Source organism: Variovorax beijingensis (assembly GCF_007828835.1).
Taxonomy (GTDB): domain Bacteria; phylum Pseudomonadota; class Gammaproteobacteria; order Burkholderiales; family Burkholderiaceae_C; genus Variovorax; species Variovorax beijingensis_A.
The window spans coordinates 277,998-497,314 of the sequence record NZ_VIVL01000001.1 but is presented as its reverse complement, the minus strand read 5'-3'; the positions used below and the strand labels follow the sequence as shown (position 1 = coordinate 497,314).

Below are 219,317 nucleotides of genomic sequence, written 5' to 3'. Positions count from 1 at the left end.
CCCAGGTGTAGTGCATTGTGCGGGGCGATTGGAGTGGCGGGCGCTTTCAAGCGGTCGTGCGGGAGTGAGCGCTGCCGCTCACAGCGGCTGGTCGTTCGGATGGCGCAGGAGTTCCTGCATGTCGGGCGACATCGGGAAGTTGACCGTGATGCTGCCCTTCACGGCAATCGGCTTGAGAAAATACTTCTCGTACAGCGAGGCAAACTCGCCCGATCGCATCATCCCGGTGATCACGCCGTCGACGAGCTTCTTGAAGGCAGCATCGCCCTTGCGCAGCATGCAGCCGTAGGCCTCCTTCTGCTGGGGCACGCCAACCACTTCCCAGTCGGACGGATTGCGGGCTCGCGCGATGTTGCTGAACAGAATGATGTCGTCCTGCGTGGCGGCGACGGTCCGGCCTGTTTCAACGGTCAGGAAATTCTCGTTGATGTCCTTGGCCAGGATGATGTTGATGCCCCACTTGTTCTTCTCGTTGAGCTGCCGCAGCATGCGCTCGGCCGTGGTGCCCGCGCTCACGACAACGTTCTTGCCGACCAGATCGGACCAGTGCTTGATGCCCGAGTTCTTGCGCACGAGCAGCCGTGCCCCGACCACGAAGAAGGTGGTGGAGAACGACACCTGGTTCTGCCGCTCGGCGTTGTTCGTGGTGGAGCTGCACTCCAGGTCGACCGTCTGGTTGGCCACCAGCGGAATGCGCGTCTGCGGCGTCACCTCCAGCGTCTTAACCTCCAGCCTGGCGAGCTTCTGGTCCTTCTTCACCTGCTCGACCACGCGCTGCGAGATCTCCCAGGCAAAGCCCGCCTGCTTGTTGTTGTCGTCCAGGTAGTTGAAGGGAATGGACGCGCCGCGGGTTGCCAGCGTGATGGAGCCAGTGTCCTTGATCTTCTTGAGCGTGCCGTCCAGCGGCTGCGCGGCGGCAGCGGCGCACAGCGCCAGTGCGGCAGAGGCGATACAGGAGCGAATCAGGGGCTTGAGGGTCATCGTGGGCTCCGGTGGTCTTGGATCAAAGGGTGGAACTCTTCTGGAAGGCGTTCAGCGCGCCCAGCAGCTCGTCGAGCAGCGCCTGCGGGTCCTGAAGGCCGATGGACAGGCGGATGACCGGGCCGTGCACGTCGCAAAATTTGCGCCCGGCCAGCTCTTGCGCGGGATAGAAGGCCGCGATGCTGCGCACGCCGCCCCAGCTCGCGCCGATGGAAAAATGCCTGAGCTCACGGAACATCGCGCGGTAGGCGTCGTAGGGAGCGTCCACGAGCTGCAGCGACATCACGCAGCCCGCCTGCTTGAAGTCGCGCGCCCACAGGGCATGGTCCGGTGTTCCGGGCAACGCGGGAAAGAGCATCCGGCGCACCAGCGGGTGCTCGGCAAGCCGCCCGGCAATCAGTTGCGCGCTGCCGGCCTGGCGCTCCATGCGCACCTGCATCGTGTCCAGGCCGCGGGCGACGAGAAAGCAATCCTCCGGGCTCACCGCCAGCCCCATCTGCGATTGAAGGCCGCGCAAGGACCGGTACAGGTTCTCGTCCTGAATCGCGATGCTGCCCATCAGCACGTCCGAATGGCCGCCCATGTACTTGGTGCAGGCATGGACGCACAGGTCCACGCCATGCGCCAGGGCGGCAAAGCCCAGCGGGCTGGCCCAGGTGTTGTCGATGGCCGTCAGCACGCCGCGGGGGCGGGCCACGGCGGTGATCGCCGGTATGTCCTCCACCTCCATCGTCACGGTTCCCGGCGACTCCAGCCAGATCAGCCGCGTGTTGGGGCGGATGAGCCGCTCGATGTCCGAGCCGATGCGCGGCGGGTAGAACTCGACCTCGACGCCGAGAGCCTGCAGCCGTTCGACCGCGAAGGATTTGGCGAGACCGTATGCGGCGTCGGTCATCAGAAGGTGGTCGCCCTTCTTGAGCAATGCGAGCAGCACGCTGCAAATGGCCGCCTGGCCCGAAGGGAAGACAACGCAGTGCGCGGCGCCGTCCAGTTCGGCAATGCGGAGTTCCAGCGCGCGCTGCGTGGGCGTGCCGGTGGTTCCGTAGCTGAAGCCGTCCGGCAGGCGGTTGCGCCGGTGCACGAAATCGTCGAGCGAATCGAAGACGACCGTGGAGGCCCGCCATACCGGCGGTGCCAGGCTGGCGAAGGCGCCCGCAGCTGAAGCGTCGAGAGCAGGGGTCTGGGAATTCAACATGGGAAAGAGGGGTCGGTGCCTTGGCTGCAGTTCACTGCGCCGGCGCGGTTTCAATGAGCCGCAAGGCTTGCTTCATCTGGTCGACGGCCATGTTCTCCAGGTCGGTGTAGACCTTCATGTCCGCCGACAGCCGCGCAAAGGTCTCCCGTGCCGCCGCGACCTTGGCCGGATCGTTGGTCTTCGGATTGGCCAGCGCCGCTTCGAGGCGCTTGTACTCGCTGGTGAGCAAGGCCGGCTGCTCGCCCAGCGCCCGCAGGCCGGCATTGGTCATCGAGCGGATGCGCAGCACCATCCTCACGTCGGATTGCTCCATCTCGGCTTGCGCGCGTTCGAATGCGAGCTTCGCGGCCAGGGCCGCTTCGCTGTCGAGCTTCTTCGTCGCCGCAACGGCGTTGAACTTGGCGATGTCGGCCGAAAGGTCATGTGCCCACGAGGGCGCAGCCAAAGCCAGTGCGGTCACTGCAATGACGGTTCGAAGTTTCACGTCGCTTCTCCAGGTGGGTGGCTGAAGCCGCAACTCTAGGACCGCATAGATAATCTGAATCGCGCTCAAAGTTTTTTCTCCATAAGTGGTTGTTATATGTTGCTGCGCGAGATCGAGGTGTTCCGTTCGGTGATGTCGGTGGGGTCCGCCAGCAAGGCCGCCGCGCTGCTGGGGGTCACACAACCCGCCATCAGCCAGTCGCTGAAACGGCTCGAAGACGCGGCCGGCTTCGCGCTTTTCCGCCGGCTGCGGGGCCGCCTGCATCCAACACCCGAAGCGCAGGCGCTGCTGGTCGAGGTGGAGCGGGTTTTCGTGGGCCTCAGCAGCATCGAGCACCGCATGCGCAGCCTGAAGCGCTTCGGCGTCAACACGCTGCGCATGGCGGTCTATCCCGCCTTCGGCCTGACCTTCGTGCCGCGGGTGCTGTCGCGCCTGGTCACCGAGCGTCTGGACGCCGATGCCCGGCCACAGATTTCGCTGCAGGTGCTCAGTTCGCGGGAGGTGCACGAGGCCGTGCTGGGGCGCCAGGTCGACTTCGGGCTGATGGCCGACGAAATGCCGACCACGGGCCTGGAGCACTCCGAATTCGCGCGCTTTCCGGGCGTGGTGGTCATGCATCCGAAGCACCGCCTGGTCAATGCCAGGACCATTCAGCCGCAGCAGATTGCGGAAGAGCCGTTTCTTGCGCTCAACCCCGAGGACGCTTCGCGAAGGCGCCTCGAGCGCGGGCTGGCGGAGCGCAACGTCGCCCTGAGCGTGCTGGTCGAAACGCCGTATGCGGCGAGCGTCTGCGAAATGGCGCTGAGCGGAATGGGCATCGGCGTCGTCAATCCGGTCACGGCGCTGGAGTACGCGCGGCGCGGATTGGTCATCCGCCCGCTGTCGCTCGATGTCTCTTTCGCCGGGCTGCTGGTGCTGCCACCGGGCCAGCCGCTGTCGGGGCTTGCGCTGCGCATGCTGCAGCTCATGCGCATCCAGCTTGCCGAGGACCAGAAGGCCCTTGCGGCCTTTCTCAAGCCCCGCCCCAAGGCTTGAGGGCGCTTATTTCGGCGAGTTTCCCTGGACCGGATCGCGGTGCTTGATCCTCGCGTTCACGCGCAGGACTGCCGCCTGACGCGGCCTACGCCTTCAGGTACTCGGCCTTGGTGCCGAGCCAGCGATCGATGTGGCGCTGGGCCAGGTCGGGGTGCTTGTCGAGCATCAGTGGTGCAAGCTCGCGCGCCCAGTCGAGCAGCATCGTGTCGGTGGCAAGGTCGGCAAAACGCAGCAGCGGCGCGCCCGACTGGCGCGCGCCCAGGAATTCGCCCGGGCCGCGGATCTCGAGGTCGCGCCGCGCAATCTCGAAGCCGTCGCCGGTTTCGGCCATGGCCTTGAGCCGGGCCCGGGCCGCTTCGCCGACGCGGCCGCTGTCGCCCGGCGCGTAGAGCAGCACGCAGGCCGAGGCTGCGGCGCCGCGCCCCACGCGGCCGCGCAACTGGTGCAGCTGCGAGAGCCCGAAGCGCTCGGCATGCTCGATCACCATCAGCGAGGCGTTCGGCACGTCCACGCCCACTTCGATCACCGTGGTGCTCACCAGCACCTGGATCTCGTTGGCCGTGAAAGCGGCCATCACCGCCTGCTTCTCGGCCGTGGGCATGCGCGAATGCAGCAGCCCGACGTTGACGGCTTTGCCGAGCGCATCGGCGAGCTCGTCGCGCGTCTCGGTGGCGTTGCGCAGGTCGACGGCCTCGCTTTCCTCGATCAGCGGGCAGACCCAGTAGACCTGCCGGCCCTGGGCGATCTGCGCCTGGATGCGGTCGATCACCTCGTCGCGGCGGTGGTCGGCCACCAGCTTGGTGACGATGGGCGTACGGCCCGGCGGCAGTTCGTCGAGCGTGGAAACGTCCAGGTCGGCGTAGTAGCTCATCGCCAGCGTGCGCGGGATCGGCGTGGCGCTCATCATCAACAGATGCGGTTCGAGGTGGCCCACGGCCTTGCCGCGCAGCGCCAGGCGCTGCGCCACGCCGAAGCGGTGCTGCTCGTCGATGATCGCCAGTGCGAGGTTCCTGAAGCGCACCTTCTCCGAGATGACGGCATGGGTGCCGATGACCAAGGCCGCCTCGCCGCTCTCGACCGCGGCCGACATCGCGTCGCGCTCCTTCTTCTTCTGGCTGCCGGTGAGCCAGGCCACGCGCAGGCCGCGTTCGGCCAAGAGCGGATCGAGCCAGCCGACCAGCTTGCCGAAGTGCTGCGCCGCGAGGATTTCGGTCGGCGCCATCAGCGCGCACTGAAAGCCCGCGTCGATGCAGCGCGCCGCCGCGAGCGCCGCCACCACGGTCTTGCCCGAGCCCACGTCGCCCTGCAGCAGGCGGTGCATCGGGATCTCGCGGGCGAGGTCGCGCGTGATTTCCTCGCCCACGCGCTGTTGCGCGCCGGTCAGGCCGAAGGGCAGCACCGCGAGCAGCTGCGCATGCAGCGAGCTCGCCTGCGGCTCGGCCGAGGAAGACAGCATCGGCGCACGCTGCGCCGCGCGCTCCAGCCGCGCCTGCAATTGCGAGAGCTGCTGCGCCAGCAGCTCTTCCGCCTTGATGCGCTGCCACGCCGGGTGGCTGTGGTCTTCGAGCGTGGCCATCGCCACGTCGGGCGTCGGGTAGTGCAGGAAGGTCAGCGAACTGCGCAGGTCCCAGGCGCCGCGCCATCCGATCTGCACGGGAATCGTCTCGTCGAGCACCGCGCGCGCCAGGCCCGAGCGCACCTCGCGCCGCAGCACCGGCTGGGGCAGTCCGGCAATGGTCGAATAGACCGGCGTCAGTGCCTGCGGCAGCGCCGTGCCGGCAGCCTTGACGGTGGGATGCATCATTTGCCGCCCGACGAAGCCGCCGCGCATCTCGCCCCGCACGCGCACGCGCGCGCCGACGGCCAGCTGCTTCTGCTGCGAGGGATAGAAGTTGAAGAAGCGCAGCTGGCAGGTGTCGCTGCCGTCGTCGATGGTGGCGATCAGTTGCCGGCGCGGGCGGAACACCACTTCGCATTCGGTCACCACGCCCTCGACCTGTGCCATGTCGCCGTCGCGCGTGTCGGCCAGCCGCACGATCCGGGTCTCGTCCTCGTAGCGCATCGGCAGGTAGAGCGCGAAGTCGATGTCGCGCACCAGGCCGAGCTTGCGCAGCGCGCGCTGCACGGCGCTCAGCCCGGCACCGGGCGCGGCCGGGGCGGCGGCGGGCGGGCTTGTGGTCTTTTCGGGCGGCACGGACTTCGCGGAAGCGGGCATGGGACAATTCTGCCCGGCTCCAGCCACGTCCTCCTCATCTTCCATGCCTCCTTGGCACGGGCCCGTCCGGCCCTCAAGCACCATGCGCGCCTTCACGCTTTCCGATTTCGATTTCGACCTGCCGCCCGAGCTGGTGGCCCAACACCCGGCCCCCGAACGCACGTCCTCCCGCCTCCTCGACGGCACGGGCGACGCGCCCGCCGACCGCATCTTCAAGGACCTGCCCTCGCTGCTGCGCGCGGGCGATCTGCTGGTCTTCAACGACACGCGCGTGGTCAAGGCGCGGCTGTTCGGCGAGAAGCCGACCGGCGGCAAGCTCGAGTTGCTGGTGGAGCGCGTGCTGCAGGGCCACGAGGTCGTGGCGCACATGAAAGTGAGCAAGAAGCCGCCGGTGGGCACCACACTGCAGATGGTGGGCGGCTTTCGCGCGACGCTGCTGGGCCGCTGGCCCGACGAGCAGGGCGCGCTGTTCCACTTCGGCTTCGAGAGCGACGCCGGCGAAGACCCCTACGCGCTGATGGCCCGCTGCGGCCATGTGCCGCTGCCGCCCTACATCACGCACACCGATTCGGCCGACGACGAAAGCCGCTACCAGACCGTGTTCGCGCGCGTGCCCGGCGCGGTGGCTGCACCGACCGCTGCGCTGCATTTCGACGAGGCGCTGCTGGCCGAGCTCGAAGCCCGCGGCGTGCAGCGCGCCAACGTCACGCTGCATGTGGGTGCGGGCACCTTCCAGCCCGTGAAGACCGAGAACATTTCAGAGCACACGATGCATGCCGAGCGCTACGAAGTGCCCGAGGCCACGCAGCGCGCCATCGCCGACTGCAAGGCGCGCGGCGGCCGCGTGGTCGCGGTCGGCACCACCACCGTGCGCACGCTCGAATCGTGGGCCAGGAGCGGCGAGGCCGCGGGCGACACGCGCATCTTCATCACGCCGGGCTTCGTGTTCGAGCACGTCGACCTGCTGGTCACCAACTTCCATTTGCCGAAGAGCACGCTGATGATGCTGGTCTCGGCCTTTGCGGGCTATGAACACGTGATGGCGCTCTATGCCCACGCCATCGCGCAGCACTACCGTTTCTTCAGCTACGGCGACGCCATGCTGCTGGCGCGCGCTCCCACATGAAAACCAACCACGCCATCCGCGCCTCGCTGGCCGCGCTCGCCTTCGGATGCACGCTGCTGCTGCCCGTGGCCGGCCATGCACGCGGCTACACGCCGCAGGGGCTGTGCGGCGGCTATACGCGGCTCGACATCGGCAGCCCCGCAGGCACCTGCGTCGCGCTGCTGGCCGACGAGGCCCAGGGCCTGCGTGCGCCCCGGCGCATCCTCGAGGTGGCGCCGGGGCGCTACTGGGTCGTCGACATGGGATCGTGGGAGCCGCGCCGCGGCCGCCTGCTCGAGATGGTGCTGCCCACCGAAGGCGCCGCGCCACGGCGCGCGCGCTTCAGCGTGCTGGCCGAGCAGCTCGACCGGCCGCTGGGCCTCGTGGCCGGGCCCGACGGCAAGATCTACGTCGGCGAGTCGGGCACGATCTGGCGCACGCCGATCCCTCTGCCCGGTGGCACTCTGCAGCGCGAGACGGTGATCGACGGCCTGCCGGGCGACGGCACGCATCCGCTCAAGGAACTGGCCTTCGGACCGGGCGGGCGGCTCTACGTCAACGTCGGCTCCGACTCCGATGCCTGCCGCGATCCGTCGTCGAAGCAATACCCGCTGCCCTGCCCCGACCTGGCCGGACCGAAGCCGCGCGCCGCCGTGTACGAGGCCGTCCTCGCCGGGCCGGACCACAAGCTGCAGAGCTTCAAGCCCTTTGCCACCGGCCTGCGCAACTCGGTCGCCCTGACCGTGCTGCCGGACGGCCCCGCCAAGGGCACCGTGCTGCAGGGCGAGAATTCCATCGACTACGAAGACGTGGGCCAGCCACCCGAGGAGCTGAACCGGCTGCAGGCCGGACGCGACTACGGCTGGCCCTATTGCGTAGGCAACCGGCAACCCGCGCGCGGCTACGAGAACCGGCACGACTGCAAGGCCACCGAGGCACCGCTGATGCTCTGGCCCGCGCACGCCGCGCCGCTGCAGATGATCACCGGGCCCGCGGACAGCCGCTTCGCGGGGCAGCTGCTGGTCGCCTGGCGCGGCCACCAGCCGCCCGGCCACCGCGTGGTGGGCTACAAGCTCGATGCGCGCGGCCTGCCGTCGGGCAAGCCGATCGAATGGCTCGCCGGCTGGAGCCCCAAGGCCGGCGTGCGCCCGATGGGCCGCCCCACCGGCATCACCGTCGACCGGCAGGGCCGCCTGCTCGCCGTCGAGGATTTCAACCGTACCATCCTGATGCTGCTGCCGGACACCGGCGCCGCCCCCCAGAAATGACCGACACCACGTCCCTGCCGCGCCTGAAGTTCGAACTTCTCAAGACCGATCCCGCGAGCCACGCGCGCCGCGGCACGCTCACGCTCAACCATGGCGTGGTGCAGACGCCGATCTTCATGCCCGTGGGCACCTACGGCACCGTCAAGGGCGTAATGCCGCGCAGCCTCGAGGAAATGGGCGCGCAGATCATCCTGGGCAACACCTTCCACCTCTGGATGCGCCCCGGCCTCGACGTGATGGCGAGCTTCGGCGGGCTGCACCAGTTCGAGAAATGGAACAAGCCGATCCTCACCGACTCGGGCGGCTTCCAGGTCTGGTCGCTGGGCGCGATGCGCAAGATCAGCGAGGAAGGCGTGAAGTTCGCCTCGCCCGTCAATGGCGACAAGCTGTTCCTCACGCCCGAGGTCTCGATGCAGATCCAGACCATCCTCAACAGCGACATCGTGATGCAGTTCGACGAGTGCACGCCCTACGACACCCAGGGCCACATCACGACCGAGGCCGAGGCGCGCATCTCGATGGAGCTGAGCCTGCGCTGGGCCAAACGCTGCCAGCACGAGTTCGCGCGGCTTCAGAACCCGAACGCGCTGTTCGGCATCGTGCAGGGCGGCATGTTCGAGAACCTGCGCGAGGAATCGCTCGCGGCGCTGGTCGACATGGACTTTCCGGGCTACGCCATCGGCGGCGTGAGCGTGGGCGAGCCCAAGGAGGAGATGCTGCACATCATGGGCCACACGCCGCACCGGCTGCCCGCGAACAAGCCGCGCTACCTGATGGGCGTGGGCACGCCCGAAGACCTGGTGCAGGGCGTGGCCGACGGCGTCGACATGTTCGACTGCGTGATGCCCACGCGCAACGCGCGCAACGGCACGCTGTTCACGCGCTTCGGCGACCTGAAGATGCGCAATGCGCGCCACAAGAACGATCCGCAGCCGATCGACCCGAGCTGCACCTGCTACGCCTGCGCGGGCGCACCGCGAGGCCCCTCCGGTAGCCCGGGCGTCTCGTGGAACGACGGCGGGCGCGAAGGCTTCAGCCGCGCCTACCTGCACCACCTCGACCGCTGCGCCGAGATGCTCGGGCCGATGCTCGCCACCATCCACAACCTGCACTACTACCTGAACCTGATGCGCGAGATCCGCGAATCGCTCGAGGCGGGTACGTTCACGGAATTCCGCGCGCGCTTCAAGTCGGAGCGCGCACGCGGCATCTGACGCGCAGCGCTACTTCGGCGGCTGGATCGCGAGCGGCGTGGCGTAGGGCTCGATGCGCAGCAGTTCGTTCCTGAACACCACGATCTGCCTGAGGGGCGCCTGCACCAGCGCGCCGCCCGCGTCCTTGTGCGAGGCGTATTGCCACAGCGTGAGCTGGCCCTTGGCCGCGAGCTGAGCGGCCAGCCGTTCCACGGCAGGATTGGAGCCCGACCCCAGCTGCGCCGCATCGGCGCCCACGATCACCTCGTCGCGCGGCGAGACCAGCTTGAAGAGCTGCATGGACGCCGCCGCCTGGGCGCGCACGGGGCGCACCGCCAGCACAGCGGGAAGAAGCGCGAGCCCAAGAAGGGTGCGGCGGGGAAGCGTGTTCGTCGTCATGGAGAAGGAGCGTAGCCACCAACGCCCGCGCCGGCCATTCGCCGGAAGCCATACGCCGGCCGGCGGCCCCTCGCCATGCAGGGGCACGCCCATCCGGTACGCTTGCCGCTCGTAGCCATCGCTGTTGCCGCATTCACATGACCACCGACGCATCACCACTTTCGTCCTACACCGCCCGCTATCCCTCGCTGGCCGGCCGCACCGTGTTCATCTCGGGCGGTGCGAGCGGCATCGGGGAGGCGCTGGTCCGGGCCTTCCACGCGCAGGGCGCGAAGGTCGGGTTCTGCGACCTCGACACGGCCGCCGGCACCGCGCTCGCGGCGCAGCTGCAGGACGACACGCCCGCGCTGTTCCGCGAATGCGACGTGACCGACACGGCGGCGCTCGCGGCCACCATTGCCGCGGTGCGCGCGCAATTCGGCCCCATCGGCGTGCTGCTCAACAATGCCGCCAACGACCGGCGCCACGAGATGGCCGACGTCACGAGCGGAGACTTCGACCGCCTCGTGGCCGTGAACTTCAAGCACCAGTTCTTTGCCGCGCAGGCGGTGGCGGACGACATGCGCGCGCTGGGCGGCGGCTCGATCATCAACTTCGGCTCGATCAGCTGGATGATCAAGGGCCGGGGCTACCCGGTCTACCAGGCCTGCAAGGCGGCCGCGCGCGGCCTCACGCGCTCGCTGGCGCGCGACCTGGGCAAGCAGAACATCCGCGTCAATTCGATCGTGCCGGGCTGGGTGATGACCGAGCGGCAGATCAAGCTGTGGGTCAAGCCCGAGTCGGGCGCGGAGATCGATGCGGCCCAGTGCCTGCCGGGCCGTGTGATGGCCGAGGACATCGCGGCGATGGCGCTGTTCCTGGCCGCCGACGATTCGCGCATGTGCACCGCGCAGGACTACGTGGTGGACGCGGGCTGGACCTGAAATAGGCTCGCCCCCAAAAAAGAAAATTCCCGGGTACCGATCTTCTTAGTCGCGCAGTTCGGCCGGCAGCGTGCCGCCATTGGCGGCGATGCGGCTCATCACCTGCTTGTGCAGGCCGATGTTCCATTCGGCCGAACCCGGCTCGCCATCGCTGTAGAGAATTTCGCTGGCCAGTTCCTTGCGCGCGGCGAGGCTGCTGTCCAGGCCCAGCAACTTGAGCAGGTCGACGATCGAGGTGCGCCAGTTCAGGCCGGCGGCACCAGGCATCGCGTCCAGGACGGCGGGCACGTCGCCCAGCGGGATCGCAGGCGGCGGTGCGGCAGCGGCCGGCGCGCCCGGTGCAGCCGCCGGCGGTGCGGCGACGACTTCAGCGGCGTTGGCCGACGGGAAAATCTTGGAAAAAATCTTGCCGAAAATGCTCATGCTTCTTGCTCCGTCGAGGTGGGTGGCTGACTGAAACCGCGGCACGTCCGTGCCGCAGCCGGCGGTTGTAGCACGCGCATGCGGCAGCGCCGCTACACGGCCGGCTTCAGCGGACCGCCGGGCGTGAACGAATCCACAGACCCGGGCACCGATCCACCGGCCGCTGCCTGCGGCACGCGCGGCAGAGCGGATGTGCCGCAGGCATGGCAGAACTTCGAGAACGCGCTCTTGCGCGTCTCGCACTGGCCGCAATGGTCGAACAGGCCGATGCCGCAGTGCGGGCAGAAGTCGATCTCGCCGTTCTTCAGGTCCACCGGGCGTTCGCAGCCGGGGCACACGCCCTTGCCGAGCCGCGCGAGCGCAACGTCGTAGCTGAGCTCCTCGCGTCGCACCTGGTCGGGCTGCTGCTCGGCGAGCTTCTGGCGCGCGAGGTAGGCGTTGAGCGCAACGATCGCATAGCGCCCCACGAGCACCGTGACCACAATGCCCACCGCGTAGCGCACGTAGCCGCCATAGCTCGGCAGGTAGGGCACCAGCTCGACGAAAAAGGCGAACAGCGCGAAGAAGATGAAGCCCCAGACGAAGGGCCAGTAGGTGCTCTTGCGCTTCTTCGCAAAGAGCCAGCCGGCCACGACCAGCAGCGGCAGCGTGAGCGCGAGGCGGTAGGCGAACACGCGCAGCTCGACGCGGCGGTACTCCGCTTCGAGCTTTTTTTGCGCATCGCGCTCCAGCAGCGACAGCGCCTCGCGGGCGCGCTGCTCGGCCTGGCGCGCATCGAGCACGATCTGCTGCTGCGCATTGACCAGGCGCTGGGCCTCGTCTTCCTTCTGCTTGAAGGCATCGAGCGCCTTGGTACGCGCGATCAGCTCCGTGTCCTGGTCGGGCTGCGCGGTGGCGCGCCGCGTGGCGATCCAGTTGCCGAAGGTCTCGCGGGCGTTGGCACTGGCCTGCCGTGCGGCGCTCTGCTGCAGGCGGACCTGCTCCAGCTGCCGCGTCGCCTGCAGCTCGGCGGCCTCCGACGCCTTGATGGTGCTGCGCAGCGGCTCGGCCGCGGGGCGGTCGATGAAGTCGTCGAGTTCGAGCGTGCGCTCGACCCGCGGCAGGTCGTCCACGATAGCGCCGCCGAGCCCGATCAGGAAGCTCGCGAACACCAGCGCCACGAGCCAGAGGCCGCGGCGAAACCATTTTTCGGACAGACGCAATGACTTGCTCATTTCATTCTTTCGGTGAGAGAGAGAGATTTCTTACTGCAGCTTGAACGCCACCGGCGCCGCGCCGAGCCCTGCGCGCGGCATCCACGCGAACACCGAGTCGACCGTCACGGTTTCGATGCGGTCCGAGAACCGCTTCTCGTTCGGATGGTCGTCGAAAGCCACGTTGGCCGAGCCCACGCGGCCGCCCAGCCGCGTCAGCGGGCCGAGCTTGAGCGTGGTCGGCTCGTAGCCCTTGAACTGCAGCCACGCCTGCGCCTGCGCGCGGCTCGCGATGGTGGCGGGCTCCATGGCCGCGGCCAGCGTCTCGACCGCCCACTGGTTCGACTGCTGGTACTTCTGTCCCCAGGCGTAGCTCACGATGCTGTAGGGCGCAATGTTCAGCCGCACGATGCGCGCGGGCGGCTCGCGGAGCGCGGCCAGCAACTGCACCTGCACGGCGGGCGCGGGCACGACCCAGGCGGCCTCGTAGCGCCACAGGTCGTCGAGGAAGAACTCGCCGAGCCCCTGGCGGTAGACCGCGGCCACGGCGCTGCCGCACTGGTTGAGCTTGTGCACCACGCGCCATGGACCCTCGTCGGTCTTGTAGGCGATGCCCAGGTGCGAATAGCGCAGGCCGTACTTGCCCAGGTCCTGCCCGGCGCGCGCCAGCAGCACGACGCGCGCGCCGCTCGCATCGAGCTGCTGCGAAGTGCGCTCGGCCAGCTGCATGCCCTTGGCGATCAGCTCGGCGGTCGGCCTGGCCTGCTCGCAGGAGCGGCCGGCCTGCGCCTGCAGCGGCAGTGCCGCCGAGAGCGCAAGCAGGAACGCAGGGAAGACCGCGCGCTTCACGACAGCCTCTCGTTGTACAGCAGCGCACGGCCGATGGCATTGGGCACGAAGGCCAGCACCTCGCCCGCGGCCGACAGCACGACGCCGGTGCCGATCACACTGACCAGCACGCCCGTGCCGACCGCCGCCGATGCGGCATTGGCGGCGCGCCCCATCACCTTGACGCTGGCACGCGCACCGTCCGAGGCGCGCTCCAGCAGGTAGACGGTGCCGTCGGCCGAGGCCTCGACCGCCACCACCGTAAGCATCGAGCCACCCACCGAGAGCGCGGCGGGCAGCGCGGCCACGGCCGTCGCGGAGGCACCCACCGCCGAAGCGGCACCCACGACCGAGGCCACCGGCAGCAGCGAGAGTGCGGCCGAAGCCTCGCTCTGCGCCTGGGCATGAAGGGGCAGCGTGGCGCCTGCGAAGGCGGTGCAGGCGGCGATCAGAAGCGCAGCAACGGATTTTTTCATGGCGGTCTTTCGTGGATGGATGGATGAAGAAAAAGCGGCGCTCATTCGGCCGAGGCGGCGGCTTCCTGGCGGGCGGCGCGGCGGCCTTGCAGCCGCGCTTCGGCCAGGTCGGCCTCGTGGCGGTCGCGCAGGGTCTTGGCCAGCGTGAAGGCCGAGCTGATCAGGAACAGCCAGCTCACGCCCAGGAAGGCCTTGTAGGCGTCGTTGATCTCCATGCGGACCAGGCCCCAGCCGGTCAGGCCCATCGCGGTGAAGAAGCTGCCCCAGACCACCAGGCGCCACATCGGCACGTCGCGGCCCGCCGTGCCGCTGGCGCCCGCCTGCTGGCTGTCGCGCACGAACTTGGCCAGCATGAAGGCGGTGCTGAGGCAGAACACATAGCCCATCACCATGAACGCACGGTCCAGCGCCTCGCCCGGCAGCCAGCTCAGGCCGGTGGCGCACAGGAACACGGCGATCGCGAAGGAAGCCCAGACCTGGAACTGCCAGGCCCGCGTGTCGCGCTGGATCGAAACGGTGGTGGAAGGGAAGGTTTGCATGCGTGCCTCGCGGCGTAGTGAAGGTGAGCGAATGATGGTCCGCTCCCGCGCCACGGGACTCGGATGCTTCGACCAGTTCCGGTTTGAGCCGCTACGGGTATCTTGAAGAGATACTTTTCGGCACCTTGTGCGCCGGAGAGGCCGCGCCTTACGCGGCCAGCAGCAATCCGCTCACGCGCTGCTGCAGCGCCTCGGGCCGCACCTCGGCCGGCGGCACGGCATGGCCGACGTTGAGCCCCACGCGGCTAAAGAAGCCGCGGCGGAAGGGCTTGGCCATGGCCACGTTCTGGCCGCCGCGCAGCTCGATGCGGCTGAAGTACGAGCCCCAGAGATTGGTCAGCGCCATCGGGATCACCGGCGGCTCGATGCCTTCGGCGCGCGCGCTTTCGATGATCTTCATCACGCCGCCCTTGAAGGGCTGCAGCTGGCCGTCCCGCGTGATGGCGCCCTCGGGAAAGATGGCCAGCAGGTCGCCCTCGCGCAGCACGCCCAGCGCCTTCGCGAACGCCGCTTCGTAGGCCGCCGGGTCTTCCTTTTGCGGCGCGATCGGAATCGCCTTGGCCAGCCTGAACAGCCAGCCGAGCACCGGCACCTTGAAGATGCGGTGGTCCATGATGAAGCGGATCGGACGCGGGCTCGCGGCCATCAGCAGTATGGCGTCGATGAAGCTCACGTGGTTGCACACCAGCACCGCGGCGCCCTCGGTGGGAATGTGCTCGTCGCCCTTGATCTCGAAGCGGTAGACGAAGTGCGACAGCATCCACGCGATGAAGCGCAGCAGGTATTCCGGCACCAGCATGAAGATGTAGAACGCCACCACGGCGTTGGCAATGCCGGTGAACAGGAAGATCTGCGGAATGGTGAAGCCGGCGCCGAGCAGCGCACCCGCGATGACCGAGCTGCCGATCATGAACAGCGCGTTGAGGATGTTGTTGGCTGCGATGATGCGTGCGCGGTGCGTGGGCTGGCTGCGCAGCTGGATCAGCGCGTACATCGGCACGCTGTAGAGCCCCGCGAAGAGCGACAGCAGCGCCAAGTCGGCCATCACACGCCAGTGCGCGGCCTGGCCCATGAAGGCGCCCAGCCCCATGACCGCTACCGGAGGCAGCGCGCGCGATGCAAAGTACAGGTCGATGGCGAACACGCTCATGCCGATCGCGCCCAGCGGCACCAGGCCGATCTCGACCTGCCGGCGGCTCAGCGTCTCGCACAGCAGCGAGCCCACGCCGATGCCCACCGAGAACACCACCAGCAGCAGAGACGCCACCTGCTCGTCGCCGTGCAGCACTTCCTTCGCGAAGCTGGGGAACTGGCTCAGGAACACCGCGCCGAAGAACCACATCCACGAGATGCCCAGGAGCGAGCGGAACACCACGATGTTGCCGTGCGCGAGCTTGAGGTTGCGCCAGGTCTCGCTGAACGGGTTCCAGTTGATCATCAGCCCCGGGTCGGTGGCCGGCGCCCGCGGAATGGCCTGGGCCACGCCGCGCCCCACCAGTGCCAGCAGCACGCAGGCCACCGCCACCGTCGTGTGGCCGACCTGCGGCAGCGCCACCAGCAGCCCGCCCGCCACCTGCCCGAGCAGGATGGCGACGAAGGTGCCCATCTCGACCATGCCGTTGCCGCCCGTGAGCTCGCGCGCGTCGAGCACCTGCGGCAGGTAGGCGAACTTGACCGGCCCGAACAGCGTGGAATGCAGGCCCATGAGGAACACGCAGCCCAGCAGCACCACCGCATCGGCGCGCACGAAGCCCCAGGCCGCGAGCAGCATGATCGCGATCTCGAGGTTCTTGACGAAGCGGATCATCTTCGTCTTGTCGAACTTGTCGGTGAGCTGCCCCGCCGTGGCGGAGAACAGCAAAAACGGCAGGATGAACAGCGCGCCGATGGCCAGGCCCGCCATGGCCGGCGGCATCCAGCTCAGCTGGAGCTGGTAGGTCACCATGACGGTGAAGGCGAACTTGAAGAGGTTGTCGTTGGCCGCGCCCGCGAACTGGGTCCAGAAGAAGGGCGCGAAGCGCCGCTGCCCGAGAAGCGCGAACTGGTTCGCGTGGGCGTTCGCCTCGTGGGGCGCGGTGGCGGCAGTGGCAGCAGCGGCGGGGGTTGTCATTCGGAGCATCTCCTCTTGTTATCTACTGGCGCAGCGACACGCAGTGCGCGAAGACTGGGGGCGGGCCTATGTCATGCCGTCACGGCGGCGGCTGCGTCGGGATTGTGCCGCAGCAGGGTCGCGCGCCAGTTCATGTCGAGCTTGCGCAGCGCCGCCAGCACCGGCAGGCCCGCCAGCGATGCGGTCAGGTGCTTGAGGGTGTGGCCCGAAACCACCTGCTGCGTCGCCTCGTAGATCGCGTGGTCGGCCAGCTCGAATGCCTTGGCCAGGGCATAGAAGCAGATCACCCAGCCCAGCTTGAGCCCGACCGCGCCGCGCATCGGCGTGGCGATCGCGAGCGTGAGCACCAGCGCCATGCCGCCGAACTGCACGATGGCCCAGGGCAGCACGTTGCCGCTTTCCTGGAACACCTCGGCCGACAGCAGCCCGGCCATCAGCACAAACCAGGCGGCCGGCCAGCCGGCGCGCTGGCTCACGCGCTCGCAGACCGCGATGCCGATCAGCCCCGCGAACGCCACCGCCATGCCGGCGCGGTCGGCCGCGAGCCGGGCGCCGTCGGGCATCAGGTGGAAGAAGGCCGATCCCGCAGCAGTGGCGACCAGCCCGGCAAAGAAAAGCCAGGCGCAGTCGAGCGTGTTGTCCGGCGGATCGTTGGCCGGCGGCGCCAGCGGGAACTGCGCCAGCGCCTCCTGGTGGGCGCGGTCGATCCGGTTGAGCCGGTACAGGCCCCAGAAGCCGATCAGCATGAAGGGCAGGTTGCTCAGCACGTCCATGGCGTTGGGCAGGCCGTGCCAGCTGCGGTCGTCGGCGAACACCGAGGCAATGGCCACCTCGGCCGCCGGCAATGCGGGTCCGAACAGGGCCACCAGCGCGAGCAGCGCGAAGGTGAAGAGCAGTCCGCGCTCGCGGCGGCTGAGGGTGGGCAAAGGCATGGCGGTCCTCGGTGGTGGGTGGTACGAGCCGCGGAATTTAGTTGCCAGTCTCTCTACAGGCATCGAGAATCGATACGAGGCACTAATTCACACCTTTCAGTATCTTTTTCTAATACCTCCTTCCGCATCAGCACCCTCATGAGCACCACCGTCGACCTCGTCCAAGCCCTCAAGAACGAACTCAAGAGCGCCCGCATGACCTACGCCGACCTGGCGCGCTCGCTCGACATGGCCGAATCCAGCGTGAAGCGCATGCTGGCCAAGAGCGACATGCCGCTGTCGCGCGTCGATGCGATCTGCCGTGCGCTCAAGATCGACTTCGCGGAGTTGGCGCGCCGCGTGGCCGACGCCCAGCCGCTGCTGAAGGAGCTGACCCAGGAGCAGGAAAAGGCGGTGGTCAAGGACAAGAAGCTGCTGCTGGTGGCCATCAGCGTGCTGAGCCAGTGGACGCTGGAGCAGATCGTGGCTTCGTACCGGATCAGCGAGGCCGAGTGCATCGGCTGTCTGGCGCAGCTGGACCGCATCGGCATCATCGAACTGCGCCCGCTGAACCGCTACCGGCTGAAGCTGGCCAAGACCTTCCGCTGGCGGCCGCACGGCCCGGTGATGGAGTTCTTCCGCGAGAACGTGGTGCTCGACTACTACCGCGGCGGCTTCGATGGCCCGGCCGAAGGACTGCTGCTGGTGCACGGGTCGATCAGCCGCTCGCTCGCGCCGGCCTTCCTGGAACGCCTGCAGCGCGTGGCGCAGGACTTCGCGCAGCAGCACCAGACCGACCAGAAGCTCTCGGCCAAGGACCGCGAGGGCTACACGCTGCTGCTGGGCATGCGCAACTGGGAGTTCGAAGCCTTCACACGCCTGCGCAGAGCTTGAGGCCAGGCAGCCGCCCACCCCAGGAACACCGAGGAACCGGCTTTGCCGGGCCTCCGGTGTTGCCCCCGGCAGGGGGTTGGAGAAGCGACACGAAGTGCGCGGAGCCTGGGGGCGAGCCTTATTTCGCGGCCTCTAGTGCGTCGCGCGTGGTGCGCGCGGCCTTTTGGGCCGCCTCGGCAAAGTCGTCGCCGGAGGAGGCGTAGATGATGGCGCGCGACGAGTTCACGATGATCGGCGCGTCGGGGCGCCAGCCGGCGCGCACCGTGGCCACCGCATCGCCGCCCTGGGCGCCGACGCCCGGAATCAGCAGCGGCACCGTCGGCGCGAGTTCGCGCACGCGCTCGATCTCCGCCGGATAGGTCGCACCCACCACGAGGCCGAGCTGTCCGTTGAGGTTCCACGGGCCCTGCGCCAGCTTGGCGACGTGCTCGTAGAGAAAGGGCTGGCCCTCGATGTCCGCCAGTCGCTGGCCCTGCAGGTCGGAGCCGCCGGGATTGCTGGTGCGGCAGAGCAGGAAGGCGCCCTTGCCCTGGTGCTTGAGGTAGGGCGCCACCGAGTCGAAGCCCATGAAGGGCGACAGGGTCACGGCGTCGGCGCCGTAGCGTTCGAAGGCCTCGATGGCGTACTGCTCGGCCGTGGAGCCGATGTCGCCGCGCTTGGCGTCCAGGATCACGGGCACGTCGGGCGCGTTGCGGCGCATGTGCTCCATCAGTTGTTCGAGCTGGGCTTCGGCGCGGTGGGCCGCGAAATAGGCGATCTGCGGCTTGAAGGCGATGACCAGGCCGGCCGTCGCGTCGACGATGCGCGCGCAGAAGTCAAAGATGCGGCTGGCGTCGCCCTTGAGCTGCCCCGGGAACTTGGCTGGCTCCGGATCGAGCCCCACGCAGAGCAACGAACCGTTTTTTTGCTGTGCATTGGCCAGCTTGTCGAGGAAAGTCATGGGGTCCGATTTTAAGGACCCGCCCGCCGGCCCTCAGGTCGGCGGTGTTTGCTGTTCAGCGGCCAGGCACAAATCCGCCCAGGCGCGGGCCTTGTCGGCCGGGTTTCGCAGCAGGTAGGCAGGGTGGTAAGTGGCCACCACCGGCACCCCGCTGGCCGAGGGCAGCGGCACCGCGCGGCCGCGCAGCTTGCCGAGCGGATCGGTGCTTTGCATCAGGCTCTGGGCGGCCAGCGGGCCCATGGCGAGCACCAGGCTCGGCGCCAGCGCGGCCGCATGTTCCGCGAACGCCTCGTCCATCGGACGCGGGCTGCCGGGCTGGCCGGCGCCGACGCCGCGGTGCGTGCGCATCAGGTGCACCGGCGTCTTGCCGTCGTGCAGCTGGAGGGCGCGCAGCATGTTGTCGAGCAGCTTGCCGGCATCGCCCGCAAAGGGCTCGCCGTGGCGGCCGTCGGCTTCGGGCGGCATGTCGGCCACCACCAGCCAGCCGCCTTGCGCTGCCTCGGCCGAGGCCTCGGCATAAAGGCGGCGCGGCGCATCGACCAGCACGGCGGCGCCCTGCGCGAGCAGCGCGGGCGCGGTGGGACGCGCCGCCGGGGCCGGTGCGGCTGCAACGGGCCTTGCGGCCGGCGTGGGCGCGGCGGACGGCGCTTCGGCCACGGCGGGCGCGCGCTCGCGGACCGCGGACGGCGGCTCGGCCACCGCTGCCGCTTCCACGGCCGCGGGCGCCGCTTCGGCAGCTTCGGGCATCGGCCACCAGACCTTCACGCCCATCTCGTCGAGCATCGCGCGCTGGCGGGCGTCGAGCTTCAGTGTCTGTACCGCGCTCATCGCAAGGCTCCCCAGGCAGAGCCTGATTCGTTCAATCGCAGGCTCATGACGACCGCGTCCTCGCGCTTGCCTTCATGGGCGGGGTAGTAGCCCTTGCGCACGCCCACGCTGCGGAAACCCTGGCGCATGTAGATGTCGAGCGCGCGCCGGTTGCTCTGGCGTACCTCGAGCCAGAGCCACTGCGCGCCCTGCGCGCGCGACCAGCCGGTCAGCGCCTCGAGCATCAGCGGCGCCCAGCCCTGGCGCTGGAAGGCCGGCGCCACGGTGATGTTGAGCAGGTGCACTTCGTCCACGCCCTTCATGGCGACGAAGTAGCCGATCAGCGTCTCGCCGAGGCTGGTGATCGGCGTGCCCAGGTCGGGCCGCGAAACCGGGGCCAGCAGGCATTGGCAGTGGTAGCCGACCGCCATCGAATCGATGAAGTTGGCCCGCGTCCACGGATGGCTGTAGGCCGTCTGCTCGACCGCGCAGACGGCATCGAGCCGCTCGACGGTGAGCGGTTCGAGGCGGGCTTCGACGGGCTGGAGGACAGCGCTCATGGATTGGCAACAGGTGGAACCGTCAGCGCGGCCGCCTTGATGGCAGCACGCTCATCGGTGGTTTGCGCCACTTTATCGCGAACATAGAGCGGCCAGGCATGTGCCGCATCCACCGTGCGCCCCGCGGCCAGCAGCGCGGGCGCCAGCCGCAGCATGGCGGTGGCCGTCGGCAGCACTTCGTGGCGCGCCGCGGCCGGGGCCAGGCGCGGGCCGTAGGCGGCAAAGGCGTTGCCGGCGAGGGACCAGCCGGTGGGCACTTCGAGCGCTTCGGGCGCGAGCAGCAGCGGCTCGCCGTCCGCGCCGCCCAGCGCACCGCCCCCATCGAAGTCGTAGCGCGCGGCATAGAGCTGGTCCATCCGCGCGTCGAGCACCGCCACCACCTGGCGCGCGCCGAAGGCATGGCGCGCCTCCTCGGCCACGGCCAGCAGCGTGTCGACCGGCAGCAGCGGCACGCCGGCGCCGAAGGCCAGGCCCTGCGCCACCGAGCAGGCGGTGCGCAGGCCCGTGAAGGAGCCCGGCCCGCGGCCGAAGGCGATGGCGTCGAGCGCAGCAAGTTCGAGCCCGGCCTCGGCCAGCAGCTGCAGGATGAGCGGGATCAGCGTGCTCGACGCCTGTGCGCCGCCGGCACCGCTGTGCGTGAACAGGCGCTCGCCGTGGCGCACCGCCACCGACAGGTGCTCGGTGCTGGTGTCGAAAGCCAGGAGCCTAGGCATCGCGGCACCCCGCGGCGGTGGCCGGTATCGCGGGTCGCGCAGCCGCGCGCCCCCCGGCTGTTGTTTTCTGCACGCCGAACAGGATGCCCGCGGTCACCAGCAGCAGGCCGGCGATCAGGTTCCAGTAAAGCGGCTCGTCGAGCCAGATCACCGCGCCGAAGGCCGAGAGGCCGGGTACGAGCGCCGTGATCATGGTGCTGCGCACCGGCCCGAAGTACTGGATCATCTTCGTGAAGGTGATGCCCGAGACGACGACCGAGCCGACGCCCTGGAACAGCATCTGGAACGCCACCTCGCCCCAGGGCGCGGCGCCGATGCGACTCACGACCGCGCCGCCCGCCACCAGCAGGCCGTAGGCCGGAACATAGGCCAGCAGCGCGAACACGGTGATGGCGATGGTCGCGCGCACGGCGTCGAGCCCGTGGCGGCGCGCCACCACGCTGTAGCAGGCCCAGCAGAAGGCCGCGGCCATGAAGAGCAGGTCGCCCTTCCAGACCTCGCCGCCTTCGAAGGCATGCAGCAGGCTGCGCCCGCCGACCACCAGGTCGCCGGCCACGATCAGCGCGAGGCCGAAGGCGCGGGCCGGCGTGATGCGGTCGCGCAGCACCAGCGCGGCCAGCAGCGTGGTCCACAGCGGCAGGCTGCCGGGCATCAGCACCGAGGCGTGGCCCGCGGGCGCGAAGAAGAAGCCGCTGTAGGCCAGCAGGGCATAGGCCACGCCGCCGAAGATGCCGGCGCTGGCCGTGACGCGCAGCGACAGCGGCGACAGCCCGAACAGCGACGACGCGGCGTCGTCCTTCTGCCGCTGGCCCTTCATGACCATCCAGGCGCCCCAGGGCACCAGCACCAGGCTGGCACCGCAGATGCGCGCGAGCGCCAGGTCGAACGGGGTGAGCGAGCGTGCGGCCGAAGCCCGCGCGATCACGATGAAGGCAGTCCAGACCAGCACGGTGACCACGGCCGCGCCGATGCCGATCGTGCGGGGCGAAAAACGGGGCAGGGCGGGCATCCCGCGATTATCCAGGGCAGGCCGCGGCCGCGCCGGCCAGGGGCGAATCGGCGCCCGGGCGCCGTCAACCACCGTCGCTGCGCAGGATGGCGAGCCCGGCCTTGCGCAGCGGTGCCAGCGCGGCGACGGGCGCTTCCGGCGACACCAGCAGGCTGGTGGCGGCCGAGACCGGGTGGATGACCCAGGCCGAGGCCGCACCGATCTTTTCCGACGAGGCCAGCACCACCGTCTCGGCCGCGGCCGCCATGAGTGCGCGCTTGATCGCGGCCTCCTCGACGTCGCCGGTGGTCAGGCCCGCCTCGGCATGCACGCCGGTCACGCCGAGGAAGCAGGTGTCGGCGTGGACGCGCGAGATGGCGTCCATGGCCGCGGCGCCCACCGCCACCATCGAATGCCGGAACAGCCGCCCGCCGATCAGCACCACCTCGATGCCGGCATGGCTCGCCAGCTCGACCGCCACCGACGGGCTGTGCGTGACCACCGTGGCGCGCAGGCTGGCCGGCAGGTGCCGCGCCATCTGCACGGCCGTGGTGCCGCCATCGATGAAGACCACCTGCCCGGGCCGCACCAGCCGTGCCGCGGCGCGGCCGATGGCCACCTTTTCCGCGGTTGCGAGCTGCAGGCGGCCCGCGAAGTCGGCTTCGGCCGGGGCGACCGGCAGCGCGCCGCCGTGCACGCGCTGCAGCAGCCCCTCGGCGGCCAGCTCGCGCAGATCGCGGCGGATCGTGTCTTCCGACAGCGCCAGCTCTTCGCTGAGCGACTTGGCGACGACGTTGCCGTCGCGCTGCAGGACCGAGAGGATGTGTTGCTTGCGCTGGCGGGTGAGCATCGGGCGATGGTAGCGGGCAGGACTGCCGATTGCACGAATTTTCTTGCTTCTGCACGAATTTGCGCATAAGCTGCGCGCCATGACAACCCTCCACGACCGCGTCCGGGTGCACGAAGTCACCCTGCTTTCCGACAACTGGTACACCCTCAAGACCACCGCCTTCGACTGGCGGCGCAGCGACGGCCAGTGGCAGCGCATGCACCGCGAAACCTACGACCGCGGCAACGGCGCCACGCTGCTGCCCTACAACCTCGCGCAGCGCACGGTGCTGCTGACGCGGCAGTTCCGCTACCCGGCCTTCGTCAACGGGCATGACGAGCTGCTGATCGAGGCGGCCGCCGGCCTGCTCGACAACGCGGCGCCGGAGGAGCGCATCCGCGCCGAGGTGGAGGAAGAACTGGGCTATCGCCTGGACGCGGTGCAGAAGGTGTTCGAAGCCTTCATGAGCCCGGGTTCGGTGACCGAGAAGCTGCACTTCTTCGTCGCCGAGTACGAGCCCTCGATGCGCATCGGCGGCGGTGGCGGCCTGGCCGAGGAGGGCGAGGACATCGAGGTGCTCGAGCTCGGCATCGACGAGGCGCTGGCCATGGTGGCGGACGGGCGCATCGCCGACGCCAAGACGGTGATGCTGCTGTATCACGCGCAACTGCATGTTTTCGCGCCGAGATAATCGGCACGATGCGTCTTCGTCGTCTCTCCTTCTTCCTGCGCGCCGCCTGCGCGCTTTCCTTCACCGCCCTGGCCGCTCCGGGCGCGCTTGCACAGCAGGCCCTTCCGGGCGAAGTGGAGACCGCCCTTGCGCGCGCCAAGGTGCCGCGCGACGCGGTGACGATGCTGGTGGCCGACGCCGACGGCCTGCGCCCGCCGCGCCTGGCCTGGCGCGCCCAGGTGCCGGTGAATCCGGCGTCGATCATGAAGCTGGTCACGACCTACGCCGCGCTCGACCTGCTCGGGCCGGCCTACAGCTGGAGCACGCCGGTCTACGTCGACGGCACGGTGAGCAACGGCGTGCTCAACGGCAACCTCTACATCAAGGGCCAGGGCGATCCCAAGCTGGTGCTGGAGCGCGCCTGGCTGCTGCTGCGGCGCGTGCAGGGGCTGGGCATCACCACCGTGAGCGGCGACATCGTGCTGGACCGCAGCGCCTTCGACGGCACGAGCGAGAACGACCCGGCCGCCTTCGACGGCGAGCCGCTGCGGCCCTACAACGCCTCGCCCGAGGCGCTGCTGGTCAACTTCAAGTCGGTCAACATGGTCTTCACACCCGAGCGCGGCGGCCAGCAGGCACGCGTGAGCTACGAGCCGCCGCTCGCCAGCGTGTCGATGCAGCCCGCGGTTGCGCTCGCGCCCGGCGAATGCGGCGACTGGCGCGCCGCGATCAAGCCCGACTTCAGCGACCCGAACCGCATCCGCTTCATGGGCGCCCTGCCGGCCGCCTGCGGCGAGAAGAGCTGGGCCGTGGCCTATGCCGATCCGCGCACCTACGGCCTGCGCGCCATCGGCGGCATGTGGGCCGAGATGGGTGGCCGGGTCGGCGGCCAGATGCGCGACGGCCGCGTGCCGGCCGGGCTCAGGCCGGTGTTCGAATTCGGCTCGCCGCCGCTTGCGGAGGTGGTGCGCGACATCAACAAGTACAGCAACAACGTGATGGCGCAGCAGCTGTTCCTCACGCTCGGGCTCACGCAGAGGAACCGCGGCAGCTTCGAGGCCTCGCGCAGCGCGCTGGGCCAGTGGTGGCGCGAGCGCATCGGCACCGGCGAGGCGCCGCCGGTGTTCGACAACGGCTCGGGCCTGTCGCGCGACGAGCGCATCAGCGCCGCGGCGCTCGGCAAGATGCTGCAGGTGGCCTGGCGCTCGCCGCTGATGCCGGAGCTGGTGTCGTCGCTGCCCGCCATGGGGGTGGACGGCACGCTCAGGAAGCGCACGCTGCGCTCGGGCGGCGCGGCCCACCTGAAGACCGGCTCGCTGCGCGATGCCGCCGGCGTGGCCGGCTATGTGCACGGTGCAAGCGGCCGCCGCTACGTGCTGGTGGCGATTGCCAACGGCGAGAACGCAGGGGCTGCGCGCGCCGCGTTCGACGCGCTGGTCGACTGGGCTTCGCAGGACAACTGACGGCCATCAAGCGTCCGTGTACTGAAAACTTCTCTAGGTATACGCGCCGCTTGCGCGTGGCCATGGCACTGCACAGAATCGGACGCCCGTTCGATTCGACAACATCAGGAGCCACGCCTTGAAAAAGCCGCAACGACAACCATCCACTCCGCTGCACAAGATTGCGGCACTCGGCGGCGTCACGCTGCTGCTGGCGGCCTGCGGCGGCGGTGGAGGGGGCGGCGGCATCGGCGTGGGACTGCCGCCTCCCGTCGGCGACACCGGCCGCGGCTCGGTCGTCACGGATCCGCCCGAGCAGACCGCGAAGCTCTCGGCCGACCAGCTCCGGACCAACCTCCAGGCCACCGACCAGGGCAAGGCCCTGCTGCAGGTGGCGGGCACGCCCAGGTGCGGGGTCGAGGTGCGCTATCTCGAGTACCGCACCATCGGCGGCAAGAACGAAGCCACCAACGCCACCGCCGCGATCATGCTGCCCTCCGGCGCCGACGTGGCCTGCAACGGGCCGCGGCCGGTGGTGCTGTATGCCCACGGCACCACCGCCGCGCGCAACTACAACCTCGCCAAATGGACCGACTCCACGCAGCCGGCCGCCGGCGAAGGCCTCACGGTCGCCGCCATGTTCGCGGCGCAGGGCTACATCGTGGTGGCGCCCAACTACGCGGGCTACGACAAGTCGACGCTGCCCTATCACCCGTACCTCAATGGCGACCAGCAGGGCAAGGACATGGTCGATGCGCTCACCGCGGCGCGCAAGACCTTCACGGGCATCGACGCCACGGACGCGGGCTCGCTGCTGATCACCGGCTATTCGCAGGGCGGCTACGTGGCGCTGGCGGCGCACCGCGAGATGCAGGCCACGGGCCGGGCGGTGACGGCGTCGGCGCCGCTCTCGGCGCCTTCGGCCATCGGCCTGCTGGCGGACTACACCTTCATGGGCTGGCCGGCGCTCGGCAGCACGCTTTTCGTGCCGCTGCTCTCGGCCAGCTGGCAGCAGCAGTTCGGCGACGTCTACGGCAGCACCGGCGACATCTACGAAGCGCAGTACGCCACCGGCATCGACACCCTGCTGCCGAGCCTCACGCCCCTCACCACGCTGTATGCCAACGGCAAGCTGCCGCAGCTTGCGCTCTTTCCCGCCGGCGCGACGCCGGGGCCGGTGAGCCCGGAGCTGTCGATCTTCTACGGCGCGAACAACCTCATCCGCCAGAGCTACCTGACGCAGGCGGCCGGCGACATCCAGGCGAATCCCTGCCCCGGCAATGCGCTGCCCGCCACGGCCGCCTCGCTGGGCACCACCTCGCCGCTCGATTGCAAGCCGGCCGTGGGCTTCCGCAAGGCGGCGCGCGCCAACGACCTGCGCAACTGGCTGCCGGCGCGGCCGGTGCTCATGTGCGGCGGCGCCAACGATCCGACCGTGAACTTCCTGAGCACCCGCGCCACCGCCGGCTACTTCCGCGCCCGCGGCATGCCCGCGGCCGCGCTGACCGTGGTCGACCTGGAAGATAACGCCACCACCGACGCGTATTCCGCCGCGCGCGCCGGCTTCGCCCAGGCCAAGAGCACCCTGGCGCAGAACACCCCCGGCAGCGACGCCGACAAGCGGCAGGCCGTCACCCTGGCCTACCACGGCACCCTGGCGCCGCCGTTCTGCCTGGCTTCGGCGCGAGGCTTCTTCCAGGGCGTGCTGGCCGCCGGCGGCTAGCGAAGACCGGGGTTAGCCCATGGACGCCCTGTGGAGGCGGTCGCGCACGCCTTCCCATTCGGGCGTGTCGGGCGGCGTCTCGACCCAGATCAGCTTGACGCCCTCGGCATCGAACTCGCGCAGCACCGCGAACAGCTGGTGTGCGCTGGCCGCCGCGTCGTCGGGCATGCGCCGCTGCAGCACGCGCTGGGAATGGCTGCGCACCTCGGCGCGCGTCCACACCGCGATGTGGGCCGCGCCCGGCCCGAGCACGTCGAGGCCGGCCTGGATGGCCTTGGCATCCATCAGCCGCAGCTTGGCGTTCGGCGCGTAGTGCGCCTCGAGCGTGCCGGAGGCGCGCGGATCGGGCGTCTCGAGCACCTCGCGGTTGCTCAGGCGCTCGCCCGCGGCGGCCTCGATCTGCGCGCGCGTGATCAGGCCCGGGCGCAGCAGCACGGGTGCACCGCGGCTGCAGTCGACGATGGTCGACTCGATGCCCACCTCGCAGGCGCCGCCGTCGATCACCGTCAGCGCGTCGCCGAACTCGTCATGCACATGCTGTGCGGTGGTGGGGCTCACGCGGCCGAAGCGGTTGGCGCTCGGGCCCGCGAGCCCCGGCACGCCCTGCTCTGCGCAGGCCTCGAGCAGGGCCTGCGCGACCGGATGCGACGGGCAGCGCAGGCCGATGGTGTCCTGCCCGCCGGCGGCCGCGGCCGCCACGCCGGGCTGGCGCGTGACGATCAGCGTCAGCGGGCCGGGCCAGAAGGCCTGCACCAGCTTCTGCGCAAAGGGCGGCAGCGGCTGCGCAAAGCGCGACAGCGCCTCGGTGCCCTTGATGCCGGCCGCCACGTGGACGATCAGCGGATGGTCGGCCGGTCGGCCCTTGGCCTTGAAGATGCCGGCCACCGCCATGTCGCTGGTGGCGTCGGCGCCCAGGCCGTAGACGGTCTCGGTCGGGAACGCGACCAGCCCGCCGGCGCGCAGCACGCGCACGGCCTCGGCAATGGCTTCCGGGGATTGGCCGTCGAGGATCATGCGAAGTCGGCCGCCGACAGCGCCGGCAGGCCGAGCACGGTGGCGGCCCGGGAGGCCGCGGCGCGCACGCTTTCGAGGGTGGCACCGGTGAGCGTGAGGTGGCCCATCTTGCGGCCGCGGCGCGGTTCGATCTTGCCGTAGAGGTGCAGGTGCACGCCGGGCAGCGCGAGCACTTCGCTCCAGCGCGGCGCCACCGGCTTGTCGCCGCCCGCGTTGAACCAGAGGTCGCCCAGCAGGTTCAGCATGACCGCCGGGCTGTGCTGGCGCGGCGCGGCCAGCGGCAGGCCCGCGAGGGTGCGCACCTGCAGTTCGAACTGCGACACGTCGCAGGCTTCCATGGTGTAGTGGCCGCTGTTGTGCGGCCGGGGCGCCATTTCGTTCACCACCAGCGAGCCGTCGGCCAGCGCGAAGAACTCCACGCACAGCACGCCCACGTAGTCCAGCCCGGTGGCAATGCTCTTGGCCGAGTTGATGGCCGCCTGCGCCACGGTCTTGGGCATGTTCTGCGCATGCACCTCGGTCACGGCCAGGATGCCGTCGCGGTGCAGGTTGCGCTGCGGCGGAAAGTGCACCAGCTGCCCGTCGCGGCCGCGCGCGACGATCACCGAGCATTCGAATTCGAGCGGCAGCAGCTTTTCGAGCACGCAGGGCACGCAGCCCGCGGCCTGCCAGGCGTCGACCAGTTCGGCGCGCGTGGACACGCGCTGCTGGCCCTTGCCGTCGTAGCCCAGGCGCGCGGTCTTGAGGATGCCGGGCAGCAGCATGTCCTCGACGGCGGCGAGCTGGGCCGCGGTCTCGATGACCGCATAGGGCGCGCAGGCCACGCCGCAGCGCGTGAAATGGGCCTTTTCGGCGATGCGGTCCTGCGCGATGGCGATGGCGCCCGCGTCGGGGGCCACGGGCCGAGCCACCGACAGCTTCTCCAGCGAGGGCGCCGGCACGTTCTCGAACTCGGTCGTGACCGCATCGGCCAGGCCCGCGAGCCGCGCCAGGCCGTCGACGTCGGCGTAGTCGGTGTGGATGTGGTGGTGGCTCACGCGGCCGGCCGGGCTGTCGGCGTCGGGGTCGAGCACGGCCGTGAAGTAGCCCATGCGCTGGGCGGCGTGGGCGAACATGCGGCCCAGTTGGCCGCCGCCGAGCACGCCGAGCGTGGCGCCCGGAAGAATGGGCAGATCGTTGTTGCTCACAGCGCACCCCCGCCCTGCGGCGAAAAGGGCGACACGGCAGCGCCGTCCACCGGCGGCGGCAGGACCATCGCCTCGGCCGCGGCGGTTTGCGCAGCGCGGAAGGCATCGAGCCGGCTGCGCAGCGCCGGATCCTTCACCGCCAGCATCGCCACCGCGAACAGCGCCGCATTGGCTGCCCCCGCATTGCCGATGGCAAAGGTGGCCACCGGCACGCCCTTGGGCATCTGCACGATGCTGTAGAGCGAATCGACGCCCTGCAGGTGGCGGCTGGCCACCGGCACGCCGAGCACCGGGACCGTGGTCTTGGCGGCCAGCATGCCCGGCAGGTGGGCGGCGCCGCCCGCGCCCGCGATGATCGCAGCCAGCCCGCGCCCGGCGGCGCTTTCGGCATAGGCGAAGAGCGCATCGGGCATCCGGTGGGCCGAGACCACCTTCGCTTCGTGCTGGATCCCGAATTGCTGGAGAATCTCGACCGCGTGGCGCATCGTCTCCCAATCGGAGTTCGAGCCCATCACAACACCGACCTGAATGGTTTCGTTCATGGTTCCAATTTTACGTTTCACCCCCAGTTGTTCCCGATGATCGACATCACTCTCGAAAATTTTCAGGCTGAACTGATCGAAGGCTCGGTCGCCACGCCGGTGCTGCTCGACATCTGGGCCGAATGGTGCGGACCGTGCAAGCAGCTCGGCCCGGTGCTCGAAAAACTCGAAACCGAGTACGCCGGGCGCTTCACGCTGGCCAAGCTGGACGCCGACAAGGTGCCGCAGATCTCGTCGCAGCTGTCCGAAATGTTCGGCGTGCGCAGCATCCCGTTCTGCGTGATGTTCAAGGATGGCCAGCCGGTCGACGGCTTCGTCGGCGCCATTCCGGCCGACAAGATCCGCGAATTCCTCGACAAGCACGTGCCCGCCGCCGAGCAGGTCGAAGCCGCCTCCCAGGAGGCCGCGGCCCAGGAAGCGCTGGCCGAAGGCGACACCGAGGGTGCGCTCGAGCGGCTGCAGCATGCGGTGGCGACCGACCCGGCCAACGACGACGCGCGCTTCGACTACATCAAGCTGCTGTTGCAGATGGGCCGCATCGACGATGCCAAGGTGGCGTTCGCGCCGGTGATCGCCCGGACCACGCTGGTGCGCCGCTTCGATTCGCTGCAGCGCTGGATGGACGCCCTCGATTTTGCGGCGCCGGCCTCGGGCGCCGCGCCCGCGATCGCCGAGTTCGACGCGAAGATCGCCGCCGGCAAGCGCGACTTCGACGCCCGCTTCGGCCGCGCCCGCCTGCTGATGGCCGAGCAGCGCTGGACCGATGCGATGGACGAGCTGCTCGAGATCCTGATGCGCGACAAGGCCTGGAACGAGGAGCTCGCGCGCAAGACCTACATCGCGATCCTCGACCTGATCGAGCCGCCCAAGGTGAAGGTGGCGGACGGGCAGATTCCGCCGGACGATCCGGTGGTGGCCACCTACCGCCGCCGCCTCAGCAGCGTGGTGCTGAGCTGAGCTGAACTGAGCCGCCTGGCGGCAAATTGCGGGGAACGGACGCATCTTGGCGAGCCGGTGCGGCGTCGCATACGATGGCAACGATTCAACTTGTTGCAATTGAAAAGGAAATCCCGGCCATGCGTCTCCCCGCCCGCCACCGCGCCCGCATCGCGCTCCCCGTTTTCGCGACCGCACTGCTGGCCGCCGCCCTGGCCGGTTGCGGCAGCGGCATCAGCCTCGACGAGCCGATCGAGGGACCGGTCTGGCGCCTGGTGCAGCTGGGCGACGAACCCGTGGCGCCCGGCGGCGAGGCGCAGATCCAGTTCGACCGCAGCAGCGGGCGCGTCAGCGGAACGGGCGGCTGCAACCGCGTGTCGGGGTCGTTCACGCGCAGCGGCATCACGCTGCGCATCGGCCAGCTGGCCTCGACCCGCATGGCCTGCGCGGACCCGGTGCGCGGCGCCAACGAAGCGCAATTCATCTCGGCGCTGCAGACCACCACTACTTATCGCCTGGCCGGCCCGGGACGGCTCGCGCTGCTCGACGCAAGCGGGCGGACCGTGGCCACGCTGAACTCGGCGAGCCGCTGAGGGGGCGAGCCCGCTTCTTCTTCAGCCGGTCAGGCGCTCCAGCGCCTCGCGGTACTTGGCCGCGGTCTTCTCGATCACCTCGGCCGGCAGGCGCGGCGCCGGCGGGGTCTTGTCCCAGGGCTTGCCGTTGATTTTGGTGGCCTCGAGCCAGTCGCGCACGAACTGCTTGTCGTAGCTCGGCGGATTGGTGCCCGCGGCCAGCGCGGCCTGGTAACCCTCGACCGGCCAGTAGCGCGAGCTGTCGGGCGTGAGCACCTCGTCCATCAGCACCAGCGTGCCGGCCTCGTCCAGGCCGAACTCGAACTTGGTGTCGGCAATGATCATTCCCTTGGCCAGCGCGATCTGCGCGGCGGTTTCGTAGATCTCCAGGCTGGTCTCGCGGATCTGCTGCGCCAGCTTGGGGCCGACGATCTCGACCACGCGGTCGTAGCTGATGTTCTCGTCGTGCTCGCCGGCCGCGGCCTTGGCCGCGGGCGTGAAGATCGGGCGCGGCAGCTTGCTCGCGTTGGTGAGCCCTTCGGGCAGCGGCACGCCGCAGACCGAGCGGCTTTCCTGGTATTCCTTCCAGCCGCTGCCGGCCAGGTAGCCGCGCACCACGGCCTCGACCGGGATCGGCGTGAGGCGCTTGACCAGCATCGAGCGGCCGGTGACCTGCGGCACCTCTTCGGGCGTGACCACGCTCTCGGGCGCTTCGCCCGTCAGGTGGTTGGGGCACAGCTGGCCGAGGCGGTCGAACCACCACAGCGCCATCTGCGTGAGGATCTCGCCCTTGCCCGGGATCGGCTCGCCCATGATGACGTCGAAGGCGCTGAGCCGGTCGCTCGCGACCATCAGGATGCGGTCTTCGCCGACGGCGTAGTTGTCTCGCACCTTGCCGCGCGCAAGCAGGGGCAGGCTCTGGATGGAAGAGGTGTGGACGGTGGTCATGGGACGGTGCTGCTGTGCGGAAACGGGTGACGGGGGAAAACGGATTGTGCGCGCAGAAAAAAGCCACCGCGAACGGTGGCCTGTGATTCGCGGAAAAAGTTTGTCTTCAGACCACTTCTTGCGCGAGCTCGCCCTTGGCGTACTTGGCGGCGACGACCTGCAGCGTCTCGCCCTTGACCTTGGGGCCCTGGCCTTCGCAGCCGAACTCGATGTAGCGCTGCTTGCAGATCTGCTTGGCGGCCTCGCGCGCGGGCTTGAGCCACTCGCGGGCGTCGAACTTCTCAGGGTTCTCGGCCAGGAACTTGCGCACCGCGCCGGTCATGGCCAGGCGGATGTCCGTGTCGATGTTGATCTTGCGCACGCCGTACTTGATGGCTTCCTGGATTTCCTCGACCGGCACGCCGTAGGTTTCCTTCATGTTGCCGCCGTACTTGCGGATGATCTCGAGCAGGTCCTGCGGCACCGACGACGAGCCGTGCATCACCAGGTGGGTGTTGGGCAGGCGGGCGTGGATTTCCTTCACGCGCGAGATCGACAGGATGTCGCCCGTGGGCTTGCGGGTGAACTTGTAGGCGCCGTGGCTGGTGCCGATGGCGATGGCCAGCGCGTCGAGCTGCGTGGCCTTGACGAACTGGGCGGCTTCCTCGGGATCGGTCAGCAGCGCGGAGTGGTCGAGCACCCCTTCGGCGCCGATGCCGTCTTCTTCACCGGCCATGCCGGTTTCGAGCGAACCCAGGCAGCCCAGTTCGCCTTCGACCGTGACGCCGACCTTGTGCGCCAGCTGGACCACCTTGCGGGTCACGTCGACGTTGTAGTCGAAAGAAGCCGGCGTCTTGCCGTCTTCCTTGAGCGAGCCGTCCATCATCACGGACGAGAAGCCGAGGTCGATGGCGCCCTGGCAGATGGCCGGGCTCTGGCCGTGGTCCTGGTGCATGACCAGCGGGATGTTCGGGTACTGCTCGATCGCAGCCTGGATCAGGTGCTTGATGAAGGCTTCGCCGGCGTATTTGCGGGCACCCGCGCTGGCCTGCAGGATGACAGGCGCGCCGGTTTCCTTGGCGGCCTCCATGACGGCCTGGACCTGTTCGAGGTTGTTGACGTTGAAGGCCGGAATGCCGTAGCCGTTGGCGGCTGCGTGGTCCAGCAGTTCGCGCATCGAGACGAGTGCCATGGGAAATACCTCGCGGAAATAGGGGAAAAAGAAGGCGGAAAGACGAGAGAAAACTGCCCCAATTCTATCGAGCCCCCTTGTGGGACGGCACTGACACGCGGCGCAGGCGCTGCTAGATGGGCAGCTGCGTGGTCGACAGCACCTGCTTGAGTACCACGAAAGTCCGGATCTGCCGCACGCCCGGCAGGTACAGCAGCTGCTCGGCATGCAGCCGGTTGAAGCTGTCGTTGTCGCGCGTTCGCACGAGCATGAAGTAGTCGAACTCGCCCGTGACCACGTGGCATTCGAGGCAGCCCGAGACCTTTTGCGCGGCCTTTTCGAAATCGGCGAAGGAATCGGGCGTGGAGCGGTCGAGCACCACGCCGATCATCACCAGCATGCCGAGCTCGAGCGCCTGGGCGTCGAGCAGCGCCACGATGCCCTTGACGAGCCCCGCGGCCTTGAGCCGCTCGACCCGGCGCAGGCATGCGGGCGCGCTGAGGTTGACCTTGGCGGCCAGGGCCACATTCGACACCGAGGCGTCGCGCTGCAGGGCGCGCAGGATGGCGCGATCGGTGCGGTCGAGCTCCGCCGCCGCTTCGGCCGCCTGCGCCGGCGTGGAACGCAATTTTGTTGTGCTCATTTTTGTTCTTACGACTCAAAAAACGTGGAATCCCCGATCTTGTCTTTTTTTACACCGAAATTCCACCAAAGTTTGCAAGCACGTTTCGGCGGCTTCTTCCTACGATCGATGGCATTCCACTTCTCTGGAGCACATCGATGAACCTCAAGAAATTCCCCCGCCATGCCCTGACCTTCGGCCCCACCCCGATCCACCCGCTCAAGCGCCTGAGTGCCCATCTGGGCGGCGAGGTCGAGCTCTACGCCAAGCGGGAGGACTGCAACAGCGGCCTCGCCTTCGGCGGCAACAAGACGCGCAAGCTCGAATACCTGATTCCCGAGGCGCTCGAGGGTGGCTACGACACGCTGGTGTCGATCGGCGGCATCCAGTCGAACCAGACGCGGCAGGTGGCGGCCGTGGCCGCGCATCTGGGCCTGAAGTGCGTGCTGGTGCAGGAGAACTGGGTCAACTATTCCGATGCGGTGTACGACCGCGTCGGCAACATCGAGATGTCCCGCATCATGGGCGCCGACGTGCGGCTGGACAGCGCAGGCTTCGACATCGGCATCCGCAAGAGCTGGGAAGAGGCCATGGCCGACGTGCGCAAGGCCGGCGGCAAGCCCTTTCCGATTCCGGCCGGCTGCTCGGAGCATCCGCGCGGCGGCCTGGGCTTCGTCGGCTTTGCGGAAGAAGTGCGGCAGCAGGAGGCCGAGCTGGGCTTCAAGTTCGACTACATCGTGACCTGCTCGGTCACGGGCAGCACGCAGGCCGGCATGGTGGTGGGCTTCGCGGCCGACGGCCGGGCCGACCGCGTGATCGGCATCGACGCCTCGGCCAAGCCGCAGCAGACCTTCGAGCAGATCGTGCGCATTGCCAAGGGCACGGCTGAACTGGTCGAACTGGGCCGCGACATCACCGACAAGGACGTGGTGCTCGACCGCCGCTTCGGCGGCCCCGAATACGGCCTGCCCAACGAAGGCACGCTGGAATCGATCCGCCTCTGCGCGCGCCTGGAAGGCATGCTGACCGACCCGGTGTACGAGGGCAAGTCGATGCACGGCATGATCGAGAAGGTGCGCCTGGGCGAATTCCCGGCCGGCTCGAAGGTGCTCTACGCGCACCTGGGCGGCGTGCCGGCCCTCAACGCCTACAGCTTCCTGTTCAGGAATGGCTGAGCGGGCTCAGCTCGCGCGGCAGATCTTGAGCATGTTGGTGCCGCCGGGGGCGCCCATCGGCTCGCCGCAGGTGATGGCATAGACGTCGCCGGTCTGCACGATGCCGCGCTTCTTCAGGTGGGCTTCGGCCTGCTCGAGCGCGGTGTCGCGGTCGCTCTCCGAATCCATCAGCAGCGGGCGCACGTTGCGGTAGAGCGCCATGCGGCGCTGCGTGGCCAGCCGCGAGGTCAGCGCGTACATCGGGATGTGCGCGCGGTGGCGGCTCATCCACAGCGGCGTGGAGCCCGACTCGGTAAGCGCCACGATGGCCTTGGCACCCAGGTGGTGGGCCGTGAACAGCGCGCCCATCGCAATCGACTGGTCGATGCGGCTGTAGGTCTTGCCGCTGAAGTCGGCGTCCAGCGTCTTGTCCTCGGCCGCTTCGGCGGCTTCGCAGATGCGGCTCATCTCCTGCACGGTCTCGAGCGGGTAGCGGCCCGACGCGGTCTCGGCCGAGAGCATCACGGCGTCGGTGCCGTCGAGCACGGCGTTGGCCACGTCGCTCACCTCGGCGCGCGTGGGCACGGGGTTGGTGATCATCGACTCCATCATCTGAGTCGCGGTGATCACCACCTTGTCCATGTCGCGCGCCATGCGGATCATTTTTTTCTGCAGCGCCGGCACGGCGGCATTGCCCACCTCCACCGCGAGGTCGCCGCGCGCCACCATGATGCCGTCGCTCGCGCGCAGGATCTCCTCCAGCTTGGGAATGGCCTCGGCGCGCTCGATCTTGGCGATCAGGCCCGGCTTGTGGCCGTACTCGGCCGCGGCCACGTTGCACAGCTGGCGCGCCATTTCCATGTCGGTGGCGTTCTTGGGAAAGCTCACCGCCACGTAGTCGGCCTGGAAGCTCATCGCGGTCTTGATGTCCTCCATGTCCTTGGCCGTGAGCGCCGGCGCCGTGAGGCCGCCGCCCTGCTTGTTGATGCCCTTGTTGTTGGAGAGCTCGCCGCCGAGCTTCACGGTGGTGTGCACCGCCTCGCCGCGCACCGCGTCGACCGTGAGCACGATGAGGCCGTCGTTCAGCAGCAGCCGGTCCCCGGGGCGCACGTCGCGCGGCAGGTCCTTGTAGTCGAGGCCGACCGCCTCTGCATCGCCGGGCTCGGTGCGCGAGGCGTCGAGCACGAACTTGGCGCCCGGCTCGAGCCAGACCTTGCCCTGCGCGAACTTGCCGACGCGGATCTTGGGGCCCTGCAGGTCGGCCATGATCGCCACCTCGCGGCCCGTCTTGCGCGCCGCCTCCCGGACCATGGCCGCACGGTCGATGTGGTCCTGCGCAGTGCCGTGGCTGAAATTGAGCCGCACCACGCTGACCTTGTTCAGGATCATCTGCTCCAGCAGCTCGGGCGTGTTGGACGCCGGGCCGAGCGTGGCGACGATCTTGGTGGCGTGGCGGGGAAGGCGATCCGTGATCATTGAGCGTGTCTCCATTTTGTATCCGCTACTGTATACACTTTGTGTGACAACAGGAAGCGGGCACCGCGGCGCGGGCGCGAAAAATCAGCCTGCGGCACGCTTGGCGAGGATTTCGAAAGCCGGGAGCGTCTTGCCCTCGAGCACTTCGAGGAAGGCGCCGCCGCCGGTCGAGATGTAGCCGACCTGCTTCTCGATGCCGTACTTGGCAATGGCCGCGAGCGTGTCGCCGCCGCCGGCAATCGAGAACGCGCTGCTCTCGGCGATGGCCTGGGCGATGGCCTTGGTGCCGCCCGCGAAGGCGTCGAACTCGAACACGCCCACCGGGCCGTTCCAGACGATGGTGCCGGCTTCGCGCAACTGCGCGGCCAGGATCGCGGCGGTCTTGGGGCCGATGTCCAGGATCAGGTCGTCGTCGGCCACGTCGTTCGCTTCCTTGACGGTGGCGGGCGCATCGGCCGCGAAGGTCTTGGCCGTGACCACGTCCACCGGGATCGGCACGTCGGCGCCGCGCGCGCGCATGGCTTCGATCACTGCCTTGGCCTGGTCGACCAGGTCGGGCTCGGCCAGCGACTTGCCGATCTTGAGACCGGCCGCGAGCATGAAGGTGTTGGCGATGCCGCCGCCGACGATCAGCTGGTCGACATTGGCCGACAAGCTCTTCAGGATGGTCAGCTTGGTGCTGACCTTGGAACCGGCCACGATGGCCACCAGCGGCCGCTTGGGTTGCGCCAGCGCCTTGGTGATGGCGTCGATCTCGGCCGCGAGCAGCGGGCCGGCCGCGGCCACCTTGGCGAACTGCGCGATGCCGTAGGTGGTGGCTTCGGCGCGGTGGGCGGTGCCGAAGGCGTCGTTCACGTAGATGTCGGTGAGCGCTGCGAGCTTGCGGGCCAGTGCCTCGTCGTTCTTCTTCTCGCCCTTGTTGACGCGGCAGTTCTCGAGCAGCACGACCTGGCCGGGCTTGACGTCGACGCCGTCGACCCAGTTGGCGACCAGCGGCACTTCGCGGCCGAGCAGCTCGCCCAGGCGCTTGGCGACGGGAGCGAGCGAGTCCTCGGGCTTGAATTCGCCTTCGGTGGGGCGGCCCAGGTGCGAGGTCACCATCACGGCGGCGCCGGCATCGAGCGCCAGCTGGATGCAGGGCACCGAGGCGCGGATGCGCGTGTCCTCGGTGATGTGGCCGGCATCGTCCTGCGGCACGTTGAGGTCGGCACGGATGAAGACGCGCTGGCCGGCGGCCTTGCCCTGCGCGCAGAGGTCGGTGAATCGAATGACGTTCATGGATCTGGAGGATGTGGTGGAAGACGAGTCGCCTTCCATTGTAGGTTTGGCCCCGGCGCCGCTCCGAGCGCCTGTTGCGGCGCGCCGATCCTTTTCACCCCTTTGGCTGCGTCCTGGCAAAGCGCTCGAGGATCTCGACGAAGCTCGCGGCCGCGGGCGACAGGGTGCGCCGCGCTGCGCTGTAGATGCACACCTCGCGGTGGAAGTCGGGCGATTCGAGCCGCACCATCTGCAGGCCGTGGGCGCGCACCAGCGGCGCCGAATAGGTCGGGCACACCGTGAGCCCGAGCCCCGAGGCCACCATGCCCAGCGCAGTGGTCATGTACGACACCTCCTGGGTGCCCGGGCGCAGCATGAGCTCGCGCTCGGCCGGCGCCAGCTCGGGCAGCACGCGCTGGCGGAAGTCGCGCGTGGGCGCGATGAAGGTGTAGGGGCCGAGTTCGTTCCAGCGCACCTTGCGGCGTTTCGCAAAGGCGTGGCCGGGCGGGCAGATCAGCCAGTGCCGGTCGCGAAAGAGGGTGCGGCGCTCGATGGCGCCGTCGACCGCCACGTCCTGCCCCACCGCAAGCTCCACGTCGCCGGCCGCCACGCCCGCGAGCAGGTGCTCGGGCAGCGTGTCGGCCAGGCGCACGTCGACGTCGGGAAACGCCTCGCGGTAGAGCGCGATCACGCGCGGCATCAGCGTGCAGGCCATGAGCTGCGGCGCTGCAAGCCGCAACAGCCCTTTCTTCTTGTCACGCAAATCCGTGACGCCGGCCACCGCGCCCGCGAGGTCTCCCAGCAGCCGGTGCACCGAAGGCAGGAACTCGCGCCCGGCTTCCGAGAGCTGCACGCGCCGCGTATGGCGGTCGAGCAGCTGCACGCCGATCTCGCGCTCGAGCTCGCGCACCAGCACGCTGAGCGCCGATTGCGTGAGGTGCAGCTGCCGCGCGGCCGCGGTGAAGCTGCCGGTCTCGGCCACGGCTGCAAAGGCGCGCAGTTGGCGCAGGGTCAAATTCATATGTTTATTTCATCAATCTATGAATTAATTTCGATTGCATCATAAGACGAGGCATTGCCCAATCGCGGCTTACCGGAGACAAGAAGCCATGCCGACGACCGACCCCGCGGCCCCGCCAGTTCGCGGGCTGCACCATTTCGCCTGGCGCTGCCGCGACAGCGAGGAAACCCGCCGCTTCTACGAAGACCTGCTGGGCCTGCCGCTCGCGCACGTCATCAAGAGCGACCACGTGCCGAGCACGGGCGAGTACTGCCCCTACGTGCATATCTTCTTTCGCATGCGCGATGGTTCGTACATCGCCTTCTTCGACCTGGGCGACGGCATCGCCGCGCTGCCTTCGCCCAACACGCCGGCGTGGGTGAACCACATCGCGCTGCGGGTCGATTCCGTGGCCGACCTGCTCGCCGCCAAGGCGCGGCTCGAAGGCGCGGGCGTCGAAGTGCTGGGCGTGACCGACCACCACATCATCGAATCGATCTACTTCTTCGATCCCAACGGCCTGCGCGTGGAACTGACCACGCCGACCGTGCCGCAGGCCGAGATGGAGGCGCATGCGCTGCGCGCGCGTGCCGAGCTGGATGCGTGGACCATGCGCAAGGCCGGGCTGCGCGCAGCGAAGGACGCGGCGCATGGCTGAGCTGCAACTCGCCGTCATCGACGTGAAGCCCGGCGCGGCGATGGAAAGCCAGTCGGGCCTGCAGCTGCTGCGGCCGCGCATTTACGGCGCCTTTCGCGCGCCGCCGGGCCCGGAGAAGGTCGCGGCCATCGTGATGCACCCGACCAGCAACTTCATGGGCCACTACCTGATCGGCCCGCTGGCCGAGCGCGGCATCTGCTGCATGGGCCTGAACTCGCGCTACGTGGGAAACGACACTGTGCTGCTGATGGAGCGTGCGATCCAGGACCTGGGTGCCGGCGTGCAGTACCTGCGCGCGGCGGGCTACGAGAAGGTGTTCCTGGTCGGAAACTCCGGCGGCGCGGCGCTCTCGGCCTTCTACCAGGCACAGGCCGAGAATCTCACCGCCACCCACCTGCCCGACGGCGACCCCACGCACCTGCACCCCGACGACCTGCCGCCGGTGGACGGCATCGCGCTGTGCGCCGCGCACCTGGGCCGCACACGGCTGATGCGCGACTGGATCGACCCGTCCGTCACCGACGAGCACGATCCGCTCTCGGTGGACCCCGAGCTCGACATGTACGACCCGCGCCACCGCATGCCCTACGACCGTGGCTTTCTCGCGCGCTTCAGCGCGGCGCAGCAGGCGCGGCTCGATCGCATCGAACAGTGGTGCGTCGATCGCCTCGCGCTGCTGCGCAGCACCCCGGGCGCGCCGCGCGACCAGGCCTTCATCGTCTACCGCACGCACGCCGACCCGCGCTGCGTGGACCTGTCGCTCGATGCCAACGACCGCCTGCCGGGCAGCGTGTGGGGCGATGCGCGCCAGGTCAACTACTCGGCCAACGCGATGGGCCGCACCACCTCGCTCACCGCGTTCCTCTCGCAATGGTCCTCGCGCTCGCAGGCGGACGGACCCACCAACCTCGCGCGCACCACCTGCCCCAAGCTGCTGCTGACCTACACCGGCGACCAGTCGACCTTTCCGAGCACGCGCGATGCGTGGATGGCCGCGGGCGGCGCGCGCATCCGCAACGTCGACATCGTGGGCGGCAACCACTATCTCGCGGGCCAGCCCGAGCTGATCCCCCAGGCGGCCGATGCCATCGCCGAATTCGCCCACGCGCTGTAGAAGAGACATGGAAAGCTTTGCATTCGCACCGGCCTACGAGTTGCCGGTCTGGCCCTTCGTGCCGCCGCCCGAACTGGGCAGTGCGACGGTCGTGCGCCACCCCATCGTGATCATCGGCGCCGGGCCTTCGGGCCTCACGCTGGCCTGCGACCTCGCGCAGCGCGGCATACGCGCGGTGCTGCTCGACGAGGACGACACCGTGGGCGTGCGCGGCGCGTCGTCGCGCGGCATCTGCTACGCGCAGAAGAGCCTCGAAATATTCGAGCGCCTGGGCATCTACGAGCGCATCGCGGCCAAGGGCATCACCTGGTCGCTCGGGCGCACCTTCTCGGGCGAACAGGAGGTCTACAGCTTCAACCTGCAGGCAGAGAGCGTCTCCAGGCAGCCGCCCTTCATCAACCTGCAGCAGTTCTACATCGAGTGGTTCCTGGTCGAGCGCATCCTCGATCTCGGGCTCACCGATGTGCGCTGGAGAAGCCGCGTGACGTCCATCGAGCCCTTGAGCGATGGCGTGCGCATCGGCATCGAAACGCCGGCCGGCCGCTACACGATCGAGGCCGACCGGCTGGTCGACGCGACCGGCGCCAACAGCCCGATCCGCACGCAGCTCGGCATCGACGCGCACGCCTCGCGCAGCACCGACCGCTGGTGCATCAGCGACGTGCGCTTCAGAAAGCCGCTGCCCACTGAGCGCTGGACCTGGGTCGACGCACCTTTCAACGAAGGCCGCGGTGTCTGGCAGCACCTGATGGCCGATGGCGTCTGGCGCATCGACTACCAGATGCCCGAGGACTGCGACACCGCCCACATCAGCCGGCCCGAAGTGGCGGGCGCGCGGCTGCGCGAGCAGCTCGGACCGGGCGTGGAGTTCGAGTTCGTCTGGATCGGCCCGTACGGCTACCGCGATCACCTGCTCGACAGCTTCCGCCACGGCCGCGTGTTCTTCATCGGCGACGCAGCGCATGTGGTGAGCCCCTTCGGCGCGCGCGGCGGCAACAGCGGCATCCAGGATGCGGCGAACCTCGGCTGGAAGCTCGCGCTGGTCGCGCAGGGGCAGGCCGGCGATGCGCTGCTCGACAGCTACGACGCCGAACGGCAGCCGGCCGCGAAAGAGAATCTGAAAGTCACGAGCCGCTCGGCGCGCTTCCTTGCGCCACGCTCGCCGGCCGAGCACACACTGCGCCGCGCGGTGGTGGCGCTGGCCGCGCGCCATCCATTTGCGCGTGCGCTGGTCAACACCGGCCGCATGTCGGTTGCCAACGACTATCCACCCGCGCCGCAGTTGCCCGAAGGCGCACGCACGGTGCAGAACCTGCCGCTGCGCTGGGCCGATGGCCGCGAGACCACGCTGATGCAACTGCTGGCCGAGGGCACGCAGTGCCTGGGCCTGTGGCTCGCACCCACGCGCGCCGCAGCCAGAGCGGCGATGGACGCCACGGCCTCGCTGCCGCTGCGTCTGCTGGCCATCGGCGGCGACAGCGGGCTGCCGACGCTGCAAGCCGACGAGAAGTTCACGTGCCACCTTGGCATCCACGATGCGGGCAGCTTCGTCCTCGTGCGGCCCGACGCCTACCGCGCCGCGACGCTGGCGCAGGCCACGCCCAATGCGATCGCCAGCGCGCTGCGCACGGCCCTCGCCCACGACCACCACGCCCCATGATCACCGAGCCCCGCATCCCCGACCCCGACGGCTTCTACGCCGCCTTGCTGGCCGCGCACGAAGGACTGAGCGAAGCGCAGAGCGCCGATCTCAACGCCCGGCTCGTGCTGCTGCTGGCCAGCCAGTGCGGCGACCAGGCCGTGCTGCTGGCCTGCATCCACGCCGCGGCCGAAGACCCCACGACAAGCACCGCACCATGACCGCCAACATCTCCTTCGCCTCGGCCTCCGACACGCGCGAGCAGAAGCCGCAACTGCGCGAACTCGCGCCCGACGTCTACGGTTACATCAGCGACTTCGATCCCAACTGCGGCTTCGTCGTCGGCGACGAGCAGGTGGTGCTGATCGACACGCGCCCCACGCCGCGCATGGCGCGCGACTTCCTGGCGGCCATCCGCACGGTGACCGACAAGCCCATCAAGACCATCGTGCTCACGCACTACCACGCGGTGCGCGTGATGGGGGCGAGCGCCTTCGGCGAGGTCGAGGCCGTCATCGCGAGCCGTGGCACGCTCGACTGGATCCGCACGCGCGGCCAGGCTGACTTCGATTCCGAGGTGGGGCGCTTCCCGCGCCTCTTCGCGGGCGTCGAAGAGATTCCAGGCCTGACCTTTCCCACGCAGAGCTTCGAGCGCGAGATGAGCCTCTGGCTCGGCCCCGGCCAGGGCCGCGAGCTTCGGCTGATGGCCCTGGGCCGCGGCCATTCGAGCGGCGACACGGTCGCGTGGCTGCCCGACTGCGGCGTGCTGTTCTCGGGCGACGTGGTCGAGAACCGCTGCGGCGTCTATGCGGGCGATGCCTACATCGGCGACTGGACCGGCACGCTCGATGCGGTGCGGGCCCTGAAGCCGCGCGTGCTGGTGCCGGGCCGCGGCGCCGTGCTGCAGGGCGAAGCCGAATGCGTCGAAGCCATCGGGCTGACCCAGGCTTTTCTCCAGACCTTGCTCGACAGCGTGAAAGCCGGCATCGCCGCGGGCGAAACGCTCAAGGGCTGCCTCGCACGCGCCGAGGCGGCGATGGCGCCGCGCTTCGGCAGCTGGCCCGTGTTCCAGCACGTGCTGCCTTTCGACGTCTCGCGCGCGTACGACGAACTGCGCGGCATCGAACACCCCGTGGTGTGGACCGCGGAGCGCGACCGCGCACTGTGGCAGACGCTGCGCGGTGAATGAGCTGAACCAGATTTCAAGACAACAAGCAACGGAGACAAGAAACGATGAAGCGACTGATTTCCCTCATGGCCGCGGCCCTCGCGCTGGCCAGCCCCTTCGCATCGGCGCAGCAGCCCGCCGCCTACCCGAGCCAGCCCGTCAAATGGATCGTGCCCTACGTGGCCGGCGGCGGCACCGACAACCTCGCGCGCGCGCTGGCCGAGGCGATGCAGCCTTCGCTCGGACAGCCGCTCATCATCGACAACCGCCCCGGCGCATCGACCAACATCGGCGTGTCCGTGATGATGCAGGCCAAGCCCGACGGCTACACCATCATGCAGGCCGAGAACGCGGCGCTGCTCTTCAACGAGCACATGTTCGCCAGGCTGCCCTACAAGCCCGCGAGCGACTTCACCTACATCGGCGCCATCGGCCGCTTTCCGGTGGCGCTGGTGGTGCACCCCGACTTTCCCGCGAAGAACGTGGCCGAGTTCGTGCGCCACGTGAAGGCCAACCCCGAGAAGGTGAGCTATGCCTCGCCCGGCAACGGCTCGCCGCACCACATGGCGATGGAACTCTTCAAGCAGAAGGCCGGCCTGAGCATCACGCACGTGCCGTACAAGGGCGCCGCGCCCGCAATGACCGACGTGATGGGCGGCCAGGTGCCCACGATGATGCTCGACCTGGCCTCTGGCCTGCCGATCATCAAGGCGGGCAAGGTGCGGGTGCTGGCGATTGCGCTGCCGCAGCGTGCGAGCGCACTGCCCGAGGTGCCCACCTTCGTCGAGGCCGGCTTCAGCGACGTCAACGCCTATGCCTTCCACGGCCTGATCGGCCCGGCCGGCATGCCGCCCGAAGCGGTGGCACGCATCAACGGCGAACTGCACAAGGCGATGAAGGCCCCGAAGGTGGTGAAGCTGTTCGCGGAGTTCGGCTTCGAGGCGCTGCCGGGCACGCCGCAGGATTTCTACAAGCTCTCGCGGGCCGAGAGCGAACGCTGGGGCAAGATCATCCAGGCCGCCGGCGTGAAACTGGATTGAACGGAGAGTCGCCGGCCCTACCAGCCCAGGCCGAGGTGCAGCGGCAGGTACACCGCCATGCCCGCGAGCATCGTGCCGAGCACACCGCGCCGCCAGTAGTAGTAAGCGGCGCCGACCACCGCCGCATACAGGCGCGCGTCGTGCAGCGTGGTGATCAGGTGGCCCTGGGTCATCACGATCTCGGGCGCGATCACGCCGGCCAGCGCGGCGGCGGGCGCGTAGTGCAGTGCGCGGTGCGCCCACTCGGGCAGGCCCCAGGGCCGGTCGAGGATGAAGAAGAAGCAGCGCGTCAGCACCGTGACCGCGGCCAGCCCGACGATCACGCCCATCGTCCACAGGTCGGTGCCCCTCACTTGTCGTCCTCCGCGTCGGGGTCGAGCCCGAACCGCTTCTCGAGCCAGAAGCACAGCAGCACCGCGGCACCGATGGCCACCACGATGTTGAGCTTGAGCGGCAGGGCATAGGCGGCCACCGCGGTGGCGCTCGCGACCAGCGCGGCCAGCACGCGCAGCCGCGTGGTGGCCATCGAGCAGACGATCGCCACCAGGCTCAGCACGCCGGCAAAACCCAGGCCCCAGCTCTGCGGGATGAAGTTGGCCAGCGCAATGCCCAGCAGGCTCATGCCCATCCAGGAGCACCAGGTCACGAAGTAGTTGCCCGTGAGATAGGCCTCCTGCGACTGCTGCTCGGCAACGGTGGCCGGCGGCGCCGCGTACTGCCGGGTGAAGAGCGCGTAGCTCAGGTCGGCCGTCAGGTAGCCGTGCGTCATGCGGCGCCAGCGCGGCATGTGCATGAGGTAGGGCCGCAGGTGCAGGCTGAAGACCACGAAGCGCAGGTTGACGCAAAAGCCCGTGGCCAGGATCACCCAGGCCGGCGCGCCCGCGAACAAGAGCGGAATGGCCGCGAGCTGGGAGCTGCCGGCATAGACCAGCAGCGTCATGGCCACCGACTCCAGCACGCTCATGTTCGACTTGACCATGGCCACGCCGGTCATCAGGCCCCAGGCGCCGATGCCCAGCGCGGCCGAGGACATGTCGCGGATGCCGGCGCGGAATTCGGGGCGGCGGCGAATGGCTGCGGAAAGGAACATCAGCCGAACCGCTGCCCGGGCTTCAGGTCGAAGCCGCGCAGGAAGTCGGCCACGGCCAGGCGCTTGCCGCCGGGCCGCTGCAGTTCGGTCGCCATCACCACCGAGCCGGCCGCCGCCACCGCCACGCCGGCGTCGCTCACGGCCAGCAGGGTGCCCGGCGCGGCCGTAACCTCGGCCGGCGGCACCGCATGCGCGGCCCAGAGCTTGATGGTTTCGCCGTCGAGCAGGCTGTTGGCGCCCGGGAACGGGTCGAAGGCCCGGATGCGCCGCACGATGGCGTCGGCTGGCTGGGTCCAGTCGATCTGGGCTTCGTGCTTCTCGACCTTGCTGGCGTAGGTGACGCCTTCGGCGGGCTGCGGCGTGCGCACAAGGTGGCCGATGTTCGCCAGCGCCTGGACGATCAGGCGCCCGCCCAGCTCGGCCAGCCGGTCGTGCAGCCGCGCGGTGGTGTCGCTGCCGATGTCGACGGCTTCGCGCAGCAGCATGTCGCCGGTGTCGAGGCCGGCGTCCATCTGCATGATCGTGATGCCGGTCTGCGCGTCGCCGGCCTCGATGGCGCGGTGGATGGGGGCCGCGCCGCGCCAGCGCGGCAGCAGGCTGGCGTGGATGTTGAGGCAGCCGTGCGCCGGCAGGTCGAGCACCCATTGCGGCAGGATGAGGCCGTAGGCCGCGACCACCATCACGTCGGGCCGGGCCGCCAGCAGCGCGTCGTGCGCGGCTGCGGCGTCTTGGGGGTACTTGCCGTCCAGCCGCAGGCTGCGCGGCTGTGCCACCGGCCAACCGTGGGCGAGGGCGCATTGCTTGACGGGCGAGGCCTGCAGCTTCATGCCGCGGCCCGCGGGCCGGTCGGGCTGGCTCAGCACCAGCGCGATCTCATGGCCGGCGGCGGCAATGGCTTCGAGCGCGGCGCGCGCGAACTCGGGCGTGCCCGCGAAAACGACTTTCAGCGGGGTCAATCGCGGATCCGATCGAGTTCGAGGTCGTCCCCCGTGTGATAGCGGCGAACCACGCCGGTGGGATCGATGTAGATATAGAGCATGCGGCGCTCGTTCACGGCCTTGTAGCGCCAGGTCCAGACCACGCCGTCGAACGAGCTGACGCGGCTGGTTTCAAAAGGCCGGCCATAGAAGGCGAGCACGTCGTTCTGGCGCCACCGGTCGACCTTGATGTCGTGGCCGAAGCGCGCCTCGTTGAGCACCTGGGTCACGGAAACGACTTTGCCGGCGGCATCGACGTCGATGTCGATGACCTCGAAACCCGCCGGCATGCGCGAATATTGCAGGCGCTCGCCGCCGCCGTTGAGCGGATAGCGGCCCGTGGGTGCGCCCAGGCGCTGCAGGGTTTCGGCGGCGGTGGTGCCAGGCACGATGCGCGTGGGTTCGCTCGCGCAGCCCGCCAGCACGAGCCCTGCTGCGGCAAGGCCGAGGGCCCAGGGCCGCAGGGAGACGGTCACGCCCGGCCCTCTTTGGCCTCTTCGCGCTGCTGCTTGAGCAGCTTGCTCTTGATGCGGTTGCGCTTGAGCGGCGACAGGTATTCGACGAACACCTTGCCCAGCAGGTGGTCGAGCTCGTGCTGGATGCACACGGCCAGGAGGCCTTCGGCCTCGATGGTGCGCAGCTCGCCGTTCTCGTCCAGCGCCTGGACCTTGACCGAGGTGGAGCGCATGACGCCGTCGTAGATGCCCGGCACCGAGAGGCAGCCCTCTTCGTTCAACACCTTTTCGTCGCTTGCCCAGATAATTTCGGGATTGATGAGCACCAGCGGCTCGTTGCGTTCCTCGGACACGTCGATGACGACCAGCCGCTCGTGCACGTCGACCTGGGTCGCGGCCAGGCCGATGCCGCTGGCGTCGTACATGGTCTCGAGCATGTCGGCCACCAGGGCCTTGATGCGCGCGTCGACGCCCTGCACGGGCTTGGCCACCGTGTGCAGGCGCTTGTCCGGGTAACTCAGAATGATTCGTTTGGCCATGAAACAGGGAGAAAGTTGTGGCTATTTTCGCCAATTCCGCGACGCGGCGACTCCGGATCGCCTGAAAACGTTGCCCTCCCAAGGGCTTCGGGCGCAGAATTCGTAGCAAATTGTGAGATTCGTATGCACGCCGATACGCGGCGCGCTCACCCATCCAGACATGAAAAAGCTCCGAATCACTGTCCGCCAGCGCCCGCATCTTCTCGCCACGTTGGCTGCCCTTGCGGTGATCACTGGCGGCACGACGGCGGCGTGGGCGCAGAACTACCCCGTCACGCCGCAGCAGCGCGCCACCGCCCAGCAAACCGCCCAGAACGGCGTTCCGCTGAGCGAACTGGCGCCCAACGCGCCCGACGAATACACGGTCAAGCCCGGCGACACGCTGTGGGCCATCTCGCGCCTCTACCTGCTGCGCCCCTGGCGCTGGCCGGAACTGTGGGGCATGAACATCAGCGAAATCGCGAATCCGCACCGCATCTACCCCGGGCAGGTTCTCTACCTGGACAAGACTGGCGGCCGCGCACGCCTGACCATGCGCCGCGGCGCTGGCGGCAGCGCCGATGGCGGCACCATCAAGCTGTCGCCGCGCACGCGCTTCGACTCGCTGGCCGGCATGGCCCTGCCCACGCTCAACCCGAGCATCATCGAGCCCTTCCTGAGCGAGCCGATCGTGGTGGACGCCGACACGCTGCAGGCCGCGCCGCGCATCGTTGCCGGCAACGACAGCCGCGTCCTGCTGTCGCGCGGCGACCGCGCCTATGCGCGCGGCAACGCCGAGACGCCGCTGCTCGAGACGCCCGGCCCGCTGAAGAATTTCCGCGTGTTCCGCAGCGCCACGCCGCTGAAGGACCCGGGAACCGGCGAAATCCTCGGCTACGAGGCGCAGTACCTGGGCAAGGCGCAGCTGCAGCGCGGCGAATCGACCACGGTCGAGACCACCGACGACAAGGACGTCATCACCGTGGTGCCGGCCAGCATCGACATCATCGCGGCGCGCGAGGAAATCCGCGCCGGCGACCGCCTGCTGCCCGAACCGCCGCGCCAGCTGCTGAGCTATGTGCCGCGCGCGCCCTCCTCGCAGGTCGAGGGCCGCATCATCTCGGTCTACGGCAATGCGGTGCAGTTCGCGGCGCAGAACCAGGTGGTGGCCATCAACAAGGGCACGCGCGACGGCATCGACAGCGGCCACGTGCTGGCCATCCTGAAGAACGGCGAGACCATTCTCGACCGCACCGGCGCGCGCAAGGAAACCATCAAGCTGCCGAACGAACGCATCGGCCTGCTGATGGTGTTCCGGCCCTTCGAAAAGGTTTCGTACGCACTGGTGCTCGAGATCACCGACACTCCGAAGGCGGGCGACTTCCTCGTCAATCCCTGACGCTTTTTCCGCTTTCTTCTTTCTCCGCTTCATTTGGACCGAGCAGAACTCGCAGGCTGGCTGCGGCTTTCACTGACGCCGGGCATCGGCGATGGCGCCGCGCGCCGGCTGCTGGCGGCCTTCGGGCTGCCCGAGAATATCTTTGCGCAGACGGGCGAGGCGCTGCGCCAGGTCGTTTCGCCAGCGCAGGCCGACGCCCTGCACCAGCCGCTGCCGGGCCTGCAGGCCCAGCTCGACCAGACCTGGCAGTGGCTGCAGCCCGGCCACGATGACGGCGGCGCGCGCCGCCTGGTCACGCTGGGCGATGCCGCCTACCCCGCCTCGCTGCTCGAGATGGCCGACCCCCCGCTAATGCTCTACGTGCTCGGTGCCACGGACTTCGACCTGACCCAGCTCGGCCACAGCATTGCGGTGGTCGGCAGCCGCAACCCCACGCCCCAGGGCGCCGCGAATGCCCGCGCCTTTGCGCGCGCGCTGGGCGAAGCGGGCCTGCCGGTGGTGTCGGGCCTTGCGCTCGGCGTCGACGGCGCCGCGCACCAGGGCGCGCTCGATGCGGCCGGCGACATGCCGCGGCTCGCCACGGTGGCCGTGGTGGGCACCGGCCTGGACCGCGTCTATCCCGCGCGGCACCGCGACCTGGCGCACCGCATCACGCTGCAAGGGCTGATCGTGAGCGAGCTGCCGCTCGGCACGCCGCCGCTCACGCAGAACTTCCCCAAGCGCAACCGCCTCATCGCCGGCCTGGCGCGCGGCACGCTGGTGGTCGAGGCCGCGCTGGCATCGGGCTCGCTGATCACCGCGCGGCTCACCTCGGAACAAGGCAAGGAAGTGTTCGCCATTCCGGGCTCGATCCATTCGCCGCAGTCGCGCGGCTGCCATGCGCTGATCCGCCAGGGCGCGAAGCTGGTCGAATCGGTCAACGACATCCTCGAGGAGCTGCCGTCGCTGCACGCGGGCAGCGCGGCGGCGGCGCCGGCGCCGGCAGCCGCGAACGGCGATGCCGGCGCTGTGCCCGGCGCGCGCGAAGAGCCCTTGCTGGACGCGCTCGGCTTCGACCCCGTGAGCCTGGACGCGCTGAGCGCGCGCACCGGCTGGAGCGCCGCCGCGCTGCAGGCCCGGCTGCTCGAACTCGAGCTCGACGGCCACGTCGCGCGGCTGCCCGGCGGCCTGTTCCAGCGAGCAGCCATCGGCTGACGCCCGGGCCCGCTTTTTCGTGAAACACCGCGGAACCGGCTTTGCCGGGCCGCTGGTGTTGCCCCCGGTAGGGGTGGGCGAAGCGGCACGAAGTGCACGAAGCCTGGGGGCGAGCCACATTTCCTCGGCTATATTGGGCCCATGTTCGAAGTGCTCGTGTTTGTCTACGAAAACTATTGGCGCGGCGATGCCTGCCCCGAACCCCATCAACTGGGCCGCAAGCTCAGCGCCCACGGCTTCGAGCCCGAAGAAATCCGCGATGCGCTTCACTGGCTCGACGGCCTGAGCCTTGCCACGCAGGGCATGCAGCTCGAACGAAGTCCCGGCGACGACGCCGTGGCCACGGTCACGCTGCGCGGCGCGCCCGAAGCGGCCCTGCCCCAGTCGGACAACGCCATGCGGGTCTACTCGCAGGCCGAGCAGGAGCACCTGGGCGCCGACTGCCTGGGCTTCATCCGCTTTCTCGAATCATCGAACGTGCTGTCCTGCGGCCTGCGCGAGATCGTCATCGAGCGCGCCATGGCGGCGCCGGGCGATCCGGTCGCGCTCGACGAGCTCAAGATCATCGTGCTGATGGTGCACTGGAGCACCGGCATCGAGCCCGACGCGCTGGTGCTCGACGAACTCTGCGAAAGCCGCGAAGGCAGAACCGCACACTAGCTGGCTAGTTCAGCAGGCGCTCCGGATTCGCGTCGAGCTTGGCCAGCGCCTCGCGCGTGGCGCGCACCGTGAGCGTTTCTTCCTCGGCCGGCACCAGAAGGCCGGCCTGCAGGTAGCTGGCCAGCCGGCCGACCTGGATCAGGAAGCTGCGGCCGTCGGCCGAGGCGAACAGGTGCAGCTGCTTGCGGTCGCTGCGCCAGACGAACTGCACCTGGCTCACGCGGTCGTTGTGGTCGAGCATGAACCAGTTGCCGACCTCCAGTTCGTGGGCCCACGCGAGCATGTCTTCGGCCGGAACGCCGCCCATGGTGTCGGCCACGACCTCGATCGAGGCCGCATCCACGCCCAGCAGCAGTTCGATGCTGTTCGCATCGAGCGGCAGGCTGGAGGCGCCGCCGTCGTCGCTGACGAAATCTTCCAGGTGCGCGAGGCGCTCGGCCATGGCCTCGATCTTGGCCGCGGGAATGGCTTCGGTCTTCGACAGGAAGGCGTCGGACAGGGTGGCGCCGATGGCCTTGATGTGGGCCTCCTGCGGCTCGTCGATGATGCCCAGCAGGTTCATGCCCAGGCGCAGGCGCTGCAGCAGCTGCGGCAGGTCCTGGATCACGCGGGCGCGGTCGGCGCGGTTGGGCTTGGCGCTGGCCGCCCACACGAGCTCGGAGGCCACGCGCTTGAGCATCACCGTCTGCTCGCCCTGCGCGCCGTAGCGCAGCGCGGCAATCGCCAGCACCTCGGCCCAGACCTTGAAGAGAAACTCGCGGATCTCCTCGCGCACCGGCATGTCGTTGAGCATCTTGCGCAGCTCGATGGTGTACTGGATCGCCATCGTTTCCTTCTGCTCGACCTGCTGCGCCACGCTCATGACGCGCTGGGTGGCGTCGCTTTGCGTGAGATAGCGGTTGAGGAAGGCGACGAACTCGTCGAACACCAGCTTGAAGACGCGCTGGCCGGTTTCGGGATACTGCTCGATCACCTGCACCACGCGGCGGATCTCGCCCTCGAGCGCGCTGCCCGAGATGGCGGCGGCATCGAAGCCCATCACGCAGGAGCCCATGCGGTCGATCAGCATGCGCGCGGGGTGCTGCAGCGTGCCGAAGAACTCGGGCTCGGCAATGGCCACGCGCAGCACCGGCATCTGCAGGCGGGCAAACCACACGCGCGCCGAGAAAGGAATGCGCTCCTCGGCGAGGATGGCCTGGAACATGAGCGCCACGATCTCGACCGTGGCCTTGTCGGCGGTGGTGGGCGCCCTTTTCTTGAGCTCGGTGCTGCGCCGCCGGAGGTCGACCGCGGTCTGCTGGATCAGGGTGGCCTGCTCCGCGGAGCCCGGCACCGAACCCTGCATGTACTGCGAGGCAGCCACCCGGTAGGCGGCCTCGGCTTCGGCGATCGCGCCGACAAAGGTCCGGGAGACGGCGCGGGCGCCCCCGGCGCCGGTCGCGCCGGCGACGGCCGCATGGCCGTCCATTCCCGTCGTCGTCATCGAGGGCGAAGGCGAGGCCGGCGGCTCCGCGCCGATGCGGGCGGCGACGAAGCGCTTGAGGCTCAGGAGCGCCGTCTGCGCGCGCTGGCGGGCGACCATCAGCGGCGAGCCGCCCGTGGTGAAGGCCGGCGCGGCGCCCGGGCGCTGCACGGCGCCGCCGGCGTAGGGCGATGCCGGCATCGTCGCCGGCCCGGTGGGACTGACGCTGCCGGTGCTGCTGCCGGTGCGGCGGACAAAGCTCTTGAGATCGATTTCGGGCATCACGCCCCGGGAGACCAGGAAGGCGTTGGCGTCTTCGTAGGCCTTGACGACCACGCCGACGAGCTGCTGCTGCACGGTGTCCTGCACGCGGGCCCAGAGCGCGCGACTCAGGCCGGCCGCCAGCCACTGGTCCACCAGCAGCCGGGCCAGCGTTTCGGGCCTGAGCACGTCGTGGGCGTCGAGTTCTGCGGTGCCTTCCAGGAACTGGATGCGCAGCCGCAGGTCGCTGAGTTCGAAGCTGGCCTTGTCGTGGATCAGCTGCGCGAGGCGCGACGACAGGATGCTGCTCTCCATGGCATCGTCGCCGATGAGTTCGAGCCGCAGCTTCGCGGCCGGCGCGGCGGGCGCCGCACCCGCTGTAGCGTCCACCGACTTGCGCCAGCCCGCCTGCGCGAGCGACACCCATTGCGAGGCCTGGCCCTGGAACGCCACGAAGTCGTCGCGGCTCTCCTGCATGGTGCGCGCACTGCCGATTTCCGAGGCCTGCTGCGTCAGGCGGTCCCGTATCGCCTGCGCCAGCGGGACGATGACGCCCTCGGTGGCACGCACGAAGCGCTCGCGCGTCTCGCGTGCGAGCTGCAGGGAAGAGGCGGACCGCGCAGTGCTCATTGAAGGATCAGGAAGGCCAATGGGACTCTATTTTTCGGCGAAAGCCGAAAGCTTGCATCGGCAAGCGCCACCGCACAAGTGTGCATCACCTGCGGCATGGCGGCGCGCTTGCGCGGTGCGTCCCGTTGATCCGGCGCAATCAGACCACGGCGCCGGCGTTCGGGTCGTCCTCGGAGCCGCCGTCGCGCTTGGTCGGGCCGCCCTTGATCAGGTCTTCGCGCTTGATGCCCAGCCACATGGCAATGGCCGCCGCCACGAAGCAGGACGAGTAGATGCCAAAGCAGATGCCAATGGTCAGCGCCAGCGCAAAGTAGTGCAGCGTCGGGCCGCCGAAGAAGAACATCGAGAGCACCACCAGCTGCGTCGAGCCGTGCGTGATGATGGTGCGGCTGATGGTCGAGGTGATCGCGTTGTCAATGATCTCGACGGTGTTCATCTTGCGGTAGCGCCGGAAGTTCTCGCGCACCCGGTCGAAGATCACGACCGACTCGTTGACCGAATAGCCCAGCACCGCCAGCACCGCCGCCAGCACCGCGAGCGAGAACTCCCACTGGAAGAAGGCGAAGAAGCCCAGGATGATGACCACGTCGTGCAGGTTGGCGAGCACGGTGGCAAGCGCAAACTTCCATTCGAAGCGGATCGCCAGGTAGATCATGATGCCCACCACCACCATGCCGAGCGCCTTGAGCCCGTTGGTGGTGAGCTCCTCGCCGACCTGCGGGCCGACCACCTCGATGCCGCGCTGCGTGGCCGAGGGATCGACCGTCTTGAGCGCCTGCATCACCTGTGCGCTCTGCTGGTCGGAGTTCATGCCCTTTTGCGCCGGCAGGCGGATCTGCACGTCGCGCGAGGTGCCGTAGCTTTGCACCTGCACGTCGGGGTAGCCGAGCTTGCCGATGGCCTCGCGCACCTTGCCGATGTCGGCCGACTGCTGGTAGGCCACCTCCATCACGGTGCCGCCCGTGAACTCCACCGACAGGTGCAGCCCGCGGTGCAGCAGGAAGAACACCGCCAGCGCGAAGGTGACGAAGGAGATGATGTTCAGCACCAGCGCGTGGCGCATGAACGGGATGGTCTTGTGGATGCGGAAGAATTCCATGGCGCTTGTCCTTGACCTTTACTTGCCTTCAGCCACGGCCGTGCCGTCGGTCTTGGGGCGCCAGACCGTGCCGATCGACACCGTCTTGAGCTTCTTCTTCTGGCCGTACCAGAAGTTCACGAGGCCGCGCGAGAAGAACACGGCCGAGAACATCGAGGTGACGATGCCGATGCAGTGCACCACCGCGAAGCCGCGCACCGGCCCCGAGCCGAAGGCCAGCAGCGCGATGCCCGCGATCAGCGTGGTCACGTTGGAGTCGAGGATCGTGCCCCAGGCGCGGTCGTAGCCCGCATGGATGGCCGCCTGCGGCGAGGCGCCGTTGCGCAGCTCCTCGCGCACGCGTTCGTTGATCAGCACGTTGGAGTCGATGGCCACGCCGATGGCCAGCGCCATGGCCGCGATGCCGGGCAGCGTGAGCGTGGCCTGCAGCATCGAGAGAATGGCGACCAGCAGCATCAGGTTGACGGCCAGCGCGATCGACGAGAACAGGCCGAACAGCGCGTAGTAGGCGCACATGAACACCATGATGGCCAGGAAGCCATACATCACGCTCTTGAAGCCCTTCTCGATGTTGTCGGCGCCCAGGCTCGGGCCGATGGTGCGTTCCTGGATGATTTCCATCGGCGCGGCCAGCGAGCCGGCGCGCAGCAGCAGCGCAAGGTCGTTGGCTTCGGTCACCGTCATCGAGCCGGAAATCTGGAAGCGGTTGCCGAGCTCGCCATTGATCGACGGGGCCGTGAGCACTTCGCCCTTGCCCTTCTCGAAGATCAGCATGGCCATGCGCTTCTTGTAGTTCTCGCGGCTCACGTCGCGCATGATGCGGCCGCCCTTGGCGTCCATGGTCAGGTCGACCTTGGGCTGGTTGCTCTGCTGGTCGAAGCCGGGCTGCGCATCGGTGAGGTTCTCGCCGGTGACGAGCACCTGCTTCTTCACGATCACGGGGCGGCCGTTGCGTTCGAGGAATTTCTCGGAGCCGAAGGGCACCGGTCCGCCGCTCAGCTCGGCCGCGCGGCCTTCGGCGCTTTCGTCGACCAGGCGCATCTCGAGCGTGGCGGTGCGCCCCAGGATGTCCTTGGCCTTGGCCGTGTCCTGCACGCCGGGCAGCTGCACCACGATGCGGTCCAGGCCCGACTGCTGGATCACCGGCTCGGCCACGCCGAGTTCGTTGATCCGGTTGTGCAGCGTGGTGATGTTCTGCTTGAGCGCCGCGTCCTGGAGCCGGCGCGCGGCTTCGGGCTTGATGGTGGCCACGAGGCGCCAGTTGCTGCCGTCCTGGCTGTCGGTGGTGGCGAGGTCCTGGAACTGGTCCTGGATCAGGCGCTTGGCCGCTTCGAGCGCGGCCGCGTCGCGGAACAGGACCTCGATGGTTTGGCCGTTGCGGCTCACCGAGGTGCCGCGGATGCCCTTGTCGCGGAAGGTGGTGCGCAGGTCGCTCGCGAAGGATTCGGCCTTCTTGTCGATGGCGCCCTTCATGTCGACCTGCAGCAGGAAGTCGACGCCGCCGCGCAGGTCCAGGCCCAGGTACATCGGGAACGCATGCAGCGACGTGAGCCAGGCCGGCGAACGCGAGACCAGGTTCAGCGCCACCACGTAGGGTGGATCGGCCGGATCGGGCACCAGCGTGCGCTGCAGGGTGTCGCGCGCCTTGAGCTGCTCGTCGGGCGTGGCGAAGCGCGCGCGCAGCGAGCCGGCCTCGAGCGTGAGCAGGTCGGGCGCGAGCCCGGCGGCCTTGAGCGCCTCCTCGACCCGGCTCTGGGTGGCCGCGTCGACCTTGACGGTGGACTTGGCCGCGGACACCTGCACGGCAGGCGCCTCGCCGAAGAAGTTCGGCAGGGAATAGATCAACCCCACAAGCAGCACGATCACGATGATCGCGTACTTCCAGACCGGATAACGGTTCATGAGAAAGCGCTTTTCAGAAACAGGACACCGGCGTGACTTGAGGCCATGCGCCACGAAGCGCAAGGCCGAGCCGCGCGTTGATTGCTGGGCTTACTGCTTGACGGCGCCCTTGGGCAGGACCTGGACCACAGCGCTGCGCTGGATCTTGATCTCCACGCCATTGGCGATTTCGAGGCCGAGGTACTGGTCGCCGAGCGAAGTGATCTTGCCGAGCACGCCGCCGGCGGTGGCCACTTCGTCGCCCTTGGCCAGCGCCTCGATCATGGCGCGGGCTTCCTTCTGGCGCTTCATTTGCGGGCGGATCATCACGAAATACAGCACCACGAACATCAGCACCAGGGGCAGCATGCTGCCCAGCGAGGACAGCATGTCGCCACCGCCGGAAGCTGCGGGTGCGGTCTGGGCGAAAGCAGAGGAAATGAACAAGAGAGTCTCCAGCAGAGAGAAGAGAGGAATGTCAGAAGCGCGGACCGGGCCCGCGGTTCCGCGGCCCCGGGGAAAAGGCCGCGAGTCAGAGCTTGAGGCGGCCTCGGCCGCGCGCAGCAGCGGGCATTGTATTCGTGGCAATGCCCCACTCCGCGCGCTTATCCGGCGCGCGGAGCGGGGCTTTCCACGGGCTCCGGTCGCTATCTTTTCAGAAGCAAACGCCCGAGGCGGGGGGCCGCCGGGCCGCGCCCCGCGCCGGAATCACGCGGCGGCGCGCTGCGCCTGCTGCGGATGGCGCCACTTGGCGAGCAGCTCGCTCCAGCGGGTGCGGGCCGCGGCAAGGTTGCGCTCCTTCACGTGGCCGTAGCCGCGGATCTGCTCGGGCAGGCTCGCGATCTCCAGCGCCAGCGCATGGTTCTCGGCGCGAAGGCCAGCCATCACTTCCTCGATGCTCGCGCGGTACTCGCCGATGAGCGCGCGCTCGGTCCTGCGCTCTTCGGTGCGCCCGAAGATGTCCAGGGCCGTGCCGCGCAGGCCCTTGAGCCGGGCCAGCAGCCTGAAGCCGGCGAGCATCCAGGGGCCGAACTTCTGCTTCTGCAGCTGGCCCTTGGCGTTCTTCCTGGCGATGATGGGCGGCGCGAGGTGGTAGTTGAGCTTGAAGTCGCCCTCGAACATGCCCTCGACGCGGTCGAGGAACGAACGGTCGGCATGCAGCCGCGCCACTTCGTACTCGTCCTTGTACGCCATGAGCTTGAACAGGTAGCGCGCCACCGTTTCGGCCAGCGCGGTCTTGCCCAGTGCCGACTCGGCCTGCCGGACCTTGTCCACGAACTGCCGGTATTCCTCGGCATAGGCCGCGTTCTGGTAGCCCGTGAGGAATTCGACCCGGCGCGCCACCAGGCTTTCGACGGTCTCGCGCTTCTTGAACTCGATCACCTGGCCCGGGCGCAGGCGCTTTTGCAGCTCGTCCGGATGGACGGCCGCCTGGCGGCCCCATGCGAAGGCGGTCTTGTTGTTCTCGACCGCCACCGCGTTGAGCTCGATGGCGCGCAGCAGCGACTCGAGCGCCAGCGGAATCCAGCCCTTTTGCCAGGCAAAGCCCAGCAGCATCGGGTTGGCATAGAGGCTGTCACCCATCAGCGTGGTGGCCGCGGCATCGGCATCGAAGGTGCCGAGCGCGTCGGCGCCCACGGCGCGCGCGATCTGGCTGGCGCAGTCGTCCTGCGGGTTCACCCAGTTGGCGTTGCGCACGAAGGCGGCGGTGGGCGTGCTGTGCGTATTGAGCGCCACGTGCGTGCGCCCTTCGCGCATGCGCGCCAGGGTTTCGGCGTTGACGGCCACCAGCGGATCGGCCGCCAGAATCAGGTCGGCTGCGGCGGTGCCCACGCGCGTGGTGCGGATCGCCTCCTGCGACTGGCCGATCAGCGCATGGCTCCAGGTGGCGCCGCCCTTTTGCGCGAGGCCGGCCGCGTCCTGCGTGACGATGCCCTTGCCCTCGATGTGCGCCGCCATGCCCAGCAGCTGGCCGATGGTGATGACGCCCGTGCCGCCGACGCCGGCCACCACGATGCCCCACACCTGGTCCTGCGCCAGCACCGGCACGGCCGGCTCGGGCAGCGGGCCGAGTGCGAGCGGCGAATCGGCCTTGTCCCGGGCCTTCTTCTTGAGCTGCCCACCCTCGACCGTGACGAAGCTGGGGCAGAAGCCCTTGAGGCAGCTCATGTCCTTGTTGCAGCTGCTCTGGTTGATGGTGCGCTTGCGGCCGAACTCGGTTTCCAGCGGCTCGACCGACAGGCAGTTGCTCTGCACGCTGCAGTCGCCGCAGCCTTCGCAGACCAGCTCGTTGATGACCACGCGCTTGGCCGGATCGACGGCCGTGCCCCGCTTGCGGCGGCGGCGCTTCTCGGTGGCGCAGGTCTGGTCGTAGATGATGGCGGTGGTGCCGGCGATCTGGCGGAATTCGCGCTGGACCTCGTCGAGCAGGTCGCGATGCTTGACCGCCACATGGTCGCCCGGGATGTTCACGCCCTCGTACTTCTCGGGCTCGTCGGTCACGATGACGACCTTCTTGGCGCCCTCGGCATGCAGGCTCTCGGCGATCTGCAGCACCGAGTGGCCCTCGGGCCGCTCGCCGACCTGCTGGCCGCCGGTCATGGCCACGGCATCGTTGTAGAGGATCTTGTAGGTGATGTTCACGCCGGCCGCGATGCTCTGGCGGATCGCGAGCAGGCCGCTGTGGAAGTAGGTGCCGTCGCCCAGGTTCGCAAAGATGTGCTGGTCGGTGGTGAAAGGCTGCTGGCCGACCCACGGCACGCCCTCGCCGCCCATCTGCGTGAAGCCGATGGTGGAGCGGTCCATCCAGGTGGCCATGAAGTGGCAGCCGATGCCGCCCATCGCGCGCGAGCCCTCGGGCACCACGGTGCTGGTGTTGTGCGGGCAGCCCGAGCAGAACCAGGGCTGGCGGTCGGCGCCCTGCACGCCGCCCACCTTGAGCACTTCCATCGAGCGCTCCTTGGCTTCGAGGATGGCCATCTGGGCGTCGATGCGCGCGCGCATGTCGGCGCCGGCCTGCTCCAGGATGCCGAGCTTGCGCAGGCGCTGCGCAATCGCCTTGGCGATCAGCGCCGGGTTCAGGTCGGCGTTGGCGCGCAGCAGCGTGTTGGCGGTGGGGTTGGGCATGGCCCATTCGCCGCCGGAGAAATCGCCGTCGAGCTCGTTGAACTTGCCGAGCACGGTGGGGCGCACGTCGGCGCGCCAGTTGTAGAGCTCTTCCTTCAGCTGGTATTCGATGACCTGGCGCTTTTCTTCGACCACCAGGATCTCCTGCAGGCCGGTGGCGAAGTCGCGCGTGAGCTGCGCCTCCAGCGGCCACACCACGCCCACTTTGTGGAGCCGGATGCCCAGCTGGCGGCAGGTGGCGTCGTCCAGGCCCAGGTCGATCAGGGCCTGGCGGGTGTCGTTGTAGGCCTTGCCGCTGGCCATGATGCCGAAGCGGTCGTTCGGGCCTTCGATCACGTTGTGGTTCAGCCGGTTGGCGCGGATGTAGGCGAGCGCGGCATACCACTTGTAGTGCATGAGGCGCGCTTCCTGCTCGAGCGCGTGGTCGGGCCAGCGGATGTGCAGGCCGCCGGGCGGCATCTGGAAATCGGTGGGAATGACGATCTCGACGCGGTCCGGGTCGATCATGGCCGTGGCGCTCGACTCGACGATTTCCTGGATCGTCTTCATGCCCGACCAGATGCCCGAGAAGCGGCTCATCGCAAAGGCGTGAATGCCCAGGTCCAGGATTTCCTGCACGTTGGCCGGAAAGAACACCGGCGTGCCGCAGGCCTTGAAGATGTGGTCGCTCTGGTGCGCGGCCGTGCTGCTCTTGGAAATGTGGTCGTCGCCCGCCACCGCAATCACGCCGCCCCACGCGGTGGTGCCGGCCATGTTGGCGTGCTTGAAGACGTCGGAGCAGCGGTCCACGCCCGGGCCCTTGCCATACCAGATGCCGAAGACGCCGTCGAACCTGTTGGTGCCCGCGGGCGAGAAGCCCAGCTGCTGGGTGCCCCAGAGCGCAGTGGCGGCGAGTTCTTCGTTCACGCCGGGCTGGAAGACGATGTTCTGTTCCTTCAGGAACTTGCTGGCCTTCCACAGCGCCTGGTCGTAGCCGCCGAGCGGGGAACCGCGGTAGCCGCTGATGAAGCCCGCGGTGTTCTTGCCGGCCTGCTTGTCGCGCAGGCGCTGCAGCATCGGCAGCTTGACCAGCGCCTGGACGCCGCTCATGAAGGCCCGGCCGTAGTCGAGGCTGTATTTGTCGTCGAGCGTGACCGTTTCGAGGGCCTTGCGAATGTGCTCCGGCAGCGGTGCGTTCATTGTTGTCTGTCTCCGTGTGGCAGGGCCTTTTGGGCCTGGCTGATGGGGTGTGGGTCTGTGCCCGGGTCGGGCGCGAGCCCATGATCACGCAAAGTGTATGCCGGGGTGCGCGACAGGTGTTTGCGTTCTGTGCCCCAAAAAAGCGGCTTCCAGGAAGAATCTTGCTTAATATCGCCATCCATGGAAAGCATTGACAAGTTCGACCTCGCAATCCTGCAAGAACTGCAGGCCGATGGCCGCCTCACCAACGCCGAGCTTGCGCAGCGCGTGGGGCTCTCGGCCGCGCCCTGCTGGCGCCGCGTGCGCGCGCTGGAGGAAGCCGGCTTCATCAAGGGCTACCACGCCGAGATCGACCGCCACAAGATCGGGCTGGGCGTGCTCGCTTTCGTGCGCGTGGACACCGAGCGCGTCACCAACGATGCAACGCTGAAACTGGAGGACGCGATCCGCAAGCTGCCCGAGGTGGTGGCCTGCCACTACATCAGCGGCACCGGCACCTTCGAGCTGCAGGTGGTGGCGCAGGACCTGGACAGCTTCTCGGCCTTCGCGCGCCAGCACCTCATGAACCTGCCGAACGTGAAAGACCTGCACACCAGCTTCTCGCTGGGCGAGGTGAAGGCCAGCAGCGCCTGGCCGCTCGGGCACCTGGCGCGCTAGCGGCAACCTAGAATTCCCGCCCACCCATATACACACACCGCCAGCCGGCGGATCAAGTCGAAGAGGACCCCGCAATGAACCCCATCCGCCGCGCCCTGGCGCTCGGCCTTGCCGCCGCCACGCTCGCCCTCGGCGCCCAGGCCCAGAACCGCGAACTCATCGTGGCCTCCAGCGCCACCTACGCGCCCTTCGCGTTCGAGAACAAGGACAAGCAGATCGTCGGCTTCGACATCGACATCATCAACGCCATCGCCAGGCAGCAGGGCCTGAAGATCAAGGTCGTGAACACGCCGTTCACCGGCATCTTCGGCGCGCTCAACAATGGCGACGTCGATCTCGTGATCTCGGGCGTCACCATCAACGAGAAGCGCAAGCAGAGCTACGACTTCACGCCGCCCTACTTCGCGGCGCGCCAGCTGATCGCGCTGCCCAAGAACAGCACGGTCGCCTCGCTGAAGGACCTCGCGGGCAAGAAGATTGCCGTGGTGAGCGCCTCCACGGCCGACGACATCGCCTCGCGCGAGTTCGGCAAGACCAGCCCCAACATCCGCCGATTCGAGAGCACGCCGCTCATCATTTCCGAGCTGGCCGGCGGCGGCGTCGATGCCGCCATGGGCGACAACGGCGTGATCGCCTACCGCGTTGCGCAAAACCCCGAGCTGAAGACCATCGACGACAAGTCCTTCCCCGAGGAAGGCTTCGGCATCGTCGTGAAGAAGGGCGACAAGGCGCTGCTCGACAAGCTCACGGCCGGCCTGGCCGCGATCCGCGCCGACGGCAGCTACGCCACCATCTACAAGAAGTGGTTCAACAAGGACCCGAACGCGCGATGAGCGCGGCCGGTCCGAGCGCGAGGGCGCAATAGATGGAACAGCCGATCCTTCTGTTCGGATGGTTCCGCTGGGACATCCTGGTCGAATACAAGGACCTGTTCTGGCAGGGCGCCTGGATGACGCTGCGCATGACGGTGGTGTGCGTGCTGCTGGGTTCGAGCTGGGGCCTGTGCCTGGCGCTCGCGCGGCTCGCCCGGCCGCGCCATGCGCCCTGGAGCTGGGTGGCGCGCTTCTTCCTGCGCTGGCCGGCCACGGTGTACGTGAGCTTCTTCCGCGGCACCCCCTTGTTCGTGCAGATCCTCTTGATCCACTTCGCGGTGATGCCGGTGTTCATCCATCCGGCGACCGGCCTGCTGATCAGCGGCGACCTGGCGCGCGAGCTCAAGCAGGAGCATGGCGCGCTGATCTCGGGCGTGGTGGCGCTCACGCTCAATTCGGCGGCCTACATCTCGGAGGTGTTCCGCGCCGGCATCCAGTCGATCTCGCGCGGGCAGTTCGACGCCGGCCGCTCGATCGGCTTCACGCCCCTGCAGGTGATGCGCTACGTGGTGCTGCCGCAGGCCTTCAGGCGCATGCTGCCGCCGCTGGGCAACAACGCGATCGCGCTGCTGAAAGACACCTCGCTGGTCTCGGCCATCGGGCTGGCCGAGCTGGCCTACGCCGCGCGCACGGTGGCCGGCGCCTATGCGCGCTACTGGGAGCCGTACCTCGCGATCTCGGTGGTGTACTGGGTGATGACGCTCGTGCTCACGACGATGCTGCGCCGGCTCGAGCACCGGCTGGCGCGCAGCGACAGGGGATAGGCACAATCGGGCGACATGCCGCCGATTTCGCCCGAAGAAACACCCATTCCCCCCTCCCGGCCGCAGCCGCCGAAGTTCGCAGCGCTCGAGCCGCTCAAGCTGCCCGTGTTCCGCATGCTGTGGAGCACCTGGCTCATCGCCAACATCTGCATGTGGATGAACGACGTGGCGGCGGCGTGGATGATGACCTCGCTGACCACCTCGCCGATCTGGGTGGCGCTGGTGCAGTCGGCCTCGACCCTGCCGGTGTTCCTGCTGGGCCTGCCCAGCGGGGCGCTGGCCGACATCCTCGACCGCCGGCGCTGGCTGATGGCCACGCAGTTCTGGCTGGCGGGCACGGCCATCGTGCTGTGCGCGGCCATTGCCATGGACCTGATGACCGCGCCGCTCTTGCTTGCGCTCACCTTTGCCAACGGCATCGGCCTGGCGCTGCGCTGGCCGGTGTTCTCGGCCATCGTGCCCGAGCTGGTGCCGCTGCCGCAATTGCCGGCGGCGCTGGGCCTGAACGGCATCGCGATGAACGCCTCGCGCATCATCGGCCCGCTCACGGCCGGCATGCTGATTGCCAGCGCGGGCAGCGTCTGGGTGTTCGCGCTCAACGCGGTGCTGTCGGTGGCCTCGGGCTTCGTGGTGCTGCGCTGGCGGCGCGAGCACACGCCCAATCCGCTGGGCCGCGAAAAACTCATCAGCGCGATGCGCGTGGGCGTGCAGTTCGTCTGGCAGTCGCAGCGCATGCGGGCCGTGCTCTCGCGCATCACGATCTTCTTCTTCCATTCCACCGCCCTGCTCGCGCTGCTGCCGCTGCTGGCGCGCAACCTCAAGGGCGGCGGCGCCGCCACCTTCACGCTGCTGCTGGCCGCCATGGGCGCGGGCGCGATCATCGCGGTGCTGTTCCTGCCGCGGCTGCGCCAGGCGCTCGGGCGCGACCAGCTGGTGCTGCGCGGCACGGTGCTGCAGTCGCTCGCCACCGCGGTGATGGCCTTCTCGCCCAACGCCTGGGTGGCGGTGCCCGCGATGTTCTTCGGCGGCATGGCCTGGATCACGGTGGCCAACTCGCTCTCGGTGTCGGCCCAGCTCGCGCTGCCCGACTGGGTGCGCGCGCGCGGCATGTCGACCTACCAGATGGCGATCATGGGCGCGAGCGCGATCGGCGCGGCGCTCTGGGGCCAGGTGGCCACCGTCACCGACCTGCGCTCCAGCCTCGAGATCGCCGCCGCGAGCGGCACCCTGCTGATGCTGGCGGCGCTGCGCTGGGTCACCGACGTCTCGGGCGAGGAAGCCGACATGAGCCCGGCGCGTGCCGGCTGGGCCGCGGGCCCGCCGGCGGAAACGCCGGAGGAAAACGGCCGCGTGGTCATCACCATCGAATACATGATCGACCCCGCGCGCGCGGCCGCCTTCCACCTGGTGATGCACCAGACCCGGCGCGCGCGCCTGGGCCAGGGCGCCATCGGCTGGGAACTGCTGCACGACATCGCGGAGCCGGGCCGCTACCTGGAAGAGATCGTGGACGAAAGCTGGACCGACCACCTGCGCCGCTTCAACCGCGCCACGGCCGCCGACATGGCGCTGCGCGAGCGGCGGCTGGCCTTCCACATCGGCGAGTCGCCGCCGGTGGTGACGCGCTACGTGGTGAAGCGCTGAGCGGCCGGCAGCGGCTTCAGTGGAAGAACTGCAGCCGCGTGAGGAAGGTATGGCCGCCCTCTGCCGCCATCAGCCCGACCAGCACCAGCAGGCACAGGGGCGGCACCAGGATGGCATAGACCAGCGACAGCCGCTCCCAGGCCATGTGCATGAAGACCGCGACGATCAGCCCCGCCTTCAGCAGCATGAAAGTGATGATCAGGGCCCAGCGCAGGTACCCCTGGAAATGGAAGTAGTCGACCAGGTAGGACATCGTGCTGAGCACGAACAGCAGCCCCCAGATCTTGAGATAGAGGCTGATCGGATGTTGCTGGCCTGCGACGGGGTCCATGATGGTCCTCACCAGAGATAGAACAGCGCAAAGATGAACACCCACACCAGGTCCACGAAGTGCCAGTACAGCCCGGCGATCTCGACGATCTGGTAGTTGCCGGCCTTGTCGTAGTCGCCGCGCAAGAGCTTGAAGGCCACGGTGAACAGGAAGACCACGCCGGCCGACACGTGCAGCCCGTGGAAGCCCGTGATCATGAAGAAGGCCGAGCCGAATTGCGCGGCCCCCATCGGATTGCCCCAGGGCCGCACGCCCTCCTCGAGGATCAGCTTGGACCACTCGAAGGCCTGCATGCCGACGAAGATTTCGCCGCAGGTCGCGGTCACGAGCATCAGCGTGGCGGCGTTCACGCGGTCGCGGCGGTAGGCGAAATTGACCGCCATCGCCATCGTGCCGCTGCTGCTGATGAGCACGAAGGTCATGATCGCGATCAGCAGCAGCGGGATGTCGGCGCCCCCCACATGGAGCGCGAACACCTCGCTCGGGCTGGGCCACGGCACGGTGGTCGAGGCGCGCACCGTCATGTAGCCGGTCAGGAAGCAGCTGAAGACGAAGGTGTCGCTGAGCAGGAAGATCCACATCATCGCCTTGCCCCACGACACGTGGAAGGCCTGGCGGTCGGAGGACCAGTCGGCTATCAGCCCGCGCCAGCCGCTGGCGGCGAGGCTCGGACTCAAGGGCCTTGCGGCGATCGTTGCGGTGTTGTTCATGGGACGCCTCCTCAGGATGTGCCGCAGATGAAGCGCGCCACCTCCGGCGTCACCCAGCCCAGCAGCGCGAACAGCACCAGCCACACCGCCAGCATGAAGTGCCAGTAGCGCGCGCACAGCGCAATGCGCCATGCGGCCCGGGCCGGATCGGGCCATGCGGCGTTCGCCGTCCAGGCCCACCCGACCAGCCCGCCCGCCAGGTGGAGCCCGTGCATGGCGGTCAACAGGTAGAAGAAGCTGCCCGCCGGATTGCCGGCCGGCATCACCTGCGCGCTCAGCAGCGCCTGCCAGGCCCACAGCTGCGCGCCCAGGAAGGCCACTGCGAAGAGGCCGCCGGCGAGCAGCAGGCGGCGGGCCCGCATCGGGGCGCGACGGCGGGCTGCGCCGCCGGCCCATTGCAGCGCCGCGCTGCCCGCCACCAGCAGCGCCGAACTGAGCCAGAGCTGCCACGGCAGCGCGATCGTCATCGAATCGTCGCCGCCCATGCGCATCACGTAGGCCACGATGAAGAGCGAGAACAACGCGGTGGCCACGCCCATGAAGACCCACAGGCCGATGCTGGCCGCGCTCGCGTGCGCGTCGCGAGGCAGGCCGCCGCGGAGGCTCCAAGCGGTGCCCGCGCTCATGCCGGCGCTCCCCGGACCTCGCTCTGGCCCTGCGGCTCGGGCTCCCCGGGCCCGGCTTCCGGCGGGGCGTTCTGCGGTATGAAATCCTCCGCCGCACCCGGCTCTCCATAGGCATAGGCCCACCGGTAGACCACCGGCAGCCGCGGCCCCCAGTTGCCGTGGCCCGGCGGCGTGGCGGGCGTCTGCCATTCGAGCGAGGCGGCGCGCCATGGATTGGCGTCGGCCCGCTGCCCGCGCCGGGCGCTCCAGGCGAGATTGGCGATGAACAGCAGCTGCGCCACGCCGACGATCAGCGCGACCACGGTGATGAACGTGTTCAGGCTGAATGCCGAGGGCGGGATGAACGCGTAGCCGTCGAAGTTGTAGTAGCGCCGCGGCATGCCCAGCACGCCCAGGTAGTGCATCGGAAAATAGATCAGGTAGGTGCCGAGGAAGGTGATCCAGAAATGCAGCCGGCCGAGCCGGTCGTCGAGCATGCGGCCCGTGACCTTGGGGAACCAGTGGTAGATGCCGCCGAACACCACCAGCAGCGGCGCCACGCCCATCACCATGTGGAAGTGCGCCACCACGAAATAGGTGCCCGACAGCGGAATGTCCACGCTCACGTTGCCGAGGAACAGGCCCGTGAGCCCGCCGATCAGGAAGGTGCACAGGAAGGCCAGCGCGAACAGCATCGGCACCGTCAGGTGGATGTCGCCGCGCCACAGCGTCAGGATCCAGTTGTAGACCTTGATCGCGGTGGGCACCGCGATGATCAGCGTGGTGGTCGCGAAGAAGAAGCCGAAGTACGGGTTCATGCCGCTCACGAACATGTGGTGCGCCCACACCACCACGCTGAGCGCGCCGATGGCGACGATGGCCCACACCATCATGCGGTAGCCGAAGATGCACTTGCGCGCGTGCACGCTGATCAGGTCGGACACGATGCCGAAGGCCGGCAGCGCCACGATGTAGACCTCCGGATGGCCGAAGAACCAGAACAGGTGCTGGAACAGCAGCGGGCTGCCGCCCTTGTAGCCCGTTACCTGGCCCATCGACACCAGCGCCGGCATGAAGAAGCTGGTGCCCAGCGTGCGGTCGAGCAGCAGCATCACGCCGCTGACGAACAGCGCCGGGAAGCCGAGCAGCGCGAGGATGGTGGCCACGAAGATGCCCCACACCGTGAGCGGCATGCGCAGCAGCGTCATGCCTTCGCAGCGCGCCTGCAGCACGGTGGTCACGTAGTTGAGGCCGCCCATCGTGGTCGCCACGATGAAGATGAGCAGCGACACCAGCATCAGCACGATGCCGCCCGCATGGCCCGGCGTGCCGGGCAGGATCGACTGCGGCGGGTACAGCGTCCAGCCCGCGCCGGTCGGTCCGCCCGCGACGAAGAAGCTCGCCATCAGCACCACCACCGACAGCAGGTAGACCCAGAAGCTCAGCATGTTGAGGTAGGGGAACACCATGTCCCGCGCCCCCACCATCAGCGGAATCAGGTAGTTGCCGAAGCCGCCGAGGAACAGCGCCGTGAGCAGGTAGATCACCATGATCATTCCGTGCATGGTCACGAACTGGTAGTAGCGCTCGGCGTTGATGAACTCGAACTGGCCCGGAAAGCCCAGCTGCAGCCGCATCAGGTTGGACAGCACCACGCCCACCACGCCCACCGCGATGGCGGTGCAGGCGTACTGGACGGCGATCACCTTGTGGTCCTGGCTCCAGACGTAGCGGGTCAGGAAACTCTGCGGCGCGGGGTGCCCGGCGTCGTCGGCGTGGGGCATGGCATGCCCCGTGGGCGAAGAAGAGTTCATCGCGGGGCCTTCTGTTCGGCGGCAGCCTGCGCCGGCGGGCTGCCCAGACTCTGGATGTAGGCCACCAGCGCGGCCAGTTCTTCATCGGTCATTTCGATCCTGGGCATGACCGGCGGGAAGCCCTTCACGTGGCGGGCCTGCGGGTCGCGGATGAAGCTGCGCAGATAGGCTTCGTCGACCAGCGCGGTGGAGCCGTCCGCCATGGTTTCGGTCTTGCCGTGCAGGCCCTTCCAGGTCGGCCCCACGCGCGGGCTGCCGTCGACCGTGTGGCAGGCCACGCAGCCCTTGGCGTCCGCCAGCGCGCGGCCCTGTTCGGCGCGCGTGCCGCCGGCCGCCGCGGCACCGGCCGGGGGCTCGGGCGCCTTGGCCTGCGACCTGGCGAAGGTCGGCAGCGCCGCGTGCCAGGCCTTGTAATTCGCCGGATCTTCCACCACCACGTAGCCGCGCATGTTGGGATGGCCCACGCCGCACAGCTGCGCGCACAGCGCTTCGTAGCGGCCCGCGACGGTCGGCGTGAACCAGAAGCGGCTGACCTGTCCCGGCACCATGTTCATCCGGGCGCGGAAGTTCGGCACGAAGAAGTCGTGCAGCACATCGTTCGAACGCATCAGCACCAGCACCGGCTTGCCGAGCGGCAGGTGCACCTCGTTGCCGGCGATCAGGAGATCGTCCTGCCCGGCCCGGTCGGCGGGGTCGATCCCGAACGGATTGGTGGCGCTGACAAAGCGCGCATCGGTCGCGCCGAGCTTGCCGTCCTCCCCCGGGAAGCGGAAGCGCCACTGCCATTGCTGGCCCAGCACCTCCAGCACGAGGGAGTCGTGGGGCTCCCTGACATAGTTCGCGTACACCACGAGGCCGGGCGCCAGCAGCGCCATGATGCCGACGGTGGTGCCGCCGATCAGCCAGCGCTCGAGCTTCCTGTTCTCGGGCTCATGCGCCGCACGGTGTCCCTCGCGGTGGCGAAAGCGCACCAGCATGTAGGCGATGAACACGTTGATGGCGATGAAGAAGATCCCCGTGATCACCAGCGTGATGGTCAGGGTGTCGTCCATCAGCTGCCAGTTCGAAGCAAGGGGCGTCGTCCACCACGGATTGAAGACGTGGAACAGCACCGAGGCGAGCACGACGAGCAGCAGGGCGACGGCCATGATCATGTGCGCTCCCTCGGCTCGGCATGGGTTCGGGGCTCATGCGCGCTTCAGAGAAACGCCGGGACTTGCGGCTCTTCGCCCTCGAACCGGGCTTCGGGATGCGCGGAGCGCAGCAGCGCCTCGATGTCCCGCACGCGCGAGCGCGGCAAGTCCACCATCAGCAGGATCTGTCCCCGCGCGATGGCGCCCTCGAAACGCTGCAGCCTGGGGCTCGGGATGGAAATGCCGATCATGCTGGCCGACCAGGCGCCGACCACGCCACCCACGATGGCCACCAGCACAGCCACTTCCCATTCGGGGCCGTCGCCGGTGATCGGGAACAGCAGCGCGGCCGCGAGGCCGACCAAGATGCCGCAGGCACTGCCGACCACCCACCCGGTCTTGGCTGCGTGGACGAGGTCCGAGGTTTGCCACACGTTGGCCGCATGGAGCCCGGCCATGTCCATGCCTTCCGGTCCGGCGAAATGAATGTGCGCAACGTCGACGCGTGCCCACACCAGATCGTCCATCGCCTGCCTGGCGCTCGCCAGGTCCGGCATCAGCCAGTAGATGCGCCTCTTCATAGCGCCCCCTTTCGTCTTGCGACGAGTCAAGGAACCATGAATGACTTATATGCCCAAGGAAGGCCGCCATCAAGTGGCCGCCGCATTTCACGCGGCAGCGGCATGGGGGTTATTGCCAACCCATCTTTTTTTGACCGATTGGATAATTTAGCTCATCATTCCGGCCCTGTTGCCCGCCATCACAAGGTACGCCACGATGAACCCGCACCCCCTGCGCAGCCGCTTCTGGTCCGACCTGACCAGCGAAGAATTCTCCCGCCTCAACCGCGAACGGCTGATCGCTGTGCTGCCGGTGGGCGCGACCGAGCAGCACGGCCCCCATTTGCCGATGTCGACCGACACCGCCACCATCGACGGCATGGTGCAGGCCACGCTGCCGCACCTGCCGGACGAGCTGCCGGTGCTCTTCCTGCCCACGGTGGCCTACGGCAAGAGCAACGAGCATTCGCGCTACCCGGGCACGCTGACCGTCTCGGCCACCACGCTGATCTCGCTTTGGAAGGACATCGGCGCCTGCGTGGCCAAGGCCGGCGTGCGCAAGCTGGTGCTCTACAACAGCCACGGCGGCCAGATGAGCGTGATGGACATCGTGGCGCGCGACCTGCGCGAGGAACACGGCATGATGGTCGTGGCCGCCAACTGGTACACGCTGGGCCTGCCCGAAGGGCTTTTCACCGCGCACGAAGGCCGGCACGGCATCCATGCCGGCGACCTCGAAAGCTCGGTGATGCTGCACCTTGCGCCGGACGACGTGCGTCCCGACCAGTTCCGCAACTTCCGCTCGATGACCGAAGACCTCGCCGCCGAGAACAAATTCCTCTCGATCACGCCCAGCGGCAAGCTCGGCTGGCAGATGCACGACATCAATCCCGCGGGCGCGGCCGGCGATGCCACGCGCGCCACCGCCGAAAAGGGCGCCGCGGTGCTCGACCACGTGGGCCGGCGCTTCGTTGAACTACTGCAGGAGGTGGACCGCTTCCCGCTGTCGCGCCTCGCCAATGTTCCCGCCTGGCGCTAGGCTCGCACCCACCATGGAAAGCCTCGCGCCCTCTTCCCCGCCTTCCCCGCCTTCCCCGCCGCTGGTCAGCCTGCGCCGCGTCAGCAAGCGCTTTGCCAACGGCACGCTCGCGCTGCAGGGCATGACCCTCGACATCGGCGAGCACGACTTCATCAGCTTTCTCGGCCCCTCGGGCTGCGGCAAGAGCACCGCGCTCCGGCTGATCGCCGGCTTGACCCGGCTCAGTTCGGGCGAAATGCACTGGTCCGGCGCCAACAGCGGCAAGACGCAGAGCGACCGCGACCTGGGCTTCGTGTTCCAGGAGCCCACGCTCATGCCCTGGGCCAGGGTGTTCGACAACGTCTGGCTGCCGCTCAAGCTCGCCGGCCAGAGCCGCGATGCGGCCGCGCCGGTGGTGCAGCAGGCGCTCGAGATGGTCGGCCTCTCGCGCTTTGCGGGCGTGTACCCGCGCGAGCTGTCGGGCGGCATGAAGATGCGCGTGTCGATCGCGCGCGCGCTGGTCACGCATCCGCGCCTGCTGCTGATGGACGAGCCCTTTGCCGCACTCGACGAGATGACGCGCATCAAGCTCAACAACGACCTGCTCGCGATCTGGCGCGAGCACCGCTTCTCGGTGGTGTTCGTCACGCACAGCGTCTACGAGTCGGTGTACCTCTCGAACCGCATCGTGGTGATGGCCGCGCGCCCGGGCCGCGTGATCGACGAGATCCGCATCGACGAGCCCTATCCGCGCGGCGAAGACTTCCGCACCTCGAGCCGCTACAACGCGCACTGCACCGCGGTGTCGCAATCCCTGCATGGAGCCCTGCATGGCGTCGACATCGATCACTGAGCCCGTCGCGCTCGCCGACACGCACACGGCGCCTTCCGAGGCCGCGCTGCGCGCGCACGAAGACGGCTTGCGCCGGCGCGAATCGGTGCTGCGCATCGCGGTGCCCGCGGGCATCGTCATCGCGCTGCTGCTGGCCTGGGAGTGGATGGTGCGCGCCAACAACATCCCGCACTACATCCTGCCCGCCCCCTCGCTGATCCTGCGCACGCTGTTCGACAACTGGGGCTCGCTCTCCAGCGCGCTGTGGTTCACCGTGAAGCTCACGCTGCTCGCGCTCGGCGCAGCCATCGTGGGCGGCGTGCTGCTGGCGATTGCCTTCGCGCTCTTCAAGTGGGTGGAGATCGGCCTGTTCCCGATCGCGGTGATCCTGCAGGTGACGCCGATCATCGCGATCGCACCGCTGATATTGATCTACGTGTCGAGCACCACCGCGGCGCTCCTGCTGTGCGCCTGGATCGTGGCCTTCTTCCCGATCCTGTCGAACACCGTCATCGGCCTGAAAAGCGCCGACAGCAACCTGCGCGACCTGTTCCAGCTCTACAAGGCCTCGCCGTGGCAGACCTTCCGCCATCTGCTCGCACCCAGCGCGCTGCCGTACTTCATGGCGGGCCTGAAGATCGCGGGCGGCCTGAGCCTGATCGGCGCGGTGGTGGCCGAGTTCACGGCCGGCACGGCGGGCAAGGAGACGGGGCTGGCCTCGCGCATCCTCGAATCGAGCTTCCGCACCGAGATCCCGATGATGTTCGCGGCGCTGCTCTTGGTGTCGTTGCTGGGCATCGTCATCTTCATCGTGTTCGCCGCGCTATCGCGCCTGGTGCTGGGCCACTGGCATGAAAGCGAAATGCGCCGTGAACGCTAGGGCCATGCACGCCACCACCGACTGGGAGGCCGTGCGCGCCGACCTGCGCGGCCTCAACCTGATCACCGCGCCGGCCCAGCGCAAGCAGCTGTCGAAGGACTTCTACTGGTACAGCCCCATCCTCACCGCGCAGCTGGCGGGCTGCGTGGCCGACCTCGTCGTCAAGGTCAGCACCGAGGACGACGTGCGCCAGGCCGCAGCCGTGGCCGCGAAGTGGAAGCTGCCGCTCACCGTGCGCGCCGGCGGCACCGGCAACTACGGCCAGTGCGTGCCGCTCGAGGGCGGCGTCGTGCTCGACGTGACGCAGATGTGCCGCGTGCTCGACATCCAGCCCGGGCGCATGCGCGTGGAGGCCGGGGCGCGCATGCACGACATCGACCTTGCGGCGCGCGAGACCGGCCAGGCGCTGCGCATGTGGCCCTCGACCTGGCACGTGGCCACGATCGGCGGCTTCATCGCGGGCGGCTTCGGCGGCATCGGCTCGTTCCGCCACGGCATCCTGCGCGACCCCGGCAACCTGCTGCGCGCGCGCGTGATGACGGTGGAGCGCGAGCCGCGCGTGATCGAACTGTACGGCGACGAGATCCAGCAGGTGCACCATGCCTACGGCACCAACGGCGTGATCCTCGACGTGGAAGTGGCGCTGAGCCCGGCCGTCGAGTGGGTGCACTGCACGGTGCTGTTCGACACCTACCGCGGCGCGCTGGACTTCGGCATCGCCGCGCAGGCGCCGACGCTCGACATCTTCCTGCTCTCGACGGTCGAGGCGCGCTTCTCGCCCTACTACACGGCCATGCGCGATCGTTTTCCTGCCGACCGGCATGCGGTGTTCGCGATGGTCTCGCCCGAGTCGATGGCCGATTTCCGCGCGCTGGCCGCTGCGCATGGCGGCACCATCTCCGTCGCCGGTACCGAGCCCGATCTGCTCGCCGAGGGCCTGCCGCCCGCCTATGAATGCGCGTTCAACCACACGACGCTGCAGGCGCTGAAAGCGGATCGCAGCTGGACCTACCTGCAGGTGGCCTACGCCCAACCCTTCGACCCGGCCGTGGTCGAACGGCATCTGCAAATCTTCGGCGACGACGTGCTGCAGCACCAGGACTTCGCGCGCGCCGGCGGCGAATGCGGCACCTTCGGCATCCTGCTCGTGCGCTGGAAGGGCGAGGCTCACCAGTACGAAGTGATCCGCGAGATCGAGTCGCAGGGCGGCTGCAAGATCTTCAACCCGCACGTGGTCACCATCGAGGACGGCGGCATGAAGACCATCGACACGCAGCAGATCGAGTTCAAGAAGCGCAGCGATCCGATGGGCTTGATGAACCCTGGCAAGACGCGCGGCTGGACTTCCGATATGGCTGTCGAGCGTTGAAATGAAGCGTCGCTTGGTCGTCTGTCGCGTTGGTGGTTTCGAGCGCTGCTGTTCGGGGCGCGCTCCCGCCGACGGGGTACCTTGCTCCGCGAATGTCCCCCGGCCTTCGGCCTCCTCCTTTATTTCGCTGCGCAAGGCACCCCATCGACGGGAGCGTTATCAGCAACGGTCGTTGATCGCGGTTCACCGACAGCGTGCCCAGGTGCACAGGGCGTCGGGTGCTTCCCGCAGCGAAATAAAGGAGGAGGGGCGCAGCCCCGGGGGACATTCGCGGAGGGAAGTACCCGGCGGCCTGTGCACGCGCCCCGAACTGCACCGAACTTGCAGCCTCGTCCATCGAACGATGGCCAAGCCGACATGAGAATATCCCGTCGAATTCACACCAGGAGTCCACTGCCATGCGCGTTCCCGCTCTGACAATCCGTCCGCTTGCCCTAGCCATGGCCCTCGCGGCCGCCGCCTTCGCCGCACAGGCGCAGGAAAAAGTGGTGTTCGCCACCAACTGGAAGGCGCAGGCCGGCCACGGCGGCTTCTACCAGGCGCTGGTGGACGGCACCTACAAGAAGTACGGCCTCGACGTCGACATCCAGCAGGGCGGACCGATGGTCAACAACCGGCCGATGCTGCCGGCCGGCAAGGTCGACTTCCTGATGACAGGCAACCTGCTGCAGTCCTTCGACAACGTCAAGAACGGCGTGCCCACGGTGGTGGTCGCGGCCTTCTTCCAGAAGGATCCGCAGGCCATGTTCGCGCATCCGGGCCAGGGCTTCGACACCTTCAAGGACATGGCCAAGGCGCCCGTGGCCTTCATCGGCAAGGACGGCCAGTTTAGCTTCTGGCAGTGGATGAAGTCGGAGCACGGCTTCAAGGATTCGCAGCTCAAGCCCTACACCTTCAATGTCGGCCCGTTCCTCGCGGACAAGAAGTCGATCCAGCAGGGCTACGCCATTTCGGAGCCGCTTTCGATCAAGGCCCAGGCCGGCTTCGATCCCGTGGTGCAGCTCTTGGCCGACAACGGCTTCTCGACCTACTCGACCACCATCGAGACGCGCGCCGACCTCGTCAAGACCAAGCCCGAGACGGTGCGCAAGTTCGTAGAGGCCTCGATCATCGGCTGGAACAACTACCTCTACGGCGACAACAAGGCCGCCAACGAGATGATCGCCAAGATCAACCCCGACTCGCCCGTCGCCGCGTCGCAGGGCTCGATCGAGCTCATGAAGAAGATGGGCATCGTCGACAGCGGCGAGTCGCTCACCAAGGGCATCGGCGCGATGGACGAGGCCCGCGTGAAGGACTTCTACGACAAGATGGTGAAGGCCGGCCTCTACAAGCCCGGCGAGGTCGATCTCTCGAAGGTCGTGACCACGCAGTTCGTCAACAAGGGCGTCGGTGTCGACGTCCGCAAGAAGCTCGCTGGAAAGTAGGCGCCGATTTTTCCCGCGGGCCGCGCGGGGCTTGCGCCGGGGTCAGATGCCGGCGCCTGGGTTGCCATAAGGCGCTGCGCGGCTCTTCATTCCCTGGGCTCTGACCCCGTCTCGCCGAACCGGCGAACCGGCCCTCCCCATGAAAACGCTCGTCGTCCACTGCCATCCGAACCCTGACAGCTTCAACCACGCGCTCTACCGCACCGCGCTCGAGGCCCTCCAGCCGCGGCACCCCGTCAAGGCCATCGACCTCTACGCCGAAGGCTTCGACCCCACGCTGACGCGCGAAGAGCGCATCGCCTATCTCGACAACCCCGAACTGATCCGCGAACGCGTCAAGCCGCATGTCGAAGCGCTGCTGTGGGCCGAGCACCTGGTGTTCGTCTATCCCACCTGGTTCCATGGGCCGCCCTCCATGCTCAAAGGCTGGCTGGAGCGGGTGTGGCTGCCGGGCGTGGCCTTTCTGCCCGCAGAGCGCAAGGGGCAGCTCGCCAGGTCGGGCATGCGGCACATCCGGCGGCTGACGGTGGTGACCACGGGCGGCTCGCCGCGCTGGTTCGTGATGCTCATCGGCGACCCGGGCCGGCGGCTCTTCACGCGCGCGCTGCGGGCACTGTTCGCGTGGCGCTGCAAGGTCACGTGGCTGCAGCTGCACGACATGAACGCCGTCACCGCGCGCGACCGCACCCATTTCATCGAACGCGTTGCGCGCAAGCTGCAGAGCATCTAGCCAGGGAGACAACACCATGAGCCTCGAACGCACGCTCACCGTCCGCGTCGAACGCATCTCGCGCGAGACGCCGGAAATCCTGGCCTTCGAACTGATCCACCCCTGGGGTCGCGCGCTGCCGGAGTACGAGGCCGGCGCGCACATCGACGTGCACATGCCGGGCGGCTTCTCGCGCCAGTATTCGCTGGCGCGCGCGCCGTCGAATACCGGCTCTTACGTGATCGGCGTGAAGCGCGAAGCCGAAAGCCGCGGCGGCTCGGCCTCGATGCACGAGCGCGTGCGCAAGGGCGACCTGCTCGCGATCAGCGCGCCGCGCAACACCTTTGCGCTGCGCGAGGAAGCGAAGCACCACCTGCTGCTGGCCGGCGGCATCGGCATGACGCCGCTGCTGGCGATGGCGCAGGCACTCGCGGCGCGCGGTGACTCGTTCACGCTCTGCGTGTTCGCACGCAGCGAGGAGCACCTGGCCTTTGCCGATGCGCTGCATTCGCCTGCGCTGGCGCCGCACCTGCGCCTGCACCTCGACCAGGGCGACGCCTCGCAGCGCATCGACCTGCGCGCGCTGCTGGCCGAGCGCGCTCCTGATACGCACCTGTACGTCTGCGGCCCCGGCGGCTTCATGAAGGCAGTGCGCGAGGCCGCGGCGCATTGGCCCGGGGACACGCTGCACGCCGAATACTTCGCCGCCCCCACCGATGCGAACACGAGCACCGGCCTGCCCTTCACGCTGAAGCTCGCGCAGCGCGGCATCAGCGTGCCGGTGGCGGCCGACCAGACCGCCGTCGATGCGCTGCACGAAGTGGGCATCGACATCCCGGTGTCGTGCCAGCAGGGCCTGTGCGGCACCTGCGTGGTCGAGGGCGATGGTGAAGGCGCCGAGCACCGCGACTTCTGCCTCACCGGCAGCGAACGGCGCCACAAGGTGGCCTTGTGCTGCTCGCGCGCCAAGGGCCTGGAACTGGTGCTTCAGCTGTGAGCATCGAGGAAGAAAGCGACGGCGAGGCGCCCGCCACGCGCGGCCGCTCGCGCAAGTACACGCAGGTGCTCGGCCTCATCAACCAGGCCGCCATCGAGGTGTTTGCAAGCGAAGGGCTGGCCGGTGCATCGACCCAGGCGATTGCCGACAAGGCCGGGCTCTCGAAGGCGCAGCTGCACTACTACATCGAGAGCAAGGAAGCGCTCTACCGGCAGATCCTGCAGGACATCCTCAACGACTGGATCGTGGTGTTCGGCTTTGCCGACGAGGCCTTCGGTCCGCGCAAGGTGCTGGGCGACCTGATCCGCCGCAAGATGGTGTTCTCGTTCGAGCACCCGCTGCGCTCGCGCATCTTCACGGCCGAGATGATGCGCGGCGCGCCGGTGCTCAACACCATGATGGACACGAGCAAGCAGCGCACCGACCAGGCCGCCGCCGTCATACAGAACTGGATGAACCAGGGCCTGATGGACACCGCCGACCCGATGCTGGTGCTGTTCCACATCTGGGCGGTGACGCAGTTCTATGCCGACCACGCCACGCAGGCGGCGTACTTCCGCGACACGGCGCAGCAAGGCGACGACAAGGACCGGCGCTACCTGATCGAGCAGGTGACCGAATTCCTGCTGAAGGGCGCGGGCGTCAGGTAGCGCGGCGTTGCGGCAGGTACATGGTGGCTTCGACCTCCACCAGCACCTCGTCGCCCGGCAGGAAGCGCGACACCTCGACCACCGTGCTGACTGGCGGCTCGCCCGGATAGAACAGGCCGCGCACGCGGTTGTAGAACGCGTAGTGCGGCAGTTGCCGGAAGTACTGCACCAGCTTCACCACGTCTTCCATCGTGCCGCCATGCTCGGCCGCGATCTGGCGGATGCGCTCGAGCACGAACCAGCTCTGCGCCACGATGGGGGCCTCGAAGATGTCGACCGACATCTGCCCCGTGGCATAGCCCAGGCCCTGCAGGGCCGTGCGGGCTTCCTCGGGAATGGCGTCGTAGCCGGCCACGGCACGGCGCGTGGCCGGATCGACCGCAACCACGCCGCTCATGAAGACGAAATCGCCCACGCGCTTGGCGGCGGCGTAGTTGGCCATTGGTTTGCCCATGCTCATCGTGTTGGCTCCAGAATTTTTTGACCGCCTCGGATCACGATGCGCCGGCGTCCGCGCGGACCGACGAGTTCATGCTCGCCGGTGGCTGCGAGCAGCACCAGGTCCGCGGGGCAGCCCGGTGCGATGCGGCCGTCCCACGCAAGGCCGAGCGCCTTCGCGGGGCTGAGGGTGATCGCGTCGAGCCATTCGTCCGCGGGCGCGAGGTGCGCCATCTGCACGCCGAGGCCGAAGGTTTCGAGAAGGTCGTAGCTGCCATAGGGATAGAAGGCGTCCTGCACGTTGTCCGTTGCCAGGCTCGCACGCAAGCCCCGTGCCGCCGCCTCGCGGATGCGCGTGATGCCGCGCGGCACGGGCGTGCGGTCCCAGGCGCCCTGCAGGTAGAGGTTGGTGGTCGGCAGCGCGACGATGTGGAGGCCGGCGCCCGCGCACAGCGCCAGCGTTTCGTTGGCGACGGCATCGTCCTGCATCGCCAGCGAGCAGCAGTGGCCGCAGACCACGCCGCGCCGGAAGTCGCGCGCACGCACCAGCTGCGCAATGCTGCGCAGGCCGCTCGCATCGGCGTCGAGGCCCTCGTCGACATGGAAGTCGAGGCCGAGGCCCTGGTCCCGCGCGAGGTCGAACACGCGGCCCAGCTTGTGCACCAGGCCCTCGTTGCGATAGACGAAGGCGCCCAGCACGCCGCCTGCGCGCTTGACTTCGCGCGCGATGCGCTCGCCGGCCGCGAGATCGGCGAACAGGTCCAGCGGCGTGAGCGAGACGAACTGCAGCTCGATGCGGCCGCGCCACTCTTCGCGCAGCGCCTCGAAGACCGCCAGCGCGGCGGGCGGCTCGCCTTCCACCCAGTCGATGTGCGTGCGCAGCGCCCGCGTGCCCGACTGCCAGGCCTCGTGCAGCGCGCGCTCCATGCGCGGGCGCAGCGCCTGGCCGCTCCAGCCCGCGCGGTGCTTGGCCATGCGGTCGATGGCCGCGAACAGGTTGCCCTGGGCCGCGCCGACTTCCTGCACGGTGTAGTTCTTGTCGATGTGCGCATGCGCCTCGACCAGCGCGCTCAGCAAGGTGCCGCGCGCCTGCGACTGCGATGGGCTCGGCACGATCGATTCGACCCTGTCGCCCGCCAGCGTGAGGTCGAAGACCTGCGCATCGCCCGCGGCAAAGCCGCGCAGCCGCGGCGGAATGCGCAGCGACTCGAGCTTCATGCGCGCTGTTGCAGCGCCCGCAGCCAGCCCAGGCCGGCCGAGGTGCCGCCGGGTTCCGAACCGCGCCGGGGCCGGTACTCGCAGCCGACCCAGCCCTGCCAGCCGCACTGCGCCGACACCTCGTCGATCAGGTCGAACAGGTAGGGATAGTTCTGCTCGCCGATGTCGGGTTCGTGGCGCTCGGGCACGCCGGCAATCTGGATGTGGCCCACGCGGCCCGTGGGCAGGTACTTGCGGATCTTCATGGCCACGTCGCCCTCGACGATCTGGCAGTGGTACAGGTCCATCTGCACCTTGAGGTTGGGGGCGCCCACCATGTCGACGATCTCGTGCGCATGGTCCTGCCGGTTCAGGAAGAAGCGCGGGATGTCGCGCGTGTTGATGGGCTCGATCAGCACGTCGCGCCCGGCCTTGGCCGCCTCGGCCGCGGCCCAGCGCAGGTTGTCCACATACACCGGCTGCACGGCCTCGCGCTCCAGGCCTTCGGGCACCAGGCCGGCCATGACGTGGATGCGCGGGCAATCGAGCGCCACCGCATAGTCGATGGCCGTGGCCATGCCCTCGCGGAATTCGGCGTCGCGGCCCGGCAGGCAGGCGAGGCCGCGCTCGCCGCGGTCCCAATCGCCCGGCGGGGCGTTGAAGAGCACCTGCTGCAGGCCGTTGTCCTTCAGGCGGGCCGCGATCTGGCGGCGCTCGTAGGGATAGGGAAAAAGATACTCGACGGCCTTGAAGCCGTCCTTCGCGGCGGCTTCGAAGCGGTCGAGGAAGTCGAGCTCCGGATAGAGCATCGAGAGGTTGGCGGCGAATTGGGGCATGGCGTGTTTTTACTACTACTGCTGGCTACCAGCGCGCGCCGAAGGTGCGGCGCAGTTCATCGATCTGTTCGTTGCCGAGCGGCTCGGGTCTGGCGGGGCCCGCGAGCAGCCGGAGCTTGGCGGTTTCCTCGAGCTCCTCGAGCACCGCCATCGCGGCGGCCGGACTCTCGTGCCAGACATTGGGACCGAGCCGTTCGAGCATCACGGCACGAACCGGCGTGCCGGCCGCGCCATGGCGCTCGATGGCCTGCGCCACGAGCTCGGCCGCTTCGGGCGCGCCGGGGCGGTGGTACGGAATGAGCGGCACGTGGCCGACCTTCATCACGAAATACGGCGTGAGCGCGGGCAGCAGTTCGCCGGCCGGCGTGTTCGCCAGCGTGAGCGCGACGCAGTGCGTGCTGTGCGTGTGGATCACGCAGGCCGTGTTGGCATCGAACCTGCGCGCCGCGGCGTAGATGCGGGTGTGCAGCGCAATGGTCTTGCTGGCGCGGTCGCCGCCGGTCTGCTGGCCCTGCGCATCGAGTCTTGCCAGGCGTGCCGGATCGAGAAAGCCCAGGCAGGCATCGGTCGGCGTGATGAGGAAGCCATCGTCCAGCCGCACGCTGATGTTGCCCGCGGTGGCATGCACGTAGCCGCGCTCGAACAGGCTGCGGCCGACGCGGCAGATTTCTTCGCGGGCTTGGTTCTCGGTCATGCCAGCACTGTAAAGGCCTTGGTGAAGAAATCGTCCCCCCCGAAGTTGCCCGACTTCAGCGCGATGTGCACCGGCAGGCCTTCCGCAACGTCGGTGCGCGCATGGCACCACGGCACCCCGGGGTCGATCTGCGGACCGATCTGCATCTGCGCGATGCCCAGCGCCTGCACGCAGGCACCCGAGGTTTCGCCGCCCGCCACCACCAGCTGGCGCACACCTCGCTCGACCAGGCCGCGCGCAATGGCGGCAATGGTGCGCTCGACCATCGCGCCGGCTTCCTCGACCCCGAGCCTGCCCTGCACCGATTTCACAGCGCCGGCCTCGGCGGTGGAATACACCAGCACCGGCTGCTTGCCGATCAGCGGCGCGGCCCAGGCCAGCGCTTCGGCCGCGACGTCCACGCCTGCGGCAATGCGAAGCGGATCGACCGCCAGCGCCGCGCCGCCGCGCTGGATGAAGTCGAGCACCTGCCGGTTGGTGGCCAGCGAGCAGCTGCCCGAGACCACGGCCCGCAACCCGCCGGCCGCCGGCAGCGCACTGGCCTGCGACGACGGCGCCAGGCCGAAATTGGCCGGCAGCCCGATGGCCACGCCCGAGCCCGCGGTGACCAGCGGCATCTTCGCAAGCGCGGGGCCCATGCGCAGCAGGTCGTCGTTCGACACCGCATCGACGATGGCGACGGACACACCCTCGGCCTTCAGCTGGCCGATGCGCTCGCCGATGGCCTCTGCACCGCGCGCCACCACGGCGTAGTCGATCAGCCCCACCTTGCGCGTGCACTGCGCCTGCAGCACGCGCACGAGGTTCGGGTCGGTCATCGGCGTGAGCGGATGGTTCTGCATGCCGCTCTCGTTGAGCAGCACATCGCCCGCGAACAGATAGCCCTTGAACACGGTGCGCTTGTTGTCGGGGAAGGCGGGCGTGGCGATGGTGAAGTCGCATTGCAGCGCTTCCATCAACGCCTCGGTCACCGGGCCGATGTTGCCCTGCGGCGTGCTGTCGAAGGTGGAGCAGTACTTGAAGTAGATCTGTTGCGCGCCCTGCGCCTGCAGCCAGCGCAGTGCCTCGAGCGACTGCGCGATGGCCTCGGCCGGCGCGATGGTGCGCGACTTGAGCGCAACCACCACCGCATCGACGTCAGCGGCCAGCGGCGTGGCCGGCACGCCGATCGCCTGCACCACGCGCATGCCGGCGCGCACGAGGTTGTTGGCCAGGTCGGTGGCGCCGGTGAAATCGTCGGCAATGCAGCCGAGCAGGAGCTTCGCCATGATCAGCCTTTCACCGGCAGCTTCACCGCCTGCGGGTTCTCGCGCACGTAGTCGCGCAGGATGGCGTCGAAGCTCGCGTCGGCCTGGAGGCCCAGCGCCTCGGCGCGCGCCGCATGGATGCGGCTGGGCCAACTGGTCACGATCTTCGCGATGGCTGCATCGGGCTCCCAGTCGATCAGTCCGGTGGCGTCCTTGCCGGCGATGCGCTCGAGCGCCCCGGCCATCTCGCGCACGGTGGTGGTCAGCGCCGGCAGGTTGACGGCGGTGCGCGCGCCCCATTCGGCAGCGCTGGCCGTGGCCGCGCGCACGATGCCCGCGACGGTGTTGCCGGGCGATGCGAGCGCAACCGCCGTCTCGGGCGCCACGGGGCAGCGCGCGCGCTCACCGGCCAGCGGTTCGCGCAGCATGCCGCTCAAAAAGCTGGAGGCCGCGCCGTTGGGCCGGCCCGGCCGCACCGAGACCGTCATGAGCCGAACGTTGCGGCCCTGCACGAAACCCTTGCGCGTGAAGTCCGCCACCAGCTGCTCGCCGATGAACTTCTGGATGCCGTAGCTGTTCTGCGGCGTCGGCAGGGTGGTGTCCTCGATCACCGCAGGCAGCCGCTGCTCGGGCGAATCGCCGAACACCGCGACCGAGCTGGAGAACACGAACACCGGCGCATGGCCCGCGCGGCGGCAGGCGTCGAGCAGCGCGCGCGTGGTGTCCAGGTTGCTGCGCATGCCCAGGTCGAAGTCGGCCTCGCATTCGCCGCTCACGGCCGCGGCCAGGTGGAACACGGCGTGGGTGTCGGCCAGCGGCAGCGTGCCGTTGACGGCCTGCTCGTACAGGTCGCCCTGCACGAACTGCACGCGGGCGTCCGCCTGCAGGTCGGCGGGCGGCGCCACGCGGTCCGCCAGGGTGATGCGGGAGATCGGCTGTGCCGCGCCGCCGGCCAGCGCCAGCGGGCCGCCTGCGAGCAGCGTGCGGGCGAGCCGCGCGCCGAGAAAACCGCAGCCGCCGGTGATGAGGATGTTCATGGTGTCGTCTTCTCTTTCTGGATTCAGGCAATGGCGGGCAGGAAGCGCAGCAGCGCGGCCGCCACCGCCGCGGGCGCTTCGCGCTGCGGGAAGTGGCCGACGCCGTCGAGCAGTTCGCGGCGGTAGGGGCCGCTGAAGAATCGCTCCTTGCCTGCCGAAGTATCGGGATCATTGCAGCTGTCGGCCGCGCCATGCAGTACGAGCGTGGGCACCGGCAGCACCGGCGCCGGATCGAGCGCGGCGTCGTCCGCCGCATAGCGCGGATCGCCGGACGCGTAGCCCCAGCGGTGGCGGTAGGAATGCAGCACCACCCGCGCCCAGTCGTCGCCTGCGAAGGCGGCGGCTGTGGCCTCGAATTCGGCTTTCTCGTACCAGCCCGCGGGCGCCCAGGTGTCCCACATCATCCGGGTGAAGGCGATGCGGTCGTCGTGCACCGTGCGTTCGCCGCGCGGCGTGGCCATGTACCAGTGATACCAGTAGTTGCGCGCCTGCTCGAGCGCCATCGGCTGGTCTGGCGCATTGGTGCCGTAGCCGACCGACATCAGCACCAGCGCGCGCGCCACCTCGGGCCTCAGCCCGCAGGCGTTGGCCGCCGCGCGGGCGCCCCAGTCGTGGCCGACCAGCGCGGGCTTGTCGAGGCCGAGCGCGTCGATGAAATCGAGCAGGTCGCGCCCGAGCGCGGAGAGCTGGCCGCTGCGCGGCGTGCCGTCATGCAGGAAGCGCGTGGGTGCGAAGCCGCGCAGGGCGGGTGCGAGCACGCGCCAGCCGGCCTCGGCCAGGCTCGGCGCCACGCCATGCCAGCTGCGCGTGCTGTCGGGCCAGCCATGCATCAGCACCACGGTGGCGGTGCCGCCTGGGTTCCACTCTTCGTAGCCGATGCGAAGCAGCGGCGTGTCGATGGTCTTGAGATCGCTCACATCGCCCTTCCGTTTGCGGCCGGCAGTTCGATGCCGGGAAAAATCTTGATGACCGCGCTGTCGTCCTCGCGCGCGAAGCCCGCGGTCGATGCCTGCATGAACATCTGGTGCGCGGTGGACGACAGCGGCAGCGGAAACTTGCTGGCGCGCGCCACGTCGAGCACCAGGCCCAGGTCCTTCACGAAGATGTCGACGGCCGACAGCGGCGTGTAGTCGCCCGCCAGCACGTGCGCCATGCGGTTCTCGAACATCCAGCTGTTGCCCGCGCTGTGCGTGATGACTTCGTAGAGCGCGTCGGGGTTCACGCCTTCGCGCAGGCCCAGCGCCATGGCCTCGGCCGCCGCGGCAATGTGCACGCCGGCCAGCAGCTGGTTGATGATCTTGACCTTGCTGCCCGCACCCGCGCGCTCGCCCAGGCGGTAGACCTTGGCGGCCATGGCGTCGAGCACGGCGCCGGCCTTTTCGTACGCCGCGGGCGTGCCGGCGGTCATCATCGTCATCTGGCCGCTCGCGGCCTTGGCGGCGCCGCCCGAGATCGGGGCGTCGAGGTACAGGATGCCCTGCGCGGCCAGGCGTGCTTCGAGCGCGACCGACCAGTTCGGATCGACCGTGGAGCACATCACGAACAGGCTGCCGGGCTTCATCGACGCCGCGCAGCCAGGCGTGGCGCCATCGCCGAACAGCACCGACTCGGTCTGCGCCGCGTTGACCACCACGGAAACCACGATGTCGCACTGCCCGCCGAGCGCGGCCAGCGTGTCGCAGGCCACGCCGCCGTCGCGCGCAAAGGCGTGGGCGACATCGAGGCGCACGTCGAACACATGCGGCTCGTAGCCCGCGCGGCGCAGCGACTGCGCCATGCCGCTGCCCATGGCGCCGAGGCCCACGACGCCGACGACGGGTGTGCTGGTGTTGGAAGTCATGTGAGGGTTCCTTCGATCATCTGTTCACGAGTTGCTTGGGCGTGAGCCACACGCCGATGGCCCCGAGCACCAGCGCACCGGCCAGCACGTACATGCCGATCTGCGTGCTGCCCGTGAGGTCCTTCAGGTAGCCGATGAGGTAGGGGCTCGCGAACCCCGCAAGATTACCCACCGAATTGATGGCCGCAATGCCGGCCGCCGCCGCCGTGCCCGAGAGAAAGGCGGTGGGCAGCGACCAGAACAGCGGCGCGCAGGTCAGCACGCCGGCCGCCGCGAGCGAGAGGAACGCCAGCGAGACGATCGTGTTCTGCGTGTACGACGCGGCCACCGTGAAGCCCACCGCGCCCATCAGCGCCGGCACGATCAGGTGCCAGCGGCGCTCCTGCCGGCGATCGGCGCTGCGGCCGAAGAGGTTCATCGCGACGATCGCGCAGATGAACGGAATGGCGCTCAAAAGGCCGATGTGCAGGTTGCCCTTCACGCCCGTGGCCTTGACCAGCGTGGGCAGCCAGAAGGTCAGCGCGTACTGGCCCATCACGAAGGCGAAGTAGATGAGCGCCATCCACCACACGCGCATGTCGCGGAACATGGCGCCCACCGAGTGCGGCCCCTTGGCGCCATGCGCCTGGTCGCGCTCGACCTCGCGCTGCAGCAGGCTCTTCTCCTCGGGCGAGAGCCAGCGCGCATGCCGGATGCCGTTGTCCAGGTAGAGCAGCACCATCACCCCCACGAGCACGGCCGGAATGGCCTCGATGATGAACATCCACTGCCAGCCGTGCATCGACGACACGCCGTGGAAGGCGTCCATGATCCAGCCCGACAGCGGATTGCCGAAAATGCCCGCCACCGGAATGGCCGACATGAAGACCGCGATGATGCGCGCGCGCCGGTGCGCCGGATACCAGTGGGTCAGGTACAGGATCACGCCGGGATAGAAACCCGCCTCCGCCACGCCGAGCAGGAAGCGCAGGATGTAGAAGCTGGTGGGCGTTTCCACGAACACGAAGCAGGCCGACAGCACGCCCCAGGTGATCATGATCCGCGCAATCCAGATGCGCGCACCCACCCGGTTGAGCAGCAGGTTGCTCGGCACCTCGAACAAGAAGTAGCCGAGGAAGAAGATGCCCGCGCCCAGGCCGAACACCGTTTCGCTGAAGCCCAGATCCTGCCCCATCTGCAGCTTGGCAAAGCCCACGTTCACACGGTCGAGGTACGCGACCACGTAGCACAACATCAAAAAGGGAACCAGGCGCCAGAACACCTTGGCATAGGCGCGCTTCTCGAGCGCGGCTTCGGCGGACACGGGCAGAGCGCCAACCGGAAGGGTGGAGGAAGTCATGAAAAGGTTTGTCCCGCTTTGGATGAGAAAGAGGCCTTGCCGCCGCCGGCTTGCTTGGCCATCGCCTTATTTGTCAGGTCATCATACAAATTTGATTTCGGAGCTTTGCCTCGGGTAAACCCGAACATTCCCCCGTCCCCAGCGCCTTTTTGGTGACTTGGTGTGTCGCGGCTCAGCTGCCGACCGGCCAGCCTTCGACCAGCGGCCGCGCGAGCTGCGCGCCCTCCTGCTGCCAGAACGCGGGATCGGCCTGCTCGATGCGGCGGATCGCGTTGTCCATGTGGGACTTGGCCGCCTCGCGGGCCCGCAGCGGATCGCCGGCCTCGATGGCCTCGACGATGCGGGCGTGCTCCTGCGCCACCTCGCGCGCGAAATCGGCTCGCCGCGCCTCGTTGGCGCGCGTGACGCGCGTGGCGCCGTGCAGGAACTGCCGCAGGTACTGCAGCGTGCCGATCAGGAACGGGTTGCGCGCGGCCTCGGCGATGGCGCGGTGAAAGCGCACGTCTTCCTCGGCGCCGTTGCCGCCTGCGGCCACGGCCGCATGCAGCGCGCCGATGGCCTCCTGGATGCGCTGCACATCGTCGGGCGTGCGCCGTTCGGCCGCGAGCGCGGCCACCTCGGCTTCGAGCGCACGGCGTAGCTCGACCATCTGGATCACCGCTTCGCGCGAAGCCACGTGCGGCATCTCGAAGCGCAGCGGCTCCACGCCCGCGGCGCGCACGTACACGCCGCTGCCCTGGCGCGAATCGAGCAGCCCCAGCGACTTGAGCCGCGACACCGCCTCGCGCACCACGGTGCGGCTCACGCCGAATTGCTCGGCCAGCGCGGCCTCGGTCGGCAGGCGGTCGCCTTCCGACAGGCGCCCGCTGCGCACTTCGGCGGCCAATGCGTCGGCCACCTGGTCGGCGAGGCGGGCACCGGGAGCGATGGATTGGAAGCGGGCGGTCATGAGTCGCGAAAGGGATGGGGCCTGCGACTCTAACGCAGGCCTGCGCAAGCGGCACGCCCGCACATCCTGTGCCGCCAGGAATGCGAGTAGATGACGCATCTTCTGCCCGTGAAAGGCCGGTCCGCATGGTGTACCGCGCGTCCCGGGAATGCGAGTAGGCCAATACGAGCCTTCACTCGTATTCTTTGGGCACACGAAATCGCTCAACGACCTGAACGGAGATCGAACGCATGAAAACCCAACTCAAAGGCCACCTGAAGTGCCGTCCTCAATTCGGCGAGGCAGGCGTTGCCTGAGCACGCCGATGCTGTACACGACTGCCCTGATGATCCACGCCGGCGCGACACTCGCGGCACTTCTGTCGTTCGTGGCCGGCGAACTGCTTCTTGCCATTGCCCGGAAAGGCCGATCGCAGCCCGCCAGGATGGCGCTGCGCGCCGGCCGGCTCGCACACTTGCTGCTCAACCTGGGCGTGCTCGCCGGAATCGCTCTGGTGTTCCTCGGCGGCTGGCCACTGTGGACACCATGGCTGCTGGCGGCGTTCGCCGTCATTGCCGCTGCCATGGTGGTGCGAAGCGAGTTCGTCGCCCCTTGGGAGTCGCGGGTCGAATCGGCGCTCGGTGGCAAGGCTTCGGATGAGCAGGTCGGGGCGTTTGCAAGCGAGGGGTCCGCCTTCGTGGGGCGTGTGAGCGTGATCGCCCTGTTCGGCGTTGTCGCAGCCTTGATGACGATGAAGCCGAGCTTCGCGCTCCTGGCCGGCGGTTGATCCAGGAACCGTGCGGGCCGCAGCCGCTAGCCCTGGGGCTCGCCGGAACTCAACAGGCGGTGCCGAGCGCGTAGCGCGCAGCCCGCGCAATGCTCCCCGCATCCACCCCGAAGAATTGCCGCAGCGCCGCGCGCGTGTCGCTGCGCCCGAACCCGTCGGTGCCCAGCGTGAGGTAGCGGCGCCCCTCGGGCAGGAAGGCGCGCAGGCTCTCGGGCACGGCGCGCACGTAGTCGGTGGCGGCAATGATCGGGCCCTTGCCGGTGCCGAGCTGCTGCGCGATGAACGGCACGCCGGCTTCCTTCTTCTCGCCCGCGATCGCACGCTGCTCGCAAGCCTGTCCGTCGCGCGCAAGCTCGCTCCAGCTCGTGACGCTGAACACCTCGGCCTCGATGCCTTCGTTGGCCAGCAGCTGCGCGGCCTTCACGACCTCGGTGAGGATCGCGCCGGAACCCATCAGCGTGACCTTCTTCTTCGCCTCGCCTGAAACCGGCGCATACACGCCGAAGCGATAGCAGCCGCGCAGGATGCCCGCCTCCGCGCCTTGCGGCACGTCGGGCTGCGCGTAGTTCTCGTTCATGAGCGTGACGTAATAGAACACGTCCTTTTGCTCGACCATCATTTCGCGGATGCCCGCATCGACGATCACCGCCATCTCGCCCGCGAAGGCCGGGTCGTAGGCCTTGCAGTTGGGAATGGTCGCGGCCACGAGATGGCTGCTGCCGTCCTGGTGCTGCAGGCCTTCGCCGCCGAGCGTGGTGCGGCCAGAGGTGGCGCCGAGCAGAAAGCCGCGCGCCCGCTGGTCGGCCGCGGCCCAGATGGCGTCGCCCACGCGCTGGAAGCCGAACATCGAGTAGTAGATGTAGAAAGGCAGCATCGCCAGGCCGTGCACGCTGTAGCTGGTGGCCGCGGCGGTCCAGCTGGCAATGGCGCCGGCTTCGCTGATGCCTTCTTCGAGAATCTGGCCGTCGGTGGCTTCGCGGTAGCTCAGCACCGAACCGATGTCTTCGGGCGCATAGCGCTGGCCCACGCTCGAATAGATGCCGACCTGCTTGAACAGGTTGGCCATGCCGAAGGTGCGCGCCTCGTCGGCCACGATGGGCACGATGCGCGGGCCCAGGGCCTTGTCCTTCAGCAGGTTGCCCAGCATGCGCACGAAGGCCATGGTGGTGCTCATTTCCTTGCCGGCGGCCGCCGTTGCGAACTGCGCGTAGCTCGCGATGTCGGGCTTGGGCACCACCTCGCAGGCGGTCTCGCGGCGCGGCATGGCGCCGCCGAGTGCCGCGCGGTGGCTGCGCAGGTACTGCATCTCGGCGCTGTCTTCGGGCGGGCGGTAGAAGTCCATCGCTATGGCCTGCGCGTCGGTGAGCGGCAGGTTGAAGCGGTCGCGGAATTCGAGCAGGTCGACGTCGCCCATCTTCTTGTGCGAGTGCGTGGTCATCTTGCCCTGGGCGGCGCTGCCCATGCCGTAGCCCTTCTTGGTGTGGGCGAGGATCACGGTGGGCCGGCCCTTGTGCGCGGCCGCGGCGGCGTAGGCCGCATGGATCTTCACGAGGTCGTGGCCGCCGCGCTTCAGGCGGTCGATCTGCTCGTCGGTCATGCCTTCGGCCAGCCGCGCGAGCTCGGGGTTCTGGCCGAAGAAGTTGTCGCGGTTGAAGCGCCCGTCCTTGGCCGCGAAGGTCTGCATCTGGCCATCGACGGTTTCGGCGAACACGCGCGCGAGCGCGCCGCTCACGTCCTGCGCGAACAGGCCGTCCCAGTCGCTGCCCCAGATGAGCTTGACGACGTTCCAGCCCGCGCCGGCAAAGAGCTTTTCGAGCTCGTCGATGATGCGGCCGTTGCCGCGCACCGGGCCATCCAGGCGCTGCAGGTTGCAATTGACCACCCACACGAGGTTGTCGAGCTTCTCGCGCGCAGCGAGCGTGAGCGCGCTCATCGATTCGGGCTCGTCCATCTCGCCGTCGCCGAACACGCCCCACACTTTCCGGCCCTCGCAGTCGAGCAGGTGGCGGTGCGTGAGGTAGCGCATGAAGCGCGCGTGGTAGATCGAGCTGATCGGGCCGATGCCCATGGAGCCGGTCGGGAACTGCCAGAAGTCCGGCATCAGGTAAGGATGCGGATAGCTGCTGAGGCCGCGCGCGCCACTGCCTTGGGTGAAGGCGGGCGCGGTGAGTTCCTGGCGGTAGTGCTGGAGGTCTTCTTCGCCGAGGCGGCCTTCGAGGTAGGCGCGCGCATAGACGCCAGGCGCACTGTGCGGCTGGAAGAACACGAGGTCGCCGCGGTGTGTGTCACTGCGCGCGTGGAAGAAGTGATTGAAGCCCGTCTCGAACAAGTCGGCCGCGCTCGCATAGCTCGCGATGTGGCCGCCGAGTTCGCCATACGCCTGGTTGGCCCTGGCCACCATCGCGAGCGCATTCCACCGCATCAGGGAGGCGAGCTTTTCCTCGACCGCGAGGTCGCCGGGGAACGGCGGCTGGTCTTCCACCGCAATGGTGTTGACGTAGGGCGTCGCAAGCTCGGGCTGCCAGCCGATGCGCTGCTGCCGCGCGAGGCGGGCAAGCTCCGCCAGCATCTGCCGGGCGCGCTGGGGCCCGTGCGCCTGGGCCAGCGCCAGGAAGGCGTCGCGCCATTCAGCGGTCTCGGCAGGGTCGGGGTCGTGCGTGAGCGGCGTGTCGAGCAGCAGCGCGCGCATCTGGTCGGCGGAAATCGGGGCGTTCATGCCGGCACTTTAGGCCGCAACAGCAAGAATTAGCTACCGGCTTGGACATGTCCATGGCACCAGCGCAGCATAAAATTCCTCAAAATCATCTGGACGCCGCATTTCGTGCAACTCGACACCATTGACCTGCGCATCCTCGACGAGCTGCAACGCGACGGCGGGTTGTCGAACGTGGAGCTTGCGCGCCGGGTTCAGCTGTCGCCGTCTCCGTGCCTTGCGCGGGTGAAGGCGCTCGAAACCAGCGGCGTGATCGACCGCTACGTGGCGCTCGCGAGCGCCAAGGCGCTGGGCCTGGGGCTCAACGTGTTCATCTCGATCAGCCTGACGACGCAGAGCAAGCAGTCGCTCGCCGATTTCGAGGAGCGCATTGCCGAGCACGACGAGGTGATGGAGTGCTACCTGATGACGGGCGACAGCGACTACCTGATCCGCATCGCCGTGGCCGACATGGCGGCGCTGGAGAAATTCATCCTGGAACAGCTCACGCCGATTCCGGGCATCGAGAAGATCCGCTCGAGCTTCGCGCTCAAGCAGGTGCGCTACAAGACGGCGCTGCCGCTGCCCCGGTAAGAGGCAGCGGCAGCGCAACCGCTCAGAGGCCGATCAGGCCGCCGTCATCCCTGGTGATGACCACCGTGGCCGAGCGCGGGCGGCTCTTGGCGCCGTCCGGCCAGTGGCTGATGTAGCCGTCAGGATTGGCGATGTCCTTCGAACCCTCGCCCGGGTGCTGGATGTTCACGAACAGCGCACGGCCGTCGCCCGACTCGGCAATGCCGGTGATCTCGCAGTCCTTCGGGCCGACCAGGAAGCGGCGCAGGCCGTCCGTGCCGGGCGCCTTGCCCACGAAGGTGTCCTGGGTGCGCGTGGTGGCGCCATCGACGTTGGTGATGGTCCTGGCGCCGCCGTCGCCGACCTTGCCCGGCAGCGCGGCCAGCAGCATGCAGTTGGTGACGTCGGTGTAGGCGCCGTCGTCGGTCTCCAGCCAGAGCAGGCCGGCGGTGGCGTGGCTGAACCACATGCCGTCGGGGCTGGAGAAGTCGTTGTCGGCGCTCAGCTGCGAGAGGTTGACGTCGGCCGAGGCGGTGGAGCGCGCGCCGAACAGGTACACGTCCCACTTGAAGCTCAGCGAGGCCGGGTCGGCGTTGTCGTCGGCGAAGCGCACGACGTGGCCGTTCGGATTGCCCTTCTGATCCGAGCCAGTGGTCGTCTTGTCGTTGTAGAAGCGCGGGTTGGCGCCGTCGGTGGCGGTGATGGGGCGCGAGGCGGCGTTGGTGTTGGTGAGGGTGACGTACACCTCGCCGGTCTTCGGATTGACGGCCGTCCACTCCGGGCGGTCCATCTTGGTGGCGCCGGCGGCGTCGGCCGCGAGGCGCGCGTTGACCACCACGTCGGCCGCATCGGCAAAGGCATAGGCCGGATTGCTCGCGGTGATGCCGTTGACGCCGAGCTTCAGTTCGAGCCACGCGCCGGTGCCGTCGGCGTTGAACCTGGCCACGTAGAGGCGACCGTCGTCCATGTACTTGTCGCCGGTCGCGGTGCCGCCGCCCACGTCGGCCGCATCCCAGTTCTTCGCCGAGACGAACTTGTAGATGTACTCGTTGCGCGAGTCGTCGCCCATGTACCAAACCAGCGGCTTGCCGACCACGACCGGGCCGAGGCAGGCGCCTTCATGGCCAAAGCGGCCGAGCGCGGTGCGCTTCTTGGGGGTGCTGGAGGGGTTGAAGGGATCGATCTCGACCACCCAGCCGTAGGTGTTGGCGCCATTGCGGAAGTCGTCGGTGGCGGTGGCTCCGGTCACCTGGGCATTCCAGCGGCCATAGAGGTTGTCGGCCGTGTCGGGCGTGACGGTGGCCCAGAGTTCGCGGCCGGTGCTGGCCACGCCATAGCGGGTGAACGAGGCGATTTCCTTGGCGCTGCGGCTGGGGTCGTCGGTGGCCTTGATGCGGCGGAAGTAGCCGGCCCAGTTTTCTTCGCAGGTCAGGTAGGTGCCCCAGGGCGTGGTGCCGTTGGCGCAGTTGTTGAGCGTGCCGCGGGTCTTGCTGCCGTCGGTCGAATACTTGGTCTTCAGGTAGTCGGTCTTGGCGGCCGGGCCCGAGAACGCCATTTCGGTGAGCGTGTGGACGCGGCGGTTGAAGCTCGAGTCCTGCTTGTAGCTCCAGGCGTTGCCGCTCTTGTTGATCTCGATCACGCTCACGCCGTGCAGGTAGAACTCGCGCAGCACTTCGTCGGCGGAGGTGCGCACCGCGGCGTTGCCGGTGCCGCTGATGGTCTGGCCGGCGGGATGCAGGAACAGCGGGGTGATGGCTTCGTGGTTCATCACGAGCAGGCCGCGCGCGGCGCTGGCTGCGTCCCACTTGTTCGACGCGTTCATGCCGAAGAAGGTCATGCCGTCGTGGTGGTCGCCGGCGCGCCGGTCGTAGGTGGCCGGATCGTCGGTGCCGTCGTTCTTGTACGCGGCCACGCCCGCGGCGATCGGGTCGCCCAGGCGATAGAGCACGCTGGCGGTGTAGCCGGCGGGCACGGTGACCACGTCGGCAAGGCTCTTGGCCACGGCATTGAAGCCGAGCTTGGCCGGTGCGGGAGCCGGCGCGGGGGCTGGCGCCGGGGCCGGCGCAGGAGCGGGGGCCGGTGCAGGCGGAATGATCGGGAAAGCCACGCCGCCATTGCCGCCGCCACCGCAGGCCTGCAGCAGCGCGGTGCTGGCCGTGCCGACGCCCAGGCCGAACAGATGGCGGCGGCTCAGGCGCGAGGCGATCAGGTCGGTGAAGGACGGATTCGGGCTGGGGTTGGTGCCGATGTCGTCAAGATCGATGCCGTTGGCGTCGGTACGGTTGTTTGCGGTCATGCGCAATCGCTTTCGTGGGTTGAAAAGGAATCCAACCCGCGAAGTTAGGCAATTCGCATGACATCCGCGTGAAACGCTCAGCTTGCGGTCAGGCGCATCTGCTCGGCGTTCAGGGCGCCGGCATTTGCCTGGGCCACAGCGCCCACAGGCGCAGCGGCTGGTTCATGCTGGCGGCCAGGCGGCCGGCATCGGCGCCGGTGCCGGCAAAGTAGTCGGCGCGCACTGCGCCCAGGATGGCGCTGCCGGTGTCCTGCGCGACCACCAGTTTCTGCAGCTGCGCCGCCGGCCCGCTCGATGCGAGCCAGACCGGCGTGCCGTACGGGATGCTGTCGCGGTCGACCGCAATGGAGCGCCCGGCCGTCAGCGGCACGCCCTGCGCGCCGCGCGGGCCGAAGGCCGCATCGAGTTCGCTCATGGTTTCCTCGCGGAAGAACACGTAGCGCGGATTGCTCCACAGGAGCTGCGACACGCGCTGCGGGTTCTGCGCGGCCCATGCCTTGGTGTCGTCGGGCCATTTGCCGACCTTGGTCACGCCCTGGCCGATCAGCCATTGCTGCACGCTCTTGTACGGCTGCTCGTTGGTGGCCGAGAACGCCACGCGCACGGTGCGCTGGATGCCGTTGGCCTCGGTGATGCGAAGGCGCCCCGAGCCCTGGATGTGGAGCATCAGCGCGTCGATGGGGTCGGCCATCCAGGCGATCTCGCGGCCGCGCAGTGCGGCCTGGGCTTCGGGCAGGGTTTCGATTTCCTGGCGGGTGTACCAGGGCCGGCGCGGCACCAGCCCCTCGGGCGCCTGGTAGATCGGAATGTTGAAGGTGGCGGTGGGCACGCGCGAGGCCTCGTACACCGGCTCGTAGTAGCTCGTGAGCTTGCCTTCGCTCGAGCCCGCGAGCGATTCGACGCGGTAGGGCTGCAGCCTGTCGGTCATCCACTGGCGCTGTTCCTCGGGCGTGGCAATGGCCAGCTGGCGCACCTCGCGGCACAGTGGCGCAAAGGCGGCGTTGGGCCGTGCGCAATTGGCCAGGAGCGCGATCCAGGCTTCGTGCAGCGGGTCGTCGCCGAAACCCGGCAGCTCCGACCAGCCGACCGGCACCCACCGGCTCTTGGGATGCGCGAGCGAACCGGTCAGCGGTCCGAGGTCGCGCGGCGGCGTGGCGGCCGGCCGGGCCGGGGTGTCGGGCGCGCGCGGGGCGATCGAGCAGCCGGCCAGCGTTGCTACGATCGCGAGCCCAACCAGCCACTGGAGTCCATTTCTCATGGGTTTGATTTTGCTTGAAGCCCTCGGGGCCGGGCTCGTGTTCATATTGATCGTCTGGTGGACCATGTTTTCCGGTCGAAAAAAGGGCGAACTGCATGACGACGGCGAGGCCGCCGATGGCAACGGTGCCGGCGAGAAAAAGAATCCGCCGCCCGAAGCGTGAATTACTTGCGTAGCCGAAAGCCGCAGCGGAATGTCGGAGAACAGGCTATCAGCTATTACTTTAGTAGCAATCATCGCAGCATTCACGGGGCTTTGCAGAAAGTTTTCTTCTTTCCTGCAAGTTGGGAAGGCCGTACCATCGCAGGTTCGCCGAGGCTAAGCTGTGGCCCGCCTGATTCAACCTTGAAAGGGATTGCCATGAAAAAGTTTGTACTCGCCACCACCGCTGCCGCCCTCGTCCTGTCCGGCTGTGCCGGCGGCATGACCGATACCCAGCGCAACACCGGCATCGGCGCCGGCATCGGCGCGCTGGGCGGTGCGGCCATCGGCTCCGCCACCGGCGGCAACCGCGGCGCCATCGGCACCGGTGCCGTGGTCGGCGCCGCGGCCGGCGCGCTCGGCGGCTACCTGTGGTCGCAGCGCATGGAAAACCAGAAGCGCCAGATGGAAGCCGCCACCCAGGGCACCGGCGTGGCCGTGACGCAAACCCCGAACAACGAGCTCAAGCTCCAGATCCCGAGCGACGTCTCCTTCGACGTGGGCCGCTCCAACATCAAGCCCAACTTCGCACCGGTGCTCGACCAGTTCGCGAGCGGCCTGCGCAACAACCCGAACGCCGAGGTGCGCATCATCGGCCACACCGACAACACCGGCTCGGACGCCATCAACAATCCGCTGTCGGTCGACCGCGCCGCCAGCACGCGCGACTACCTGGTGGCGCGCGGCGTGAGCGCCGCGGCCTTCCGCATCGAAGGACGCGGTTCGCACGAGCCGATCGCCAACAACAACAGCGATGCCGGCCGGGCGCAGAACCGCCGCGTCGAGATCTACGTGGGCGAGCGCGCGCCGCGGGGCTGACCGGATCGGCTGATATAAAAACAAAGCCGGCCGTGCGGGAGCGGCCGGCGCCCATCGCCATCGTTTCATGTTCACAAAGAGGGAAAAACTCATGAGGAAGCTTGTTGTTTCGGGTGTGGCTGCGGCCGCATTGTTCGTTGCGGGGTGCGCCTCGCAGTCGCCCGCGCCGGGATCGGCCGCCGCACCAGCCGCCCAGGCGGCTGCGCCGGCCAACAGCTGGACTGCGCGCCTGGCGGCGCTCAAGACCGAGCTGGAGAATTCCACCAAGGGCACGGGCGTGGTGATCGAGCAGACCGCGGACAACCAGCTGCATCTCGTGGTTCCCAACGAACTGTCGTTCGACGTGGGCCGCGCCAACGTCAAGCGCAACCTGGCGCAGGTGCTCGACAAGGTGGCCGAAGGCCTGCGCAGCGCCGCCGCGGCCAGCGTGCGCGTGGTGGGCCACACCGACAACACCGGCAGCGAGGAAGGCAACGAGCGCCTCTCGGTGAGCCGCGCCGACAGTGCGCGCAACCACCTGGTCAGCCGCGGCGTCTCGACCACGGCCATCACCACCGACGGCCGCGGCTCGCGCGAACCGATCGCCGACAACGGCACGCCGGCCGGCCGGGCTCAAAACCGCCGCGTCGAGATCTTCGTCGCGGAAAAGGTCTGATCTCCTAGAGATCTCTGAGGCGGTTGGCCAGTTCGACCGCTGATTTCACTTCCATCTTGTCGAACACGCGTGCGCGGTGGACCTCCACCGTGCGCACGCTGATCGCCAGCTGATCGGCGATCAGCTTGTTCGGCAGGCCCTCGACCACGAGCCGCATCACGTCGCGCTCGCGGTCGGTCAGTTCGGCGACGCGACCAGCCAGGCTGCGCCGCACGCGCCGCACCTCCAGCGCCCGCAGCGAAGCGCCCAGCGCCTGCTCGATGCGGTCGACCAGGGCGTTGTCGGAGAACGGCTTCTCGCAGAAGTCGAAGGCGCCCCGCTTCACCGCGTCCACGGCCGTGGGCACGTCGGCGTGGCCGGTCAGGAAGATCACCGGCATGGCGTCCAGCAGGCCGCGCTCGGCGAGCCGGTCGAACAGCACCAGCCCGCTGGTGCCGGGCATGCGCACGTCCAGCAGCAGGCACAGCGGCTGATCGGGCAGCGGGCCTTCGGCCAGGCGCAGCTCGAAGGCCTCGGCGCTCGCGAAGTGTTCGCTCTCGAGGCGGCGCGAGCGCAGCAGCCAGGCCAGTGCCTCGCGCACACTGGCGTCGTCGTCCACGATGAATATCAGACCATCGATCAGCGGTTGCATTTCAATTCCAAAAACGGGCGCGAAACCTGGGGGTGGATCATGTACTCGGCAGGGTAAACCGGAACACGGTGCCCCGGGGGCGGTTGGGCTCGAACACGAGCACCCCGCCATGCTGCTCCACCACGGTGCGGCACAGGCTGAGGCCCAGCCCCATGCCGTCGGCACGCGTGGTGAAGAAAGGCGTGAAGAGGCGGCCCGCCACCTCTTCGCTGATGCCGCAGCCGAGATCGGCGACCGAGAACTCCAGCCAGCGCCGGGCGTCCTCCGCGCCCGGGCCGCCGACCGCGACAACGCGCGACACGCGCAGCCGCAGCACGCGCTCGCCCACGTGCTCCGCCGTATCCATGGCCTGCATCGCATTGCGCGCCAGGTTCAGCAGCACCTGCTCGACCAGCGTGCGGTCGCACACGGCCGGAGGCAGGCGGTCTTCGAGCACCACCTCGATGCTCACGCCGAGCTTGCGCGCCTGCAGCCGCACCAGCGGCAGCACCGCATCGATCAGCGCCTGCGGCGCCACCGCCTCGCGCGTGCGGTCGCGGCGGCGCACGAAGTCGTGCACGCTGCGGATCACCTGGCCGGCGCGGTCGGCCTGCTCGGCAATGCGCCGCACCGCCATGGCCACCTCGGCCTGCTCGCCCTTGGCGTGCGGCCCGAGCATGTTGAGCGACCCCGTCGCATAGCTGGCGATGGCGGCCAGCGGCTGCGTGAGCTCGTGGCTCAGCAGCGAGGCCATCTCGCCCACCGTGGCAAGCCGCGCGCTGGCCTGCAGCCGTTCCTGGCTGGCGCGCGAGAGCTCCTCGATGCGGCGCTGCTCGCTGATGTCGATGAAGGCGCTCATCCAGCCGGTCTGCACGCGATGCGCGTTGATCAGCGGGGCCTCGAAGATGAGCACCGGAAAGCGCGTGCCGTCCTTGCGCATGAAGACCGATTCGAAGCCCTCGCGCGGCGGCATGCCGCCGGCCAGCCGCCGGGCCTGCCGCTGCTGGTATTCGTGCGCCAGCTCGGTCGGCCAATAGGGGGCCTCGATGTCTTCGCCGCTGCCGGCCATCAGCTCTTCGGGGCTGAAGCCGACCATTTCGCAGAACGCGGGGTTCACGTAGGTGATACGCCCCTGCAGGTCGCGCGCGCGCAGGCCGGTGATGACCGAGTCTTCCATCGCCTTGCGGAAGGCCAGCGCATCGGCAAGGTCGCGTTCGGCGCGCAGCCGGCGGCGCGTGTCGCGCGCAAGCAGCACCAGCACCGACACCAGCGCGATCGAAATGGCCGTGACCAGCGCCGTCAGCACGTTCGGAAAGAGATCGGGTGCGGCGCGCCAGCCGTCCACGCGCAGCATCAGCGCGGCGCCGGGCAGGTCGATCAGCTGCTGCGAGGTGAAGACGCGCGTTCCGGTGCGGCGCGAGGTGCCGAGCGCCACCAGGCGCGTGCCGTCGGCCTCGGTGAAGGCCACTTCCTGGCCGCGCGTGAGCGTGGGGCCGACCAGCTCGATCAGCGTGTCGCGCAGCGAGTAGCTCGCCACCAGGAAGCCGCCCGCATCGATCGGCACGCACAGTTCCATCACCTCGACGCCGCCTCCGCCGAGGATCGGCACGTAGTGGCTCGGCGAATAGGCCGGCGCACCGAGCTTGCGCGCGGCCGCGCAGGCGAGCCCCACGTCGGACTGGTCGGCGCCGCGGCTCTCGTCGGCGATCAGCCGCATGCGGTAGGGCGTGTTCACCGCTTCGAGCGGACGCAGCGCGGCGTCGCGCCATTCGAGCCGCAGCCACTCGCGGTGCTCGCGCAGCAGGGAGGCCGCGGCGTCGGGCCAATGCGTGCGGTCCAGGCCCGAGGCCTGGGTGGCGCGCAGGCTCTGGGCGTTGCGCTGCAGGCCGATGCGAAGGTCCGAAACCGCGTCGGCGGTGTCGCGGTCGAGGTTCGCCTGGACCTGCTCGACCTCGTGCCGGCCCGCGAGCCACACCACGGTGACCAGCAGCGCCGACACCAGCACGGCCAGGATCAGCCAGAGAAACCAGCGCTGCCAGAGCGAGCGCAGCCGCGCGAACGCCGACAGCGCCCACCGGGGCGGTGCGACAGCCAAAGCCTCCTCCATCTAGAGCACGCAGTGGGACAGGACGGGCAGCTGCGCGCGCACGCGCTCGATCTGCCCGGCATCGATGTCGAACAGCACCACGCCCTCTTCGCTCGCCTGCTGCGCCACCACCGTGCCCCAGGGGTCGACCACCATCGACTGGCCCCAGGTATGGCGGCCGTTCTCGTGCGTGCCGCCCTGCGCGGGCGCCACCACCCAGGCCAGGTTCTCGATGGCCCGCGCGCGCAGCAGCACTTCCCAGTGCGCGGCGCCCGTGGTGCGGGTGAAGGCACTGGGCACCAGCAGCAGCTCGGCGCCGCGTTTGGCGAGCGCGCGGTAGAGCTCGGGAAAGCGCAGGTCGTAGCAGACGCTCATGCCCACGCGCCAACGATGGCCGTCGCGCGAGGGCAGCTCGAACAGCACGGGCTCGGCGCCCGGCGCGATGACGCGGCGCTCGTCGTAGCGCTCGCTGCCGTTGTCGAAGAAGAAGAGATGGATCTTGTCGTAGCGCGCCACGCACCGGCCATCGGGCGAATAGCACAGCGAGCTGTTGAACACGTGCTCGGCGTCGCCGCTTTCGATGGGCAGCGTGCCGCCCACGATCCAGAGCCCGAACTCGCGCGCCGCGTCGGCCAGAAAGCCCTGCACGGTGCCCGCGCCCGCGGTCTCGCGCAGGCCCAGCTTGTCGGTGTCGCGCGCGCCCATCATGCAGAAATACTCGGGCAGCACCGCCAGTTCGGCACCGGCCGCGGCGGCTTGCGCGAGCAGGCCGTGGGCGCGCGCGAGGTTGGCTTCGCGGGCGATGGCCGACACCATCTGGATGGCTGCGACTTTCATTGCGTGGTCTCCGTTTTCACTTGCCCTGCCCGCCCGCCGGCGCCTCGGCAGCGCCGGGTACGCTCGGCAGGATGGATCGTGGCACCTTGGCTATTTTGGGGTCGGCCCAGGTGCCTTCGATATGGAACTCCTGCGTGGCGGCGGCCGCAAGCGGCTTGCTCAGCACCCACTGCGCGAGGAAGGTGCCCAGGCCGATCGCGGGGTTGATCGCGGTGGCCACCAGCGCGGCCGTACCGGCATTGATCTCGGGCACCACCACCACGCGCAGGTCCTGCGTTTCGCGCACGATGTCGGCCGAGCCGTCCATCAGCGCGCCCGCGTTGACGCCCTTCATCTGCAGGTTGTTGGTGCTCGCGATGCCGTTGTGGATCTTCGCGTCGCCGCGGATGAAGTCGAAGGCGAAGCCCTGGCTGAAGACATCGCGGAAATCCAGCGTGAGCCGGCGCGGCAGCGCCTGCAGGCTCAGCACGCCGAGCAGCTTGGCCAGGCCGGGGTCGGCCTTGAGGAACTGGCCCGATTCGACGTTGATCTGGAGCTGCCCGCCCAGGCTCGGATAGTCGAGCGAGAACGGCGAGCCGCGCCAGTTGACCTCGCCTTCGAGCCGCCCGCTGCCGCGCCGCAGCACGCCGGGCATGCCGAAGCGCGCGAGCAGATCGCCCGCGTCCGCGATGTCCAGCCTGAAGGTCATGGCCGTGCGGCGCTGCTCTGCGCGCCCGGAGGTGCCGCCCGGCGCGGCGGCCCAGGTGCCCTTGGCCGAAAAATTGGCCTCGGGCATGGTGAAGCTCAATTTGTTGAGCATCCATTCGCGGCCCGCGCCGCCGCGGTTGACGGCATCGATCTCGGCACGGCCCAGGCGCTTGCCCAGCAGTTCGAAGTCGTCGATGACGATGTCGAGCGCGGGCAGCGTGCCCGGCTGCTCGTCGAGCAGGGTTTCGACCTGCCTGGCTTCGGTGGGCGCAATCTTGAGCCGCGCGAGCCGCGCATAGAGCCGCCCGGCCTGGGTGTGGCGGTACTCGGCATAGCCGCTGAGTTCGGTGGCGTCGATGTTGGCGCGCCAGAGCGCACCGTCGCGCGTGCCGCCGAGCACCACGTTGTGCAGCGTGCGCCCCGCGATGCCGAGTTCCTGCGCACGCACCGCGATGCGCGTGGGCAGGTAGCCCGTGGCCGCGTCTTCGGGCCGCTCGGCATTGCCCGCCGCTTCGGCCGCGCTGCTTCCGGTGTCGCCGACCAGCGCCTGCCACGCAGGCATGTCGAGCTTCGCGACGTTGACATTGGCCAGCACGCCCTTGTCGGGCAAGGGGGCGGCATCGCCCGCGGCAAGGCCGATGCCGATGCTGCCGCGCAGCACGCGCGCTTCGGCGCCGGAGATGTCGCGCACATACTGGGCGGCGCCGATGCGGCCGAGCTCCATCGAGAGCTGGTCCTGCACGGCAACGGCGGCACCCGCCCGGGTCTCGCGCTGCAGCACCTTTTTCTCGATGCGCAGCGGCATCTGTTCGTCCGCCGTCTTCACGAGCGGTGCGGGCAGCTGCAGCGCCAGGCCCTGCAGCGTGCTGGTGAGCGAGAACTCCGGCGCGCCGTCGCGCATCGAGAAGGTGGCCGCATAGGGCGTGCCGCCGCTCGCCTTGGCCGCGATGCGCGTGAGCCACTCGGCCTCGCGCGCCGCGCGCAGGCCCTCGGCCGTTGCGGTGCCCTGCGCCTTCAATGCCAGCTCGCGGTTGGGCCCGGCAAAGCGGCCGCGGCCTTCGACGCGAACGTCGCCGCCGAGCAGCCTGGCGTTGACGCCAGCCAGCGAAAAGCCCGTTTCGGTAAAGCCGACGACGCCCTTCGCATGGGTGAAGGACGGCGCTTCGGGCACCAGCTGCAGCTCGTTGTCGGCGAGCGCGATGCTGGCCTGGACCTTGGCCGCCTCCAGCGCGGCCAGCGGCAGTTCGAGGTGCAGCCGGTAGTCGGCCGTGCCGGTGGCGCGCGCGCGGGACAGCACCTCGCCGGTTTCCCCGGCCAGCGGCGCGCCCACGCGCAGCAGTTCGGCGAGCGGGCCCTTGGCCTGGGCATCGACGCGCAGCAGCGAGGCATGGTGCGACATGTCGGCAATCTGCGCCTCGGCCTTGGTCACCTCGATGCCGGTCGCGCCCGCCAGCCGGCCGCGCGCGTTGCGCACCAGCATGCCCGCGCGCTCGAACACCAGTTCGCCCGAAAGCCCCGTGAGCGCGGGCCAGGCCGGCGCCGGCGCACCGCTGCGGGCCGCGGAGGCCGGCGCCTTGGATGCCGTGGACGCGGCAATGGCCGAGGCCGGCGGCACATAGGCGTAGTTGACGTCGGCCACCTTGGCCACGATGCGGAACTCGCCCTGCTTCGGGTCCATGAACGGCATGTCGTGCAGGTCGCCGCGCACGCGGAAGTCGACGCTGCTGGCCGTGCCCTTGGTGACCGCGTCGCGCACGTAGTCGCGCGTGTGCTGGGGGATCTCGAGCGGCAGGTAGCGGAACACGCGCGTGCCGTCGGCGCGGGTCAGCTTGCCCTGCAGGTCAAGCACGCCGGGGTAGAGCGACTGCCCGCGGGACACGGCGGGATCGCTGGTGCGCCAGCTGGCTTCGGCTTCGCCGTCGGCATCGGCATTGGCGAAGCGCAGCTTGGAAACCTGCAATTGCGCGTGGCCCTTGTCGAGCTTCCACTGCAATTGGGCCGCGAGACGGTCGATGGGAATGAGCGGTTCCTCGAACACCCCCGGAAATTCGAGCGTTCCCTGGGCCATCGACAGCGCGGCGCTGCCGCCGGCCTGGGTGGCGTCGAACTCGACGGTGGCCCCGCTCAGGCCCGGCGAGCCGGCATGCGGCCGCTGGGCGGCGGGCGCGGCGCCGGCGGGCCTGGCCGCGGTGGCCGGTGGGGCGGGGGCGGCTTCAGGCGTGGCCGCCGCCTGCGAGGCGACGCGCAGGCCGCTGACCCGCCCCTTGGCCTGGTAGCGTTCAGGGGCGCCCAGCGAGCCTTGCCAGTTCAGGTCGATGCGCTCGACCAGCCCGCGCGGCGCATAGGCGTCGAGCACGCGGTGCGTGGCATCGCCCAGCGGCAGCCGGTCGGCAATGAGGGCCAGCGCGGCCAGGTCGAGCCGGTCGGCGCGCAAGGCGCCCTGCTCCGGCGTGCGGCCCCGCGCGGGGGAGTGCTGCAGCCACAGGTTGCCGCCGGGCCAGCGCATGCCGTCCGCGGTGTCGAACTGCAGGGCGGCGGTCGAGAACTCGAGCTTTTCCTCGTCCAGCTGGCCGGCCAGCCGTCCGGTCACCGCGCGCAGCACCAGCGGCTGCAGGCCCCGGCCCAGCGAGGCGTCGATGCGGTCGAGCCCGAGGTCCGCCGCGCCGCCCACGATCTGCCCCCTCTTCACGTCGGCCCAGAGGCGCAGCGCGCCGCTGCCTTCGCGGATGCGGGCGTCGAGGGAGACATAGCGGCCCAGGCGGGTGACGTCCATGTAGGGCAGGTCGGCATAGACCTGGCCGTCCCAGGTCTGCCAGCGGCCCGAGCGCACCGACAGCAGCGGCTGACGGAACTGCCCGCGCAGCGTGAAGCGCTCGCCCCAGCCGACCGGCGGCGTGGCGTCGAGCCTGAGGCCGTGGCGCCGGGCCGTGTTGCGCGCCACGAAGCGCACGTCGGTCAGGAGCAGGGGCTCGGCCTGGCGCTGCTCGTCGGTCCAGCGCACGGTGCCGCCTTCGACCACCAGCTCGCGCTGGGCGAAAAACCAGTCGGCGGCGCGGGTCTCTCCGGTGGTGTCGGTGTCCATGTGGAGGCCCGCCACGTGCAGCTTGCCGAGCACGTCGCGCCGCACGTCGACCTGCGGCCCCTCGATATAGAGCTGCTCGAAATTGAGGCGCCACAGCGAGCGCGGCGATACGCTCGCCACCACCCGCACGAGACGCAGGGCTTCCCGCTTCTGGGCGTCGTGCAGCACCACGTCGCGCAACTCGAAAGCGGGAAAGAGACTATCGGAACGGGCCGTGATCGACCCGATGCGCACGGGTACCCCGATGGCCTTGCTGGCTTGTGCCTCGAGCGCGCCACGGTAATCGCCGATTCGCGGCACAATCCACGCGTGTAGGACAACCACTGACAGTGCCAGCAGAAGCCATGCAGCGATCAGTAAACCCAGCAGCCAGCGCGCCGTCGCAGCGGTGATCTTGAGCAGACGTGAAGGGGAAGACGCCGTGTCGTTCATTGAGGATCGCGCTGTGTCCGGAATTATGACCGCCAGCATTCAGAGGGGTTCCGCGGAAGCCGACACCAGTGTGAACCAGTTGCCAGCCACGCCATCGACAGAAGCGCCCGAGGTCGCGTTCTCTTCCTATTCGCGCTTCGTCCAGCGCCTGCGCCGCAGGTATGCGGCCGAGCTTGCATTGCTTTCCCCTGGCGCGCCGCGGCGCGAGTCGATGTCGAAGGCCTACGAGGCACTGCGCGAACGCGGGGACGGCGTCGGCGATGCGCTGCGCATTGTGCGGCAGCTCGTGATGGAACGGCTTGTAACCCTCGATTGCGATGCGAAGGCGCCGCTGGCCGTGGTGACCACCGCCGTCACCGAGCTCGCTGAATTCGCGCTCGACGTCGCCTGCCGCGACGCCTGCCAGGAACTCGACGCGGTGCATGGCGCCCCGCTGGGCCCCGAAGGCCAGCGCGCGCAGCTCTGGGTGGTGGGCATGGGCAAGCTCGGCGCGCGCGAGCTCAACGTGTCGAGCGACATCGACCTGATCTACCTGTACGACCTGGACGGCGAAACCCGCGGCGATGCCGACGGCCGCAGCCGCCTCTCGAACCAGGAATATTTCTCGCGCGCCGTGAAGCGCATCTATGCGCTGGTGGGCGACATCACCGAGCACGGCTTCGTGTTCCGCGTCGACCTTGCGCTGCGGCCGAACGGCAATTCCGGGCCCAGCGTGGTGTCGCTCGATGCGCTCGAAGAATATTTCCAGGTGCAGGGCCGCGAGTGGGAGCGCTTTGCCTGGATGAAGAGCCGGGTCGTAGCGCCGCGCGACGTGGTCTCGGAAGGCCTTGCGCAGGGCCTGCGCGCCACCGTGCTGCCCTTCGTGTTCCGGCGCTACCTGGACTACAGCGTGTTCGATTCGCTGCGCACGCTGCACCGGCAGATCCGCGAGCAGTCGGCCCGCCGCAGCGCCGGGCGGCCCGAGCGCGCCAACGACGTCAAGCTCTCGCGCGGCGGCATCCGCGAGATCGAGTTCACCGTGCAGCTGCTGCAGGTGGTGCGTGGCGGCCAGTTTCCCGAACTGCGCACGCGCCCCACGCTCGACGCGCTGCAGCGGCTCGCGCGCGCCGGCCTGATGCCGCAGGAAACCGCCGACACCCTGGCCGCGGCCTACGAGTTCCTGCGCCGCGTGGAGCACCGCATCCAGTACCTGGACGACCAGCAGACCCACGTGCTGCCGGTGGCCGACGACGACCTGCGCTGGGTCGCGCAGACCATGGGCTACGCCAGCTGCTGCCCGTTCCTCGAGCAGCTCGACACGCACCGCGAGTTCGTGGCGCAGGAGTTCGACAAGCTGCTCGGCGGCGAGAAGCCCTGCAACGGCAAATGCAACGGCAAGAAGGCCGCCGCCCCCACCGACCTGGCCGACCTGCTCGACGACCTGCCGCCGGCCTTTGCCGACCGCATCCGCAACTGGTGCGAGCAGCCCCGCGTGCTGGCGCTGCGCGAGGAAACGCGCGCCCGGCTGCGCCAGCTGGTGCAGCGCACCGGACACTGGCTGAAGGAGCCCGACGGCGACGGCCCCGGACAGACGCCGCGCCATGTGGACGCCGCCCTGCGCTGGGCCGACTGGATCGAGCCGCTGCTGCGGCGCGAGAGCTACCTGGCGCTGCTGGTCGAGCGGCCCGCGGTGCAGGAACGGCTGCTGCGGCTCTTGGGCGCCGCGAAGTGGCCCGCGCGCTACTTGATGCAGCACCCGGGCGTGATCGACGAGCTCGCGAGCGACGAAATGCTCTCGGGCCGCTTCATGGCGGCCGAGTTCGAGCGCGAACTCGAGGCGCGCCACGCCTCGCTCAGCCGCACCGGCGAGGCCGACGAGGAGCGCCTGCTGAACCTGCTGCGCCACGCCCACCATGCCGAGGTGTTCCGCACGCTGGCGCGCGACGTGGACGGCCGGCTCACCGTGGAGCAGGTGGCCGACGACCTGAGCGCGCTGGCCGACACCACCTTGCGCGTGACCGCCCATTGGTGCTGGCCGCATGTGCGCAACAGGCACCGCGAGCTGCCGCAGTTCGCGATCATCGGCTACGGCAAGCTCGGCGGAAAGGAACTGGGCTACGGCAGCGACCTCGACATCGTGTTCGTCTACGAAGACGACGACGAGCGCGCGGGCGAGGTCTATGCGGCCTACGTGCGCAAGCTGATCAACTGGCTCACCGTGAAGACGCGCGAGGGCGACCTGTTCGAGATCGACACCGCCTTGAGGCCGAACGGCAATTCGGGCCTGCTGACCACCAGCTTCGAAGCCTACGAACGCTACCAGCTGGGACGCGGCAGCAACACCGCATGGACCTGGGAGCACCAGGCCATGACGCGTGCGCGCTTCGTGCTCGGCAGTACAGCGCTGGGCACGCGCTTCGACCAGGTGCGCGAAGCCGTGCTGGTGGCGCCGCGCGACCGCGAGGCACTGAAGGCCGAGATCATCGCAATGCGCAACAAGCTGCGCGGCGCGCGGCCGGTGAAGGCCGATCGCTTCGACGTCAAACACAGCCCCGGCGGCATGGTGGATGCCGAGTTCGCGGTGCAATTCCTGGTGCTGTCGGCCTCGGGCGAGCATCCGGAGCTGATTCCCAACGTCGGCAACATCGCGCTGCTGCTGCGCGCCGAAGAAGCCGGCCTGCTGCCCGAAGGCGTCGGCCGCAATGCCGCCGCCGCCTACCGCGAACTGCGCCGCGTGCAGCACCGTGCACGCCTCAACGAAGAACCGACCCAGGTCACCCCGCCCGCACTGGCCGCCGAGCGCGACGCCATGCTGGCCTTGTGGAAGGCGGTATTTGGCTGATTTGGCTCACCCCCAGGCTTCGCGCACTTCGTGTCGCTTCGCCACCCCCCTCACCGGGGGCAACACCGGCGGCCCGGCAAAGCCGGTTCCGCGGTGTTTCTGGCGCGAAATGCATCGAAAAGCAGCGGCGGTGTGTGCCATCGCCGTCGCCGTCCTTCTCGCGGGCTGCGCGAGCGGCACGCGCAGCGGCGGCGGCGCACTGGGCGGCCGCGACGGCCCGGGCAGCAACATCCCGTCCGACCTGGACCGCGTGCCCGATGCCGAGCCCCGCATCGAAGCCATCCGAGGCAGCGGCGGCACCAGCAAGCCCTACACGGTGCTGGGCCGGGCCTACCAGCCGATCACCGACGACCGGCCGTTCCGCGAATCGGGCATCGCCTCGTGGTACGGCCGCAAGTTCCACAGCGCCTCGACCGCGAGCGGCGAGCCCTACGACATGTACGCCATGACGGCCGCGCACAAGACGCTGCCGCTGCCCAGCTACGTGCGGGTGCGCAACCCGGCCAACGGGCGCGAGGTGATCGTGCGGGTGAACGACCGCGGGCCCTTCGTCGACGGCCGCATCATCGACCTGAGCTACACCGCGGCGCTCAAGCTCGACCTGCTGCGCGGCGTGGCGCCGGTGGAGATCGAGCGCATCACGAACGAGGACATCCGCACGGGCGCATGGCGGCGCGATTCGGGCACGGCGTATGCCTCGGCCTCGCAGCCGCCGCGCGCTGAGCCTGCACCGGTGACCGTGCCCTCGGCCTGGGTGGCGCCGGTGGCGATGAACGCTGCAGCGCCGGCCTCGGCAATGCCGGTCGCGCCGCAAACGCCCATGGCATCCACGGCGCCCGCCGATCGGATCGCGCAGGCCGCGCCGGCGCCCGAGCCGGAGGCCGCATCGCCCCGCCAGCCGATCATGGTCACCGACCTCCCGCCGCTGGCGCCGCTCACGGCACCGCCGCCCGCGCCCGCAGTTGCCTCGCAGGGCGCGGCGCCCTCCTCGCCTTCAGCCGCGGCCGCAGGTTTCTGGGTGCAGCTCGGTGCCTTCCGCGAGCGCGATGGCGCCGAGAGCCTGCGGAGCCAGGCCGCGCGCGGCCTGCCCTCCATGGCGCCGCAGCTGCGCGTGTTCAGCGAAGCCGGCACGCACCGCCTGCAGGCCGGGCCGTTCGCCTCGCGCAGCGAAGCCGGCGAGGCCGTCACGCAGCTGCGCGAGAGCCTGCGCATCGCGCCGATGGTGGTCGAGCGACGCTGATTCGAGGCCTCAGGGCATCGCCTTGGCCGCCACCTGCGAGCGCATGCCGACGCCCAGGCGGTTCCAGGCGTTGATCTGCGCGATGGCGATCGAGAGTTCGACGATCTCGAGCTCGCTGAAATGCGCCTGGAGCGCTTCGAACTCGGCGTCGCGGGCTTGGTGATGGTCGGGCAGGCGCGTCAGCGTTTCGGCCCAGTCGAGCGCCGCGCGCTCGCGCTCGCTGAAGAAGCTCACTTCGCGCCAGGTGGGCAGGCTGTTGATGCGCTGCCAGTCTTCGCCCTGCTGGCGCAGGTCGCGCACGTGCATGTCGAGGCAGTAGGCGCAGCCGTTGATCTGCGAGACGCGGGCAAAGACGAGGTCGATCAGCACCTTGCCGAGCGTGCTCGACTCGATGGTGCCGTTGACGGCGATCATGGCCTGGAAGGCCTTGGGCGCGATCTTGAACCAGGTCAGGCGGGGGGCGATGGGGTTGCTCATGGTGCGTGCTCCAGGTGGTTGAGATGAAGAATCTGCTTGCTACCCACTGAAGACGGGCCGGCCATCGACCCTGTGACACGCCGTCCGAAAATTATTTCGACGAATAGAGCTGCGCGATGCGCGCGAGCTTGTCGGGGTTGCGCTGCACGCGGACGCGCACGATGCGCTCGTCCTCGATCTCGAAGGTCTGGGCCGATTCGAGCTGCCCGTCGATGAAACGCAAGAGTCCGGGCTCGCCGTTGATCTCCACCAGTTCCATGCGCACCGCGGTGCCCATGCGGCGCCACAGCGCGAAGTACAGCTGCGCGAGCCGCTGGCTGCCGCGCAGGACCTTGCTGAAGCTCTGCACCTTGCCGCCGCCGTCGCCGATGAGTTCCACGTCTTCCGCCATCAGCGCCTTCAGCTCCTGCAGGCTGCCGCGCGCTGCCGCATCGGCAAAGGCGCGCAGCAGGCGCTGGTGGGTTTCGCGCGGCACCTGGAAGCGCGGGCGCGCCTCCTGCACCTGGGCCTTGGCGCGGTGCACCAGCTGCCGGCAGGCGGCTTCGCTCTTGCCGAGCGTGCGGGCCACCTCGTCGTAGTCGGCATCGAACACCTCGCGCAGCAGGAAGGCCGCGCGCGCCTCGGGCGCCAGGCGCTCGAGCACGGCCAGGAAGGCGACGGAAATGTTGTCGGCGCGTTCGAGCAGCTGCTCCGGGGTGTCCGGCCCGCCGGTCAGCGTGGGCTCGGGCATCCAGGCACCGACGTAGTGCTCGCGCTGGACCTTCGCGGCGCGCAGCCGGTCGATCGAAAGGCGCGTGACGACGGTGACCAGCCAGGCTTCGGCACTGCCCAGGTCGGCCTTGTCGGCCTCATGCCAGCGCAGCCAGGCGTCCTGCACCACCTCTTCGGCTTCCGCGACGGAGCCGAGCATGCGGTAGGCGATGCCCTGCAGGCGGCGGCGGTGGCTGTTGAAGGCGAGGGTGGGATCGTCCATGCTCACAAGACGGGCGACCCACCGGGTTTGTGACAGGTGCTATGCGCCCTGGTACTCGGGCCTGGGGCCGAGCGAGGCGGCCAGTTCCTTGCGGTAGCGGTTGAGTTCCTGCACGGTCTTGAAGCTGCGGTTCATCAGCAGGCTCAGGTTGTGCAGGATGCGCTCGCCGACCTTGCTTTCCCAGACCGCGTCGAACTTGATCTGCTTGTCCAGCCAGTGCTCGAGCCAGTCGGGGTCGGGCATGCGGCTCTGGATGGTGTCGTTGGGGAACAGCGCCTTGTTGACGTGCAGGTTGGTCGGGTGCAGCGCCTGGGCCGTGCGCCTCGCGCTGGCCATCAGCACGCCCACCTTGGTGAACGCGGCGCGCGCCTCGTCGCCGAACTTTTCCATGGCGCGCTTCATGTAGCGCAGGTAGGCGCCGCCGTGGCGGGCCTCGTCCTGACTCAGCGTGGTGTAGATGTGCTTGATGACCGGCTCGGTGTGCCACTGGGCGGCGCGGCGGTACCAGTGGTTGAGGCGGATTTCGCCGCAGAAGTGCAGCATCAGGGTTTCGAGCGGGGGGGCCGGGTCGAAGTCGAAGCGCACCTCGTGCAGCTCCTGCTCGGTGGGCGCATGCTGGGGACTGAAACGCTTCAGGTACTCCATGAGCACCAGCGAATGCTTCTGCTCCTCGAAGAACCAGATCGACATGAAAGCGGAAAAGTCGCTATCGTGGCGGTTGTCGCGCAGGAACATCTCGGTGGCCGGCAGCGCCGCCCACTCGGTGATGGCGTTCATCTTGATGGTCTGCGCCTGCTCTTCGGACAGCAGCGAAGCATCGAACGACTGCCAGGGAATGTCCTTGTCCATGTCCCAGCGGACAGATTCGAGTTGTCTGAAGAGTTCCGGATAAAGCATCAAAGTCTTTCTAAGGCCGTCGATTTTAGTCGGCTCGTTTGGCGCACCCATGACAGACGCGCGATGATGTGTGGATAAGCGCGGTCTTATGGCGCGAAATGCACACTTTTTTGTCTTCAGGAGCCCTCTTATGCGAATCCCTGCCGCCCTGGCCGCATGCCTCCTTGCCGCTGGCACGGCGGTCGCCCAGGCCCCCTCTCCCAGCCCGTCTCCAACTCCCGCTGCTGCCCCATCCACCGCGGCCGACGGTGCCGCGGCCGCCGCCTGCCCGCCCATCCTGCAACACACCTTTCCGCGGCTGCAGGACGAAAAACCCCAATCGCTGTGCCAGTACGCGGGCAAGGTGGTGCTGGTGGTGAACACCGCGAGCTTCTGCGGCTTTACCCCGCAATACAAGGGGCTGGAGGCGCTGGACAGCAAATACCGCTCGCGCGGGCTGGTGGTGCTGGGCTTCCCGTCCAACGATTTCGCGCAGGAATCGGGTTCGAACAAGGAAATTGCCGATTTCTGCGAAAGCACCTTCGGCGTGAAGTTTCCGATGTTCGCGAAGTCGTCGGTGCGCGGCGCCAATGCCAACCCGCTGTTCAAGCAGCTCGCGCTGGCCTCGGGCACCACGCCGAAGTGGAATTTCTACAAGTACCTGATCGGGCGGGACGGCAAGGTGGTGCAGGCCTGGTCCAGCATGACGGCGCCCGACGAGAGCGCCTTCGTCAAGGTCATCGAGAGCCAGCTCGCGGCCGGGGGCTGACGGCTTGCCGCCGTGAACTAACGGTCACAAACGTTTACCACTGGAGGGGGAACCGGACTGGCACACTGTGCTCATAACGAACGAGTGCAGCAAATGCCTTCCAGTTTTCATGTTGCGAGGTCTTCCGGGCGTCTTGCCTGGTCGAAATCCCGAGGCGATTCTTCTCCTCCTCCCTCCCTCCCTCCTTCGCGTCGGGGCGCCTCGCAGCATTTTTGTATTTCCCGCACGGGCGGGGCGCGGCAGACGCCGGCGCCCTGAAACGAAAAAGGCGCCAGAGGCGCCTTTTTTCATGGTTGGGTGTCGATGAAGCTGGGCCGCAGCATCAGCTTGTCGTACAGCTTTGCGAGATTGGCGTGCTCATGGCGCCAGTCGATCTCGGGAAAGCGCAACCCCAGCCAGCCCAGCGCGCAGCCCACGGCGATGTCCGACAGGCTCAGGTGGATGCCGCTGCAAAAGGGCTTGTCGGCCAGCCCCTTGGCCATGGCGGCGATGCCGCCTTCGACCTTGGCGCGCTGGCGCTCGATCCAGGCGGCGCTGCGCTCGCCGTCGCTGCGGCCCGACCAGGTGGCTTCCAGCCGCCAGAGCACGCCGGCGTCCATGACGCCATCGGCCAGCGCTTCCCAGGTCTTGACCTCGGCGCGCTCGCGGCCCTGCTGGGGAATCAGCTTGCCCACGGGGGACAGGGTGTCGAGGTATTCGACGATCACGCGCGAATCGAACATCGCGTCGCCGCCTTCCATGATGAGGCAAGGCACCTTCCCGAGCGGGTTGGAGTGCGCGATGGTGGTGTCGGCCGCCCAGACGTCCTCGATCACGAACTGGTAGTCGAGACGCTTTTCGGCCAGCACCACGCGCACCTTGCGCACATAAGGGCTGGCGGCCGATCCGATCAGTTTCATGAAAGCTCTCTCCCCTTGCATTGATGACGTTTGTTCATGGTCATTTTAGGGGAAGGGCCAAAGATCGGGCCCCGATCCGTGGCAAACGTGCATCGGCGCCAAGCCACCTAAAATTCGGGGAATGAGCTTCTCCACCGTTTCCGCCCTCTCCCCACTTGATGGCCGCTATGCGGCCAAACTCGCGGCCTTGCGCCCGCTGATGAGCGAACAGGGCTACATGCACCGGCGCGTGCAGGTCGAAGTGGCGTGGTTCATCGCGCTGTCGGACTGCGGCTTTGCCGAATTCAAGCCGCTCACGGGCGGCGCCCGCAAGTACCTGCTGGGGCTGGTTTCGCACTTCTCTGAGGCCGACGCGCTGGCCATCAAGGACATCGAGAAGACCACCAACCACGACGTGAAGGCGGTCGAATACTGGATCAAGTCCAAGTTCGAAGCCCGGCCCGAGCTGCTGGCCGCCGCCGAATTCGTGCACTTCGCCTGCACCAGCGAAGACATCAACAACACCAGCCATGCGCTGCAGATCCAGGCCGCACGCGAAAAAGTCATGCTGCCGGCCATCGACGGCCTGATTGCCAAGCTGCGCGAAATGGCGCACCAGTTCGCCGGTGTCTCGATGCTGTCGCGCACGCACGGCCAGACCGCCAGCCCCACCACCGTGGGCAAGGAAATCGCCAACGTGGCGGTGCGGCTTTCGAAGGCGCGCGCGCAGATTGCCTCGGTGCAACTGCTCGGCAAGATGAACGGCGCCGTGGGCAACTACAACGCCCACCTGGCCGCCTGGCCCGACTTCGACTGGGAGGCGTTCAGCCGCAAGGTCATCGAAACGCCGGCACCGCTCGGCCTGGGCCTGAGCTTCCAGCCCTACAGCATCCAGATCGAGCCGCACGACTACATGGCCGAGCTGTTCGACGCGGTGGCGCGCGCCAACACCATCCTGATCGACTTCTCGCGCGACGTCTGGGGCTACGTGAGCCTGGGCTACTTCAAGCAGCGGCTCAAGAAGGGCGAGATCGGCTCCTCGACCATGCCGCACAAGGTCAACCCGATCGATTTCGAGAACGCCGAGGGCAACCTGGGCCTGGCCAACGCGGTGCTGCGCCACCTGAGCGAGAAGCTGCCGATCAGCCGCTGGCAGCGCGACCTGACCGACAGCACGGTGCTGCGCAACATCGGCGTGGCCTTCGGCTATGCCACGCTGGCCTACGCGAGCCTGGCCACGGGCCTGGGCAAGCTGGAGCTCAATGAAGAAGCGCTGGCCGAAGACCTCGACGCCTCGTGGGAAGTGCTGGCCGAACCGATCCAGACCGTGATGCGCCGCTTCGGCGTGCAGGGCGCCTACGAGCAGCTCAAGGAAGTGACGCGCGGCAAGACCGTGACGGCCGAGGCGCTACACGGCCTGATCCGCTCGCTCGACATTCCCGAAGCGGAAAAGGAGCGCCTGCTTGCCATGACGCCCGCGAGCTACGTGGGCAAGGCGGCGGAGCTCGCCAGTAGAATCTAGCCTCCCCGCACGCCGATGCAGCAGCCGCCCGAGGGCGGCTGTTTTCTTCGTGCCACGCCCCCTTTCCAGCCAACGCGCCCCGTGCGGCGCGCCAGCCAACAACCAGGCGGGGCCTTTTCGACGCCCCTGTTGTCCATGCTGCGCGCATCCCTCCGACGCCTCTGGCTCAAGATCCACCGCTGGATCGGCCTCTCGCTCGGTCCGGTCCTGGCCCTCACGGCGCTGCTGGGCGCCGTGCTGGTGGTGGCCTTGCCGATCGACCGCCATGCGCATCCCACGCTCTTCGTCGCACGAAGCGCGGCCGAAGCGGGAACGGGGATGCCCACGCTGCCGCTCGAACCGCTGCGCCAGCACCTCGTGGCCGAGTTCGGCCCCGACACCACCTTCACGCTGCGCCCGCCGCGCAGCCCCGGCGAGACGCTCTGGGTGTACGTGCGCGGCCCCTGGGACGGCACCCTCTACCTCGACCCCGCCACCGGCGCGGAGCAAGGCCGGCGCGGCTCGCACGAAGGCGCCTACAACCTGCTCTTCGAGCTGCACAGCAGCCTGCTGCTGGAAGACACAGGCAAGGGCATCCTGGCCTTCGTGGCGCTGGCCTACCTCTTCCTGCTGGTCACCGGCGTGGTGCTCTGGTGGCCCGCGCGCTGGCCGCCGTCGCTGCGCATTTCGCTCGACCGCGGCCTGCTGCGCGGGCTGTTCGACCTGCACCGCACCGGCGGCGCGGTGCTCGGGCTGCTGATTGCGGTGTCGGTGTTCACGGGCGCCTACATGGCCTGGCGGCCGCTCGGCGGCTTCATTTCCACCGCCATGGGCCAGGAGCTGGTCAAGCCGCCCGCGGTTCCCAAGGGCTCGCCCATGAGCGCCCGGCTTTCGCTCGACGAACTGGTGGCCCGCGCGCAAAGCGTGTTCCCGGGCCAGCCGATCGGCTACGTGCAGGTGCCGGCCAGGCCGAACCGGCCGATGCGCGTGCGCTTCCGGCTGGCCGACGATCCGCATCCGAACGGCATCAGCTCCGTGTGGCTGCATCCGCTGACCGGCGAAGTGCTGGCGGTGCGCCGCTGGCAGGACCTGGACGCCGGCAACGGCGCGGTGGTGGTGATCTACCCGCTGCACACCGGCGTGCTGGGCGGGCCGGTGCACCAGGCAATCACCATGCTGCTCGGCCTGGCGCTCGGCGGCCTGGGCCTGAGCGGCATCTGGCTCTGGTGGCGCCGCCGCCGCGCGGCGGCCGCCGCCCGCGACATCGCGCTTTCGGGCGGCAACCGCACTACGTCCTGAGCCGGACGCCTGCAGCTTTCGATTTTTATGGATATCCGAGGAGAAGCCTTGTTCAAGCAAAAGAAGTGCGCCGCACTGGTCATGGCGCTGTTCCCCATCAGTTTCCAGAGCCTGGCGGCCGAGGCCGAGCCGGCCGGTGCCGCATCCGGCGCGAAGTCGCTGGAGGCGGTGACCGTCACGGGCGACTGGCTCGGCACGCCCAGCGAGACCAAGGTGCTCGAGCACCCGGGCGCGCGCAGCATCGTCGAGCGCACGCAGATCCAGGAAAGCGGCGCCACCAGCGTGCGCGAGGCGCTGCGCCAGGTTCCGGGTGTGCAAGTGCAGGAGAGCAACGGCACGGGCGGCAGCGACATCTCGCTCAACGTGGGCGTGCGCGGCCTCACCTCGCGGCTGTCGCCGCGCTCGACCATCCTGCTGGACGGCGTGCCGCTGGCCTATGCGCCCTACGGCCAGCCGCAGCTGTCGCTGGCACCGCTGTCGCTCGGCAGCCTGGAAGCGGTCGACGTTGTGCGCGGCGCGGGCTCGGTGCGCTACGGACCGCAGAACGTGGGCGGCATCATCAACTTCGTGACGCGCGCTATTCCCAAGCAGTTCGCGGGCGAAGTGAGTGTGGGCGTGGAAAGCGCGGGCCACGGCGGCGGCACCAAGACCACGCCCAGCCTGTTCATCGGCGGCACCAACGAGAACGGCCTGGGCCTGGCGCTGCTCTATTCGGGCACGCACGGCGACGGCTTTCGCCGGAGCAACGACCACACCAGCATCGACGACCTGATGCTCAAGGGCGCCTACCGCCTGTCGAAGACCGACGACATCGCGGTGACGCTGCATCACTTCGAGGGCAAGGGCCGCATGCCGGGCGGGCTGAGCACCGCGCAGTTCGCGGCCGACCCGTTCCAGTCGGACCGCCCGTTCGACGAATTCACGGGACGCCGCACCGACGGCTCGGTCAAGTACACGCACGACGACGGCGTGAACAAGTTCGAGATGCTGAGCTACTACACGGACTCCTACCGCAGCAGCTACCTCGAGCAGGAAGGCACCGGCGCCAACGCCAGCCGGCGGCGCCTGACCAGCGCACCGCGCAACTACAAGACCTACGCCTTCGAGCCCCGCTACTCGCGCCTGATCGATTCGGGCAGCGTGGTGCAGGAGATCAGCGTTGGCGCGCGCTACCTCAAGGAAGAAGCCTCCGAAGTGGCGACGCGCAGCGCCTACTACCGGCCGAGCCCGGGCTTCGACGCCTATGCCCTCGCCCAGCCCGCCTACCAGTCGAGCAAGGGCGGCACCACCGCCCACGCGGTCTACATCGACGACCGCATCGACTTCGGCAACTGGACGGTCACGCCCGGCGTGCGCTACGAATCGATCCGCTCGCACAACGACGTCTTCACGCTGGCCAACGGCCGCGTCACCGGCGCGAACTATCCGAAGATCGATTCCAACGAAGTGCTGCCGACGCTGTCGGTGCTCTACCGCATGAACGAGCGCTGGTCGGTGTTCGCGAACGCCGGCGTGTCGTTCGGGCCGCAGCAATATGCGCAGCTCGCGCAGTCCACCACCGGCCTGCACCCCGAGAAGGCCAAGACCTACGAGATCGGCACGCACTACAAGGGCGAGGCCTGGAGCGGCGAGCTGACGCTGTTCAACATCAACTTCGACAAGGAGCTGCTGCTGGCCCGCTCGATCACCGGCGACGTCGGCCAGTGGACCGACCTGGGCGCCACGCGGCACCGCGGCCTGGAGTCGGCGCTGCGCTACCAGCTCGGCAGCCTGAGCGATTCGCTCAAGGGCCTGTCGGTATCGGCCACCTACACCTACACGCAGGCGATTGCCAAGGCCGGGGCCTTTGCCGGGCGCGACCTGCCCTTCTACTCGCGCCAGGTGGCCACGCTGGGCGCGCGCTACGAGCGCGGGCCGTGGACCTTCAATGCCGACGTGTACGCGCAATCGAAGCAGCGCTCGCCGGGCTCGCCCGACGACGGCGCGCAATACATCACGCTGGAAGACTCGACCGGCCGGCTCGGCAACATTCCGGGCTACGCCACCATGAACCTGCGCGCGGCGTACGACTTCGGCCCCTCGATGAGCCACCTGAAGCTGGCCGTCGGCATCAAGAACCTGTTCGACCGCCGCTACTACAACCGCTCGGTCGACAACAACGGCGGCAAGTACGTGGGCCAGCCGCGCACGGTATACCTGCAGGCCTCGGTGGCGTTCTGACGCGGCCCGTGGGGGCGCATACACTCGCGCACCCATGGCCCTCAAATCCACCATCTTCAAGGCCGCCCTCGCGGTGGCCGACATCGACCACGGCTACTACGCCGACCATGCGCTGACCCTGGCGCGCCATCCGAGCGAGACCGACGAGCGGATGATGATCCGGCTCGTCGCGCTCGCGCTCAACGCGCACAAGCTGCAGGACGTTTGCCAGGGCGACGGCACGCTGGCCTTCGGCGCGGGTCTGTCGAACGTGGACGAACCCGATGTCTGGCTGCGCGACTTCACGGGCGAAACCAAGCTGTGGATCGAGGTCGGCCAGCCCGAGGACAAGCCCATCATCAAGGCCTGCGGCAAGGCGGACGAGGTGATCGTCTACTGCTTCAACCATGCGGCCGAGATCTGGTGGCGCGGCATCGAGAACAAGCTCACGCGGCCGCAGAACCTGCAGGTCTACCGGGTGCCGACGGAAGCCTCGCAGGCGCTGGCCGCGCTCGCGCAGCGCAGCATGCAGCTGCAGGCGACGATCCAGGAGAACACGCTGACGCTGGGCGACGGCACCCACAGCATCGACGTCGAGCTGCTGCGCTGGAAGTAGCCTCAGGCCACCGGCATCATCCGGCCGCAGTGCCAGCACTGCTCGAAGCCGCCTTCGATGCGCTCGCCGCAGATGCACTGCCAGTTGCGCTGCGGCCGGTGCTGGGCCGCATGCAGCACCTGCTGCGCGCGCTCGAACTGCGCTTCGTCGTCGATCCAGATCTCGGGCAGGCACTGGTCGGGCGGCAGCTGGCCCATGACGGCGCCCAGGTATTCGCGCTGAACCGTCGCCTGCACGCCCTCCTCGCGCAGCGCATGCACCCACAGGGCCGCGATCGCGAGGTTCGGAGCCTGGGCAAGGCGGCGCATGGGGCGGCCTCCTTCAGGGCACGTCGTCGGGGCCGAGGGGCTCGGCGGGATCGTCGGGCCACTGCGGCGGTTCGGCCTCGCGCGCACGCTCCGCATATTTGTTGAAGCGCCAGGCCGAGTCTTCCATGGTGATGCGGCGCCAGGTCACGCGCTTCTCGGCCGGCGACATGGCGGGCCAGTGCTGCACCTCGTCGAAGCTGCGGCCGCAGCCCTTGCACTGGTCGTCGCCCTGGCTGGTGGAGCAGATGGCGATGCAGGGGGTGTCGGGCGTGCTGTGGTACCAGTCGAGCCAGGCGGCCCAGGCTTTTTCGGGGAAGCCGAACTCGTCGACCTCGTCCTCGTGGTGGAACACCATGAGCGCGTAGACCTCGGCGAGCGCGCGCAATTCGGGCGCCAGCGTGATGCCGTCGAGCGAGGGGCTCTTCTCCCGCCAATGGTTGATGGCGGCCTCGATGTCGGTGATGTGAATGGCGGCCATGAAGAGAGAAAAAACAGCGAGCCGGCGATCATAGTCCGGCAATGTCCCGCGTCAGTCGAAGGTTATATGCGCTACACAACACATAGCAACATAACCAGCAACCACAAGGCTTTCGAGAGCATTCTTTTTGGATCTCGGTAATTTCGAGGTTGCCAGAACAGGGTTTGCAATGCTCTAATTCTCCTCACGAAGGGGAGTAGCTCCCAGCCGCCGTGCACCACGGCGGCCATCGACAGGTCGTCAATACGAAGCACAACACTTCCGGCCTGTTGGACAACACGTGCCCCCGGGCGCGCGCTGTCGAGCAAGACCTTCGATTTGAACCTGCGCAGGTTTGGTCGAAGCGTTCCTGAATCCCCGGTCATCGCCCGGTCTTCGCCATCGCTTCGGCCTACCCGCACGGGATGGATCGAAATGCAACGCATGCGCCGGACCGGCGCCATCCAGCCCAGGATGGACGGACCGCGCGAAGACAAGAGGAATCTATGGAACAGTTCATGACCCCGGAATTCTGGGTCGCGGTCGGTCAGATCATCATGATCGACATCCTGCTCGGCGGCGACAACGCCGTCGTCATTGCCCTGGCCTGCCGCAAGCTGCCGCCTGCGCAACGCACCAAGGGCATCCTCTGGGGCACGGCCGGCGCCATTGCGCTGCGGGTGATATTGATCTTCTTCGCGCTCACGCTCCTGGCCATTCCGTTCCTGAAGCTGGTCGGCGCCGCGCTGCTGGTGTGGATCGGCATCAAGCTGCTGGCGCCCGACCATGACGACGCGCACGGCAACATCCAGAGCAGCGACAAGCTGTGGGGCGCGGTCAAGACCGTGATCGTGGCCGACCTGGTGATGAGCGTGGACAACGTGATTGCCATTGCCGGTGCCGCGCAAGGCGCCGGCCAGGCCCACCAGATGCCGCTGGTGATCTTCGGCCTGCTGGTGAGCATTCCGATCATCGTCTGGGGCAGCCAGCTGGTCATCAAGCTGATGGACCGCTTCCCGGTCATCATCACGCTCGGCGGCATGCTGCTGGGCTGGATTGCGGGCACCATGGCGGTGTCCGACCCCGCGCTGTCGAACACCGCGGCCTGGACCTGGGTGCCGAAGCTGCCGCAGACCGATACCATCCGGTACGCCGCAGGCATTGCCGGCGCGCTGCTGGTGCTGGCCGTCGGCAAGTGGGTGGCCATGCGCCAGGCTCGCCAGAAGCCGGCCGAAGCCGCCACGTCCAGCTGACGGCCACCTGCAGGGGCCTGGCGAAAATGCTCTTCCCCTGCTGCCCGGTCTCTGCCACTCTAATTACTTGAAGGAGCACCCATGGAAAAGGTCATTCTGTACGTCGACGACGCCGGCTATGCGGCCGAGCAGTTCGCCGAGCTTGCCCCCGACGCCAGCAGCGTCGTGGCACGCCACTGGGTACTCGTGGCCTGCGCTCCGCGCATGACGCACCGCATCAGCAAGTGGGTGAGCCACAGCGCACGCGAGAACTGGCGCGCCAAATGGTTCAGCAAGGTGCAGGCGCAATTGCTGCCGCTGCTCGAGCGCAATGGCGGCCAGGTGACGCCGGTGCTGGCCAAGGGCCCGCTGGCCGACCTGACGCAGCAGCTCAAGCGCGAGCATTCGGCCACGCTCGTGGTCGATGCGCGCCGCCCCAAGATCGGCGTCGACCTGGAGCCGGTCACGCTCGACCAGGCGCCGCCGCGCCAGTCGGGCTGGGCCTTTCCCGGCGCCGTGATGGGCATGGGCGCGCTGCTGGTGCTTGCGAACGAACTGGCCGAATAAGCGCGCAACCCCGTCCTGACGAGCCCCGGTGCGGCAACGCGCCGGGGCTCGTTGTTTTGGGGCCTCTGGGGTATCCTGCGCCGCATGCGCATCATCATCAAATGGCTGCTCAGCGCTGTCGCGCTGCTGGCGGTGGCTTATCTCTATCCCGGTGTCCAGGTTGCCAGCTTCGGCTCCGCGCTGATCGCCGCGGCCGTAATCGGCCTGCTCAACATGGTCGTGCGGCCGGTGCTGGTGGTGCTGACGCTGCCGGTCACCATCGTCACGCTCGGGCTGTTCCTGTTCGTGATCAATGCGCTGCTGTTCTGGGCCGCATCGGGCCTGTTGTCCGGCTTCCAGGTCAACGGCTTCGTGGCGGCGCTGATCGGCTCGCTGATCTATTCGCTGCTGGGCCTGGTCATCGAAGCCGCGCTGGGCGGGCTGCTCTCCAAGGGCTGAGCCGCCAGGCGGGCGGCACTTTCTTTATCGCTGCTCGGCTCACTTCAGCGGCGGCTCCTCGGCCTGCCGCTTGACCAGCACCTCCACGGCCCGCGCGCGGGTGTCGATGATCGAGGCCTCGTAGTGGTCGACGGGCACGCCGGGCTTGCGCATCAACTCCTGCGCGGCCTTGAGGCGGTCGCGTGCGGCCGGATAGTCGAGGATGGCCACATTGGCCTCGGCATCGGCGCGCACCGCGCGCACCGAATCGTTCTGGGCGCCATACAGGTTGGCCAGGGCCCGCCAGGCGGTGGCGTCGCGCGGATTCGTGGCCACCCAGTCGCGCAGCACCGGCACCAGGGGCGCGGGCTGCCGCGTGGCCACGGCGGCATCGGCCGCAAGCAGCATCTCCGGCCGCTCCTTCGACTTGGCATCGAGCAGGCCCGCGGCCTTGGGCGCGTTGCCGCCGGCCAGTTCGATCTCGGCGTTGAGCCAGCGCGCCAGCCTGGCTGCGGAGGCGTCGTCGGCGGTGCGCGCCGTCAGCCGCTCGGCCATGGCGCGTGCGGCCCGGAAGTCGCGCAGCTCCTTGGCCGACAGCGCCGCCGCGTAGAGCGTGCCGGCCTGCTGGGCCGCACTGCTCTTGGCAAACTCGCCGCTGGAGGCCGCATCGACCCACAGCCGCAGCACGTCCACACCCGGCCGCGTGAGCACGCGGGCACGCGCCGCGATCATCGCGTGGTCCATGGCCAGCGGCATGGCCGGGGCGGCATCGAGTCGGAACTGGAAGCGCCCCTGCATGTCCGAGATGCGCTCCGAGGTGAGCGGATGGCTGCGCAGGTAGGGGTAGGAGCCGTTGTCGTTCAGGCGCGAGGCGTACTGCAGCTTCTCGAACATCGCGGCCGCGCCCTGCGGCGCAAAGCCCGCCTGCGTCATCACGCCGAAGCCGACGCGGTCGGCCTCGCGCTCCATGTCGCGCGAGAAGCTCAGCTGGTTCTGCATGAAGAGCGCCTGGCTGCCCATCATCACGGCTTGGCCCGCATCGGCGTTGCGGCTCTTGCCGGCCGCGATCATGCCGAGGATCAGGCCCGCCAGCATCAGCGGCATCTGCTTGCCCTGCTGGTTCATGATGCGCGAGATGTGGCGCTGCGTGACGTGCGACAGCTCGTGCCCGAGCACCGTGGCCAGCTCGTCGCGGCTGCCCACCGTGGCAATCAGGCCCATGTTGAGGCCCAGGTAGCCGCCCGGCAGCGCAAAGGCATTGATGTTGCGGTCGCGCCCCAGCAGGATGGTCCAGGCAAAACGCTCGTCGAGCTCGGGCGTGAGCTCGCCGCGCTGGCGGGCGGCGGCCAGCAGGCGCTGCCAGATGTCCTGCACGTAGGCGGCGACCACCGGGTCGTCGATGTAGTCGGTGTCGCGGTAGAGCTCGCGCGCGATCTGGTCGCCCAGCTGGCGCTCGGCACTGGCGGTCATTTCGCCGCCGTCGCCCAGGCCCGGCAGCACCTGCATCTGGGCGCGGGCCGGCACCGGCAGCAGGACCTGGCCCGCTATCAAAACGGCAGCACAGAGCGACCGCAAGGCGGGCGCGGCGGAAGTCTTTGGGGCGGGCTTTGGGGTGGCAAAGGGAGTCAAGCGCGGCATTCCTCGTCCATTGGCTCGGGCTCGTATGATGCACCTCCACACCGATCGTTCACACATGAGCTCCCTCACCCATTTCGATGCCCAGGGCCAGGCCCACATGGTCGACGTTGCGGCCAAGCCCGCCACCCATCGCGTGGCGGTGGCCACGGGCCGCATCGAGATGCAGCCCGCCACGCTGGCGCTGATCGAATCGGGTACCGCCAAGAAGGGCGACGTGCTCGGCATCGCCCGCATCGCGGGCATCCAGGCCGCCAAGAAGACCAGCGACCTGATCCCGCTGTGCCACCCGCTCGCGCTCACGCGCGTGGCGCTCGCGTTTGCGCTGGCCGAAAAAGGCAATGCGCCACAGGTGGTGTGCACCGCCACGGTCGAGACCGTGGGGCCGACCGGCGTCGAGATGGAAGCGCTGACCGCCGTGCAGGTGGCGCTGCTCACCATCTACGACATGTGCAAGGCGGTGGACCGGGGCATGCGGATCACCGACGTGCATGTGCTCGAGAAGCATGGCGGCAAGTCGGGCAGCTACTTGGCAGCCCCTCAAAGCTAGGGCGCCTGCCCATCCACGGGCAGCCCCTTCAGCCAGCGCTCGTACTCCGCCGGAAACGCGATGCGGAAGCGCTCCGCCTGGTCGCGGGCTGCCTCGCCCTGCCCCATCAGTTCGGCGCTTTCGATCAGCTTGACGATCACGCGCGGCTCGGGCGAGAAATGCAGCGTGCGCTCGGCCAGCGAGTGCATCGCGGCCGCATTGGCCGGCGTGACGGCCGTGAGCGTCAGTTCGGCAAAGTCGACCTGCCTGGCGAAGAGCCATGATTTTTTGGCCTTGGCGAGCGTGCCGTCTTCATAGGCCGGCAGGCGTTCGTCGCGCGGCAGGTAGATCTGGCTGATGCGGATGTAGTCCCAGGCGGCACAGCCGACCACCGCCATCAGCACCGCGGCCGCAATCGAAGACAACACCGGCGGCTCGAGCCACCGGGCCTTGAAGCGCTGCCGCAGCGATGAAGCCGTTGCGGTGCCCAGCGCCGGCCACAGCATGCCCAGGCAGAGCCCGAACACCAGCTGGAACGGCCCGTACCAGAGCGGATATTCGAGCAGGCTGTGCAGCGCGATCGCGCCCAGCATGCCCCAGGCCATGAGTCGCACCGGATCGCGCTCGCGCCAGGGCCTGGCCGCCATCACCATCCAGAGAAAACCGCCGCAGACCAGCACCGACACCGGAATGCCCATTTCCACCGCCAGGTGCAGCGGCAGGTTGTGCGCGTTGTCCAGGATCTCGGGGAAGCGCGGCCCGTCGTACAGCGTGCTGTAGTGCGCGAAGGCCAGTTCGCCCCAACCCCAGCCCGCGAGCGGATGCGCGGCAATCAGCGAGAGCACGTTGCGCCAGAGGATCATCCGCGTGTGGTCGCCCGGCGCGCCCTCCTGCAGCCGCTGCATCATGCCCTCGACCTCGCCCGCCGCAAGCTGCGGCAGCAGCCAGGCGATGGCGAAATAGACCGGCACCATCGCCAGCAGCACCAGCGGCGGCGGCAGGCTGAAGAGCGTGCCAGCGTGCTCGGCCGGCACGCCGCGGCGCTCCCGCCGCGCGATGAAGGCGGCAACGCCCACGATCGACAGCAGCTGGAGCAGCCCGGTGCGCGAGGTGGAAGCCGCCGCGGCCACCAACAGCAGCAGCGCCGCCGCCGCCAGCCAGCGCCGAATGCGCGCCGAAGGCTGCACCGCATGGATCCAGAGCGCCGCCACCAGCGCCATGCTGATCAGCGTGGCGAACTGGTTGCGCTGGCGCAGGTTGCCATACGCCTGGCCCAGCGCGGGCGTGGTGGTCCAGGGCACCAGCGGCTCGGCCAGGCCGTAGTACTGGAGCAGGCCGAGCACCGCGCTGACGAGGCCGGCTGCGAGCACGCCCACCGCCAACGCCCCCGATACGGCCGGCCCGCCGCGCGCCATGCCCGCTCCTACGCAGGCTGCGGCCGCCATGGCTGCCAGCACGACCACCGCGGGCAGCCATGCGGCGGCCGTGGCATGCGGGGAGGAAAAAAGCACGACCGCTGCCGCTCCGGCGCCGAGCCAGGCCCAAATGCCGCGCGCCGGCACGGCGACAGGAACGGCCAGAAGCATCGCCGCGAGGCAGACCCAGGTGGCCAGCAGCTGCCAAGCCTGGACCGAGGGACCGGCGACGAGCGGGCAGAGAAACGGGAACGCGACCAACCCGGCACGCAGGGCGCCGACGGCTTTAGGCGAGAGAGCGGCGGCCTCGGCAGGCGCTGCGCGGGAAGTCATTCCGCCGATTGTGACGAACGGGCGGGCCGACGAATGGCGGCGGGTGGGAGACGAGCGGCTTTGCGGGAAAACACATTTAGAGACATTCTTAGACAACTATCTACAACTGTTGCCCGCCCTCTAGCGGAAGGCCCGGAATCGGTCCGAAAGGTGTCTCTTGAAGAAACAAGCAAGCTATCTGCGTCGCGCTGTCCAGGCACGGGGCGGTTCGTCCGGCTTCACGCTGATCGAAGTGATGATCGTGGTGGCAGTCATTGCCATCCTGGCCGCGATCGCGGTGCCGTCATACAACGACTATGTACGCCGCGGTCAGCTGCCTGAGGCCTTCAATCGCCTGTCCGACTACCGCTCGAAGATGGAGCAGTACTACCAGGACAACCGGAACTATGGAACCGCCGCCAACAAATGTGCGTCCGACGCGGCGGCGGCCGGTTGGAACACATTCCCGGTGGACGGAACGCACTTTTCGTTCAGTTGCGTGGCAAGCGGCGCGACTTTCCAGGCCTACACCATCACTGCGACGGGTATCAGCGGTTCGGTCACCGGGCATGTGTACACCATCAACGAAACCGGCGTACGCGGCACGACGAAGTTCAAGGGTGCAACGATAGCCGCGACCTGCTGGCTCACCAAGAGCACCACGTGTTGAGCAGCAGGTTTTTCATGAGGCAACGAGGCTTCACCATCGTCGAGCTGGCCGTCACCATCGCGGTGCTGGCATTGATTCTTGCCTTGGCCATGCCAAGCATCGGCACATGGATGGACAACAGCCGCATCCGCAACACCACCGAGTCTCTGCAGAACGGCCTCCTTGCCGCGCGCAGCGAAGCCATACGGCGCAACCAAAACGTCTCTTTCTTTCTCGTTTCATTGAACGATTCGGGCGCAATGGACAACACCTGTGCGCTTTCCACGGAAAGCGGCTCGTGGGTCATCAGCGTGACCTCTCCGGTCGGCAAATGCGCCAGTGCACCTTCGACGACCGACGCGCCCATGATCGTCGAAACACGCGCCTTGGGAGACGGCGGCGGCGGCGTGAAGGTCACTGCGGACAACGACACCGTCACCTTCAACAGCTTTGGCCGCGTGGTCTCCGCCGCAGGGAGCTTCATCACGCAGATCGACGTGACCGGCCCACGGGATGGCACGCGGTACCGCAACCTGCGCCTCAACCTCACGGCCTCGGGGGCGGTTCGCATGTGCGACCCCAGCGTTCCCAGCACAGCCACCACAGATCCGCGCCTGTGCCCGGCTGAATCGAAGTAAGACCACCATGCACGTACATCACAACGCTCGGCGGAGCCGAAAGCCCTCCTCCCGCACCTGCGGCGTGGCCCTCATCGAGGTACTCGTTGCGATGCTGATCTTTATGCTTGGCGTGCTTGGTCTGGTCGGCCTGCAAGGCACCATGACCCGCACCCAAACCGACTCGAAAATGCGGGCGGACGCTGCCAACCTGGCCAGTGAAGCCATTGGACGCATGTGGGTGGACATTGCCAATCTCTCGTCCTTCGCAGGTACCACCACCTGCACTGCGGCCAGTTGCCTCGAATGGCGCAACAAGGTAACAAGCGTGCTGCCGGGCGGCGGTGCCGTCATCACCGTCGCTGCAAATGGTGACGTGGCGGTGACGGTGTCGTGGTCTATGCCCGGCGGCGAGACACACCGGTACGTGACACGCAGCACCATTGCACTGCGGACGGCGAGCTGACCATGTCCCATATCCATCCTCCGCGCCTTTTTCGCTCGAAGACTTCCCGCGCGTCGCTCGGCTTCACCCTTGTCGAATTGATGGTAGGACTCGTGCTGGGCATGCTCACGGTGCTCGTCATCACCGAAGTGACTTCGCTGGCCGAAGGCAAGAAACGCACTGTTTCTTCGGGTAGCGATGCCCAGGTCAACGGCGCCTTGTCGCTCTACACGCTGCAGCGCGACATCCAGATGGCAGGGTATGGCGCCGTCGGCAATCTCGAAGCCTTGGGCTGCGCGGTCAAAGGCAGCTTCAAGGATCCTGCTGCACCGGCCGCCACTCCTGCGATTGCGTTCAGCCCGATCCTCGCTCCAGTAGTGATCAAGGACGGAGCCAATGGCGCGCCCGACGAGATCACCGTGCTGCAAAGTCGGAAGGCGAATTTCTCGGCGCCTTTGTTAGTGACCAAGGACCACGCGAAGGCCGGCAACTCGTTCACCGTGAAGTCGGCCTTCGGCGTTGCTGTCGGCGACCTGATGATCGCCGTTCCCGCCGAGGGCAAATGGGATGCCAACAACTGGTGCTCGGTGTTCAGCGTAACTGATGACGGCGCGGCAACACCGACCGAGACCACATTGGGTTCACACCACGTGCCCCATGTTGCAGGCGGCACCAGCAAGTGGAACAGCGGCAGCGTGTTTCCGGACAGCGGCTATCTCGAGAAGAGCTATCTGTTGAACATGGGAAGCCTGTCGTTCAACACATATTCGGTCAACGCCGCCGCGCAGAGCCTTGATGTCACGGCCCGCACGGCCGAAGCTGTTTCGGCAACCGAGTCGCTCTATCCGCAGATCGTCAACATGCAGGCGATGTACGGAAAGGCCGCGGCCGGAACAGGCCAGGTCAGCAGTTACGACGCGGTCGCACCCACCACTGCTGCCGACTGGAAGAACGTCTTGGCAATCCGCATTGCCGTGGTGACGAGAAGTACTCAGTACGAAAAGGAGGCTGTCACGAGCAAGGCGCCTTCGTGGGACGTCGGTCCCAACAGCACCGTCAGCGGTGCCACAACCTGTGGCTCCAGCAAATGTGTCGAACTCAAGATCAGCCACGTTCCCGATTGGGAGCACTACCGATACAAGGTCTACGACACCATCGTGCCGTTGCGCAACATGCTCTGGAACTCGGCAGCCACGCCATGAAATTTCAACCTCTCCTTCGCGCGCAACGCGGCGTCTCATTGCTTTTTGCGCTGCTGGCCCTGGTGGCCCTGTCGCTAGCAACACTGGCACTGGTTCGCTCTGTGGACACCGGCGCCCTGGTGTTAGGCAACATCGGCTTCAAGCAAGACGCCACTGTGGCAGGCGACCAGGCCGCCCGTGAAGCCATCGCATGGCTGAAAGCGAACGCCGCCAGTCTCAATAGCGACGCACCTGCAAGCGGCTACTACGCCAGCACCAAGGAATTCAAGGCGGATAAGACCAAGGACGCACCCGTCGATGTCACCGGCCAGCAGCAAACGGTCGCGAATCGCAAACTGGTCGACTGGAGCGATGAACAGGACAAGAAGTGCTCCTATGCTGCAGCGGGCTCCTTTGGCTCCTGCGATCTGAAGTCGGTGAAGGCCGCCTCTGTGGCCGGCAGCAACAACGTGCGCTACGTGATCTTCCGGCTGTGCGCCAGTGAGGGCAATCCCAACGACGACATCAACAACAGCTGCGCGCAGCCGATGGCGGGGGGCTCGGCGGCGTCTGGGCGGGGACTCATCGACTATTCCACGCCGCGCTTCAGCACCACGGGCGGACCGTACTACCGAATCGTCGTGCGTGTGCTCGGTGCGCGCAGCACCACCGGCTTTACCGAAACCATCGTCAATTTCTATTAGCACGTGCGCGGTTTCGCGACACGAGGAGTCCAGTTCAATGTCTCATGCATCTTTCCACCGCCGGTGGCACGCCGGCTCGCGCCGAGCGTTTGCCGTACTGCTGTCCTCCGGCATGGCCGTGCTCGCATGCGCGGTATCAATGCCCGCCACTGCAGATACGCTGATCCTCGATGAGCCGCTGGCCACGCGCCCCAACGTCAAGGCAAAACCCAACCTGCTTTTCATTCTGGACAACTCCGGCAGCATGGCCAGTGCGCACATGCCGGACGACATGAACAGCACGGGGGCCTTCGGCTACCGCAGCGCCCAATGTAATGGCGTTGCCTATGACCCCACCCTGACTTATTCGCCGCCAATAGACTCCACCGGCAAAGCATTCGACAACGCCTCTTTTGCGTCCGCATGGACCGACGGGTTTGCGCGATCGGGAGGCAGCGATGATCTGAACGACGTTTCCACCAACGTCGGAAGTATCACCGCCGCATCGGTCACAGTTGGCACCGGTAGCAAGTCTTTTCAGTTCACGGATTCGAGCTATACGGCGAACATGTTCGCCGTTGGTCAAACCTTGAGATTAACTTCGGGCTCCGGCAGAAATGCCAAAGTGCTGACCGGTGTCGTTACCGCGTGGACCAATTCAAGCACCAACTGGAGCCAAGGAACAAAGACCCTCGTGGTTAACGTCACGGATTCTTCGGGCAGTGGCAATGCCACCTCTTGGGCGATTGCGCGCCTTGGCAGTATTTACTACGTTTACAAGGGCAGCCAACCCAAGATGGACTGGAAGTACAGCAGCACTGCGGTCATCCAGAACACCTTCTATACAGAATGCCACTACGCAGTGACCGACTCGGCGGGCAGAGCTCTTTTCGCGCCAGTGGTTGTAACCAGCACGTCCGCTGAAGCGCAAAACTACGCCAACTGGTATTCCTACTACCGCACCCGCCGGCTCCTGATGCGCACCGCCACCGGCAAAGCCATGCAGGCGCTCGACTCAAGTTATCGCGTCGGGTTCACGACCATCAGCAATACAGGCGTCGTGACGAACTCCGGGTTTCAGGACGTCGACGATTTCGGTGACACGCAGAAGGAAACGTTCTATTCAAAGCTCTATGCGGCCACAGGCACTTCCAACACGCCGTTGAGAGGCGCGCTCTCCAAGGCCGGCCGCTACTTTGCGAAAAAGATGAGCGGCCAGACCTACGATCCGATGCAGTACTCCTGCCAGCGCAACTATGCGCTGCTCTCAACGGACGGCTACTGGAATACAGGCAGCGAAACCACCAGCTACGGCCCGCTCCAACTTGATGGCTCAAGCGAAGTGGGCCAGCAGGACGGCACAGAGGCCCGCCCCATGAAAGACGCGGGTACCAGCAACACGCTGGCTGACGTAGCTGCGTACTACTACAACACGGACCTGCGCACCACGGGTCTTGGCAACTGCAAATCGTCGGCCTCCGGCTCGGAACAGGATGTGTGCTCCAACAACATCGTGCCCGCAGGCCGCGACACCGCGACCAGCCAGCACATGACCACGTTCACCATCGGGCTGGGTGTGAACGGCACGCTCGACTACGACCGCAACTACCTGACGCAGACCTCAGGCTCCTATGTTGACCTAGTCAATGGCGCGGCAAACTGGCCTGCGCCGGATATCAGTGACAGCGGCGGTGAAGCCACCAACATCGACGACCTCTGGCACGCCGCCGTCAACGGCCGCGGCCAGTACTACTCGGCACTCAACGCTACGGCGTTGGCCGAGGCCATCAGCGGCGTCGTCAATACCATCCAGGAAGTCTCCGGCACCTCCTCGGCTGCATCTACCAGCGCGCTGGAACTCGTCGCCGGCGACAACAACCAGGTCTACAAGGCCAGCTACACCACCAAGAAGTGGAGCGGCGATGTCGAAGCTTTCACTCTTAACGGCGACACAGGTGCCATCGGTACAACGGCGGTCTGGTCCGCCAAGGCGAAGCTCAATGCAACACCTTATGCCAACCGCAAGATCTACTATCGCCAGCCCAACACCACCACACTGCGGGCTTTCGAGTGGACCAACCTGGATGCGGACGGCTATGGCACCTATTTCAGCAACCTGTGCTCGCGTACCCTGGTGGCGGTGCAATGCCTGAACGACGCCACGGCTGACGAGAAAGCGAAAATCAACAGCGGCGACAACCTCGTCAAGTTCCTGCGCGGCGACCGCACCTTCGAGTCAGCCAGTACCGCCAACGGAACTACCCGCGCGCTGTACCGTCCCCGCGCCGGCGGCGTTCTGGGCGACATCATCAACGGCGCCCCGGCCTATGTGGGCAAGCCGCCCTTCACCTACAGCGATGCCGGCTACAGCAGCTTCGTGGTTGCAAAGAAGGACCGCAAGCCCATGGTCTACGTGGGCGCCAACGACGGCATGCTGCATGCGTTTTCTGCCGGCGGCACTGACGCCGGAACAGAGCGCTGGGCCTACGTACCCAGCATCGTGATGCCCGAGATGTACAGGCTAGCGGACACGAGCTACGAATCGAGGCACCGGTACTTCGTCGATGGCGCCCCAGTCATTGGCGACATCAAGGTGGGCTCAGACTGGAAGACCATCCTCGTCGGCGGGCTCAACAAGGGTGGCCGCGGCTACTACGCCCTAGACATCACGGATCCTGAAAGCCCCAAGGCCTTGTGGGAGTTCACCGATGCCAATCTCGGCCTCACCTTTGGCAACCCCGTCATTACCAAGCGCAAGGACGGCACCTGGGTCGTGGTGTTCGCCTCGGGCTACAACAACGGGAGCGATGGCGGCGGTGGCGACGGCAAGGGGCGCCTCTATGTCGTAAATGCGAATACCGGCGTCAAGGTTATTACGGGCGACATTCCCACCACGGCCGGCACAGCCAGCGATCCGAGTGGCCTTGCGAAGATCAATACCTGGATCGACGATGTGTCGGACAACACGTCCAAGCGCTTTTACGGGGGCGACCTTCAAGGCAACCTCTGGCGCTTCGATGTCGACAACCTCGTGCTGCCGAATCAAGGGGCGCTGCTGCTTGCGAAGTTCCAGGTCAATGCGACCACGCCGCAGCCGATCACCACACGGCCTGAAACCGTTGAAGTCTCGGGCAAGCCGGTGATCATCGTTGCGACCGGCCGCTATCTCGGCGCTGCCGACGTGGAAGACACCACACAGCAAACCATCTACGCCGTGAAGGATTCGCTGACCGACACCGGCATGGGAGACGTTCGCACCAACATCGGCATGGTGAAACAAACTTTCACCGTCTCGGGCAACACGGCAACGATCACCAAGAACCCGGTCAACTGGACCACCAACAACGGCTGGTGGGCCGACCTGCCGCACACCGGCGAGCGCGTGTTCACCAACCTCGCGCTTCAGTTCGGCGTCCTTTCGGTGGCCACGGGCATCCCGAACGGCGACGCCTGCAGCTCGGGCGGCTCTTCCTGGCGTTACTTCCTGAACGCAACCGACGGTTCGGGCTCTCTCGTGAACGCGGGCGAACTCTGGAGCGCCAGCTCGCTGATTGCCGGCCAGAGCTGGGTCAAGCTGAAGGACGGCAGCACCATCGTGGTTCGGCCGACGACGGATGGCGCCTTGCGAGGAGAGTCGGGTGGCAACCCACCGGGTTCCGGCAGCAACCCGCTTCGCACCTCGTGGCGGGAGCTCGCCGACTAACGGCAAATGGGACAGCAGTGCGTGGCAGTGCGGTCACATCAGAGTTCCGCGCCGGCGGGAGTGGGATGCCTGGCATGCAACCGATGCTGCTGTGCGTGGCCCTCTCCGTGTCACTGCACGCGGCAGTGCTCGCCTATCGGGTGACGCCTTCGCCGGCATTGCTCTCGAACCCCGGGGCTCGAGATGTCGGTGGCACCGCGCCTGGAGCGACGCGGGTACGGGTGATTCCCGAGCGACCAAGGAGGACAACTGCCATCGCCGAAACCGCGGATCGACGCAAACCACGGCACGTTGTCGGATCGACAGCGCTTTTTCCCCTAGCTGAAGCCGTGGTCAACCCGGCAGGCGCTCGTACGAATACATCCAAGCTCGGCACATCGTCGCAGCCCGTCATTGAGCAAACCGCGTTGGCGAGTGCGGCTGACGTCCAATCGCGGCCCGATGAAGACACGCCATCGGCCGACTTCGACGGCAGTGACTACATTCCTCGTTCGCAACTCACGATTTCACCATCTGCGCTTACGGCCATTGTTCTGAACACGCCGGAGGGCGAATTCTCCGCTGAGCGCTACGTGGGTGTTCTGTCCCTTTTCATTGATGAAGAGGGACATGTGAAGCATGTGGCTGCGGAGGGAACAAGGCTTCCACCGATGTTCGAGCAGGTGGCGCGCGAAGCCTTCATCGCTGCGCCTTTTTTACCGGGCCAACTAGCGGGGCTAAATGTCAAATCGCGCGTGCGAGTAGAGGTGGTATTTGACAATAGGTTCAAGTGAACCCTTGAATCTTGGCACAGGCTTCAGGTTTAGCATTTCCCGTCTGCGTCAGAGTTTGCTAGTCGAGATTTTCTTAAGTAGTGACAACTCCCGTTTCGGGACTTGAACAATCTTTCTTCCCCTTCGGCGCAACAATAGGCACGGGGGACTCAAACAGATATTGCATGACATCCATGTTTCCTTTCCTCCACATTATGGAGTCAATGAAATAATGGTGGATGTTAATAAATATCCAGGAAATATAAAAAAAGGCAGAGGGTCCGAAAATTTCCTTATTATAAGAAACATTAGCATCCAGCCATTCTGGGAATCTCCAAAAAGCCATATAACCCAACCCAAACCCTATGGCAGCAAAGATGGCAATTCGATATACAGGGCTCACCGGCGAACTTCTCTCCGAAGTTATCTTATTTATCTTGAACCGCCAAACAACCGTTAAATATTGGAGGGAGTGAAATAGCGGAATCCACAGGATCGCAATGGGATCACGAAACAGCAACCAAACGTAGAGGGTCACTAAATACGCGACCACACCATTGACAGGCAAGGGCACATCCGAACGAAAGCGGCGCACCAGCACTAGCAAAAGTCGGCACGAGAACCAAGTGCATCCCACGGCCGAAATCGCCAAAAGCCAGACAGGGATTGGAACGACAAAATAGGACACTCCGAAGTATTTTGTAGAATTACCTTGAAGGCTAAAATTTATCAATACCCAAGAAAAAATCCACACGGCATATGCATTTTGGAGAAGAGATTTCTTCTCCATCGAATTGAAAAATTTCTTCTTCAGCGCTGCGTCCAACATTGCCATTCCATAGCCTTGTTTTACGTAGTGCCATCCGACAAAGAAGAACATTGTGTTCGCTGCGAGTCCAAATACTCGAGGCAGCTCTAAAAAAAGTAGACAAAGCAGTCCACCAATGATCAAAGGCGGAAGGAAAATCCCAACAAAAAAATACCTTGACCGCAAGCTTCTTTCATACTTCAAAGACCCAATCTTCTCTCGAAAATTTGAATAGAAAATTTGATATGAATGGGCGAAATGAGGATGATTTATGAGATTTGAAAGAAATAAGGTTAGCATTAGCGACAACGCCACTCCTTCTTCTTTTTCATAAGTCAGAAAAATCAACTTGATTAGCAACAGTGCTATGACCGATCCTCCTCCCAAGAGTAAAAAGTCCCACATTGGGGATACCAAATTACGTTCTTGTTGGGATGAAATCTTGGCTTGATGCATTTTTATACCGAGAACAGTATTGATGCCAATAAAAAAGCCGCCCGAAGGCGGCTCTTGCCAGTCATCAGGCCATTAGGGAGCGGGAGCGGGAGCGGGAGCGGCAGTTCCGGCGCTTGCTTCACGGCAAGCTTGGGGAAGGAACTTATTTGCCACGGTTCCGCTGTTGCAGCTCCAGTTAGCGCCACCGTCCGTCGTGTTGAAAACGACCGTCGTACCGGATGCACGCGAATTGGCGCGCATGGTAGCCGTCAGCGATCCGGCGGGGTAAGTTCCGGTGATAGTCGTGGCCAAAGTCGAATATTTGCCGGTAAGGTTGGCAGGGATTGCGGTAGCGGCTACAACCTGATCGGGAGCTCCGGTTGCCTGAACCAAGGTAGGCCAAGCGCTTTGATTGGCGCCAAATTCTGCCAACGGAGCTTTCAATCCGCCCACCAGTTCCACGGGCTCTGCAACTTGAGCGCGCGTCACATAGTCGTTGTACGCCGGCAGAGCCACAGCAGCCAAAATACCAATGATCGCCACAACGATCATCAATTCGATAAGGGTGAAACCCTTTTGCACGTTACGTGCGATAGAACGACGGTTCATTCAAAACTCCAGGTTGGTTTGTAGAGCCCGGGAACCAAGCCCGGAGCGCAGCAACTTCCGCAGCATCTGTGCCATGCTGTCCCGAGGCTCTGTGGCGGCGAAATCGAGTACTTTATACCCACACAAGTTACATTGAGTGACGAAAACGGCCCTCAAATGCTACGAGTCGTGACAATTTTGTCAGCGCCCGCGGCGTTCCAGCCTCAAAACGTCAGCACCCCATCCGCCTTCAACCACCGAATATCCCGCTGCGCCAACCCCGCCACCTGGTGCCCAGCCAGATCCTCGATCTGCCACATGATCTCCTCGGTTTCCGCCGGCTTGGTGTGGGTGATGTAAATCGGAAACTGCTTGCCCGGGTCGATATGCGCCAGCTCGTCGGCCAGCGCCCGGGGCGACAGGTGCAGGCTGCGTTCGGCCAGGGCCTGCTCGCGGTTGCTGAATGCCGTTTCGATGACGAGCATGGCCACGTCCAGCGCGTTGAGGCGGTCCCAGAAGGGGGTGTTGCGCTCGGTGTCGCCGGTGAAGACCCAGTTGGCGCCGCCCTCGGCGCGGCTCACGGCAAAGCCGCAGGCGGGCACGGTGTGCACGGCCGGCAGCACCTCGATGCGCTTGGGGGCGGCGGTGCCCAGCTGCAGCACCTGGCCCACGGCAATGTCGTGAAAGCTCACGAAGGGCGCCTCGGGGCTGGGAATGCTTTCGAAGTCGGGCCAGATGACGTTGTTGAACACGTGGGCGCGCAGCGCCTCGATGGTGGCGCGCAGGGCGTGCACGCGCAGCGGGCGGGTGCGGCGGCCGGCCACGGCGTCGAGCATGAGGGGCAGCGCGGCGATGTGGTCGAGGTGGCTGTGGGTGAGCACCACGTCGTCGATGCCGGCCATTTCTTCGAGGGTGAGGTCGCCCACGCCGGTGCCCGCATCGACGAGCAGGTCGGTGTCGATCAGGAACGAGGTGGTCCGGCAGTCCTTGGCAATGGCGCCCGAGCAACCCAGCACGCGAACCTGCATTGTGAGAGCCCCTCTGCTTGTGTCTTCTGCTGCCGTCATTTGGTTTCGAACCGGGTTGCGCCGTCCCATTCGGGGTCCTGGGGCCGCAATGCCATGGAGGCTAATCGTTGTGCGTAGAGCTGGTAAAGGACTTTTTTGGCATCCGCGGCCAGGAGCGGATCCAGCAAGTTCCGGCCCACGGCCCAGTCCTGGCGGCGGTAGGCGGCAAGTACTTCGGCCCAGCGCTGCAGCTGGGCGGATTGCTGCAGTGCGGCAGGCGTGGGCGCCCCGGTTTGCTCGGTGGCGGCGCCCAGCGGCGTGAACACGGCCACGGCCTGGGCGCGGCCCTTGACGAGCACGCTGTCGAGCTCCTGCCAGACGAAGCCGGGCGCGAGTTCGCGGGTGGCGCCGCTGGCGACGATCTCCACGCCGTAGTGCACGCTCAGGCCTTCGAGGCGGGAGGCGAGGTTGACCGCATCGCCCACCACGGTGTAGCTGCGCCGCGCGGCCGAGCCCATGTCGCCCACGCTCATGACGCCGCTGTTGAGGCCGATGCCCACGCTGATCTCGGGGCGGCCGGTGGTGCGGTGGATGTTGTTGATGTCGCGCACGGCCTCGGCCATGTCGAGCGCGGCGCGCACGGCCAGGGTGGCGTGGTCGGGGGTGTCGATGGGGGCGCCCCAGAAGGCCATGACGCAGTCGCCCATGTATTTGTCGACGGTGCCGCGGTGGGTGCTGATGACGTGGGTGAGCCGGTTGAACACGTTGTTCAGGAAGGCCTGCAGTTCGGCCGGGGCCATTTGCTCGGACAGGCGGGTGAAGTTGCGCATGTCGCAGAACATGACGGTCATGGTCTTGCTCTCGGCGCGCATGCTGTAGCGGCCGGGCGTCGCGAGCATTTCGTCGACCAGCTGCGGCGGCACGTAGGTGCCGAAGAGCCGCACCAGGCCGCGGCGGGCGCGCGATTCGACGAAGTAGCCCCAGCCCATGTTGAAGGCAAAGGCGAGCGCGGCCATGGCCAGCGCGGAAGCGAGCGGCAGCACGAGGCTGTGGCGCTGGTAGAGCCAGGCGTTGACGCCGACCAGGGCCGCGACGGTGGCAATGGCAAGCACCACCGCGCGCGGGGCCGGCAGCAGCGACAGGCCCAGCGCCAGCACCAGGCCCGCGGCCAGCACGCTGAGCACTTCGTAGCCGGGGGCGTAGTCGGGCACGGCGAGCAGGCGGTGGTCGAGCATGGCCGAGACGATGTTGGCATGCACTTCGACGCCGGGAAAGGCAGCGCCGACGGGGGTGGCGCGCAGGTCTTGCAGGCCCGGGGCGGTGGCGCCGACGAGCACGATGCGGTCCTTCAGCTCGCCGGGGGCGAGCCGGCCTTCGAGCACGTCGCCGGCGGACACGTAGCGGAACGAGCCGCCGTGCGCGCCGCCGGGGCCGCGGAAAGGCACCTGCATGGAAGCGGCTTCGTTGACGGGTATGCGCAGGCCGCCGACCAGCAAGGACTGGAGCGGGGGCGCGGCGCCGCCCGATGCAAAGGCCGGCCGCACGGGCGGCGTGCCGCTGGCGAGCCGGTAGACGGCGAGCCCCAGCGATTCGTAGTAGCCGGGCAGGGCGCGGTCGCCTTCATAGCGGGCAATGAGCGGCACGGCGCGGATGACGCCGTCGCCGTTGGACATGACCAGGGTGTTGAGAAAGCCCGCCGCCGGCGCGGCAGCGGCCAGCACGGGCAGGCTGGCGCCAAAGCCGTTCCAGGCCGTGGCATAGCCGCGGCCCGGCGGAAAGGCCCCGGCCTGCAGCACGGGGGCCGGCGGCAGCTGGCCCTTGGCGCCGGACTTTTCGGTGCGCGTGAAGTAGTAGCCGAGCGCCACGCGCTGGCCCTGCATGGCGGCGGCAAAGATGGCGTCGTTGTCGAGCGTGGGGGCGAGCCGGTCGATTTCCTCAGACAGGCCCGGCATGTCGCGCAGCGGGCCGCGTGCGATCTGGCGCAGCTTGTCGAGGCCGGCGCTCCGGTCGGGCTCGACGAACATCACGTCGAAGCCCAGCGCCGCCGCCTGCTGCCGCCCGGTGAGTTCCCGGGTGAGCCGGGCCAGCTTGTCGCGCGACCAGGGCCATTGGCCCTGCCGGGTGAGGCTGGCGTCGTCGACGTCGACGATCACGATGCGCGGATCGAGCGTGCCCGGCATGGTGGCGCGCAGTCGCGTGTCGTAGATCAGGTGGTCGAGCCGGTCGATGGCATCCAGGCGCCAGAGGCCGGTGGCATGCGCCAGCGCGAGCAGGACCGGCAGCAGGGTGATGGCAATGCGCGGCCAGTGGCGCCTGAGCGCGGTCACTGGTGCTGCCCCCTTGGCGCTGCTGCGCCGCGGAAATCAGACCCGCACGAACTGCATGCGCGTGGCGCCGCCGAGCTCAAGCACGTCGCCTTCCTGCAGCCCGACGGGCTCGGCGCCGAGCGGCGCGTCGTTGAGCGTGACGCCGCCCATGATGGTGGAAGCCAGGTAGCTCTGCCGGCGGCGCGTGACGACCGCCACCGCAACGCCGGGCTTGCCGATGGTGGTGACCACCTTCTGCAGCGGCACTTCCTGCCCCTGGTCGGTGCCCGAGAGAACGCGCAGCACGGGTATGCCGAGTTCGAGCAGCGCGCCGGCTTCGGTGGGCGCAGCCGACAGTGGAACGGAGGCCGCGTAGTCGCCGCGCGCAGCGCGGGTGGAACCGGTATCGGAAGCCGCGCTGCTGCGCGCGCGGAAGTGCAGGCGGCAGCCGCCGATTTCGATGACGTCGTTGTCCTTGAGCTTCTGCTGCTTCTGGACGACGATCGCATTGACGTAGGTGCCGTTGGTGCTGTTGAGATCTTCAATTTCGACTTCGCCACCGCGCATGTGCAGCACGGCATGCTCGCCGCTGACCGCGAGATTGTCGAGCACGATGTCGTTGTAGGCGCGCCGCCCCAGCGTGGTCCGGTCCTTGGCAAGCGCCATTTGCCCGATGACAGTGCCATCGATCGAAATGATCATCTTCGGCATTGCCGACTCCCTGAATGCATGTTTTTATTCAGGCGCACTGCCAACGCGCGCCCTGGCCAGGACAACTGAAATATTGTCCCGGCCGCCATTGTCGTTGGCAACGGCCACCAGAAGTGAGGCTTTCTGCTGAAGCTCGACATCGTGATTCAAAAGCGTGAAAAGCTGCGCATCCGGGACCATCTCGCTGAGCCCGTCGGAGCAGAGCATATAGAGATCGTCGGGCCTTGCGGTGTGCTCGTGCATCTCGAGCACCACCTGCGGCTCCACGCCCATGGCGCGCGTCACCAGGTTGCGGTGTGGGGAGATCAGCGCTTCCTCGGCCGTGATGGCGCCGGCGTCGAGCTGCTGCTGGCGCAGCGAGTGGTCGCGCGTGAGCTGCTCGAGCTTGTTGTTGCGCAGGCGGTAGCAGCGCGAATCGCCGATGTGGCCGACCAGCACGCGCTGGGGCCGGAACGCGGCCAGCACCAGGGTGGTTCCCATGCCGTGGAGTTCGGCATTGGCCAGGCCGGCTTCGAGGATGGCGGAGTTGGCCTCGTCGGTGGCCGCCTGCAGGGCCCGCCGGACCACGCGCGCGGGCGCCTGCAGGCCGGCCTGCGCGAACCAGCGCGCGAAGCTGGCGTGCACCAGCGACACGGCCATGGCGCTGGCCACTTCGCCGCCCTTGTAGCCGCCCATGCCGTCGGCCAGCACGGCCAGGCCGAGCGCGGGGTCGATGTGGAGGTCGTCCTCGTTGTGGGCCCGTGCGCGGCCCACGTCGGTCAGCCCCGCAAAGTCCCAGGAGAGCTGGGGCCGGATGGAGAAAAGCGACGCGCCGACACTTGCCATATGTTTTCAGAAGCGTGGACGCGCGACGGTTTCAGCGCCCCGCAGCGGCCTGCGCGCGCCGCTGAAGCAGGCGGCCCACGGCCACCACGAAGAAGGCGCCGGCGGCGGCTGCCGCATGGAGGAGCCACGGATTGGCGGCCAGCACCTCGCGCAGCGACACGTCGCTCGCTATTGTTTCGCCGCCGACCCAGCCGATCAGGGCGGCGCCCAGCATGACGACGATCGGAAAGCGTTCCATCAGCTTGATCATGAGCGTGCTGCCGAAGATCACCAGCGGAATGCTGATGGCCAGGCCAAGCACCAGCAGCACCATGTTGCCCTGCGCGGCGGCCGCCACGGCAATCACGTTGTCCAGGCTCATGACCAGGTCCGCCAGCAGGATGGTGCGCACGGCCGCCATCATGCTGCCGTATTCCTTGGCTTCGCCATCGCCCTCGTCTTCTTCGCTCAGCAGCTGCAGGCCGATCCACAGCAGCAGCAGGCCGCCGACGATCTGCAGGTAGGGCAGCGCCAGCAGCCTGGCCGCCACCACCGTGAGCACGATGCGCAGCACCACCGCCGCGCCCGAGCCGAACAGCACGGCCTTTTTCTGCTGCGCTGGCGGCAGCGAACGGGCCGCCATGGCAATCACCACGGCGTTGTCGCCCGAAAGAATGATGTTGATCCAGACAATCTTGATCAGACCGATCCAGAAATCGGCGCCTTGAAGGAGTTCCATGTCTCTTGTTCCACTGTGTTGTAGTGAAAAAAGCGCCCGCAATCCAGATTGCGGGCGCTTTTTCTTTTTGCGTGGTGCGCGGAGAACTGCCGGGGGCTTGTTAGAGCTGGGCCTTGAGCAGCTTCGCAAGTTCCGAGAAGTTGCGCGTCACGGTGAAGCCGCATTCTTCCATGATGGCGAGCTTGGCGTCGGCCGTGTCGGCACCGCCCGAGATCAGCGCGCCGGCGTGGCCCATGCGCTTGCCGGGAGGGGCGGTGACGCCGGCGATGAAGCCGACCACCGGCTTCTTCATGTGTTCCTTGCACCAGCGGGCCGCGTCGGCTTCGTCGGGGCCGCCGATTTCGCCGATCATGATGACGGCGTCGGTGTCCGGATCGTCGTTGAAGGCCTTCATCACGTCGATGTGCTTGAGGCCGTTGATCGGGTCGCCGCCAATGCCCACGGCCGACGATTGGCCGAGGCCGATTTCGGTCAGCTGCGCCACGGCTTCATACGTGAGCGTGCCCGAGCGCGAGACCACGCCGATGCGGCCCTTGCGGTGGATATGGCCGGGCATGATGCCGATCTTGATCTCGTCGGGCGTGATGAGGCCGGGGCAGTTGGGGCCCAGCAGCAGGGTCTTCTTGCCGCCGGCCGCTTCCTTGGCCTTCATCTTGTTGCGCACTTCGAGCATGTCGCGAACCGGAATGCCTTCGGTGATGCAGATCGCCAGGTCGAGGTCGGCCTCGACGGCTTCCCAGATGGCAGCGGCCGCGCCTGCCGGCGGCACGTAGATCACCGACACGGTGGCGCCGGTCTGCGAAGCGGCTTCCTTCACCGAGCCGAAGATCGGGATGTTGAAGATCGACTCGCCGGCCTTCTTGGGGTTCACGCCCGCCACGAAGCAGTTCTTGCCGTTCGCGTATTCCTGGCACTTCTCGGTGTGGAACTGGCCGGTCTTGCCCGTGATGCCTTGCGTGATGACTTTGGTGTCTTTGTTGATGTAGATCGACATGACTTGTTCCTTAGGCCTTCTTGACTGCTGCCACGACCTTCTGGGCCGCTTCCGCCATGGTGTCGGCGCTGATGATCGGCAGGCCCGAATCGGCCAGCAGCTTCTTGCCTTCGACTTCGTTGGTGCCCTTCATGCGCACGACCAGCGGCACTTGCAGGTTCACGGCCTTGCAGGCCGCGATCACGCCGGTGGCGATGGTGTCGCACTTCATGATGCCGCCGAAGATGTTGACGAGGATGGCCTCGACATTCTTGTTCTTCAGCATGATCTTGAAGGCTTCGGTGACCTTCTCGGGGGTGGCGCCGCCGCCCACGTCCAGGAAGTTGGCCGGCTCGCCGCCGAACAGCTTGATGGTGTCCATGGTGGCCATGGCCAGGCCGGCACCGTTCACCAGGCAGCCGATGTTGCCGTCGAGGCTGATGTAGGCGAGGTCGAACTTGGAGGCTTCGACTTCGGCCGCGTCTTCTTCGTCGAGGTCGCGCAGGGCCACGATTTCGGGGTGGCGGAACAGCGCGTTGCTGTCGAAGTTGAACTTGGCGTCCAGCGCCATGACCTTGCCCTTGCTGTCACGGTTGAGCGGGTTGATCTCGACCAGCGAGGCGTCCGTCTCCATGTAGCAGGTGTAGAGCTTCTTGAGGATGTCGACCGTCTGCGCGGTGGAGTCGGCCGGCATGCCGATGCCGTCGGCGATCTGCTTGGCCTGTTCGTCGGTCAGGCCCTTTTCGGGGTCTGCGAACACGGTGATGATCTTTTCGGGCGAGGAATGGGCCACTTCCTCGATGTCCATGCCGCCTTCGCTCGAGGCGATGAACGCGACCTTCTGCGTGGCGCGGTCGGTCACGGCCGAGACGTAGTATTCCTTGTTGATGTCGGCGCCGTCTTCGATGTAGAGGCGGCGCACCTTCTGGCCTTCGGGGCCGGTCTGGTGCGTCTTGAGCTGCATGCCGAGGATCTCGCCGGCGAGCTTCCTGACGTCCTCGATGGACTTGGCGACCTTGACGCCGCCGCCCTTGCCGCGGCCACCCGCGTGGATCTGGGCCTTGACGACCCACACCGGGCCTCCAAGTTTCTGGGCGGCCTCGACCGCCTCCTGGACCGTATAGGCCGGGATGCCGCGCGGCACCGGCACGCCGAACTTGGCAAGGATTTCCTTGCCTTGGTACTCGTGAATCTTCATGAGGGATGTCTCTCGGAAGGAGGAGGTTGAGAACGGGAGATCTGGGGTCTGAGGCGTCTTTGGCTCTGTTGCTCGCGGGCGACGGCAGCCTGACGGCTGGGGGCGGCGAACAACCGCGGACTGTATCATGGTGCGGCGCACCAATACTCGACGTGACCTTGCGGTCAATACGTACTTTCTTCTAGCTCCCCTACGCATACTCCGATATGGCCAAGGTTTTCATCGACGGCGAAGCCGGCACCACCGGCTTGCAGATCCGCGAGCGGCTCCAGACGATGCCGCAGATCGAACTCGTGAGCATTGCGCCCGAGCTGCGAAAAGACGTGGCCGCCAAGCGCGAGCTGATGGCCGGCGTCGACCTCGTGGTGCTGTGCCTGCACGACGATGCGGCGCGCGAATCGGTCGCGCTGATCGACCAGCTGCCCGGCAGGAAGCCCAAGATCATCGACGCCTCCACCGCGCACCGCGTGGCGCCCGGCTGGGTGTTCGGCTTCCCTGAACTGGTGCAAGGCCATTGGCAGGCCGTGGCCGCGGCCGACCGCGTCGGCAACCCGGGCTGCTATGCCACGGGCGCCATCGCCATGGTGCGGCCGCTGGTCGATGCCGGCCTGCTGCCGGCCGACTTTCCGATTTCGCTGCCCTCGGTGAGCGGCTATTCGGGCGGCGGGCGGGCCATGATCGAAGACTACGAAAACGGCAAGGCGCCGCTTTTCGAGACCTACGCGCTCGGCCTCAAGCACAAGCACATCCCGGAGATCATGAAGTACACGGGCCTGACCCGCCGACCGGTCTTCATTCCTTCGGTGGGCAACTTCAAGCAGGGCATGCTGGTGCAGCTGCCGCTGCACCTCGACCTGCTGCCCGGCAAGCCGAAGGCCGGCGACCTGCAAGAGGCGCTGGCCGCGCACTACGCAAAGAGCAACACGCCCGAACAGTTCGTGAAGGTGCTGCCGCCGACCGATGACGGCAAGCTCGACGCGCTGGCGCTCAACGACACCAACAATCTCGAGATCCGCGTGTTCCCGAACGAGGACCACCGCCACGCCGTGGTGATTGCGCGCCTCGACAACCTCGGCAAGGGCGCCAGCGGCGCCGCGGTCCAGAACCTGAAGCTGATGCTGGCGCTCTGAGCCCGGCTCCGGCAGGCCGGCGCCGCGGGGCCGGCCGTCAGTCTTCGTCGAAATCGCTGCGCAGCACCTTGGCCACTACCGCGCCCGAAAAGCCGCGCGCCAGCAGGAAGCGCGTTTGCCTGGCGCGCTCCTTCGCATCGGCGGGCGGTGCGTCGAAGCGGCGGCGCCACAGGGCCGTGGCGCGCTCCACTTCGGTGTCCTGAAGGCTGGCCACGGCTTGTGCAATGGCCTCGGGCGCAATGCCCTTGGCCTGCAGTTCCTGCCGCACCCGCAGCGCACCCGACCGGGCGGCGCGCTGGTTCAGCACCGAAACCACCACGCGCGGCTCGCTGATGAAGTCCTTGGCGGCCAGTTCGTCGAGCGCGCGGGCCAGCTCGCCGGGTGCTTCTTCGTGCTTTGCCAGCTTGCGCTCCAGTTCCGCGCGCGAATGCTCGCGCTGGCTCAGGAGCCGCAGCGCGCGGCCTTTGAGGGAGGGGGCGCCGAAAGCCATGCGCCGCTTCCGTGCGTGCTCGCCTGCTTACTCGCCCTTGTCGGCTTTGTCGGCCTTGGCCGCCTTCGCGGGCTTCTCGGCCTTTTCGGCGGCGGGAGCGCTGGCATCGGCCGCCAGCAGCGGAATGCCCAGCGATTCGCGCACCTTGTTCTCGATCTCGCGCGACAGCTCGGGGTTCTCGCGCAGGAACTCGCGGGCGTTGTCGCGGCCCTGGCCGATCTTTTCGCCGTTGTAGGCGTACCAGGCGCCCGACTTGTCGAGGATCTTGGCAGTCACGCCCATGTCGATGATCTCGCCCTCGCGGCTGATGCCTTCGCCGAACAGGATGTCGAACTCGGCCGTCTTGAACGGAGGCGAGACCTTGTTCTTCACCACCTTGACCTTGGTTTCATTGCCGATGGCCTCGTCGCCCTTCTTGATGGTGCCGATGCGGCGGATGTCCAGGCGCACCGAGGCGTAGAACTTCAGCGCGTTGCCGCCGGTGGTGGTTTCGGGCGAGCCGAACATCACGCCGATCTTCATGCGGATCTGGTTGATGAAGATGACCATGCAGTTGGTCTTCTTGATGGTGGCGGTGAGCTTGCGCAGCGCCTGGCTCATCAGGCGGGCCTGCAGGCCGGGCAGCGAGTCGCCCATTTCGCCTTCGATTTCGGCCTTGGGCGTGAGCGCGGCGACCGAGTCGACCACGATCAGGTCGACGGCGCCCGAGCGCACCAGCGAATCGACGATTTCAAGGGCCTGCTCGCCGGTGTCGGGCTGGCTGATGAGCAGGTCGGACAGGTTCACGCCGAGCTTCTGGGCGTACTGCACGTCGAGCGCGTGCTCGGCATCGACGAAGGCGCAGGTGCCGGCCTGCTTCTGCATCTCGGCGATGACCTGCAGCGTGAGCGTGGTCTTGCCCGAAGATTCCGGGCCGTAGATTTCGATGACGCGGCCGCGCGGCAGGCCGCCGACGCCCAGCGCGATGTCCAGGCCCAGCGAGCCGGTGGAGACCACCTGGACGTCTTCAAGCGCCTCACCCTCGCCGAGCCGCATGATCGTGCCCTTGCCGAACTGCTTTTCGATCTGGGCCAGGGCGGCCTGCAGTGCCTTGGCCTTTTCGCTGCCTGCGACCGAGATGCTGGTGCCTTTGACGAGTGCGTCCATGTGGAAATCTCCTTGAAAATCAACGGTTTGTGTGTGGTTGCGGTCCATCTGCTTTTAATTACAGGCTGGATGCTTGAACAGTAGTGTAGGGGCTCGTTGGTTTGAGTAAACCCATTTTTTGGTCAGTTTGCTTTACTATCTAGCCGATGGCCGAACAAGCTTTTCCGTCCGACCCGGACGCCTGGCGGCAAACCCACCTGGGCCGCCTGCTGGGCCATGCGATGCGCCGCTTCGACGAGCGCGTGCTCGAACTCATGGCGCACGACGTCGACGTGCCGCTGGCGCTGTCGAACCTCGCCGCGCGCGCGCAGGTGAGCGCCGCGCACATCCACATCACGCGGCACCTGGCGCGCGAAGGCTCGCGCCTCACCGAGCTGGCGGAGCGCGCCGGCATGACCAAGCAGGCGATGGGCGCGCTGGTGGACCAGTGCGAGGCCTGGGGCTTGGTGACGCGCGGGCCCGATCCGCTCGACGCACGGGCGCGGCGCGTGCTCTTCACCACCGACGGGCTCGCGTGGCTCGACGCCTTCCGCAGCGCGGTGACGCAGGCCGAGCGCGAGTTCCGCGCCAGCGTGGGCAACGACATTGCCACCGTGGTAACCATCGGACTGGAAGCCTACACGGGGGGCTAGACTCGGCGAAGAGACATATGTGAACGCGGCGCCGGCGCGGCGCCCGAACCGGCCGGAGGTGGCTCATGCGGATTCTGATTGCCGAAGACGACCAGGTGCTGGCCGATGCCCTGCTGCGCAGCCTGCGCACCTCGGGCGCGGCGGTCGACCACGTGGCGAACGGATCGCAGGCCGACACCGCGCTCATGACGCACAGCGAGTTCGACCTGCTGATCCTCGACCTGGGGCTGCCCAACCTGCACGGCATCGAGATCCTGAAGCGGCTGCGCGCGCGCGGCTCGCAGCTGCCGGTGCTGGTGCTCACCGCGGCCGACAGCGTGGAGGAACGCGTCAAGGGCCTGGACCACGGCGCCGACGACTACATGGCCAAGCCCTTCAGCCTGCAGGAGCTCGAGGCGCGCGTGCGGGCGCTCACGCGGCGCGGCATGGGCGCCACCAGCAACACGATCCGCCACGGCCCGCTGGTGTACGACCAGGCCGGCCGCGTGGCCACCATCGACGGCAAGATGGTCGAGCTCTCGGCGCGCGAGCTGGGCCTGCTGGAGGTGCTGCTGCAGCGCGCCGGCCGCCTGGTCAGCAAGGACCAGCTGGTGGAGCGCCTGTGCGAATGGGGCGAGGAGGTGAGCCTCAACGCGATCGAGGTCTACATCCACCGCCTGCGCAAGAAGATCGAGAAGGGGCCGGTGCGCATTGCCACGGTCCGCGGCCTGGGCTACTGCCTCGAGAAGATTCCTTGACGCGCCGCCACACGTAGTGCCCGAAGACCCCCGGGGGCGACTCCCTTGAAACTCTTTCAGCGCGCGCAGCGCTCCCTGTTCGGCGAGATCCTCGACTGGATGCTCACGCCGCTCCTGCTGCTGGTGCCGGTGAGCATCGGCGTGACCTGGCTGGTGGCGCAGGGCATTGCCAATGCACCGTTCGACCGCGCGCTCGAATACAACGTGCAGACGCTGGCGCGGCTGGTCACGGTGCAGCAGGGGCAGACGCAGTTCGTGCTGCCGCAGCCGGCGCGCGAGATCCTGCGGGCCGACGGCGCCGACCGCGTCTACTACCAGGTGCTCGACAGCCACGGCGCGCTGCTCAGCGGCGAGCCCGACGTGCCGCACCCCAGCACCGACGAGCCCCCGGTTCCCGGCGTGGTCCAGCTGCGCAACGGCGAGATGCGCGGCAAGTCGGTCCGCGTGGCCTCGCTCTGGCTCGCGGGCCCCGACAGCGACGCGGAGCCGGCGCTGCTGCAGGTGGCCGAGACGCGCGAGAAGCAGTCGGTGCTGGCCACCGAGATCATCAAGGGCGTGCTGCTGCCGCAGTTCGCGATCCTCCCGCTGGCCGTGCTGCTGATCTGGCTGGCGCTGGTGCGCGGCATCAAGCCGCTGTCGGTGGTGGAGGCGCGCATCCGCGAGCGCCGCCCGGGCGACCTGAGCCCGCTGGACGAATCGTCGGTGCCGCTCGAAGTGGTGCCGCTGGTCTCGTCGGTCAACGAGCTGCTCGACAAGCTCAATGACTCGATCCACACGCAGAAGCGCTTCCTGGCCGATGCAGCGCACCAGCTCAAGACCCCGCTCGCGGGCCTGCGCATGCAGGCCGACCTGGCGCAGCGCGAAGGCGCCAATGCCGACGAGCTCAAGCAGTCGCTCAAGCAGATCGGCCGCGCCAGCGTGCGCGCCACCCACACGGTGAACCAGCTGCTCTCGCTCGCGCGCGCCGAAAGCACCGGCGCCGGCACCGGCCGCCAGCCCTGCGACCTGGCGCGGCTCACCATCGAGGTGGTGCGCGAAGCGGTGCCGCGCGCGATCGAGAAGCGCATCGACCTGGGCTACGACGGCGCCGAGGCGGGCGCGCCCGGCGTGGTGATCGAAGGCAACCAGACGCTGCTCAAGGAGCTTGTGCGCAACCTGCTCGACAACGCGATCAACTACACGCCCTCGACCGCCGAGCGGCCCGGCGTGATCACCGCGCGCGTGCTGGCCGACCCCTTCGGCCACGTGGTGCTGCTGCAGGTGGAGGACAACGGTCCGGGCATTGCAGAGGCCGACCGCGAACTGGTATTCGAGCCGTTCTACCGCGTGCTCGGCAACGAGGCCGACGGCTCGGGGCTGGGCCTGCCGATCGTGCGCGAGATCGCCAACCAGCACCATGCGCAGGTGAAGCTGGAGGACGCGCATCCGGGCCGGCAGCCGCCGGGGGCGCGTTTCACGGTGCGCTTCGAAGGCGAAGAAGCCGCGGCCTGAGACGCGGCGGCGGGTTCGTCAGGGCGCGCCCTTGGCGTCCTTGCGGATCTGGAGCCACTCGGGATGCACCTGGCGCGCGAGGCGCTGCGGTTCGCGCTCGTTGAAGCCCGCGGGCGCCAGGCCGAAGCCGGCCAGGTCGCCGCGCGACCACAGCCAGTAGCCCAGATTGGCGGCAAGCAGGGCAATCAGCAGCAGGCGCAGCTTCATGGTGGCCGGCCTCAGAACGCCATGCCGCTCGGGCGCACGCTGACTTCGTCGCTCGAGACCAGCTGCAGCCCGCCGGTGGTGCGCACCTGGAGCTCGCCGCCCCAGGCCACGCCCTCGCACAGGCCGAAGCTGCCGTCGCTGAGCTGGACTTCGCGCCCGCGCAAGGCGTCGCGCGCGGCAAAGCGTTCGGCAAACGGCCCGAAGCCCTGTGCCTCGAAGGCCTGCACGCTGTGCACCAGCGGCGCGGCCAGTTCGGCCAGCACCTGGGGCGCGGTGGCATCGGGGCGCCACTGGCGCAGCCAGGCCGGCGGGGTGCGCATGCCATCGCCCTCGCGCGGGCCGATGTTGATGCCGATGCCGATCACCAGGTAGCGCGGCGGGGCCGGCGCGTCGGCGCGGCCCGCATGCGGCATGGCGGTTTCGATCAGGATGCCGGCCAGCTTGCGGTCCTCCACCCACAGGTCGTTGGGCCACTTGAGCGCGACCTTGGCCGCGCCCGTGGGATCGAGGCTTTCCGCCACGCTCACGCCCACGGCCAGCGAGAGGCCGGCCCAGTCGCGCGGTGCGAGCGGCAGGCCCAGCGAGAAGGTGAGGGAGGCGGCGCCTTGTTCCTCGCTCTGCTGCGCGCTCTGCCAGGGGCGGCCGAGCCGGCCGCGCCCCGCGGTCTGGCGCTCGGCCACCAGCAGCACCGGCGGGGTGCGGCCGGCGCGCGCGCGGCGCATGAGCTCGGTGTTGGTCGAATCGATCTCGGCCACGGCCTCGACCGCGAAGCCGGGCAGGAGCGGCGCCACCGCCGCGGCGATCCGGTCTTCGAACCAGGCGGCCTGGGTACCCATCATGCTCAGCCCTTGCCGGCTCCGTCGTCCTTTTTGGACTTCTTTTTTTCCGGTTTCTTTTCGGCCTTGTTCTCCGCCTTTTTCCCGGCCTTTTTTTCGGCTTTCTTGTCCGCCTTTTTGGCTTCTTTTTTCTCGGCCTTTTTCTTGTCGGCCTTCTTCCTGGCCTTTTTCTTCTTTTTCTTTTCTTCGTCTTCGTCCTTGGGCGTCAGCAGCGTGCCGCGGCAATTCTCGGAGCCGCACCAGCAGGGAAACTCGGACAGCAGCTTCGGCGTGTAGGGCTCGTCGATGATCAGGCCGTAGTCGTAGTTGAGTTCTTCTCCTGCAGCAATGTTGCGCAGCGCCTTGATATAAACGCGCCCATTGATCTCGTCGGCCTCGCAGTTCGGATCGCACGAATGGTTGATCCAGCGCGCATCGTTGCCCTTGACGTTGCCGTCGATCACGCGTCCGTCGTCGATGTGGAAGTAGAAGGTGTGGTTCGGCTGGGCCGGGTCGTGCGGGTGGCGGCGCAGCGCCTCCTTCCAGCTGATGACTTCGCCCTTGTATTCGATCAGCGTCTCGCCCTCGGCCAGGTCGTCCACGGCGAACACGCCGTTGCCGTGGACATCCGAGCGCCGCATCTGGATGCGGCGGCCGGCGAATTGTGGGGATTTGGAAGGCATCGCCGAAGTCTGTTAGGTTGAATATGCACACATGCGCGTGTGCGCGTGCGCACACGCGGGAAGCCGCAGATTGTATGTGGCCCCCACGCTCCCGCACTGCGTGTCGTCGCTGCCCCCCGAGGGGGCCGCAGGCCGCCTTGAGGCGGCTCGGCGCCGGCCAGAGAACACTTTTAGGAATTGTTGATGAAGACCTTGGTAATCGCAGAAAAGCCGTCGGTGGCACAGGACATCGTCCGCGCCCTCACGCCGGTGGCCGGCAAGTTCGACAAGCATGACGAGCATTTCGAGAACGACAGCTATGTCGTGACCAGCGCCGTCGGCCACTTGGTCGAGATCCAGGCGCCCGAGGAGTTCGACGTCAAGCGGGGCAAGTGGAGCTTCGCGAACCTGCCGGTGATTCCGCCGCACTTCGACCTGAAGCCGGTCGACAAGACGAAGACGCGCCTGAACGCCGTGGTCAAGCAGGCCAAGCGCAAGGACGTGACGCAGCTCATCAACGCCTGCGACGCGGGGCGCGAGGGGGAGCTGATCTTCCGCCTGATCGAGCAGTACGCGGGCGGCAAGACCGGCCTGAACAAGCCGGTCAAGCGCCTGTGGCTGCAGTCGATGACGCCGCAGGCCATCCGCGACGGCTTCGAGGCGCTGCGCACCGAAAAGCAGATGCAGGGCCTGGCCGACGCCGCGCGCTCGCGCTCCGAGGCCGACTGGCTGGTGGGCATCAACGGCACGCGCGCCATGACGGCCTTCAACTCGCGCGACGGCGGCTTCTTCCTGACGACGGTGGGCCGCGTGCAGACGCCCACGCTGTCGGTGGTGGTCGAGCGCGAGGAGAAGATCCGCAAGTTCGTGAGCCGCGACTACTGGGAAATCCACGGCGTGTTCCAGGCCGAGGCCGGCCAGTACCCGGGCAAGTGGTTCGACGCCAGCTTCAAGAAGCCGCCGCCGGGCCCCGACGGCACGGCCGACGCCGAGATCCGCGCCGACCGCGTGTGGAGCGAGCGCGAGGCGCGCGAGATCGCCGATGCGGCGCGCGGCAAGCCCGCCACCGTCACCGAGGAAAGCAAGCCCACCACCCAGGCCTCGCCGATGCTGTTCGACCTGACCTCGCTGCAGCGCGAGGCCAACGGCCGCTTCGGCTTCTCGGCCAAGACCACGCTGGCGCTGGCGCAGAGCCTGTATGAGCGCCACAAGGCACTGACCTATCCGCGGACCGACTCGCGCGCGCTGCCCGAGGACTACCTGCCGGTGGTGAAGGACACCATGAAGATGCTCGCCGACAGCGGCATGAAGCACCTCGCCCCCTTCGCGCAGCAGGCGGTCGACGGCAGCTACGTGAAGCCGAACAAGCGCATCTTCGACAACGCCAAGGTGTCGGACCACTTCGCCATCATTCCCACGCTGCAGGCGCCGAGCGGCCTGTCCGAGGCCGAGCAGAAACTCTACGACTTCGTGGTGCGCCGCTTCATGTCGGTGTTCTTCCCGAGCGCCGAGTTCCAGGTGACCACCCGCATCAGCACGGTGGAAACGGGCGGCAAGAAGTATCCCTTCCGCAGCGACGGAAAGGTGCTGGTCAAGCCGGGCTGGCTCGCGATCTGGGGCAAGGAAGCCATCAACGACGACGACGAGAAGGACGGCAAGAACCTGGTGGTGGTGAAGCCGGGCGAGACGGTGAAGACCGAATCGGCCGACCTGAAGGCGCTGAAGACCCGGCCGCCGGCGCGCTATTCGGAAGCCACGCTGCTGGGCGCCATGGAAGGCGCCGGCAAGACCATCGACGACGACGAGCTGCGCGAGGCCATGCAGGAAAAGGGCCTGGGCACGCCAGCCACGCGCGCGGCCACCATCGAAGGCCTGATCACCGAGAAATACATGCTGCGCGAAGGCCGCGAGCTGATCCCGACGGCCAAGGCCTTCCAGCTCATGACGCTGCTGCGCGGCCTGGGCGTGGAGGAACTCTCCAAGGCCGAGCTCACGGGCGAGTGGGAATACAAGCTCGCGCAGATGGAGAAGGGCGCGCTGAGCCGCGACGCCTTCATGCGCGAGATCGCCGAAATGACGCAGCACATCGTCAAGAAGGCCAAGGAATACGACCGCGACACCGTGCCGGGCGACTACGCCACGCTGTCGACGCCATGCCCCAACTGCGGCGGCGTGGTGAAGGAGAACTACCGCCGCTATGCCTGCACCGGCAAGTCCGGCACCGGCGAAGACGCCTGCGGCTTCTCGTTCGGCAAGTCGCCGGCCGGGCGCACCTTCGAGGTGGCCGAGGCCGAGGCACTGCTGGCCGACAAGCACATCGGCCCGCTCGAGGGCTTCCGCTCCAAGGCGGGCTGGCCCTTCACCTCCGAGATCATCCTGAAGTTCGACGAAGAGGCGAAGAACTGGAAGCTGGAGTTCGACTTCGGCGACGACAAGAACGCCGACACCGGCGAGATCGTCGATTTCAGCGAGCAGGACACGGTGGGCCCGTGCCCGATCTGCGGGGCGCCGGTGTTCGAGCACGGCAGCAACTACGTCTGCGAGAAGTCGGTGCCCACCACCGCGCAGCCGACGCCGAGCTGCACCTTCAAGACTGGCAAGATCATCCTGCAGCAGCCGGTGGAGCGCGCGCAGATGGAAAAGCTGCTCGCCACCGGCAAGACCGACCTGCTCGACAAGTTCGTGAGCATGCGCACGCGCCGCGCCTTCAAGGCCTTCCTGACCTGGAACGCCGAGGAGGGCAAGGTGACCTTCGAATTCGCGCCGCGCGAAGGCGGCAGCAAGTTCCCGCCGCGCAAGACCTTCGGCAAGGCCGCGCCCGCGGGCAAGACGGCGGCGGCCAAGAAGGTGGCGGCGAAGAAGACGCCCGCCGCCAAGAAGGCGCCGGCAGCGAAGAAAGCCGCGGCGCCGCGCAAGCCCGGTGCGGGTCTGAAGCCCAGCGACTCGCTGGCCGCGGTGATCGGCGCGGAACCGGTGGCGCGCACCGAGGTCATCAAGAAGCTCTGGGACTACATCAAGGCCAACGGCCTGCAGGACGCGGCCAACAAGCGCGCGATCAATGCCGACGCCAAGCTCAAGCCGGTGTTCGGCAAGGACCAGGTGACGATGTTCGAGCTCGCGGGCATCGTGGGCAAGCACCTGTCGGCGCCATGAGGGCGGGGCGCAGGCATTTCGCCACCGGCCTGGCGGCCGGCGCGGCGGTGTTGCTTGCCGGCGCGGCCGGCCGCGCGCAGGCCGCGGCCTGGCCCGAGCGGCCCGTGAAACTGGTGGTGCCGTTCCCGCCCGGGCAGGCCACCGACATCTTCGCGCGTGCACTGGCCGAGCAGCTCGGCAAGCGGCTGGGCCAGCCGGTGATCGTGGACAACAAGGCCGGCGCCGGCAGCAACATCGGCACCGAGTTCGTGGTGCGCTCGCCGGCCGATGGCTACACGCTGGTGGTGGCGGGCAGCGCGATGGCGGTGAACCAGACGCTCTACGCCAAGCCGGGCTTCGACCCGCGCAAGGACCTCGTGGGCATCTCGCTCATCGCCACGGTGCCGCTGGTCTTCCTGGCCACGCCCGAAAGCGGCATCCGCAGCATGGCCGACCTGGCCGCGCGCGCCAAGGCCGAGCCCGGCCGGCTCAGCTACGCGAGCGCCGGCATCGGCGGCACGCAGCACCTGTCGGGCGAGATGTTCAAGTCGGCCGCGCGCGTCTTCATCACCCACATTCCGTACCGCGGCAGCGGGCCGGCGCAGTCGGACTTCCTGGGCAACCAGATTCCGCTGATGGTCGACTCGGTGACGGCCGCGCTGCCGCACATCAAGTCGGGCAGGGCGGTGGCGCTGGCAGTGACCTCGGCCCAGCGCTCCTCGCAGTTGCCCGAGGTGCCCACCGTGCGCGAAAGCGGCGTGGCCGGCACCAAGGACTTCGAGGCTGTCGGTTGGCTCGGCCTGATGGCGCCGCGCGGCACGCCGCCCGAGATCACGGCGCGGCTGAACCAGGAAGTGACCGACATCCTCAAGAGCGAGCAGATGGCGCGCTTCATCCGCGACCGCGGCTCCGAGCCCGCGCCCACCACGGGCGCCGAGTTCGACCGCTTCGTGGCGAACGAGATCCAGCGCTGGGGCGGCGCGGTGAAAGCCTCGGGCGCCAAGCCCGAGTAGCGGCCCGCGGCGCGGAGCTCAGGGCAGGGCGGGCGGCGCCGGCTCCGCGGCGCGGTCGACTTCGGCCAGCAGCCAGCGGCGGAAGTGGTCGAGCGTGGCCAGCTGGCCGCGGCCCTCGGGGTAGCAGAACCAGTAGCCCTGGTCGCCGCGGTAGCCGCCGCCCGGCAGCGGCTCGTCCACCAGCCCCGAGGCGATCTCGTCCTGCACCAGGCAGCGCGGCACCAGCGCCACGCCCATCCCCACCATCACCGCGCGGATCATGGTCTGGAACTGGTCGAACTGCGGTCCGGCGAGCGGATCGAGCCCGCGCACGCCATGCGCCTCGCTCCACTGCAGCCACGATTGCGGCACCGTGACGTGGCGCAGCAGGGTGCAGCGCGCCAGGTCCTGCGGCGTGCGGATGGCGGCTTCGGCCAGCTCCGCGCGCGGCGCGATCAGCGCCACGTCCCGCCCCGCCAGGTAGTGCGAGCGCGCGCCGGGCCAGTGGCCGTCGCCGAACAGGATCGCGCAATCGAGCTCGGGCCGCTCGAAGTCGTAGCCATGCACGAAGGGCACGAAATGCAGCGTGATCTGGGGATGCAGGCGCTGGAACTCGGGCAGGCGCGGAATCAGCCACTTGGCGCCGAAGGTGGGCAGGGTCGACAGGTGCAGCGCGCCGCCGCCGTCGCCGCTGGTGATGAACTCCAGCGTGGCCGCCTCCAGCTGCACGAGCACGGCGCGCACGGCCTTCTCGTAGCGCTCGCCCGCGGGCGTGAGCGCGAGGCGCTTGCGGCTGCGCTCGAACAGCGGCACGCCGATCCAGCGCTCCAGCTCCTGCACCTGCTTGCTGACCGCGCCCTGCGTCAGGTGCAGCGCCTCGGCGGCGCGCGAGACACCGCCGAAGCGCACCACGGTGGAAAAGGCGCGCAGCAGGTTCAGCGGCGGATTGAGGCGGCGGAGCGACATGGCTGGATGCCCATTAAAACATTCCAAATCAGAATGTTAGCTGGTCTATCCTTTGCTTCAAGTAGCGGAGCAACTTTTGCTTCATTACTTTCGTCTCATTGGAGAAACCCCCATGCAACGTCGCCATCTTCTTTCCGCCCTGGCCGCAGTTTCTGTCGCTCCTGGAATATCCTTTGCCCAGCAAGGCAAGCCGATCCGCATGATCGTGCCCTTCCCGCCCGGTGGCGCCACCGACATCACGGCGCGCGTGCTGTCAGAGCCGCTGGCCAAGATCCTCCAGCAGCCCGTGGTCATCGACAACCGCGCCGGCGCCGGCGGCTCCATCGGCATGGCCGAGGTGGCCCGCTCCGCGCCGGACGGCCTCTCGTTCGGCGTGGCCACGCTCTCCACGCACGGCGTGAACCCGGCCGTGTACCAGAAGCTGCCCTACGACCCGGTCAAGGGCTTCGTCGCCGTGACCGAACTGGTGAAGGCGCCGGGCGTGGTCGTCATCAACCCGCGCGTGCTGCCGGTGCAGAGCTTCGCGGAACTCGTGAAGTACCTGAAGGCGAATCCGGGCAAGGTGTCGTACGCCTCGCCGGGCAACGGCACCATCGGCCACATGTGGGGCGAACTCTTCAAGAGCAGCACCGGAACCTCGATGGTGCACATCCCCTACCGCGGTGCGGGCCCGGCCATCAACGACGTGCTCGCGGGCGAGGTGCCGGTGTATTTCGACCAGGTGGCTTCTTCGCTGCCGCACGTGAAGGCGGGCAAGCTGAAGGCGCTGGCCGTGTCCTGGAGCGGCCGGCTCGACGTGCTGCCCGAGGTGCCGACCTACCGCGAGCTCGGCTATCCGGCCAACAACGATCCGTCGTGGTTCGGACTGGTGGCGCCCGCCGGCACGCCGGCCGACATCGCGCTGCGCATGCAGCAGGCCGTGGCCACGGCGCTCAAGGACGCCACGGTGCGCGAGCGGCTGGCGCTGCAGGGGCTCTATGCGTCGGGCACCACGCCGGCCGAGTTCGCGAAGCAGATCGACAGCGAGATCGAGAAGATGAAGAAGGTCGCGGCCTTTGCCCGCATCCGATTGGACTGACCTGGTACCTGCCTATGCATCCTGTCCTGAAACTGATCCAAACCCGCGCCCAGGTGACCAGCGTTGCCGGGCACACGCCGCTGGTGCTCGATTCGCCGCACAGCGGCACCGTCTACCCCGAGGACTTCCGGCCCGCCTGCGACCTGGCCACGCTGCGGCGGGCCGAGGACACGCACGTTGAAAAGCTCTACGCCTTTGCGCCCGCCATGGGCGCGGCGTGGATCGAGGCGCACTTTCCGCGCAGCTACCTGGACGCCAACCGCGACACCACCGAGCTGGACACCGCGCTGCTCGACGGCCCCTGGACTGAGCCCCTGTCGACCGACCCGCGTGTGCTTGCCAAGGTGCGGCTCGGCAAGGGCCTGATCTGGAAGCTCACCGACGAGGGCCTGCCGATCTACGACCGGCTGCTCGGCGTGGACGAGGTGCGCGCGCGCATCGACAACTGCTGGCGGCCCTACCACGCCGCAGTGGCCGAGGCCATCGACGCGGCGCATGCGCGGCACGGCTACAGCATCCACATCAACTGCCACTCGATGCCGGCGGTGGCGGGCAGCCACGCCACCGATTTTCCGGGGCTCGTGCATGCGGACTTCGTGATCGGCGACCGCGACGGCAGCACCGCTGACCCGGCGCTGTCGCAAAGCATCTGCGAGCACCTGCGCGCGCGCGGCTACAGCGTGGACTACAACCATCCCTACAAGGGCGTGGAACTGGTGCGCCGCCATGGCCGGCCGGCCGGGCAGCGGCACAGCATCCAGGTGGAGGTCAACCGCAGGCTCTACATGGACGAGGCCACGCTGGCGCTCGACGAGGCCGGTGCGGCGCGGCTGCGGCAGGACCTGCAGTCGATGGTGGCGATGCTGCTGGCCACCGATCCGCGCTGATCGACAACAACCCTGCCGCCGGCGCGTGTGTTGTTGCAGGGCCCGGGAAGCGCCGGCCTATAGTGGCCGCAAGTCCCACCCTTGCCTGGAGTTTTCCGTGAAGCCATTCATTGCAGCTGTTCTTGCCATCGCGATGGGCGCCCTGGCGGCGGGCTGCGCCGGCACGGGGCCGGCCGGCGGCAGCGACCGCGCCGCCACGTCGTCCGGCAGCGGGGTGACGGTGTTCGGCACCATCGACGCTGGCGTCAGCGGCAGCACGAACCGTTCCGAGCGGCGCTAACCGGCCGGCGCGTCAGCGCCGCAGCAGCGCCTGGCGCAGCACCCGCGCCGCGCGGTCGCGGATCCGGCCGTGCCCTGCATCGGGCACGGTGCGCGGCGCCACCTTCGCGGTGGCGCAGGCCCACAGGAAGTCGTGCAGGATCGGCGTGTCGTCCACCGTCTCGGTGCTGCCGTATTTGTGGAACTCGGGGTGCCACTGCGTGGCGGCGATGTAGCTGCGGCCCCTGTCGGAACGGCGGCGGATGGCCTCGGGCACGCGGTCGGGCAGGCTCCAGGCCTCGATCTCGAAGCCCGGCGCGAGGTCTTTCACGCCCTGGTGGTGGATGCTGTTGACTTTGGCGGTCTTCACCTCGGGGTAGAGCTTGGCCAGTCGCGTGCCCTCCACGATCTCGATCTGGTGGAAGTTCTGGTCGTAGGTCACCGGATCGCGGTGACGGATGGTTTCGGGGTGCTCGTGCTGCGCCTCGATGTCCTGGTAGAGCGTGCCGCCGAAGGCCACGTTGATCAGCTGCAGCCCGCGGCAGACGCCGAAGATCGGCTTGCCGGCCTGTTCGAAGGCCTCGACCAGCGCCAGGTCGTACAGGTCGCGGATGCGGTCGCCCACCCAGGCATCCTTGAGCGGCTCCTCGCCGTAGCTGCCGGGCCAGACGTCGGCGCCGCCGTGCATCACCACGCCGTCGAGCCATTCTGCGTAGTGCGAGAGCTTGGTGTCGCCGCGCGCGGTTTCGCCCGTGGGGCAGGGCACCATCACCACCATGGCGCCGGCCGACATGAGCCAGTGCGCGATGGACTGCTCGACGTACTGCAGCGTCTTGTTGGTGAAGAGCGAACGCGCCGGATCGGCATGGGAAAAGCAGGCGGACAAGCCTATCTTCAGCCGGGCGGAAACTGGTTGCGGCATCGCGGGACGAGCAGGGCGTGCTGTGCGGAAAGGAAAGTCCATTGTGGCGCTTTGGCCTCTCGCACGGGGTCGGACGACACGCCAAAGTATGCTTTCAACGCCGCCACGACCAAGAAGGAAGACAAGCCATGAAAACGATCAAGGGCCCGGCCATATTCCTGGCCCAGTTCGCCGGGGACCAAGCCCCGTTCAATTCGCTCGACGCCATTGCCGGCTGGGCGGCCGGGCTGGGCTACAAGGGCGTGCAGATCCCGAGCTGGGACGCGCGCCTGTTCGACTTGAAGAAGGCCGCCGAGAGCAGGACCTACTGCGACGAAATCAAGGGCACGCTGGCCGCGCACGGCCTCGAGATCACCGAGCTGTCGACCCACCTGCAGGGCCAGCTGGTCGCGGTGCACCCGGCCTACGACGCGGGCTTCGACGGTTTCGCGGCGCCCGAGGTGCGCGGCGATCCGGTGCGGCGCCAGCAATGGGCGGTGGAGCAATTGCACCTCGCGGCCAGGGCCTCGGCCAACCTGGGGCTCACGGCACACGCCACCTTCTCGGGCGCGCTGGCCTGGCCGTACCTGTATTCGTGGCCGCCGCGCCCGCCGGGACTCATCGAGGAGGCCTTCGACGAGCTCGCGCGCCGCTGGCGCCCGATCCTCGATGCCTTCGACGCGGCGGGCGTGGACGTGGGCTACGAGATCCACCCCGGCGAAGACCTGCACGACGGCGTGAGCTACGAGATGTTTTTGGAGCGCGTGGACAACCACCCGCGCGCCTGCCTCTTGTACGACCCGAGCCACTTCATGCTGCAGCAGCTCGACTATCTGGCCTACATCGACCACTACCACGAGCGCATCAAGATCTTCCACGTGAAGGACGCCGAGTTCAACCCGACCGGCAAGCAGGGCGTGTACGGCGGCTTCCAGAGCTGGATCAACCGGGCGGGGCGCTTCCGCTCGCTGGGCGACGGGCAGGTGAATTTCAAGGCCATCTTCTCGAAGATGGCGCAGTACGACTTCCCGGGCTGGGCGGTGCTCGAGTGGGAATGCTGCATCAAGCACCCCGAGGACGGCGCACGCGAGGGCGCGGCCTTCATTGCCGACCACATCATCCGCGTGGCCGACCGGGCCTTCGACGATTTTGCGGCGGGCGGCGTGGACGTGGCGGCCAACAAGCGGATGCTCGGGATCGGCTGAGGCGCCTTGTTGCTATATTTTTAATAGCACCAGACGCTCGGCCGGCGGGCATTTGATGCCTGATTCATCGATACGTTGTTTTTAAGGCAAGCAACTGTCATGCCCCGCGGGCTATAATGCCGGGTTCGTTTCGATACCACGACGAAGCACTTTTCGTCATCCGCCGGCTGACCTGCACCGTCCCTTGGATTTTTCAGGCCTCTTTTCCTCAAGCCGGCTTCACAGTGTGTTGGAGCGCCAGACCGGGCGCCCATGATTGCCACCACTGCCTTCGTTCTTGTTGAAGCGAATAGCGCGTCCGCCGCGCCATTCCGGCCGGCCCACGCCCGTTTTCAATTATTTTTTCGGCATCCCGCGCACACTTTCCGCGCAGGGTGCCAAGGCTTCATGGACATCATTCAACACAGTATCGCGGTGGGCAAGTACCTTGTTTCCCCGCTCATTCGCCACCAGGACGACGGCAATTTCGCCGCGTCCGTCTCGATCCGCTCCGGCCGGGGCAGCGGCATGCACGACCGCGTGATGCGTTTCACGCCGCGCTTTGCCAGCCACGCCGCCGCGGCACGCTATGCCGTCGCCCAGGGCCTCGGCTGGGTGCGCGAACGCCACCCCCGCAGCGCACCGCTGGCCTTGCCGTGCGCGGGCTGAAACAATTACGCCCATCTTCATCTCCAACACACATCGAACGAGAATTCAGAGGTAATCACACATGCCCAAGGAAGAACTGATCGAAATGAACGGCGCAGTGACCGAAGTCCTGCCCGACTCGCGCTACCGCGTGACGCTCGACAACGGCCACCAGCTGATCGCCTACAGCGGCGGCAAGATGCGCAAGCACCACATCCGCATCCTGGCGGGTGACAAGGTGTCGCTCGAACTCTCGCCCTACGACCTGACCAAGGGTCGCATCACCTTCCGCCACCTGGAGCGTCGCGGCCCGCCGCCGACCAACTCCGGCAACAACAACGCACCTCGCCGCTGATCCGCGACGGACGAAGGGCCTTGCAAGCGCCCCGCGGCGGGCGCTTGGCAAGGCCTTTGTTTTTGTTGCGGCCGTCCGGCTGCAAAACGATGACCACACCCTCTTCCACCGCCGGCGGCCCCCAGGCCGAGAACGGTTTTGCCGCGCTGGCGCTTTCGCCCCAGATGCTGGCCAACCTCACGCAGCTGGGCTACACGCAGATGACGGCGATCCAGGCGGCCGCGCTGCCGCCGGCGCTGCTCGGCAAGGACCTGATCGCGCAGGCCAAGACCGGCAGCGGCAAGACGGCCGCCTTTGCGCTGGCGCTGCTCTCCAACCTGAACCCGCGCCGCTTCGCCATCCAGGCGATGGTGCTGTGCCCGACGCGCGAACTGGCCGACCAGGTCACGACCGAAATCCGCCGCCTGGCGCGTGCGGAAGAGAACATCAAGGTGGTCACGCTCTGCGGCGGCGTCGCGCTGCGCGGGCAGATTGCCAGCCTGGAGCACGGCGCGCACATCGTGGTGGGCACGCCGGGCCGCATCATGGACCACCTGGAGCGCGAGAACCTGAACCTCGAGGCGCTCAACACGCTGGTGCTCGACGAGGCCGACCGCATGCTCGACATGGGCTTCTTCGACGACATCGTGAAGGTGGCGCGCCAGTGCCCCAAGGAGCGCCAGACGCTGCTGTTCTCGGCCACCTACCCCGAAGGCATCGCCAAGCTCGCGCAGCAGTTCATGAAGAGCCCCGAGCAGATCACGGTGCAGGCGCAGCATGAAGGCAGCAAGATCCGCCAGCGCTGGTACCAGGTGAAGGAAAGCGAACGGCTGCATGCCGTGAGCCTGCTGCTCGACCATTTCCGCCCCGTCAGCACGCTGGCCTTCTGCAACACCAAGCAGCAGTGCCGCGACCTCGTCGAGGTGCTGCAGGCCCAGGGCTTCAGCGCACTGGCGCTGTTCGGCGAGCTGGAGCAGCGCGAGCGCGACCAGGTGCTGGTGCAGTTTGCCAACCGCAGCTGCTCGGTGCTGGTGGCGACCGACGTGGCGGCGCGCGGGCTGGACATTGCGCAGCTCGAGGCCGTGATCAACGTCGACGTGACGCCGGACGCCGAAATCCACATCCACCGCATCGGACGCACCGGCCGCGTGGGCCAGCAGGGCGGCGCCGAGGGCCTTGCGCTGAACCTGGCGAGCATGGACGAGATGGGCAGCGTCGGCAAGATCGAGCAGCTGCAGGGCCGCGAATCCGAATGGCACCCGCTGGCCGAGCTCACGCCGGCCCAGGGCGCGCCGCTCGCGCCGCCCATGGCCACCTTGCAGATCGTGGGCGGGCGCAAGGAGAAGATCCGCGCCGGCGACGTGCTGGGCGCGCTCACCGGCGACTGCGGCTACGCCAAGGACCAGGTCGGCAAGATCAACGTCAACGAGTTCTCGACCTATGTGGCCGTGGAGCGCGGCATTGCGGCCGAAGCGGCACGCAAGCTCTCGAGCGGCCGCGTGAAGGGCAAGAGCGTGAAGGTGCGCCTGCTGGAGCTCTGAAAGTCACCCCGCCGTGCCGGTTGCTTCGGCTTCCGGCAGGCAAAATCCCCGCTGTGGCCTAATTGAGCCTCGAACATCACTTTTTTACCCGAGCTTTTCATGCCCAAGAAAATTCGTACCGAAGCCGACCGCGTTGCCACCCCGAAGCCGACGCCCCTGCCCGGCTACGCCCTGCCCAAGTCCGGTGGCGGCCAGAAGGTCAGCCTGGAACGCGGCACCGCCACGCGCAGCAAGAAGAACCCCGGCAAGCGCGCCAAGAAGGGCGGCTGATCCAGCCCCCGGAGGCTCGCAAGAGCCGCGACGAACGCGCCCCCGGGCGCGTTTTGTCATTGGGGCAGCCACAAATCCAATCCGCGATGTCCGACGACAACCAGATCTTCATCCCGCCCTCGTTCTTCGCGGTCTACAGCGATGCGCGCCAGCGCCTGTCGGAGCCGATCGGCGTGGTGCGCGAGCGCTACGAGATATGCGAGGACCTGGCCAGCCACCTCGTGGGCCACGCGCAGATCCAGCACCACACCGAGGTGCCGGTCGAGAGCGAGATCCTGCGGCGCATCCATGCCGGGCTCACGGCGCCCGAAGCCGGCGTGTCGGCGGCCGAGGCCGGCTGGATCGTGCAGCGGCTGGCCGAGCTGCTGGGCTGGCCCGGACCCGAGCTGGCCGCGGACTGAAGCAGCGGCCGGGCGCCCGTCAGGCGGGCGCGGCGCGCTTGAGCAGGCTCAGGTAGCCCGGCTGCACTTCCATGCGCGCGGTGGCGCCGCGCCGCTGCAGCAGGCGGTGCGCCTTCGGCAGGCTCCAGCAGGGCAGGCTGGTGAACATGTGGTGCTCGCAGTGGTAGTTGACCCAGTAGGGCGCCACCAGCGCGCGCTCCAGCCAGCCGGCGTGCGTGGTGCGCGCCTGGCGCAGCGGATCGGCCTCGTTCTGCGCCACCAGCGCATGTTCGGCGATGTTGCGCACGCGGCTCACGAGCGGCAGCCAGGTGGCCATCGGCAGCAGCCACATCAGGAGCCAGGCCCACCCATGCCCGGCCAGCGCGAAGGCCAGCAGGCCGAGGCCGTTGCCGGCGAGGAAGCGGCGGTCTTTCGCCAGCTCGCGCCCGAAGGCCTTCAGCGCCGATTCGCCGGGTGCGCGGTGCCGGATGCCTTCGGCGATGTGGCCGAAGCGCTGCTTGTAGAAGGTCTGGCCGCTCAGGTCGCGCACGGCCTTGCGCCACATCGAATCGCGCGTGATCGGGAAGGGCGTGGACAGCACCAGGTCCGGGTCTTCGGTCTGCTGCACGAAGCGGTGGTGCTGCAGGTGGTAGGGCCGGTAGTCGCGCAGCGTGGAGGAGCACAGCCAGTAACCCACCCAGTCGTTGACCCTGCGGCTGCGGTGCAGGCCTGCATGCGCGGCATCATGCATGAGGATGAAGAGACCGAGCTGCCGCGCGCCGACGATCGGCACCATGAGCGGCACGGTCCACGGCCACTCGATGCCCGCGAGCATCGCGGCGCCGATGACGCCCCAGCAGTGCGCCACCAGGCACAGGCCCTTCCATGAAGAGCGGGCGGTGAGCGACTGCCACTCCTCGGTGCTGAAGAAGTCCTCGGGTTGGGCGCGGGGTGCGACGGCCATCGGGCCAGTATGCGCCGATGGCCACGCCGCGGCACGCGGAATTCCCCGGGCTTGCCGCCTGGCGGACGCGCCCGCAAACCGGGGCCTCAGTTGTCGATCACCTTGCGGGCGAACAGCTCGAGGTAGTCCATCAGGCGGTTGGCGCCCGCGACGGCCGCGGCCTCGTCGCCGGTTGCGATGCCCTGCGCGAGCTCGAGGTGCGCATTGGCGCCTTCCACGATCTCGCCTTCATGCTGGTAGGCGTACCAGAAGCGGCGGCACTGCACGATGACCGGAATCACGGCCTTCACCGCCGAATCGTTGTGGCTCGCCTGGTGGTTGACGAGGTCGAGCGCGCGGTCGGCCTGCATGTAGTCGTTCAGGTCGCCGCGATGGGCGGCCTTCACCATCAGCTCGGCACAGCGCACGATCTCCTTGCGCTGCAGCGCGGTGGCGCGGCGCGCCGAGCAGGCCGCAATCAGCCGTTCGAGCACGCGCCGGGTCTGGATCACGTCGAGGTGGTCGGCCAGGTCGATGGTCGACACCAGCAGGCCGCGGCGCGGCTGCTGCACGATGAGGCCGATGGACACCATGCGCATCAGCGCCTCGCGCACCGGGGTGCGGCCCAGGCCGGTGCGCTCGGCGAGGTCGGCTTCGACGATCTGGCTGCCGGGCTCCAGCTGCAGCGTGGACAGCAGCGTCTCGATCGCGTCATAGGCGAGGTCGGCAGCCCGTCGCTTGGGCTGGGGGCGGGGCACGGTCTTCGTGGCGGACATTGTTTTCTTTTGCTGCAGCTGCTTCGGGCTCATTGTCGGTCCACATCCTCATGGCCCGCGAGGCCGGCCAGCGTTGCGATGCGCGCCGGCGAGAGCGGCGGCCGCGGCGCGGGCGGCGTCCAGCCGAACAGGAACTGCGCCGCATCGCCGCACACGCGCCCCTGGCAGGCACCCATGCCGCAGCGGCGATGGAGCTTGGCGTCGATCCAGCCGCTGCAATCCGCCAATGCGGAGAAGGGTACGTCTTCGCAGCGGCATACGAGGGTGCCGGGCTGCGGCATCTGCCTGATGGCGGGGCCGAGGGCGAAGCTTCGGTGCAGCCGCGCCGCAAAGGCATTCCAGCGGGCGCGCTCAGCTTCGTGCGGCTTCGCCGCGCGCTCGCTCCCGACCGCCGCATGGCCGGCGATGGTGCCCTGGACCAGCGCGCGCTCGCTGCCGCCGAAACCGGTGCATTCGCCGGCCGCGTAGATGCCGGGCAGGCTGGTCGCTTGCAACGCATCGACAGCCAGCGCCTGTGCCCCGGCATCCGTGGGCGCGAGGGTGCAGCCCAGCATCCGGCCGAGCTGCGTGTTGGGCACGAGGCCGAAGCCGCAGGCGATGCGGTCGCAGGCGATCTCCACCTCGCGGTCGCCCTGGAGAAGCCGGACCGACTCGACCCGCGCCCCGCCGTGCGCCGAAACGATGCGCGATGAGGTGCGGTACTGCCCATCGGCCAACGTCACCGCCTGCATCGCCTTGCCCGGCCAGCGCAGCAGGCTGGCTGCAAAGCCCGCGACCGCCGCGAACGAGGCCTGCTCGGCAACGCGCACGACCTTGGCGCCCGCCGCGCGTGCGGAGGCCGCGGCGGCCAGCAGCAGAGGCCCGCTGCCCGCGATCACGATGCGTTCGCCTTCGACCGGCAGGCCCGCCTTGATGAGCGCCTGCAATCCCCCCGCGCCCGTGACGCCGGGCAGCGTCCAGCCCGGGAAGGGCAGCAGCAGCTCGCGCGCGCCGGTGCAGAGGATCAGTTTGTTCCACTGCATGCGCCAGCCGCGTTCGGCGTCTTCGAGCAGCAGTTCGTTGCGCGCAGGCGCCGCCACGACGCGCGTGCCGCTGCACACGCGGATGTTGGCATGGCGTTCGAGCGCATCGCGCCAGGTGCGCGCAGCCACGGGCAGCGATGCGCCGGGGCCGTCGCGCCAGATCTGCCCGCCGGGCGCGGGGTTGTCGTCGATCACGGCGATCGATGCGCCGCTCGGCGCAGCGGCCACCGCCGCGGCCATGCCGGCGGGGCCTGCGCCGACGATCAGCAGGTCGCAGTGCTCCAGCGCCAGAGCGGTCATTCCGAGGTCTCCACGCGCATGCCTTCGGCGCAGACCGCCTGGCAGGCGAGCCTGCGCCGGCCGTCGATCAGCACGCGGCATTCCTGGCACACGCCCATGCCGCAGAAAGGCGCGCGCGGCTGGCCCGTGACGGAGGTGCGCGCCACGCCCATGCCGCCGGCCACGCGCAGCGCCGCGGCGACCGAGCTGCCCGCCTTCACGCGGACGGGTTGGCCGTCGATGTGCAGCAGGGTCTGGCCGCTCACTGGTGCACCCTTGGCGCTGCGCTCATGCGCTCCTCCAGCAGGCCGCGCGGTGCATAGGGCGCCGCGTCGAACCCGGGCCCGGCGCCGGTCATCAGCGCTGCGAGCAGGTGCGCGCTGCCCGGCGCGGTGGTCACGCCCAGGCCTTCGTGGCCGACCGCGAGCCAGAGCTTCTCGCGCCACGGGTGCTTGCCCAGCAGCGGCAGCCCGTCGGGCGTGGCGGCGCGCATGCCGGTCCAGGAGCGGACCGCGTTGAGGTCCGCGAGCCCCGGCAGGTAGCCGATTGCGCGCTGCAGCATGCGCGCGAGCATCGGCGCTTCGACGGCCGGATCGGTGGTGCCGAACTGGCGCGAGGAGCCGATCAGCAGCTGGCCCGTGGGCCGCGGCTGCACGTTGAAGGCGACCGAATCGCCGTCGCTGTGGTGCGCGCTGGTCACATAGCCGAGTTCGACGAGCTGGTGGTGCACCGTGCCAGGGTAGCGGTCGGTGATCAACAGGTGGCCCTTCTTGGGACGGATCGGGAGTTCGGGGCACAGCGCCGTCGCTTCGATGCCGTTGGCCAGCACGACCTGCGGCGCGGTGCGGCGGCTGCCGTCGGCAAGCTGCAGCGTGCCGTCGTCTTCAATCGCATCGACCTGCGCGTGCTCGACGCGGATCGAAGCGCCGCCCTGCGCGAGCAGCCAGCGCGCCGCGTTCGGCGCATAGAGGATGCCGTCGCCGGGCACTTCGAGCGCGCCAGCGAGGCCTTGGCGCAGCGCGGGCTCGGCGCGTGCGAGCGCAGGCGCATCGAGCAGGCGGCTGTCGATGCCGTGTGCATGCAGCCGCTGCCGCTTGCGCTCGGCCTCGGCCATTTCTTCTTCGTTGGCTGCGATCCAGAGCGTGCCGCAGGCGCTGTACGCGCAGTCTTCGCCCATGCGCGGCACCAGGGCGCGCCACTGCGCGATCGAATGGCGGCTCAACGCAAGTTCGGCCGGGTTGTCGTCCATCACCACGAGGTGGCCCATGCCCGCGCCGGTGGCGCCACCGATGCGCGCGTCGAGCACCAGCACGCGGCGGCCGGCCTGCGCCAGCGCATGCGCGCAGGCGGCACCGACGATGCCGGCGCCGATGACGATCACATCCGAATCCATGCCGGCCGGCGCTAGAGCCGGATTCCCCACCCGAAAGGATCGTTGCCGTCGATCAGCAGCGTCGCTTCGGCGCTGATGTGGGCGCGCCCGCGCAGCGTCGGAATGACCCTGCCGCCATCTTCCAACGCGTAGCTGGCCTCGAAGCGGCTGCCGATCACGCTGGCCTGCGTCCACACTTCGCCCGGCGCGAGCTTGCCGTCGGCCGCGAGGCAGGCGATCTTGGCGCTGGTGCCGGTGCCGCAGGGCGAGCGGTCGTAGGCATTGCCGGGGCACAGCACGAAGTTGCGGCTGTCGGCGCCTTCGTCGTCGGCGGCGAAGAGCTCGATGTGATCGATCTCCGCGCCGTCGGCGCCCCTGATGCCCTGCGCCGCGAGCGCGCGGCGCAGGGCCGCGGCGTAGCCGGTCAGCGCGTCGAGGTTGTCGCTGGCCACGCGCTGGCCGTGCTCGCTCACCAGGAAGAACCAGTTGCCGCCCCAGGCCACGTCGCCGCGCACCGTGCCATGGCCGGGCAGTTCCACCGCCGCCTGGCGCAGATGCCGGTACGCGGGCACGTTGCGCACGCTGACCGAACCATCGGCATGCAGCGTGGCCGTGACGGTGCCCACGGGCGTCTCGATGCGGTGCTGGCCGGCGCCGATGCGCCCCATGTGCGCGAGGCTCGCGACCAGGCCGATGGTGCCGTGGCCGCACATGCCCAGGTAGCCGGTGTTGTTGAAGAAGATCACGCCGGCCGCGGCGTCTTTCGACACGGGCTCGCACAGCAGCGCGCCCACCACCACATCGCTGCCGCGTGGCTCGAGCACGGTGGCCGCGCGCCATTTGTCGTGCCGGTCGGCCAGCAGCGCGCGGCGCTCGGCCATGGAGCCGCCGCCCAGGTCGGGAAACCCGCCGATGACCAGGCGCGTGGGCTCGCCGCCCGTGTGAGAGTCGATGATCTGGATGCGCTGCATGCGGCGGCGTCCGTTCAGTAGCTGGCGATGGGCACCGGGGCCGCGTTCTTGAAGGTGAAGACGGTGATGGGCGCCTGCTTCATGTTGCCCTTGTCGTCGTAGCTGTAGGTGGCGGCCACGCCCTTGTAGGTGTCCTTGTAGAGCTGCGCGCCCACCTTGTCGGGATCGATCGAGTTGGCCTTTTTCATCGACTCGCCGATGAAGAGCACCTGGTCGTAGTAGGAGGCGGCATACGCATCGGGGTCCGCATTGAAGCGCTTCTTGAATTTCTCCTTGAAGGCCGGACCGGTCTGCGCCTTCTCGAGCATGGAGCCGCCCTGCGCGCAGAACACCAGGTCGTTGACCGCGTCGCCGCCGATCTTGCCGGTGGCGGGGCTGCAGACGGTGTCGCCGCCCAGCAGCTTGCCGGGCACGGCGAGCTGCTTCATCTGGCGCGCCATGGGGGCGGCCTGCGGCGCATAGCCGCCGAAGAAAATGGCCTCGGGCGCCTTGGCCTTCATGTTGGTGAGGATGGCGGTGAAGTCCACGGCCTTGTCGGTGGTGAACTCCTGGCCGACCACCGTGAGGCCCTGCTTCTTCGCTTCCTTGGTGAACTCTTCCGCCAGGCCCTGGCCGAAGGCGGTGCGGTCGTCGATCACGCCGACCTTCTTCACCTTCAGCTCCTTGGCCGCATACACGGCCATGCTGGAACCGATCTGGTTGTCGCTCGCGATGATGCGATAGAGGTTCTTGTAGCCGCCCTGCGTGACCTTCGGGTTGGTGCCCACGGTGGAGACCATGGTGCCGCCGTCGGCATAGATGCGCGAGGCAGGGATGGCCACGCCCGAGCAGTACGGGCCCATGACGTACTTGACGCCGTCGTCCACGAACTTCTGCGCCACGCTCACGCCGGTCTTGGCATCGCACTGGTCGTCTTCGGACACCAGTTCGAACTTCAGCGTCTTGCCGCCGACGACGAGTTTCTTCGCATTGAGCTCCTCGATGGCGAGGCGCACGCCGTTTTCATTGTCCTTGCCCGCGAAGGCATTGGGACCCGAGAGCGGCCCGCTGTGGCCGATCTTGACGACCTGCTCCTGCGCATTCGCCAGGCCAGGGATGGCAAGTGCCACGAGGCCGACGACGCCGAGAAGTGGAACCATGCTTGCTTTTGTCTTCATGCTTCTTCCTGGGTTGGAACAATGAAAAGAGCGGTTATTACATGACCGACCGGTACTGCGCTGGCCGCGTGGCCAGCGCCTTCTTCACGATGGCCTCGATGGCCGCGCGCTCATTGCCGATGAGCGGCAGCCGCGGGCGTCGCATGTGCTCGCTGCCCACGCCCACCAGCACGTCGATCAGCTTGAGGTTCTGCACCAGCTTGGTCGACACGTCCAGGTGCAGCATCGGCGTCATCCACTGGTAGAGCTTCAGCGCCTCGGCGAACTTGCCCGCCTTCATCAGGTCGTACAGCGCCACCGTCTCGCGCGGGAAGGCGCAGCCCACGCCTGCCAGCAGGCCGTCGCAGCCCAGCGCCAGGCCTTCGTAGGCCAGGTCGTCCACGCCCAGGAACAGCTGGTAGCGATCGCCCACCGTGTTGCGCAGATCCGTGATGCGGCGGATGTCGTCCGAGCTTTCCTTGATGGCCGCGATCCATTCGCAGTCCGCGAGCTCCAGCATGTGCTCGGGCTTCAGGTCCACCCGGTAGGCCACCGGGTTGTTGTAGACCATGATGGGTTTTTGCGCCGAATTGGCGATGGTGCGCACATTGAGCATGGCCTCGCGCGCGTCGGCCACGTAGATCACCGAGGGCATCACCATGAAGCCGGCCACGCCGAGCTTGTTGGCGCCGTCCACGTAGCGCAGCGCCTCGCGCGTGCTGGTTTCCGACACATTGGCCAGCACCGGGATGCGGCCGTCGGCCGCTTCCAGCGCGATCTTCGCCACCTGCAGCTTCTCTTCGAGCGTGAGCGTGCTGGCTTCGCCCAGCGAGCCGCAGGTCACGAGGCCGTGGATGCCGTTGCGGATCTGGAAGTCGATATGCCGCGCGGTGCCTTCGGCATCGATGCTTTCGTCGGCGTGGAACTTGGTGGTGATGGCGGGGAAGATGCCTTGCCAGCGGGGTTGGGTCACGTGAGCGCTCCTGGATGTGCGGTGGGGAAGGGTCCTACTTTAAATATATTAATGATATATCGTCAAGATATGTGTAGGGGACGCACTCTTTCGGAGTTAAGGGCTTCTGTGATATCGGGGCACAGACGGGACCTTCGGGGCGCGATCACGCCGACGGGGTACCTTGCTCCGCGAATGTCCCCCGGCCTGCGGCCTCCTCCTTTATTTCGCTGCGCAAGGCACCCCATCGGCGTGCTCGTGTTCAGAGCACGGGTTGATCAGCCGCGAACCAACAGCGTGCCCTGTGCACAGGGCATCGGGTGCTCCCCGCAGCGAAATAAAGGAGGAGGCCGCGGCCGGGGGACATTCGCGGAGGGGAGTACCCGGTGGCCTGTGCACGCGCCCCGAACAAGAGCGCCCCGAACAAGAGCGCCCCGAACAAGAGCGCCAAGAACAACAGCACAAGATCAGTCGATCTTCGCCCCCGAAGCCTTCACCACCGCGCCCATCGCATCCCAATCGGCACGCAGCAGCTTCTGGAACTCCTCGGCGCTTTGCGTGCGCGGCTCCACGCCCAGGCGCTTGAAGCGCTCCTGGATCGCCGGATCGGACAGCACCTTGTTGGTGGCCGCGTTGAGGCGCTCGACCTCGGCCTTGGGCGTGCCCGCCGGCGCGAGCAGGCCGATCCATGAATCGAAGGCGTAGCCCGGCAGGCCGCTCTCGACCACCGTCGGCAGGCTGGGCAGGAACGGGCTGCGCGCCTGGCCGGTGGAGGCGAGCAGCTTCATGCGCGGATCGGCCTGGAAACCCATCACGCCGATGCTCGACGAGATCACGGCCTGCACGCGGCCCGCGAGCACCTCGTTGACGGCCTCGCCGGTCGACTTGGTCGGGATGTGCGTCATCTGCAGCCCGGCCTTGGCGAGGAACGACGCCATCGCCAGGTGCGTGGCGCTGCCGTTGCCGGCCGAGGCGTAGTTGTACTTGCCCGGATTGGCCTTGACCTCCTTGATGAAGTCCGCCGTGTTCGACACGTTGAGCCCGCTCGAGACCGCCAGCGCGTAGCCCGCGTTGCCGATGTTGGCCACGCCGACGAAATCCTTCAGCGGGTCGTACGACAGCTTGCTGTACAGGAAGCCCGCGATGTTGTGGCTCGCGGCCGCGAGCACCAGCGTGTTGCCGTCCGGCGGCGCCTTGGCCACCGCCGCCGCGCCCACCGTGCCGCCCGCGCCCGCGCGGTTCTCGACGATGGCGCTGGCGTTGAGCGCCGCGCCCAGTTCGGCGTTGAAGGCGCGCGCCACCGTGTCCTGCACCGCGCCCGTGCCGAAGGGCACGACGATGTGGATCACGCGCTGCTGCGCGTGCACGGGCGCAAGGGCGCCGAGTGCCGCGGCGGCTGCAAGGGCAGCGAGCGAACGCCGGGTGAACAGGGTGGAGGTCATCGGGTTGGCCGCTTTCATCATCGTCGTTGCAGTGGAAAACTTCTTCGCTCAGCCGCCCGACGGCAGCCAGCGCTGCACCAGCTTCACGAAGTAGCTGGCGCCGATCGGAATGATCTCGTCGTTGAAGTCGAACGAGGTGTTGTGGATGATGCAAGGGCCGGGCCCGTGGCCGTCGAGCCGGTGGTCGCCGTCGCCATTGCCCAGGAACGCATAGCAGCCGGGCCGCGCGAGCAGCATGTGGGCGAAGTCCTCGGCGCCCATCACGGCAGGGAAGTTGTCGGTGACCATGCCGTCGCCCACCACCTCGCGCATCACGCTGGCGGCAAAGCGCGCCTCGGCCGGGTGGTTGACCACCGGCGGCGAGGAACGGTTGAAGAAAACCTCGGCCGTGCAGCCGTGCGCGGCGGCCACGCCGGCCGCCACTTCGCGCAGCCGCGCCTCGATCTTGTCGATCGCCTCGATGGAGAAGGTGCGGATGGTGCCGCCGACCGTGGCCACATCGGGAATCACGTTGGGCGCATCCGAGCCCTGCAGCTGCGTGACCGCAAGCAGGGCGCGCTCGGTGCTCGGAATGGTGCGCGGCACGATGGTCTGCAGCTGCTGCGCGAGCGTGACCACCGCGGCCACGGGGTCGATGCCGGTGTGCGGCATCGAGGCATGCGTGCCGCGCCCATGCATGGTGATCCTGTAGGTGTTGCTCGACGCCATCAGCGCGCCTTCGTTGAGCGCGAAGCGGCCCACGTCGCCGACGGGAAAGTTGTGCAGCGCAAAGACCGCGTCGCACGGGAAGCGCTCGAACAGGCCGTCCTGGATCATCTTCTTCGCACCGGCCTTGCCCATCTCCTCGGCCGGCTGGAAGATGAAATGCACGGTGCCGTCGAAGTCGTCGGGCCCCTGCTGCGACAGGTGCCAGGCGGCGGCCAGCAGCATGGTGGTGTGGCCGTCGTGGCCGCAGGCGTGCATGCGGCCGGCATGGGTGGACTTGTGGGCGAACTCGTTGGCCTCGTGCAGCGGCAGCGCATCCATGTCGGCGCGCAGGCCGATGGTGCGCGTGCCGGTGCCCTTGCGCAGCACGCCGACCAGGCCGGTGCCGGCAATGCCGCGGTGCACCTCGATGCCCCATTCGGCAAGCAGGCCCGCCACCTTTTCGGAAGTGCGGTGCTCCTCGAAGCCGAGTTCGGGATGGGCGTGGATGTCGCGCCGGATGTCGACGAAGCGGGAGGCGTGGGCGGCAAAGGAATCGACGATGTTCATGATGGCAAGGGTCGTGGGGGCGAACGATTCTGGCGCAAGGCGGCGATCGGCGCCATGCGATCGGTCAGAGGCCGGCCAGCACCTGGTCCAGCGTCTCGACCAGCAGGTCGGCATGGGCTTCGGAAAACACCAGCGGCGGGCGGATCTTGAGCGTGCTGGCATGTTCGCCGGTGGCGCTCAGCAGCACCTGCCTCTCGCGCAGGCCGTTGACGATGCGCGCGGTTTCCGCGGTGGCGGGCGTGCGGACGCGGCGGTCCGTGACGAGCTCCACGCCCACGAACAGGCCCGCGCCGCGCACGTCGCCGATCAGCGCATGGCGCTCGGCGAGCTTCGCGATCTGCGCACGCAGGTAACGGCCGACGCGCTGCGCGTTGGCCATCAGGCCTTCGCGCTCGATCACGTCGAGCACCGCCATGCCCGCGGCCATCGAGACCGGGTTGCCGCCGAAGGTGTTGAAGTAGCGGCACTCGCGGCCGAAGGCGGCCAGCACCCCGGGCCGCACCGCAAGGCCGGCCAGCGGATGGCCGGCGCCGAGCGGCTTGCCCATGGTGACGATGTCGGGCACCACGCCATGCCGCTGGAAGCCCCAGAACGCGTCGCCGGTGCGGCCGAGGCCGGGCTGCACTTCGTCGGCGATGAAGAGGCCGCCGGCCTCGCGCACCGCGTCCACCGCCTCGGCCATGAAGCCGGGCGGGTCGGTGAAGATGCCGTCGCTCGAGAACACGGTGTCGACCATCAGGGCGGCCGGGCGCATGCCCTGCGCCTTGAGGTCGGTGATGGCCTCGCGCACGCCGTTCGCGAACGCGCGGCCCAGCTCGCCGGGCGCGATGCGGTAGCTGTCGGGCGCGGGCACGGTGCGCACTGCGTCGCCAAGCTGCACGAACTTGCCGAGCGAAGGCGAGGCCTCGGCAATCGACGCGGTGACGCCGTGGTACGCGAAGCGCGTGACGATCAGCCCCTCGGCCTTGGTGTGCGCGCGTGCGATGCGCATCGCCAAATCATTGGCCTCGCTGCCGGTGCAGGTGAACATCGCGTGCGCGAGTTCGGCCGGCAGGGTGGCGAGCAGCCGCTCGGCGTAGTCGAGCACGCCCTCGTGCAGGTAGCGCGTGTGGGTGTTGAGCACGCCGGCCTGGCGCGCGATGGCCTCGACCACGTGCGGATGGCAATGGCCGACGGAGGCGACGTTGTTGTAGGCGTCGAGATGGGGCCGGCCCTCGGCGTCGTACAGCCACACGCCTTCGCCGCGCACCGGGTGCAGCGGCGTGTCGTAGAACAGGCGGTAGGCCGGGCCGAGCACGCGCGCGCGACGCTCGACGAGGGCCTGGGTCGAAGGGGCGAGGGAAGTCATGGGCGGTCTCTCAGAGCTTCAGCGCGCGGCGAAAGGCTGCTGTCGCCGCGGCACTGCCGACGCGCTCGCAGGCCTGCAGCCGCGCCCACGACAGCGGGTTGTTGCGCAGCAGGTAGGGCGCGTTCTCGGGATAGCGCGCGGCGCGCCAGCCGCTGATGGCCACCACCATCACGAGCCGCGCCGTGATCAGGTCGAACAGCACGCCGGCCTCGGCCGTCGACAGCGGCCGCACCGCGTGGTACGCGGCGACCAGCGGCACGATGGCCGCGAGCGGATCGTCGCCCGTGCCGGCCTGGTAGGCGGCGGCCACGGCCAGGTCGTTGATGCACGGCGCGCGCACCATGTCGCCGAAGTCGAGGATCGCGGCGATGCGGTCGGTGTCGGCCGGGTCGACCAGCAGGTTGTAGATGTTGAAGTCGTTGTGGATCGGCTGCGCGGGCAGCGTGCGCAGCACCGGCCTGGCATCGCGCTCGAAACGGTCGAGCGCGGCGGCGGCCAGCGCGCGGCGCTCCGGCTCGGCGATGTGCGCGAGCAGGCCGCGCACGCTGTCGGCGCGCTGCAGGTCCCAGGGCAGCGGCAGCTCGCCGGCCGGGTGCTCGAAGCCCGCGAGCGCGAGGTCGAGCCGGGCCAGCATGCGCGCGAGGTTCTGCTGCTGCCGCGGCGTGCGCGGCGCCTCGGGCAGCGGCAGGCCGGGCAGGTAGCTGAAGAGGCGCACCACGCGCGGCAGGCCGTCGCCCGGGTCGCAGATGAAGGAGGCGGCGCCCTCGCGCGTCGGCACGATGCGCTGCACCGGCAGGCCGGGGTCGGTGGTCGCGAGGTGCAGCAGGGCCTGGGTCTGGAAGTCGGCGACCAGCGCGGTCTCGGCCGGGTGCGAGATCTTCAGCATGAAGCGGGCGCCGTCGGTGGCGCGCTCGAGCCGGTAGTTGCGGTCACGCTCGCCGGTCAGCGGCTTCATCTCGCCTTCGATGCCGTAGCGCTCGCGCGCGAGCTCGCGCACCCAGGCGTCGTCGAGCGCGGGCGAGGCTTCGCTGAGCACCTGCGCGTCGGCGAACTCTGCATTCGTCATGCGACGCTCTCGAAACCGCGCAGCGCACTCGCAATGTTCGGCCCCAGGTCGTCGGAAAGGTAGCCGCCTTCCTGCACCAGCACCGTGGGCAGCCCCAGGCGCGCGATCTCGGCCAGCAGCACGGCGAAGCCGGCGGTCTGGATCTTCATGCCCTTGTAGGGATCGCGCTCGTGCGCGTCGAGCCCCAGCGCCACCACGAGTGCGTCGGGCGCATAGGCACGGATGCTGTCGCAGGCATCGCGCAGCGCGGGCAGGTAGCCGTCGATGTCAGTGCCCAGCGGCAGCGGCTTGTTGATGTTGTAGCCCAGGCCTTCGCCTTCGCCGCGCTCGTGCGCGTGGCCGATGAAGAAGGGCGTGAAGTTGCGCGGGTCGCCGTGCAGCGAGATGGTCAGCACGTCGGCGCGGCGGTAGAAGATCCCCTGCGTGCCATTGCCGTGGTGCACGTCGATGTCGAGGATGGCCACGCGGTCGTGCACGCCGCGCAGGTGCTGCGCGGCAATGGCCACGTTGTTGAGGTAGCAGAAGCCATTGGCGCGGTCGGCGTACGCGTGGTGGCCGGGCGGCCGGCACAGCGCATAGGCCGCGCGCTCGCCACCGAGCACGAGCTGCGCCGCATGCGTGGCCATGTTCGCCGAGGCGATGGCGGCCTCCCAGGTGCGCGCGCCGATGGAGCAGGCGTTGTCGCCCATGTGGAAGCCGGCCTGGCCGACCACGCTGTCGGGGTAGGTGCAGGGCTGGCCCGGGAAGGGGTGGATGTTGGGCATCACTTCTTCCGACGGGTCGTCCAGCAGCTGCCAGCGCGCGTAGGCGGTTTCGAGGAAGCGCAGGTACTCGGGCGTGTGGATGGCGGCGCGCGGGCCGGCGCCGAAGTCGCGCGTGGCGACGATCTCGTGGCCTTCCTGCTGCACCGCCTCGAGCAGGCGGAATGCACGCTCGGGCTGCTCGTTGCTGCGCTTGAGCTTGCCGCGCACCATGAAGAGCTGCGGGTCGTGGTCCTTGTGGGTATCGCTGTAGACGACTTTCATCGGTGTGTCTCTCCGGTCTCAGGCATGGGCGGGAAGGGGCGCGGCGCCGTGCTGCTTCATGAACAGCGCGCGCACGTGCTGCCAGGCGTCTTCCAGGTGCACGCGCATCGCGGCCTTGGCGGCCTCGGGGTCGCGGCGCACCAGCGCATCGACGATGGGGCGGTGGGTCTCGGCCATGGCGGTGGGGTCGTGGTAGACCGCGTCGATCAGCGCGATGATCATCTGCATCTCGGTCTGCGTGTTCATGAAGATGCGGTGCAGGTGCGCATTGCCCGACAGCTCGCAGATCAGCGTGTGCAGCGCCAGGTCGTTGGCGATGCGGTGGTGCTGCGGCTGCGTGTTGGCCTCGCGCACCATGGCCTCGACCAGCGCCTGCACGCGCGCGATGCCCGCTTCGTCGGCCTTGCGGCAGGCCAGCTCGATGGAGGTGAGTTCGAGGCTCAGGCGCACCTCGAACAAATCGTCGATCTCCTGCACGCTGATGGTCCGCACCGCGAAGCCGTGGCGCGGTTTGGCCACCAGCACGCCCTGGCGTTCGAGCCGCCGCGCCGCCTCGCGCACCGGCGCGCGGCTCACGCCCATGCGGCGCGCGATGTCGGCCTCGACGATGCGGCTGCCGGGGGCCAGCCGTCCTTCGACGATGGCGCGCGTCAGCTGGGCCTCGACCAGCCCGACGAGGTCGGTCGACTCGACCGACTCGAACAGGGCCGCGTCGGCAGAAGGAGGAGTTGTTATGGAAGTTGCCATGTTGCTTGTCTCGTCATTGGGATGCTGCGCCAGGGGCGATTCTTCACCGGATGGCGTCCGGCGCGGCCGGTGCGCTCTTCAGGCCCCGCCCCGCGCGCGCCAGGTAGATGCCCGCAGCCATGATCAGCGCGATGCCGGCCATCGCGATCGCGTCGGGCGGCCGGCGGAACCAGAAGGTGCTGAAGGCCACGGCCAGCAGCAGCTGGAAGTAGTTGAGCGGCGCGAGCGTCGAGGCCTCCACGCGCTCGAAAGCGGCCAGCAGCAGCCATTGCGCCGCCGCGCTGCAGGCGCCGCCCGCGAGCAGCAGCGCCACGTCGCCCCAGGGCGGCTGCTGGGCCGGCAGGAAGAAGGGCGCAGGCAGCAGCGTGACGACGAAGCAGGCCAGCGCGGTCCAGGCGTACTGCACCGGCCCCGCGACCAGGCCCGCGAGCCGCCGCGTGAGCAGCTGGAAGATGGCGTAGCAGACGGCGGCCACGGCCATCAGCACCGTGCCGAGCAGCGGCAGGTCGGCCCCCGGCCGCACGATCAGCAGCATGCCGCCGAAGCCGACCGTCACCGCCACCCAGCGGCTGCGCCGCACCTGCTCGCCCAGCAGCCACGGCGACAGCGCCACCATCAGGAGCGGCGCGGTGAAGTAGATGGCCGTGGCCTCGGCCAGCGGCATCCAGATCAGCGCGGTCATGAAGCAGGTGGCCACCGTCGCGAGCATCAGGCCGCGCAGCAGCAGCAGGGGCTTGTGCGGCGTGCGCCACATGCGCAGGTCGCCATGGCGCAGCAGCATCGCGAAGGCAATGCCGCTCACCGCGACATAGCGCATCACGTTGACGAAGGGCGCCGGGTAGAACTGCAGCATGTACTTGCAGAACGCGTCGTAGGAGGCAAAGGCCACCAGCGCGCAGAAGAACAGCGCCACGCCGGCGCGCCTGGAGCCCGCCGGACGCAATGAGAGAGCCGTGGCGGCGGTGCTCATCGCGCGGCCTGGAAGCCCCGCAGGAAGTTGTCGAGCGCGGGGCCGATGGCCTCGACCATGTAGCCGCCTTCCTGCACGATCACCGTGGGCAGCTTCAGCGCGCCGACGCGCTCGCCGATGTGGCGGTAGGCGTCGAGGTCGAGCTTGAGCACGCTGATGGGGTCGTCCTTGTAGCTGTCGAAGCCGAGCGCGAGCACCAGCGCCTTGGGCGCGAATTCGCGCAGCGCGGCCGCGCCTTCATCCACCGCCTGCAGGAACGCCGCGTTGTCCGCGCCGTGCGCAAGCGGCAGGTTCAGGTTGAAGCCTTCGCCCGCGCCCGTGCCGCGCTCGTGCGCGTAGCCGGTGTAGAACGGGTAGTAGCCCGAGGGATCGGCATGCGTCGACACGGTCAGCACGTCGCCGCGCGCATAGAAGATGTTCTGCGTGCCGTCGCCGTGGTGCGCATCGACGTCGAACACCGCCACGCGGCCGTGCCGCCCGCACAGCCGCTCTGCCGCGATGGCGCTGTTGTTGATGTAGCAGAAGCCTCCCGCGCGGTCGCGGTGCGCGTGATGGCCCGAAGGGCGGCACAGCGCGTAGGCCGCGTCGCCGCTTTCCAGCACCGCATCCGCGGCGGCCACCGCGGTATGGGCCGAGCGCAGTATCGAGCGCCAGGTGTGCGGGCCGAGCGGGCACGAGAGGTCGCTGATGTAGTAGCCCGTGCGCGCCACCAGCGAGGGCGAAGGACAGGGCGCGCGCGCCACGCCCGGCGTGCCGTTGTAGTACGGCGAAAGATTCGGCAGCACCTCGATGCCGGGCTCCACGCCGGGCACCTTCAGTTCGCGCCACAGCGCGTAGGCGGTTTCGAGGTAGTCGAGGTAGTCGGCGCTGTGCACGGCTTCGAGCGGCGCGCGGCCATAGTCCCGCGGCTCGGCCAGCGCAATGCCGCGCAGGGCCAGCGCGTCGCGCAGCGCATGCGCGCGGCTTGGCAGGTCGGTCGGCTTGCAGAGGCGGCCCAGCCGCATGAACTGCTGCGGATCGTGCAGCAGCTGCTCGTCGGTGAAGAAGACCTTCACGCGAAGCTTTCCTCGAAGATTGCCATGGCGCGGCCGAAGCGCGCGAACATGTCGTCGATCTGTCCGGCCGTGATGATGAGCGGCGGGCAGAAGGCAATGGAATCGCCCATCGCGCGCACGATGAGCCCCTGCGCCAGTGCGAGCTCGGCCAGGCGGGCGCCGGCCTTCTGCGCGGGATCGAAGGGCGTGCGCTTCGCGGGATCGGCATACAGCTCGATGGCGCCGATGAGCCCCACGCCGCGCACCTCGCCGACGTATTTGCGCGCGGCGTGGCTCTGCAGCCCCTTCTGGAATTGCGGCACCAGCGACTGGACGTGCGCGAGGATGTTCTCGTCCTCGTAGACCTTGAGCGTCTCGAGCGCGATGGCGCAGGCCACCGGATGGCCCGAGTAGGTGAAGCCGTGGCCGAAGGTGCCGATCTTTCCGCTGTTGGCGGCCACCGCCGCATGCACTTTCTCGCTGACCATCACGGCCGAGATCGGCACGTAGCCCGAGGACAGCGCCTTGGCCGCGGTCAGGATGTCGGGCCTGAGGCCGAAGGTGGTGGAGCCGAACATCTGGCCGGTGCGGCCGAAGCCGCAGATCACCTCGTCGGCAATCAGCAGCACCTCGTATTTCGCGAGCACCTTCTGGACCTTGTCGAAGTAGGTGGCCGGCGGCACCAGCACGCCGCCCGCGCCCATCACGGGTTCGGCGATGAAGGCGCCGACCGTCTCGGGGCCTTCGTCGAGGATGCGCTGCTCGAGCGCAGCGGCCAGCCGCGTCGCGAAGTCTTGCTCGCTCTCGCCGGCCTCGGCGTAGCGGAAATGGTGCGGGCAGTCGACGTGCAGGATGCGGTCGATCGGCAGGTCGAAGTCGCGGTGGTTCGGCACCAGGCCGCTCAGGCTCGCGGCCGCGACGGTGACGCCGTGGTAGGCGTTGCGGCGCGCGATGATCTTCTTCTTTTCAGGCTTGCCGATGGCGTTGTGGTAGTACCAGACCAGCTTGACCGCGGAGTCGTTGGCCTCCGAACCCGAGTTGGCGAAGAACACCTTGGACATCGGCACCGGCGCCAGCGACAAGAGCTTTTCGGCCAGCGCGATCGCGGCCGGATTGGAGCGGCCGTTGAACGTGTGGTAGTACGGCAGCCCGTGCAGCGCCTCGCTGCCGGCCTTGGCCAGGCGTGCGTTGCTGAAGCCCAGCGAGGCGCACCACAAGCCCGACATTGCTTCGAGATAGCGGCGGCCCTGGTCGTCCTCCACGAAGATGCCGTCGCCGCGCTGGATCACCAGCGGGCCGAGCTGCGGATGGGTCGCGAGGTTGGTGAAGGGATGGAGATGCGCGGCGATGTCGTTGGCGGCGTTCTCCGCGTGCGTGCTGGCGTTCATGAAGTCGGTTCCGGTTTGTGGGGAGTTCAATAGCCGCGCGCCAGGTCGACCTGGTTGGCGGGCCGGCGGCCTTGCCGCAGCGACGCGAGGTTGTCGAGCGTCTGGCGGGCGATCACGAGGCTGTCGGTGCGCGTGGCGATGTGCGGCGTGACGAGAATGCGCGGGTCGCCCCAGAACGGATGCTCCGGCGGCAGCGGCTCTTGCGAAAAGGCATCGAGCGTGGCCGCCGAGAGCTGGCCCGCGTCGAGCGCCGGCTGCAGGTCGGCCTCGACCAGGTGGTCACCGCGGCCGACGTTGACCAGGTGCGCGCCGCGCGGCAGCTTGGCGAACAGCGCGGCATCGAGAAAGCCGTGCGTCTCTGCGGTCAGCGGCAGCAGGCACACCAGCGTGTCGCAGCCCGAGAGGAATTCGTCGAGCTGCGCGGCGCCGTGGAAGCCCTCGACGCCGGCCGGCAAGGCCTCTTTCGCGCTGCGGCTCCAGCCGCGCACCGGGTAGCCGATGGCGGCCAGCGCTTCGGCGCAGGCCATGCCCAAGGTGCCCAGGCCGGCAATGCCCACGCGATGGTGGCGCGGCGACACGATCGGCTGCTCCTCCCACCGGCGGGCGGCGGAACTCGCGACGTAGGCCCGCATGCCGCGATGCTGCTGCACCACGGCCCAGCAGACATAAGCCTTCATGCCGGCCGCCATGCCGGTGTCGACGATGCGGCACAGCGGCACCTGGCGCGGCAGTTCCGCGTCGGCCGTGATGTGCTCGATGCCCGCGGCCAGCGACTGCACGAGCCGCAGCTTCGGCATCCGGGCGAGCAGGCCGTGCGGCGGAAACCAGCACACGGCCGCTTCGATCTGGTCGAGCGCGCCGAGCTCTTCGCCCAGGCGCAGGTCGATGCCGGGATGGGCCTCGCGGAAGGCCGCGGCGAGGTATTCCATGTCCAGCACCTCGCTCAGAATCGCCACGCAAGGCGTGCCGCCTTTGTCGTTCAGCGCCATCACGCGACCAGCGCCTCGGCCGGCGACGCGGCGGACACCAGCCGCGGCACCGCCTCGATCAGCTTGCGCGTGTAGGCATGCTTCGGATCGCCGAGCACCTTGTGCGTCTCGCCGTATTCGACGACTTCGCCGCGCTGCATCACCGCGATGTGGTCGCACATCTGGCCGGCCACGCGCAGGTCGTGCGTGATGAAGACCATCGCGAGCTGGAACTGCTCGCGCACCTGCGCGAAGAGTTCGAGCACCTGCGCCTGCACCGACACGTCGAGCGCCGACACCGGCTCGTCGGCCACCAGCAGTTCGGGCTGCATGGCGAGCGCGCGGGCAATGCCGATGCGCTGGCGCTGCCCGCCCGAGAACTCGTGCGGATAGCGCTCGGCCGCGTCGGCGCCCAGGCCGACGAGCTTGAGCAGCTCCATCGCGCGCGCCATGGCTTCGGCCTTGCCCACGCCCTGCGCGATCGGCCCGCCCGCGATGGCCGCGCCCACGCGGTGGCGCGGGTTCAGCGAGGCGTACGGGTCCTGGAACACCATCTGTATCCTGCCCGCGGCCTCGCGCCGGAAGGCGGGGCCCTGCGACAGGCTGCGGCCCTTGAAGAGGATGCGGCCGCTGTCGAACGGCGAGAGCCCCACCAGGCAGCGGCCCACGCTCGACTTGCCCGAGCCCGATTCGCCGACCAGCCCCAGCGTTTCGCCGCGGCGCAGCTCGAAGCTGACGTTCTTCGCGGCCTGCACCGAGCGGCCGCGCTTGAAGAGGCCGTTGCCCGAGGTGTAGGTCTTGCACAGGTCCTGCACCTGCAGCACGCGCGTGACTTCGCCCGTGGGCGTGTCGCGCTCGGCATTGCCGGTGGGAATGGCTGCGATGAGCTTGCGCGTGTACGGGTGCTGCGGCGCATCGAGCACCTGGCGCACCGGCCCGGCCTCGACCACCTTGCCGGTCTGCATCACGACCACATGGTCGGCAATTTCGGACACCACGCCGAAGTCGTGCGTGATGAACAGCACCGCCGTGCCGCGGCGCTGCTGCAGCTCGCGGATCAGCGCGAGGATCTGCGCCTGCGTGGTCACGTCGAGCGCGGTGGTCGGCTCGTCGGCAATCAGCAGCACGGGCTCCAGCACCAGTGCGCAGGCGATCATCACGCGCTGGCGCTGGCCGCCCGAGAGGCGGAACGGATAGGCGTCGATCAGCAGCTCCGGATCGGGCAGGCCCACGTCGGCCAGCGCGGCCAGGATGCGCCGCCGCTTCTTGGCCGCGGGCACGCTGCCGTGCGCGTCGAAGACTTCGCCGATCTGCTCGCCGATGCGCATGACCGGGTTCAGCGCCGTCATCGGCTCCTGGAACACCATGCCGATGCGGCGGCCGCGCAGCTCGCGCATCTGCGGCTCGCTGAGCTGCAGCAGGTCGCGGCCTTCGAAGAGGATCTGCCCCGCCACGGGCTCGACGTGCGGGCGCGGCAGCAGGCCCATCACGGCGTTGGCGATCATCGACTTGCCCGAGCCCGATTCGCCGACCACGCACAGCGTCTGCCCCGGCAGCACCGACAGCGTGGCGCCGTCGACGGCCAGCGCGCGGTCCGCGCCCCTGGGCAGGCGGATGCCCAGGCCGACGACGTCGAGCACCGGCTGCACCGGCTTCATGGGCGTGACGGTGGCGCTCATTTGCCCCTCCCGTCGAGCCGCGTGTTGAGCCCGTCGCTGAGACCCTCGCCCACCAGGTTGAGCGCGAGCACGGTCAGCACGATGGCCAGGCCCGGGAACAGCGCCATCCACCAGGCCTGGCGCAGCACGGTGCGCGCCGCGCCCACCATATAGCCCCAGCTCATCTGGTTCGGATCGCCCAGGCCGAGGAAGCTCAGGCTCGACTCCAGCAGGATGGCCGTGGCCGTCATGAGCGAGGCCATCACGATGATCGGCGACATGGCGTTGGGCAGGATCTGCGTGAGGATGATGCGCGGCGTCGACTGGCCCGCGAGCAGCGCGGCCTGCACGAAGTCGCGCTGGCGCAGCGTGAGGAACTCGCTGCGCACCAGCCGCGCCACCGGCGGCCACGAGACGATGGCAATGGCCACTACGATCGAATTGACCGAGGGCTGGAAGATCGCCACCAGCACGATGGCGAGCGCGAAGCTCGGCACGGCCTGGAACAGCTCGGTGAAGCGCATCAGCGCCGCGTCGATCCAGCCGCCGAAGTAGCCCGCAATGGCGCCGAGCGTCACGCCGATCAGCAGCGCCACCACGGTCGACACCAGCCCGATCAGGAGCGAGATGCGCGCGCCGTAAATCACGCCCGAGAGGATGTCGCGGCCCAGCGTGTCGGTGCCGAGCGCGAAGCCGGGCTCGGTCCACGGCCGCAGGAACGGCTGTTCGACCATGTTCCATGGATCGTTGGTCGCGACCCATGGGCCGATGATGGCGACGACGGCCACCAGCACCAGCACGGCCATGCCGAGCACGGCGCCCTTGTTGCGGCAGAAGCGCCGCCAGAATGGACTTTGCAGCAGGGTCATAGCTCGATGCGGGGATCGACCAGCGTGTAGACGAGGTCGGTGATGAGGTTGAACAACACGGCCATGGCCGCGGTCACGAGGAAGGCGCCGAGCAGCAGGTTGTAGTCGCGCTGCAGCAGCGCGTCGAACATCAGGCGGCCGATGCCGGGCCAGGCGAACACGGTCTCGGTCAGCACCGCGCCGCCGATCATTCCGCCGGCCTGGATGCCCGCGAGCGTGACCACCGGCAGCAGTGCGTTGCGCAGCACGTGCGCGCGCAAAATGCGCCCGGGCTTCACGCCCTTGGCGCGGGCGGTCTTCACGAAGTCCATCTGCGCCACCTCGAGCATGGCGGCGCGCGTCATGCGCGCATACACCGCCATGTAGAAGAGCGCGAGCGTCAGCGCCGGCAGCACCAGATGGCCCGCGATGTCCCAGGCCAGCGCCAGGCCGGTGGCGCCGGAGCCCACGGTGCTGAAGCCGAAGCCCGGCAGCCAGTCGAGCTGCACCGTGAACACCAGCACCGCCATCAGCGCGAGCCAGTAGAGCGGCGTGGCATAGAAGATGAGCGCCACCACAGTGATCGAGCTGTCGACCCAGGTGCCGGCCCGCCGCGCGGCGAGCGCGCCCAGCGTGATGCCGAACAGCAGCGACAGCGCGAACGCCGTGCCCGTGAGCAGCAGCGTGGCGGGCAGCCGGTCCATGATGAGCTTCAGCACCGGCTGCTGCTGCCGGTACGAGAAGCCCAGGTCGAGTTGCACTACCTTGCCGACGTAGGTGGCGAGCTGCGTGGTGATCGGCTGGTCGAGCCCGAACTGCGCGCGCAGCTGCGCCACGAACTGCGGATCGGACGCGCCCGCCTCGCCCGCCAGCACCGACACCGGATCACCCGGCGCGGCGCGCACCAGCATGAAGTTGACCGTGGCGATCAGCAGGATCGCCAGCAGGCCCTGCATCACGCGGCCCAGCATGAACTGCGTACGTTTCATCGGCGGCTCCTGTGAGGTGGCGTGCGCAGGCTGGCCGTCATGCGAGCGTTGCCGTACCGAGGCTGTCGTTCAGGCCGATGCCCGAGCTGATGATGTTGTTCAGCTTGGTACGGTACAGCGTCGGAAAGTTGAGCTCGTGCAGCCAGGCGACGGGCACTTCGTCGAGCAGGATCTTCTGCACCTGCAGGTAGATGGCCTTGCGCTTCTCGGGGTCGCTCTCCTTCGCGCCGGCGTCGAACAGCTCGTCCACCTTCGGGTTCGAGTAGCCCTCGACGTTGTTGAAGGGCGAGCCCTTGGCGATATTGCTGGTGGTGTAGTTGCGCGCCACGCCCAGCGCCGGGTCGCCGTACTGGTAGACGTAGGTGAAGGCGAGATCGTAGTCCCACTCGTTGAGCTTCTGGTTCCAGCCGGCCACGTCGGTGGCCACCAGCTCGACCTTGATGCCGGCCTGCGCGAGGTTCTGGCGCAGGATCTCGGCCGAGCGCGCCCAGGTCTCGCCATAGGGCAGCGGCAGCAGGCGCAGCGTCTCGCCCTTGTAGCCGGCTTCTTCCAGCAGCTTCTTGGCGGTGGCCACGTTGCGCGGGTACTTGGCGACGTCGGTGCTGTGGAACTTGATGTTGCTGTTGAACGGCCCGGTCGCCGGCTTGGCGAAGCCCTGCCAGGCGATCTTGGCCATGGCCTCGCGGTCGATCGCGTACATCACGGCCTGGCGGAACTTGACCTTGTCCATCGGCGCCTTGCGGTTGTTGAGCCACAGCCACGAATGGGGCGCAAAGAACTCCCAGCCCTTGGTGGTGACCGCCGCGCCCGGCAGCTTGGAAAGCCGCAGCACGTCGAAGTATTCGACCGCGCCGCCCGGCACCAGGTCGACCTTGCCCGACTCGAAGGCCGCCGCGCGCGAGGCCGCGTCGGGAATCACGTGGAAGTACACACTCTCGACCAGCGGCACGTCCTTGACGTGGTATTTGTCGTTGGCCACGAGCTGGATGTACGAGCCCTTGACCCATTCCTTGAACTTGAACGGCCCGGTGCCGATGGGCGTGGCGTTGGCCGGGTTGGTCGCGAAGTCGGTGCCTTCGTAGATGTGCTTCGGGATCATCGGCATGCTGCCGACCTCGAAGATGCCGATGAACGGACCGAAGGGGTACTTGAGCTTGAACTCGACCGTGAGCGGATCGATGGCCTTGATGCTCTCCACCGACGCTAGGTTGGCGCGCAGGCGCGCATGCGTCTTGCGCAGGAACACGTCGGCCGAGAACACCACGTCGGCCGAGGTGAAAGGCTTGCCGTCATGCCAGGTGACGCCGGGCTTGAGCTTGAAGGTGTAGAGCGTGCCTTCCTTGTTGACGGTCCACGAGGTGGCCAGCGAGGGCAGCGGGTTGATCTTCTCGTCGTAGCGCAGCAGGCCTTCGTAGATGTTGCCCGAGATCATCTGCGTGGGGCCGTTCTGCGTGATGCCCAGCATCAGCCCCGGCGGCTCGGGCTGCACGACGGCGTTGATGACGCCGCCTTTCTTGCCCTGCGCCAGCAAATGCAGCGGGACACCCGCCAGCGTCAATCCGGCGGCCGAGGCGGCGCCCATCTGGATGAGGTTGCGACGTTTCATGTGCGGAAACTCCTTGTGGCTCTGTGCGAGCGGGTGGGGACGAGGAAACGGGAACGGAAGAACGCGGGCGCCGCGCGCGGCGCCAGGTTCAGTCGCGGTACGAGGTGGCGGGAAGCGGATCGATGCGCTGCAGCAGCGCGCGCCATTCGCGCGCGTTCGGATCGGGCTGGCCCGGCTGGCGCACGCTGTCGCCGCTTTCGTATTGCTGCGCGGTCTTCTCGCAGACCTCGGCCGGCACCGGATACACCGGCAGGCCGCTCGACTGGATCGCCACCTGCACGCGGCAGGCGCGCTCCAGGTTGAGCATCAGGATGAAGGCCTCCGACACCGTGCGCCCGAGCGTGACCAGGCCGTGGTTGCGCAGGATCAGCGCACGCGCCGCCGGGCCCAGGTCGGCCACCAGGCGCTCGCGCTCGTCGGCGTCGAGCGCGATGCCCTCGAAGTCGTGATAGACCACGCGGTTGTAGAACTGCAGCGCCCACTGGTTGCACGGCTGCAGCCCGCCGGCCAGCGACGACACCGCCACGCCGGCCACCGTGTGCGTGTGCAGCACGCAGGCCGCGTCGTGGCGCGCCGAATGCACGGCGCTGTGGATGGTGAAGCCGGCCGGGTTCACGTCCCAGGGCGAGTCGTCGAGGATGCGGCCGTCCAGGTCGATCTTCACCAGCGACGAGGCCGTGATGTCCTTGAACAGCATGCCGAAGGGGTTGATCAGGAACTGGTCCTCGGTGCCCGGCACACGCGCGGAGATGTGCGTGTAGATGCTGTCGTCCATGCCGTAGTGCGCTACCAGGCGGTAGGCGGCGGCCAGGTCTTCGCGCACCTGGCGCTCGGCCTCGGAAACGGGTGGGGCCTTGCGGCCCACTGCCTGCAATTGCATGTCGCGTTCCTTTTTCAGGCCCGGCGGGAGAGCGCCGGCGCCATGTTCGGGGTTCATCGGATCGACTGTGAAAACTGTCGACAGTCAACCGACGACAGTCTTAAGCAATATGCAGGCCTGCGTGATGGGGTAAGCCCTCGGTGGTGCGGGCTGAAGCACGCAGAGGCGCGCCAGCAAAGGGCTGGCGCCAAGCAAAACGCCGCGCGCACGGTGCGGGGTGCGCGCGGCGGGAGGGCCGAAAGAGGTTTCTTGGGGGCCGTTCCCGCGCCATGAAGGCGCTGGATGCACCGGCGAAGTGCCGTTCAGGGCATCGGCACGGCGCTGCAGCAGGGGCCGACGCGCCGTGCGCCCCGGCTCTCAGCGCAAGCGGCCCTGCTCGCGCAGCCGCGCACCGATGCGGCGGATCTCGGCCTCGCCCTGGTCGAGCGCCGCCTGGCTGGTGTGCACCGAGTAGTGGCCCATCACCAGTTCGTGCGGATGCTTCGCGGCCGAGCCCAGCACGAAGGACGCGTCGCCCTGGGCCACGAAGTCGATGGCCGCGCCGGACTCCTCGAACACCGCCAGCTCACCGGCGGCGACCGGTTCGCCGTCGCCTGCATCGAGCCGGCCCGCGTCGACCGCGATCCAGCCCACCGTGTGGCCGGCGGGCGGCGTGTAGCGCCAGTGTTCGCCATCCTTCAGCTGCACGGCCAGGTAATTCATCGGCGCCGGCGCCGGAATGGGGCTCTGCGCCGCGCCCAGGCGCCCGAGCAGCACGCGCGCCGGGCCTTCCCGCGGCACCTGCGAGGGTGCCAGGTAGATGCTTTGCGCCGGCGCGTTCTCTTCCGAGGCCGGCAGGGCCACCCAGAGCTGGAAGCCCTGCACGCGCTTCGTGTCCGGCGCGGGTGCGCCGTCGTGCCACACGCCGTTGCCGGCGCGCATCCACTCGACGCCGCCGGCCGGCAGCACGCCCTGCTCGCCGGTCGTGTCCTCGTACAGCGTGTCGCCTTCGATCAGCCAGGTCAGCGTGGCAATGCCCGAATGCGGGTGCATGCCGAAGCCCTTGCGGCCGCCCGAGGTGTCGAAGCCGAACAGGTCGAGGAACACGAAGGGCTTGAGGAATTCGCCCAGGTCGCCCGGGCTCACGAGCCGCGTGATCGGCCCATGCTGCGAGCCGCGCGTGCGGTAGACGATGGCGCGGGCTTCGGTGGTGGTGGTGGCAACGGCGGTGGTCATGGGGTGCTCCAGAACCGGGTTGGGGAAGCGGGAGATGAGGAAGTCATGGGCAGAAGGTTAGGGCTGCACCCATTGATCGACTAGACGGCAGAATCGGATTGCACTCGTCTACCATTAGAAGGAATCCCCGCCATGCTCGACCTCAACGACATCGCCATGTTCGTGCAGGTGGTGCGCCACGGCAGCTTTGCCGGGGCGGCGCGCCGGCTGGGCCTGCCGCCCAACACCGTGAGCCGGCGCGTCCAGCAGCTCGAGGCGCAGTTGGGCACGCGGCTCATGCAGCGCTCCACCCGCAAGCTCACGCTGACCAGCGCCGGCCAGGCTTTTCACGAGCGCTGCGCGGGCGCGGTCGACGGGCTGGTCGAGGCCGGGCAGGAGCTGATCACCGGCAGCCAGCAGCCCAGCGGCCTGGTGCGCGTGGCGGCGACGGCCGACTTCTTCGATTTCTTCCCGATGGAGTGGGTGGCCGACTTCCTGGCCGCGCATCCGCTGGTGCGCATCGACTTTGTTCTGAGCGACGCCAGGGCCGACCTGATCGCCGAGCAGATCGACATCGCATTCCGCGGCGGCGCGCTGCCCGACTCCGGCTACGTCGGCCGCCAGCTGCTGGGCGCCCGGACCGACGGCATGGTCGCGAGCCCCGCCTACATCGCCGCGCGCGGCGCGCCCGCCACCTTGCAGGACCTGGCGGACCACGATTGCGTCACCTCGCCCCACCCGAGCGGCCGCACCCTCTGGCGCCTGGCCGGCCCCGGCGGCGCGGAGGAAGAAGTGCAGGTCGCGGGCCGCTTCAGCGGCAACACCGCGCAGGCGCTGCGCAAGGCCGCGCTCGCCGGCCTGGGCGTCGCGCTGCTGCCGCCCACCATGGCCAGGCTCGACCTGGAGGCCGGCCGGCTGGTGCCGGTGCTGCCGCAGTACCAGCGCACGGGGCAGGGGCTGAGCGTGCTCTATCCGAGCCGCAAGCACCTGCCGCTGGCGGTGTCGGCGTTCATCGGGATGGTGAAGGAGAAGCTCAGCACGGTGGAGGCGCTGCCGGAGATGTTGCGGGCGGCGCGGGCCCCGTCCCGCTGAGCGATCGATTTCCACAGAAAATGTCCCCATGAAAATCGAAAAAGACACCGTCGTCACCCTCAAGTACAAGGTCGCCGACGCCCAGGGCAAGCTCATCGAAGCCAGCCCCGAGCCGATGGCCTACCTGCATGGCGGCTACGAGAACACGCTGCCCAAGATCGAGGAAGCACTCGATGGCAAGGAAAAGGGCTTCCAGACCACGCTGAACCTCGCACCCGAAGACGCCTTCGGCCTGCGCGACGAGTCGCTGGTGCGCAGCATCCCCAAGTCCGAATTCCCGCCGGGCGTGAAGGTGGGCGGGCAACTGCAGGGGCGGCTCGACGACGGACGCGAGCACCTCTTCACGGTGATGAAGATCAAGGGCCCGATCGTGCTGCTCGACGGCAACCATCCGTGGGCGGGCAAGGCGCTGAAGTTCAGCCTCCAGGTGACGGACGTGCGCGCGGCGCTGCCGGTGGAAATCGAGCATCGGCACGTGCATGGTGCGCATGGGCACCATCACTGATCCTTCCGGATCAGCTCTCTAATTCCTCTTTTTCCAGAACCGCGGCGCCTTCCCGATCCTGCCCAGCGCCTTGCGGCAGGCCTTCGCGCCCGCCTCACGGCGCGCGCTGAACCAGCCGACGGCAAACCATGCGCGGGCATCGCGCGCGGTGGCTTCGCGGTAGAGCGCGAGCGCCACGGCTTCGTCGTTGAATTCGCCGAGCGCGTCCTGCGCGGGGCGCAGGCGCTTCAGGTAGCGCTCGGCGGGCGATGACTTTTCGTCTTCATCATCCCCATCGGCGAACAGCGGCGCCACGAATTCGGCCAGGTAGCGCAGGCGCTTGAGCCGCTTGCGCGTGCGGTGCTGGTCCTGGGCCGACAGCGATTCGAAACGGCGGCCGTCGCGCACCGCCTGCCGATGCAGCCTCTGCAGGCGCTTGCGCAGATGGCGGCGCGCCTCGGTGGCGCCGAGCGGCGCTGACGCGGGCTGCCCGGCGCCTTCGGCACTGGCGTGTGGCGCGGCCGTTGCCGCGGTGAAGCCGATCAGCGAAACCAGCACCGACTGGAACGCGGGCGCTCGCATCACTTCGCCGGGCGACGGCGCTTCGGCCGCCGCCTCGTCGCCAGCCAAGGGATCGAACTCCGGCGCCCCCGCATCGCGCAGCTGCGGCTGCGCCAGCTTCACGACCTGCTCGCGGTCGCGCAGTTGGCCGAGCGCGCGGAAGGCTTCGACCAGCGGCGGCTCCCATTCGGCGCTGTCGAAAAGACCGGCGCGCGGGTCGAGCCCCGCGAGTTCGCGCAGCGCGGTGCGCAGGCGCCGGATGCCGATGCGCAGCTGGTGGACCTGTTCTTCATCCGTGCTGCCCGCGGCGATCTCGCTTGCGTTGGGCAGCATCTGCGCCAGGCAGGACGCGACCACGGCCTGCTGGATGGCGCGGCCGTCGAGCTCGCCTTTCTCGCCAGCAAAGCGTGGCGCCTCGGCCTTCACGGCCGGCACCACGTCGAGCTTCGCGAGCAGGCGCGCGCCGCGCTCGGCCTTGGACACGGTGCTGAACCACAGGCCGTGCTGCTGCGACCAGCGGTGCGCGAGCGCGACCAGCCCCTGCACGTCGCCGCGCTTGAGTTCGAGCTCCAGCTCGCATACGGGCGATTCGCGCTCGTCCGACGTACCCGCGTGGGCGATGACCTTGCCGACATCGAGCGCCAGCTCCACCACGGCCGCGCCGGCGCCGGAGGTGCGCACATCGCGTGTGAGCCGCACGATGTCGGTGGACTGCCGTTCGACCAGCGGGGCACCGCTCGCGGCCAGCACCTTGGCAAGCCGCTCGCCCACGGGCGTGCCGTGGTGGCGCTGCGGATCGATGGCCGGCGCGGCGCGGCTGGCCGCCGCGGCGCCCAGGTCGACGTTGTGTTCGAGCCGATGCAGCGCGTTGTCCCCGGTGGCCTTGGCGGTCTGCACCCAGCGCCGCCCCTCCTTGCGCAGGCGCAGCACGATGCCCTCGGCGGCCAGCGCCTGGTCGGCGGTGTCGAAGTAGCGCGCCTGCAGCCGGGTGCGCACGACGCTGCCGCGCCGCATGGCGGCTTCCACGGCTTTCAGGCGCTGTGCGGGAACATGAAACTTGAACTCGATTTCCATGCCGGCCATGATGCCCGGTCTTTCTCCGCACGCCATGCGGGCACTGTCGCTGGAATGGACAAGCAGCAGAAAGGCACAGACCATGACCGCCCTCGATCCCACCACCCTCCTGGCCGCCGGGGCCGCACGGTCGGCCAAGGCGCTCGCCGCCAGGCAAGTGAGCGCGGTCGACTTGTGCGAAGCCGCCATCGCCCGCATCGAGGCGCTCGACGGCCCGCTCAACGCGGTGGTGGTGCGCGACTTCGACCGCGCGCGCCGGCAGGCCGCCGAAGCCGACGCGGCGCTCGCGCGCGGCGAGCGCCGGCCGCTGCTGGGCGTGCCGATGACGGTGAAGGAGGCCTTCAACGTCGCCGGCCTGCCGACCAGCTGGGGCCTGCCGCAGTACCGCCATTTCGTGCCGCGGCAGGACGCCGTCGCCGTGGCACGCCTCAAGGCGGCAGGCGCGGTGATTCTCGGCAAGACCAACGTGCCGCCGGCGCTGGCCGACTGGCAGTGCGACAACCCGGTGTATGGCCGGACGGTGCACCCGCTCGATGCCAGGCGCACGCCGGGCGGTTCGTCGGGTGGCGGCGCAGCGGCGGTGGCCACCGGCATGGTGGCGCTGGAGCTGGGCTCCGACCTCACGGGCTCGCTGCGCGTTCCCGCGAGCTTTTGCGGCGTGTACGCGCACAAGCCGAGCGAGGGCCTGCTGCCGACGCGCGGCTTCGCATTTCCGGGCACCGAGGAGGCGCCGGCCGCGCTGCCCTCGGTGATCGGGCCGATCGGCCATGGCGCGGACGACCTCTCGCTGGCGCTCGATGTGCTGGCCGGGCCCGATGCGGCCCACGTGGCGCAGGGCCGCTTCATGCTGCCGGCGGCGCGCCATTCGGCGGCGAAGGACTGGCGCGTGCTGGTGGTCAGCGCGCATCCGCAGGCCGCGGTGGCGGCCGATGTGCGCGCCGCCGTCGAAGGCGCCGGGCAGCGGCTGGCGAAGGCCGGCGCCTCGGTCGCCCAAGCCTCGGACCTGCTGCCCGATCTGGCCGAGGTCGGCGACACCTACGGCCAGATCGTGCAGACCGTGCTCGCGCATGCCGAGCCCGGCGGCCGTTCGCCGATGCGGCTGCGCACCTGGTTCGACCTGCTGGCCACGCGCACGCGCATCCGGGCGCAGCTGCGCACGCTCTTCATGCAATTCGACGCCGTGCTGTGTCCGGCGGCGGGCTGCGCGGCCTTCGAACACGTGACCGAGCCTGATTTCGAGAAGCGCACGCTCACTATCGATGGAAAGCCCACACGCTACGACGCACTGGCCGCCTGGTCGGGGCTTGCGAGCCTGGGTGGCCTGCCCGCCACGGTCGCTCCCGTGGGCTTCACGGCCGGTGGATTGCCGCTGGGCGTGCAGATCGTCGGCCCGTATTTCGAGGACCGCGGCACCCTCGCGCTGGCCGGGCTGCTGGGAAAAAGTGCCCTCCGATAAAAATAATGTGGACACCGTACATTTTCTTTGCTATCTTTTGTGGACGGCGTACACAACACGCCGGAAAACCTCCGATCCACTCTTCATCAACATAGGAAGACAACCATGGCCAACAAGCAGATCTTCGTGAACCTCGCCGTCAAGAACCTCGACAAGTCCAAGGCATTCTTTGCCGCGCTGGGCTACACCTTCAACGAGAAGTTCACCGACGCCAACGCCGCCTGCATGGTGATCCAGGAAGGCAGCATCCACGCCATGCTGCTGGTGGAAGACTTCTTCAAGACCTTCACGAGCAAGAGCCTGGCCGACACCAGCAAGAGCACCGAGGTGCTGCTGTGCCTCTCGTGCGAAAGCCGCGCCGAGGTCGACGAGATGGTGGCCAAGGCGGTGGCCGCGGGCGGCACGGTGCCGCGCGAGCCGCAGGACTACGGTTTCATGTACGGCCACGGCTTCCAGGACATCGACGGTCACTTGTGGGAGCTGATGTACATGGACCCGAACGCCGAAGTGACCCATCAGAACGCCTGATGCTGCGCTGCTGACGCACAAGAACGATGCCCATCGTTCCATATGCGCTCCTCACTGTTGCGCGGAAGGCCCCTTCCCTGAAGCGGGTGCGCCCCGATATTCCACAAAGCAGCGCCGCCACGCATTCAGCGGCGGCGCACCCAACCGAAAGGAATACCGAGGTGTCCAGCAACAACGACAGCAGCAGCCACATCGAGGAAGGCCGCAGCCCCGTGCTGCAGGTGAGCCCGCTCGGCTTCCCGTGGCAGACGATCGACCCGTTCCTGTTCTGCGTCTATCACGACGACGCCTACCCGAAGGCCAACGCGCAGATGGGGCCCGCGGCGCCGCTCGCGGGGCGCCAGATCGGCCAGGACTTCAGCCGCAAGGACGGCTGGAGCATGTACCACGGCGACACGGTGCCGGGCTTTCCCTCGCATCCGCACCGCGGCTTCGAGACGGTGACCATCGTGCGCAAGGGGCTGGTCGACCATTCCGATTCGCTGGGCGCCACCGCGCGCTTCGGCGGCGGCGACGTGCAGTGGCTCACGGCCGGCAAGGGCATCGTGCATTCGGAGATGTTTCCGCTGCTCGATGCGAACGCGCCGAATCCGCTGGAGCTGTTCCAGATCTGGCTCAACCTGCCGGCCAGAAGCAAGATGGCCGAGCCGCACTTCACGATGTTCTGGTCGGAGGCCATTCCGCACTTTGCGTCCGACGATGCGGCGGGCGGGCGCACCGAGGTCGCGGTGATCGCGGGCCGCTTCGGCGGCACCGCCGCAGACGGCGGACCGGCGCCGATCCATCCGCTCGCGCCGCCGCCGGATTCCTGGGCCGCGCAGGCCGATGCCGACGTGGCGATCTGGACGCTCAAGATGACGCCCGGCGCGCAATGGACGCTGCCGGCCGCCGCGGGCGATGGCACGCGGCGCATGCTGTACTTCTTCAAGGGCGCGGTGGCGACCATCGCAGGCCGGCGCGTGGAAGGCCCGGCCGCCATCGAACTGCGCGCCGACACGGCCGTCGAACTGCGCAATGGCGATGAAGAGCCGGGCGAATTCCTGCTGCTGCAGGGCCGCCCCATTGCCGAGCCGGTGGTGCAATACGGTCCGTTCGTGATGAACACGCAGGCCGAGATCAGCCAGACGCTGGCCGACTACCGCCGCACGCAGTTCGGCGGCTGGCCCTGGAGCGATCCGGCGCCGGTGCATGGCCGCGATGCGGCGCGCTTTGCGCGGCACCCCGGCGGGCGCGAGGAAAAGCCGGCGGCCTGAGCCACGCGGCTGCGCGGCCTCAAAGCGCCTTGAGGATCTCGGTCGCGGGCGCGGTCATGCTGGGTACGAACTCGATCACCTGCGTGCTGGCCGCGCCGTTCTGCACGAACGGGTCGCGTGCGAGCACGGCCTCGAGCTCTGCCCGGTCGCCCGAGCGCGCGAAGATCACGCCGCCCTTGCGCGGCACCTGCCGGCCCGAGGCCAGGAACAGACCGCTTTGGTAGTGCTTTCGCAGCCACGCCATGTGCCCATCCATCAATACATCGAGCTCTTCAAGCGGACGGATGTAGGTGAGCGTGACGATGAACATGGCAGCAGCGGCAAGTGGATCGGAAGGCTCCGATCGTATGGCCTGGAACGCAGCCATCTCATGACCAGAAGTAACGGAGTGATCCAGGTTTTACGGCTTTCTGATACCGTCTTTTTCGTTGCCCTCAACTGCAAAGGAGAGTCGCCCATGCCGCTTCGCTCGCCGGGCCTTTTGCCGCCCAGCTTCGTACCGCCGTACCTGCTGGACCGGCTGGCGCAACATGCCGGTGCACATGCCAGCGCGAAGGCGGCGCAGACGCTGATGATCGACCGCCAGCACCGCGGCCTGCGCGAGGCGGTGGCCGGGCAGGGCGTGTCGTCGGGCCCCGCGCCCAGTTACCTGCGGCGTGACTCGCCCGCACGCGCCATCCACGACGCGGAACACACCATGGCCCTGCCGGGCCGGCTGGTGCGCGCCGAAGGGCAGGCCGCCACCGGCGACATCGCCGCCGACGAGGCCTACGACTACCTGGGCGCCACCTACCGCCTGTATCACGACATCTTCGAGCGCGATTCCATCGATGGCGCGGGCATGCCGCTCACGGGCAGCGTGCACTACGGCAACGACTACGACAACGCCTTCTGGAACGGCAGGCAGATGGTGTTCGGCGACGGCGACGGCGAGGTCATGAACCGCTTCACCATCGCGGTGGACATCATCGGCCACGAGCTCACGCACGGCGTGATCGACCACGAGGCGAGCCTGGTCTACCAGGGGCAGCCGGGCGCGCTCAACGAATCGATCTGCGACGTGTTCGGCGCGCTGGTCAAGCAGCACCTGCGGAAGCAGACGGCCCAGCAGGCCGACTGGCTGGTGGGCGCGGGGCTCTTCACCGACCGTGTGAAGGCGCGCGCACTGCGCTCGATGGCCGAGCCCGGCACGGCCTACGACGATCCGGTGCTCGGCAAGGACCCGCAGCCTGCCCACATGAAAGACTTTGTCGACACGCGGCAGGACAATGGCGGCGTGCACATCAATTCCGGCATTCCGAACCGCGCCTTTCATCTCGCTGCCACGGCCATCCAGGGCCCGGCATGGGAGACGGCCGGCCGCGTCTGGTACGACACGGTGTGTGACCGGCGGCTGCGCCGGGACGCCGATTTCCTGGCCTTCGCACAGCTCAGCGTGGAAAATGCGGCCAGGCGCTTCGGCGCCGGCAGCGCGGCGCACAAGGCCGTTGGCGCCGCATGGAACACCGTGGGAGTCACACCATCATGATTCAGCTTCCGCCCCTGGACCAGGCCTCCGTCGTGCGCCTGACGCGCGAGGGCGGCGTGGCCTACGTGCCGGGCCTGTCGCGCCCGCGCAGCTACCAACTGGGCAACTGCAGCGAGGAATTGCGCCAGCAGATCGGCGAAGCGCTGCAAAGCGCCGCGCCGCACGCGGAGCCGCGCGGCGGCCCCGGTTCGCCGGGCGGCGACCAGCGCTTCTACCGCGTGGAGGTCGTGGTGGAAAGCGCCACTTCCCATTCGGGCTCGGTCAGCTTCGAGGTGCCCGAGAACGAAGCGCCCGAGTCGCTGGTGCACCTGTGGAAGGACGCGGCCGAGCGCTAAAGATACAAGGCTTCGTCTTCACCAAATCAAGGGCCGCCGAGCACCGTCGACGCCACCAGCCACACGTTGGCCGAGCTGATCACGCCGAACAGCCCCCAGGCCAGCAGCTTGACCAGCCTGCCGTTGGCAAAGCCGCCCATCAGCGCGCGGCTGCTCGTGAAGCGGATCAGCGGCCACATCGCGAACGGCAGCTGGAAGCTCAGCACCACCTGGCTCAGCACCAGCATCTTGCCCACGCCGCCATCGCCGAACCACCAGACCCCCAGGAACGCCGGCCCGAGCGCCAGCCCCCGCGTGATCAGGCGGCGCTGCCAGCACGGGATCTTCAGGTCGAGAAAACCTTCCATGATGATCTGGCCCGCGATGGTGCCAGTGAAGGTCGAGCTCTGGCCCGAGGCCAGGAGCGCAATGCCGAACAGCGTGGCCGCCACCGCGCTGCCCACGATGGGCTCGATGAGCCGGTAGGCGTCGTCGATCTCGGTCACCTCCACATGGCCGGTGCTGTGGAAGGCGCTGGCCGCCAGCACCATGATGGCCGCGTTGACCAGCAGCGCGAGCGAGAGCGAGAACACCGCGTCGAAGGTGCAGAAGCGCACCGCCTCGCGCCGCGCCGCATCGCTGTCGGCCACCAGCCGGGTCTGCACGATGGACGAATGCAGGTACAGGTTGTGCGGCATCACGGTGGCGCCGACCACGCCGATCGCAAGGTACAGCGCGCCTGGCTGCTGCAGCCGCTCGAAGCTGGGCGCGAAGCCCATCGCCACGCCGAACCAGTTGGGCTGCGACATCGCGAGCTCCACCACGAAGCAGCCCGCGATGGTGCCCACCAGCCCGAGCACGATCGCCTCGACGCGGCGGAAGCCCGCGCCCTGGAGCCCCAGCACGAGCAGCGTGTCGAACGCAGTGATGCCGATGCCGACCGGGATCGAGACGCCGAACAGCAGGTGCAATGCGAGCGCGCTGCCCAGCACCTCGGCCAGGTCGCAGGCCACGATGGCCAGCTCCGCGCCCAGCCACAGGAAGCGGCTCACGCGCGGCGAATAGTGCTCGCGGCAGGCGCGCGCCAGGTCTTTCTGCGCCACCAGCCCGAGCCGCACGCACAGCGTCTGCAGCAGCATCGCCGCGAGGCTCGCGAGCAGCACCACGAAGAGCAGGCCGTAGCCGAAGCGCGACCCGGCCTCGATGTCGGTCGCCCAGTTGCCCGGGTCCATGTAGCCCACCGACACCAGCAGGCCGGGGCCCGCGTAGCGCAGCAGCTTCTTGCCGAAGGGCAGGTCCCGCGGGACCGCCACGCTGCCCTTGACTTCGGAGGGACAGAACGGCGCGGTGGCCGTGCGGGGCAGGGGAAAGAACATGCGGGCGATGATAGGGTCGCGCGCGGGACCGCTGGCCGGGCGGCCGGTCTTTTAGATTCGACGGTCCCATTCCACACCCATGCAACAACGGAGCTTTTTTCCATGATCCACGTCGTCGCCGTCATCACCGCCAAGCCGGGCCAGCGCGCCAGCCTGCTCGAAGCCTTTGCCGCCAACCGCGCGGCCGTGCTGGCCGAAGAGGGTTGCATCGAATACGGCGCCACGGTCGACGCCGCGGGCGTGCCTGCATCGAAGGCCAGCTTCGGGCCCGACACCTTCGTGGTGATCGAGAAATGGGAAACGCTGGCGCACCTGCAGGCCCACGCGGTGGCGCCGCACATGGCGGCCCACGGGGCGAAGACGAAGGAGCTGGTCCAGAGCAAGCTGATCCACGTGCTCGAGCCGGTCTGACGCGGCCGGTTTACGTCATGTTACTGTCGCGCCTCCAAACAACTCTGGAGGAGAAGAAACATGGCAAACAACCGCCTGCTCGGCGTTGTCCTCTGCGCGCTCGCCGTCCTGGCGACGGGTTGCGCATCGCCCAAGGCACCGCCCTACGCGCCGGACTACGCCGCGCTTGACCAGCTCAAGGCCTCGAAGCCTTCCACCGTCGCAGTGGTGAAGGTCGAGCCGACCGACCCCAACGCGCCCGTCAACAGGATCTCGCTGCGCGGAACCCGGCTGGATTCGCCCAGCGGCACCTTTGCCAAGTATCTCGAGGAAGCGCTGGTGCGCGACCTGAAGGAAGTCTCCGCATTCGATGCCAAGTCGCGCACGCGGCTCGATGCCCGGATCCTGGCCAACGACGTCAGCGTGGGGAACATCTCCACCGGCACGGGCGTGATGGAAGTGCAGATCGAGGTCACGCGCGAAGGCGTGCAGCGGCTGAAGAAGACCTACAAGGCCGACATCAGCTTCGAGTCCAGCTTCGCGGGCATGGTGGCCATTCCGGCCGGGCAGACGGCCTATCCGACGCTCGTTCGCGCGCTGCTGAAAAAGGTCTACACCGACCCGCAGTTCGCCGCCGCCATCGGCTCCTGACGCCACCCGTTCGAAAAAAAAGGAAGACCAACATGTCCTTTTCCGGAACCGTCCGCATTGCGCTGGCGCTGGCCTTCGCCGCAGTGCTCGCAGGTTGCGCACACCCCATCTCGCTCAGCACCGAGGCGGCGCCGCCGCAGCGCGTCGACACCTACCTGGTGCCGAAGAAGGTGGCCTATGCCATGAGCGATGCCGAGCGCGGCAAGCAGGCCATCACCCCCGGCGGCGGCGGCGACCGCATCAGCTACTACCCGTACCGCGACCTGGAAAAATCGATCCGCGATGCGCTGCGCGCGGTCTACCAGGACGTGGTCGTCATCCCCTCGGCGGCCGATGCCAGTGCCGTCAAGGCGTCGGGGGCAGCCTATGTGTTCACGCCGGCGATCACGACCAGTTCCAGCTCCTCGTCGGTCCTCACCTGGCCACCCACGGAGTTCACCACCGAGATCGCCTGCACCGTGACCGATCCGGCCGGCGCGGAAATCACGCGGGTCAAGGCGACCGGCCGGGGTGCCGCGGAGTTCAGCGAGTTCAAGCACGACCTCGCGCTCTCCGCCAAGCGCGCATCGGCCGAGGTGGCGAACCAGCTGGCCAGCGAGATCCGCAGGAACGAGAAGCTGCGCTGAACCGCCCGGTGCCACGCCCATGAAAAAACGCGCCCGAGGGCGCGTTTTTGTTGCCGGGTCCGCGAAGCTTTTACTTCGCCACGACCTTCACCATCTCCAGGCACTTGTTCGAGTAGCCCCATTCGTTGTCGTACCAGCTCACGAGCTTCACGAAGGTGCCGTCCAGCGCAATGCCGGCTTCGGCGTCGAAGATCGAGGTGCGCGGGTCGCCGCGGAAGTCGGTGGCCACCACCTTGTCCTCGGTGTAGCCCAGCACGCCCTTGAGCGCGCCTTCGCTCTGCGACTTCATCTCGGCGCAGATTTCCTTGTAGGTGGCTTCCTTCTCGAGCTCCACCGTGAGGTCGACCACCGACACGTCGGAGGTCGGCACGCGGAAGCTCATGCCGGTGAGCTTCTTGTTGAGCTCGGGGATCACCACGCCCACGGCCTTGGCGGCGCCGGTGCTCGAGGGAATGATGTTTTCCAGGATGCCGCGGCCGCCGCGCCAGTCCTTGTTGCTCGGGCCGTCGACGGTCTTCTGCGTGGCGGTGGCGGCGTGCACGGTGGTCATCAGGCCGCGCTTGATGCCCCACTTGTCGTTCAGCACCTTGGCCAGCGGTGCCAGGCAGTTGGTGGTACAGCTGGCGTTGCTGACGATGGCTTCGCCGGCGTACTTCTTGTCGTTCACGCCGTAGACGAACATCGGGGTGTCGTCCTTCGAGGGGGCCGACATGATCACCTTCTTCGCGCCCGCGTCGAGGTGCTTCTGGCAGGTTTCCTTGGTGAGGAAGAGGCCGGTCGACTCGAGCACGATGTCGGCGCCGACTTCGTTCCACTTCAGCTGCGCCGGATCGCGCTCCTGCGTGAGGCGGATCTTCTTGCCGTTGACGATCAGCGTGTTGCCTTCCACCGTGACTTCGCCCTTGAAGCGGCCGTGCACCGAGTCGTACTGGAGCATGTAGGCCAGGTAGTCGGGCTCGAGCAGGTCGTTGATGGCGACGATCTCGATGTCGTTCTTGAAGTTCTGCACCGCTGCGCGCAGCACGTTGCGACCGATGCGACCGAAGCCGTTGATACCGAGTTTGATAGCCATCTGATTTGCTCCTAAGGTTGAAAAACTTGTGGTCGGACAGAAAGGGGAAAAGCCTCGCCGGGCTCAGCCGCGCAGTGCGGCTTCGACCGTGGCGGCAACGTTCTCGGCCGTGAAGCCGAAGTGCTTGAACAGCGCCCCGGCCGGTGCCGACTCGCCATAGGTGTCGATGCCCACGACGGCCGCGCAGCCGTATTTCCACCAGCCGCCGGTGCAGCCCATTTCCACCGCGATGCGCGGCAGCTTCTTGGGCAGCACGGCCTTCTTGTAGGCCACGTCCTGGCGGTCGAAGGTGGTGGTCGAGGGCATCGACACCACGCGCACGGCAATCTTCTTCTCGGCCAGCAGCTTCTGCGCGGCCAGTGCCAGCTGCACTTCGGAACCGGTGGCGATGATGACCGCGGCGGTCTTCTTGCTCTTTAGGCCGACGGCTTCGGGCTCCGCCAGCACGTAGGCGCCGCGGCTGATGTCGCCGAGCTCGCCCTTGGGCGCGTAGGCGATGTTCTGGCGGCTCAGCAGCAGCGCGGTCGGACGCGACTGGTTCTGCAGCGCCACGGCCCAGGCCACGGCGGTTTCGGCGGTGTCGCCCGGACGCCAGACGTCGAGGTTCGGAATCAGGCGCAGCGAGGCGGCGTGCTCGATCGACTGGTGCGTCGGGCCGTCTTCGCCCAGGCCGATGGAGTCGTGCGTGAACACGTGCACCACGCGGCGCTTCATGAGCGCGGCCATGCGGATGGCGTTGCGGCTGTAGTCGCTGAAGGTCAGGAAGGTGCCGCCGTAGGGAATGAAGCCGCCATGCAGCGCGATGCCGTTCATGATGGCCGCCATGCCGAACTCGCGCACGCCGTAGTTGATGTGGCGGCCGATCTCGCCGTGCGGCGGCTCGACGGCTTCGCCCTGCGCGGCTTCGTCTTCGGCGCCTTGCGGAGGCTGCGGCGCAGGGGGCGCGTTCAGCACCACGGCGCCGGTCTTGGCGTCGAAGCGCAGCGCGGCAGTGCTCTTGGTGTTGGTGAGGTTGGAGCCCGTGAGGTCGGCGCTGCCGCCGAGCATTTCGGGCAGCGCGGCGGTGAAGGCCTCGAGCGCGAGCTGGCTGGCCTTGCGGCTGGCCACGGTCTCGCCCTTGGTGTGGGCCGCGACCACGGTGTCGAACGCCACCTGGTGGAAGTTCCTGGGCAGCTCGCCCTTCATGCGGCGGGTGAACTCGGCGGCCAGGCCGGGGTAGGCCTTGGCGTAGGCCTCGAACTTGTCGTTCCAGGCCGCTTCGGCCTTGGCGCCTTCTTCCTTGTGGTTCCAGTCGGCGTAGGCTTCCTCCGGCACTTCGAAGGCCGCATAGGGCCAGTTCAGCGCGGCGCGGGTGAGCGTGATCTCGTCGGCGCCCAGCGGCTCGCCGTGGGCCTTGGCGGTGTTGGCGCGGTTCGGGCTGCCCTTGCCGATCTGCGTCTTGCAGATGATGAGGGTGGGCTTCGAATCTTCCTTCTTCGCCTTGGCGATGGCCTTGGACACGTCCTTGGCGTCGTTGCCGTCGATCGGGCCGATCACGTTCCAGCCGTAGGCCTTGAAGCGCTCTTCGGTGTTGTCGATGAACCAGGGCTTCACCTGGCCATCGATGCTGATGCCGTTGTCGTCGTACAGCGCGATCAGCTTGTTCAGGTGCCAGGCGCCGGCCAGCGCGCAGGCTTCATGGCTGATGCCTTCCATCATGCAGCCGTCGCCCAGGAAGGCGTAGGTGTGGTGGTCGACGATGGCATGGTCCTTGCGATTGAACTCGGCCGCGAGCAGCTTCTCGGCCAATGCAAAGCCCACCGCATTGGTGATGCCCTGGCCCAGCGGGCCGGTGGTGGTTTCCACGCCGGGGGTCACGTCCACTTCGGGGTGGCCCGCGGTCTTGCTGTGCAGCTGGCGGAAGTTCTTGAGCTCGGCAAGGGGCAGGTCGTAGCCGGTGAGGTGCAGCACCGAATACAGCAGCATCGAGGCGTGGCCGTTCGACAGCACGAAGCGGTCGCGGTCGAACCAGTGCGGGTTCGCGGGGTTGTAGCGCAGGTGTTCGCCCCAGAGTGCGACGGCCATGTCGGCCATGCCCATCGGTGCGCCCGGATGGCCGGAGTTTGCTTGTTGGACGGCATCCATGGCCAGCGCGCGGATCGCGTTGGCCATCAGGGCTTGGTTTGCCATGGGCGGTGGGCTTTCGGGGAATGTGGATTAGGGGGAACCCGCGATTTTACCGGCCTCGCTCCACCCCCCTCCTGCAGCGGCCAGAACACCCCACTGATGCTCTTTGGCGACACCCGGGCTGCTAGAGTTGCCACCCATGCATGGGCTGCACCTCACCGCCGATCTCCACGACTGCCAATGCGCCATGCAATGGCTCACCGACAAGGAGGCGCTCGGCGCCGTCTGCATCAAGGCGGCAACGGCCGCCGGGCTGCAGCCGGTGGGCAAGCTGGTCCATGGTTTTCCGGCCACGCCGCAAGGGCCGGGCGGCGTCACGGCCACCGTGCTGCTGGCCGAATCGCACCTGTGCATCCACACCTGGCCCGAACAGCGCGGCGCCACGCTCGACGTGTATGTGTGCAACTTCGGCGGCGACCATTCGGCCAAGGCGCATGCGCTGATGGAATGCCTGGTCGCGCTGTTCCAGCCGCGCCACAGCGAGCGCAACGAACTGCTGCGCGGCAGCGTCGCCGCGTGAGTGCCCCGGCTTCCGTGCGGGCGATGATCCTCGCGGCCGGCCGCGGCGAGCGCATGCGGCCGCTGACGGACACCACGCCCAAGCCGCTGCTCGAAGTGCGCGGCAAGCCGCTGATGCAATGGCCGATGGAGGCGCTGGCCGCCGGCGGCTTCACCGACCTGGTGGTCAACACCGCCTGGCTCGGCGAGAAGATCTCCAACCACTTCGGCCCCAAGCCCTTGCTGGATGGGCATCCTGCGCTATCGATTTCCTACTCCGACGAAGGCCGCGATTTCGGCGAAGCGCTGGAAACGGCCGGCGGCATCGTGCGTGCGCTGCCCCGACTGGGCGAGATTTTCTGGGTGGCGGCCGGCGACGTGTTCGCGCCGGATTTCGCCTTCGCGCAGGCCGCGGTGGACCGCTTCGCGGCCAGCGGCAAGCTGGCGCACCTGTGGCTGGTGCCGAACCCCGCGCACAACCCCAAGGGGGACTTCGGACTCTCCGCAGAAGGCCTGGCGCTCAACTCGGCGGCCGAGAAATACACTTTCTCGACCATTGGCCTCTACCGTGCCGCGCTTTTTGCGCCGCCCTATTGCGGCATCCCGGCCGGCAACCCGGCGGGCGCCAAAGCCCCGCTGGCCCCGATCCTGCGCGCCGCGATGGACAATGAACGCGTGAGCGCCGAGCTCTACGCCGGTCCCTGGACCGACGTGGGAACGCCCGAACGGCTTCTTCAACTGAACACGCCAAGATGACCTCAGAAGACCACCGGATCTACGCCAAGCGCCGCGCGCGCCTCGCATCGCAACTGGGCAAGGACGGCATCGCCATCGTCCCGACCGCGCCCGAGCGCCAGCGCAACCGCGACAGCGACTTCCTGTTCCGGCATGACAGCTACTTCCATTACCTGACCGGCTTCACCGAGCCCAACGCCTGGCTGGTGCTCGCGGGCGACGGCCGCAGCATGCTGTTCTGCGCGCCCAAGGACCTGGAGCGCGAGATCTGGGACGGTTATCGCCTGGGCCCCGACGCCGCGCCCGCGGCGCTTGGCGTGGACGAGGCCTTCTCGGTCGACGAGCTCGACGCCCGGCTGCCGAAGCTGCTCGAGAACAAGTCGACCGTGTGGTTTCCGTTCGCGATCCACAAGGGCCTCGAAACACGCGTCGACGGCTGGCTGCAGTCGGTGCGTGCACGCGTGCGGTACGGCGCGCTGTGCCCCGAGGAACTGCACGACCTGTGCGGTCCGCTCGACGAAATGCGCCTGGTGAAGGACGCGCACGAACAGGACATCATGCGGCGCGCCGCGCAGATCAGCGCGCGCGCCCACATCCGCGCGATGCAGCTGTCGGCGCGCATGCTGCGCGAAGGCAAGGACGTGCGCGAGTACCACCTCGACGCCGAGCTGCTGCACGAGTTCCGCCTGGGCGGCTCGCAGTACCCGGCCTACGGCTCCATCGTGGCGGCGGGCGCCAATGCCTGCGTGCTGCACTACCGCGCCGACGCGGCGCCGGTGCGCAGCGGTGAACTGGTGCTGATCGACGCAGGCTGCGAACTCGACGGCTATGCCAGCGACATCACGCGCACCTTCCCGGCCAACGGCAGGTTCAGCGGGCCGCAGCGCGCGCTGTACGACCTGGTGCTGGCCAGCCAGGACGCCTCGGCCGCAGCCACCAAGGCCGGCAATCGCTTCACGGACCCGCACGATGCGGCGGTCAAGGTGCTGGCGCAGGGCATGCTCGACCTCGGCCTGCTCGATGCCGGCAAGGTCGGCAGCGTCGACGACGTGATCGACTCGCGCGCCTACTTCCAGTTCTACATGCACCGCACCGGCCACTGGCTCGGCATGGACGTGCACGACTGCGGCAGCTATGTCGAGCCCACGCAGGTGGGCGAGGTGAGCGAACGCAAGGACCCGCTGTCGAACGAAGTCATCAAGAACCGGCCGAGCCGGATCCTGCACCCCGGCATGGTGCTGACGCTGGAGCCCGGCATCTACGTGCGCCCCGCCGAGGGCGTGCCCGAGCAGTTCCACAACATCGGCATCCGCATCGAGGACGACGCGATCGTCACGGCCACCGGCTGCGAGCTCATCTCGCGCGGCGTGCCGGTGAAGGCGGACGAGATCGAGGCACTGATGCGAGCTTGACCGCGCGCTGCGACACCGGCGGCGGCGCATGCCGCGCCTGCAGGAAGTCGATGAACACCCTGAGCTTGCGCGGCATCTGCGCGCGGCTCGGGTGGTACAGGTAGAAGCCCGGAAACGTGGGCCACCAGGGCTCGAGCAGCGGCACCAGGCGGCCGCTTTCCAGATCGCCGCGCACCATGCCTTCGAAGGCCACCATGATGCCCGCGCCGTCGCGCGCGGCGGCCAGCAGCACATCGCCGTCGTTGCTGATCAGCGGCCCGGCCACTTCGACGTCGAGCACGCGGCCGTCCTGTGCGTATTCCCAGCGATAGAGGGCCCCCGTGGTCAGGCGGTAGTTCAGGCACTGGTGCTCGCGCAGGTCCTCGGGCGTCTTCGGCGGCCTGCGCCCCGCCAGGTAGCGCGGCGACGCGAGCGTCACCATGCGCTGCGGCCCCCCCACCGGCAGGGCCACCACGTCCTGCGCCAGGCTTTCGCCGAGCCGGATGCCGGCGTCGAAGCCGCCTTCGACCAGCTCGATCATGCGGTTGTCGCAGACCAGTTCCAGCGTGATGTCGGGATAGGCCTCGGCAAAGTCCGCGAAGTGCGGGTTCAGCAGCAATTCGGCCGACACGCGCGCGACGTTCAGGCGCAGCAGCCCGGCCGGCTTGTCGCGCGCCTCGTCCAGGCCTTCGACCGCCTGCGCGAGCGCGGCCAGCGCCGGCTGCGCACCTTTGAGCAATTGCTGGCCCAGCTCGGTCACGCCGACGCGCCGCGTGGTGCGGTCGAGCAGGCGCACGCCGAGCCGCCCCTCGAGCATGCGCACGGTCTGCGACAGGGCCGAGGGCGACACGCCCAGCTCTTGCGCGGCCCGCGTGAAGCTGGCGTGGTGCGCAATGCGTGCGAAGGCGGCAATGGCGGGGAGCAGTTCGGGCGACATGCGCGAATTATGAAGAGGCGCGTCAGCCGGCCACTCGCGATGGCGCTACCTGGCCTGCAGCAGCGCCCCCGCCTCCAGCAGCACCAGCTCGTTGTCGTCCGCCTGGTTCGGCTCGCGGCTGCTGGAGAACGGCAGGTTGTTGTCGTTGCCGACCACGATGTGCGTGGCATCGACCACGTCCACGTTCTCGATCGTGAAGAACGGGAACTTGAGCACGCCGTCGTTGAGCGGCTTGCGCGCGAGCCCGGCCGGGTCGGCGATGTTCAGCAAGTCGATGTAGCCGATCTTGCGTACCGCGCCGCCCGCGTTGGCGTCGCTCAACTCGATCTTGTAGACGCGCTTGAATTTGGCGATGTCGTGGAAGCAGTCGCTGCGCTTCTGGCCCTCGGGGCAGGCCTTGTCGCTGGTGCCCTCGCCGTTGTCGCGCTCGATGATCAATCCGGTGGTCGCGTCGATCATGTTGAAGTCGCCGATGGCGTGGCCATTGGCTTCGAGCGGGTATTTCCAGTGGCGGCCGGTCCATTTTTCCGAAGCCACGTCGAACTCCAGCACGCGCAGCGCTTCCTTGCCGTCCAGCTTCTCGTAGTCCTTTGCCTCGGCGTTCCACACCGGGCCTTCGAGCAGCGCGTAGAGCTTGCTGCCGTCCTTCGACGAAGCCATGCCTTCGAAGCCCTTGGAGCGCTTGATCTGGAAATCGACCGCGCCGCCCGGTGCGCCCGGCGTGGTGACGGCCGGATGGTCGGGGGAGCGCACGGCCTTGCCGTCGACCTGCGTGTCGAACACCGCGAGCACCTTGCCCTTGAGGTCGGCCTTGATCAGGAAGGGGCCGAACTCCTCGCCGATCCACAGGGCGCCGCCGGCAAACTGGAAGCTCTCGGGATCGAAGTCGGAGCCGGTCAGGTAGCGCTGCTTCGTGCCCTCGTGAACGATGCGGAAGGGCACCTTCTTGTCCGGGTCGTGCAGGAAGATGGTGTTCAGGCGGTTGAACTTGCCGCTCTTGAAGTCCACCTTGTAGTGGTTCAGGTAGAGCATGAAGTCGGGCGAGTTGGCCTTGGCGCCAGCACCGTTGTCGGTGAGGATCCAGAACGAGCCGTCGTCCATCTTCTTGATGCCCGAGTGGCCCTGCAGCGGCTGGCCCTTGAAGGGCAGCGAGACGCCGGTGCCGCGGCCACCGGACAAGCCTTCGATGGTGCCCAGCGCCTCCACGCGCTTGCCCGAGGTGAACTTGCCGCTCACCTGCAGGTCGGCGGGCGCATCCTTGGGCGCCGCGACGAAGCTTTGCGCGGGCAGTACGGCATGGCCGGCCAGCGTCGCAGGGAAGGCGGCCTGTGCGGCGGCATGGCCGCAGGCGAGCGCGGCGGCCAGCGCGATGAAAGAAGTACAGAAAAAGAAAGAAGCGGGGCGCGTCATTGGAAAGAGAGGTTCCGTGTCGAAACGCGAGACCATGCCGGCCACGCGTGACGCGGCCATGACATGAGGCACCCGGGCCTTCAGCCCGGCGCCTCGCCCGCGACGTGCCCGCGCGTGAACGCCTCCTCGAAGATCGAATAGCCCGACCAGTCGGCATGCGCGAACGAAAGCCGGCCCGCGATGACACGGCCGCGGTGCCCTGCGTCCGGCGACATGCGGTGCGCGCCGATCTGCGCAAGCAGGCCCGGCCGCGGGATCGACATGGCGTGGCCGTAGCGCGTGATCTCGATGCGCGTCGCGAGCGAAGGCAGGTCGGGGTGCGGCACCGAGAGTTCGGCGAGCAGCTCGTCGCGCCAGCCGGTCCAGGGGCGGTCGAGCAGCAGGCGGCGGCCATCGGCGCCGTCGTGGCGGCTCGGGCCGAGCGGGCGGTACCAGCTCAGCACGGTGCCGCGCGGCGTGGGGTCGAGCGTCTGATGGCGCGCATCGACGTAGCCGAGGCCGCGCGTGCCGTGGATCACGTTGTCCCAGCTCGGTGCGGCGCCGGGCCGGTCGGCGAGCGGTCCGCGCAGGTGCACGTTGGCCACGAGCCAGGGGGCATAGCGCAGGTGCGCGGCGGCGTTCTTCAATACCTCCGGCGCGTTTTCGACCACGCGCGCGGCGATGAACACCGGCAGCGCGACGATGCAACGCCCGGCCTGCCAGCGCACCAGCGATTGCGATGCGGCATCCCACGCGTCGACCTCGACACCGCCGCGAAGCTCGGCGATGCGCGTGACGGCCTGGCCTGTGCGCAAGCGGTCGCCGAGCGGCGCGGCCAGCCGCTTTGTGAGCCAGCCATTGCCCTCGGGCCAGGTAAGCACTCCGTCGCGCTCGGCGGCCGATTCGGCGCCGCCGCCTTTCGCATCGCCGGGCGCGTGAAAGCCATGGCGGCTCGCGAAGTAGTGGATGCCGGCCCAGGCCGAGACCTGTTCGATGCCTGCGCCGTAGTCGTCGCGGCAGCAGTAGTCGAGGTACCAGCGCAGCTGCGCATCGCCGAAGCCCTCGCCGTCGAGCCATTGCGCGAAGCTGACGGCATCGAGCGCCAGCAGCTCGGGCGTGAGGGCGGCCTTGAGCGTGGGAATGACGAAGTGCGCCGCGTGCTGCAGCGCGTCGATGCGCTGCGCGAACCTGCGGTACTGCGCGTGCGTGTCGGCGCCCACGCCATGCAGGGGCAGCAGGCCGTCCTGCCACTCGCCGCGGAAGAACAGCCGCTCCTGCGGGCTGTGGCAGAGGTGGCGCTCGTCGTATTCCCAGCGGCCCGCCACGCGCCGGCGCAGGCCGAGTTCCTCGAGCAGGTCCTGTACTTCACGCGCATCGTCGCCGGGCGTCGGCAGGTAGTGCGCGCCGAGCGGACAGGCAATGCCGCTCACCATGCCGCCGCGCGCATTGCCGCCCGCCGCATCCTCGAGCTCGAGCAGCACGAAGTCCTCGATGCCCGCGAGCCGCAGTGCGCGCGCGGCGGCGAGACCCGCGACGCCGCCTCCGGCAATCACCACGCGCGTGCGCTTCATGCTTGCCGGAGACGGGCCCTTGAGCGCGCTGTCGCGCAGTGCGTGGCCGCGCGCGACGTCGATGCCGGTGAAGCCGCCGTCGATGGGCGGCGGCGGGGCCTCGCAGCCAGCGAGCGCAAGGGCGCCCGCCGCAGCCCCAAGAAAACCCCGGCGCTTCATTGCACCCGTCCCTTTCGGGAAACACCGCGGAACCGGCTTTGCCGGGCCGCTGGTGTTGCCCCCGGCGAGGGGGTGGGCGAAGCGACACGAAGTGCGCGAAGGCTGGGGGAGATCATTCAGTGCGTCGTGATCACCTTGCCCCACTCCTGCTCGTAGGTGGTGACAAGGGTCTGGTTCGACAGCCGGTTCACTTCGGCCGGCACGCGCGCCATGTCGAGCGGAAAATCGAACATCAGCGGCAGGGTGGAGGGCGAGAGAAAGCGCAGCCCGGAAGGCAGCGCATCGGGCATGCGGTACGGCCGCCGGCTCGCGATGATGTAGCCCCATTCGCCGAAGCTCGGCACATGCGCGTGGTAGGGCGTTGCCTGCAGGCCGACCGATTCGATGGTCGCCGCCACGGTCCAGTAGCTCTTGCGCGCGACCAGCGGCGAGGTGGTCTGGATCACCGCGTAGCCGCTCGCCGAAAGGCGCTTTTCGAGCAGCGCATAGAAGCTGTTGGTATAGAGCTTGCCGATCGCGAAGTTGGTGGGATCCGGGAAGTCGACCACGATCACGTCGAAAAAGTCCCCGGGCTGCTGCAGCCACTGGAACGCATCGGTATTGACGACCTTCACCTTCGGCGACGAGAGCGAATGCCCGTTGAGCGCCGCCAGCGTTTCATGCGCGGTGAAGAGCTGGGTCATGTTCGGATCGAGCTCCACCAGCGTGACCGATTCGACCGAGGGATATTTCAGGATCTCGCGCACCGCCATGCCGTCGCCGCCGCCGAGCACCGCGACTTTCTTCGGCGCGCCCTGCGCGGCCATCACCGGATGGACGAGTGCCTCGTGGTAGCGGTACTCGTCGCGCTCGGCGAACTGCAGGTTGCCGTTCAGGAACAGCCGGTGCCCGAGCTGCCCGCGCGTGACCACGATGCGCTGGTAGGGCGAGGTGGCGCTGAACACGATGCGGTCCTGGTAGAACTTGTCCTCGGCCAATGTGGTGATGTGGCCGGCCCCGGCGAAGGCGCCGACCAGCGCGGCCAGCGCCAGCAGGCAGGCCAGCGCATGCGCGCCGATGCGGCGCAGCTCATGGCGGAACAGCCACAGCGCCCACACGGCCACGGCCGCATTCATGATGCCGAACAGCAGGCCGGTGCGGATCATGCCCAGCTGCGGCACCAGGATGAGCGGAAAGGCCACCGACACCGCCAGCGCGCCGAGGTAGTCGAAGGTGAGCACCTGCGACACCAGGTTCTTGAGCTGGATGTTGCGCTTGAGGATGCGCATCACCAGCGGGATCTCGAGCCCCACCAGCGTGCCGACCACCACCACGAGCCCGTAGAGCAGCAGGCGGAACGCGCCGGGCACGTAGGCGTTCGCGAGGAAGAGAACGGCCGGCAGCGCGCCGCCGACCAGCGCCACGAGCAGCTCGATGCGCAAAAAGTGCGCGGGCAGCTGGCGCTCGAAGAAGCGCGAGAGCCACGAGCCCACGCCCATCGCGAACAGGTAGGTGCCGATGATGGTGCTGAACTGCAGCACCGAGTCGCCGAGCAGGTAGGAGCTCAGCGCGGCCGCGGTCAGCTCGTAGACCAGCCCGCAGGCCGCGACCACGAACACGCTGGCCAGCAGCGCGATCTCGACCGGCTGCGGCCCGCGCGCATCGGCGGAATGCGCGGACACGGCCGCCTCCCCGCTCAATGGATGGCTGCGGCGACGATGACGCAGATGCCCAGGCTCATGGCGGCCACCACCAGGCCCAGCGCCACGTTCTGCTTCTCGACGATTTCGCCCCAGAGGTCATAGGGCGTGAGCTTGTCGATGATGAGGAAGCAGAGCCAGAAGATCAGCACGCCGAGCAGCGCATACACGAGCGATCCGAGGACCACGCCCGGTTTCAGCCATTCAAATCCCATGGGGACCTCCAGTCGTAGTTGCAGTAGTGGGTGACATCAGCGCGAAGCTATGTTGCTCTTGTTCATTTGTGGCCGCCGCCGCTCGAATAGCCGCCATAGGAGCCGCCGTAGCTGCGCGACCCGCCGGAGGATCCACCGCTGCAGGTGCTCAGGATGACCAGCAGCACGATGATGACGATCACGATGAGGATGATGGTGCCGCAGCCCAGGCCCGATGCGGCGCTGACCGGCAGCGCATCGCCGCGCGCGAACATGTCCTTCTTGTCGTCGAGCTTGAAGGCGGCGGACACCAGTCCGCTGTCGAGCTTGCTGCCCGAGGACCAGGTCAGCTCGTTGGCCGAGCGCTCCATCGAAAGCAGCGCGTTGCCGCTGGCGAAATCGCGGTTGAAGGTTTTCTGGCCGCGCTCCACCTGCCAGTAGAACTCGCCCGCCACATAGGTGGTTTCGGCGTTGTAGGCGTACTGCTGCGTATAGCGCTTGCCCAGGTAGGTAGCGCTGCTGCCGTTCTCGGCCATGACCGGCGCGCCGGTGGTCGGCTTGACCATGCTCCAGCCGTCCTCGGCGTCCACCAGGAAGCTGAAGCCGCGCTTCTTGTTGTACAGCAGGTATTCGTTCCAGCCGAAGTGCTCGTCGTCGCCGGGCTCCACGCCCATGCGGTGCTGGAAGCCCACCACCTGCCACTGCGCGCCCTGCAGCTGGCCGGTGCTGCCGATGGGGATGAGCGGGCGCACGGGTTCGTTCTGCTCCGCGTGCTTCAGCTCGCCGCCGATGCCCTGCGACACGTCGATGATGCTGTTGCACGAGCCGCAGGTGATGCTCTTGCTGTCGGCCAGGTTGACCGTGACGGGCGCGCCGCAGTTGGGGCAGTTGAAGGCGCGGCCTTTTTCGTCCTTGGCGGATTCGTCGCGCAGGCCCGTGAACTGCAGGTCCTCAAGCTGTACCGAGCGGCCCAGGTAGGCGCCGGGCGGCTCGGTGCCGTAGTCGATGCTGAGCACCAGCCCCTTGTCGCTGCGCAGTTCGACCATGGGGAACGGGCGGCCCAGCTCGGGCAGGTGCGGCAGTTCGCCCTGGGCGGACAGCAGCGTCACCTGCTCGTTGGACGAGACGGTGTAGCTCTGGCCGTTGAATGCGCTGGCGGCCCCCACGCGCAGGTCGCCCGGCGGTGGCGCGGCGCGCTGCAGCTCGAAGGGCAGCGCGAACACGTAGGCGCCGTTGTCCTCGCTCAGGATGCCGGTGCGGTCGCCGTCGAGCGCGGCGATCCACTCGGTCCAGCGCCCGCCGGCGGTGCTGTATTGCAGCCGGCCGATGATGGTGAACGGCTGGTTCTGGATGCGGCCCGCGGCAAACAGCTGCAGCGGGCTGAAGTCGTCGAACAGCTCCGCCATCTTGCCGATGCGCGCGAGCGTCTCGCCCTGGCGCACGACGGTGCTCTGGCAGTAGGGGCAAACGGCGAAGGCCGATTGTGCGGACCTGAATTCGACCGGCGCGCCGCAGCCGGGGCAGGGCGCACGGTAGGCGCGCTGGGCGCCGCCTTCTTCAGCCATGGCAAACGGCAGCGGATGCAGCTGCGGGGAATGCCGTGGAACCGGCTACGCCGGGCCACAGGCATTGCCCCCTGCAAGGGGGAGGGAGTAGCGACACGAAGTGCGCGAAGCCTGGGGGTTAGACCAACTTCTTGAGCAGCTCCGCCTTCTTGGCGTCGAACTCTTCCTGCGTGAGGATGCCCTTGGTCTTGAGCTCGCCGAGCTTCTCGAGCGTGGTCATCACGTCGGCCGGGCTCACCACGGCCACGGCCGGCTGCTGCTGGGTCGCCGCGGCCTGGGCCGCCGCGCCCGGGCTCAGCCCCTGCGCGAGGTTCTGCGCCAGCACCTGGCCCAGCGCCACGCCGGCGCCCAGGCCCATGGCATCGCCCGCGATACCGCTGCCGCCCGCTGCGCCTTCGGCGAACTTCGGGATCGCCTGCGCCGTCTGGTACTGCATGAACTTGCCCATGTCGTTGCCGACCATGCCCATGCCGATCTTCTGGTCGAGGATCTTCTGCAGTTCTTCGGGCAGCGAGACGTTCTGGACCGTGATGTTCTCGAGCTTGATGCCGATCTTCTCGAACTCGGGCACCAGCTGCGCGGCCAGCGCCTGGGCAAACTGGATCTGGTTGGCGGCAAGGTCCAGAAACGGCACGCCGCTGGACGCGATGGCATTGCTGATGTTCTGCAGCACCAGCCCGCGCAGCTGGCCGTCGAGGTCGGCCACGCTGTAGACGTCGCGCGTGCCCGAGATCTCGGTGTGGAACAGCTTGGCATCGCCGATGCGGAAGCTGTAGTTGCCGAAGGCGCGCAGGCGCACGGCGCCGAAGTCCTTGTCGCGGATGGTGATGGGCTGCGGCGTGCCCCACTTCTGGTCGACCTGCTGGCGCGTGCTGAAGAAGTAGACGTCGCTCTTGAACGGGGACTCGAACAGCTTGTCCCAGTTCTTCAGGTACGTGAGCACGGGCAGCGTCTGCGTCGTGAGCTTGTACATGCCCGGGCCGAACACGTCGGCCACCTGGCCTTCGTTGACGAACACCGCCACCTGCGACTCGCGCACGGTGAGCGAGGCACCGTTCTGGATTTCCATCTCCGCCATCGGGAAGCGCCAGGCCAGCGTGCCGTCGCCGGTCTCGGTCCACTGGATGATGTCGATGAACTGTTTCTTGATGAAATCCATCAGGGCCATGGCTGCTCCTCGTCGAATTTTTTTCCGGACTGCGCATATTGCCACATCGCCTTGACGGGTCTTGCTGCTTTCGGCAGGGTGGATCTCCGCCATGCGGCCTATGGCGCCCCGGGCCGAGGTCTACAATCGGCGCCCCCAGAAGAAGCGCCACCAGGAGCAACGGCCCATGTCCGATTCGACGATCCCATCGACCCCCACGCCCGAAGACAAGCGCGCCGAACTGCGGCGCGCCGCCCTCGAGTACCACGAGCTTCCGGTGCCGGGCAAGATTGCCATTGCCGCCACCAAGCAGATGGTCAACCAGCGCGACCTGTCGCTGGCGTATTCGCCCGGCGTGGCCGCGCCCTGCGAGGAAATCGTCAAGGACCCGGCCAACGCCTTCAAGTACACGGCGCGCGGCAACCTGGTGGCGGTGATCACCAACGGCACCGCCGTGCTCGGCCTTGGCGACATCGGCGCGCTGGCATCCAAGCCGGTGATGGAAGGCAAGGGCGTGCTGTTCAAGAAGTTCGCCGGCGTCGACGTGTTCGACATCGAGATCGACGAGAAGGACCCGGCCAAGCTGGTCGAGATCATCGCCTCGCTGGAACCCACCTTCGGCGCCATCAACCTCGAGGACATCAAGGCCCCCGACTGCTTCTACGTCGAGCGCGAGCTACGCAAGCGCATGAAGATCCCCGTGTTCCACGACGACCAGCACGGCACGGCCATCACCGTGGCCGCGGCCATGCTCAACGGCCTCAAGGTGGCGGGCAAGGACATCAGCGAGGTCAAGCTGGTGACCTCGGGCGCGGGCGCCGCGGCACTGGCCTGCCTGAACCTGCTGCTCAAGGTGGGCCTCCAGCGCGAGAACGTGTTCGTGACCGACCTGGCCGGCGTGGTCTACGAAGGCCGCGAGGAGCTCATGGACGACGACAAGCGCCAGTACATGCAGAAAACCACGGCCCGCACGCTGGCCGAGGTGATCGAGGGCGCCGACGTGTTCCTGGGCCTGTCGGCCGGCGGCGTGCTCAAGCCCGCCATGGTGGCCAAGATGGCGCCGCGCCCGGTGATCTTCGCGCTGGCCAATCCGAACCCGGAAATCTCGCCCGAGGACGCCCATGCAGTGCGTCCCGACGTGATCATGGCCACCGGACGCACCGACTACCCGAACCAGGTCAACAACGTCCTGTGCTTCCCGTACATCTTCCGCGGCGCACTCGATTCGGGCGCCACCACGATCACCGACGAGATGGAAATTGCCGCGGTGCGCGCCATTGCCGATCTCGCCCAGGCCGAGCAGAGCGAGCGCGTCGCCGCCGCCTACGTCGGCGAAAAGCTGACTTTCGGGCCCGAATACCTGATTCCGAAGCCCTTCGATCCGCGCCTCATGATGAAGATCGCGCCGGCGGTGGCCAAGGCCGCCGAGGAAAGCGGCGTGGCCTCGCGCCCGATCAAGGACATGGACGCCTATCGCGACCGCCTGCAGAGCTTCGTCTACGCCTCGGGCACCACGATGAAGCCGATCTTCGACGCCGCCAAGCGCGCGCAGAAGAAGCGCGTGGCGTACTGCGAGGGCGAGGAAGAGCGCGTGCTGCGCGCCGCCCAGATCGTGGTCGACGAAGGCATTGCGCGCCCCACGCTGATCGGCCGCCCGGCCATCATCGCGCAGCGCATCGAGAAGTTCGGCCTGCGCCTGAAGGAAGAGCTCGACTACGACATCGTCAACGTCGAGCAGGACCACCGCTACCGCGACTTCTGGCAGACCTACCACCGCATGACCGAGCGCAAGGGCCAGACGGTGCAGACCGCCAAGATCGAGATGCGCCGCCGCCTGACGCTGATCGGCGCCATGCTGCTGCACAAGGACGAGGTCGACGGCATGATCTGCGGCACCTGGGGCACCACGCTGATCCACCTGCACTACATCGACCAGGTGATCGGCAAGCGCCCCGGCGGCTGCGAAAGCACGCCGCAGGACGTGCCGGTGTATGCCTGCATGAACGGCCTGCTGCTGCCCGACCGCCAGGTGTTCCTGGTCGACACCCACGTCAACTACGATCCCTCGCCCGAGGAACTGGCCGAGATCACGACCATGGCGGCCGAGGAAATGATGCGCTTCGGCCTCAAGCCCAAGGCCGCGCTGCTGTCGCATTCGAACTTCGGCACCAGCAACGAGCCCAGCGCGGTCAAGATGCGCAAGACGCTCGACCTGCTGCGCGTGCAGGCGCCCTGGCTCGAAGTGGACGGCGAAATGCACGGCGACGTGGCACTCGACAGCAAGCAGCGCGCGATCGTCATGCCGCACAGCGCACTGGCGGGCGATGCCAACCTGCTGGTTTTCCCGAACATCGACGCGGCCAATATTTCCTACAACCTGCTCAAGACCGCGGCCGGCGGAAATATCGCGATCGGCCCGGTGCTGCTCGGTGCCGCCAAACCTGTGCATATTCTCACAGCCAGCGCAACAGTTCGGCGCATCGTGAACATGACAGCCTTGACAGTCGCCGACGCAAACGCAGAGCGATAAGCCATTTGGCGAGAGTGGCCGCCAACTTAAAGCGCCACTCGATCCCCTTGCGACTGCTCAAACTTTGGGCACTCGCTTGCTATTTTCGCCAGCGTGGTGCACACTCGCGGGCTTGAATTTGCGGGTTAACCCCAGGGTTGGCTGCCAATTCGGAACCCCGCTCTTTTCTTGTGGTGCCCCATGGCGGCTTACGCCTCGATCACGTCCTCTGTCACTAAGTTTGCGCTCACCGGCTTGATGCTGGCGGCGTTGGCGACGGGGGCCGAGGCCCGCGGATGGTTCGGCACCGGAAAGCCCGCCCAGGAATCGATTGCACTGTCCGAACTGCCGGTTCAGGGCCAGCGAACCTACGAAGCCATCCTGAACGGCGGCCCCTTCCGATTCGAAAAGGACGGCACGGTATTTGGCAACCGCGAGCGTCTTTTGCCGCCCGCGCGGCGCGGTCACTACCGCGAGTACACGGTGGCAACGCCCGGCTCGCGCGATCGCGGTGCACGGCGCATTGTCTGCGGCGGAGAACAGCGCACCACACCCGAGGCCTGCTGGTACACGGCAGACCACTACGCGAGTTTCAGACGGATTGCACCATGAGCGATGACAAAGACTTGAGCGGCGCCCCGAAGCGCCCCGAAGAAATGATGATGACTATGGAAAGACCAGCGGAGATGACCCTATCCCTTCGTGCCGTACGCCCGAACATCGTGCAGTCGATTCGTGCGTTCCGCGTGAACGACCTGCAGGAAGCCGCCAACGCCGCGGGCCAGCACTTCCTGTACGCCAATCTGGGGAACGCCCAGACCAAGCAGGACGTTCTGGACCTGATCGCCCAGCAGTTCACCTTTCCGGCGCATTTCGGCAAGAACTTCGACGCGCTGTACGACTGCATGACCGACCCGTTGCATAAATCGGGCCCGCAGCCCGGTTTCGTGATCGTGCTCGAGCAGATCCCGGCCAACGCCAAGTTCGACAAGGAAGCGCGCGAGCAGCTGCTCGACATCTTCCGCGATGCCTCCGACTACTGGGGAGACCGGAAAGTCCCGTTCCGCTGCTTCTATTCTTTTCTGTAGCCCGTTCTGCACACACCAGCCAAGCAGAACGGGCGAACGAGGCTCAGCCGAACGGCGCAGCACTCGATGGCATCGAAATCAACGGCAGCACCGCCAGTGCGGCCGCCGGCACGGAACCCGAAGGCGAAAAGATGCCGACCGACAAACTGGTCGACGTCTCGCCGCTCGCATTGCGCATGAGCAGCCCCTTCAACGCGGGCTACTGGCTCGCGGCGGCCTGAACAAGCCCACCCCCGAAGCGGCTCACTTCGTGTAGCCGGTTCCGCGGTGTTCACGAACGAAAGCCCGCCTTTGCCAAGGCGGGCTTTTCTATTTGGGCTCGGGGGGAACGGCCTGGGCCAGGGCGACGTATTCGGCCACGGGCACTTCCTCGGCGCGGCGCTGGGCGTCGAATTCGCCTGCAAAGCCGTGCGCGTCCAGCCATTTGCCCAGGGTGTGGCGCATGATCTTGCGGCGCTGGCTGAAGGCGACCTGCACGATTTCGCCCAGGCGGGCGGCATCGACGGCCGGCGGCTCGGCCAGCGGCGCCATGCGCACCACGGCGCTGTCGACGCGCGGCGGCGGATCGAAGCTCTCGGGCGGCACGAACAGCACGTTTTCCATCCGGTAGCGCCACTGAAGCATCACGCTCAGGCGGCTGTAGTCCGACGTGGCGGGGCGCGCGACCATGCGGTCGATCACTTCCTTCTGCAGCATGAAGTGCTGGTCGGCGATCAGGTGCGCGAAGCCCAGCAGATGGAACAGGATGGGCGTGGAGATGTTGTAGGGCAGGTTGCCGACCACGCGCAGCGGCGCCGCGAACCTGGCGGCCAGCGCGGCGAAATCGACCTTGAGCACGTCGGATTCGATGACGTCGAGCTGCGGATGCTCGCGCAGCCGCTTGGCCAGGTCGCGGTCGAGCTCGATGACGGTCAGGCGCCCGAGCCGCTCGACCAGCGGCTGGGTGAGCGCCGCCAGCCCCGGACCGATTTCGACCATGGCGTCGCCAGGCTGCGGCGCGATCTCCTGCACGATGGCATCGATGATGCCGCCGTCGGACAGGAAGTGCTGCCCGAACCGCTTCCTGGCGATGTGTGCCATCAGGACTGGGGCGCCTCGCGGTATTCGACGTAGGCGCGCGCGCGCACTTCCTGCACCCAGGTGCTGAAGGCTTCATCGACCCGCTGCTCGCGCAGCACGGCCCGCGCGGCTTCGCGCTGCTCGGCCTGGGTGAGCTTGGATTCGCGCCGGCCGACCACCTGGATCAGGTGGACGCCGAAACGCGACACCACGGGGTCGCTGATCTGGCCCGGCGCCAGGCGGTCCATGGCTTCCTCGAACTCGGGCACGAACTGGCCCGGGCGCGACCAGCCCAGGTCGCCGCCTTCCTTGGCGCTCGCGTCCTGCGAGTTGTCGCGCGCCAGGCCCGCAAAGTCGGCCGTGCCGGCCTGCAGGCGGCGCTTGAATTCCGCGAGCTGCGCAACCGCCTGCGCGGTGGTGCGCTTGGGGTCGTTGAGCAGCAGGATGTGGCGCACCTGCGTCTGGGTGACGGTGGCGTCGGCGGCGCCGAGCTGGGCCTTGGCCAGCACCTTGAGCACGTGGAAGCCCGCACCCGAACGGATCGGGCCGGCAATGCCGTTGACCGGCGTCGACTGCGTGGCTTCGACGAACAGCGACGGATAGCGGTCGGCGGTGCGCATGCCGACGGCGCCACCGTTGGCGCGGTCCGGCGAATCGGAGTTTTCCTGCACCAGCTTGGCGAAGTCTTCGCCCGCGCGGGCGCGCTGCGCGAGGCCCTGGGCCCGCTGCTGCAAGGTGGCGACCTGCGCTTCGGTGGCGTTCTCGGGCACGGCGACCAGGAGGTGCGCAAGGTTGATGTTCTGCAGTGCCGCATCCTTGGTGGGGGCATTGCGCTGGTCGCGCAGGTATTCGTCGGCCTCGGAGTCGCTGATCTTGACCTTGGACTCGACCTCGCGGTCGCGCAGGCGCGTGAGCAGCAGCTGGTCGCGCAGGTCGTTGCGGAATTCGCGCTGCGAGATGCCTTCGGCCACCACGCGGCGGCGCAGTTCCTCGACGCTGATCTGGTTCTGCCGCGCCACGGTCTGCTCGGCCTGGTCGATGGCGACGTCGTCCACCTTGATGCCGTTTTCCTTGGCCAGCTGGAGCTGCGCGCGCTCCGAGATCAGGCGCTCGAGTACCAGGCGCGTGAGTTCGGCGCGCGGCACGCGCTCGGCCTCGGCA

Annotated in this window: 210 protein-coding genes (2 of these 210 cut by a window edge); 87 read left to right on the top strand and 123 right to left on the bottom strand. The window is 68.1% G+C overall.

Going from position 1 to position 219,317, the window contains the following annotated elements:
• The 4 genes from FB547_RS02340 to FB547_RS02325 form a co-directional block, all read right to left on the bottom strand.
• Window positions 1-16: the start of an amino acid ABC transporter permease gene (locus tag FB547_RS02340; protein ID WP_145739318.1), read on the bottom strand. It extends 722 nt beyond the left edge of the window; only the first 16 of its 738 coding nucleotides appear in the window; its start codon is at window positions 14-16; the stop codon falls past the left edge of the window.
• A gap of 62 nt (window positions 17-78) precedes the next feature.
• Complete coding sequence (locus tag FB547_RS02335; protein WP_145739316.1) at window positions 79-981, bottom strand: transporter substrate-binding domain-containing protein; 903 nt, start codon at window positions 979-981, stop codon at window positions 79-81.
• A 22-nt stretch (window positions 982-1,003) separates the two neighbouring features.
• Complete coding sequence (locus FB547_RS02330; RefSeq protein ID WP_145739314.1) at window positions 1,004-2,176, bottom strand: trans-sulfuration enzyme family protein; 1,173 nt, start codon at window positions 2,174-2,176, stop codon at window positions 1,004-1,006.
• Between the two features lie 31 nt (window positions 2,177-2,207).
• Complete coding sequence (locus FB547_RS02325) at window positions 2,208-2,660, bottom strand: hypothetical protein (protein WP_145739312.1); 453 nt, start codon at window positions 2,658-2,660, stop codon at window positions 2,208-2,210.
• 96 nt (window positions 2,661-2,756) lie between these two features.
• On the opposite strand from FB547_RS02325, the gene FB547_RS02320 reads away from it, so the two are divergent.
• Complete coding sequence (locus FB547_RS02320) at window positions 2,757-3,695, top strand: LysR substrate-binding domain-containing protein (protein ID WP_145739310.1); 939 nt, start codon at window positions 2,757-2,759, stop codon at window positions 3,693-3,695.
• An 85-nt stretch (window positions 3,696-3,780) separates the two neighbouring features.
• Here FB547_RS02320 and recG read toward each other — a convergent pair whose 3' ends face one another.
• Window positions 3,781-5,910, bottom strand: coding sequence for an ATP-dependent DNA helicase RecG (gene recG / locus FB547_RS02315; protein WP_145739308.1), 2,130 nt, complete (start codon window positions 5,908-5,910; stop codon window positions 3,781-3,783).
• An 82-nt stretch (window positions 5,911-5,992) separates the two neighbouring features.
• On the opposite strand from recG, the gene queA reads away from it, so the two are divergent.
• From queA to tgt, 3 genes are read left to right on the top strand one after another with little or no spacing between them, the layout of a single operon-like run.
• Window positions 5,993-7,036 carry a tRNA preQ1(34) S-adenosylmethionine ribosyltransferase-isomerase QueA gene (gene queA, locus FB547_RS02310; RefSeq protein WP_145739305.1) on the top strand — a complete coding sequence of 348 codons (1,044 nt, stop codon included), beginning with the start codon at window positions 5,993-5,995 and terminating at the stop codon, window positions 7,034-7,036.
• Window positions 7,033-8,283: a PQQ-dependent sugar dehydrogenase gene (locus tag FB547_RS02305; protein WP_145739303.1), complete on the top strand. Its 1,251-nt coding sequence runs from the start codon at window positions 7,033-7,035 to the stop codon at window positions 8,281-8,283. The genes queA and FB547_RS02305 overlap by 4 nt, the downstream gene beginning before the upstream one ends.
• Entirely contained in the window at window positions 8,280-9,497 is a 1,218-nt protein-coding gene (gene tgt, locus FB547_RS02300) for a tRNA guanosine(34) transglycosylase Tgt (RefSeq protein ID WP_145739301.1), read from the top strand. Before FB547_RS02305 ends, tgt begins: the two co-directional genes overlap by 4 nt.
• Window positions 9,498-9,506: 9 nt before the next feature.
• Here tgt and FB547_RS02295 read toward each other — a convergent pair whose 3' ends face one another.
• Entirely contained in the window at window positions 9,507-9,875 is a 369-nt protein-coding gene (locus FB547_RS02295; protein WP_225613070.1) for a hypothetical protein, read from the bottom strand.
• Window positions 9,876-10,012: 137 nt separating this feature from the next.
• Between FB547_RS02295 and FB547_RS02290 the strand changes: the two genes are divergently transcribed.
• The gene (locus FB547_RS02290; protein ID WP_145739296.1) at window positions 10,013-10,798 is read left to right on the top strand and encodes an SDR family NAD(P)-dependent oxidoreductase; all 786 of its coding nucleotides are present in this window, start codon (window positions 10,013-10,015) and stop codon (window positions 10,796-10,798) included.
• 45 nt (window positions 10,799-10,843) lie between these two features.
• Here FB547_RS02290 and FB547_RS02285 read toward each other — a convergent pair whose 3' ends face one another.
• From FB547_RS02285 to FB547_RS02255, 7 genes are all read right to left on the bottom strand, one after another.
• Window positions 10,844-11,221, bottom strand: coding sequence for a DUF3597 domain-containing protein (locus FB547_RS02285; protein WP_009124759.1), 378 nt, complete (start codon window positions 11,219-11,221; stop codon window positions 10,844-10,846).
• 92 nt (window positions 11,222-11,313) lie between these two features.
• The gene (locus tag FB547_RS02280; RefSeq protein ID WP_145739294.1) at window positions 11,314-12,435 is read right to left on the bottom strand and encodes a serine endopeptidase; all 1,122 of its coding nucleotides are present in this window, start codon (window positions 12,433-12,435) and stop codon (window positions 11,314-11,316) included.
• A 30-nt stretch (window positions 12,436-12,465) separates the two neighbouring features.
• Entirely contained in the window at window positions 12,466-13,263 is a 798-nt protein-coding gene (locus tag FB547_RS02275; protein WP_145739292.1) for a DUF2145 domain-containing protein, read from the bottom strand.
• The gene (locus tag FB547_RS02270; RefSeq protein ID WP_145739291.1) at window positions 13,260-13,718 is read right to left on the bottom strand and encodes a hypothetical protein; all 459 of its coding nucleotides are present in this window, start codon (window positions 13,716-13,718) and stop codon (window positions 13,260-13,262) included. The genes FB547_RS02275 and FB547_RS02270 overlap by 4 nt, the downstream gene beginning before the upstream one ends.
• Window positions 13,719-13,759: 41 nt before the next feature.
• The gene (locus FB547_RS02265) at window positions 13,760-14,257 is read right to left on the bottom strand and encodes a YiaA/YiaB family inner membrane protein (RefSeq protein ID WP_145739289.1); all 498 of its coding nucleotides are present in this window, start codon (window positions 14,255-14,257) and stop codon (window positions 13,760-13,762) included.
• 148 nt (window positions 14,258-14,405) lie between these two features.
• Window positions 14,406-16,367, bottom strand: a complete 1,962-nt coding sequence (locus tag FB547_RS02260) for an MFS transporter (protein WP_145739288.1) — start codon at window positions 16,365-16,367, stop codon at window positions 14,406-14,408.
• 71 nt (window positions 16,368-16,438) lie between these two features.
• Complete coding sequence (locus tag FB547_RS02255; protein WP_145739286.1) at window positions 16,439-17,299, bottom strand: hypothetical protein; 861 nt, start codon at window positions 17,297-17,299, stop codon at window positions 16,439-16,441.
• A gap of 138 nt (window positions 17,300-17,437) precedes the next feature.
• Between FB547_RS02255 and FB547_RS02250 the strand changes: the two genes are divergently transcribed.
• Entirely contained in the window at window positions 17,438-18,172 is a 735-nt protein-coding gene (locus FB547_RS02250; protein WP_145739284.1) for a helix-turn-helix domain-containing protein, read from the top strand.
• A 118-nt stretch (window positions 18,173-18,290) separates the two neighbouring features.
• Here the strand turns inward: FB547_RS02250 and pyrF are convergent, their stop codons facing one another.
• From pyrF to FB547_RS02220, 6 genes are all read right to left on the bottom strand, one after another.
• A complete protein-coding gene (pyrF, locus tag FB547_RS02245) occupies window positions 18,291-19,112 on the bottom strand; it encodes an orotidine-5'-phosphate decarboxylase (RefSeq protein ID WP_145739282.1) in 822 nt (273 codons plus the stop codon).
• Window positions 19,113-19,145: 33 nt separating this feature from the next.
• A complete protein-coding gene (locus tag FB547_RS02240) occupies window positions 19,146-19,940 on the bottom strand; it encodes a uracil-DNA glycosylase family protein (RefSeq protein ID WP_145739280.1) in 795 nt (264 codons plus the stop codon).
• Window positions 19,937-20,479, bottom strand: coding sequence for a ribosomal protein S18-alanine N-acetyltransferase (gene rimI, locus FB547_RS02235; protein WP_062364083.1), 543 nt, complete (start codon window positions 20,477-20,479; stop codon window positions 19,937-19,939). The genes FB547_RS02240 and rimI overlap by 4 nt, the downstream gene beginning before the upstream one ends.
• Complete coding sequence (gene tsaB, locus FB547_RS02230; RefSeq protein WP_145739279.1) at window positions 20,476-21,192, bottom strand: tRNA (adenosine(37)-N6)-threonylcarbamoyltransferase complex dimerization subunit type 1 TsaB; 717 nt, start codon at window positions 21,190-21,192, stop codon at window positions 20,476-20,478. The genes rimI and tsaB overlap by 4 nt, the downstream gene beginning before the upstream one ends.
• A complete protein-coding gene (locus FB547_RS02225) occupies window positions 21,185-22,201 on the bottom strand; it encodes a DMT family transporter (RefSeq protein ID WP_145739277.1) in 1,017 nt (338 codons plus the stop codon). Before FB547_RS02225 ends, tsaB begins: the two co-directional genes overlap by 8 nt.
• Before the next feature lie 64 nt (window positions 22,202-22,265).
• Window positions 22,266-23,030, bottom strand: coding sequence for a DeoR/GlpR family DNA-binding transcription regulator (locus tag FB547_RS02220; protein WP_145739276.1), 765 nt, complete (start codon window positions 23,028-23,030; stop codon window positions 22,266-22,268).
• A 79-nt stretch (window positions 23,031-23,109) separates the two neighbouring features.
• On the opposite strand from FB547_RS02220, the gene FB547_RS02215 reads away from it, so the two are divergent.
• The 3 genes from FB547_RS02215 to FB547_RS02205 all read left to right on the top strand — a co-directional run bounded on the left by FB547_RS02215 (window position 23,110) and on the right by FB547_RS02205 (window position 26,844).
• Entirely contained in the window at window positions 23,110-23,700 is a 591-nt protein-coding gene (locus FB547_RS02215) for a GDP-mannose pyrophosphatase (protein WP_145739274.1), read from the top strand.
• Window positions 23,701-23,708: 8 nt separating this feature from the next.
• A complete protein-coding gene (gene dacB, locus FB547_RS02210; RefSeq protein WP_145739272.1) occupies window positions 23,709-25,142 on the top strand; it encodes a D-alanyl-D-alanine carboxypeptidase/D-alanyl-D-alanine-endopeptidase in 1,434 nt (477 codons plus the stop codon).
• 118 nt (window positions 25,143-25,260) lie between these two features.
• A complete protein-coding gene (locus FB547_RS02205) occupies window positions 25,261-26,844 on the top strand; it encodes an alpha/beta hydrolase family protein (RefSeq protein WP_145739270.1) in 1,584 nt (527 codons plus the stop codon).
• A 12-nt stretch (window positions 26,845-26,856) separates the two neighbouring features.
• Here FB547_RS02205 and FB547_RS02200 read toward each other — a convergent pair whose 3' ends face one another.
• From FB547_RS02200 to purE, 3 genes are read right to left on the bottom strand one after another with little or no spacing between them, the layout of a single operon-like run.
• The gene (locus tag FB547_RS02200; RefSeq protein WP_124959047.1) at window positions 26,857-27,858 is read right to left on the bottom strand and encodes an L-threonylcarbamoyladenylate synthase; all 1,002 of its coding nucleotides are present in this window, start codon (window positions 27,856-27,858) and stop codon (window positions 26,857-26,859) included.
• Complete coding sequence (locus FB547_RS02195; protein ID WP_145739268.1) at window positions 27,855-29,045, bottom strand: 5-(carboxyamino)imidazole ribonucleotide synthase; 1,191 nt, start codon at window positions 29,043-29,045, stop codon at window positions 27,855-27,857. The genes FB547_RS02200 and FB547_RS02195 overlap by 4 nt, the downstream gene beginning before the upstream one ends.
• Window positions 29,042-29,587: a 5-(carboxyamino)imidazole ribonucleotide mutase gene (purE, locus tag FB547_RS02190; RefSeq protein ID WP_145739266.1), complete on the bottom strand. Its 546-nt coding sequence runs from the start codon at window positions 29,585-29,587 to the stop codon at window positions 29,042-29,044. The genes FB547_RS02195 and purE overlap by 4 nt, the downstream gene beginning before the upstream one ends.
• A 36-nt stretch (window positions 29,588-29,623) precedes the next feature.
• On the opposite strand from purE, the gene FB547_RS02185 reads away from it, so the two are divergent.
• Together FB547_RS02185 and FB547_RS02180 are read left to right on the top strand one after the other, a co-directional pair.
• On the top strand, window positions 29,624-30,544 hold the full coding sequence (locus FB547_RS02185) for a tetratricopeptide repeat protein (protein WP_145739264.1): 921 nt from the start codon (window positions 29,624-29,626) through the stop codon (window positions 30,542-30,544).
• Between the two features lie 119 nt (window positions 30,545-30,663).
• Complete coding sequence (locus FB547_RS02180) at window positions 30,664-31,116, top strand: META domain-containing protein (protein WP_145739262.1); 453 nt, start codon at window positions 30,664-30,666, stop codon at window positions 31,114-31,116.
• A gap of 21 nt (window positions 31,117-31,137) precedes the next feature.
• On the opposite strand, the gene FB547_RS02175 is transcribed toward FB547_RS02180, so the two are convergent.
• The 3 genes from FB547_RS02175 to FB547_RS02165 all read right to left on the bottom strand — a co-directional run bounded on the left by FB547_RS02175 (window position 31,138) and on the right by FB547_RS02165 (window position 33,836).
• A complete protein-coding gene (locus FB547_RS02175; protein WP_145739261.1) occupies window positions 31,138-32,043 on the bottom strand; it encodes a phosphoribosylaminoimidazolesuccinocarboxamide synthase in 906 nt (301 codons plus the stop codon).
• A gap of 106 nt (window positions 32,044-32,149) precedes the next feature.
• Window positions 32,150-33,214, bottom strand: coding sequence for a class II fructose-bisphosphate aldolase (gene fba / locus FB547_RS02170; RefSeq protein ID WP_145739259.1), 1,065 nt, complete (start codon window positions 33,212-33,214; stop codon window positions 32,150-32,152).
• Between the two features lie 112 nt (window positions 33,215-33,326).
• Complete coding sequence (locus FB547_RS02165) at window positions 33,327-33,836, bottom strand: Lrp/AsnC family transcriptional regulator (protein WP_145739257.1); 510 nt, start codon at window positions 33,834-33,836, stop codon at window positions 33,327-33,329.
• 137 nt (window positions 33,837-33,973) lie between these two features.
• On the opposite strand from FB547_RS02165, the gene FB547_RS02160 reads away from it, so the two are divergent.
• Complete coding sequence (locus tag FB547_RS02160; RefSeq protein ID WP_145739255.1) at window positions 33,974-34,990, top strand: 1-aminocyclopropane-1-carboxylate deaminase; 1,017 nt, start codon at window positions 33,974-33,976, stop codon at window positions 34,988-34,990.
• Window positions 34,991-34,996: 6 nt separating this feature from the next.
• Here FB547_RS02160 and pyk read toward each other — a convergent pair whose 3' ends face one another.
• The 3 genes from pyk to FB547_RS02145 all read right to left on the bottom strand — a co-directional run bounded on the left by pyk (window position 34,997) and on the right by FB547_RS02145 (window position 38,723).
• Window positions 34,997-36,445, bottom strand: coding sequence for a pyruvate kinase (gene pyk, locus FB547_RS02155; RefSeq protein ID WP_062364063.1), 1,449 nt, complete (start codon window positions 36,443-36,445; stop codon window positions 34,997-34,999).
• Between the two features lie 84 nt (window positions 36,446-36,529).
• Window positions 36,530-37,723, bottom strand: a complete 1,194-nt coding sequence (locus FB547_RS02150; protein WP_145739253.1) for a phosphoglycerate kinase — start codon at window positions 37,721-37,723, stop codon at window positions 36,530-36,532.
• Window positions 37,724-37,817: 94 nt separating this feature from the next.
• Window positions 37,818-38,723, bottom strand: a complete 906-nt coding sequence (locus FB547_RS02145; protein ID WP_145739251.1) for a LysR family transcriptional regulator — start codon at window positions 38,721-38,723, stop codon at window positions 37,818-37,820.
• Between the two features lie 88 nt (window positions 38,724-38,811).
• Between FB547_RS02145 and FB547_RS02140 the strand changes: the two genes are divergently transcribed.
• Genes FB547_RS02140 through FB547_RS02115 form a run of 6 tightly spaced genes read left to right on the top strand, consistent with a single transcriptional unit; the run spans window position 38,812 to window position 44,321 of the window.
• Window positions 38,812-39,360 (top strand): VOC family protein, encoded by a 549-nt coding sequence (locus tag FB547_RS02140; protein WP_145739249.1) that lies wholly within the window; start codon window positions 38,812-38,814, stop codon window positions 39,358-39,360.
• Window positions 39,353-40,474 carry an alpha/beta hydrolase family protein gene (locus FB547_RS02135; RefSeq protein WP_145739247.1) on the top strand — a complete coding sequence of 374 codons (1,122 nt, stop codon included), beginning with the start codon at window positions 39,353-39,355 and terminating at the stop codon, window positions 40,472-40,474. Before FB547_RS02140 ends, FB547_RS02135 begins: the two co-directional genes overlap by 8 nt.
• Window positions 40,475-40,481: 7 nt before the next feature.
• On the top strand, window positions 40,482-42,134 hold the full coding sequence (locus FB547_RS02130) for an FAD-dependent oxidoreductase (RefSeq protein WP_145739246.1): 1,653 nt from the start codon (window positions 40,482-40,484) through the stop codon (window positions 42,132-42,134).
• Window positions 42,131-42,334, top strand: a complete 204-nt coding sequence (locus FB547_RS02125; protein WP_145739244.1) for a DUF2783 domain-containing protein — start codon at window positions 42,131-42,133, stop codon at window positions 42,332-42,334. Before FB547_RS02130 ends, FB547_RS02125 begins: the two co-directional genes overlap by 4 nt.
• Window positions 42,331-43,302 (top strand): MBL fold metallo-hydrolase, encoded by a 972-nt coding sequence (locus tag FB547_RS02120; protein ID WP_145739242.1) that lies wholly within the window; start codon window positions 42,331-42,333, stop codon window positions 43,300-43,302. The genes FB547_RS02125 and FB547_RS02120 overlap by 4 nt, the downstream gene beginning before the upstream one ends.
• Before the next feature lie 44 nt (window positions 43,303-43,346).
• On the top strand, window positions 43,347-44,321 hold the full coding sequence (locus FB547_RS02115) for a Bug family tripartite tricarboxylate transporter substrate binding protein (RefSeq protein WP_145739240.1): 975 nt from the start codon (window positions 43,347-43,349) through the stop codon (window positions 44,319-44,321).
• 17 nt (window positions 44,322-44,338) lie between these two features.
• On the opposite strand, the gene FB547_RS02110 is transcribed toward FB547_RS02115, so the two are convergent.
• From FB547_RS02110 to def, 5 genes are read right to left on the bottom strand one after another with little or no spacing between them, the layout of a single operon-like run.
• Window positions 44,339-44,674 (bottom strand): AzlD domain-containing protein, encoded by a 336-nt coding sequence (locus tag FB547_RS02110; RefSeq protein ID WP_015867848.1) that lies wholly within the window; start codon window positions 44,672-44,674, stop codon window positions 44,339-44,341.
• Window positions 44,671-45,411, bottom strand: coding sequence for an AzlC family ABC transporter permease (locus FB547_RS02105; protein WP_145739238.1), 741 nt, complete (start codon window positions 45,409-45,411; stop codon window positions 44,671-44,673). Before FB547_RS02105 ends, FB547_RS02110 begins: the two co-directional genes overlap by 4 nt.
• On the bottom strand, window positions 45,411-46,367 hold the full coding sequence (gene fmt / locus FB547_RS02100) for a methionyl-tRNA formyltransferase (RefSeq protein WP_145739236.1): 957 nt from the start codon (window positions 46,365-46,367) through the stop codon (window positions 45,411-45,413). The genes FB547_RS02105 and fmt overlap by 1 nt, the downstream gene beginning before the upstream one ends.
• Window positions 46,364-46,864 (bottom strand): hypothetical protein, encoded by a 501-nt coding sequence (locus FB547_RS02095; protein WP_145739234.1) that lies wholly within the window; start codon window positions 46,862-46,864, stop codon window positions 46,364-46,366. Before FB547_RS02095 ends, fmt begins: the two co-directional genes overlap by 4 nt.
• Complete coding sequence (gene def, locus FB547_RS02090; protein ID WP_015867852.1) at window positions 46,861-47,382, bottom strand: peptide deformylase; 522 nt, start codon at window positions 47,380-47,382, stop codon at window positions 46,861-46,863. The genes FB547_RS02095 and def overlap by 4 nt, the downstream gene beginning before the upstream one ends.
• 160 nt (window positions 47,383-47,542) lie before the next feature.
• Between def and FB547_RS02085 the strand changes: the two genes are divergently transcribed.
• The 3 genes from FB547_RS02085 (at window position 47,543) to FB547_RS02075 (ending at window position 50,614) form a co-directional block, all read left to right on the top strand.
• Complete coding sequence (locus FB547_RS02085) at window positions 47,543-48,760, top strand: LysM peptidoglycan-binding domain-containing protein (protein ID WP_145739233.1); 1,218 nt, start codon at window positions 47,543-47,545, stop codon at window positions 48,758-48,760.
• Between the two features lie 33 nt (window positions 48,761-48,793).
• Complete coding sequence (gene dprA / locus FB547_RS02080) at window positions 48,794-49,954, top strand: DNA-processing protein DprA (protein WP_145739231.1); 1,161 nt, start codon at window positions 48,794-48,796, stop codon at window positions 49,952-49,954.
• Window positions 49,955-50,095: 141 nt separating this feature from the next.
• Entirely contained in the window at window positions 50,096-50,614 is a 519-nt protein-coding gene (locus FB547_RS02075; RefSeq protein WP_145739229.1) for a DUF494 family protein, read from the top strand.
• Between the two features lie 4 nt (window positions 50,615-50,618).
• Here FB547_RS02075 and FB547_RS02070 read toward each other — a convergent pair whose 3' ends face one another.
• The 5 genes from FB547_RS02070 to FB547_RS02050 all read right to left on the bottom strand — a co-directional run bounded on the left by FB547_RS02070 (window position 50,619) and on the right by FB547_RS02050 (window position 60,252).
• Complete coding sequence (locus FB547_RS02070) at window positions 50,619-52,967, bottom strand: DUF1631 family protein (RefSeq protein ID WP_145739227.1); 2,349 nt, start codon at window positions 52,965-52,967, stop codon at window positions 50,619-50,621.
• A 139-nt stretch (window positions 52,968-53,106) separates the two neighbouring features.
• Entirely contained in the window at window positions 53,107-54,066 is a 960-nt protein-coding gene (gene secF, locus FB547_RS02065) for a protein translocase subunit SecF (protein WP_145739225.1), read from the bottom strand.
• Window positions 54,067-54,084: 18 nt separating this feature from the next.
• On the bottom strand, window positions 54,085-55,968 hold the full coding sequence (secD, locus tag FB547_RS02060; RefSeq protein WP_145739224.1) for a protein translocase subunit SecD: 1,884 nt from the start codon (window positions 55,966-55,968) through the stop codon (window positions 54,085-54,087).
• A 90-nt stretch (window positions 55,969-56,058) separates the two neighbouring features.
• Window positions 56,059-56,394 (bottom strand): preprotein translocase subunit YajC, encoded by a 336-nt coding sequence (gene yajC / locus FB547_RS02055; protein ID WP_018905224.1) that lies wholly within the window; start codon window positions 56,392-56,394, stop codon window positions 56,059-56,061.
• Window positions 56,395-56,655: 261 nt separating this feature from the next.
• Window positions 56,656-60,252 (bottom strand): indolepyruvate ferredoxin oxidoreductase family protein, encoded by a 3,597-nt coding sequence (locus tag FB547_RS02050; protein WP_145739222.1) that lies wholly within the window; start codon window positions 60,250-60,252, stop codon window positions 56,656-56,658.
• Window positions 60,253-60,432: 180 nt separating this feature from the next.
• Between FB547_RS02050 and FB547_RS02045 the strand changes: the two genes are divergently transcribed.
• The 4 genes from FB547_RS02045 (at window position 60,433) to FB547_RS02030 (ending at window position 64,189) form a co-directional block, all read left to right on the top strand.
• Window positions 60,433-60,909 (top strand): Lrp/AsnC family transcriptional regulator, encoded by a 477-nt coding sequence (locus tag FB547_RS02045; protein WP_145739221.1) that lies wholly within the window; start codon window positions 60,433-60,435, stop codon window positions 60,907-60,909.
• Window positions 60,910-60,983: 74 nt separating this feature from the next.
• On the top strand, window positions 60,984-61,742 hold the full coding sequence (locus FB547_RS02040; protein ID WP_145739219.1) for a basic amino acid ABC transporter substrate-binding protein: 759 nt from the start codon (window positions 60,984-60,986) through the stop codon (window positions 61,740-61,742).
• A 32-nt stretch (window positions 61,743-61,774) separates the two neighbouring features.
• Window positions 61,775-62,545, top strand: a complete 771-nt coding sequence (locus FB547_RS02035; RefSeq protein ID WP_018905227.1) for an amino acid ABC transporter permease — start codon at window positions 61,775-61,777, stop codon at window positions 62,543-62,545.
• Window positions 62,546-62,560: 15 nt separating this feature from the next.
• The gene (locus tag FB547_RS02030) at window positions 62,561-64,189 is read left to right on the top strand and encodes an MFS transporter (protein ID WP_145739217.1); all 1,629 of its coding nucleotides are present in this window, start codon (window positions 62,561-62,563) and stop codon (window positions 64,187-64,189) included.
• A gap of 16 nt (window positions 64,190-64,205) precedes the next feature.
• Here the strand turns inward: FB547_RS02030 and FB547_RS02025 are convergent, their stop codons facing one another.
• From FB547_RS02025 to FB547_RS02000, 6 genes are read right to left on the bottom strand one after another with little or no spacing between them, the layout of a single operon-like run.
• Complete coding sequence (locus tag FB547_RS02025) at window positions 64,206-64,520, bottom strand: cytochrome C oxidase subunit IV family protein (RefSeq protein WP_145739215.1); 315 nt, start codon at window positions 64,518-64,520, stop codon at window positions 64,206-64,208.
• 8 nt (window positions 64,521-64,528) lie between these two features.
• Window positions 64,529-65,230, bottom strand: coding sequence for a heme-copper oxidase subunit III family protein (locus tag FB547_RS02020; RefSeq protein WP_145739213.1), 702 nt, complete (start codon window positions 65,228-65,230; stop codon window positions 64,529-64,531).
• Between the two features lie 11 nt (window positions 65,231-65,241).
• On the bottom strand, window positions 65,242-65,856 hold the full coding sequence (locus FB547_RS02015; protein WP_145739211.1) for a cytochrome c oxidase subunit 3: 615 nt from the start codon (window positions 65,854-65,856) through the stop codon (window positions 65,242-65,244).
• Entirely contained in the window at window positions 65,853-67,619 is a 1,767-nt protein-coding gene (ctaD, locus tag FB547_RS02010) for a cytochrome c oxidase subunit I (RefSeq protein ID WP_145740530.1), read from the bottom strand. Before ctaD ends, FB547_RS02015 begins: the two co-directional genes overlap by 4 nt.
• A gap of 26 nt (window positions 67,620-67,645) precedes the next feature.
• Window positions 67,646-68,803, bottom strand: a complete 1,158-nt coding sequence (locus tag FB547_RS02005) for a c-type cytochrome (RefSeq protein ID WP_145739209.1) — start codon at window positions 68,801-68,803, stop codon at window positions 67,646-67,648.
• Window positions 68,804-68,847: 44 nt separating this feature from the next.
• Entirely contained in the window at window positions 68,848-69,363 is a 516-nt protein-coding gene (locus FB547_RS02000) for a DUF1269 domain-containing protein (protein ID WP_145739208.1), read from the bottom strand.
• A 196-nt stretch (window positions 69,364-69,559) separates the two neighbouring features.
• On the opposite strand from FB547_RS02000, the gene FB547_RS01995 reads away from it, so the two are divergent.
• The 8 genes from FB547_RS01995 (at window position 69,560) to FB547_RS01960 (ending at window position 77,224) form a co-directional block, all read left to right on the top strand.
• On the top strand, window positions 69,560-70,381 hold the full coding sequence (locus FB547_RS01995) for a creatininase family protein (RefSeq protein WP_145739206.1): 822 nt from the start codon (window positions 69,560-69,562) through the stop codon (window positions 70,379-70,381).
• Window positions 70,382-70,394: 13 nt separating this feature from the next.
• Window positions 70,395-71,213, top strand: a complete 819-nt coding sequence (locus tag FB547_RS01990) for an ABC transporter ATP-binding protein (protein WP_145739204.1) — start codon at window positions 70,395-70,397, stop codon at window positions 71,211-71,213.
• Window positions 71,191-72,072, top strand: a complete 882-nt coding sequence (locus FB547_RS01985; protein ID WP_186454099.1) for an ABC transporter permease — start codon at window positions 71,191-71,193, stop codon at window positions 72,070-72,072. The genes FB547_RS01990 and FB547_RS01985 overlap by 23 nt, the downstream gene beginning before the upstream one ends.
• Window positions 72,073-72,076: 4 nt before the next feature.
• Window positions 72,077-73,441 (top strand): FAD-binding oxidoreductase, encoded by a 1,365-nt coding sequence (locus FB547_RS01980; protein WP_145739202.1) that lies wholly within the window; start codon window positions 72,077-72,079, stop codon window positions 73,439-73,441.
• 398 nt (window positions 73,442-73,839) lie between these two features.
• Window positions 73,840-74,868, top strand: a complete 1,029-nt coding sequence (locus FB547_RS01975) for an ABC transporter substrate-binding protein (RefSeq protein ID WP_145739200.1) — start codon at window positions 73,840-73,842, stop codon at window positions 74,866-74,868.
• 139 nt (window positions 74,869-75,007) lie between these two features.
• On the top strand, window positions 75,008-75,598 hold the full coding sequence (locus tag FB547_RS01970; protein WP_145739198.1) for an NAD(P)H-dependent oxidoreductase: 591 nt from the start codon (window positions 75,008-75,010) through the stop codon (window positions 75,596-75,598).
• Between the two features lie 16 nt (window positions 75,599-75,614).
• On the top strand, window positions 75,615-76,574 hold the full coding sequence (locus tag FB547_RS01965; protein WP_145739196.1) for a PDR/VanB family oxidoreductase: 960 nt from the start codon (window positions 75,615-75,617) through the stop codon (window positions 76,572-76,574).
• Window positions 76,571-77,224, top strand: a complete 654-nt coding sequence (locus FB547_RS01960; RefSeq protein ID WP_145739194.1) for a TetR family transcriptional regulator C-terminal domain-containing protein — start codon at window positions 76,571-76,573, stop codon at window positions 77,222-77,224. The genes FB547_RS01965 and FB547_RS01960 overlap by 4 nt, the downstream gene beginning before the upstream one ends.
• On the opposite strand, the gene FB547_RS01955 is transcribed toward FB547_RS01960, so the two are convergent.
• From FB547_RS01955 to FB547_RS01910, 10 genes are all read right to left on the bottom strand, one after another.
• The gene (locus FB547_RS01955) at window positions 77,217-77,684 is read right to left on the bottom strand and encodes a RidA family protein (RefSeq protein ID WP_145739192.1); all 468 of its coding nucleotides are present in this window, start codon (window positions 77,682-77,684) and stop codon (window positions 77,217-77,219) included. The genes FB547_RS01960 and FB547_RS01955 overlap by 8 nt on opposite strands.
• Complete coding sequence (locus tag FB547_RS01950; RefSeq protein WP_145739190.1) at window positions 77,681-78,880, bottom strand: amidohydrolase family protein; 1,200 nt, start codon at window positions 78,878-78,880, stop codon at window positions 77,681-77,683. Before FB547_RS01950 ends, FB547_RS01955 begins: the two co-directional genes overlap by 4 nt.
• Window positions 78,877-79,695 (bottom strand): 2-oxo-tetronate isomerase, encoded by an 819-nt coding sequence (gene otnI, locus FB547_RS01945; RefSeq protein WP_145739188.1) that lies wholly within the window; start codon window positions 79,693-79,695, stop codon window positions 78,877-78,879. Before otnI ends, FB547_RS01950 begins: the two co-directional genes overlap by 4 nt.
• Before the next feature lie 25 nt (window positions 79,696-79,720).
• Entirely contained in the window at window positions 79,721-80,389 is a 669-nt protein-coding gene (locus FB547_RS01940) for an aldolase (RefSeq protein ID WP_145739186.1), read from the bottom strand.
• Window positions 80,386-81,657 carry a 3-oxo-tetronate kinase gene (otnK, locus tag FB547_RS01935; RefSeq protein WP_145739184.1) on the bottom strand — a complete coding sequence of 424 codons (1,272 nt, stop codon included), beginning with the start codon at window positions 81,655-81,657 and terminating at the stop codon, window positions 80,386-80,388. Before otnK ends, FB547_RS01940 begins: the two co-directional genes overlap by 4 nt.
• A 2-nt stretch (window positions 81,658-81,659) precedes the next feature.
• Complete coding sequence (gene denD / locus FB547_RS01930; RefSeq protein WP_145739182.1) at window positions 81,660-82,673, bottom strand: D-erythronate dehydrogenase; 1,014 nt, start codon at window positions 82,671-82,673, stop codon at window positions 81,660-81,662.
• A 23-nt stretch (window positions 82,674-82,696) separates the two neighbouring features.
• Window positions 82,697-83,590: an alpha/beta fold hydrolase gene (locus FB547_RS01925; RefSeq protein WP_145739180.1), complete on the bottom strand. Its 894-nt coding sequence runs from the start codon at window positions 83,588-83,590 to the stop codon at window positions 82,697-82,699.
• Window positions 83,587-84,513, bottom strand: a complete 927-nt coding sequence (ltnD, locus tag FB547_RS01920) for an L-threonate dehydrogenase (RefSeq protein ID WP_145739179.1) — start codon at window positions 84,511-84,513, stop codon at window positions 83,587-83,589. The genes FB547_RS01925 and ltnD overlap by 4 nt, the downstream gene beginning before the upstream one ends.
• A gap of 16 nt (window positions 84,514-84,529) precedes the next feature.
• Window positions 84,530-85,852 (bottom strand): MFS transporter, encoded by a 1,323-nt coding sequence (locus FB547_RS01915; RefSeq protein ID WP_145739177.1) that lies wholly within the window; start codon window positions 85,850-85,852, stop codon window positions 84,530-84,532.
• Between the two features lie 172 nt (window positions 85,853-86,024).
• Window positions 86,025-86,801, bottom strand: a complete 777-nt coding sequence (locus tag FB547_RS01910) for a FadR/GntR family transcriptional regulator (RefSeq protein ID WP_145739175.1) — start codon at window positions 86,799-86,801, stop codon at window positions 86,025-86,027.
• A gap of 304 nt (window positions 86,802-87,105) precedes the next feature.
• Here FB547_RS01910 and FB547_RS01905 point away from each other — a divergent pair, with 304 nt between their 5' ends.
• Entirely contained in the window at window positions 87,106-87,567 is a 462-nt protein-coding gene (locus tag FB547_RS01905; protein WP_145739173.1) for a hypothetical protein, read from the top strand.
• A gap of 49 nt (window positions 87,568-87,616) precedes the next feature.
• Here FB547_RS01905 and mdeB read toward each other — a convergent pair whose 3' ends face one another.
• The gene (gene mdeB / locus FB547_RS01900; protein WP_145739171.1) at window positions 87,617-90,283 is read right to left on the bottom strand and encodes an alpha-ketoglutarate dehydrogenase; all 2,667 of its coding nucleotides are present in this window, start codon (window positions 90,281-90,283) and stop codon (window positions 87,617-87,619) included.
• A gap of 105 nt (window positions 90,284-90,388) precedes the next feature.
• Here mdeB and FB547_RS01895 point away from each other — a divergent pair, with 105 nt between their 5' ends.
• Window positions 90,389-90,853, top strand: a complete 465-nt coding sequence (locus FB547_RS01895; RefSeq protein WP_145739169.1) for an Lrp/AsnC family transcriptional regulator — start codon at window positions 90,389-90,391, stop codon at window positions 90,851-90,853.
• 22 nt (window positions 90,854-90,875) lie between these two features.
• Here the strand turns inward: FB547_RS01895 and FB547_RS01890 are convergent, their stop codons facing one another.
• The gene (locus FB547_RS01890) at window positions 90,876-93,128 is read right to left on the bottom strand and encodes a PhoX family protein (RefSeq protein WP_145739167.1); all 2,253 of its coding nucleotides are present in this window, start codon (window positions 93,126-93,128) and stop codon (window positions 90,876-90,878) included.
• Window positions 93,129-93,237: 109 nt separating this feature from the next.
• On the bottom strand, window positions 93,238-94,386 hold the full coding sequence (locus FB547_RS01885; RefSeq protein WP_145739165.1) for a murein transglycosylase A: 1,149 nt from the start codon (window positions 94,384-94,386) through the stop codon (window positions 93,238-93,240).
• On the opposite strand from FB547_RS01885, the gene FB547_RS33255 reads away from it, so the two are divergent.
• The 3 genes from FB547_RS33255 to FB547_RS01875 all read left to right on the top strand — a co-directional run bounded on the left by FB547_RS33255 (window position 94,385) and on the right by FB547_RS01875 (window position 96,061).
• Window positions 94,385-94,549 carry a hypothetical protein gene (locus FB547_RS33255; RefSeq protein WP_186454098.1) on the top strand — a complete coding sequence of 55 codons (165 nt, stop codon included), beginning with the start codon at window positions 94,385-94,387 and terminating at the stop codon, window positions 94,547-94,549. The genes FB547_RS01885 and FB547_RS33255 overlap by 2 nt on opposite strands.
• A gap of 197 nt (window positions 94,550-94,746) precedes the next feature.
• On the top strand, window positions 94,747-95,406 hold the full coding sequence (locus FB547_RS01880; RefSeq protein WP_145739163.1) for an OmpA family protein: 660 nt from the start codon (window positions 94,747-94,749) through the stop codon (window positions 95,404-95,406).
• 91 nt (window positions 95,407-95,497) lie between these two features.
• The gene (locus FB547_RS01875) at window positions 95,498-96,061 is read left to right on the top strand and encodes an OmpA family protein (RefSeq protein ID WP_145739161.1); all 564 of its coding nucleotides are present in this window, start codon (window positions 95,498-95,500) and stop codon (window positions 96,059-96,061) included.
• A gap of 4 nt (window positions 96,062-96,065) precedes the next feature.
• On the opposite strand, the gene FB547_RS01870 is transcribed toward FB547_RS01875, so the two are convergent.
• From FB547_RS01870 to FB547_RS01855, 4 genes are read right to left on the bottom strand one after another with little or no spacing between them, the layout of a single operon-like run.
• Window positions 96,066-96,692, bottom strand: coding sequence for a response regulator transcription factor (locus FB547_RS01870; RefSeq protein ID WP_145739159.1), 627 nt, complete (start codon window positions 96,690-96,692; stop codon window positions 96,066-96,068).
• A gap of 37 nt (window positions 96,693-96,729) precedes the next feature.
• Window positions 96,730-98,778: a two-component system sensor histidine kinase NtrB gene (locus FB547_RS01865; RefSeq protein ID WP_145739157.1), complete on the bottom strand. Its 2,049-nt coding sequence runs from the start codon at window positions 98,776-98,778 to the stop codon at window positions 96,730-96,732.
• Window positions 98,779-99,594, bottom strand: coding sequence for a carbon-nitrogen hydrolase family protein (locus tag FB547_RS01860; protein ID WP_145739156.1), 816 nt, complete (start codon window positions 99,592-99,594; stop codon window positions 98,779-98,781).
• A 16-nt stretch (window positions 99,595-99,610) separates the two neighbouring features.
• Entirely contained in the window at window positions 99,611-103,795 is a 4,185-nt protein-coding gene (locus tag FB547_RS01855) for a YhdP family protein (RefSeq protein ID WP_145739154.1), read from the bottom strand.
• Between the two features lie 25 nt (window positions 103,796-103,820).
• Between FB547_RS01855 and glnE the strand changes: the two genes are divergently transcribed.
• Together glnE and FB547_RS01845 are read left to right on the top strand one after the other, a co-directional pair.
• Complete coding sequence (gene glnE, locus FB547_RS01850; protein WP_145739152.1) at window positions 103,821-106,616, top strand: bifunctional [glutamate--ammonia ligase]-adenylyl-L-tyrosine phosphorylase/[glutamate--ammonia-ligase] adenylyltransferase; 2,796 nt, start codon at window positions 103,821-103,823, stop codon at window positions 106,614-106,616.
• Window positions 106,617-106,725: 109 nt separating this feature from the next.
• Entirely contained in the window at window positions 106,726-107,856 is a 1,131-nt protein-coding gene (locus FB547_RS01845; RefSeq protein ID WP_145739151.1) for a septal ring lytic transglycosylase RlpA family protein, read from the top strand.
• Window positions 107,857-107,865: 9 nt separating this feature from the next.
• Here the strand turns inward: FB547_RS01845 and FB547_RS01840 are convergent, their stop codons facing one another.
• From FB547_RS01840 to FB547_RS01830, 3 genes are all read right to left on the bottom strand, one after another.
• Entirely contained in the window at window positions 107,866-108,333 is a 468-nt protein-coding gene (locus FB547_RS01840; RefSeq protein ID WP_145739149.1) for a carboxymuconolactone decarboxylase family protein, read from the bottom strand.
• Between the two features lie 91 nt (window positions 108,334-108,424).
• A complete protein-coding gene (locus FB547_RS01835; RefSeq protein ID WP_145739147.1) occupies window positions 108,425-109,306 on the bottom strand; it encodes an RNA polymerase sigma-70 factor in 882 nt (293 codons plus the stop codon).
• Window positions 109,307-109,345: 39 nt separating this feature from the next.
• Window positions 109,346-110,203 (bottom strand): ferritin-like domain-containing protein, encoded by an 858-nt coding sequence (locus FB547_RS01830; RefSeq protein WP_145739146.1) that lies wholly within the window; start codon window positions 110,201-110,203, stop codon window positions 109,346-109,348.
• A gap of 130 nt (window positions 110,204-110,333) precedes the next feature.
• On the opposite strand from FB547_RS01830, the gene FB547_RS01825 reads away from it, so the two are divergent.
• Complete coding sequence (locus FB547_RS01825) at window positions 110,334-110,951, top strand: glutathione peroxidase (protein WP_145739144.1); 618 nt, start codon at window positions 110,334-110,336, stop codon at window positions 110,949-110,951.
• Between the two features lie 287 nt (window positions 110,952-111,238).
• Here FB547_RS01825 and FB547_RS01820 read toward each other — a convergent pair whose 3' ends face one another.
• Complete coding sequence (locus FB547_RS01820) at window positions 111,239-111,850, bottom strand: glutathione S-transferase N-terminal domain-containing protein (protein WP_145739142.1); 612 nt, start codon at window positions 111,848-111,850, stop codon at window positions 111,239-111,241.
• A 121-nt stretch (window positions 111,851-111,971) separates the two neighbouring features.
• Here FB547_RS01820 and purB point away from each other — a divergent pair, with 121 nt between their 5' ends.
• The 4 genes from purB to FB547_RS01800 all read left to right on the top strand — a co-directional run bounded on the left by purB (window position 111,972) and on the right by FB547_RS01800 (window position 117,444).
• Window positions 111,972-113,351, top strand: a complete 1,380-nt coding sequence (gene purB, locus FB547_RS01815; RefSeq protein ID WP_145739140.1) for an adenylosuccinate lyase — start codon at window positions 111,972-111,974, stop codon at window positions 113,349-113,351.
• 135 nt (window positions 113,352-113,486) lie between these two features.
• Entirely contained in the window at window positions 113,487-114,629 is a 1,143-nt protein-coding gene (locus tag FB547_RS01810) for a PepSY-associated TM helix domain-containing protein (RefSeq protein ID WP_145739138.1), read from the top strand.
• Window positions 114,630-114,710: 81 nt separating this feature from the next.
• Window positions 114,711-116,849, top strand: a complete 2,139-nt coding sequence (locus FB547_RS01805; protein ID WP_261380229.1) for a TonB-dependent receptor family protein — start codon at window positions 114,711-114,713, stop codon at window positions 116,847-116,849.
• Between the two features lie 34 nt (window positions 116,850-116,883).
• Window positions 116,884-117,444 (top strand): YaeQ family protein, encoded by a 561-nt coding sequence (locus tag FB547_RS01800; protein ID WP_145739134.1) that lies wholly within the window; start codon window positions 116,884-116,886, stop codon window positions 117,442-117,444.
• A gap of 2 nt (window positions 117,445-117,446) precedes the next feature.
• Here FB547_RS01800 and FB547_RS01795 read toward each other — a convergent pair whose 3' ends face one another.
• Window positions 117,447-117,752, bottom strand: coding sequence for a putative signal transducing protein (locus tag FB547_RS01795; protein ID WP_145739132.1), 306 nt, complete (start codon window positions 117,750-117,752; stop codon window positions 117,447-117,449).
• Between the two features lie 13 nt (window positions 117,753-117,765).
• Window positions 117,766-118,230, bottom strand: coding sequence for a DUF3717 domain-containing protein (locus FB547_RS01790; protein WP_145739130.1), 465 nt, complete (start codon window positions 118,228-118,230; stop codon window positions 117,766-117,768).
• A gap of 485 nt (window positions 118,231-118,715) precedes the next feature.
• On the opposite strand from FB547_RS01790, the gene FB547_RS01785 reads away from it, so the two are divergent.
• The 3 genes from FB547_RS01785 to FB547_RS01775 all read left to right on the top strand — a co-directional run bounded on the left by FB547_RS01785 (window position 118,716) and on the right by FB547_RS01775 (window position 120,446).
• Entirely contained in the window at window positions 118,716-119,462 is a 747-nt protein-coding gene (locus FB547_RS01785; protein WP_145739128.1) for a TerC family protein, read from the top strand.
• Window positions 119,463-119,543: 81 nt separating this feature from the next.
• Window positions 119,544-120,008: a hypothetical protein gene (locus FB547_RS01780; protein ID WP_145739126.1), complete on the top strand. Its 465-nt coding sequence runs from the start codon at window positions 119,544-119,546 to the stop codon at window positions 120,006-120,008.
• An 84-nt stretch (window positions 120,009-120,092) separates the two neighbouring features.
• The gene (locus FB547_RS01775) at window positions 120,093-120,446 is read left to right on the top strand and encodes a phage holin family protein (protein WP_145739124.1); all 354 of its coding nucleotides are present in this window, start codon (window positions 120,093-120,095) and stop codon (window positions 120,444-120,446) included.
• Window positions 120,447-120,485: 39 nt separating this feature from the next.
• Here FB547_RS01775 and FB547_RS01770 read toward each other — a convergent pair whose 3' ends face one another.
• Window positions 120,486-122,063: a M48 family metalloprotease gene (locus FB547_RS01770; protein WP_145739122.1), complete on the bottom strand. Its 1,578-nt coding sequence runs from the start codon at window positions 122,061-122,063 to the stop codon at window positions 120,486-120,488.
• 55 nt (window positions 122,064-122,118) lie between these two features.
• On the opposite strand from FB547_RS01770, the gene moaC reads away from it, so the two are divergent.
• Window positions 122,119-122,610, top strand: a complete 492-nt coding sequence (gene moaC, locus FB547_RS01765; protein ID WP_145739119.1) for a cyclic pyranopterin monophosphate synthase MoaC — start codon at window positions 122,119-122,121, stop codon at window positions 122,608-122,610.
• On the opposite strand, the gene FB547_RS01760 is transcribed toward moaC, so the two are convergent.
• Window positions 122,607-124,337, bottom strand: a complete 1,731-nt coding sequence (locus tag FB547_RS01760) for a PglL family O-oligosaccharyltransferase (RefSeq protein ID WP_145739117.1) — start codon at window positions 124,335-124,337, stop codon at window positions 122,607-122,609. The genes moaC and FB547_RS01760 overlap by 4 nt on opposite strands.
• A gap of 157 nt (window positions 124,338-124,494) precedes the next feature.
• Between FB547_RS01760 and FB547_RS01755 the strand changes: the two genes are divergently transcribed.
• The 7 genes from FB547_RS01755 (at window position 124,495) to FB547_RS01725 (ending at window position 132,367) form a co-directional block, all read left to right on the top strand.
• Window positions 124,495-124,986: a type IV pilin protein gene (locus FB547_RS01755; RefSeq protein WP_315899323.1), complete on the top strand. Its 492-nt coding sequence runs from the start codon at window positions 124,495-124,497 to the stop codon at window positions 124,984-124,986.
• Window positions 124,987-125,000: 14 nt separating this feature from the next.
• The gene (locus FB547_RS01750; RefSeq protein WP_145739115.1) at window positions 125,001-125,603 is read left to right on the top strand and encodes a GspH/FimT family pseudopilin; all 603 of its coding nucleotides are present in this window, start codon (window positions 125,001-125,003) and stop codon (window positions 125,601-125,603) included.
• Between the two features lie 64 nt (window positions 125,604-125,667).
• Window positions 125,668-126,048 (top strand): pilus assembly protein PilV, encoded by a 381-nt coding sequence (locus FB547_RS01745; RefSeq protein WP_145739114.1) that lies wholly within the window; start codon window positions 125,668-125,670, stop codon window positions 126,046-126,048.
• A 2-nt stretch (window positions 126,049-126,050) separates the two neighbouring features.
• Complete coding sequence (locus tag FB547_RS01740) at window positions 126,051-127,229, top strand: PilW family protein (RefSeq protein WP_145739112.1); 1,179 nt, start codon at window positions 126,051-126,053, stop codon at window positions 127,227-127,229.
• Window positions 127,226-127,912, top strand: a complete 687-nt coding sequence (locus FB547_RS01735) for a hypothetical protein (protein ID WP_145739110.1) — start codon at window positions 127,226-127,228, stop codon at window positions 127,910-127,912. Before FB547_RS01740 ends, FB547_RS01735 begins: the two co-directional genes overlap by 4 nt.
• Window positions 127,913-127,949: 37 nt before the next feature.
• The gene (locus tag FB547_RS01730) at window positions 127,950-131,594 is read left to right on the top strand and encodes a pilus assembly protein (RefSeq protein WP_145739108.1); all 3,645 of its coding nucleotides are present in this window, start codon (window positions 127,950-127,952) and stop codon (window positions 131,592-131,594) included.
• A gap of 74 nt (window positions 131,595-131,668) precedes the next feature.
• On the top strand, window positions 131,669-132,367 hold the full coding sequence (locus FB547_RS01725) for a hypothetical protein (protein ID WP_145739107.1): 699 nt from the start codon (window positions 131,669-131,671) through the stop codon (window positions 132,365-132,367).
• Window positions 132,368-132,440: 73 nt separating this feature from the next.
• On the opposite strand, the gene FB547_RS01720 is transcribed toward FB547_RS01725, so the two are convergent.
• From FB547_RS01720 to sucC, 9 genes are all read right to left on the bottom strand, one after another.
• Complete coding sequence (locus FB547_RS01720; RefSeq protein ID WP_145739105.1) at window positions 132,441-133,610, bottom strand: hypothetical protein; 1,170 nt, start codon at window positions 133,608-133,610, stop codon at window positions 132,441-132,443.
• A 72-nt stretch (window positions 133,611-133,682) separates the two neighbouring features.
• Window positions 133,683-134,198: a pilin gene (locus tag FB547_RS01715; RefSeq protein WP_145739103.1), complete on the bottom strand. Its 516-nt coding sequence runs from the start codon at window positions 134,196-134,198 to the stop codon at window positions 133,683-133,685.
• A 203-nt stretch (window positions 134,199-134,401) separates the two neighbouring features.
• The gene (locus FB547_RS01710) at window positions 134,402-135,205 is read right to left on the bottom strand and encodes a 3',5'-cyclic-nucleotide phosphodiesterase (RefSeq protein WP_145739101.1); all 804 of its coding nucleotides are present in this window, start codon (window positions 135,203-135,205) and stop codon (window positions 134,402-134,404) included.
• Window positions 135,206-135,240: 35 nt separating this feature from the next.
• A complete protein-coding gene (locus FB547_RS01705; RefSeq protein ID WP_145739099.1) occupies window positions 135,241-137,511 on the bottom strand; it encodes a CHASE2 domain-containing protein in 2,271 nt (756 codons plus the stop codon).
• A 36-nt stretch (window positions 137,512-137,547) separates the two neighbouring features.
• The gene (locus FB547_RS01700; RefSeq protein WP_145739097.1) at window positions 137,548-138,201 is read right to left on the bottom strand and encodes an FHA domain-containing protein; all 654 of its coding nucleotides are present in this window, start codon (window positions 138,199-138,201) and stop codon (window positions 137,548-137,550) included.
• A 24-nt stretch (window positions 138,202-138,225) separates the two neighbouring features.
• Entirely contained in the window at window positions 138,226-139,026 is an 801-nt protein-coding gene (locus FB547_RS01695; protein ID WP_145739095.1) for a Stp1/IreP family PP2C-type Ser/Thr phosphatase, read from the bottom strand.
• A 31-nt stretch (window positions 139,027-139,057) separates the two neighbouring features.
• Window positions 139,058-139,744 (bottom strand): TerC family protein, encoded by a 687-nt coding sequence (locus FB547_RS01690; protein ID WP_145739094.1) that lies wholly within the window; start codon window positions 139,742-139,744, stop codon window positions 139,058-139,060.
• A gap of 100 nt (window positions 139,745-139,844) precedes the next feature.
• A complete protein-coding gene (gene sucD, locus FB547_RS01685; protein ID WP_015867930.1) occupies window positions 139,845-140,738 on the bottom strand; it encodes a succinate--CoA ligase subunit alpha in 894 nt (297 codons plus the stop codon).
• Window positions 140,739-140,748: 10 nt separating this feature from the next.
• Window positions 140,749-141,915: an ADP-forming succinate--CoA ligase subunit beta gene (sucC, locus tag FB547_RS01680; RefSeq protein WP_145739093.1), complete on the bottom strand. Its 1,167-nt coding sequence runs from the start codon at window positions 141,913-141,915 to the stop codon at window positions 140,749-140,751.
• Between the two features lie 206 nt (window positions 141,916-142,121).
• Here sucC and argC point away from each other — a divergent pair, with 206 nt between their 5' ends.
• Entirely contained in the window at window positions 142,122-143,045 is a 924-nt protein-coding gene (gene argC / locus FB547_RS01675) for an N-acetyl-gamma-glutamyl-phosphate reductase (RefSeq protein ID WP_145739092.1), read from the top strand.
• Between the two features lie 37 nt (window positions 143,046-143,082).
• Here argC and recX read toward each other — a convergent pair whose 3' ends face one another.
• Together recX and recA are read right to left on the bottom strand one after the other, a co-directional pair.
• The gene (gene recX / locus FB547_RS01670) at window positions 143,083-143,535 is read right to left on the bottom strand and encodes a recombination regulator RecX (protein WP_145739090.1); all 453 of its coding nucleotides are present in this window, start codon (window positions 143,533-143,535) and stop codon (window positions 143,083-143,085) included.
• A 27-nt stretch (window positions 143,536-143,562) separates the two neighbouring features.
• Entirely contained in the window at window positions 143,563-144,681 is a 1,119-nt protein-coding gene (gene recA, locus FB547_RS01665) for a recombinase RecA (RefSeq protein ID WP_145739089.1), read from the bottom strand.
• 146 nt (window positions 144,682-144,827) lie between these two features.
• Between recA and FB547_RS01660 the strand changes: the two genes are divergently transcribed.
• The 3 genes from FB547_RS01660 (at window position 144,828) to FB547_RS01650 (ending at window position 147,541) form a co-directional block, all read left to right on the top strand.
• On the top strand, window positions 144,828-145,313 hold the full coding sequence (locus FB547_RS01660) for a MarR family winged helix-turn-helix transcriptional regulator (protein ID WP_145739088.1): 486 nt from the start codon (window positions 144,828-144,830) through the stop codon (window positions 145,311-145,313).
• Window positions 145,314-145,378: 65 nt separating this feature from the next.
• Window positions 145,379-146,050, top strand: a complete 672-nt coding sequence (locus FB547_RS01655; RefSeq protein ID WP_015867936.1) for a response regulator transcription factor — start codon at window positions 145,379-145,381, stop codon at window positions 146,048-146,050.
• 45 nt (window positions 146,051-146,095) lie between these two features.
• Window positions 146,096-147,541: a sensor histidine kinase gene (locus tag FB547_RS01650; protein ID WP_145739086.1), complete on the top strand. Its 1,446-nt coding sequence runs from the start codon at window positions 146,096-146,098 to the stop codon at window positions 147,539-147,541.
• An 18-nt stretch (window positions 147,542-147,559) separates the two neighbouring features.
• On the opposite strand, the gene FB547_RS01645 is transcribed toward FB547_RS01650, so the two are convergent.
• From FB547_RS01645 to FB547_RS01635, 3 genes are read right to left on the bottom strand one after another with little or no spacing between them, the layout of a single operon-like run.
• Window positions 147,560-147,748 (bottom strand): sporulation protein, encoded by a 189-nt coding sequence (locus tag FB547_RS01645; RefSeq protein ID WP_145739084.1) that lies wholly within the window; start codon window positions 147,746-147,748, stop codon window positions 147,560-147,562.
• Window positions 147,749-147,759: 11 nt separating this feature from the next.
• A complete protein-coding gene (locus FB547_RS01640; RefSeq protein ID WP_145739082.1) occupies window positions 147,760-148,587 on the bottom strand; it encodes a biotin--[acetyl-CoA-carboxylase] ligase in 828 nt (275 codons plus the stop codon).
• Between the two features lie 2 nt (window positions 148,588-148,589).
• Window positions 148,590-149,246: an SET domain-containing protein gene (locus tag FB547_RS01635; protein WP_145739081.1), complete on the bottom strand. Its 657-nt coding sequence runs from the start codon at window positions 149,244-149,246 to the stop codon at window positions 148,590-148,592.
• 183 nt (window positions 149,247-149,429) lie between these two features.
• On the opposite strand from FB547_RS01635, the gene FB547_RS01630 reads away from it, so the two are divergent.
• Together FB547_RS01630 and FB547_RS01625 are read left to right on the top strand one after the other, a co-directional pair.
• On the top strand, window positions 149,430-152,378 hold the full coding sequence (locus FB547_RS01630; RefSeq protein ID WP_145739079.1) for a DNA topoisomerase III: 2,949 nt from the start codon (window positions 149,430-149,432) through the stop codon (window positions 152,376-152,378).
• Complete coding sequence (locus tag FB547_RS01625; protein WP_145739078.1) at window positions 152,375-153,370, top strand: tripartite tricarboxylate transporter substrate binding protein; 996 nt, start codon at window positions 152,375-152,377, stop codon at window positions 153,368-153,370. The genes FB547_RS01630 and FB547_RS01625 overlap by 4 nt, the downstream gene beginning before the upstream one ends.
• Window positions 153,371-153,388: 18 nt before the next feature.
• Here the strand turns inward: FB547_RS01625 and FB547_RS01620 are convergent, their stop codons facing one another.
• On the bottom strand, window positions 153,389-154,315 hold the full coding sequence (locus FB547_RS01620; RefSeq protein ID WP_145739076.1) for a LysR substrate-binding domain-containing protein: 927 nt from the start codon (window positions 154,313-154,315) through the stop codon (window positions 153,389-153,391).
• Window positions 154,316-154,427: 112 nt separating this feature from the next.
• Between FB547_RS01620 and FB547_RS01615 the strand changes: the two genes are divergently transcribed.
• The 3 genes from FB547_RS01615 (at window position 154,428) to FB547_RS01605 (ending at window position 156,560) form a co-directional block, all read left to right on the top strand.
• Window positions 154,428-155,393, top strand: a complete 966-nt coding sequence (locus FB547_RS01615) for a tripartite tricarboxylate transporter substrate binding protein BugE (RefSeq protein WP_145739074.1) — start codon at window positions 154,428-154,430, stop codon at window positions 155,391-155,393.
• A gap of 14 nt (window positions 155,394-155,407) precedes the next feature.
• Window positions 155,408-156,280 (top strand): N-formylglutamate amidohydrolase, encoded by an 873-nt coding sequence (locus FB547_RS01610; protein WP_145739072.1) that lies wholly within the window; start codon window positions 155,408-155,410, stop codon window positions 156,278-156,280.
• A 97-nt stretch (window positions 156,281-156,377) separates the two neighbouring features.
• The gene (locus FB547_RS01605) at window positions 156,378-156,560 is read left to right on the top strand and encodes a hypothetical protein (RefSeq protein WP_145739070.1); all 183 of its coding nucleotides are present in this window, start codon (window positions 156,378-156,380) and stop codon (window positions 156,558-156,560) included.
• Window positions 156,561-156,572: 12 nt separating this feature from the next.
• Here FB547_RS01605 and FB547_RS01600 read toward each other — a convergent pair whose 3' ends face one another.
• On the bottom strand, window positions 156,573-157,460 hold the full coding sequence (locus tag FB547_RS01600) for a gamma-glutamyl-gamma-aminobutyrate hydrolase family protein (RefSeq protein ID WP_145739068.1): 888 nt from the start codon (window positions 157,458-157,460) through the stop codon (window positions 156,573-156,575).
• 128 nt (window positions 157,461-157,588) lie between these two features.
• Here FB547_RS01600 and FB547_RS01595 point away from each other — a divergent pair, with 128 nt between their 5' ends.
• The 6 genes from FB547_RS01595 (at window position 157,589) to FB547_RS01575 (ending at window position 161,817) form a co-directional block, all read left to right on the top strand.
• Window positions 157,589-158,644, top strand: coding sequence for a sugar phosphate isomerase/epimerase family protein (locus FB547_RS01595; RefSeq protein WP_145739066.1), 1,056 nt, complete (start codon window positions 157,589-157,591; stop codon window positions 158,642-158,644).
• Between the two features lie 387 nt (window positions 158,645-159,031).
• A complete protein-coding gene (locus FB547_RS01590) occupies window positions 159,032-159,292 on the top strand; it encodes a hypothetical protein (protein ID WP_015867949.1) in 261 nt (86 codons plus the stop codon).
• 61 nt (window positions 159,293-159,353) lie between these two features.
• The gene (gene infA / locus FB547_RS01585; RefSeq protein ID WP_015867950.1) at window positions 159,354-159,626 is read left to right on the top strand and encodes a translation initiation factor IF-1; all 273 of its coding nucleotides are present in this window, start codon (window positions 159,354-159,356) and stop codon (window positions 159,624-159,626) included.
• 89 nt (window positions 159,627-159,715) lie between these two features.
• Window positions 159,716-161,146 (top strand): ATP-dependent RNA helicase DbpA, encoded by a 1,431-nt coding sequence (dbpA, locus tag FB547_RS01580; protein ID WP_145739064.1) that lies wholly within the window; start codon window positions 159,716-159,718, stop codon window positions 161,144-161,146.
• Between the two features lie 99 nt (window positions 161,147-161,245).
• The gene (locus FB547_RS33250; RefSeq protein WP_164547821.1) at window positions 161,246-161,416 is read left to right on the top strand and encodes a hypothetical protein; all 171 of its coding nucleotides are present in this window, start codon (window positions 161,246-161,248) and stop codon (window positions 161,414-161,416) included.
• Window positions 161,417-161,502: 86 nt separating this feature from the next.
• The gene (locus FB547_RS01575; protein WP_145739062.1) at window positions 161,503-161,817 is read left to right on the top strand and encodes a hypothetical protein; all 315 of its coding nucleotides are present in this window, start codon (window positions 161,503-161,505) and stop codon (window positions 161,815-161,817) included.
• 19 nt (window positions 161,818-161,836) lie between these two features.
• Here FB547_RS01575 and FB547_RS01570 read toward each other — a convergent pair whose 3' ends face one another.
• From FB547_RS01570 to FB547_RS01455, 24 genes are all read right to left on the bottom strand, one after another.
• The gene (locus tag FB547_RS01570; RefSeq protein WP_145739060.1) at window positions 161,837-162,760 is read right to left on the bottom strand and encodes a fatty acid desaturase family protein; all 924 of its coding nucleotides are present in this window, start codon (window positions 162,758-162,760) and stop codon (window positions 161,837-161,839) included.
• Between the two features lie 86 nt (window positions 162,761-162,846).
• On the bottom strand, window positions 162,847-163,515 hold the full coding sequence (locus tag FB547_RS01565; protein WP_145739058.1) for a GntR family transcriptional regulator: 669 nt from the start codon (window positions 163,513-163,515) through the stop codon (window positions 162,847-162,849).
• Between the two features lie 29 nt (window positions 163,516-163,544).
• The gene (locus FB547_RS01560; RefSeq protein ID WP_145739056.1) at window positions 163,545-164,837 is read right to left on the bottom strand and encodes an FAD/NAD(P)-binding oxidoreductase; all 1,293 of its coding nucleotides are present in this window, start codon (window positions 164,835-164,837) and stop codon (window positions 163,545-163,547) included.
• Window positions 164,834-165,082 (bottom strand): (2Fe-2S)-binding protein, encoded by a 249-nt coding sequence (locus FB547_RS01555; RefSeq protein ID WP_145739054.1) that lies wholly within the window; start codon window positions 165,080-165,082, stop codon window positions 164,834-164,836. The genes FB547_RS01560 and FB547_RS01555 overlap by 4 nt, the downstream gene beginning before the upstream one ends.
• Complete coding sequence (locus FB547_RS01550; RefSeq protein ID WP_145739052.1) at window positions 165,079-166,209, bottom strand: NAD(P)/FAD-dependent oxidoreductase; 1,131 nt, start codon at window positions 166,207-166,209, stop codon at window positions 165,079-165,081. The genes FB547_RS01555 and FB547_RS01550 overlap by 4 nt, the downstream gene beginning before the upstream one ends.
• Window positions 166,210-166,220: 11 nt before the next feature.
• Window positions 166,221-167,159 (bottom strand): 4-hydroxyproline epimerase, encoded by a 939-nt coding sequence (locus tag FB547_RS01545; protein WP_145739050.1) that lies wholly within the window; start codon window positions 167,157-167,159, stop codon window positions 166,221-166,223.
• Window positions 167,160-167,173: 14 nt separating this feature from the next.
• Entirely contained in the window at window positions 167,174-168,316 is a 1,143-nt protein-coding gene (locus FB547_RS01540) for a branched-chain amino acid ABC transporter substrate-binding protein (protein WP_145739049.1), read from the bottom strand.
• Between the two features lie 37 nt (window positions 168,317-168,353).
• Window positions 168,354-169,268 carry a dihydrodipicolinate synthase family protein gene (locus FB547_RS01535; protein WP_145739047.1) on the bottom strand — a complete coding sequence of 305 codons (915 nt, stop codon included), beginning with the start codon at window positions 169,266-169,268 and terminating at the stop codon, window positions 168,354-168,356.
• A gap of 446 nt (window positions 169,269-169,714) precedes the next feature.
• Window positions 169,715-170,707 (bottom strand): tripartite tricarboxylate transporter substrate-binding protein, encoded by a 993-nt coding sequence (locus FB547_RS01530; RefSeq protein ID WP_145740524.1) that lies wholly within the window; start codon window positions 170,705-170,707, stop codon window positions 169,715-169,717.
• Between the two features lie 30 nt (window positions 170,708-170,737).
• Window positions 170,738-171,943, bottom strand: coding sequence for a M20 aminoacylase family protein (locus tag FB547_RS01525; protein ID WP_145739045.1), 1,206 nt, complete (start codon window positions 171,941-171,943; stop codon window positions 170,738-170,740).
• A 64-nt stretch (window positions 171,944-172,007) separates the two neighbouring features.
• On the bottom strand, window positions 172,008-173,291 hold the full coding sequence (locus FB547_RS01520) for an aspartate aminotransferase family protein (RefSeq protein WP_145739043.1): 1,284 nt from the start codon (window positions 173,289-173,291) through the stop codon (window positions 172,008-172,010).
• 10 nt (window positions 173,292-173,301) lie between these two features.
• On the bottom strand, window positions 173,302-174,357 hold the full coding sequence (locus FB547_RS01515) for a phosphotransferase (RefSeq protein WP_145739041.1): 1,056 nt from the start codon (window positions 174,355-174,357) through the stop codon (window positions 173,302-173,304).
• Window positions 174,354-175,382 carry a histone deacetylase family protein gene (locus FB547_RS01510; protein WP_145739039.1) on the bottom strand — a complete coding sequence of 343 codons (1,029 nt, stop codon included), beginning with the start codon at window positions 175,380-175,382 and terminating at the stop codon, window positions 174,354-174,356. The genes FB547_RS01515 and FB547_RS01510 overlap by 4 nt, the downstream gene beginning before the upstream one ends.
• Before the next feature lie 18 nt (window positions 175,383-175,400).
• Window positions 175,401-176,129, bottom strand: coding sequence for a GntR family transcriptional regulator (locus tag FB547_RS01505; protein ID WP_145739038.1), 729 nt, complete (start codon window positions 176,127-176,129; stop codon window positions 175,401-175,403).
• Window positions 176,130-176,172: 43 nt separating this feature from the next.
• The gene (locus FB547_RS01500; protein ID WP_145739036.1) at window positions 176,173-177,099 is read right to left on the bottom strand and encodes a DMT family transporter; all 927 of its coding nucleotides are present in this window, start codon (window positions 177,097-177,099) and stop codon (window positions 176,173-176,175) included.
• Window positions 177,096-178,154 carry a histone deacetylase family protein gene (locus FB547_RS01495; RefSeq protein WP_145739035.1) on the bottom strand — a complete coding sequence of 353 codons (1,059 nt, stop codon included), beginning with the start codon at window positions 178,152-178,154 and terminating at the stop codon, window positions 177,096-177,098. Before FB547_RS01495 ends, FB547_RS01500 begins: the two co-directional genes overlap by 4 nt.
• Window positions 178,151-179,521: an aspartate aminotransferase family protein gene (locus FB547_RS01490; protein WP_145739033.1), complete on the bottom strand. Its 1,371-nt coding sequence runs from the start codon at window positions 179,519-179,521 to the stop codon at window positions 178,151-178,153. Before FB547_RS01490 ends, FB547_RS01495 begins: the two co-directional genes overlap by 4 nt.
• Window positions 179,522-179,547: 26 nt before the next feature.
• Window positions 179,548-180,510 (bottom strand): 2-hydroxyacid dehydrogenase, encoded by a 963-nt coding sequence (locus tag FB547_RS01485; protein WP_145739031.1) that lies wholly within the window; start codon window positions 180,508-180,510, stop codon window positions 179,548-179,550.
• The gene (locus tag FB547_RS01480) at window positions 180,510-182,168 is read right to left on the bottom strand and encodes an ABC transporter ATP-binding protein (protein ID WP_145739030.1); all 1,659 of its coding nucleotides are present in this window, start codon (window positions 182,166-182,168) and stop codon (window positions 180,510-180,512) included. The genes FB547_RS01485 and FB547_RS01480 overlap by 1 nt, the downstream gene beginning before the upstream one ends.
• Window positions 182,165-183,016, bottom strand: coding sequence for an ABC transporter permease (locus FB547_RS01475; protein WP_047784595.1), 852 nt, complete (start codon window positions 183,014-183,016; stop codon window positions 182,165-182,167). The genes FB547_RS01480 and FB547_RS01475 overlap by 4 nt, the downstream gene beginning before the upstream one ends.
• A complete protein-coding gene (locus tag FB547_RS01470) occupies window positions 183,013-183,984 on the bottom strand; it encodes an ABC transporter permease (protein ID WP_124959184.1) in 972 nt (323 codons plus the stop codon). Before FB547_RS01470 ends, FB547_RS01475 begins: the two co-directional genes overlap by 4 nt.
• Window positions 183,985-184,021: 37 nt before the next feature.
• Window positions 184,022-185,590, bottom strand: a complete 1,569-nt coding sequence (locus tag FB547_RS01465; RefSeq protein WP_145739028.1) for an ABC transporter substrate-binding protein — start codon at window positions 185,588-185,590, stop codon at window positions 184,022-184,024.
• Between the two features lie 88 nt (window positions 185,591-185,678).
• On the bottom strand, window positions 185,679-186,470 hold the full coding sequence (locus FB547_RS01460) for a class II aldolase/adducin family protein (RefSeq protein WP_186454095.1): 792 nt from the start codon (window positions 186,468-186,470) through the stop codon (window positions 185,679-185,681).
• Window positions 186,471-186,827: 357 nt separating this feature from the next.
• Window positions 186,828-187,685, bottom strand: coding sequence for a pirin family protein (locus FB547_RS01455; protein WP_145739024.1), 858 nt, complete (start codon window positions 187,683-187,685; stop codon window positions 186,828-186,830).
• Window positions 187,686-187,817: 132 nt separating this feature from the next.
• On the opposite strand from FB547_RS01455, the gene FB547_RS01450 reads away from it, so the two are divergent.
• Together FB547_RS01450 and FB547_RS01445 are read left to right on the top strand one after the other, a co-directional pair.
• The gene (locus FB547_RS01450; protein WP_145739023.1) at window positions 187,818-188,756 is read left to right on the top strand and encodes a LysR family transcriptional regulator; all 939 of its coding nucleotides are present in this window, start codon (window positions 187,818-187,820) and stop codon (window positions 188,754-188,756) included.
• A 28-nt stretch (window positions 188,757-188,784) separates the two neighbouring features.
• Window positions 188,785-189,261, top strand: coding sequence for a peptidylprolyl isomerase (locus FB547_RS01445; protein ID WP_145739021.1), 477 nt, complete (start codon window positions 188,785-188,787; stop codon window positions 189,259-189,261).
• 18 nt (window positions 189,262-189,279) lie between these two features.
• Here the strand turns inward: FB547_RS01445 and FB547_RS01440 are convergent, their stop codons facing one another.
• Window positions 189,280-190,884: a CYTH and CHAD domain-containing protein gene (locus FB547_RS01440; protein WP_145739019.1), complete on the bottom strand. Its 1,605-nt coding sequence runs from the start codon at window positions 190,882-190,884 to the stop codon at window positions 189,280-189,282.
• Between the two features lie 73 nt (window positions 190,885-190,957).
• Here FB547_RS01440 and FB547_RS01435 point away from each other — a divergent pair, with 73 nt between their 5' ends.
• The 3 genes from FB547_RS01435 (at window position 190,958) to FB547_RS01425 (ending at window position 194,112) form a co-directional block, all read left to right on the top strand.
• Window positions 190,958-192,331: an amidase family protein gene (locus tag FB547_RS01435; RefSeq protein ID WP_145739017.1), complete on the top strand. Its 1,374-nt coding sequence runs from the start codon at window positions 190,958-190,960 to the stop codon at window positions 192,329-192,331.
• A 105-nt stretch (window positions 192,332-192,436) separates the two neighbouring features.
• Window positions 192,437-192,859, top strand: a complete 423-nt coding sequence (locus tag FB547_RS01430) for a VOC family protein (protein WP_145739015.1) — start codon at window positions 192,437-192,439, stop codon at window positions 192,857-192,859.
• A 77-nt stretch (window positions 192,860-192,936) separates the two neighbouring features.
• On the top strand, window positions 192,937-194,112 hold the full coding sequence (locus tag FB547_RS01425) for a pirin family protein (RefSeq protein WP_145740522.1): 1,176 nt from the start codon (window positions 192,937-192,939) through the stop codon (window positions 194,110-194,112).
• A gap of 19 nt (window positions 194,113-194,131) precedes the next feature.
• Here FB547_RS01425 and FB547_RS01420 read toward each other — a convergent pair whose 3' ends face one another.
• Window positions 194,132-194,422, bottom strand: coding sequence for a YciI family protein (locus tag FB547_RS01420; protein WP_145739013.1), 291 nt, complete (start codon window positions 194,420-194,422; stop codon window positions 194,132-194,134).
• 147 nt (window positions 194,423-194,569) lie between these two features.
• Between FB547_RS01420 and FB547_RS01415 the strand changes: the two genes are divergently transcribed.
• The gene (locus FB547_RS01415; protein WP_145739011.1) at window positions 194,570-195,640 is read left to right on the top strand and encodes a M4 family metallopeptidase; all 1,071 of its coding nucleotides are present in this window, start codon (window positions 194,570-194,572) and stop codon (window positions 195,638-195,640) included.
• A complete protein-coding gene (locus FB547_RS01410; protein ID WP_145739009.1) occupies window positions 195,637-195,975 on the top strand; it encodes a protealysin inhibitor emfourin in 339 nt (112 codons plus the stop codon). Before FB547_RS01415 ends, FB547_RS01410 begins: the two co-directional genes overlap by 4 nt.
• A 26-nt stretch (window positions 195,976-196,001) precedes the next feature.
• Here the strand turns inward: FB547_RS01410 and FB547_RS01405 are convergent, their stop codons facing one another.
• Window positions 196,002-197,330, bottom strand: a complete 1,329-nt coding sequence (locus FB547_RS01405) for an Nramp family divalent metal transporter (protein ID WP_145739007.1) — start codon at window positions 197,328-197,330, stop codon at window positions 196,002-196,004.
• Between the two features lie 102 nt (window positions 197,331-197,432).
• Between FB547_RS01405 and FB547_RS01400 the strand changes: the two genes are divergently transcribed.
• Genes FB547_RS01400 through FB547_RS01390 form a run of 3 tightly spaced genes read left to right on the top strand, consistent with a single transcriptional unit; the run spans window position 197,433 to window position 198,997 of the window.
• Window positions 197,433-197,741 (top strand): putative quinol monooxygenase, encoded by a 309-nt coding sequence (locus FB547_RS01400; protein WP_015867994.1) that lies wholly within the window; start codon window positions 197,433-197,435, stop codon window positions 197,739-197,741.
• A 60-nt stretch (window positions 197,742-197,801) separates the two neighbouring features.
• A complete protein-coding gene (locus FB547_RS01395) occupies window positions 197,802-198,371 on the top strand; it encodes a hypothetical protein (RefSeq protein ID WP_145739005.1) in 570 nt (189 codons plus the stop codon).
• Between the two features lie 32 nt (window positions 198,372-198,403).
• Window positions 198,404-198,997, top strand: a complete 594-nt coding sequence (locus FB547_RS01390) for a hypothetical protein (protein ID WP_145739004.1) — start codon at window positions 198,404-198,406, stop codon at window positions 198,995-198,997.
• Window positions 198,998-199,067: 70 nt separating this feature from the next.
• On the opposite strand, the gene gap is transcribed toward FB547_RS01390, so the two are convergent.
• Entirely contained in the window at window positions 199,068-200,069 is a 1,002-nt protein-coding gene (gap, locus tag FB547_RS01385; RefSeq protein ID WP_015867997.1) for a type I glyceraldehyde-3-phosphate dehydrogenase, read from the bottom strand.
• A 63-nt stretch (window positions 200,070-200,132) separates the two neighbouring features.
• Entirely contained in the window at window positions 200,133-202,238 is a 2,106-nt protein-coding gene (locus tag FB547_RS01380) for a transketolase family protein (protein WP_145739001.1), read from the bottom strand.
• Window positions 202,239-202,374: 136 nt separating this feature from the next.
• Here FB547_RS01380 and speD point away from each other — a divergent pair, with 136 nt between their 5' ends.
• The 3 genes from speD to FB547_RS01365 are packed head-to-tail and all read left to right on the top strand — an operon-like array spanning window position 202,375 to window position 204,880.
• On the top strand, window positions 202,375-202,755 hold the full coding sequence (gene speD / locus FB547_RS01375; protein WP_145738999.1) for an adenosylmethionine decarboxylase: 381 nt from the start codon (window positions 202,375-202,377) through the stop codon (window positions 202,753-202,755).
• Between the two features lie 23 nt (window positions 202,756-202,778).
• A complete protein-coding gene (locus tag FB547_RS01370; RefSeq protein ID WP_145740520.1) occupies window positions 202,779-203,489 on the top strand; it encodes an NDP-sugar synthase in 711 nt (236 codons plus the stop codon).
• Window positions 203,486-204,880: an aminopeptidase P N-terminal domain-containing protein gene (locus FB547_RS01365; RefSeq protein ID WP_145738997.1), complete on the top strand. Its 1,395-nt coding sequence runs from the start codon at window positions 203,486-203,488 to the stop codon at window positions 204,878-204,880. The genes FB547_RS01370 and FB547_RS01365 overlap by 4 nt, the downstream gene beginning before the upstream one ends.
• Here FB547_RS01365 and FB547_RS01360 read toward each other — a convergent pair.
• From FB547_RS01360 to FB547_RS01325, 7 genes are all read right to left on the bottom strand, one after another.
• On the bottom strand, window positions 204,822-205,796 hold the full coding sequence (locus FB547_RS01360; protein ID WP_145738995.1) for a LysR family transcriptional regulator: 975 nt from the start codon (window positions 205,794-205,796) through the stop codon (window positions 204,822-204,824). The two genes, FB547_RS01365 and FB547_RS01360, sit on opposite strands and share 59 nt — an antisense overlap.
• 45 nt (window positions 205,797-205,841) lie before the next feature.
• Window positions 205,842-207,206 carry an esterase-like activity of phytase family protein gene (locus tag FB547_RS01355; RefSeq protein WP_145738993.1) on the bottom strand — a complete coding sequence of 455 codons (1,365 nt, stop codon included), beginning with the start codon at window positions 207,204-207,206 and terminating at the stop codon, window positions 205,842-205,844.
• An 80-nt stretch (window positions 207,207-207,286) separates the two neighbouring features.
• Window positions 207,287-208,915 carry an FAD-dependent oxidoreductase gene (locus tag FB547_RS01350; RefSeq protein ID WP_145738991.1) on the bottom strand — a complete coding sequence of 543 codons (1,629 nt, stop codon included), beginning with the start codon at window positions 208,913-208,915 and terminating at the stop codon, window positions 207,287-207,289.
• Window positions 208,916-209,031: 116 nt separating this feature from the next.
• On the bottom strand, window positions 209,032-210,576 hold the full coding sequence (locus FB547_RS01340) for a polyamine aminopropyltransferase (protein WP_145738989.1): 1,545 nt from the start codon (window positions 210,574-210,576) through the stop codon (window positions 209,032-209,034).
• 14 nt (window positions 210,577-210,590) lie between these two features.
• Window positions 210,591-210,809: a DUF350 domain-containing protein gene (locus FB547_RS01335; RefSeq protein ID WP_015868006.1), complete on the bottom strand. Its 219-nt coding sequence runs from the start codon at window positions 210,807-210,809 to the stop codon at window positions 210,591-210,593.
• 62 nt (window positions 210,810-210,871) lie between these two features.
• Entirely contained in the window at window positions 210,872-212,353 is a 1,482-nt protein-coding gene (locus FB547_RS01330; RefSeq protein ID WP_145738987.1) for a DUF4178 domain-containing protein, read from the bottom strand.
• A gap of 118 nt (window positions 212,354-212,471) precedes the next feature.
• Window positions 212,472-213,521 carry an SPFH domain-containing protein gene (locus FB547_RS01325; protein WP_145738985.1) on the bottom strand — a complete coding sequence of 350 codons (1,050 nt, stop codon included), beginning with the start codon at window positions 213,519-213,521 and terminating at the stop codon, window positions 212,472-212,474.
• A gap of 166 nt (window positions 213,522-213,687) precedes the next feature.
• Between FB547_RS01325 and FB547_RS01320 the strand changes: the two genes are divergently transcribed.
• The 3 genes from FB547_RS01320 (at window position 213,688) to FB547_RS01310 (ending at window position 217,097) form a co-directional block, all read left to right on the top strand.
• On the top strand, window positions 213,688-216,030 hold the full coding sequence (locus FB547_RS01320) for an NADP-dependent malic enzyme (protein ID WP_145738984.1): 2,343 nt from the start codon (window positions 213,688-213,690) through the stop codon (window positions 216,028-216,030).
• 180 nt (window positions 216,031-216,210) lie between these two features.
• On the top strand, window positions 216,211-216,621 hold the full coding sequence (locus FB547_RS01315; protein WP_145738982.1) for a ribonuclease domain-containing protein: 411 nt from the start codon (window positions 216,211-216,213) through the stop codon (window positions 216,619-216,621).
• Window positions 216,622-216,671: 50 nt separating this feature from the next.
• Window positions 216,672-217,097, top strand: a complete 426-nt coding sequence (locus FB547_RS01310) for a barstar family protein (RefSeq protein ID WP_086012221.1) — start codon at window positions 216,672-216,674, stop codon at window positions 217,095-217,097.
• A 309-nt stretch (window positions 217,098-217,406) separates the two neighbouring features.
• Here FB547_RS01310 and rsmA read toward each other — a convergent pair whose 3' ends face one another.
• Together rsmA and FB547_RS01300 are read right to left on the bottom strand one after the other, a co-directional pair.
• Window positions 217,407-218,177, bottom strand: a complete 771-nt coding sequence (rsmA, locus tag FB547_RS01305; RefSeq protein ID WP_145738980.1) for a 16S rRNA (adenine(1518)-N(6)/adenine(1519)-N(6))-dimethyltransferase RsmA — start codon at window positions 218,175-218,177, stop codon at window positions 217,407-217,409.
• Window positions 218,177-219,317, bottom strand: partial view of a peptidylprolyl isomerase gene (locus FB547_RS01300; RefSeq protein WP_145738978.1) — the 3' portion only. 269 nt of this gene lie beyond the right edge of the window; the window shows 1,141 of its 1,410 coding nt (coding positions 270-1,410); its start codon lies beyond the right edge, outside the window; it ends in the stop codon at window positions 218,177-218,179. Before FB547_RS01300 ends, rsmA begins: the two co-directional genes overlap by 1 nt.

What these genes read in the sequence shown, in the direction of transcription:
- FB547_RS01330 (WP_145738987.1), bottom strand. Translation starts at nt 212,353, where the DNA reads ATGGCTGAAGAAGGCGGCGCCCAGCGCGCCTACCGTGCGCCCTGCCCC.
- FB547_RS33255 (WP_186454098.1), top strand. Translation starts at nt 94,385, where the DNA reads ATGGGTTTGATTTTGCTTGAAGCCCTCGGGGCCGGGCTCGTGTTCATA.
- FB547_RS01890 (WP_145739167.1), bottom strand. Translation starts at nt 93,128, where the DNA reads ATGACCGCAAACAACCGTACCGACGCCAACGGCATCGATCTTGACGAC.
- tsaB (WP_145739279.1), bottom strand. Translation starts at nt 21,192, where the DNA reads ATGCCTAGGCTCCTGGCTTTCGACACCAGCACCGAGCACCTGTCGGTG.
- FB547_RS01800 (WP_145739134.1), top strand. Translation starts at nt 116,884, where the DNA reads ATGGCCCTCAAATCCACCATCTTCAAGGCCGCCCTCGCGGTGGCCGAC.
- FB547_RS01610 (WP_145739072.1), top strand. Translation starts at nt 155,408, where the DNA reads ATGCATCCTGTCCTGAAACTGATCCAAACCCGCGCCCAGGTGACCAGC.
- tgt (WP_145739301.1), top strand. Translation starts at nt 8,280, where the DNA reads ATGACCGACACCACGTCCCTGCCGCGCCTGAAGTTCGAACTTCTCAAG.
- FB547_RS01550 (WP_145739052.1), bottom strand. Translation starts at nt 166,209, where the DNA reads ATGGATTCGGATGTGATCGTCATCGGCGCCGGCATCGTCGGTGCCGCC.
- speD (WP_145738999.1), top strand. Translation starts at nt 202,375, where the DNA reads ATGCATGGGCTGCACCTCACCGCCGATCTCCACGACTGCCAATGCGCC.
- FB547_RS02140 (WP_145739249.1), top strand. Translation starts at nt 38,812, where the DNA reads ATGCCGACGACCGACCCCGCGGCCCCGCCAGTTCGCGGGCTGCACCAT.
- FB547_RS02025 (WP_145739215.1), bottom strand. Translation starts at nt 64,520, where the DNA reads ATGGACCCCGTCGCAGGCCAGCAACATCCGATCAGCCTCTATCTCAAG.
- FB547_RS02000 (WP_145739208.1), bottom strand. Translation starts at nt 69,363, where the DNA reads ATGAAGAGGCGCATCTACTGGCTGATGCCGGACCTGGCGAGCGCCAGG.
- FB547_RS02005 (WP_145739209.1), bottom strand. Translation starts at nt 68,803, where the DNA reads ATGATCATGGCCGTCGCCCTGCTGCTCGTCGTGCTCGCCTCGGTGCTG.
- FB547_RS01460 (WP_186454095.1), bottom strand. Translation starts at nt 186,470, where the DNA reads ATGCAATTGCAGGCAGTGGGCCGCAAGGCCCCACCCGTTTCCGAGGCC.
- FB547_RS01835 (WP_145739147.1), bottom strand. Translation starts at nt 109,306, where the DNA reads ATGGACGATCCCACCCTCGCCTTCAACAGCCACCGCCGCCGCCTGCAG.
- FB547_RS01520 (WP_145739043.1), bottom strand. Translation starts at nt 173,291, where the DNA reads ATGACTTCCCTCGCCCCTTCGACCCAGGCCCTCGTCGAGCGTCGCGCG.
- purB (WP_145739140.1), top strand. Translation starts at nt 111,972, where the DNA reads ATGAGCTTCTCCACCGTTTCCGCCCTCTCCCCACTTGATGGCCGCTAT.
- sucC (WP_145739093.1), bottom strand. Translation starts at nt 141,915, where the DNA reads ATGAAGATTCACGAGTACCAAGGCAAGGAAATCCTTGCCAAGTTCGGC.
- FB547_RS01625 (WP_145739078.1), top strand. Translation starts at nt 152,375, where the DNA reads ATGAGGGCGGGGCGCAGGCATTTCGCCACCGGCCTGGCGGCCGGCGCG.
- FB547_RS02185 (WP_145739264.1), top strand. Translation starts at nt 29,624, where the DNA reads ATGATCGACATCACTCTCGAAAATTTTCAGGCTGAACTGATCGAAGGC.
- FB547_RS01410 (WP_145739009.1), top strand. Translation starts at nt 195,637, where the DNA reads ATGATTCAGCTTCCGCCCCTGGACCAGGCCTCCGTCGTGCGCCTGACG.
- FB547_RS01780 (WP_145739126.1), top strand. Translation starts at nt 119,544, where the DNA reads ATGGAAAAGGTCATTCTGTACGTCGACGACGCCGGCTATGCGGCCGAG.
- FB547_RS02105 (WP_145739238.1), bottom strand. Translation starts at nt 45,411, where the DNA reads ATGTTCCTTTCCGCAGCCATTCGCCGCCGCCCCGAATTCCGCGCCGGC.
- pyrF (WP_145739282.1), bottom strand. Translation starts at nt 19,112, where the DNA reads ATGACTTTCCTCGACAAGCTGGCCAATGCACAGCAAAAAAACGGTTCG.
- FB547_RS01720 (WP_145739105.1), bottom strand. Translation starts at nt 133,610, where the DNA reads ATGCATCAAGCCAAGATTTCATCCCAACAAGAACGTAATTTGGTATCC.
- FB547_RS01445 (WP_145739021.1), top strand. Translation starts at nt 188,785, where the DNA reads ATGAAAATCGAAAAAGACACCGTCGTCACCCTCAAGTACAAGGTCGCC.
- FB547_RS01320 (WP_145738984.1), top strand. Translation starts at nt 213,688, where the DNA reads ATGTCCGATTCGACGATCCCATCGACCCCCACGCCCGAAGACAAGCGC.
- dacB (WP_145739272.1), top strand. Translation starts at nt 23,709, where the DNA reads ATGCGTCTTCGTCGTCTCTCCTTCTTCCTGCGCGCCGCCTGCGCGCTT.
- FB547_RS01485 (WP_145739031.1), bottom strand. Translation starts at nt 180,510, where the DNA reads ATGGCGCTGAACGACAAAGGCGGCACGCCTTGCGTGGCGATTCTGAGC.
- FB547_RS01355 (WP_145738993.1), bottom strand. Translation starts at nt 207,206, where the DNA reads ATGACGCGCCCCGCTTCTTTCTTTTTCTGTACTTCTTTCATCGCGCTG.
- FB547_RS02135 (WP_145739247.1), top strand. Translation starts at nt 39,353, where the DNA reads ATGGCTGAGCTGCAACTCGCCGTCATCGACGTGAAGCCCGGCGCGGCG.
- FB547_RS01465 (WP_145739028.1), bottom strand. Translation starts at nt 185,590, where the DNA reads ATGAAACGTCGCAACCTCATCCAGATGGGCGCCGCCTCGGCCGCCGGA.
- FB547_RS02335 (WP_145739316.1), bottom strand. Translation starts at nt 981, where the DNA reads ATGACCCTCAAGCCCCTGATTCGCTCCTGTATCGCCTCTGCCGCACTG.
- def (WP_015867852.1), bottom strand. Translation starts at nt 47,382, where the DNA reads ATGGCCAAACGAATCATTCTGAGTTACCCGGACAAGCGCCTGCACACG.
- secD (WP_145739224.1), bottom strand. Translation starts at nt 55,968, where the DNA reads ATGAACCGTTATCCGGTCTGGAAGTACGCGATCATCGTGATCGTGCTG.
- FB547_RS01735 (WP_145739110.1), top strand. Translation starts at nt 127,226, where the DNA reads ATGAAATTTCAACCTCTCCTTCGCGCGCAACGCGGCGTCTCATTGCTT.
- FB547_RS01545 (WP_145739050.1), bottom strand. Translation starts at nt 167,159, where the DNA reads ATGCAGCGCATCCAGATCATCGACTCTCACACGGGCGGCGAGCCCACG.
- FB547_RS02225 (WP_145739277.1), bottom strand. Translation starts at nt 22,201, where the DNA reads ATGCCCGCCCTGCCCCGTTTTTCGCCCCGCACGATCGGCATCGGCGCG.
- FB547_RS01400 (WP_015867994.1), top strand. Translation starts at nt 197,433, where the DNA reads ATGATCCACGTCGTCGCCGTCATCACCGCCAAGCCGGGCCAGCGCGCC.
- FB547_RS01690 (WP_145739094.1), bottom strand. Translation starts at nt 139,744, where the DNA reads ATGGAACTCCTTCAAGGCGCCGATTTCTGGATCGGTCTGATCAAGATT.
- FB547_RS01575 (WP_145739062.1), top strand. Translation starts at nt 161,503, where the DNA reads ATGTCCGACGACAACCAGATCTTCATCCCGCCCTCGTTCTTCGCGGTC.
- FB547_RS01990 (WP_145739204.1), top strand. Translation starts at nt 70,395, where the DNA reads ATGGAAAGCCTCGCGCCCTCTTCCCCGCCTTCCCCGCCTTCCCCGCCG.
- FB547_RS02160 (WP_145739255.1), top strand. Translation starts at nt 33,974, where the DNA reads ATGAACCTCAAGAAATTCCCCCGCCATGCCCTGACCTTCGGCCCCACC.
- FB547_RS01530 (WP_145740524.1), bottom strand. Translation starts at nt 170,707, where the DNA reads ATGAAAGCGGCCAACCCGATGACCTCCACCCTGTTCACCCGGCGTTCG.
- FB547_RS02040 (WP_145739219.1), top strand. Translation starts at nt 60,984, where the DNA reads ATGAACCCCATCCGCCGCGCCCTGGCGCTCGGCCTTGCCGCCGCCACG.
- recX (WP_145739090.1), bottom strand. Translation starts at nt 143,535, where the DNA reads ATGGCTTTCGGCGCCCCCTCCCTCAAAGGCCGCGCGCTGCGGCTCCTG.
- FB547_RS01405 (WP_145739007.1), bottom strand. Translation starts at nt 197,330, where the DNA reads ATGTTCTTTCCCCTGCCCCGCACGGCCACCGCGCCGTTCTGTCCCTCC.
- FB547_RS01805 (WP_261380229.1), top strand. Translation starts at nt 114,711, where the DNA reads ATGGCGCTGTTCCCCATCAGTTTCCAGAGCCTGGCGGCCGAGGCCGAG.
- recG (WP_145739308.1), bottom strand. Translation starts at nt 5,910, where the DNA reads ATGCCCGCTTCCGCGAAGTCCGTGCCGCCCGAAAAGACCACAAGCCCG.
- FB547_RS01380 (WP_145739001.1), bottom strand. Translation starts at nt 202,238, where the DNA reads ATGGCAAACCAAGCCCTGATGGCCAACGCGATCCGCGCGCTGGCCATG.
- FB547_RS02220 (WP_145739276.1), bottom strand. Translation starts at nt 23,030, where the DNA reads ATGCTCACCCGCCAGCGCAAGCAACACATCCTCTCGGTCCTGCAGCGC.
- FB547_RS02270 (WP_145739291.1), bottom strand. Translation starts at nt 13,718, where the DNA reads ATGAAAAAATCCGTTGCTGCGCTTCTGATCGCCGCCTGCACCGCCTTC.
- FB547_RS01480 (WP_145739030.1), bottom strand. Translation starts at nt 182,168, where the DNA reads ATGAGCGCCACCGTCACGCCCATGAAGCCGGTGCAGCCGGTGCTCGAC.
- FB547_RS01845 (WP_145739151.1), top strand. Translation starts at nt 106,726, where the DNA reads ATGCATCGAAAAGCAGCGGCGGTGTGTGCCATCGCCGTCGCCGTCCTT.
- purE (WP_145739266.1), bottom strand. Translation starts at nt 29,587, where the DNA reads ATGAACGAAACCATTCAGGTCGGTGTTGTGATGGGCTCGAACTCCGAT.
- FB547_RS01630 (WP_145739079.1), top strand. Translation starts at nt 149,430, where the DNA reads ATGAAGACCTTGGTAATCGCAGAAAAGCCGTCGGTGGCACAGGACATC.
- FB547_RS02305 (WP_145739303.1), top strand. Translation starts at nt 7,033, where the DNA reads ATGAAAACCAACCACGCCATCCGCGCCTCGCTGGCCGCGCTCGCCTTC.
- FB547_RS02255 (WP_145739286.1), bottom strand. Translation starts at nt 17,299, where the DNA reads ATGCCTTTGCCCACCCTCAGCCGCCGCGAGCGCGGACTGCTCTTCACC.
- FB547_RS01415 (WP_145739011.1), top strand. Translation starts at nt 194,570, where the DNA reads ATGCCGCTTCGCTCGCCGGGCCTTTTGCCGCCCAGCTTCGTACCGCCG.
- FB547_RS01725 (WP_145739107.1), top strand. Translation starts at nt 131,669, where the DNA reads ATGCAACCGATGCTGCTGTGCGTGGCCCTCTCCGTGTCACTGCACGCG.
- FB547_RS02330 (WP_145739314.1), bottom strand. Translation starts at nt 2,176, where the DNA reads ATGTTGAATTCCCAGACCCCTGCTCTCGACGCTTCAGCTGCGGGCGCC.
- FB547_RS01985 (WP_186454099.1), top strand. Translation starts at nt 71,191, where the DNA reads ATGGCGTCGACATCGATCACTGAGCCCGTCGCGCTCGCCGACACGCAC.
- fba (WP_145739259.1), bottom strand. Translation starts at nt 33,214, where the DNA reads ATGGCACTCGTCTCGATGCGCGAACTGCTGGACCACGCAGCCGCCAAC.
- FB547_RS01700 (WP_145739097.1), bottom strand. Translation starts at nt 138,201, where the DNA reads ATGCCGAAGATGATCATTTCGATCGATGGCACTGTCATCGGGCAAATG.
- sucD (WP_015867930.1), bottom strand. Translation starts at nt 140,738, where the DNA reads ATGTCGATCTACATCAACAAAGACACCAAAGTCATCACGCAAGGCATC.
- FB547_RS01770 (WP_145739122.1), bottom strand. Translation starts at nt 122,063, where the DNA reads ATGCCGCGCTTGACTCCCTTTGCCACCCCAAAGCCCGCCCCAAAGACT.
- mdeB (WP_145739171.1), bottom strand. Translation starts at nt 90,283, where the DNA reads ATGAACGCCCCGATTTCCGCCGACCAGATGCGCGCGCTGCTGCTCGAC.
- FB547_RS01440 (WP_145739019.1), bottom strand. Translation starts at nt 190,884, where the DNA reads ATGGCCGGCATGGAAATCGAGTTCAAGTTTCATGTTCCCGCACAGCGC.
- FB547_RS01635 (WP_145739081.1), bottom strand. Translation starts at nt 149,246, where the DNA reads ATGCCTTCCAAATCCCCACAATTCGCCGGCCGCCGCATCCAGATGCGG.
- FB547_RS01830 (WP_145739146.1), bottom strand. Translation starts at nt 110,203, where the DNA reads ATGCTTTATCCGGAACTCTTCAGACAACTCGAATCTGTCCGCTGGGAC.
- FB547_RS01600 (WP_145739068.1), bottom strand. Translation starts at nt 157,460, where the DNA reads ATGCCGCAACCAGTTTCCGCCCGGCTGAAGATAGGCTTGTCCGCCTGC.
- ltnD (WP_145739179.1), bottom strand. Translation starts at nt 84,513, where the DNA reads ATGACTTCCAACACCAGCACACCCGTCGTCGGCGTCGTGGGCCTCGGC.
- FB547_RS01980 (WP_145739202.1), top strand. Translation starts at nt 72,077, where the DNA reads ATGCACGCCACCACCGACTGGGAGGCCGTGCGCGCCGACCTGCGCGGC.
- otnI (WP_145739188.1), bottom strand. Translation starts at nt 79,695, where the DNA reads ATGCCCCAATTCGCCGCCAACCTCTCGATGCTCTATCCGGAGCTCGAC.
- FB547_RS02250 (WP_145739284.1), top strand. Translation starts at nt 17,438, where the DNA reads ATGAGCACCACCGTCGACCTCGTCCAAGCCCTCAAGAACGAACTCAAG.
- FB547_RS01965 (WP_145739196.1), top strand. Translation starts at nt 75,615, where the DNA reads ATGAGCCTCGAACGCACGCTCACCGTCCGCGTCGAACGCATCTCGCGC.
- FB547_RS01470 (WP_124959184.1), bottom strand. Translation starts at nt 183,984, where the DNA reads ATGAAACGTACGCAGTTCATGCTGGGCCGCGTGATGCAGGGCCTGCTG.
- FB547_RS01475 (WP_047784595.1), bottom strand. Translation starts at nt 183,016, where the DNA reads ATGACCCTGCTGCAAAGTCCATTCTGGCGGCGCTTCTGCCGCAACAAG.
- FB547_RS02035 (WP_018905227.1), top strand. Translation starts at nt 61,775, where the DNA reads ATGGAACAGCCGATCCTTCTGTTCGGATGGTTCCGCTGGGACATCCTG.
- FB547_RS01510 (WP_145739039.1), bottom strand. Translation starts at nt 175,382, where the DNA reads ATGAAAGTCGTCTACAGCGATACCCACAAGGACCACGACCCGCAGCTC.
- FB547_RS01565 (WP_145739058.1), bottom strand. Translation starts at nt 163,515, where the DNA reads ATGTCCGCCACGAAGACCGTGCCCCGCCCCCAGCCCAAGCGACGGGCT.
- FB547_RS01710 (WP_145739101.1), bottom strand. Translation starts at nt 135,205, where the DNA reads ATGCAGGTTCGCGTGCTGGGTTGCTCGGGCGCCATTGCCAAGGACTGC.
- moaC (WP_145739119.1), top strand. Translation starts at nt 122,119, where the DNA reads ATGAGCTCCCTCACCCATTTCGATGCCCAGGGCCAGGCCCACATGGTC.
- FB547_RS02120 (WP_145739242.1), top strand. Translation starts at nt 42,331, where the DNA reads ATGACCGCCAACATCTCCTTCGCCTCGGCCTCCGACACGCGCGAGCAG.
- FB547_RS01940 (WP_145739186.1), bottom strand. Translation starts at nt 80,389, where the DNA reads ATGACCGAGAACCAAGCCCGCGAAGAAATCTGCCGCGTCGGCCGCAGC.
- FB547_RS02150 (WP_145739253.1), bottom strand. Translation starts at nt 37,723, where the DNA reads ATGAACGTCATTCGATTCACCGACCTCTGCGCGCAGGGCAAGGCCGCC.
- queA (WP_145739305.1), top strand. Translation starts at nt 5,993, where the DNA reads ATGCGCGCCTTCACGCTTTCCGATTTCGATTTCGACCTGCCGCCCGAG.
- FB547_RS01430 (WP_145739015.1), top strand. Translation starts at nt 192,437, where the DNA reads ATGGCCAACAAGCAGATCTTCGTGAACCTCGCCGTCAAGAACCTCGAC.
- FB547_RS02045 (WP_145739221.1), top strand. Translation starts at nt 60,433, where the DNA reads ATGGAAAGCATTGACAAGTTCGACCTCGCAATCCTGCAAGAACTGCAG.
- FB547_RS01560 (WP_145739056.1), bottom strand. Translation starts at nt 164,837, where the DNA reads ATGACCGCTCTGGCGCTGGAGCACTGCGACCTGCTGATCGTCGGCGCA.
- FB547_RS02200 (WP_124959047.1), bottom strand. Translation starts at nt 27,858, where the DNA reads ATGATCCTCGACGGCCAATCCCCGGAAGCCATTGCCGAGGCCGTGCGC.
- FB547_RS01435 (WP_145739017.1), top strand. Translation starts at nt 190,958, where the DNA reads ATGACCGCCCTCGATCCCACCACCCTCCTGGCCGCCGGGGCCGCACGG.
- FB547_RS01715 (WP_145739103.1), bottom strand. Translation starts at nt 134,198, where the DNA reads ATGAACCGTCGTTCTATCGCACGTAACGTGCAAAAGGGTTTCACCCTT.
- FB547_RS02130 (WP_145739246.1), top strand. Translation starts at nt 40,482, where the DNA reads ATGGAAAGCTTTGCATTCGCACCGGCCTACGAGTTGCCGGTCTGGCCC.
- FB547_RS01910 (WP_145739175.1), bottom strand. Translation starts at nt 86,801, where the DNA reads ATGACCGCCCGCTTCCAATCCATCGCTCCCGGTGCCCGCCTCGCCGAC.
- ctaD (WP_145740530.1), bottom strand. Translation starts at nt 67,619, where the DNA reads ATGCCCCACGCCGACGACGCCGGGCACCCCGCGCCGCAGAGTTTCCTG.
- FB547_RS02240 (WP_145739280.1), bottom strand. Translation starts at nt 19,940, where the DNA reads ATGAGCGCGGTACAGACACTGAAGCTCGACGCCCGCCAGCGCGCGATG.
- FB547_RS02295 (WP_225613070.1), bottom strand. Translation starts at nt 9,875, where the DNA reads ATGACGACGAACACGCTTCCCCGCCGCACCCTTCTTGGGCTCGCGCTT.
- FB547_RS02145 (WP_145739251.1), bottom strand. Translation starts at nt 38,723, where the DNA reads ATGAATTTGACCCTGCGCCAACTGCGCGCCTTTGCAGCCGTGGCCGAG.
- FB547_RS02115 (WP_145739240.1), top strand. Translation starts at nt 43,347, where the DNA reads ATGAAGCGACTGATTTCCCTCATGGCCGCGGCCCTCGCGCTGGCCAGC.
- FB547_RS01730 (WP_145739108.1), top strand. Translation starts at nt 127,950, where the DNA reads ATGTCTCATGCATCTTTCCACCGCCGGTGGCACGCCGGCTCGCGCCGA.
- FB547_RS01540 (WP_145739049.1), bottom strand. Translation starts at nt 168,316, where the DNA reads ATGAAGACAAAAGCAAGCATGGTTCCACTTCTCGGCGTCGTCGGCCTC.
- FB547_RS01880 (WP_145739163.1), top strand. Translation starts at nt 94,747, where the DNA reads ATGAAAAAGTTTGTACTCGCCACCACCGCTGCCGCCCTCGTCCTGTCC.
- FB547_RS01970 (WP_145739198.1), top strand. Translation starts at nt 75,008, where the DNA reads ATGAAAACGCTCGTCGTCCACTGCCATCCGAACCCTGACAGCTTCAAC.
- FB547_RS02260 (WP_145739288.1), bottom strand. Translation starts at nt 16,367, where the DNA reads ATGACAACCCCCGCCGCTGCTGCCACTGCCGCCACCGCGCCCCACGAG.
- FB547_RS01365 (WP_145738997.1), top strand. Translation starts at nt 203,486, where the DNA reads ATGACCTCAGAAGACCACCGGATCTACGCCAAGCGCCGCGCGCGCCTC.
- FB547_RS01695 (WP_145739095.1), bottom strand. Translation starts at nt 139,026, where the DNA reads ATGGCAAGTGTCGGCGCGTCGCTTTTCTCCATCCGGCCCCAGCTCTCC.
- FB547_RS01660 (WP_145739088.1), top strand. Translation starts at nt 144,828, where the DNA reads ATGGCCGAACAAGCTTTTCCGTCCGACCCGGACGCCTGGCGGCAAACC.
- FB547_RS01500 (WP_145739036.1), bottom strand. Translation starts at nt 177,099, where the DNA reads ATGAGCACCGCCGCCACGGCTCTCTCATTGCGTCCGGCGGGCTCCAGG.
- FB547_RS01865 (WP_145739157.1), bottom strand. Translation starts at nt 98,778, where the DNA reads ATGGAGGAGGCTTTGGCTGTCGCACCGCCCCGGTGGGCGCTGTCGGCG.
- FB547_RS01645 (WP_145739084.1), bottom strand. Translation starts at nt 147,748, where the DNA reads ATGAAGCTGCGCCTGCTGCTGATTGCCCTGCTTGCCGCCAATCTGGGC.
- infA (WP_015867950.1), top strand. Translation starts at nt 159,354, where the DNA reads ATGCCCAAGGAAGAACTGATCGAAATGAACGGCGCAGTGACCGAAGTC.
- FB547_RS02280 (WP_145739294.1), bottom strand. Translation starts at nt 12,435, where the DNA reads ATGAGCAAGTCATTGCGTCTGTCCGAAAAATGGTTTCGCCGCGGCCTC.
- FB547_RS01335 (WP_015868006.1), bottom strand. Translation starts at nt 210,809, where the DNA reads ATGGGATTTGAATGGCTGAAACCGGGCGTGGTCCTCGGATCGCTCGTG.
- otnK (WP_145739184.1), bottom strand. Translation starts at nt 81,657, where the DNA reads ATGGCGAAGCTCCTGCTCGGCTGCATTGCCGACGATTTCACCGGCGCC.
- FB547_RS02070 (WP_145739227.1), bottom strand. Translation starts at nt 52,967, where the DNA reads ATGAGCACTGCGCGGTCCGCCTCTTCCCTGCAGCTCGCACGCGAGACG.
- FB547_RS02320 (WP_145739310.1), top strand. Translation starts at nt 2,757, where the DNA reads ATGTTGCTGCGCGAGATCGAGGTGTTCCGTTCGGTGATGTCGGTGGGG.
- FB547_RS01390 (WP_145739004.1), top strand. Translation starts at nt 198,404, where the DNA reads ATGTCCTTTTCCGGAACCGTCCGCATTGCGCTGGCGCTGGCCTTCGCC.
- FB547_RS02180 (WP_145739262.1), top strand. Translation starts at nt 30,664, where the DNA reads ATGCGTCTCCCCGCCCGCCACCGCGCCCGCATCGCGCTCCCCGTTTTC.
- FB547_RS01820 (WP_145739142.1), bottom strand. Translation starts at nt 111,850, where the DNA reads ATGAAACTGATCGGATCGGCCGCCAGCCCTTATGTGCGCAAGGTGCGC.
- FB547_RS01885 (WP_145739165.1), bottom strand. Translation starts at nt 94,386, where the DNA reads ATGAGAAATGGACTCCAGTGGCTGGTTGGGCTCGCGATCGTAGCAACG.
- FB547_RS01395 (WP_145739005.1), top strand. Translation starts at nt 197,802, where the DNA reads ATGGCAAACAACCGCCTGCTCGGCGTTGTCCTCTGCGCGCTCGCCGTC.
- recA (WP_145739089.1), bottom strand. Translation starts at nt 144,681, where the DNA reads ATGGACGCACTCGTCAAAGGCACCAGCATCTCGGTCGCAGGCAGCGAA.
- FB547_RS01855 (WP_145739154.1), bottom strand. Translation starts at nt 103,795, where the DNA reads ATGAACGACACGGCGTCTTCCCCTTCACGTCTGCTCAAGATCACCGCT.
- FB547_RS01640 (WP_145739082.1), bottom strand. Translation starts at nt 148,587, where the DNA reads ATGATGGGTACCCAGGCCGCCTGGTTCGAAGACCGGATCGCCGCGGCG.
- glnE (WP_145739152.1), top strand. Translation starts at nt 103,821, where the DNA reads ATGACCGCCAGCATTCAGAGGGGTTCCGCGGAAGCCGACACCAGTGTG.
- FB547_RS01490 (WP_145739033.1), bottom strand. Translation starts at nt 179,521, where the DNA reads ATGAACGCCAGCACGCACGCGGAGAACGCCGCCAACGACATCGCCGCG.
- FB547_RS01455 (WP_145739024.1), bottom strand. Translation starts at nt 187,685, where the DNA reads ATGACCACCGCCGTTGCCACCACCACCACCGAAGCCCGCGCCATCGTC.
- FB547_RS01840 (WP_145739149.1), bottom strand. Translation starts at nt 108,333, where the DNA reads ATGAGCAACCCCATCGCCCCCCGCCTGACCTGGTTCAAGATCGCGCCC.
- FB547_RS01505 (WP_145739038.1), bottom strand. Translation starts at nt 176,129, where the DNA reads ATGGCAACTTCCATAACAACTCCTCCTTCTGCCGACGCGGCCCTGTTC.
- FB547_RS01615 (WP_145739074.1), top strand. Translation starts at nt 154,428, where the DNA reads ATGCAACGTCGCCATCTTCTTTCCGCCCTGGCCGCAGTTTCTGTCGCT.
- FB547_RS02050 (WP_145739222.1), bottom strand. Translation starts at nt 60,252, where the DNA reads ATGAACGCACCGCTGCCGGAGCACATTCGCAAGGCCCTCGAAACGGTC.
- FB547_RS01360 (WP_145738995.1), bottom strand. Translation starts at nt 205,796, where the DNA reads ATGTCGCCCGAACTGCTCCCCGCCATTGCCGCCTTCGCACGCATTGCG.
- FB547_RS01525 (WP_145739045.1), bottom strand. Translation starts at nt 171,943, where the DNA reads ATGAACATCGTCGATTCCTTTGCCGCCCACGCCTCCCGCTTCGTCGAC.
- FB547_RS01775 (WP_145739124.1), top strand. Translation starts at nt 120,093, where the DNA reads ATGCGCATCATCATCAAATGGCTGCTCAGCGCTGTCGCGCTGCTGGCG.
- FB547_RS02285 (WP_009124759.1), bottom strand. Translation starts at nt 11,221, where the DNA reads ATGAGCATTTTCGGCAAGATTTTTTCCAAGATTTTCCCGTCGGCCAAC.
- FB547_RS02015 (WP_145739211.1), bottom strand. Translation starts at nt 65,856, where the DNA reads ATGAGCGCGGGCACCGCTTGGAGCCTCCGCGGCGGCCTGCCTCGCGAC.
- FB547_RS01810 (WP_145739138.1), top strand. Translation starts at nt 113,487, where the DNA reads ATGCTGCGCGCATCCCTCCGACGCCTCTGGCTCAAGATCCACCGCTGG.
- FB547_RS01975 (WP_145739200.1), top strand. Translation starts at nt 73,840, where the DNA reads ATGCGCGTTCCCGCTCTGACAATCCGTCCGCTTGCCCTAGCCATGGCC.
- FB547_RS02175 (WP_145739261.1), bottom strand. Translation starts at nt 32,043, where the DNA reads ATGACCACCGTCCACACCTCTTCCATCCAGAGCCTGCCCCTGCTTGCG.
- FB547_RS01595 (WP_145739066.1), top strand. Translation starts at nt 157,589, where the DNA reads ATGAAAACGATCAAGGGCCCGGCCATATTCCTGGCCCAGTTCGCCGGG.
- FB547_RS01570 (WP_145739060.1), bottom strand. Translation starts at nt 162,760, where the DNA reads ATGGCCGTCGCACCCCGCGCCCAACCCGAGGACTTCTTCAGCACCGAG.
- FB547_RS01350 (WP_145738991.1), bottom strand. Translation starts at nt 208,915, where the DNA reads ATGAAGCGCCGGGGTTTTCTTGGGGCTGCGGCGGGCGCCCTTGCGCTC.
- FB547_RS01315 (WP_145738982.1), top strand. Translation starts at nt 216,211, where the DNA reads ATGGCGGCTTACGCCTCGATCACGTCCTCTGTCACTAAGTTTGCGCTC.
- FB547_RS01995 (WP_145739206.1), top strand. Translation starts at nt 69,560, where the DNA reads ATGAACCCGCACCCCCTGCGCAGCCGCTTCTGGTCCGACCTGACCAGC.
- FB547_RS02125 (WP_145739244.1), top strand. Translation starts at nt 42,131, where the DNA reads ATGATCACCGAGCCCCGCATCCCCGACCCCGACGGCTTCTACGCCGCC.
- rsmA (WP_145738980.1), bottom strand. Translation starts at nt 218,177, where the DNA reads ATGGCACACATCGCCAGGAAGCGGTTCGGGCAGCACTTCCTGTCCGAC.
- FB547_RS01420 (WP_145739013.1), bottom strand. Translation starts at nt 194,422, where the DNA reads ATGTTCATCGTCACGCTCACCTACATCCGTCCGCTTGAAGAGCTCGAT.
- FB547_RS01515 (WP_145739041.1), bottom strand. Translation starts at nt 174,357, where the DNA reads ATGACGAATGCAGAGTTCGCCGACGCGCAGGTGCTCAGCGAAGCCTCG.
- FB547_RS02290 (WP_145739296.1), top strand. Translation starts at nt 10,013, where the DNA reads ATGACCACCGACGCATCACCACTTTCGTCCTACACCGCCCGCTATCCC.
- FB547_RS01790 (WP_145739130.1), bottom strand. Translation starts at nt 118,230, where the DNA reads ATGGCCGCCATTCACATCACCGACATCGAGGCCGCCATCAACCATTGG.
- FB547_RS01740 (WP_145739112.1), top strand. Translation starts at nt 126,051, where the DNA reads ATGTCCCATATCCATCCTCCGCGCCTTTTTCGCTCGAAGACTTCCCGC.
- FB547_RS01450 (WP_145739023.1), top strand. Translation starts at nt 187,818, where the DNA reads ATGCTCGACCTCAACGACATCGCCATGTTCGTGCAGGTGGTGCGCCAC.
- FB547_RS01950 (WP_145739190.1), bottom strand. Translation starts at nt 78,880, where the DNA reads ATGAAGCTCGAGTCGCTGCGCATTCCGCCGCGGCTGCGCGGCTTTGCC.
- FB547_RS01785 (WP_145739128.1), top strand. Translation starts at nt 118,716, where the DNA reads ATGGAACAGTTCATGACCCCGGAATTCTGGGTCGCGGTCGGTCAGATC.
- FB547_RS01750 (WP_145739115.1), top strand. Translation starts at nt 125,001, where the DNA reads ATGAGGCAACGAGGCTTCACCATCGTCGAGCTGGCCGTCACCATCGCG.
- FB547_RS02075 (WP_145739229.1), top strand. Translation starts at nt 50,096, where the DNA reads ATGTTCGAAGTGCTCGTGTTTGTCTACGAAAACTATTGGCGCGGCGAT.
- dbpA (WP_145739064.1), top strand. Translation starts at nt 159,716, where the DNA reads ATGACCACACCCTCTTCCACCGCCGGCGGCCCCCAGGCCGAGAACGGT.
- FB547_RS01325 (WP_145738985.1), bottom strand. Translation starts at nt 213,521, where the DNA reads ATGGCCCTGATGGATTTCATCAAGAAACAGTTCATCGACATCATCCAG.
- FB547_RS02030 (WP_145739217.1), top strand. Translation starts at nt 62,561, where the DNA reads ATGCCGCCGATTTCGCCCGAAGAAACACCCATTCCCCCCTCCCGGCCG.
- FB547_RS02165 (WP_145739257.1), bottom strand. Translation starts at nt 33,836, where the DNA reads ATGAGCACAACAAAATTGCGTTCCACGCCGGCGCAGGCGGCCGAAGCG.
- FB547_RS02265 (WP_145739289.1), bottom strand. Translation starts at nt 14,257, where the DNA reads ATGCAAACCTTCCCTTCCACCACCGTTTCGATCCAGCGCGACACGCGG.
- FB547_RS02020 (WP_145739213.1), bottom strand. Translation starts at nt 65,230, where the DNA reads ATGAACAACACCGCAACGATCGCCGCAAGGCCCTTGAGTCCGAGCCTC.
- FB547_RS01655 (WP_015867936.1), top strand. Translation starts at nt 145,379, where the DNA reads ATGCGGATTCTGATTGCCGAAGACGACCAGGTGCTGGCCGATGCCCTG.
- FB547_RS01590 (WP_015867949.1), top strand. Translation starts at nt 159,032, where the DNA reads ATGGACATCATTCAACACAGTATCGCGGTGGGCAAGTACCTTGTTTCC.
- FB547_RS01370 (WP_145740520.1), top strand. Translation starts at nt 202,779, where the DNA reads ATGATCCTCGCGGCCGGCCGCGGCGAGCGCATGCGGCCGCTGACGGAC.
- FB547_RS01620 (WP_145739076.1), bottom strand. Translation starts at nt 154,315, where the DNA reads ATGTCGCTCCGCCGCCTCAATCCGCCGCTGAACCTGCTGCGCGCCTTT.
- FB547_RS01870 (WP_145739159.1), bottom strand. Translation starts at nt 96,692, where the DNA reads ATGCAACCGCTGATCGATGGTCTGATATTCATCGTGGACGACGACGCC.
- FB547_RS01760 (WP_145739117.1), bottom strand. Translation starts at nt 124,337, where the DNA reads ATGACTTCCCGCGCAGCGCCTGCCGAGGCCGCCGCTCTCTCGCCTAAA.
- gap (WP_015867997.1), bottom strand. Translation starts at nt 200,069, where the DNA reads ATGGCTATCAAACTCGGTATCAACGGCTTCGGTCGCATCGGTCGCAAC.
- denD (WP_145739182.1), bottom strand. Translation starts at nt 82,673, where the DNA reads ATGAACATCCTCATCACCGGCGGCTGCGGTTTTCTCGGCGCGCGGCTC.
- FB547_RS33250 (WP_164547821.1), top strand. Translation starts at nt 161,246, where the DNA reads ATGCCCAAGAAAATTCGTACCGAAGCCGACCGCGTTGCCACCCCGAAG.
- FB547_RS02215 (WP_145739274.1), top strand. Translation starts at nt 23,110, where the DNA reads ATGACAACCCTCCACGACCGCGTCCGGGTGCACGAAGTCACCCTGCTT.
- FB547_RS01825 (WP_145739144.1), top strand. Translation starts at nt 110,334, where the DNA reads ATGCGAATCCCTGCCGCCCTGGCCGCATGCCTCCTTGCCGCTGGCACG.
- FB547_RS02085 (WP_145739233.1), top strand. Translation starts at nt 47,543, where the DNA reads ATGAAAAAGCTCCGAATCACTGTCCGCCAGCGCCCGCATCTTCTCGCC.
- FB547_RS01875 (WP_145739161.1), top strand. Translation starts at nt 95,498, where the DNA reads ATGAGGAAGCTTGTTGTTTCGGGTGTGGCTGCGGCCGCATTGTTCGTT.
- argC (WP_145739092.1), top strand. Translation starts at nt 142,122, where the DNA reads ATGGCCAAGGTTTTCATCGACGGCGAAGCCGGCACCACCGGCTTGCAG.
- rimI (WP_062364083.1), bottom strand. Translation starts at nt 20,479, where the DNA reads ATGAGCGCTGTCCTCCAGCCCGTCGAAGCCCGCCTCGAACCGCTCACC.
- FB547_RS01860 (WP_145739156.1), bottom strand. Translation starts at nt 99,594, where the DNA reads ATGAAAGTCGCAGCCATCCAGATGGTGTCGGCCATCGCCCGCGAAGCC.
- FB547_RS01955 (WP_145739192.1), bottom strand. Translation starts at nt 77,684, where the DNA reads ATGAGCATGGGCAAACCAATGGCCAACTACGCCGCCGCCAAGCGCGTG.
- FB547_RS01905 (WP_145739173.1), top strand. Translation starts at nt 87,106, where the DNA reads ATGCTGTACACGACTGCCCTGATGATCCACGCCGGCGCGACACTCGCG.
- FB547_RS01795 (WP_145739132.1), bottom strand. Translation starts at nt 117,752, where the DNA reads ATGCGCCGCCTTGCCCAGGCTCCGAACCTCGCGATCGCGGCCCTGTGG.
- FB547_RS01915 (WP_145739177.1), bottom strand. Translation starts at nt 85,852, where the DNA reads ATGACTTCCTCCACCCTTCCGGTTGGCGCTCTGCCCGTGTCCGCCGAA.
- pyk (WP_062364063.1), bottom strand. Translation starts at nt 36,445, where the DNA reads ATGATCACGGATCGCCTTCCCCGCCACGCCACCAAGATCGTCGCCACG.
- secF (WP_145739225.1), bottom strand. Translation starts at nt 54,066, where the DNA reads ATGGAATTCTTCCGCATCCACAAGACCATCCCGTTCATGCGCCACGCG.
- FB547_RS01310 (WP_086012221.1), top strand. Translation starts at nt 216,672, where the DNA reads ATGACTATGGAAAGACCAGCGGAGATGACCCTATCCCTTCGTGCCGTA.